The organism is Streptomyces sp. NPDC057565 (assembly GCF_042801455.1).
Classification (GTDB): Bacteria; Actinomycetota; Actinomycetes; order Streptomycetales; family Streptomycetaceae; genus Streptomyces; species Streptomyces yanii.
Genome location: NZ_JBHVFU010000004.1, coordinates 139622 through 370307 on the forward strand (window position 1 = coordinate 139622; position 230686 = coordinate 370307).

Sequence of the window (230686 nt, forward strand, 5' to 3'; positions counted from 1 at the left end):
GCCTCCGACCGCCGGACTCAGCCGACGCTCAGAACCCCAGCTTGCGCAGCTGCTTCGGGACCCACCCCCACGGCCACCCTCGCACCCCTCGGCCCTGGGGGCCTCAGCGGCATCGGGCGACTGCGCCGGCCTCCGACCGCCGGACTCAGCCGACGCTCAGAACCCCAGCTTGCGCAGCTGCTTCGGGACCCACCCCCACGGCCACCCTCGCACCCCTCGGCCCCGGGGGGCCTCAGCGGCATCGGGCGACTGCGCCGGCCTCCGACCGCCGGACTCAGCCGACGCTCAGAAACCCAGCTTGCGCAGCTGCTTCGGGTCGCGCTGCCAGTCCTTGGCGACCTTCACATGCAGGTCCAGGAAGACCGGTGTGCCGAGCAGCGCCTCGATGTGCTTGCGCGACTTCGTGCCGACTTCTTTCAGCCGCTTGCCCTTCGGGCCGATGATGATGCCCTTCTGGCTGGGCCGCTCGATGTACACGTTCGCGTGGATGTCGAGCAGCGGCTTGTCCGCGGGCCGGCCCTCGCGCGGCAGCATCTCCTCGACGACGACCGCGATCGAGTGCGGCAGCTCGTCGCGTACGCCTTCGAGCGCGGCCTCCCGGATCAGCTCCGCGACCATCACCATCTCGGGCTCGTCGGTGAGGTCGCCCTCCGGGTAGAGCGGCGGGCTCTCGGGGAGCAGCGGCGCGATCAGGTCAGCGAGAAGGTCGACCTGGCTGTCCTTCACCGCGGAGACCGGAATGATCTCTGCCCATTCAAGGCCGAGCTCCTCGCCGAGACGGGAGACGGCGATCAGCTGTTCGGCGAGCTGCTTGGAGTCGACCAGGTCGGTCTTGGTGATGATCGCGATCTTCGGGGTCTTCTTGATGCCCGCGAGTTCCTTGGCGATGAACTTGTCGCCGGGGCCGAGCTTCTGGTCGGCGGGCAGGCAGAAACCGATGACGTCGACCTCGGCCCAGGTGGTCCGCACGACGTCGTTCAGTCGCTCGCCGAGCAGCGTGCGCGGCTTGTGGAGGCCGGGGGTGTCGACCAGGATCAGCTGTGCGTCCTCGCGGTGCACGATGCCGCGCACCGTGTGGCGGGTCGTCTGGGGCCGGTTGGAGGTGATCGCCACCTTCTGGCCGACCAGAGCGTTCGTAAGGGTGGACTTGCCCGCATTGGGGCGGCCCACGAAGCAGGCGAAGCCGGCCCGGTGGGGGGCGTTGTTCTCAGCCTGCTGCGCAGCAGCTTCTGGGTTCGGTCGAGCGCTCATGGCGCCCATTGTCCCCGATCCCGGCGGCCCCGCCGCACAGCGGGCGGCCTGCTGTCGTCTCAGGCCCTACGGATGCGGCTCCGCCGGGCCCGTATCCACATCCCCGTACCGCCGCCGACGATCACCAGCAGGACCGCGGCCATCAACCAGGGCAGTGCGACGTACCGGGCGGCGGCGGACTCACGGGTGTCGCGGGCGCTCGCGGTCAGTTCGATCTCGCCCCATTCCAGCTGCGGTGCGTCGGCCCACTGCTCGGTCAGCCTGACCTCCTGGCGGGGCAGCAGCTCGGACGGGATCCTCTTCAGGTCGCGGGCGAGCAGGGTGCGGCCGAAGAGCCCCTGGGCCTTGAGGGCGACCTTGGGGTTGAGGGTGACGTTCCCGCGGTTGTGGAGGGTGTACGAGATGACGGCCCGGCCCTTTCCGGTGCCCGGGACGAGCGGCTGGGTGTGTTCGACGGTGACGTCGTCGACGGACAGCGCGGGCATCGTCGGTCCGTTGACCCGGAGATAGATCCGGGCGCCGACCGCTTTGCGGATGCCGACGGCGACGGCTCCCCGGTCGGCGGGGTCGATGCGTTCGTCGAGAGCGACGAGGGCGCCCGGGTGGTCGCCGGGCTCGGCGGTCTCCGGGAGGGTGACGGTGACCGGCACGGTGACGGAGCCGTGCGGTTTCACGGTGACCTTGTCGCGGCCGGTCCTCGCCCAGGCGCCGATGGAACGCTGCTTCTCGTCCGGGGTGCGGACGGCGAACCCGCCGTCGCGTTCGGTGTTGTAGGCATCGGCGGCATACAGCCGGAAGGTCAGCGGCTCGGCGGTCATGTTGGTGACGGTGACCTTGTCGGTGAGGGTGGCACCGGGGTCGGCGGAGAGATAGAAGTACGGGCGCTGCCCGTACTTCGTGGTGGCCGGGTAGACGGACCAGCTGCCGTTGTCGGCGGCATGGCCCACGGGTGCGCCGAACAGCAGCAGGACGGCGGCCAGAAGGAGTGCGTACAGCTTGCGCACGGTGCGGAACCCCCAGGGTGCTCGGTACGGACGGGGTGGGCCGGCCGGGTTCACCGCCCGGCCCACCGGTCGGTCGGGGACCGACGCTCAGGTGAGGGTGAGCGTCAGCACGCCGGAGTACGTGCCGGTCGCGGTGTACGCCGGTACGTCCAGGGCGAGCCGGGCGTCGACGGTGAACTCACCGCCGGTGAACGCCCCGTTCGGGGTGGACGCCAGGGTGGCGCCCGCACTGCCGACCGAGCCCTCGGACCCTGCGGCGCAGGTGCTCGGGCTCCCGGGCTTCGTCCCGCAGAGCGGGGTCCAGCTGAGCGCGGAGGCGCCGATCGTCGCACCGCCGGGGCCGCTGAAGTCGGTGACCTTGCCAGTCAGGGACCAGCCCGCGGGACCACCGCGGAAGTCCTGGACCGTCACCGTCTGCAGGGAGCCGCGGGAGGCGCCGCCCGTGCCGAAGTCGACCGCCGACATCTCGACGGTGTCGCCGGCCTGGGTCATGGACAGGGTGCCCGCCTTGACGGACGAGGTGAGTCGCTGGCTGTCGCCGGGGATCTCCCCGCCGCCACCGGTGACGGTGTACGCCTGCGGGCCCGCGCCCTTGTCGGCGTCCCAGCCGGAGCCCTCGTACGCGACGATGCCGGTGGTCGCCGGATCGTTGACGGTGAGCTGTCCGGTGAAACCGCCGTGGTTGTCGGCCGTCACCGTGACCGTGTCCGCGGTCTGGGTGCCACCGGCCCGGCCCGCCAGGGTGACGTTCGCGCCCGCGGTGAACTTCGATCCGGTCACGGTGACCGGGTCGCCCGCCTTGCCGGAGGCCGTACCGAGCTGGATGGCACGCTCGTTGACCTGGCCGCCGCCGTTCGTCGCGATGACCGTCTGGGAGACGGGGGCGGGCGGGTTCGTCACCGTGCAGGGGGTGTCCAGCTCCATGATGTAGCTGGTGTGGATGTTGTAGTCGCCGGGCGAGAGCGTGATCTCACCCGGTGCGGTGACCGTGAAAGCGCCCGTCATGGAGAAGGACGGGAAGTTGCCCTTGCCGGGTACGGGGTCGTTCTTCTTGGGACCGGCGACGGTGACGCTGCCGCTCTGGGCGCCGCCGACGGTGACCTTGCCGGTCGGCGTCATGATGTCGGCGGGCAGGGCCAGATCGACCGGGTTGCTCGCGGCCGGCTTGACCACGGTGTACGTGACGTTGACCGTGTCGCCCACCTTCGGGGCGGCGTTGTCGACGCTGATCTGCGCCGTCGTCGTCCCGTCGATCGGCGGGATGCCCGCGATGGCCGGCGGGATGCAGTGCGTGGGGAAGTCCACCGCGACGGAGGCCGCCGCCAGGGCCTGCGCGGGGCCTGCGAGCGCTCCTCCCCCGGTGACGACGAGCGCGGTGACGCCGAGCGCGGCGGCCCAGCGGCGCCTGCGGTCCGGGTGTCTTCGGGCGGCGGATCTTCGAATGGTCGGATGCGTGGTCGGACGCATGGAACCCCCTCCTGCGGGACGCGGCGCAGCGGCTCTTCTGCGCCGGCAGGGGGCCATTGATGACTCCGGTCGAAAAGAAGTCAATGGCAGCGAAATGCCCCGACTGATGGGCCATCAGATGCTGTCAAGATCCCTGCTCCCAGGGATCCTGACGACATCCGAGGTCAGCCGGCCGTCACACTGACCCGCACCGCGCCGTCCGGTCCGGCCAGCAGGACCGGGGTCTGCGGCCCGCCCAGGTCCCGTACCGCCGCGCGGTCCGCGTCCGACGGGGTCTCCGCCTCGGAGACGATCGCGGCCGCCTCCAGAGAAGTGGCGCCGCTGGCCACCGCCATCGCGACGGCGGTCTGCAGGGCGCTCAGCTTCAGCGACTCCAGCTGTACGGTGCCCGCGACATACGTACGTCCGGTCTCGTCCCGTACGGCCGCGCCCTCCGGCACACCGTTGCGGGCGCGGGCGCTGCGCGCCAGCGTGACGATCTTGCGGTCCTCGGGGCCGAGGTCGGTGCTCTCAGTCATGTGCCGAGCATACGAAGCGGACGGCCGGGGACCGCAAGCGCCCGCTGCTGGGAGTGCCGGCGACCGCACAGGGCGAACTGTTCGGGGGCGTGCGGACGGCGGTGGCGGCAGTCCTCCGCCACACGTGACGGGCCACGGCCGGCCCCCGTGGCGGTGGAGGAGCGGGCCCGGGGCGGCGCCCGGGGCGGCGCCCGGGGCGGCGCCCGGGGCCCGCTCTACCCCCGGTCCAGCCGCAGCCGCTCCGCCCGCGGCAACCCCGCCACCACCAAGTCGTACGAGTCCTCGATCAGCTCCCGCAGCAGGCGCCCCGGCACCCCCGACACCGTCACCGTGTTCCAGTGCCGCTTGTTCATGTGCCACCCCGGGGCGATCGCCGCGTACTTCTCCCGCAGCCGCACCGCATCATCCGGATCGCACTTCAGATTGACCGTGAGCGGCCGTGCGTCCAGCGTGCTGAGTGCGAACATCTTGCCGAGCACCTTGAACACCGAGGTCTCCGGTCCGAACGGAAACTCCTCGACGCTCGCGTTGAACTCCAGGCAGAACGCCCTCAACTCCTGCGGGGTCATTCCGCTGATGCCTCGTCCGGCACCACCGGCTCCACCAGCACCGTGACGATCTTGTTCCGGCGCCCCGCCGGGGACTCCGCGGTCAGCCGGAGCCGACGCCCGTCGGGAAGATCGACGACCGCGGAAGCCCCGGCGATCGGCACCCGGCCGAGCGCCTTCGCCAGGAGTCCACCGACCGTCTCCACGTCCTCGTCGTCGAACGCGTCGACCCCGAACAGCTCGCCCAGGTCGCCGATGTCGAGCCGGGCGGTCACTCGGAAACAGCCGTTCTCCAGCTCCTGGACGGGCGGGAGCTCACGGTCGTACTCGTCGGTGATCTCACCGACGATCTCCTCCAGGATGTCCTCGATCGTGACGATGCCCGCCGTGCCGCCGTACTCGTCGATGACGACGGCGACGTGGCTGCGGTCCTGCTGCATCTCGCGCAGCAGATCACCGGCGTTCTTGGTGTCTGGCACGAACGCCGCAGGACGCATCGCCGTGGAGACCGGATCGGCCTCCGACTCCCGGTTGATGTGCGTCTTGCGGACCAGGTCCTTGAGGTAGACGATCCCGACGATGTCGTCCTCGTTCTCCCCGGTGACCGGGATCCGGGAGAACCCGGAGCGCAGGGCCAGGGTCAGCGCCTGCCGGATCGTCTTGTACCGCTCGATGCAGACCAGGTCCGTCCGCGGCACCATCACCTCGCGCACCAGCGTGTCGCCGAGCTCGAAGACCGAGTGCACCATGCGCCGCTCCTCGTCCTCGATCAGCGACTCCTGCTCGGCGAGGTCGACCATCGCCCGCAGTTCCGCCTCGCTGGCGAACGGGCCCTTGCGGAACCCCTTGCCGGGGGTGAGCGCGTTGCCGAGGAGGATCAGCAGCTGGGGGATCGGGCCCATGATCCTGGCGAGCGGCAGCAGCACGTACGCCGCCGCCGTCGCCGTGTTCAGCGGGTGCTGCCGCCCGATGGTGCGCGGCGAGACGCCGATGGCGACGTACGACACGAGGACCATCACGCCCATCGCGACGGCCAGCGCCTCCCAGGTCTCCGGGAACTCCCTCAGGCACGCGTACGTGACGAGCACACCGGCCGACATCTCGCAGGCGACCCGCACGAGCAGGGCGACATTGAGATAGCGGGTCGGGTCGGCCGCGACCTGTTCCAGCTTGTCGCTGCCGCGCCGCCCGGAGCGCACCGCCTCGGCCGCCCGGAAGCTCGACGTGCGGGCGATGCCCGCCTCGGCGCAGGCCGCCAGCCAGCCGAACACGACCAGCAGGACGGCACCCAGGACGAGAGGGACGCTCACGAGACGGTGGGGGCGGGCGACGGACCGGTCAGGCCGTGCTCGGCGCGCCAGCCGTCCACGATCGCTGCCTGGAGACCGAACATCTCGGCCTTCTCGTCCGGCTCCTCATGGTCGTACCCCAGCAGATGCAGCACCCCGTGGACGGTGAGGAGCTGGAGCTCCTCGTCCATGGAGTGCCGGGTCTCCGCGTCCTCGCCCTGCTTCGTCGCGACCTCCGGGCACAGCACGATGTCCCCGAGGAGCCCCTGCGGGGGCTCCTCGTCGTCCTTCGCCGGCGGACGCAGTTCGTCCATCGGGAAGGACATGACATCCGTCGGACCCGGCAGGTCCATCCACTGGATGTGGAGCTGCTCCATGGCGTCGGCGTCCACCACGATCACCGAGAGTTCGGAGAGCGGGTGGATCCGCATCCGTGCGAGCGCATAGCGGGCGATGTCGAGGATCGCCTGCTCGTCGACCTCGGTTCCGGACTCGTTGTTGACGTCGATCGACATGGTGCGCTGCGACTACTTCCCGTTGTGGCTGTCTCGGTTGTCGTACTTCTCGTACGCGTCGACGATACGGCCGACCAGCTTGTGCCGGACGACATCCTGGGAGGTAAGCCGGGAGAAGTACACGTCCTCGACCCGGTCCAGGATCTCCTGGACCTGACGCAGGCCGCTCTTGGTCCCGTTCGGCAGGTCGACCTGGGTCACGTCACCGGTGACGACGATCTTCGAGTCGAAGCCGAGCCGGGTCAGGAACATCTTCATCTGCTCGGCGCTGGTGTTCTGCGCCTCGTCGAGAATGATGAACGCGTCGTTGAGCGTTCGTCCGCGCATGTATGCCAGCGGCGCCACCTCGATCGTGCCCGCCGCCATCAGCCGCGGGATCGAGTCGGGGTCGAGCATGTCGTGCAGCGCGTCGTAGAGCGGGCGCAGATACGGGTCGATCTTGTCGAAGAGCGTGCCGGGCAGGAACCCGAGCCGCTCCCCCGCCTCGACGGCGGGCCTGGTCAGAATGATCCGGCTGACCTGCTTGGACTGCAGTGCCTGGACCGCCTTCGCCATGGCGAGATAGGTCTTGCCGGTACCGGCGGGTCCGATGCCGAAGACGATCGTGTGCTTGTCGATGGCGTCGACGTAGCGCTTCTGGTTGAGCGTCTTGGGGCGGATCGTGCGACCGCGATTGGAGAGAATGTTCTGGGTGAGCACCTCTGCGGGTGTCTCGCCCTGCGGCTCCCCCTGCCCGTTGCCGCTCGCCCGGAGCATGGCGATCGAGCGTTCCACTGCGTCCTCCGTCATCGGCTGCCCGGTGCGGAGCACGAGCATCATCTCGTCGAACAAGCGCTGAATCAGGGCGACATCAGCTGCGTCACCCGTGGCTCGGATTTCGTTGCCCCGGACATGAATATCGGCCGCCGGGAACGCCGTTTCGATCACGCGCAGCAGCGAGTCGCCCGATCCCAGGAGCATCACCATGGGGTGTGCGGCCGGAATCATGATCTGGGCACGCGCCTGCGGCTGTGTGGGTGTCTGAGTCATGGGCCGGCCCTCGGGCCTGCACATACCTCCCGTTGCAGGGTTCTCGCCGCTCGACAACCTCTGGACTTCCAAGCCTACGACTCCGCACGGACAACACCGAGGGCTTTTTCGCACACGATGCGAACGCCTGTGCCCGTCTCACGCGAAGTGACGGAAGCCGATGGTCGGTACGGCCCGGCGCAGCGGCCACGGCCGGGCGGCGGCGGGAAGCAGATGCTCCAGGAACGCGTACCGCTGGAGGGCCGCCGGATCCTGCCCGTCGCAGGTGCGGACCCGCTGCCACCAGGCGGCGATCTCCGCCCAGCCCGGCGCCGACAGGGACCCGCCGAACTCCTGGACGGAGAGCGCCGCGGTCAGTCCCGCGAAGGCCAGCCGATCGGCCAGCGGCCAGTCCGCCAGGGTCCCCGTGACGAATCCGGCGACGAAGACATCGCCCGCGCCGGTCGGGTCGAGGGCCTCGACCTCGATAGCGGGCACCTCGGCGGTGACACCGGTCTCCGCGTCCACCGCGTAGGCGCCCTCCGCACCCAGCGTGACGACGGCGAGCGGCACCCGTTCGGCGAGGGCGCGGGCTGCGGCACGGGGGCAGTCGGTACGGGTGTAGCGCATCGCCTCCTCCGCGTTGGGCAGGAACGCCTGGCAGTACTGCAGGTCGGGAAGCGCGTCCAGGTCCCAGCGGCCGGTCTCGTCCCAGCCGACGTCGGCGAAGATCCGGGCGCCGTGCCGGGCCGCGACGGCGACCCAGGGCTCGCTGCGGCCGGGGGTCAGCGAGGCGATGGCGGCGCGGGCGCGCGGCGGGCAGCGCGGGAAGGCCCGGTCCGCGTGCGAGGGGGTGACGGGCGGCGGGGCCTCGTGTCCGTGCGAGACCATCGTCCGCTCGCCCTCGTACGCCATGGAGACGGTCACCGGCGAGTGCCAGCCGGGGACGGTGTGCGACATCGAGAGGTCGATGCCCTCGCCCTGTTCGAGGGCGTCCCAGCAGTACTCCCCGTAGTGGTCGTCGCCGAACGCGGCGGCGAGCGAGGTGTGCAGTCCGAGCCGGGCCAGTGCGGTGGCCATGTTGGCGACGCCGCCGGGGCTGGAGCCCATGCCGCGGGCCCAGGACTCGGTGCCGCGGACCGGGGCGCTGTCCAGCCCGGTGAAGACGATGTCGAGGAAGACCGTGCCGGTGAGGAACACATCGCAGTCCGGGTCCTGCGGGGCACGCAGCCCGTCCAGTGGGTCGATGCCTGGATTGTCTGTACTCACCTTGCACTCCCCGGTCGTGGCAGATCCGGCCAGTGTGCCCGATTCCCCCCTGCATCCGGGGTGGGTCCGCGCCGTCGCGCCGCGCGGGCGTGAGCGGGACCGGTGCCCGACGCGCCCCGGGTCCGCACACACCCACACTGACCTGCGTAAACATGCGCTGTTACCCGCCCCATATGGCGGCAAACACAAATGTGACCCAGATCACTCAGGGGCGCCTTTCGGTCGACTGTGCGCACTTGATACAAATTGGCCCGCGCGCACCGTCGCCGATCGACACCGACGAGTGCCACGTCCCCCTGCTGTACCTCCCCCCGCCTTCCCTGCCTCCTTCGGCATGTCTTCAGGAACGCCCATGTCCCCGCGCCCTCGCGCCGCGTGGCCCCTGGTCGCCGTGTTCACCGCCGGTTACCTCGCCGCCTATCTGCTTCCCACCATCGTCGGCCGGCTCTCCACCCATCTGGGCCTCAGCGCGGCCCAGGCGGGCCTGGTCGGCAGCGCACTCCTGCTGAGTTCGGCCACCGCCGGATTCACACTGGCGGGCCGGGTCGAGCGGTACGGGTCGCAGAGACCGGCGCGGGCCGGACTGGCCCTGGCCGTGGTGGGCTACGGCTGCGCCTCACTGGCCGGTTCCGTGCCCCTCGTGGTCATGGGCGCGGTGATCGGCGGGCTCGGCTCGGGTACGGCGACGGCAGTGGCCGCGGCCGGTATCGCCGCACAGCGCGATCCGCACCGGACCTCGTCCCTGGGCCTGCTGAGCGTCTCCGCGACCGCGGGCGCCCTCTACCTGACGATCCCTCACCTGGGTGGTGGCCATCGGCTGCCGTTCGCCTCGATCGCCCTGGTCGCCCTGCTCGTCTGGCCCGCCACCGCGCGGCTCGGCGGCTCGGCGCCCACCGGTTCGACGGCACCGGTGAGCGGCCGGCTGCCGCACCGCCGCTCCGGTCTGGTGCTGGCGGGCGGCATGCTCGTCTGGTCGATGGCACAGAACGCCCTGTGGGGGGTCAGCAGCCGGATCGGCGTGTCCCAGGCCGGGCTCTCGGAGGTCACCATCGGCGCGGTGTTCGCCGCCGCGCTCGGCGCCGGCCTGCTCGGCGTGACGGGCGCCGGAGTGCTGGGCGCCAGACTCGGCCGGGCCGTCCCGATCGGTCTCGGCACCGTGATCATCGCGGGCAGCATCGTGCTCAGCTCGTCGGCCGCCGGACTCGGCTCGTTCGCCACCGGCGAGATCGCGTGGAACACCGTCTACCCGGTGGTCCTGTCGTATCTGATCGGTCTGGCCGCGTCCCTGGACGTGCGGGGCCGCTGGGCGGTCCTCGCGGGCTCCGCGTCGTCCGTCGGCGTGGCCTGCGGCCCGGTCCTCGGCAGTGTGCTGTCCGAGACGGCCGGCTACCCGGTGATGGGCCTGATCCTGGGCGCCGTGACCCTGTTGGTCGCCGCCCCGGTCACGGCCGTCGCGCTGCACACCGGCGGCCGTCCGCTGGTGCCCGGCTCCGTCCGCCGCCGGGGTGGCGCCCCCGCGGCGCTGCTCGCCGCGACCACCGGCACGCTGTCCGGCGCGGTGCCCAGGATGGGCGCGCCGGAACAGGCCGTCACGGAGATCAGCATGCCCGCGCTGCGCCGCAGGCGCCTCGGCAGGAACGCGTTCCGGACGGCCGGTCCGTCGGGCGCGGACGGTCAGAGCCTGCCGGGTGACCTCTGATCGGGCGGACGAAAGTCACCCGGCAGGCCCTCAGTCGAACGCGTACGCCTCGACCTCCGACAGGTAGCGCGACCTGCGCTCCTCGTCGTGGTCGAGGAAGGCCGCCTCGAAGGAGTTCCGGGCCAGCGTGCGCAGCTGCTCACGCTCCAGTCCGAGCGCCTCGTGGACGGCATGGAAGGTGTCTCCGACGTATCCGCCGAAGTACGCGGGATCGTCGGAGTTCACCGTGCAGAGCAGCCCGGCGTCCAGCATCGCCCGCAGCGGGTGCTGCTCCAGGGTGTCGACGGCGCGCAGCCGTACGTTGGACAGCGGGCAGAGGGTGAGCGGCACCCGGTCGGCTACGAGCCGCTTCACCAGGTCCGGGTCCTCCAGGCAGCGCAGCCCGTGGTCGATGCGCTCGACCCCGAGGACGTCGAGCGCCTCCCGGATGTACTCCGGCGGCCCCTCCTCCCCGGCGTGTGCGACCTTCCGCAGCCCGAGCGCCCCGGCCGCCTCGTACACCTCACGGAACTTCGCGGGCGGATGCCCGACCTCCGCCGAGTCCAGGCCGACGGCGCTGATCCGGTGCAGGTACGGCTTCGCGGCGTCGAGGGTCTCCAGGGCCGATTCGGCGGACTGGTCGCGCAGGAAGCACATGATCAGCTGGGTGGAGATGCCATGGGTCTCCTCGCTGCGGTCGAGCGCCCGGCCGAGTCCTTCGACGACGGTGCCGATCGGGACGCCGCGGGCGGTGTGCGCCTGCGGGTCGAAGAAGATCTCCGCGTGGCGGACGCCCTGGGCGGCCGCGCGGGTGAGGTAGGCGTCGGCGAGCTGCTCGAAGTCCTCCTCGGTGCGCAGGACGGCCATCAGCGCGTAATAGAGGTCCAGGAAGGACTGCAGATCGTCGAAGAGATAGGCGGTGCGCAGCTCTTCGGTGTTCGCGTACGGCAGCTCCACGCCATTGCGCTCGGCGAGGGCGAAGGCCAGCTCGGGTTCGAGGGTCCCTTCGATGTGGAGGTGGAGTTCTGCCTTGGGGAGATGCACGGGTTGCTCGCTCACTCTTGCTGCCGGTTACTGCTGTTGTTGATGTCGGCTCGGGACGGGAACGCTGATCAGGTCCTGGGCGATGGTCAGTTCGCCCTCGAACCCGGCGGCGCGAGCCTGCGTGGCGAAGACATCCGGATCGCCGTACCGCTGCGAGAAGTGCGTCAGCACGAGATGCCGTACGCCCGCCTCCCGGGCCACCCGGGCCGCCTGTCCGGCGGTGAGATGGCCGTGGTCGGTGGCGAGCCGCTCGTCCTCGTCGAGGAAGGTCGACTCGATGACCAGCAAGTCGCACCCCTCGGCGAGCGTGTACACGCCGTCGCAGAGCCTCGTGTCCATGATGAACGCGAAGCGCTGTCCGCGCCTGCGCTCGGAGACCTCGTCGAGGCCGACGCCGCCCAGCGAGCCCTCGCGCTGGATCCGTCCGACGTCCGGACCGCTGATCCCGTGCTCGGCGAGCCGGTCGGGCAGCATGCGCCGCCGGTCGGGCTCGACGAGGCGGTAGCCGTACGACTCGACGGGGTGGGAGAGCCGGTGGGCGTGCAGGGTGTATGCGGCGGTCTCGACGAGGATCCCGTCGGCCGCGACCGGGGCTTCGGTCAGCTCGACGGATTCGCGGTAGGCGGTCGCGTACCGCAGCCGCTCGAAGTACTGCTGCCCGCTCGCCGGGTAGTGCGCGGTCACGGGGTGCGGGACCTGGTCGAGGTTGATGCGCTGGATCACCCCGGCAAGGCCGAGGGAGTGGTCGCCGTGGAAGTGCGTGACGCAGATCCGGTTGATGTCGTGCGCGGCGACACCGGCGCGCAGCATCTGGCGCTGGGTGCCCTCGCCGGGGTCGAAGAGGATGCCCTCGCCGTCCCAGCGCAGCAGATAGCCGTTGTGGTTGCGGTGCCTGGTGGGGACCTGGCTGGCGGTGCCGAGGACGACGAGTTCGCGTATGGACATGAGTGCGGCGGCCTGCGATTCGGGTGGTTCGGCGTTATCCGGGCGGCCACTGCATTCCGCGGCCGCCCAGGACGTGGGCGTGCGCGTGGAAGACGGTCTGCCCGGCACCGGCACCGGTGTTGAAGACGACCCGGTAACCGGTGTCGGTGATCTTCTCGTCGGCGGCGATGTGCCCGGCCTCGCGCAGTATGTCGGCGGCGATCTGCGGCTCGACGGCGGCGAGGGTGGCGGCGTCGCGGTGGTGGACGCGGGGGATGACGAGGATGTGGGTGGGGGCCTGGGGGTTGATGTCGCGGAAGGCGACGGTCGTCTCGGTCTCGCGGACGATGGTTGCCGGGACGTCTCCCGAGACGATCTTGCAGAACAGGCAGTCGGGCTGCGGTTCTCCCGCCATGGCCGGGCTCCTCGGTCGCGTGGTTGATCCGTACACGGGCATGCTATCGGGCGCGGTTGCCCCGTTCCCGAAACCGGGAGGCGGAGCCCCGGTCCTGGGAAGGGGCGGACAGCGGAACGAGGGCCTTTCCCCGGATCGGTCCGGATCCGGGGAAAGGCCCCGGCCCCCTACCCCGGCAGACCCGGTGCCGTCTTCGCCGGGCTTTCCGCGAGCCCCTCCAACGCGATCCGGATCGCCGCGTCCAGCTGCGGATCCCGCCCCGCCGCATGGTCCTGCGGCGCCATCACGACCTCCACATCCGGGTCCACCCCGTGGTTCTCCACACCCCAGCCGTACCCCTCCAGCCAGAACGCGTACTTGGGCTGCGTGACCAGCGTGCCGTCGACCAGCCGGTACCGGCTGTCGATGCCCACCACGCCGCCCCACGTCCGCGTACCGACCACCGGCCCGATCCCGAGCGCCTTGATCGCCGCGTTCACGATGTCGCCGTCCGAGCCGGAGAATTCGTTCGCCACGGCGACCACCGGACCGCGCGGCGCGTCCCCGGGGTAGCTGTACGGCTGCATGCCGCGCGGCAGGTCCCAGCCGACGATGCGGCGGGCCAGCTTCTCCACGACCAGCTGCGACGTGTGACCGCCACGGTTCTCGCGTACGTCCACCACCAGCCCCTCACGGGCCACTTCGACCCGCAGGTCCCGGTGGAGCTGCGCCCAGCCGGAGCCGACCATGTCGGGGACGTGCAGGTAGCCGAGGCGCCCGCCGGAATGCTCGTGCACGTACGCCCGTCGGTCGGCCACCCACGCGTGGTACCGCAGCGGCTCCTCGTCCGCGGTCGGCACGACGACGACATGACGCAGGTTGCCACCGTCCGCCGGCGAGACGGTCAGCTCGACCGGCTTGCCCGCCGAGCCGGTGAGCAGCGGCCCGGGCCCGGTCAGGGGGTCGATCGCCTGCCCGTCGACGGCGAGGATCGCGTCCCCGGCGCGGACCGCGACGCCGGGCGCGGCGAGCGGCGAGCGCGCTGCCGGGTCGGACGTCTCGGACGGCAGGATCCGGTCGATGCGCCAATGGCCTTCGTCCGTGCGGGAGATGTCGGCCCCGAGCAGCCCCTGCCGGCTCGCGTCGTCGTGCCGGTCGCCCGGCGGCGTCACATACGCGTGCGAGGTCCCGAGCTCCCCCTGCACCTCCCAGAGCAGGTCGACGAGGTCGTCATGGGTGGCGACGCGCGCCAGCACCGGCCGGTAGCGGTCGAGGACGCCCTCCCAGTCGACGCCGCCCATGTCGGGCCGCCAGAAGTTGTCGCGCATGATGCGGCCGGCCTCGTCGTACATCTGGCGCCATTCGGCGGCCGGTTCGACGATCCGGCGGATCCGGGAGAGGTCGACGGCGACGTTGTTGTCGCTGCCGCCGTCGTGGTCGTCGTCGGAGCCCGCCGGGACACGGCTGTCGGCAGGTACGACGCGCAGCTTGCCCCGGGTGTGCAGGACCAGCCGCCTGCCGTCGCCGCTGACGGCGAACCGGCTGACATCGGAGGCGAGTTCGTCGCTGTGCAGCTTCTCCAGGTCGTACCGCTCCAGGACGGTCTCCGGTCCCCGGGAGTCCGGTGTCGCCCCTGCGGTACCGAGCACGCCCGTCACCGGGTGCCGCAGCCACAGCAGTCCGTCCTTCGCCGCGCGCAGCGAGGAGTAGCGGGCGGCCTCGACGGGCAGCGGCACGATTCGGTCGGCGAGCCCGTCGAGGTCGATCCGGGTGACGGGCAGCGCGGTGGGGTTGTCCTGCTCTGCGTCGCCGGAGCTCTTCTCCTTCTCGGCCGGGCGGCCGTGGCGCTGCGGCCCGAACGGGGAGGGCGTGGTGGCGGCGAGCGTCAACAGGTGCGGCCGGCAGGCGCCGACGAAGGCCAGGTCGAAGACGTGTGCGTCGTAGACCGGGTCGAAGGCCCGCTCGGAGAGGAAGGCGAGGTGCTTGCCGTCCACGGTGAACGCGGGGGCGTAGTCCCGGAAGCGGAGCGGCGTGGCCTCGGCGACCGACAGATCGGCGAGGTGCGCGAGCTTGAGCTGGCTCAGCGGCTCGGGCCCGGGGTGGGACCAGGCGAGCCATGCCGAGTCGGGCGAGAAGACCAGCCCGGAGGCGTCGCCGTGCTCGCTGCGGTCGACCTCGTGGACCTCGCCGCTCTCCCGCTCGACGATCAGGATCCGGCCGTCGTGCGAGGCGACGGCGAACCGGCTGCCGTCGGCGGCCGCCGCCAGGTCGAGCACCCTGCCCAGCCGGCCGGCGGCCAGTCGGCGCGGTGCGGTGCCCGGAGCGGTTCCGGTGGCGGGTGCGCACTCCAGGGCATCGTCGCCCTCCGCGTCGGTGACCCAGACGACGTGCTGATCGCCCTCGGCCTGGAAGGTACGGGGCAGTCTGGCCCGTACCCCGGGTTCGACGGCCAGTGCGCGGGCCGGGCCCTCGCGATGGGTGACCCAGTGGACGGCGCCGCGCGTCCCGACGGCGCTGCCGCGGCCGGTACGGTCCGGGGACGCCGAGTCGAGGTGGCTCCCGGCGTGCACGGAGTGCGGCTGGAGGTCGGCACGCTGTCCGCCGAGGCGGATGTCGAGACGGCGGGGTTCGGCCCCTTCGAGGTCGTCGAGCAGCCACAGTTCGCCGGCCGAGGCGTAGCTGACGCGGGTGCCGTCGGTCGTCGCGTGGCGGGCGTAGAAGCCGTCGACCTCGGTGTGCCGACGCAGGTCGGAGCCGTCGGGGAGCGAGGAGTAGAGCGCGCCGACGCCTTCGTGGTCGGAGAGGAAGGCGAGACGGTCGCCGACCCACATCGGGCATTCGATGTTGCCGTCGAGGCCCTCGTGGATCCGCACGAAGTCCGCGACGCCGTCAGGCCCCTGGCCTTCGCCGGGTGCCTGCGCGAGCCACAGCTTGCCCGCCGTGCCGCCTCGGTAGCGCTTCCAGGTGGCGGCCTCGCGCCCCATGGTGGCGGAGAGCAGCAGGACCCGTCCGCCTGGTCCGTACGCGAGGGAGCCGACCGGTCCGTACGGCAGGGTCCGCGCGGGCCCGCCGTCGACCGGGACGGCCCGGGCCCAGCTGCGGCGGAGCGACACCTGCCCCTGGGTGCTGGTGACCAGAACGTCGCCCTCGGGGGTCCAGCCGCGTACGGTGGTCCGCGCGTCGCCCCAGTAGGTCAGCCGCTTCGAAGGGCCTCCGTCGACGGGGGCGAGATGCACCTCGGGGGCGCCGTCCCGAGTGGATGTCCAGGCGACGTGGGTGCCGTCGGGCGATATGTGCGGCTGGCGAACGGGCCGGTTGTCGGCGCTGACCCGCCAGGCCCGGCCGCCGTCGAGCGGCGCCAGCCAGACATCGTCCTCAGCGGTGAAGGCGATCAATTCGCCCTGGACATGGGGGTACCGGAGATAGGCAGGCTGTGTCACATCGATCACCCTAGGCCGCGGTCGTGCTCCGGGGAACGGGGTTGGCCGGAGTCCGCCCCCGTCCGCGTGTCGGATGCACTCACTTGCCCTGGGCATACTCGGTCACCGTGACGGTCACGGTGACGGTCGGCCGGGCGCCGCCGCCACCGCCCGTCGGCGGTGTCACGCCGCCGGTCGAGGGGGCGGCGTCACAGTTCCCGAGCACATCGGCCCGCAGGACGGTCCTGTCGCCGACCTTCCCGGTCAAGTCCCCCCGCACACAAACCCCGTTGACCTCCTTCGTGACCTTGCCGACGAGCGTGACGTCCTTTCCGCCCGCGGTCCGGCCGCGGCAGTCGACGTGCGCCACCTGCCGCACGGACGCGGACGGCGACGGCGAGGACCGCGTCGTACCGCCGCCCTCGACCTCGGCCGTGCAGTTCAGCCACCGCACATCGACCCCTTTGCGCTCCAGCGCCTCGGTGCCCGCTCGGTCGGTGGTCAGGGCGACGGACGCGGAGTTCAACCCGTCGATCGGCTCACAGGCGGCGGCCCCCGCAACCGCCGCACCGACGAGGCACAGTACGGCCGGAATGCGATGGGTCCGGCCGCGACCCCATGGACTCGATGCCCTCAATGTCCCCATACGTGGCAGCGTCCCACCACTCCCCCATGGTGCGGTAGACCGCTTGCAGCCACACCGGGCATGCTGTATACGGTCGTTACGCCCAGCGGCCGGTGCGTCCCAGCAGCAGCGCCGTCGCCGCGGTGCCCGCCGTCGAGGTGCGCAGGACGCTCCGGCCGAGCCGGCAGGTCCGGGCGCCCGCCTCGGCGAAGGTCGCCAGTTCCTCGGGCGACACACCGCCCTCCGGGCCCACGACCAGGATGATCTCGCCCCCTGCGGGCAGTCCGACGGTGGCCAGCGGCTCGCTGTCGTACCCCCGGTCCTCGTGCAGGACGGCGGCGAAGTCGGCTGTGGCCAGAAGTGCGGCAACCTGTTTGGTCGTCAGCGCGTCCGTCACTTCCGGGAATCGCACCCGGCGCGACTGCTTGCCCGCCTCGCGGGCCGTGGTCCGCCACTTCGCGAGGGCCTTGAGACCGCGGTCGCCCTTCCACTGGGTGATGCAGCGCGAAGCCTGCCACGGCACGATCGCGTCGACGCCCGTCTCCGTCATCGTCTCGACGGCGACCTCGCCGCGGTCGCCCTTGGGGAGCGCCTGGACCACGGTGATGCGGGGCGTGGGACGGGGCTCCTCGTGGACCGTGCAGAGGTCCGTCACCACCAGCCGGTCCTTGCCCTCGGTGGCCCGCACGATCCCTTCCGTCCACCGGCCGTGACCGTCCGTCAGGACGACGTTCTCACCGGCCTGCAGCCGCTTGACCGAAACGGCATGCCGCCCCTCGGGGCCGTCCAGGACGAACTCGGGCCCGGCGGGGACCTGTTCGACGACGAAGACCGGTGCGGTCACTGCGTGCTCCTTGTGCTCAGTGCCGCTTGTGCGGCGTCCAGTTCTTCGGCGAGCAGCTCGACCAGCCGACCGGCCGGCAGCTCGCGCGCCATGCGGTGGCCCTGGCCCGCCCACAGGGCCATGCCCTGCGCGTCCCCGGCCTTGGCCGCGGCCTTGCGCAGCCCGCTGGTGACATGGTGCACCTGCGGGTAGGCGGCGGGGGCGTACGGGCCGTGCTCGCGCACGAAGCGGTTGACGAGGCCGCGGGCGGGGCGCCCGGAGAACGCCCGGGTCAGGGCCGTCCCTACGAACAGCGGGTTGGTCAGCGCCTGCTTGTGCAGCAGATGGGCGCCGGACTCGGGGCAGACCAGGAATGCCGTGCCGAGCTGCGCCGCCTCCGCGCCCGCCGCGACGACCGCCGCGATCTGGGAGCCGCGCATGATGCCGCCGGACGCGATGAGCGGCAGCTGGACGGTCTCCCGGACCTGGGCCACCAGGGAGAGCAGCCCCGTGCCGGTGTCGTCGGTCTGCGGGTCGTCGCGATGGGTGGACTGGTGGCCGCCCGCCTCGACGCCCTGGACACAGATCGCGTCGGCGCCCGCCCACTGGGCGGCTTGGGCCTCCTCGGACGAGGTGACCGTCACGACGGTGTACGTACCGACTCCGGCGAGCGCGTCGAGGGCGTCGCGGGTGGGGCAGCCGAACGTGAAGGAGACCACCGGAACGGGGTCCTCCAGGAGGATCGCGAGTTTGGCCTCGTAGCCGTCGTCACCGCTGGAGTCCGGGTCGCCGAGCGGGGTCTCGTACCAGGCGGCCTCACCGGCGAGCTGGTGCCGGTACACCTCGACGGCGCTCGGGTCGGCGAGGTTCGGCTGCGGCATGAAGAGGTTGACGCCGAACGGCTGGCCGGTCATTCTGCGCAGCTGTTTGATCTCGTTGTACATGCCGTCCGCCGTCTTGTACCCGGCGGCCAGGAAGCCGAGCCCACCGGCTTCGGCAACGGCCGACACGAGCTGCGGACAGGACACGCCGCCCGCCATCGGGGCCTGCACGACCGGATACCGGTAGAGATCGGTCAACGCGGATGACATGACCGCATCGTGTCACGTCCGGTGCACCCTGCCGAATCAGCCACGGCACGGCCGGAGCGGTATACGCGGAACGCCGTAGCGCCCGCCGGTCCGGGGACGGGCGGGCGCTACAGCGCAAGGGAAAAGCGGGGTGCGGACGGTCCTCAGCGACCGTTGAACGCATCCTTGAGGCGGGAGAAGAGTCCCTGCTGCCCTGGCTGGAACTGACCGGTGGGCCGCTCCTCGCCACGCAGCTTCGCCAGCTCCCGCAGCAGCCGCTCCTGCTCCGGGTCCAGCTTCGACGGGGTCGTCACCTCGACGTGCACGATCAGGTCGCCGCGTCCGCCGCCCCGCAGATGCGTGATGCCGCGGCCGTGCAGCGGGACCGACTGGCCGGACTGGGTGCCCGGCCGGATGTCGACCTCCTCCAGACCGTCGAGCGTCTCCAGCGGCACCTTCGTGCCGAGCGCGCCCGCCGTCATGGGGATGGTGACCGTGCAGTGCAGATCGTCGCCGCGTCGCTGGAACACCGGGTGCGGCAGCTCATGGATCTCGACGTACAGGTCGCCGGCCGGTCCGCCACCGGGGCCGACCTCGCCCTCGCCCGCGAGCTGGATGCGGGTGCCGTTGTCGACACCGGAGGGGATCTTCACGGTGAGCGTGCGCCGCGAACGGATGCGGCCGTCGCCGGCGCACTCCGGGCACGGCGTCGGCACGACCGTACCGAAGCCCTGGCACTGCGGGCAGGGCCGCGAGGTCATGACCTGGCCGAGGAACGACCGGGTGACCTGGGAGACCTCGCCGCGGCCGCGACACATGTCACAGGTCTGGGCGGAGGTGCCGGGTGCGGCGCCCTCGCCGCTGCAGGTCGTACAGACGACGGCCGTGTCGACCTGGATGTCCTTGGTGGTACCGAACGCCGCCTCGGCGAGATCGATCTCCAGCCGGATCATTGCGTCCTGGCCTCGCCGGGTGCGCGACCGCGGTCCGCGCTGCGACGCCGTGCCGAAGAACGCGTCCATGATGTCGGAGAAGTTGCCGAAGCCACCCTGTCCGAATCCGCCCGCGCCACCGCCGCCGGAGGCGGACAGCGGGTCACCGCCGAGGTCGTAGACCTGCTTCTTCTGCGGGTCCGACAACACCTCGTAGGCGGCGTTGATCTCCTTGAACCGCTCCTGGGTCTTCGGATCGGGGTTGACATCCGGATGCAGCTCGCGTGCGAGCCGCCGGAAGGCCTTCTTGATCTCGTCCTGAGATGCGTCGCGGCGCACGCCGAGAACGGCGTAGTAGTCCGTGGCCACTTACGACTCCGCCAGGATCTGTCCGACGTAACGTGCCACTGCGCGTACCGCTCCCATCGTTCCGGGGTAGTCCATGCGGGTCGGTCCGACCACGCCGAGTTTGGCGACTGCCTCGTCGCCCGAACCGTAGCCGACCGCGACGACGGACGTGGAGTTGAGCCCCTCGTGGGCGTTCTCGTGCCCGATACGTACGGTCATGCCCGAGTCCTTGGCCTCGCCGAGCAGCTTCAGCAGCACGACCTGCTCCTCCAGCGCCTCCAGCACCGGCCGGATCATCAGAGGGAAGTCGTGCCCGAAGCGGGTGAGGTTGGAGGTGCCGCCGATCATCAGCCGCTCCTCCGTCTCCTCGACGAGGGTTTCGAGCAGGGTGGAGAGCACGGTGGACACGGTTCCCCGGTCCTCGCTCTCGAAGGATTCCGGCAGGTCCTGCACCAGCTGCGGGACGTCCGAGAACCGGCGTCCCACGACCCGGCTGTTGAGCCGGGCCCGCAGATCGGCCAGAGAGGTCTCACCGAACGGCGCGGGACAGTCGATCATGCGCTGTTCGACCCGGCCGGTGTCCGTGATCAGCACGAGCATCAGCCGGGCGGGCGCCAGCGACAGCAGTTCCACATGCCGCACCGTGGACCGGGTCAGCGAGGGGTACTGCACGACGGCGACCTGCCGGGTCAGCTGCGCGAGCAGCCGTACGGTGCGGCCCACGACGTCGTCGAGGTCGACCGCACCGTCGAGGAAGTTCTGGATGGCCCTGCGCTCCGGCGACGACAGGGGCTTGACCCCTGCGAGCTTGTCGACGAAGAGCCGGTAGCCCTTGTCCGTCGGGATGCGACCCGCGCTGGTGTGGGGCTGGGCGATGAAACCCTCGTCCTCCAGCACAGCCATGTCGTTGCGGACGGTGGCCGGGGAGACCCCCAGCTTGTGCCGCTCGGTGAGCGCCTTGGAGCCGACGGGCTCCTCGGTGCCGACATAGTCCTGGACGATGGCGCGCAGCACTTCGAGTCTGCGTTCGCTGAGCATGGCGCACACCTCCAGCTGTGTTTCCTCGGTGGTTCTGGTCGATCTCCGGCGATTCCTGGCACTCGATGCGTACGAGTGCCAGCGATCCCCCGCCAGTGTACGGCGGCCGGGTGGGGCCCTAGCAAGGGCGACCGGCCACGCTACCCCGAGACTGTGCAGGTCGTTGCCGATAGCGTCTCCGCATGGACGCGTCTTGGGAAGACTTCGGCTGGGAGCGACTGGGCAACGGTGTGGGCCGTCGGAGGCTCCCCGGGTGGGATGCCACGGTCGCACTGGTGGTCGGAGCGGAGGCGGTCCTGCTCTTCGACACGGGATCGACGCTGCGCGAAGGGGTGGAGATACGGACCCAGGTGCAGGCCATGACCGGCCGGAGGGTGACGCATATCGCACTCAGTCACCCTCATTTCGACCATGTGCTCGGCACCGCGGCATTCGCCGGGGCCGAGGTGTACGGCGCGATCGGCACGGCCGCTCTCCTGACCGGCAGTGCGGACGAGTTGTACGCCGACGCGGTACGCCAGGGGGTGTCCGAGGAGGACGCGGCGCAGGCGGCGGAAGTCCTGGTGGCACCGCACCACCAGGTGTGCGACGCATGGACGCTCGACCTGGGCGGCGGCCGCCAGGTGCTGCTGGCGAACGTGGGCCCCGCCCACAGCGGCCACGATCTCGTCGCCCTCGTGCCCGGCTCCCCGGCCGTGGTCCTCTGCGGCGACCTGGTCGAGGAGTCGGGCGAACCGCAGGCGGGCCCGGACGCGATCCCGTCGCGCTGGCCGGCCGCGCTGGACCGGCTGCTGGCGCTGGGCGGCGAGGACGCCATTTACGTACCCGGGCACGGGGCCGTCGTGGACGCGGCGTTCGTACGGGCACAACGCGACCGGCTGTCCGCAGCCTTCGGCGTGTCGTGACCGGTTCCCGTCCTATCGTCGTCCGATGCGCAGCTACCACCCGGACCTGACCCCGCCCTGGAAGAAGTCCGCTCCCGTCCCCGAGGTCCCCGCCGAGCCCGATCTGGTCGTGGAGGAGGTCTCCACCGGATTCTGCGGTGCGGTGATCCGCTGCGAGAAGACGGCGCAGGGCCCGACGGTGACCCTGGAGGACCGTTTCGGCAAGCATCGGGTGTTCCCGATGGAACCGCGCGGCTTCCGCCTGGAGGGCCGCGTCATCACCCTCGTACGCCCCTCGGCGACCGGCCCGGCCCGCCCCGCCCGCACGGCCTCCGGTTCCGTGGCGGTCCCCGGGGCGCGGGCCCGGGTGGCGCGGGCGGGCCGGATCTACGTGGAGGGCAGGCACGACGCGGAGTTGGTCGAACGGGTCTGGGGCGACGACCTGCGCATCGAGGGTGTGGTGGTGGAGTACCTGGAAGGCATCGACGACCTCCCGTCCATCGTCCGCTCGTTCGCGCCCGGCCCGGATGCGCGACTGGGCGTCCTGGTCGACCACCTGGTCCCCGGCTCCAAGGAGTCGAGGATCGCGGCCGAGGTCACCGACGCGAACGTGCTGGTGGTGGGCCACCCGTACATCGACATCTGGGAGGCGGTGAAGCCGGCGTCGGTGGGCATCGACTCCTGGCCGGTGGTGCCCCGCGGCCTGGACTGGAAGACGGGCGTGTGCCGGTCTCTCGGCTGGCCGGAGAACACGGGCGCCGCGTGGCAGCGCATCCTGTCGACGGTCCGCTCGTACAAGGACCTGGAGCCGGCGCTGCTGGGCTCGGTGGAACACCTGATCGACTTCGTGACGGCGCCTGCCTAGTGCCCGTCCGGCGACCGACGACCGGGGGCCGGGGTGGAGCCCCCGGTTCCGGGAAGGGGTGGGCAGGGGGATCAGGCCCGCCGCAAGCGCACCCGTACCCCCGCGCCCCCTCAGTCCACCAGGTCCCTGACCACCGCATCCGCGAGCAACCGCCCCCGCAGAGTCAGCACCGCCCGCCCCTCCGCATAGGGCGCCGCCTCCAGCAGCCCGTCTTCCACCGCGCGCCCCGCCGCTGCCAGTCCGGCGGGCGCCAGCAGCGACAGCGGACACCCGTCGACCAGCCGCAGCTCCAGCAGAATCCGCTCGACCCGCCGGTCCTCCGCCGACAGGATCTCCCGCCCCGCGCCGGGCGACCGCCCCTCCGCGAGCGCCTGCGCGTACGCGCCGGGATGCTTCACGTTCCACCAGCGCACCCCGCCCACATGGCTGTGCGCACCCGGCCCGGCCCCCCACCAGTCGGCGCCCCGCCAGTACAGCTCGTTGTGCAGGCACCGTCCCTCCACCGTCCGGGCCCAGTTCGACACCTCGTACCAGGAGAAGCCGGCCGCGGCCATGGCCTCGTCAGCGATCAGATACCGGTCGGCGTGGACGTCGTCGTCCGTCATCGGAACCTCGCCGCGCCGGATCCGCCGCGCCAGCTGCGTGCCCTCCTCGACGATCAGCGCGTACGCGGACACATGGTCCGGCCCCGCTCCGATCGCCGCGTCCAGCGAGGCCCGCCAGTCGTCGTCGGACTCCCCGGGCGTGCCGTAGATCAGGTCGAGATTGACGTGCTCGAAGCCCGCCTCCCGGGCCTCGGCGACACACGCCTCGGGCCGCCCCGGCGTATGCGTACGGTCGAGGATCTTCAGCACGTGCTGCCGGGCACTCTGCATCCCGAACGAGATCCGGTTGAAGCCGCCTTCCCGCAGCTCCGCCAGATACGCCGGGTCGACCGACTCCGGATTGGCCTCGGTGGTGATCTCGGCGTCGTCGGCGAGCCCGAACTCGTCACGGATCGCCGCCAGCATCCGTACGAGATCCCCGGCGGCCAGCAGCGTGGGCGTACCACCGCCGACGAACACCGTACGGACCGGTCGCGGGTCGTCGCCGAGCACCTTGCGGGCCTGGCGGACCTCGCCGATCAGATGGGCGGCGTAGTTGTCACGCGAGGCCAGCGCACCGCCCGACCCCCGCAGCTCGGTCGCCGTGTACGTGTTGAAGTCGCAGTACCCGCAGCGCGTGGCGCAGTACGGCACATGCAGGTAGAAACCGAGCGGCCGGTCGGCGGCGCCTTCCAGGGCATGACGGGGCAGCGCCCCGTCGTCGGGCACGGGCTCACCATCGGGCAGTACGGAAGGCATACCGTCCATTGTCACTCGTCGCCGGTCGTACCCCGCCCGCGCTCACCGGGCCTGCAGGACCACCAGCGCCAGATCGTCGTCCGGCGGGCGCTCGGCGAACTCGTGAACGGCGCGTTTGATCCGGTCCGCGATCCCCTCCGCGGTCAGCCCGGCGCACCCGGCCAGCGCCCGGGCGAGACCGTCCCCGTCGTCGAACATCGCCGGCCCGGAGCGCCGCTCCGTGACCCCGTCCGTGACGCAGAGCAGGCTGTCCCCCGGCGCCAGGTCGAAGCTCTGGCTCTCGTATGCGACGTCCTCGACGACCCCGAGCAGCACCTGCGGCTCGGCGGCGGTCCGCACGGTGCCGTCGGGCCGCAGCAGCAGCGGCAGCGGATGGCCCGCGCTGGCGAGCGTGCAGCGCACCCCGCCACCGGGCAGCGGCACCATTTCCCCGTACAGCAGGGAGAGGAACCGGGGCTGCCCGCCGTCCGGCAGCTGCGGACCGTCCTCCCGCAGATGCTGGCCGCCCTCCGCCAGATGCTGCCCGCCGGCGGCCGCGACCATGAGCGCGGCGGCCTCGGCGGCCTCCATCGCGTCGTCGAGAAGCAGCCGGTTGAGCCGGTCCAGCACCTCACCGACGCGGAACCCCTCCCGGGCCAGCAGCCGCAGCCAGGGCCGGGCGAGACCGGTGACGACGGCGGCCTCGGGGCCGCTGCCCTGCACATCGCCGAGGATGAAGCACCAGCGGTCGCCGGGGCACGAGAAAATGTCGTAGAAGTCACCACCGACGACACCGTCGTCACTGGGCTCGTACACCAGTGAGCTGGTGACGCCGGGGATGTCGGCGACCTTGCTGGGCAGCAGTCCGCGCTGCAGGATGCGGCTGATGGTGGCCTGCCGGGTGTACGCGCGAGCGGCGCCGACGGCGAGGCCGACGCGGCGCACGAAGTCCTCGATCAGCGCGGTCACCCCGTCGGGGACGCGGGCGATGCCCTCCCGCCCCAGGAGTACGGCTCCGAGCGTGCGGCCGCCGGCGGTTATGCGAAAGGCGAGCGCGGCCCCCGCACGTCCGCTGGAGCGCTCGTCGGCGCCCGGGCCGGTCCCGTCCTCGTCGGCACCGGGCCACGGCATGGAGACGGGCCCGGTGCCCACCCGCTCCGGCAACCGGATCGGGTCCTGTTCCAACACGGGGCGCAGCTGCTCGGTCTCGGCCTCGTCACGGTGCCAGACGCTCGCGAGCCGGGGGACGGCAGCGGGCCCGCCGTTCTCCGGCTCCAGCCAGATCGCGCACCAGTCGGCGAGTCTGGGCACCAGTAACTGCCCGGCGAGCGCCGCCACGATGTCCTCGTCGAGCTGACCGGCAAGCAGGTCGGAGGCCTCGGCGAGGAACGAGAGCGCACCGCGGCCCGCCCAGTCCGCGTCGTCGCGCAGAGCGCGCCGGGAGGTGGGGGCGAGCAGTTCGGCGGTGCGCAGCCCGCCCCGGAGTTCCGGCTCGGCGGCCGGCTCGGGCAGCGCGGTCCAGTCGTCGACGGGCAGACGGGCCCAGACGGTCTTGAGGCCGGTGCGGTACGTGATGCCCCAGCGTTCGGCAAGTGCGGCGACGACCTGCAGCCCGCGCCCGCCCTCGGCCGGGTCGTCCGGGTCCGCCGCGGGCACCGGGTCAGGGCGATCGCTGTGTACGGAACGGGTGGGGTGGTGGTCGGCGATCTCCAGCACCAGGGCTGCGGCCTCGTCCCCGGCCGCTTCCTCCAGCCGGAAGAGGAGTTCGACGGCGGTCCCGGCGTGCACGACGGCATTGGTGACGAGCTCATCGGCGACGATCAACGCGTCGTCGGCCAGCCGGTCGCTGAAGCCCACGGCCGCGGGCAGCCCGAGCCCGGTCCACTCGGCAAGAGCGGACCGGACGAACCGGCGCGCGGCGGCCGGCGCGAGGAGGTTCCCCGGCAGGCTCGTCCGGGCGACCGGCCGCGCGTCCGCCCGCCCGACGTGGGTATCGGGACGCTGAACAGAGTCCCGTTGCAAGGGAATGGGCCCCATGGCGCCGCTCCTGACCTGTTCTCGCACGGCCTGTTTCGCGCCGTATGCCGCTGACGACACGGACAGAGTGACAGACCGGCCCTCCCCAGAAGCACCGAGTTACCGAAGTGGGATGGGAGGAGAAGACGCAGGAACCACGATCAGGAACGGGGATCAGGAACAGCGGTGCGGACGGGGCAGTCCGCACCGCCCGCACCACGGGCCGTGCCTACGCCTCGCGGGCACCCACGTACATCTCGTCGATGAGGCTCTTGTACGCGCGCTCGACGACCGGCCGCTTGAGCTTGAGGCTCGGCGTCAGCTCGCCGTGCTCGACGTCGAGGTCGCGCGGCAGCAGCCGGAACTGCTTGATGGTCTGCCAGCGCTGCAACCCCCCGTTGAGCCGCTTCACATAGCCGTCGATGAGCTCCACGGCCTGCGGGGACGCGACCACGTCGGCGTACGACTTGCCCGCCAGGCCGTTCTCGGAGGCCCAGCCGAGGATGGTCGGCTCGTCGAGGGCGATCAGGGCGGTGCAGTAGTTACGGTCCGCGCCGTGCACCAGGATGTTGGAGACGAACGGGCACACCGCCTTGAACTGTCCCTCGACCTCCGCCGGGGCGACGTACTTGCCGCCCGACGTCTTGATCAGGTCCTTCTTGCGGTCGGTGATCCGCAGGTAGCCGTCCACCGAGAGCTCGCCGATGTCACCGCTGTGCAGCCAGCCGTCGGCCTCCAGCACCTCGGCGGTCTTCTCCGGCTGGCGGTGATAGCCCTGCATGATGCCGGGGCCGCGCAGCATGATCTCGCCGTCGTCCGCGATCCGTACCTCGGTGCCGGGGAGCGGCTTGCCGACCGTGCCCGTGCGATAGGCCTCGCCCGGGTTGACGAAGGAGGCGGCGCTGGACTCGGTGAGCCCGTAGCCCTCAAGGATGTGAATGCCGGCGCCGGCGAAGAAGTAGCCGATCTCGGGGGCGAGCGCCGCGGAGCCGGAGACACAGGCGCGGAGCCGACCACCGAAGGCCTCGCGGATCTTGGCGAAGACCAGGGCGTCGGCGACCTTGTGCTTGGCGCCGAGGCCGAACGGGACCGAGACCGTGCCGGTACGCCGGAAGTTGTCCTGGGACACCTTCGCGTACTCGCGTGCGACCCCGGCCGCCCACTGGAAGATCTTGTACTTGGCGCCGCCACCGGCCCGCGCCTTGGACGCGACCCCGTTGTAGACCTTCTCGAAGATACGGGGCACAGCGGCCATGTACGTCGGCTGGACCACCGGCAGATTCTCGATGATCTTGTCGATCCGGCCGTCGACGGCGGTGACATGGCCGACCTCGATCTGGCCCGAGGTGAGGACCTTGCCGAAGACGTGCGCGAGCGGCAGCCAGAGGTACTGGACGTCGTCCTCGGTGATCAGGCCGGTCGCCACCGTGGCCTTGGCCATGTACGACCAGTTGTCGTGCGGCAGCCGCACGCCCTTGGGGCGGCCGGTGGTGCCCGAGGTGTAGATCAGGGTGGCCAGCTGGTCGGCGGTGATCGCGTCGACCCGCTCCTTGACCGCGCCCGGGTTCTCCGCCAGGAGCTCGGCGCCGCGGGCCTCCAGATCGGCCAGCGAGAGCACCCAGCCCTCGGGGTCGGCCGCGTCGGGCTCGACGCCGTCCGGGTCGATGACGACGACATGGGCGAGGTTCGGCAGGTCCGCGCGGCACTCGCGGGCCTTGGCCAGCTGGCCGGCGTCCTCGGCGATCAGCACCCGGCTCTCGGAGTCGGCAAGGATGAACGACGATTCCTCGGCGTTCGTCGACGGGTAGATCGTGGTCGTCGCGGCGCCCGCGCACATCACACCGAGGTCGGCGAGGATCCACTCGACGCGGGTGGCGGAGGAGAGCGCGATCCGCTCCTCCGGCTCCACCCCCAGACCGATGAGCCCTGCGGCGATCGCGTACACGCGGTCCGCGGCCTGTGCCCAGCTCAGCGACTTCCATTCGTCGGCGCCCTGTCCGGTGGCCGAGGGGACCGGGTAGCGGTAGGCCTCGCCGTCCGGAGTGGCCGCAACGCGGTCGATGAAGAGGGTCGCCACGGAGGGCGGTCGGTTATCGATCAGGGTCTGTGTGTCGCTCACGACATCCTCCGGGCCTGCGGCAGTGCTTCACGACCGGTTGTTTGGTTGCTGCGTGCTGCTGCTTGATCCTGCTTGGGTGCGTCCGTCTGCGTGCTGATCCTGCGTGTGTGATTCCGCTTGTTTAACTCGTGAGTAACTACGAGCCGTGATCAGGGTAGAGCGCGCACGTCCGCCGCGTAAGAGGCAATCGGACGCCGCTTCATAACAAACGGACCCCCACGCCGCAGGGTGCTGCGACGCAAGGGTCCGTTGGGGCTACCACCGAGTAGGGGCAGCGGGGCTCAAGCCGGGCAGAAGCGGAAATCCGGCGGGAACTACTTCTTGCCCTTGCCCTCCCCGCCCGACTCGTCGGTGGACAGCACGGCGATGAAGGCCTCCTGAGGCACCTCCACATTGCCGACCATCTTCATCCGCTTCTTGCCTTCCTTCTGCTTCTCCAGCAGCTTCCGCTTACGGGAGATGTCACCGCCGTAGCACTTGGCGAGGACGTCCTTGCGGATGGCGCGGACGGTCTCACGGGCGATGACCCGGGAGCCGATGGCCGCCTGGATCGGCACCTCGAAGTTCTGCCGCGGGATGAGCTCGCGCAGCTTGGCGACGAGCCGCACGCCGTACGCGTACGCCTTGTCCTTGTGCGTGACCGCGGAGAACGCGTCGACCTTGTCGCCGTGCAGCAGGATGTCGACCTTGACGAGCTGGGCGGACTGCTCGCCGGTGGGCTCGTAGTCGAGCGAGGCGTAACCCCGCGTCTTGGACTTCAGCTGGTCGAAGAAGTCGAAGACGATCTCGGCGAGCGGCAGGGTGTAGCGGATCTCGACCCGGTCCTCGGAGAGGTAGTCCATGCCGAGCAGGGTGCCGCGCCGGTTCTGGCAGAGCTCCATGATCGAGCCGATGAACTCGCTGGGCGCGAGGATCGTGGCGCGCACGACGGGCTCGTGCACCTTGTCGATCTTGCCCTCGGGGAACTCGCTCGGGTTGGTGACGATGTGCTCGCTGCCGTCCTCCATGTCCACGCGGTAGACCACGTTGGGGGCGGTGGCGATCAGGTCGAGACCGAACTCGCGCTCCAGGCGCTCGCGGATCACGTCGAGGTGGAGCAGACCGAGGAAGCCGACGCGGAAGCCGAAGCCGAGGGCCGCGGAGGTCTCCGGCTCGTACACCAGGGCGGCGTCGTTGAGCTGGAGCTTGTCGAGGGCCTCGCGCAGGTCGGGGTAGTCCGAGCCGTCGAGCGGGTACAGCCCCGAGAACACCATCGGCTTGGGGTCCTTGTAGCCGCCCAGCGCCTCGGTCGCGCCCTTGTTCAGGGAGGTGATCGTGTCACCGACCTTGGACTGCCGGACGTCCTTCACACCGGTGATGATGTAGCCGACTTCGCCCACACCGAGACCGTCGGCCGGGGTCATCTCCGGGGAGGAGACACCGATCTCCAGCAGCTCGTGGGTGGCGCCGGTGGACATCATCTTGATGCGCTCGCGCTTGTTGAGCTGGCCGTCGACGACACGGACGTACGTGACGACACCGCGGTACGAGTCGTAGACCGAGTCGAAGATCATCGCGCGGGCGGGCGCGTCGGCCTTGCCGACGGGCGCCGGGACGTCCCTGACCACCCGGTCCAGCAGGGCGTCCACACCGATGCCGGTCTTCGCGGAAACCTTGAGGACGTCCTCGGGCTGGCAGCCGATGAGGTTGGCAAGCTCCTCGGAGAACTTCTCCGGCTGCGCGGCCGGCAGGTCGATCTTGTTGAGCACCGGAACGATGGTGAGGTCGTTCTCCATCGCCAGGTAGAGGTTGGCCAGCGTCTGGGCCTCGATGCCCTGCGCGGCGTCGACCAGCAGGATCGTGCCCTCGCAGGCGGCGAGCGAGCGGGAGACCTCGTACGTGAAGTCCACGTGGCCCGGCGTGTCGATCATGTTGAGGACATGGGTGCTGCCCTGGCCGTCGCCCGTGGTGGGCGCCCAGGGCAGACGTACCGCCTGGGACTTGATGGTGATGCCGCGCTCGCGCTCGATGTCCATCCGGTCGAGGTACTGAGCGCGCATCTGCCGCTGGTCGACCACACCCGTCAGCTGAAGCATCCGGTCGGCAAGGGTCGACTTGCCGTGGTCGATGTGCGCGATGATGCAGAAGTTGCGGATCAGCGCCGGGTCGGTACGGCTCGGCTCGGGCACGTGGATAGGAGTCGCGGGCACGCAGGGTCCTGATTCTTGAGACGCCGAACGCCGTGTCTCGGGTCGATGTCGGGTCGGTCGGATCGTTACGTAGCTTCCATCGTCCCACGCCCGCGGGGCAGAGACCGGTTTGGGCCGGTAGGAGCGCGGCTGGTACCGTTGACAGCTGTGCTTCGTGGCCCTTTCGGGCGGCGGGGCGCACATCGAAGATCCAACGAACCTGAAAAGGCTCTTTCGTGGCGAACATCAAGTCCCAGATCAAGCGGAACAAGACGAACGAGAAGGCGCGCCTGCGCAACAAGGCCGTCAAGTCCTCGCTCAAGACCGCGATCCGCAAGGCCCGTGAGGCTGCCGCTGCGGGCGACGTCGAGAAGGCCACCACGGCCGTTCGCGACGCTTCGCGCGCGCTCGACAAGGCTGTCTCGAAGGGCGTCATCCACAAGAACGCCGCCGCCAACAAGAAGTCGGCGCTGGCCTCCAAGGTTGCCGCCCTCCAGGGCTGAGCTTTCTGATGTAACCGCCGGAACGGACCAGCGGGCCCTCTCTCCCGCCCCTGCCCGGCCCCCGCGCCGCACACCGAACCTGCGTTCGCCACGCGGGTGCGGCGCACCAAGCGTGAAACCGAGGCCCCGACCATCGCCCTCCCCAGAGCGACAGCCGGGGCCTTCGGCATGCCCTGTCGCAAGGCGGCCCCGAAGTCCTTGGACTAGCGCCGCCCGGCCCGCGCTGCCCGCGCAACAGCGACCACGGCCTTCTCCAGGGCGTACTCGGGGTCGTCCCCGCCGCCCTTCACGCCCGCATCCGCGTCCGCGACCGCCCGCAGAGCCGCCGCCACCCCGTCCGGCGTCCACCCCCGCATCTGCTGCCGCACCCGGTCGATCTTCCACGGCGGCATGCCCAGTTCACGGGCGAGATCCGCAGGCCGGCCGCCGCGCGCCGCGGACAGCTTGCCGATCGCCCGTACGCCCTGCGCCAGCGCACTGGTGATCAGCACCGGCGCCACCCCGGTCGACAGCGACCAGCGCAGTGCCTCCAGCGCCTCCGCGGCCCGCCCCTCCACCGCCCGGTCGGCGACCGCGAAACTGGACGCCTCCGCACGACCGGTGTAGTAGCGCCCGACGACCGCCTCGTCGATCGTGCCCTCGACATCCGCAACCAGCTGCGACACCGCGCTCGCCAGCTCCCGCAGATCGCTGCCGATGGAGTCGACGAGCGCCTGGCACGCCTCGGGGCTCGCGGAACGCCCCAGCGCCCGGAACTCCGACCGGACGAACGAGAGCCGCTCGGCAGGCTTCGTGGTCTTCGGGCAGGCGACCTCCCGCGCACCCGCCTTGCGCGCCGCGTCCAAAAGCCCCTTGCCCTTGGCGCCGCCCGCGTGCAGCAGGACGAGCGTGATCTCCTCGGCCGGTGCGTCGAGGTACGCCTTGACGTCCTTGATCGTGTCGGCGGAGAGATCCTGCGCATTGCGCACGATCACCACCTTGCGCTCGGCGAAGAGCGACGGGCTCGTGAGCTCGGCAAGGGTGCCCGGCTGGAGCTGGTCGGAGGTGAGGTCGCGGACGTCCGTGTCGGCGTCGGACGCGCGGGCCGCCGCCACCACCTGCTGCACCGCACGGTCGAGGAGGAGGTCCTCCTGGCCCACGGCGAGCGTGAGGGGGGCGAGCGGATCGTCGGTGGAATTCCTTCTGGTGGCCATCGCCGTCCAGCATCCCACGCCCCTCCGACAGCCCGGCTTCGACGCCTCTCCCCGCACCCGTCGCCGTACCGGAGAATGGGCAGGTGAGCGATGTGAGACATGTACTGGTGCTGCCCGACCGCGATACCGCGCAGGAGGTGGCCGTGGAGCTCGCCGACCGTTTCGGAGTCGCCGAGGAACCTCAGCTCGTACGCGACGCGCTGGCCGGCGAGGACGACGCGGAGGACGCCCAGTGGCTGGTGGTCGTGGAGGACGCGGACGGCCGGCTCGACCCATCGGCACTCGACGAGCTGGCGGCGGAGTACGAGGGCTGGCTGGAGGCGCCCTGAGGGCTGTCCGGCGCTGTTCCGCCGGACAGAGCACCCAGCCGCGGCGGCCCCGGCCGCAGCACCCCCGGGACTCAGCCCTTGGGGACGATCTGGATGTCCATGTCGATGGCGATGCTGGAGCCGACGGCGGCGATACCACGGGCCAGCATGGTCTGCCAGGTGAGGGTGAAGTCCTCACGGTGCAGCTCGGTGGTGGCCCGGCAGGCCGCCCTGGTCTCCCCCTCGAGACCATTGCCGAGGCCGAGGTACTGGGTGTCCAGCATCACGGTACGGCTGACGCCGTGAAGGGTGAGCGCGCCGCTCACGCCCCAGCGGCTGCCGCCCCGGTGAACGAAACGGTCGCTGTAGAACTCCATCGTCGGATAGCGCCCGACGTCGAGGAAGTCGCTGGACCGCAGATGGTCGTCGCGCATCTGCACGTTGGTGTCGATCGACGAGGCGTCGATGATCACATGCATGGCGGAGTCCTCCATGCGGTCGGCGATCCGTATCGCACCTGCGAATGTGTTGAATCGGCCATGGATACGGGCCAGCCCGATGTGGCGGGCCGTGAAGCCGATCTGGGAGTGGTTCGGCTCGATCTCCCACTCACCGGGGTCGGGCAGCTGCGGGGGCGCGGCCACCTGGAGCATGACGTCCCCGAGTCCCGCGTGGCCGCTCTCGGAGACCGTGACCGAACCGTGGAACGGGGTGAAGCCCTCGGCCGTGACAGCCAGCCGGTAGTCACCTGCCGGCACGGTGGCGAGGACGGTCCCGAAGGGGTCCGTCTCACCGCCGACGACCTTGCGGCCCGCACTGTCCGTGACGACGAACTCGGCCTGCTGAACAGCCTCGTTGACCGGATCGAGGACGCGGCAGCTCAGGACTCCCGCACTGCGCGGCACCGTGAGTCCCGCCAGCGGGTTGCCCTGCGCCGCACTCGTTGCGTTCTTGCTTCCCAGCCAACGGCCGAACATCTTCACGTACCCCCCGGGGAGATTCACCTTGGGGCCGAACGGCTGGACGTCGTTGTCGGAGCAGCGGCCCGCCGACGAGCATGCATTCGATCACTCTTGGGGTGTTCGAGGCAAACGGAGGGACTGGGAGCGGCTTGGGTGGAGGTGTTACCGAAGGTCCGAATTGAATGTTCCGCTTGTACGCTTCACCCGTTGCGCCCGAAAATCTCAACCTGATGGACCGTGGGCAACCGGTGGAGACGCAGCCCGAAGTGTTCATGGTAGGCGTCGAGCACCTCGGCGTCCGTGGCGAGCGGCACCTCGCGGCGTTCGCCACGCACGGTGGTGACGAGCGTGCGGCCGCTCAGGGTGACCCGGCCCTCGTCGGTGAGCCGGGAGCAGACCACGGACCGGGTGAAGTGGGAGGCGGGCGAGGTGCGGTGGTACCAGGCGCCTGCCCGGAAGTCCGCAAGAGCGCGGGGTCGCAGATCCAGCCGGAACTGCAGCGCCCCGTCGCGCAGTACATCGAGATCCCCGGCACCGGCTCCCGCGGTGCCGTCGCCGTCCTCGGCGTCGGGCGTCTCCCGGATCCGGAACGTACCGCTCGGATCCTCCTGGTCCGTGCGGTCGTCGAGTGCGAGCGGATGGCAGGCGTGGTCGCCGAAGCCGACATCGACGAGCCAGGGGCCGGTGCTGTCGTCGGTCTCGACGCGCAGCGCGAGATGGTCGTACGGGATGCCGAGCCGTCCGTCGTCCCCGTAGACGCGGGCCTGGAGGAGGGTCACGCGGAATCCGAGGGCCCGGAGCAGCGCGGCGAAGGTCGCGTTGAGTTCGTAGCAGAACCCGCCGCGCCGGGCACCCACCACCTTGTCGAGGAGCGCCTTTTCGTCCAGCACGATGTCTTCGCCGAGATGGATCGACAGGTTCTCGAAGGGCACGGCGGTGAGGTGTCGCAGCTGCAGCTCGCGCAGAGCCGCTACGTCGGGACGTGCGGGACGGTGGGCGCCGATGCGGTCGAGGTACGCGTCGACGGTCTGTCGCGATTGCGGGTCCATGGCCGAAGTCTGTCCGGGAGCCCTGCGGCACGCCATGAGCCGGTGGTCCTAGGACCACCGGCCGAGGTGCGGCATTGCCCGTTCTCGCCAGTGCTGCGACCGGAAAGGTCTGCCGGGAAGCTCGCGGCGTCCGGTGCGGTGCATCGCAAGGCGGAGGATCGCCCTCGTACCGGACGTACTCGGGGGCGCGGTCGGCCGGATGGTGGTCATGAGCGCCCGACCGCTCGCAGCCGCGACCCGGCGCCCGTCACCGCGATCGCGCCGTCCAGGTCCGTGCGCAGCACCACCGCTCCCCCGCCCCTCAGCGCCTCGACGGTCCGGGCCGCCGGGTGCCCGTACGGGTTGTCCCTGCCCACACTCACCAGGGCGAGCCGCGGGCGCGCGCTGCGCAGCAACGCCGGGTCCTGGTGGGCGGATCCATGATGGGCGACCTTGAGGACATCCACCCGCGGAAGCGCCGGGTACTGGCGCAACAGCCCTTGCTGGGCCATGGGTTCGAGGTCACCGAGGAGCAACAGGCTCAGTCCGCCGGTCCGGACGAACAGCGTGACACTGGCGTCGTTCGGCTCCTCCGGTACGAGGCCTGCCGTCGCGCCTCCCGCCGGCCACAGAACTCGCCAGTCGAGCGTACCGATGCGGCGGCGCTCTCCCGCTGCCGCCCGTACCAGAGGGACCCGCGCCGCTGCGGCTGTTCTGCCTACGAACGCCGCCTGGTCCGGTGGTTCGTCCAGACTCGTCGTCTGGATCGCGCCGACCGCTCTGTCCCGCAACACGCCGGGCAGCCCCCGGACATGATCGGCATGAAAATGCGTGAGCAGCAGAAGCGGCACCCTGGTGATGCCCAGGTCACGCAGGCAGCGGTCGGCCAGACGTGGATCGGGGCCGGTGTCGATCACCACGCCCTCGCCGTCCCCCGACGCAAGCACCATGGCGTCGCCCTGACCCACATCGCACATCACAAACGCCCAGTCAGGTGGCGGCCACCCCGTCAGCACCCGGGTGAGCGGCGCCGGGCGCAGCACCGCGAGGACCAGAAGCAGCGCGGCAGCCGAACAGACCCATGGGTGACGCGCGACACGGCGGGCGGACAACGCCGCCAGGGCCGTGAGGGCGGTCAACAGGAGCGCTCCCCGCCAACCGTCGGGCCAGTCGATCTCCGCCCCGGGAAAAGCCGCCCCGGTGCGGGCCACCGAGGCGATCCACCCGGCCGGCCGGCCCGCGATCCGGGCGAGCAGCTCGGCCACGGGCATGGCCACCGGTGCCGCGGCGAGCGCGGCGAACCCGAGGACGGTGGCGGGCGCAACCGCGAACTCGGCCAGCAGGTTGCACGGAATCGCCACCAGACTGACCCGCGAGGCGAGCACCACGACGACGGGCGCGCACACCGCCTGCGCCGCGGCGGCCGCACCCAGCGCCTCGGCAAGCCGGGGCGGCACACGCCTCCGTTGCAGCGCGGCACTCCATCGCGGGGCGACCGTGAGCAGGGCGCCTGTCGCCAGAACGGAGAGGACGAAGCCATAACTGCGCGCCAGCCACGGGTCGTACAGCACGAGCAGCAGAACGGCGGCGGCCAGTGCGGGAATCAGCGAGCGGCGGCGGCCCGTACCGATCGCGAGCAGTGTGATCAGCCCGCAGACCGCGGCGCGCAGCACGCTCGGCTCCGGTCGGCACACGACGACGAAGGCGAGCGTGAGTCCGCCGCCGAGCAGCGCGGTCATCCGCAGCGGGATGCCCAACCGGGGTGCCAGGCCACGGCGTTCGGCCCGGAGCGCGGCGCCGGGCGGTCCGATGAGCAACACGAGCAGGATCGCCAGGTTGGCACCGGAAACCGCCATCAGGTGCGTGAGGTCGGCTGCTCGGAACGCCTCGTGGAGTTCGGGGGTGACCCTGGAGGTGTCGCCGACGACCAGCCCCGGCAGCAGCGCCCGCGCATCGGGATCCAGCCCGTCCGTCGCTCGTCGCAGGCCCGCGCGCAGTTCGCCCGCTGTGCGCTGGAGAGGAGTCGGCGGCCCGGTGACGCGAGGCGGCCCCTTGCCGTCCGGACGCAGGATCGCGGCGTTGCGTTGCCCGCTGTGCAGCGGTGGCGCGAGTCGGCCGCTCACGTGCAGCCTCGTGGACGGCAGCAGCCGCTCCCATCGCGCCGTCGAGCCGGAGGGCGACACGATCAGCAGCACCGGGGTGCGGAGACGGGTGGTGGCACCGCCGGGTGCCGTGAGCCCGGTGATCTCGGCGTCCAGGAGGAGGGCGGCCGGGGCGCTGTGGTCGCCTTGGACCTGGGGGCGGGTCCGGCGTGCGTCGGACGTGACCGTCACCTCCGCCTCGACCCTCGCGAAACGGTCGGCCAGACCGGGTACGGGCCCCTGCCGTGCGTCCGCGCCGTGCAGGCCCGCGGCCGTCGCTCCGGCCGCCGCGCAGAGCAACGCCGCCGCGGCCGCGGTGGCATGGAGCCTGTGCCGGTTTTGTCCGCCGCCGCCCTCACCGCCCTCGCACTCCCGGTGGTCGGCGGGCCGAGCACGCGCTGCGCGGGTCGCCGAGGCCCGTGAGACGCCGAGGAGTACCAGGGCGGCGACGAAGCAGAGCGCCGTCCCCGCGGCCGTCCAGCGCCAGGGCGCACCCACGGCGAGCGCCGCGGCGGCCCAGGCCGCGAGGGCCGGCGGGACCAGTCGCAGATCGACCGGGCCCTCCTGTCGCGGGTCGGCGGCGCCAAGCCGTCGGCCCGACGCCGTATGGACGTCCGGTGGGACGTGCGGGCGGGTCATGGTCGTACCAACGGTTGGAGATCGGCGAACCGGCGGTCGCCGATCCCGTTGACCTCACGGAGTTCGTCGACGGAACGGAAGCCGCCGTGCTGCGCGCGGTAGTCGAGGATGTGCTGGGCGAGGACCGGACCGACGCCGGGCAGGGTGTCCAGCTGTTCCACGGTCGCGCTGTTGAGGCTGACCGGCCCGGTCGCCGGGCCACCACGACCACCCGTGCCGGCGCCGCCCGGGGCACCGGAGACGAGTGGCCCGGGTGGCGCGCCGACCACGACCTGTTCCCCGTCCAGCAGCACCCGTGCCCGGTTGAGCCCGGTGATGTCCACGCCCGGCCGGGCCCCGCCCGCCGCCCGCAGCGCGTCGGCCACCCGCGCTCCTGACGGCAAGGGGTAGATGCCCGGCCGCCGCACCTTGCCGCTGACGTCGACGACGATCCGCCCGTCCGGTCCTGGGGTGGCCGGTGGTCCGGGTGACGGATCGGGGGTACGGACGGGATCCGTCGTCGGGTCCGATGTCGGGGCGTGCGCACGCTCGTTGACCGGATCGGGCGCCCGTACGGACTGGGGCCGTACGGACCAGAAGTGGACCGCTGCGAAGACTGCGGCAGCCACCAGGACAACGGTGAGCGCGGCAAGGGTTCGCGGCTCCAGACCGCACCTGAGCCGCAACCACATCGGGATCCGCTCCCGCACCGCGGGCATCATGCGCTCCCACCGCCCCGGCGCAGCCGGAGCCGGCTCGACCACCCGCGCCGGCTCGTCGGACGGCGCGGCACTCTCCGGACGAGGAACTGCCGGTGCCGGTGCGGGGACCGTGTCCGGGGGCGGGGCCCACGACCCCGTCACCGACCGGTCCGCACGTCCTCCGTACGCCCCCGCCATGAGCGCGTCCGCACGTCGCCGCGAAGCGGCGGCGACCACGGCGGCGCGCCCCCGCGAAGGCCGTCGCCGCCCGGGTCCGGAACCGGGTCCAGAACCGGGATCAACGCCTTGGCCCGCACCGGGCCTGCGTCGGTCCCGCACGTCCGAGGCCGCAGCGCGGCCGGGTCCACTTCCGCTGCTTGCACGATGTGATCGGGGAGCCATGCCTCATGACGCTAGGCACATGTGCCCGAACCCGCTGAGCAGGCTCATATCCGGTGGACAACCGACCGGTTGTGGATATCTCGCTCGCTCCCAGGAGTGAGATCAACGCGGCGAAACCACTGCTCCCAGCAGCCCCGGGCCGGTGTGCGCACCGATCACGGCACCCACCTCGCTGACATGCAGTTCGGCCAGTCCCGGGACTCGCACGCGCAGCCTCTCGGCCAGTCGCTCGGCGCGCTCGGGCGCCGCCAAGTGGTGCACGGCGATGTCCACCCGGCCCGTGCCCGCCCGCTCGACGACGATCTCCTCCAGCCGTGCAATCGCCTTCGAGGCCGTCCGCACCTTCTCCAGCAGCTCGATCCGGCCGCCGTCCAGCTGCAGCAGCGGCTTCACCGCGAGCGCCGACCCCAACAGGGCCTGGGCCGCGCCGATGCGTCCACCGCGTCGGAGATAGTCGAGCGTGTCGACGTAGAAGTACGCGGAGGTGCCCGCGGCCCGCTTCTCGGCGGCCGCGACCGCCTCGTCCAGGCTGCCGCCCCCCTCTGCCGTCTCCGCCGCCGCCAGGGCGCAGAATCCCAGAGCCATGGCCACCATCCCGGTGTCCACGACCCGCACCGGCACCGGAGCGTCCTTCGCGGCGAGCAGCGCGGCATCGTACGTACCCGAGAGCTCGGCCGAGAGGTGCAGCGAGACGATGCCGGCTGCGCCCGCCTCGGCCGCCGCCCGGTACGCCGCGGCGAAGACCTCGGGGCTGGGCCGGGATGTCGTCACGGGCCGTCGTTTCTGGAGCGCCAGCGCGAGGGAGCGGGCCGAGATCTCGGTGCCCTCCTCCAGCGCCTGATCGCCGAGGACGACGGTCAGGGGCACTGCGGTGATGCCATGCCGCTCCATCGTCTGGGGCGGCAGGTGGGCCGTGGAATCGGTGACGATCGCGACATGGCGGGACATGAGCGGGAGGTTACCCGCCGAGGCGGTGGCTCGGCAGTCCGCCCCCGAGCGAGTGATCACATCCGATCGCTTCAGGGCGCATCCTGCCACCCCCGTCACGTCGGTTCGAGCCTGACGCGACGGCCGCACGCCTCGGCACGCCCGGGCCCGACGCCCCGCACACGTGCGTACCGTGCCCACAACCGCCCATATGCCTGACCGAAGGCCCCGGTCGGATCCGCCCCGCCGCCTCAGTTCGTCGTCTCGGGCCGCGTGGCCTTCTGCCACGGATAGCCCGTCTGCCCCCGAGGATCCCGAGCCGTGAGCGCCTCCGGCCCCTCCTCGCCGACCGGCGCATTCCACGCCCTGCCGTCCCCACCCGGGCGTGCCCCCGCACCGGCGCCGGCCCGCCCGTCGGTCCGGGCGTCCGCCCCCGCCGAAGACTCCATGGGCTCCTCCACCGTCCAGTGCCGCAAGGCCCCCGCCTCCACGTCGATCTGCGTGTTCAGCGCCGCCAGATCGTCGTCGGCGAACCGCCGTGCCCGGTCGCGCGCGGCCCACCGCAGCGACTCCGCGGAGTGCGTGATCCGCTGCGTGCGCTGCTTCAGCCCGGGCAGCAGCGAGGCGACCGTCGCCCGGTCGGGCTCGCGCTCCAACCGCTTCAGCTCCTCGTCGAGCTCCCGCCCGTGGACGCTCAGCCGCTGGAACAGCCCCAGCGACTCCGACAGCGAGGCGTCCTCGGCCACCCCTGTCTGCAGCGCCTCCTGTGTGGCCCGCATCGACGTGCGCAGCGTGAGCCGGAGCTGCGCCAGCTCACCGGCCACACCCGGCTGGCCATAGCTCTTCGCCCGGAGGGTGGTGTCCTCGACGGTGCGGCGTGCCTGCGTGATCGTGCGGTCCACGCCGCGCTTCGCCGCGCCGATGGCCTTGACGCTCACATAGACGCCCAGGGCCACGAACGCGACAAAGAGCAGCCCCAGGATCAGGATCACGGCTTCCATGACGCCCCTCGATGTCGATTCGGCCGGCGAGTACCGGCCCCTCAACCGTAAACGGAACGGGCAGGCCGCGGGTTCCGTCGGAACCCCCAACCTGCCCGTAGGGGAAAGCCCTCACACCGCCGTACGACAACCGGCGGTCAGCCGCAGACCCGGCCCGTCACGCGGGGACGATGTTGACCAGCTTCGGCGCCCGCACGATCACCTTGCGGATCCCGGCCCCGTCCAGGGCCGCGACCACCGCCGGGTCGGCCAGGGCCAGCGCCTCCAGATCCTCGTCCGAGATCGACGGGGAGATCTCCAGCCGAGCCTTGACCTTGCCCTTGACCTGCACCACGCAGGTCACGGTCTCGTCCACGACGTACGCCGGATCGGCGACCGGGAAGTCCTGGTGCACGACCGACTCGGTGTGGCCCAGTCGGCGCCACAGCTCCTCGGCGATGTGCGGCGCCAGCGGCGCGACCAGCAGGACCAGCCGCTCGGCGACGGACCGGGACAGCGGGCCGCCCACCTTGGTCAGGTGGTTGTTCAGCTCGGTGACCTTGGCGATGGCGGTGTTGAAGCGCATCCCGGCCATGTCCTGGCCGACACCGTCGATGGCCTTGTGCAGCGCGCGCAGCGTGTCCTCGCCGGGCTCGGTGTCCACGACGGTGACCTCACCGGTCTCCTCGTCGACGATGTTGCGCCACAGCCGCTGCAGCAGTCGGTACTGGCCGACGACGGCGCGCGTGTCCCACGGACGCGACACGTCCAGCGGGCCCATCGCCATCTCGTACAGACGCAGCGTGTCCGCCCCGTACTCGGCGCAGATCTCGTCGGGCGTGACGGCGTTCTTCAGGGACTTCCCCATCTTGCCCAGGACGCGGCTGACCTTCTCGCCCTGGTGGTAGAACGTGCCGTCGCGCTCCTCGACCTCGGCCGCCGGGACCGCGATGCCGCGGCTGTCCCGGTAGACGAAGGCCTGGATCATGCCCTGGTTGTACAGCTTGTGGAACGGCTCCGCCGACGAGATGTGCCCCAGATCGTGGAGGACCTTGGACCAGAAGCGGGCGTACAGCAGGTGCAGTACGGCGTGCTCGGCGCCGCCCACGTACAGGTCGACACCACCGGTCGGCTGACCCTCGCGCGGCCCCATCCAGTACTGCTCGATCGCCGGGTCGACCAGCTTCCGGTCGTTGTTCGGATCCAGGTAGCGCAGCTCGTACCAGCAGGAACCGGCCCAGTTGGGCATGGTGTTGGTCTCGCGGCGGTACTTCTTCGGGCCGTTGCCGTCGCCCAGGTCCAGCGTGACGTTGACCCAGTCCGCGTTCCGGGACAGCGGAGTCTCGGGCTGGGTGTCGGCGTCCTCCGGGTCGAAGGTGCGCGGCGAGTAGTCGTCGACCTCCGGCAGCTCCAGGGGCAGCATCGACTCGGGCAGCGGGTGGGCGATGCCGTCCTCGTCGTAGACGATCGGGAAGGGCTCGCCCCAGTAGCGCTGGCGGCTGAACAGCCAGTCACGCAGCCGGAAATTGACAGTCCCCTCGCCCAGGTCCTTCGCCTTCAGCCACTCGGTGATCTTCGCCTTGGCGTCGACGACACCCAGGCCGTCCAGCGAGATCTCTTCGTTGGCGGAGTTGACCAGCTTCGCGTCGTACGAGGCGAACGCGTCGTCCCACGTGGAGGTGTCCGTACCGCGGTCGTCCGACGGCTCGACTACGCAGCGCATCGGCAGCTCGAAGGCGCGCGCGAACGCGAAGTCGCGCGCGTCGTGCGCCGGTACGGCCATGATCGCGCCGGTGCCGTAGCCCATCAGGACGTAGTCGGCGATGAAGACGGGCACCTTCTCGCCGCTGACCGGGTTGGTCGCGTACGCGCCGGTGAAGACACCGGTCTTGTCCTTGGCCTCGGCCTGGCGCTCCACATCGGACTTGGCGGCGGCCTGCTTGCGGTACGCGGTGACGGCCTCGGCCGGGGACGCGTGTCCGCCGGTCCACACCGGGTGGGTGCCCTCGGGCCAGGCGGCCGGAATGACCCGCTCCACCAGCTCGTGCTCGGGCGCCAGCACCATGTACGTGGCACCGAACAGGGTGTCCTGGCGCGTGGTGAAGACGGTGATGTCACCGGCGCCGTCGACCGGGAAGTCGACGCGCGCGCCCTCGGAACGCCCGATCCAGTTGCGCTGCTGCAGCTTGATCGCCTCGGGCCAGTCCAGCCCGTCCAGGTCGTTCAGCAGCCGGTCGGCGTAGGCGGTGATGCGCATGTTCCACTGGCGCAGCTTGGCCTTGAAGACCGGGAAGTTGCCACGCTCGGAACGGCCGTCGGCCGTCACCTCTTCATTGGCCAGCACGGTGCCCAGGCCCGGCGACCAGTTGACGGGGGCGTCGGAGGCGTACGCCAGGCGGTACTCGCCCAGGACATCGGCGCGCTCGGCGGCGCTCAGCCCGCTCCAGTCGCGGCCGTCCGGGGTCGGGCGCTCACCGTTCTCGAACTGCGCGACCAGGTCGGCGATCGGCCGGGCCCGGTCCGCCTCGGTGTCGTACCAGGAGTTGAAGATCTGCAGGAAGATCCACTGGGTCCACTTGTAGTACTCCGCCTCGATCGTCGCGAACGAGCGGCGCTTGTCGTGGCCCAGACCCAGCCGGCGCAGCTGGGACTTCATGTTGACCATGTTGGCCTCGGTGGAGGCGCGCGGATGCGTACCGGTCTGTACGGCGTACTGCTCCGCCGGCAGGCCGAAGGCGTCGAAACCCAGGGTGTGCAGCACGTTGTGCCCGGTCATGCGCTGGTGGCGGGCGAAGACATCGGTGGCGATGTAGCCCAGCGGGTGACCGACGTGCAGGCCCGCACCCGAGGGGTACGGGAACATGTCCATGATGAACTTCTTCGGCCTGGCGGCCAGCTCCGCATCGCCCGCCAGGTCGCCGGTCGGGTTCGGTGCCTCGTACGTGCCGTGGGCGTCCCAGAAGTCCTGCCAGCGTGCCTCGATGTCGGCGGCCATCGCCGCCGTATAGCGGTGCGGCGCAGCCACGTCGACTGCGGAATTCGTCTCGCTCATGATCCTCAAAGCTCCATCGATCGTCATCTGCCAGCGCTTACGGAAACGAAAAAGCCCCTCGCACAGGAGGGGACGCCGCGCCGATTCCAACCAGGCATTCACACCGGTCGGGACTGATCAGCGCGGCCCGCTAAGCAGAAGGCGTACGGCACGCATGGCGTCAGGGTACCGCACGGGCCCGGAGCGCAGCCGGACGATTCCGCTCCGTGGACGACGGCGGACGGCCGGGGCACCGGCGAGGCGGCGGCGGAGCACGCACGGGGCCACGGCGGAACGCCCGGGAAGCGGGGGTTACTCCGCGTAACGCCCCCTATCGGGGCAACCGCTCAAACCTCGTACTGGCCGGTACGGAGCGACCTAGCATGCGGCAACGGGACCGCATTGCCGAACCATTCGGAGTCGCCCCCATGAACCCTCATCGCAAGATCCGCTCATCCCCCACCTCGAGCGCCGGAGCGAGCCGCCCGGTACAGGGCGGTCTGACCGCCGCCGTGCTGGTTCTCATCCCTCTGCTCGCCGTCGCAGGGAGCGACGACTTGCGCGCCGCACTCGACTTCACGACCGGTGTCCTGTCGCTGGTCTCGCTCACCGCAGCCGTGGCCTGGGGCCTGATCGCCACCGACCGGCTGTTCCTGTCCTCGCGGCAGCGACTGCTCGGCCAGGGCATCCACCGGGCCACCGCCACCGCCTCGCTGGGCTTCCTGCTCCTCCATGTCACCGTGAAGGTCGCGCTCGGACATGTGGCGCTGCTCGGCGCCCTCGTCCCCTTCGGCCTCGGCGTGAGCGGGACGGCCGGGCTGATCGGCTTCGGCTCACTGGCCGGACTGCTCATGGTGGTCGCCGCGGCGACCGGCGCCCTGCGCAGCGCCTTTGCCACCCCGGGCCGGACAGCGGGGCGCTGGCGCGCCCTGCACGCACTGTCCTACCCGGCGTGGTGCGCCGCGCTGATCCACGGGCTGTACGCGGGCCGGCCGCCCGCGACCTGGGTCGTCGTGATGTACAGCCTCTCGCTGCTCGCGGTGGCCGCCGCCCTGTGCCTGCGGCAGCTGCCGCCCCCGCTGAAGCGCCGGATCAGCGAGCTGATCGCCGCTCTGGTCAAGCCGGATGCCCTCGCCTCCGAACCGGACCCGGTGCTCCGCGGAACCCTGCTGCCCGGCGCCGCGCGCGCCGCTCCGGCCGGGCGGGGGACGCTCAGCCGGGAGGATCTCGGCCGGGAGCAGCTGATCCGTGACGAGCGCGCCTACGGCAGCACGGGCCGCGACGGGCTCGGACAGGACCCGTTCGGCACCCCGTTGCCGTCGTCCTTCGACCGCCCGCGCGCGCCCCTCTCCGCGCCTGCCGCGCCGCTGTACGAGGCGCCACCCCGCAGTTCCGAGCGCGTCGACCTGGACCCGGCCGGCGGACCCGCCCGTACAGGCCCCGGCCCCGGGATGTCCGCTGCCTACCGGGCGGTCTCACGGGCCGCCGGGACCGCGGTCCCGGTGCCGGGGCCCAGCCCCCGGCAACCGTCCGCGCGCTGGCCCGCCCCGTCACCCGCACCACCGGCCCAGACACAGACCCAGTCGTTCCGCCCCCCGTACGAGCCCGCCCAGGAGCATCCGTACGACCCGTACGCGGCCGATGTGCCCACCGGCCCGCCGCCCGCCGTCGACGAGACCGCGCCGCTGCCGGGGCCGCTCTATCCACCCCCTGCCGGAGAACCCTGGCAGGCGCCCGGAGGAGACCGACCGTGAACCTCCCCCTCCCCGACGTGCCCGAAGTCCGCGTCGTCGGCCTCCCCCAGCTGACCACCGGATTCGACCTGGTGGAGCGGCTCGACCTCGCCATGCATCTGAAGGTGCACGGACCGCTGGAACCGATGACCGGAGAGCGGCTCGCCGAGCTGGCCGAGACCATCTCGCTGCGCGGCCGGGGCGGTGCGGGCTTTCCCTTCGGAAAGAAGCTGCGGGCCGTCGCCAAGGCGGCCATCCGGCGCGGGGTGCGCCCCGTCGTCGTGATCAACGGAAGCGAGGGCGAACCCGCCTGCCGCAAGGACACCGTCCTGCTGAACCGCGCCCCGCACCTCATCCTGGACGGCGCCCTCCTGGCGGCCGAGGCGCTCGGCGCCCGGACGCTGATCGTCGCCGTCACGCGTAACTCGACGGAGATCTCCATACGCTCCGCCCTCGCCGAGCGGGGCCTGTCCGACCGGCGCGGACAGCAACTGCGGGCACGCGTGGTGCGCACGCCCGAGCGGATGGTCTCCGGCGAGGCATCGGCCGTCATCAGAGCGGCGGGCGGCGGACCCGCCCTGCCGCCCGGCCGTCGCGAGCGGGCCGCGGAGTCGGGAGTCGCCGGCGCCCCGACGCTGCTGTCGAACGCGGAGACGTACGCGCAGCTCGCCGTCGCGGCCCGGATCGGTCCCCGCCGCTACGGGCACACCGGCCTGCCCGACGAGCCCGGCACGGTGCTGCTCACCCTCTCCGGCGCCGTCTCGCGCCCGATGGTCATCGAGGTGCCCACAGGTGTGCCCCTGCGGTACGTGCTGCAGCTGGCCGGGGCACCACCACTGCCCCAGGGCGTGCTGACCGGCGGCTACCACGGCACCTGGATCGACGCGATGGCCACGCACGACGCCGTCGTCTCCCGGGCGTCCCTGGCGGCGGCGGGCGGCGCGCTGGGCGCGGGCGCGATCCTGCCGATCGGGCCCGAGACCTGCCCGATCGGGGAATCACTGCGGATCGCGAACTGGCTGGCCGCCGAGACAGCGGGCCAGTGCGGCCCCTGCAAGCTGGGGCTGCCTGCCGCTGCGGGCGGACTCTCCGACGTACTGAACGGCGGCGGTCCCGCGGCCCTGGAGGCGCTGCGCGAGGTGACCCAGGCGGTCAAGGGCCGGGGAGCCTGCAAGCATCCGGACGGGTCGGCCCGCTTTCTGACCTCGACCCTCTCCGCGTTCACGGACGATCTGGCCGCCCATGTCCTGGACGGCGGCTGCGGCCGGGAGACGCTCGGAGTGCTTCCGCTGCCCGCGCCCGGCTACCAGGACCTGGAGGAGTCCATCCCGAGCGGCGAGAAGCTGGCGGTGGACTGGACGCTCTGCAAGGGCCACGGGCTCTGTGCGGACATCGTCCCGGAGCTGATCAGACTGGGCCCCGACGGCTATCCCGCGCTCGCGGACGCCGCGGTTCCGATGCATCTGCGGGGACGCGCACAGCGAGCCGTGCGCCGGTGTCCGGCGCTGGCACTCCGCATCGAACAGCCGCCCGCGGAGCGACCCGCGCTGCCGCCGGGCGTCGGCCGGAAGGCTCTCGGCAGCGGCCGCAGTTGACGTGCCGACCACAATTGACCCGCACAGACAGGAAGCGGGTCATCCGATTCGGATGACCCGCTTCCTGTTACTTCCCTGTGGAGCTAAGGAGAATTGAACTCCTGACCTCCTGCATGCCATGCAGGCGCTCTACCAACTGAGCTATAGCCCCGTGCTGTGTTCCGCCCGGTCTCCCTGGCGACATCGAGAACATTACACGGTCACCCCGGCCCACCACCAAATCGATTCCCACAAGAAACGATTTGCCCCAATTCGGTAAGGTTGTGTGACGCGGCGCTCAGGCGGTCGCGAAGGAGTAGAAGCGCTTCAGGGTGCAGTGCTCCTCCAGCAGCCGTCCGTAGATCGGCTCACCTTCCAGCTCCCGGTACGTCTCGATCGGGTCGCCTTTTATGATCAGCGCCCGCGCACACTCCTCGCACCAGTACTGGTACTCGGCATTGATCGGCTCCATGTCCCGGACAATGGGCGTACCGCTGCCGCACCAGTCGCACTTCCGCCTGTGTGCACCCATGGATCAGCTCCGGCCGTGGCCGCGGGCTGTGCGCATGCGGGAGGTTCCGCCGTTCTCTTCGGGAACTCCGGGAACAAGGGGCAGGTCCGCGACCTCGTGGCGGCTCGCAGGCATCGCGCGCTCCCTCCCGTTCGGTCCGTCGCCCCCTCCGGCGGTCCGATTCTGCCATGACCCCGCAAGGGGGTCAGCCCTGCTGAGAATCGACCCGTTGCCGACGCCTCACGAGACCGATCGACACGCCCACGATCGCGGCCGCCGACAGCGCGAGGGCGCACACCCACAGCGCATGGCTGAACCCGTGCGCCCCTGGCGCATCAAGGCGGTTGAGGTACAGCGTGCCGAACGTCGCGACACCGATGAGCTGACCCAGTTGGGTGACGGTCACCAGCACACCACTCGCGTCGGCGGCGTCCTCGGGTCGCACGTTGGCCAGTGCACGCGTGAGGAGGGGACTGAATCCCAGCGACATGCCGATCCCCATGGCGACCAAAGCCGCATACAGCATGAATCCACCGTCCCCGCCGTCGCGCATCACCAGCCCGACCCCCACCGAGGCGACGGCCACCAGGACGAACCCGCCCGGAACCAGGACCCTTTGGAGACCCGCGGGCCACCGGCGCCAGGTCAGCCCGACCGCACCGAAGGCCACCGCGGTCGGTGCGAACATCAGCCCGGCACGCAGCGCCGAGTAGCCGAGACCGCCCTGGACGTGCAGCGTCATCGCAAAGAGGAAGCCCGCGTTGATCGCCATCACCAGCAGAATCCGCAGCGCTGCCGAAGCAATTCCGGGAATACGCAGCACCCTGAGGGCGATCAGGGGTGCGCCGCCGCCCGCGGCCAGCCGCGTCTCGTACGCGACGAACCCGGCGAAGAACACGACGGAGGCGAGCAGGCAGACCCAGGACCAGGCCGGCCAGTCCAACTCCTGCCCGAGGACGAGGGGCACGGCGAACAGCGTGACGGCGGCGGTGAGAAGGACCAGGCCCGGCAGATCGAGCCCGCGGGCCCGCGCTTCCTCCCTGGCCTGCCCCGCACGCGGTTCGCGTGGCAGCACGCGTCGGCCGAGCCCCAGCAGAACCAGCCCGATCGGTACGTTCACCAGGAAGACCGGCCGCCAACCCGCCCCGAACAGGTCGGCGCTGACCAGCACCCCGCCCACGACCTGCCCGGCGGCCGCGCCGGTGGCGAGCACCGCACTGTAGGCACCCAGAGCCCGGATCCGCGCCGCACCGGTGAAGTGCCGCTGGATCAGGCTGAGCACCTGCGGAATCATCACCGCCGCACCCATCCCCTGGATCAGCCGGAAGGCGATCAACTGTCCGGTGTCCGCGGCCAGTCCGCAGGCGAGTGAGGCGGCGGTGAAGACCGTGAGCCCGGCCAGATGGGCACGGCCGTGGCCGAGCAGGCCCCCGAGCCTCGCGCCGGTGATCAGCAGAACGGCGTACGTGATGGTGTAACCGGCCACGACGAGCTGTAACCCGGCACCGGAGGCGCCGAGTTCGGTTCGGATCGTCGGGGCGGCGACATTGACGATGAAGGTGTCGAGCAGGGCCATGAACTGGGCGGCCAGGACCAGGGCGAGCAGCCGGCCGGGACGTCCGTCCGTGACGCCGTTGTCAGTGGTGCCGTCTTTACTGGGTACGGAACGTGGAGTTGCCTCGGATGTCGATGTCATGACTCGAAGCGTGCCGCCGGCCTCATACGGGTAACGAGAGCCCGCTGATGCTGGTACTGGCAGCACCTGGCAACTCCGCTCCGCGGCACCGACCATGGGGGTGTGACGACGGTGACGACACAGCACAACACTCAGAACACGCAGGACCACGAGCGAAATCCGGCCCCGAACCGGCCTTCCCGGCGCCGACATCAATCCCGTCGTCGGCGGTCGGAGCTCGCCGCCTTCCTGCGCAGTCGCCGGGCACGGGTGACGCCCGCCGACGTGGGCATGCCGCCGGGCCTGCGCCGCCGCACTCCGGGCCTGCGCCGCGAGGAGGTCGCCCAGCTCTCCGGGGTCGGTGTCACCTGGTACACGTGGCTGGAGCAGGGCCGCCCCATCAATGCCTCACCACAGGTCCTGGACGCCGTGGCGCGGACGCTCCGACTGGACGGCCCCGAGCGCGAACACCTCTATCAGCTGGCGGAGGTGGCGTACGCACCGGGCAGGCAGGCCGACACGATCGAGGTCGGCCCCGAGATCCAGGGCATCATCGACGCCCTCGACCCGCATCCCGCGGTCGTCTACAACACGAGGTACGACGTCCTCGCCACCAACGCCGCCTACCTCGACCTGTTCAACGTGCCCGCGCTGACGGAGTCGGGGATACGGAACGTGCTGTGGGGGCTGTTCACGGTGGCCGAGGAGGACTGCCCGGTCGTGCACCGGACCCAGGAGCTGCCGATCATGGTGGCGACGCTGCGCGGGGCCTACGGGCGCCATACCGGCGAGCCGGCCTGGGAGTCGTTGGTGGAGCGACTCTCCGCGGCCAGTCCGTACTTCGCCGAGCTCTGGCGGAGCGGGGATGTCGCCCCGCCGGGTCCGCGGGTGAAGACGTTCCGTCACTGGGCGACGGAGCGCGAGATACGGATGACGTCGGTGTCACTGTCCATCAACGGGCTTCCGGAGTGCCGGATCGTGGCGTACACACCCGCCGACGAGGAGAGCGCGGAGCAGGTCGCGGCGCTGCGCCGACGCCGCCAAGGGTGAGTGGCGGCACGCGTGCGGGAACACAGACGGATCCTGGAACGCCTGGGGGAACGCGAAGATCCCGCCCCCTGCCGGGGACGGGATCTTGATTGTGGAGCTAAGGAGAATTGAACTCCTGACCTCCTGCATGCCATGCAGGCGCTCTACCAACTGAGCTATAGCCCCGCTGTTCGCTGTATTTCCCTGCGTTTCCGCGCTGCGAACAAGAAGAACTTTAGCCTGTGACCAGCCAGAAAGTGAAATCCCGCCGACGCCGCCCGGCGAGGGCCTCCGAGCACCGCCGTGAGGCGCCCCGGAGAGACGTCCTAGGTATCGTCGCCGAGCACGGGTTCGGGCAGGGTGCCTGCGTTGTGCTCCAGCAGGCGCCAGCCGCGCGCGCCCTCGCCCAGCACCGACCAGCAGCAGTTGGAGAGCCCGCCCAGCCCTTCCCAGTGGCGCGCCTCCAGGCCGAGCAGCCGCCCGATGGTGGTGCGGATGGTGCCGCCGTGGCTGACCACGACGAGCGTGCCGCCGTCGGGCAGCTTGGCGGCGTGATCGAGCACGACGGGGGCAGCCCGGTCGGCGACCTCGGTCTCCAGTTCGCCGCCGCCGCGCCGCACGGGCTCGCCCCGCTTCCACGCGGCGTACTGCTCGCCGTACCGCTCGACGATCTCGTCGTGGGTGAGGCCCTGCCAGGCACCCGCGTACGTCTCGCGCAGTCCCGCGTCATGGGTGATGTCGAGCCCGGTGATCGCGGCGAGTTCGGCGGCCGTGGCGGCCGCCCGCCGCAGATCCGAGGCGACGATGGCATCAGGCTTCAGCGAGGCGAGCAGCCGGGCGGCCCGGTGGGCCTGCCCGACGCCGGTCTCGGTGAGCTCGATGTCCATGGAGCCCTGGAATCGGCGCTCCAGGTTCCACGCCGTCTGGCCGTGTCGCCAAAGGACGATCCTGCGGCCCCTGCCGCTGCTGCTGCCGTTCAGCTCTGGTCACCTTCCATGCCGCCGGTGAGCTGGGCGTGCTCCTCGGCCTTCCCTCGGGTCCTGACGGCGTCCTCGGGCAGCGAAATCTCGGGGCAGTCCTTCCACAGGCGCTCCAGCGCGTAGAAGACGCGCTCCTCGCTGTGCTGGATGTGGATCACGATGTCGACGTAGTCGAGGAGGATCCAGCGGGCGTCGCGGTCGCCCTCACGGCGCACCGGCTTGACCCCGAGCTCCTTCTGAAGCCGCTCCTCGATCTCGTCGACGATCGACTTGACCTGGCGGTCGTTGGGGGCCGAGGCCAGCAGGAAGGCGTCCGTGATCGACAGAACGTCGCTGACGTCGTACGCAATGATGTCGTGCGCGAGCCGGTCGGCGGCCGCCTGAGCGGCGGCGTTGATGAGCTCGATGGAGCGGTCCGTGGCGGTCACAAGCAGGCTTTCGTCGGCGGTCAGATCAACCTCTAGGGTCTCACGGACCGCCGACAGCCCACGCAGCGATCTTTTGAAGATCGTTCCTGGAGATCGTCCAGGACATGGAGCCCGACTACTTGATCTTGTAGTCCTGACCGAGAACGACGGACACATCCGCGTTCGCGGCAGGCTTGCCCCGCTTCACCGCGCTCACCGGCAGGCCCAGGGTCTTGGCGACCTGGGTCGCCTTCTCCTTGTCGGCCGCATCGCGGTAGAGGACCTCGGACAAAGCCTCGATGCCGGTGTTGCCGCCGCCGACGAAGGCATAGCCACCGTTGACCAGTGCGATCCGGGCGGACTCCGTACCGCCCGCGTTCCCGGTGCCGTTCCTGACCCCGACCCGCACGGCCGCGTCCTGGTCCGGTGCCTTCACCGTGCCGCCGAGGATGTCCTTGACGACGCTCTCGGTGGCCGCGTCGGTCAGGGTTCCGTCGGCCTGCACCGGCAGCAGCGCCGTCTTGTAGTCGCCGATCTTGGCGTGTTCGGCGAGCTTCGCCAGGGACGCGCCGAGGTCCTTCTCCGGCAGCGACGGGTCGAGGATCTGCGCCAGCGTCTGCACAGTGACGGTGGCGGCCTTCGGATCGTCCGAGATCTTCCGCAGCACGCCGCGCATGACCTGCCCGAACCGCATCAGCTGCTTCGCCTCGGCCTCACCGGTACCCCGGTAGGTGGCGTACGCGACGGCCATCTGCCCGCTCAGGGTCTGCGCCTCACCCTTCTTCACGAGGGGGGACGCGTCCTTCTTGGTGTCGGGCACATCGGTGTCGGTGTCGACCTCGATGTTGCCGACCAGGTCGACAAGGTTCTCCAGGTACGGGGTGTCCAGGCGCCACGTACCGGAGATCTTGGTGCCGAGCAGCGTGTCGATCGACTCGCGGGTGCCGGTCGAACCGTCGTCGTCGACGGACTTGCCGAGGGTGGTCGTGTTGCCCTCGTCGTCGGAGACGGCGAGCGAGTTGGGGAGCAGGACCATGGTCCCCTGCTTGGTGGTGACGTTGTCGACGAGCAGCGCCGTGGAGGTGCCGCCCTTCTTCGTGTTGTGCAAATGGACCACGATGACATCGCGCTGCTGCGGACCCGTCGTCGCGGTGTTCTCCTTCTCCGAGCCGCCGAGGCCCGGGAGTTTGCCCGCGGACCAGAGGTAGCCGACACCGCCGACGACGACGAGGGCCACCACGACGACGAGCGCGACCATCCGGTTGCGGCCGCGTCGCCGTGCCTCCTCGCGCCGCTCGCTGCGGCTCTCGGTGAACTTCAGCCAGTCGATGACGTCTTCGGAGTCCTCGTCGGGCTCCTCGATGAAGGAGAACTGCCCGGTGCCGTACTCGCGGTCCGAGCGGCGCTGCTCCGGAACGGCAGGCTCGGGCTCGGAGTCGAACCCGGACTGCGGTTCCGGTTGCTGCGGGGCGGATTCGGGTGCGGGCGCGGGAGCCTGCTGCGGGATGCTCCACTGCGCCGTGGTGTCGACCGCGGCCGGCTGCTGGCCGGTGTCGTAGCCGTACCCGTCGTAGCCATAGCCCTGTTGCTGGGAGGCATATGGGTCGTACTGCTGCGGCTGCTGAGACTGCTGCCCGCCGTACGGGTCGTATCCGTACCCCTGCTGCCCCTGCTGCTGCGCGTACGGGTCGTACTGCTGCGGCTGCTGTTCCTGGTGCTGCCCGGGCTGCTGATACACCGGCTGCCCGTACTCGTCGTAGCCGACGATCTGCGGCTGCTGGTAGTACGGGTCGTACGGGTTCTGTCGGTCGTTCACCGCTCCCCCTCTCCGTGGCTCATTCGCCGCGGTACAGCTGGCGCTTGTCGATGTATCGGACCACGCCGTCCGGCACCAAGTACCAGACGGGATCCCCGTGGGCGACCCGCTCACGGCAGTCCGTGGACGAGATCGCGAGCGCGGGGACCTCCACGAGGGAGACACCGCCCTCCGGCAGCCCGGCGTCGGTGAGCACATGCCCCGGCCGTGTCACACCGATGAAGTGGGACAGCGAGAAGAGCTCCTCGGCGTCCCGCCAGGTGAGGATCTGGGAGAGCGCGTCGGCGCCGGTGATGAAGAAGAGGTCCGCGTCGCCGTGGATGGCACGAAGGTCCCGCAGCGTATCGATCGTGTACGTCGGTCCGCCACGGTCGATGTCGCTGCGGCTGACCGAGAACTGCGGGTTGGACGCCGTCGCGATGACTGTCATCAGATAGCGGTCCTCGGCCGGGGACACATTCTTGTGGCTCTTCTGCCACGGCTGCCCGGTCGGGACGAACACCACCTCGTCGAGGTGGAACCGGGCGGCCACCTCGCTGGCCGCCACCAGGTGTCCATGATGAATCGGGTCAAACGTCCCGCCCATCACGCCGAGTCGGCGTTTTGCGGCACCAGTAGGCACTTCCTGCTCTCCCATGCGTGCAGAGCCTACTGGCACAGCTGTACGCCTCGGCCTCAGCGGTCGCGGTTGAAGCGGGTGGTGATCCACAGCAGGAGCAGCAGCACGACGAACGCACCGCCACCGGTCAGGTACGGGTTGAGGCTTTCGTGGTTGCCACCCTCGCCGCCCTCGGAGGCGAGGGTGACCAGCTGGTGCGCGGTGCTTGTGAGGCTCATCTTCGGCAGGACCTATCGATCGGGAGTCGGAAGGAAGACGTCGCGGACATCGTATGCGGGTGCTCCCGGCACGCTCACGCCGACTCAGTCGTTGTTGTCGTCGTTGCGGTATCCGCGGAGCAGGAACCACGCGAGCAGCGCCGCGCCGATGAGCGAGGCGAGCAGCACGATCCGGAGGGTGTTGCCCGGGCCCTGGTCCTCGGATGCGGCGGCGAGCAGAGCAACGGTGTGCGGCATGTTGGGCGTCTCCTCAGTTATCCACAGCCCCCCGCACACCGTAGCCCCAGCACCTACGCTGGGATGTGCCAGGGGGCGAGCGACGTCTCGTACGAACAGGGGGCCCATCCATGACCGACAGCAGCCACACAAGTCACGAGAACGTGCCGAGCAGGCAGCGCAGGCGTTTCGCCGGCATCTCGTCCCGGGCCTACGAACACCCGGCGGACCGCTCGGCCCTGGTGGCCCTGCGCAAACTGAGCGGGTTCGACACCGTGTTCAAGGCTCTCAGCGGACTGCTCCCCGAGCGCAGTCTGCGGCTGCTCTTCCTCTCCGACTCCGTCCGGGTGAGCGACGCCCAGTTCGTCCATCTCAACGACATGCTCCGCGACGCCTGTTACATCCTGGACCTGGAGAAGGTCCCGCCGATGTACGTCACCCAGGACCCGAAGCCCAATGCCATGTGTATCGGTCTCGACGAGCCGATCATCGTGGTGACGACGGGGCTGGTGGAGCTGCTCGACGAGGAGGAGATGCGGGCGGTCGTCGGCCACGAGGTGGGACACGCCCTCTCCGGCCACGCCGTGTACCGCACGATTCTGCTGTTCCTCACCAATCTTGCACTGAAGGTCGCCTGGATTCCGCTCGGCAATGTCGCGATCATGGCAATCGTGACGGCGCTGCGCGAGTGGTTCCGCAAGTCGGAGCTCTCCGCGGACCGGGCGGGACTGCTGGTCGGCCAGGATCTGCAGGCGTCGATGCGCGGCCTGATGAAGATCGCCGGTGGCAACCATCTGCACGAGATGAACGTGGACGCCTTCCTCGCCCAGGCGGACGAGTACGAGAAGGGCGGCGACCTGCGCGACTCCGTGCTCAAGATCCTCAATGTGCTGCCCCGCTCCCACCCGTTCACCACGGTGCGCGCGGCCGAGCTGAAGAAGTGGTCCGAGAGCCGCGACTACCAGCGGATCATGGATGGCCACTACCCACGGCGAGACGAGGACAAGGACACCTCGGTGACGGACTCGTTCCGGGAGTCCGCCTCGCATTACGCCGATTCGGTGCGCACCAGCAAGGATCCGCTGATGAAGCTCGTCGGCGACATAGCGGGCGGCGCCGGGGACCTGGGCGGCAAGCTCCGCGACAAGTTCACCGGCGGCGGCTCGGCCGGCAAGGGGGGCGCTACGGGTGGCTCCGAAGAGACCCGGCAGTCGGGGCCGGAAGACCCGGAGAGCTAGAGCTCACAGGAGCCCGGGACGGGTGGGCGCTGAGCTCCAGCGTCCCGCAGAGCGCCGCAGCGGGCCTGCCCGTGGCGTACGGGTCGGTGCCCGCCGGTCCGCGGGATTCCGCCCGCTGGCCGGCGAGCAGCGGGCGCAGTGCGCCGGTCGTGTCGGCCGAGCAGGCCTGCGGTCCGGCCTGGACGTAGCTGGTCCGCAGCTCCAGCCGGTGCAGCCGCAGGTCCTCCCGGTCGAAGCGGAAGTGCAGCTCGCGCCGGACGGTGAACAGGGAGACACCACCTGCCGATTGGGGGCCGGAGACGGCCGGGCGCAGGGCGTACGTGAAGGTGTGGTCCGACACCACCTCCAGGGTGTCGGACCCCTCCTCCGAGTAGGCGAGGGTGCCCTGGACCCGGATGCCCGGGTCGGCCAGTGCCACCTTCGCCGGGTCGAACCGCACCAGCCAGCCGGCCGCGGCGTGCTGCCCGTCGTCGTCCGGTCGGCTCATGCTCCGGGCGAACTGGCTCACCTGGTCCGGGTCGAGCAGGAGCTCCACCGGCCGTACCGCGCGGCCGGTGAGGACGTCGGGGTCGAGGGAGGACGCGACCAGGTAGTCCTTGACCGTGGTCAGGGCGGTGATCACCTGGCTCTCCGAGAAATTGTCCGTCCGCCGGACCATCGGGAAGTTGATGCCTGAGGCACCTGCCCGGAACTGTGCGGCGGGGCTGGTGGCGAAGAGAGCGGCGGCCGTGCCGCCGGGCACGGTGCCGCGGGGCGCCAGGGGTATGACGGTCGAGCGCAGTGCCTCGGCCCGTCGGCCGGCGGGCGCCTGGTACGGATGCCGGAAGCCTATGTAGACGGCCGCAGCGAAGGCCAGGGCTATCAGGACGACGAGGGCCAGGACGGCCCGGGAGCCGGTGCGCAGGTGCCGGGCGGGGAGGCTGCGTACGGCGCGGGCGTGCTCGCCCATGCGCTCCTGGGCGGAGAATTCCTGGAGCCGGGCAGCGCGGACGAACGACTCGTCGAAGACGACGGATCGGTACTCGTCCTCGCCGCCACCGGGGAGCCCCTCGGGCGGGCCTCCACTCCCTGCCATACCTTCAGAGTAGGTCGGCGGGGGCCTGCGTAAACGCACTGGTGCGCGTCAAGTTCGTACGCGATCTTCAGGTCATGGAGTGCGGGGCACTGCGGAGACGGCCGGCCGGGAGTGATCCGCGGAGCCCGAGGGGCCGCCCGGACGCCCGGGAAGCGGTCCGCCGCCCGTCCGGGACTCCACGGCCCTCTGCTCGGGCGCGCTGTCCACACCGGTCGAGGCGGGCGGCGGCACCTGGTCCTGCCGGTTGGCCGAGGTGCCCCGGTAGACCGCGCTGAAGGCCAGCGCGACCATACCGATGCCCATCAGCAGCGCGAGCAGCCAGGCCACCGGCCGGTGCCAGCGTGCGGCACCTCGGTAGGGACGCAGGGCGCCTCCGTGGCGCCCGTAGGGGCTGTTGTCGTAATCGCCCAGCCCGTCGGGGTCCATCGGGTCGCCGTAGGGGCTTCTGCGGCTGTAGTCGCCGCCCGGGCCGTACCCGTCGTCGAAGAAATCGTCGTCGCCGGGGCCGCCACCTGCGCGGGCTCGGGCCGCCTCGGCCTCGGCGCGCGCCTCGGCAGCAGCCAACAGCCGCTCCACCGCGGTGGGTTCATGGAACTCGGCGGCCCGGACGAAGTCCTCGTCGAACACCACGGAGGCGAAGTCCTCGTCCGCGCCCCCGCGGTCGTCGTCGGGCTCCCAGCCGTCCGGGAACGGCCTGCCCCCCACGTCGTCCGGCACAGCTTCAGCGTAGCCCCGGCGGGTCGATTTGGGCAGGGAGAGCGCAAAATCGCCGGAGCCGGAGATCACCGAACGTGACCGTCGCCTGTCACGATGTACTTCGTCGAGGTCAGCTCCGGCAGCCCCATCGGGCCCCTGGCATGCAGCTTCTGCGTGGAGATCCCGATTTCCGCACCGAACCCGAACTGCCCTCCGTCGGTGAACCGGGTGGATGCATTTACGGCGACCGTCGTGGAATCCACCAGTTGGGTGAACCGGCGGGCGGCGGCCTGCGAGGTGGTGACGATCGCCTCGGTGTGGCCCGAGGACCAGAGCCGGATGTGTGCCACCGCCGCGTCCAGCGATTCGACGACGGCTGCCGCGATGTCGTACGAGAGGTACTCGGTCTCCCAGTCCTCGGGCGTCGCCGCCACGACGGTGGCCTTGGACCCGTCGGCGTACTCCAGGACCCGCTCGTCACCGTGGACCGTCACCCCTGCGTCGGCCAGCGCGTCCAGGGCCCGGGGCATGAACTCCGCGGCGATGTCCTTGTGGACCAGCAGCGTCTCGGCGGAGTTGCAGACGCTCGGACGCTGGGCCTTGGAGTTGATCAGGATCTCGACGGCCATGTCGAGGTCGGTCTGCGCGTCCACGTACACGTGGCAGTTGCCGGTTCCGGTCTCGATGACCGGAACCGTCGACTCCTCCACGACCGTACGGATCAGCGAGGCGCCGCCGCGCGGGATCAGTACGTCGACGAGACCGCGGGCCCTCATCAGTTCACGCACCGAGTCGCGGCTCTCGCCCGGCACCAACTGCACCGCGTCGGCCGGCAGCCCGGAACCTCCGACCGCGTCGCGCACCACCCGGACGAGTGCGGTGTTGGAGGCGTACGCGGACGACGAGCCGCGCAGCAGGACGGCGTTGCCGGACTTCAGGCAGAGCGCCGCGGCGTCCACCGTCACATTGGGCCGGGCCTCGTAGATGATCCCGACGACGCCGAGCGGCACCCGGACCTGGCGCAGGTCGATGCCGTTGGGCAGGGTCGATCCGCGCACCACTTCGCCGACCGGGTCGGGCAGGGCGGCCACGTGTCGCACATCGGCGGCGATGGCCCGGATCCGCTCGGGGGTGAGGGTGAGCCGGTCGACGATCGACTCGCTGGTGCCTGCCTCGCGGGCACGGGCGACGTCCTCGGCGTTGGCCTCGACGATCTCGCTCGTCCGCACTTCCAGCGCGTCCGCGATCGCCAGCAGCGCGTCGTCCTTGGCCGCACGCGGCAGTGGCGCGATGTCGGCGGCGGCAGAGCGTGCCCGGTAGGCGGCCTGGGCGACCGGGGACATGTTGTCGTACGGCGAAAGCGTGGTCATGCCCGCAGGGTAGTGCGCAGACTGCGGGCATCCCTCACGTATCCCGTGATGCGAGACGACCGTCCCAGAACGGGCCGGTTCAGTACGGGTGGACGCCGACCGGTGCAGCCGGCGGCGGCCCGTATCCCTCGGCGATCCGCTGGTGGTACGTCTCCCGGTCGATGACCTCCAGGCCGACGATCTCCCAGGGCGGCAGTTTGGCGCTGGAGCGGTGCTCGCCCCACAGCCGCAGCGCGACCGCCGCCGCGTCGTGCAGATCGCGGGCCTCCTCCCAGTAGCGGATCTCCGCGTGGTCGTTGGCGTACCGGCTGGTCAGCAGGAAGGGGTGGTCGTGCGCGAGCTGTTCCAGACCGCGTCTGACCTCCTTCAGCGGAGTCTCGGTGCCCGAGACGCTGAGCGTGATGTGCCACAGCTTCGACTGGGTGCGTTCCTCCTTCGCCCCCGTCGGCTCGGGGGCTGTGGTTCCGTCGGTGGCCCTGTCGACGGCCCTGTCCGCGGGCCGGTTCCCGTCGAAGCCGGCACCTGCTCCGACGCTGGTCAGGGTGCGGCCACCCGTTCCTCGGGGCGGCGCCCCCGGGTGCGCTCGTCTCACCGGCGGCCTCCTGTGAATGCGTTGCTGTGCTGTACCCCGCTGTGTCCCCGTTACAAAGTTGACCAGTCCCGGGCCGGGCGTGGGGCGGTTTTCATGAAGGTCTCCGCCGGAAGTCCGGACTTTTCAGTCGATTCAGGGGGCAGGTCAGTGGTGCAGGAGGACCAGATCGTCCCTGTGTACGACCTCGCGCTCGTACGCCGGCCCGAGCTCGCGTGCCAGGTCACGGGTGGAGCGCCCGAGCAGCTGCGGAATCTCCTTGGCGTCGAAGTTGACAAGTCCGCGGGCCACGGGGCGGCCGCGCAGGTCGCGCAGTTCCACCGGGTCCCCCGCGGTGAACTCGCCCTCGACGGCGGCGATCCCGGCCGGCAGGAGCGAGCTGTGGCGCTCGACGACGGCCCGTACGGCCCCGTCGTCCAGGGTCAGCCATCCCTGCGGGGTGGAGGCGTGGGCCAGCCAGAGCAACCGGTCGGCCGAGCGACGTCCGGTGCGGTGGAAGTACGTGCCGGTGTCGCGGCCCGCGAGGGCGTCGGCGGCGCGGCTCGCGGAGGTCAGCACGACCGGCACCCCGGCGGCCGTGGCAATCCGGGCGGCTTCGACCTTGGTGACCATGCCGCCGGTGCCGACGCCCGCCTTTCCGGCGCTGCCGATGGTGACGCCCTCCAGATCGGCGGGGCCCGTCACCTCGGCGATGCGTGTGGTGCCGGGGGTGCTGGGGTCGCCGTCGTAGAGGCCGTCGACGTCGGAGAGGAGGACCAGCAGGTCGGCGCGGACGAGGTGGGCGACGAGCGCGGCGAGCCGGTCGTTGTCGCCGAACCGGATCTCGTCGGTGGCCACGGTGTCGTTCTCGTTGACGACCGGGAGCGCGCCCATCTCCAGGAGCTGGTCCAGGGTGCGGTAGGCGTTGCGGTAGTGGGCGCGGCGGCTCGTGTCGTTGCTGGTCAGCAGCACCTGACCGACGCGTACGCCGTACCTCGCGAAGGAGGCGGTGTAGCGGGCGACGAGCAGGCCCTGGCCGACGCTGGCGGCGGCCTGCTGCCTGGCCAGATCCTTGGGTCGGCGCACCAGGCCGAGCGGGGCGAGTCCGGCCGCGATGGCGCCGGAGGAGACGAGGACGATCTCCTTCTCCCCGCCGCTCCTGACCTTGGCGAGCACATCGACGAGTGCGTCGACCCGGTCGGCGTCCAGGCCTCCGGCCGCGGTGGTGAGGGACGACGACCCGACCTTGACCACGATCCTGCGCGCCTCGGTCACGCCCTGTCTTGCCCCTGCCACGTGCACTGTCCCCGTCCTCGCCGTCGGCTGCGCCTGCTCGCCGTCAGGGTACGCGAGCTGCATGGGGCGCGGACCGAACGGGCGTTCCCGATAATCGGACTCCACTCTCCCTTTTCGGCCATTGAGCGGAGACCGGTTGCCCTGAGGAGCGCCGGAGCGGAAGCGGTCAGATCAAATGATTCGCAAATCCGTACGCACCTTTCGGCGGCCGAATCATTGACCACCGCCCTGGGCAACCATCCGGCCACGCCGCCCATCTAACAGTCGATAGGGTGCACGGCAGGCGGTGTTGTATCGCCGTTCTCCGCAGTGCGCGGACCCGCACCCGCCGCCGGCTCACAGGGCCTCTATCAGCCATGGGACAGTAGCGATGCCAATTAAAGTAAGTGTCGTCATTCCGGTATACAACCCGGGCAGGTTCATCGAACCCTGCATCGACTCGCTCCTGCGGCAGACCCTACCGGCGCGGGAGTTCGAAGTCCTCTTCGTCAACGACGGGTCGACGGACGACACTCCTGACCGCCTCAAGCAGCTGGCCGCGGAGCATCCGCATTTCCGGGTGATCACCATCCCGAATTCCGGCTGGCCGGGAAAGCCCCGCAACGTCGGGGTGGCCGAGGCGAAGGGTGAATACGTCCAGTTCGTGGACCAGGACGACCATCTCGCCTCCGGCGCCCTGGAGCGGCTGTACGACATGGGCCGACGCAACGGCTCGGACATTGTCATCGGCAAGGTGGCCAGCAACTTCCGCGGCGTCCCGCACGGCGTGTTCAAGACGAACCGCGAGAAGTGCACCCTGCACGACGCCCCGCTGTACGACAGCCTCACGCCGCACAAGATGTTTCGTACGGAATTCCTCCGTGAGAACGGCATCGCCTACCCCGAGGGGAAGCGCCGCCTGGAGGACCAGCTCTACATGATGCAGGCGTACTTCCCGGCCAAGGTCGTCTCCATCCTGGGCACGTACACCTGCTACTACTACTCGAAGCGGGACGACGGCAAGAACGCCGGATCGACGAGGATCGTGCCGTCCGGCTACTACGGGAACCTCCGCGAGGTCCTCGACGTCGTCATGGCCCATACGGAGCCGGGAGCATTCCGGGACCGGCTGCTGCGCCGCTTCTACCGCGTCGAGATGCTCAGCCGGCTCAGCGAGCCCGCGGTGCTGCGCTACCAGCCGGAGTTCTACGACGAGATGTGCGACGCCATCCGGCCGCTGGCCACGGACTTCATGGGCGACGGAGTGCACGACGGCCTGGGTCCGGTCCTGCGGGCGCGGTCGACACTGCTGCGCGCGGACGACCGGCAGGGTCTCCTCCGCATCGCGCGCTTCGCCTCGTCCGTCACGGCGGCGGCACAGCTGGAGACATTCGCCTGGCAGCCGGACGGCAGGATCGCGATCACCGTCAGCGCCCGGCTGGTCCACGGCGAGGACCGGGCCCCGGTGCGGCTGCTGCGCCGCGAGGGCCGCTACTACCTGCACCCCGATCTCGCCGACGGGCTGCAGGCCGACGGCGGACTGCTGGACATCACCGACGACCTCGACGGCTTCTCCGCCGAACTCTCGCTCCGCAATCGCGAGACGGCCGTCGAGTGGCCCTGCCCCGCGACGTTCACCACGGAGATGGAAGAGCTCGGAGACGACGTCTGCGAAGTCGTCCTGCACGGCAGCGGCCATCTGTCCGCCGAGGCGGTCAAGGGCCGCGGGCGGGTGTCGCGCGGCTTCTGGGACGTCTGGGTGCCACTGCGCGGACTGGGTCTGGTCCGCAAGGCCCGGCTCGGCGCCGACCGTGCCGAAGGCGTGGACGCCGCCTGTCTGCCCGCCTCCCTCGGGTCCCCGGCGCGCGCTGTCATCCCGTACTTCACCGATCCGCACGGCAACCTCACGCTCGATGTCGCCCGCCGCAGCAAGAAGCTGGCCGACCATCTCGCGGGCCGTCCGGTGCTGCGGACGCCGGGCAGCCGGCCGGAGCTGCGGCTGGACCTCTTCACCACGACTGCCACCGCTGTCTCCGGCGCCCAGCTGGTCCTGAGCCCGGCCGACGGGACAACCGGCGCCGTCCGCACGGTACGGACCTCGCTGCACCCCACCGAGGGCCGCGCCCATCTGACGGTGCCCGGACGTGCGCGGGGCGTCGCGACGGGCGACTGGAAGCTCTCGGTCCGGCTCGACGGCGAGGACGGCCCCGCGCTCCCGCTCTGCGACGTCACCGTCGGCGGCCGCGGCCGGATCCACCTCGACCCGGCCCTGCCCGAGGTCGACGCCGCGATCATGGCGGAGGTCGGCACGAACCGCCGGAAGGCGACGCTGCAGCGAACACTGCGCGCGGTCGGCGGCCCGCTCGTCCGCAGACTCCCGCCCGGCGGCCGCAAGCGGGCGCGTCGCCTGGCCGCCCGATTCACCAGCTGATCCGGGATCCCGGACCACCCCCTCAGCCAGCACGGAACAAGGACGTGATCGCATGCGGCAGCTCTCTCTCGAAGGCGCCTGGGTGCATGAGCCCAAGGTCTTCCCGGACAGTCGCGGCAGCTTCCACGAGTGGTTCAGGGCCTCCGAGCTCAGCGAGGCCGCAGGCCACGGTCTGCAGCTCGCCCAGGCCAATTTCTCGGTCTCCCGCCGCGGCACGCTGCGCGGTATCCACTTCGCCGATGTGCCGCCGAGCCAGGCGAAGTACGTCAAGTGCGTGCGCGGCGCGGTGCTCGACGTCATCGTGGACATCCGGGTCGGCTCCCCCACGTACAAGCAGTGGGAGGCCGTACGCCTCGACGACATGGACCATCACTCGGTCTACCTCGCCGAGGGGCTCGGACACTCGTTCATGGCGCTGACGGACGACGCGACGGTCCTCTATCTGTGCTCCGAGGGGTACGCGCCCGGTCGTGAGCACGGCATCGACCCGCTCGACCCGGAGCTGTCGATCGAGTGGCCGGAGGGCATCACCCCGCTGCTCTCGGAGAAGGACGCCGCCGCCCCTTCGCTGGCCGAGGCCGAGAAGCAGGGCCTGCTTCCTTCGTACGAGGCGTGCCGGGCGTACTACGCGCAGCTGCGCGCCCGGGGCTGAACGGGCGGCAGCGCAGCGAGAGCCCCCGTGGTCCGGAAGGGATCACGGGGGCTTCTCCGTCCGCGCAGACTCAGCTCGCGACGGCCTCGATACGCCCGCGCAGCGACGTGAACGCCGAGCGGGGACGGCGCAGATTGCGGGCCCGGGTCAGCGCGGGCCAGAAGTCGGCTCCGAGCAGCGTCTCCGGCCGGACTGCGGTCTTGCGCACCAGCACCTCTTCGGGCACGTCCTGAGGATCGGGTACGACATACTCCTCGATGATCTTGTCGTACGCGTTCTTCAGAATGTCGCTCTCCGGATCGGCACCGAACACGGCGACCACGCCGGTCGGCGCCGTATCGATCTCGACGACCACCAGGTCGGGACGGTAACGGCGCAGCACCTGCACCACCTTGTAGACATCGCCGGTCCAGAATTTGGTGTGCCGGTCCCGGGCCGCCTCGTCGACATTGCGCGGCAGCATGTCGTCGAGAACGATCACGCTCGACCAGCGGGAATGCCGTTCGACGTTCATGAAGTCGCGCAACGCGTACTCGAAGAGATGCATGCCGTCGATGAAGGAGAGTTCCACCTTGGGGTCCCCGCCGAGCACATTGAGCGGGTCCCGGCGGGCGAGTGCGCGGAACGGGTTGCGGCCGTTGCGCAGGTGGATCAGCGGGTCCTTGCGGGCGAAGAAGGCGTCGCTCGTCGCCTTGACCAGGTGGACGTCGCAGCTGATGTCCGTCACCACGCGGAAGGCCGGGTCGACGGCGACGGAGGGCACCCGCGAAAGGGCCAGGCTCCTGCCGTCGTTGACTCCGATCTCCAGATAGTTCCGGGGCCGGTAGACACGGTGCATGTGACGCAGAAACTCATGGCGGTTCACGTGGAGCGGCCCTTCGACAGAAATCAACTGGTCCGATTCCCGGCGAAGTTACCCTATGAATGCACTGCGGCGTAAGCGTTCTTCCATTGTTAACACCTGAGGTCTCCCGCGAGCGGAATGCAGGAGGCCAGTTGGCTGCCGGTTATCGGTGTGATCATTGGATGATCAAGGGCGTTCCGTTCGGAGCAGTGCCGGAAATGCCTCCGCCAGCGCCTCCCGCCAGTCGCGGACCGGTTCCATTCCGGCCGCCGCCCAGCAGTCGTGCCCGAGCACGCTGAACGCGGGCCGGGGCGCAGGCCGGACGAAGGCGTCGCTGGTGGTGGGGCGGACGCGCGCCGGATCGGCGCCCAGGAGCCGGAAGATCTCCCGGGTGAAGCCGAACCACGTCGTCTCACCGCCGCTGGTGCCGTGGTAGACGCCCGCGGGGGCGGTCCCTGCCAGGGCGGCCTGCCCGAGCCGGACCAGCTGGCCTGCCAGGTCGGTGGTCCAGGTGGGTTGTCCGCGCTGGTCGTCGACCACGTCGAGGGTGTCCTTGACTCCCTCCAGTTTGATCATCGTACGGACGAAGTTGGGGCCGCCCGCGCCGTACAGCCAGGCGGTGCGGACGACGTAACCGGTGTCCGGAAGGGTCTCCAGGACCGCACGCTCCCCCGCCAGTTTGGTCCGCCCGTAGGCGCTGCGCGGGCCGGTCGCGGCGTCCTCCGGGTACGGCTTCTCGGCGTCCCCGGCGAAGACGTAGTCGGTCGAGACCTGGAGGAGGACCGTGCCGTATGCGCGGCAGGCGGCGGCAAGGACCTCCGGGCCCGTGCCGTTGACCCGCAGCGCCGCGTCCTCCTGGGACTCGGCGTCGTCGACGGCGGTCCAGGCGGCGCAGTTCACGACAACGGCGGGGCGGTGCCGCTCGAAGCCCGCCCGCACCGAGGCGGGGTCGGTGATGTCCATGGCCGCGCGGTCGGCGGCGACCGCGCTGAGGCCCTCGCCGACGAGCCGGGCCAGGACGTCCTGGCCGAGCATCCCGGCGGCTCCGGTCACCAGCCAGGCGGCGCTCACAGGGCGGCCCTGCTCTTCAGCGGCTCCCACCAGGCACGGTTGTCGCGGTACCACTGCACGGTTTCCGCGAGTCCCGTGCGGAAGTCCTTGCGGGGCTCGTAGCCGAGCTCCTCGCGGATCTTCGTGCAGTCGACGGAGTAGCGGCGGTCGTGGCCCTTGCGGTCCTCGACGTAGGTGACGCTGGTGTCCCAGTCGGCGCCGCAGGCGTCCAGCAGCAGGCCGGTGAGTTCCTTGTTGGAGAGCTCGGTGCCGCCGCCGATGTTGTACACCTCGCCGGCCCGGCCCTTCGTGCGGACCAGTTCGATGCCCTGGACGTGGTCGTCGATGTGCAGCCAGTCGCGGACGTTGGCGCCGTCTCCGTACAACGGGACCGTCCTGCCGTCCAGCAGGTTGGTGACGAACAGCGGGATGACCTTCTCGGGGAAGTGGTGGTGCCCGTAGTTGTTGGAGCAGCGGGTCACCCGCACATCGAGGCCGTGGGTGCGGTGGTACGAGAGGGCGATCAGATCGCTGGACGCCTTGGCCGCGGAGTACGGCGAGTTGGGCGCCAGCGGGTCCGTCTCGGGCCAGGAGCCCTCGTCGATCGAACCGTAGACCTCATCGGTAGAGATGTGCACGAAGGTCTTGATGCCCGCCAGGTGTGCGGCGTGGATCAGGGTGTGGGTGCCCACCACATTCGTACGGACGAACTCGGCACCGCCGTCGATGGACCGGTCCACATGCGACTCGGCGGCGAAGTGCACCACCTCGTCGTGCTCGGCCATCAGCTTGGAGACCAGCTCGGGGTCGCAGATGTCGCCCTGCACGAAGGCGAAGCCGGGGTGCTCGCGGACCTCGTCGAGATTGGCCAAGTTGCCCGCGTAGGTGAGCTTGTCGAGCACGGTGACGGCGACATCGCCGGGCCCCTGCGGGCCGAGCACCGTACGGACGTAGTGCGAACCGATGAAGCCGGCCCCTCCGGTCACCAGGATGTTGGTCGTCATGAGGAGATCTGCACCTTGCTGTGGTCGCCGAGCACGAGTCGGTGGGCGGACGGGGATCGGGGGGCGGGGGTCACTTCGACGTCATGGCCGATGAGCGACGCCTCGACGCGCCGGACACCGGCGATGGAGGCGCCCTGCAGAACGATGGAGTACTCGATCTCGCTGTCCTCGATCCGGCAGTTCTGCGCGATCGAGGTGAACGGGCCGACGTACGCGCCGCTGATCACCGATCCCGCACCGATGATCACGGGGCCGACGATCCGGCTGCCGGTGACCTTGGCGCCGGCCTCGATCCGGACCCGGCCGATGATCTCGCTGTCGTCGTCGACGTCGGCGCCCTCGACGGACGGCTCGACGGTCTCCAGCACGGTCCGGTTGACCTCCAGCATGTCGGTGACGTTGCCGGTGTCCTTCCAGTACCCGCGGATGGTGGTGGAGCGGACGTCGCGCCGCTGGTCGATCAGCCACTGGATGGCGTGCGTGATCTCCAACTCGCCGCGCCAGGAAGGCTGGATCGATCGCACCGCCTCGTGGACGGCGGGTGTGAAGAGATAGACGCCGACGAGCGCAAGATCGCTCTTGGGCCTCTTCGGCTTCTCCTCCAGGGCCACCACCCGGCCGTCGCCGTCGAGTTCGGCGACGCCGAACGCGGTCGGATTGGGCACCCGGGTCAGCAGGATCTGGGCCTCGGGCCGGTCCGCGCGGAACTCCTCGACCAGACCGGCGATCCCGCCGACGATGAAGTTGTCACCGAGGTACATCACGAAGTCGTCGTCGCCCAGGAAGTCGCGGGCGATCAGCACCGCGTGCGCGAGCCCGAGCGGCTCGGCCTGCGGGATGTAGGTGACATCGAGGCCGAACCGGGAACCGTCGCCGACCGCCTCGCGGATCTCCTCGGCCGTGTCGCCCACGATGATGCCGACTTCGGTGATGCCGGCCTCCGCGATCGCTTCCAGGCCGTAGAACAGCACCGGCTTGTTCGCCACGGGGACCAGCTGTTTGGCCGAGGTGTGCGTGATGGGGCGGAGGCGGGTGCCCGCCCCTCCGGACAGTACGAGAGCCTTCACGTGACCAGTCCTCATAGTGAGATGTCGGTCCTGTCGCGCGGCGCGACCTTCTGGGCGATTTTACCGAGAATCCCCCTGCGATTCGGGGGAAATCCGCGGGTCGAACGGCCGTTCAGCCCGGGCTCAGACGCGACGTCAGGCGCCGGACGTCCCTGCGCATACGGCGCGCCACCCGCCGGGAGAGCGACGCCCGGCGAGCCACGGCCGCGGGCTGCTCGATGCGCTTGCCGCCGTGCCAGTCGGGCACGGTGACCTCGAAAACGGAATCGGGGAGACCGGCCGACCGGTCACGGAAGTGCGGGTACGCGAGATAGAGCTTGTCGCCCCGGCGCGAACGGATCACGTCCGGAACGGTCTTCGCCCGGAGGAACTCCAGGTGGTCGACGAGCAGATCGGCACGCCCCTTGGCGACGCAGGCGAGCCGCAACCGCTCGGCCACCTTGATCCGCCCGGCCACGCCGTCGTTCCAGTACGCGTCCATCAGGGGCGTCGCAAGCTCCAGCTTGTGGCGACGCACCTCCGGCGACTCCTTGAGCACGCGAGGACCGAACTGCTGCAGCATGCCGACCGTGAAGGGCCGGACCATCAGAAAATCACGCTTCGGGCCTGCGGGTTCGAGCCGGTGAATGAGCTCCATCATCGCCCGCATGGAATCGAAGCGCCATTCATAGGTGCCGCTCTTGGTGACGTGCTTTCCGTCGTCGCGGCCGACCAGGTAATAGCAGACGTAGTCGGAGATCACGGAGATTCCGGCACCTCGCAGATAGGCCTCCATCGTGAACAGGGCGTCCTCGCCGGTCCGGAGATCTTCGTCGAATCGCAGCGCGAGCCGTTCCAGCAATTCCCGCCGGAAGAGCTTCTGCGCGCTCAGCGTGTATATGACCTTGGAGTTGTATACGTCGACCCGGTCCTTGGTGGCGTTCCACATCGACTGGGGCGCTCCCCGGTTGACGCCGATCACCTTTCCGAGCACGACATCGGTGCCGGCCCGGTCGGCCGTGGCGACCATCCGCTCCAGGGCCTCGTCGCCGAAGTAGTCGTCGGCGTCGAGGAAGAAGACATAGCGGCCGCGCGCCATGCCGAGCCCCACGTTGCGCGGGCCGCTCGGGCCGCCGGAGTTCGCCTGACGCACGACTCTCGTCGGCACCGCGGAGCGGGCGGCGAATTCCTCCAGGTATTCGCCGGTGCCATCGGTCGAACCGTCGTCGACCGCGACGATTTCGATCCGGTTCGCGCCGATCGTCTGGGACTCCACGGATTCGAGACAGCGCACGAGGTACGGCATTGCCTCGTACGCTCCGACGATCACCGTCACGTCAGGAATTTGCATCTCGTTCACACCCACAGAAGACAGCCGACGCCACCCGTTGGTTGTCCGACACTCGACGTGTGAATAGTGACGCTCATCACAAAGGCCCGGCAAATCCCCTCAGGGTCTTTACCGGGCCTTGGTGAACCTGTATGGGTTGCGGCGATTTTCAGCCGTTCACGGGCTCGCTCAGGCTGATCGCCACACCGCTGTTCCGCGCTTCCGACTTGGCGGCGAGCGCCGTCACGGCCGCGTCGAACTGCACGATGGACGTGGGCTCGTCCGGGCCGAGCAGATAGCGCTTCAGCTCACGCCGGGCGTCCGCCAGCGTGTCCGCGCTCTCGTCGACCACCGCGCCGAGCAGGGCATCCAGCTCGGTCGCCGCGTTGGAGAGGATCACTGCGGCACGTACCGCGGTGTTCTGCCGACGGAACTCGTCCTCGCCCAGCTCGGCGGAGTCCGTGACCGCGTACGGCTTGCCGCTCGCGATGAAGTCGGACACCACGCTGGAGATGTCCGAGACCATGCCGTCCGACTCGTTGAAGCAGTCGTACAGACGCATCTGGGAGCCGGAGATGACCTTGTGCTCCCACCAGCCCAGCGAGCGCCAGAACGCGGCATTCCACTCGTCCTTCAGCTTCGCGGTCTCGGCCTCGCGCGCCGGGTCCGCGAGCGAGTCCCGGGAGAGCTCCGCCTCGTCCCGGGCCACACGGCCACCGCTCGGCTCCGCGGCCAGCTGCGCCTCGATGCGGGCCAGCTCGGACTGCGCCGCGGCGCGCTCGCCTTGCAGGGCGGCCGATTCCGTCGCCCAGCGCGGGTCGGTGGCACGCCTGGCGGCGGCCTCCTCGATCATCGCGGTGATGCGCAGATGCACGGCCTTGGCCGCGCGGCTGCGGGTGCCGGTGAAGGGGTGCGGCTTGTACAGCAGCCGGACCGGCGGCTCGGCCTCCAGCAGCCGCCGGACGATGTTCTCGCCGGCCAGCAGCAGCGAGGTGTTCCCCGGGTTGTCGTCCCAGCCCTCCCAGGTGGGCGCGTACAGCACGGTCGGGATCGGGTTCTTCGGGGCGCCGGTCCACGGCTTGATGGTGGCCAGCTGGGGACGGCCCACCTCGACGATGTCCTCGTCCCGTACGCCGACGTCGGCCAACGCATAACGGTCGCGGCCGGCCCGGCCCGCGGTCCACACCTCGTCGTAGACCTTGCTGTACGGGTTGACGCTGGCGAGCTTGTCGCTGTCGCCGTGGCCGATGAAGACGTGCTTCATGGTCGGCACCCGCAGCAGGTGGATGTTCTTGCCGACGTTGGCGGCGTAGAGGGCAACCCGCACCGACGACAGGTTCAGGTTCATCAGGTGCACGCCACCGGGTACGCAGAGCACCGGCACCGAGGTCGTGTTCAGCTGCGGGACCATGGTGCGCTCCCGCAGCAGGATGAGCGGTCGGCCACCGAGCTGCGCCATCGTTTCCAGCCACATGTTGACCTGGTAGGCCGATTCCTTCGAGCCGGAGAAGTACAGCACCACCGTCGGCTGGTACTCACCGAGCCAGTCGCCCACGGCCTTGAGCACCTTGGCGTCGGGCGGCGCGAGGCGGCTCGGCCGGACATGGGGAAGGAGCGCTGCCAGATAGCCGACCGCGAGGACGAGCGTGAGCCCGAGTCCCACATAGGCGAGCCCGTGCCTGCCGGTCTCCATCGCGGCCAGGACGCCGATCATCGCGAAGACGTCCAGGTTCAGCATCTTCTCCGCAGACCGGTTCATCAGCAGCTGCGGCGGGGCGTCCGGAATCCGCGCGGCTTCGAGGTCGACGTTGAGGGTGACCACCGGAAGCTTGCGGCGCAGCCGGATGAGGGCGACCATCGCGCCCTGCGGCGCCTGGAGACCGTAGAAGGCCAGCAGGCAGGCGATCGTCACGTAGAAGAGCGTCTCCTCGCCGTATCCCATGCGGGAGAGCAGCAGGATCAACAGGAGCTGGCGCACCAGGAAGCGGATCGAGAGCCCGGCTCGGACGGCGGCCAGGCGGTTGATCAGGTAGCTGCCGCAGTTGTGCAGATACTGGTCCGCCACGTACGTCGCCGCTGCCGCCACGATGAAGAACCACAGATTGGGGATTATCGCCGCGAGCATTATGCACGGGAACCCCAGAGCCATGAGGAGCGCGGCGGCCAGCTCCGAACCGCTGCCCACACGAGCCAAGCGAATGGCTTTCGAAATCACGAAGTACCGCTTCCGAAAAGGGTGCCGACTTTTTTTTACCTTACGAGGGAAATGTGAAGAAGACCTTCACGAATTCGGACCCCTGTGGTTCGCACGAGCGACAACAGGGGTCCGAATAGTCGATTGTCAAGCAGTATTACACATCCGCCTGCCGATCCAGGACAGCGGCAAGCGCCTGTTCGAAGTCGGATGCCTCGGATGCGCCACGGGTCGGGTCCTGCTGACGTACGTCGATGACGTGGCCGGTCATCTCGGAGAGCAGGACGTCGAGCGAGGTGCGGGCGACCGCCTCGGAGGAGAGCAGCGTACCGGCGGGCTCGTCGCCGAACGCCTTGGTGCGCATCGGGGTCGCGGTGCGCTCGGGGTTCACGCAGTTCACCCGCACTCCGTCGCCCGCCCACTCGTCCGAGAGCGCCTGGGTCAGGTTGACCATGGCGGCCTTGGTCGACGAATAGAGGCTGTACTCCGCGCGTCCGCGGGTGTAGCTGCTGGAGGTGTAGAGCAGCAGCTGGCCCTTGGTCTCCACGAGGTACTTGTACGAGGCGCGGGCGATCTGCACGGGCGCCAGGTAGTTGACGTTCAGCGCTTCCTGGATGGTTGCGTTGTCCGTCTCGGCCAGCTTGCCGATGCGCAGCACGCCCGCGGTGTTGATCACGTAGTCGACGCGGCCGGTGTCCGCGTAAGCCTTGGAGAGAGCCTCGTCGACGTGCTCGGGGTTCTCCACGTGCGTACCGGTGGTGGAGCGGCCCAGGGCGTAGACGTTGGCGCCGTAGGACTCGGCGAGCGTCGCGATGTCCGCGCCGATCCCGTACGAGCCGCCGAAGACGACCAGGGTCTTGCCGGTGAGCAGTTCGCGGTAGGCGGCGTCGTCGGCCGGCTGCGGGACGGCCGTCGAGGCCAGCTGGAAGAGCTTGTCCGCGATGAAGACGTCGACCGGCTGAGTGACCTTCATGTTGTACTCGTCGCCCGCCACGACGTAGATCGGCACGTCGGGGAGGTACTTCAGCACGACCGAGCAGTCGTCGGTGGCCTGGAAGTTCGGGTCGCCCGCGGCGACCTCGTAGGCGCGGCGGATCGTGGAGAGCTTGAAGGCCTGCGGCGTCTGGCCACGGCGCAGCCGGGACCGGTCGGGCACGTCGGTGATGAACTCGCCGTCATCGCCGTGGGTGCGGGTCACGATGATCGTGTCCGCGGACGGGATGGCGACGTCGACGGCCTGGTAGCGGTCCAGGGCGTCCACGCAGTCCTGGATGACGCGCTGCGAGAGCAAGGGGCGCACGGCGTCGTGGAAGAGGACGTTGCGGTCCTCGCCCTCGGCCAGGCCCTCACCGAGGGCCGCGATGGCGCGCTCGGTGGTCTCGTTGCGCGTGGCGCCGCCCTCGATCACCTTGGTGACCTTGGTCAGGCCGGCCTTGGCGATGATCTTCTCGACGTCGGGCACATAGCCCGGCGCCATCAGAACAATGATGTCGTCGATGGAGTCGGCCTGCTGGAAGATCGACAGTGTGTGCTCGATGACAGCCTTGCCTGCGATCTTCAGCAGCTGCTTGGGGATCGACAGTCCCACGCGCTGGCCGGTACCGCCGGCGAGCACGACTGCTGTGGTTCGGGCTTTAGCTATGTGCTGAGCAGACACAGACGACCTACCTTGCGAGGGCTGGGAGACACAGCGATGGTTGCACTCTCCGTTACCGTCTCGCAAGGTGAACGTCGGCTGCCGCATGCCCCGTGGACACCTGTCGTTGCCTTGCGATCAGGGCGAATACCGGAATCGGCGCTTCCCTGCCGGGTGACCGACACCACACGGTTGAGCGGTATGAATCACCCGTGAGCGGGATTCCCGGCCACTGGCCGCGACGGGTGGCGACTCCGGGTGCAGGGTCACCACAGGGGCGGGCCGCCGGTACAGATCTGCCACCGCGACCCGCCGCACCCTGCGTGACCCGTCCGGAACGGGCTGAACTCGTCGAACTCTAGAACGGGTTGAACTCGTCGAACTCGCGCTGCACCTCGTCACGCTCCGCCTCGCGGTCGCGACGGCGCTGGGCCGCCGGACGGGGGGCTTCGAGGCGGTGGTCCTCGCCGCGCCGGCCGAGCATCTCCGCGCCCGCCGCCATGGTCGGCTCCCAGTCGAAGACGACCGCGTTGTCCTCGGCGCCGATGGCCACGCCGTCGCCCGCCCGGGCACCGGCCTTCATCAGCTCGTCCTCGACCCCGAGCCGGTTGAGCCGGTCGGCGAGATAGCCGACGGCCTCGTCGTTGTTGAAGTCGGTCTGGCGGACCCAGCGCTCCGGCTTCTCGCCGCGCACCCGGTAGATGCCGTCCTCCTCCAGGGTGACGGTGAAGCCCGCGTCGTCCACGGCCTTCGGGCGGATGACGATGCGGGTCGCCTCCTCCACCGGCTTGGCGGCGCGCGCTTCGGCGATCACACCGGCGAGCGCGAAGGAGAGCTCCTTCAGGCCGATGTGTGCGACGGCGGACACCTCGAAGACGCGGTAGCCACGCGCCTCGAGCTCCGGGCGGATCATGTCGGCGAGGTCCTGGCCGTCCGGGATGTCGATCTTGTTGAGGACGACGATGCGGGGCCGGTCCTCGAGTCCGCCGTACTGCTTCAGCTCCTCCTCGATGACGTCGAGGTCGGAGACCGGGTCGCGGTCGGACTCCAGCGTCGCGGTGTCCAGTACGTGCACGAGGACCGAGCAGCGCTCGACGTGCCGCAGGAACTCCAGGCCGAGGCCCTTGCCCTGGCTGGCGCCGGGGATCAGCCCGGGGACGTCGGCGATGGTGTAGACGGTGCCGCCCGCGGTGACCACGCCCAGGTTCGGGACGAGCGTGGTGAACGGGTAGTCGGCGATCTTCGGCTTGGCCGCGGACAGGACGGAGATGAGCGAGGACTTGCCCGCGCTCGGGTAGCCCACCAGTGCGACGTCGGCGACCGTCTTGAGCTCCAGGACGATGTCCCGGGACTCGCCCGGCTCGCCGAGCAGCGCGAAGCCGGGGGCCTTGCGGCGGGCGGAGGCGAGTGCGGCGTTGCCGAGGCCGCCACGGCCGCCCTGTCCGGCCACGAACGTGGTGCCCTGGCCGACCAGGTCGGCGAGCACGTTGCCGTCCTTGTCGAGGACGACCGTGCCGTCGGGAACGGGCAGGATCAGGTCCTGGCCGTCCTTGCCGGAACGGTTGTCGCCCGCACCGGGCTGCCCGTTGGTGGCCTTGCGGTGGGGGCTGTGGTGGTAGTCGAGAAGCGTGGTGATGTCCTGGTCGACGACCAGGGTCACGTCCCCGCCACGGCCGCCGTTGCCGCCGTCGGGACCGCCGAGCGGCTTGAACTTCTCACGGTGAACGGAGGCACAGCCGTGACCTCCGTTACCCGCGGCGGCATGCAGCTCGACGCGGTCCACGAAGGTGGTCATGGTGGAAACCTCCAGTTACTCACATGCAGAAATGACTCATAGCTCAGGGTGTCCCGCTGGGGACAGAAGCTGTCTCTCACAGGAGAAACACGCGAAAGGCGGACCCGCTTCCCGTACGGGAAGTGAGGTCCGCCTCCGCAGAAACCGCTCGACGAGCGCCGAAATTACTCGGCGATCGGAACGATGTTCACGACCTTGCGGCCACGGTGGGTGCCGAACTGCACCGCACCAGCGGCGAGCGCGAACAGCGTGTCGTCGCCGCCACGGCCGACGCCCGTGCCCGGGTGGAAGTGGGTGCCGCGCTGGCGGACCAGGATCTCACCGGCGTTGACGGCCTGGCCGCCGAAGCGCTTGACGCCGAGCCGCTGAGCGTTGGAATCGCGCCCGTTCCGGGTGGACGATGCGCCCTTCTTGTGTGCCATGTCTCCTCAGTCCCTTACTTCGCAGCCGCGGGGATACCGGTGACCTTGATCGCCGTGTACTGCTGACGGTGACCCTGGCGACGGCGGTAGCCGGTCTTGTTCTTGTAGCGAAGGATGTCGATCTTCGCGCCCTTGTGGTGGTCCACGACCTCGGCCTGGACCTTGATCCCGGCAAGCACCCACGGGTCGCTGGTCACGGCGTCGCCGTCGACCACGAGCAGGGTCGAGAGCTCGACCGTGTCGCCAACCTGGGCAGTGGAAATCTTGTCAACCTCAACGATGTCACCGACAGCAACCTTGTGCTGGCGGCCACCGCTGCGCACGATGGCGTACACGCGGATCTCTCTCTCACTCGGAACGGATCCCCTGATGCCAGCCGCTCGCGCAGGCCGAAACCTGCGGCGATCCGGAAGGATGAGCGGCCTCTCCTGACGGACGGGTCCGTCACGAGGGATGTGCTCAGGGGTGGGCGCGCATGGAAACACGCCGAGGTGCAAGGCTACGGGGCCGCACACTTGTGGGTCAAACCGGGACCCTCGGACCTGTCGGCCGTCTTCCGCCGGGTCGCCTCAGGGCTCCGCGGACCCGCCCGCAAAGCCTCCACACCGGCCGAAGCACCGGGTCGGCGCCGTGCTAGTTTGTCAGTTTTGATCACTCTCTGTACTCCCGAGGCCGTAGATGCTGCGATCCGCCCTGCTCGGCCGCACCTGGCTGTTGCCCCTCCTGGTCTGTGCCGTTTACGCGCTGGCGCAGCTGACCGCCGGTTCCTCGTGGACCCTTTTCCCGGACTCCTACCGTTACGCACGCGCCGCGGAGCAGCAGCTCGGCGCCACGCGCGAGGAGGCGCACCGGACCGCGCTCAAGGCGTTCTGCACGAGTCGTGCCGACGCGGCCGCGGAGACGAAATCCCTGGATCCGCTGGCCGGTTCCACCGACGCGGCCGACACCAGGGCATCGGACTCCGCCACCTGCATGACCCGGTGGTCCGACGCCACCGACATCACCACGGCGGACGACCGCTACCAGTCGATCTTCTCGTCCCGGCCCGGATATCCGTTGCTCGCCGCTCCTTTCGTCGGCGCTCTCGGCGTGCTGGACGGGATGCGCGCCCTGGGCCTCGTACTGGCCCTCGCCGGTTCACTGATGGTGCGCGGACTGCTGCGGAGCGCCGGTCTCGGCCGCCTGCCGGCCGTCGTCGGGCAGATCGCATTTCTTGTCTCACCACTCGGCTGGTGGAGCCTGCAGGCACTGAGCGAGGGCCTGGTCACGGTCTGTGCGCTCGGGGCGGTGTGGGGTGGCGTCCTGATGGCGCGCGGCAGGCGGCTGTCCGGTGCGGCGCTGTTCACCGGCGCCCTTGCCGTGTGCGCGGTGACGCGCTACTCGACGGCTCTGCTGCTGGCGGCCCTGATCGCGGCAGCCGCGCTCGCTTCCTGGCTCTTCCGCCGCTCCCGGCACGATCTCCTCCTCGCCGGTGCGGCCACCGGATGCGCCGCCGCCGTGGCGCTGGCCATGAAGCTGCTCGGCCTGCCGTCCTCCGAGGTCACCCTCCAGGACACCTTCACGCGCCATTTCCGCTCGCCGGAGATACCCGACCCGTGGGCCCGGCTGACCGACCTCAATCTGCGGTACTGGGGTCACTGGTTCGCAGAGCAGGCCGCGATGCCGTTCTTCCTGGTGGCCGCGGTGGTCTCGCTCTGGGTGCTGATCCGTCGCAGCGGCGTCCTCGGCCCGCTCGCGTGTGCGGTGGCACTGACCGGCGCCGCTCAGGTCGCGGCTCATCCGCTGGTCCAGGAGGCGGATCGGCTCGGAGTCCTCATGTGGGTTCCGATGACACTGGGGATTGCCCTGATCGCGGAGGGCGTTCAGGACTTTCGCCGGTCCCCGATAGGCCGTACGGTCCGAGTTCCTGACTCAACCGTGGAGCCACAACGTGTCGACACCACAGATCCCCGATGAATTCCTGGCCAAGGTCGCCCGCCGGGCGACCGCGCGCATGGCCCGCACCGACCGGCCGTTCCTGGCCGAGCGCGTCCTGGGCATCACCGCCCGCCGAGTCCGTGACCGCAGGCTCAAGGCGGACCTGCTCGGCGCGGCGGCCGACACGCAGCTGTCCAGGGGGCTGGCCCCACGCCATCTCGTCCAGGCGTACGGAGCCGAGCTGGCCTGCGCGGACGCGGACCTGAAGGCGGGCCGGAAGAAGGAGGCCGCCGCGGCTCTCACCCGGGCCCTGTTGCTGGCTTTTCACCGGGTTCCGCACGTCGACCGGCTCCACTCGCCCCTGTCGGACGACCCGGCCGGATTCACCGCCCGGCTGCGCGCCAGCACCACCGCCCGCGCGGTGGCGGCACCCCGCGGCCGGAAGACACCCCCCGCTGTACCCCCGACCGACCGGCCGCTGCGGCTGCTCGTGGTGAACCAGGCCAACGCCAACTTCCTGGGCCTGCTCACCCAGCGTTACGCGGACCACCCCGGTATCGAGCTCCGCACGCTGGACCTGGCGGCCGATCCGGTACTCGCGCCGCTGGCCAAGGGCCTGCGGCGGATGATCGAGCTGCCCCTCGGGACCCAGGCCGCGTACGCAGCCGAGGTCGAAGCGGCGCTGCGCCCTCATCTGGACTGGGCGGACACCGTCTTCGTCGAGTGGTGCTCCACGGCCGCCGCGTTCATGACCTTGGTCGATCCGGGGAGTACCCGGATCGTCGTCCGGCTCCACAAGTACGAGTCGTTCACGTACTGGCCGCACATCATGGACTTCTCCCGGGTCGACGATGTCGTGTTCATCGCGGAGCACATGCGGGAGTTGACCACCGCCGCCGTTCCCCGGCTGCTCGCCACCGACGCGCCACGCCTCCACTTCCTGCACAACGCACTGGACCTGCGGCGGTTCGACCGTCCCAAGAGCGACGACGCGCGGTTCACCGTGGGCCTGATAGGCATCGGCCAGATCGCCAAGGACCCGCGCTGGGCGCTGGAGGTGCTCAGGCTCCTTCGGGCCCGGGACGAGCGCTACCGCCTGATGATGGTCGGCGGCGAAATCAATCCGGCACCCAGCGCGGCGGCCGCCGCCTATCACAAGGCCCTGGAGAGGGATCTCGCCGAGCTGGAGCCCACGGGTGCCGTGCGCAGACTCGGGCCGACCGACGACGTACCCGGCGTGCTCACCGGAATGGGCGTGATCCTCAGCAGCTCCGTCCGTGAGGGCTGTCACGTCGGCCTCATGGAGGGAGCGGCGGCCGGTGCCGTGCCGGTCGTCCGGGACTGGCCGTTCGTGGCCGGCCGTCCGCACAGCACGCGGACCCTCTTCCCCGAGGACTGGATCGTCACCACCCCGCAGCAGGCCGCCGAGCGCATCCTCGCCGTCACCGCGTCCGAGGAGATCCGGGCCGCGGCCGGGCGCGAGGCGTCCCGGTACGCCCTCTCGACCTGGGACTGGGAGACCGTGCGGAGCGACTACGACCGCCTGCTGCTGGGCACGGACCGCGACGTAAGCTCACCGGTCGAGACCCCACTCCGAAAGGCAGACGCGCAGTGAACTACAGAGTCCAGCCCACCGCCCAGGTCGACGAGACCGCCGAGATCGGCGCCGGCAGCAGCGTCTGGGAACTCGCCCAGATCCGCGAGCAGGCCCGGCTCGGCGAGGGCTGTGTGGTCGGACGCGGCGCCTACGTCGGCACGGGCGTCCGGATCGGCGACAACGTCAAGATCCAGAACTATGCGCTGGTGTACGAGCCGGCCGAGCTCGCCGACGGTGTTTTCATCGGCCCGGCGGTGGTGCTCACCAACGACCACAACCCGCGTTCGGTCGACCCGGACGGCAAGCAGAAGCGCGGCGGTGACTGGGAGGCCGTCGGCGTGAAGATCGCCGAGGGCGCGTCGCTCGGCGCGCGCTCCGTCGCGGTGGCCCCGGTCCGGATCGGCCGCTGGGCCATGGTGGCGGCAGGCGCCGTGGTGACCAAGGACGTGCCCGACTTCGCTCTCGTCGTCGGTGTTCCGGCCCGGCAGGTCGGCTGGGTCGGCCGCGCCGGTGTGAAGCTGGTGGAGTCCGCGGACGAGCCCGGGGTGTGGGAGTGCCCGCAGACCGGTGCGCGCTACCGCGAGACCGGCCCGGCCACCCTCGTCGAGACCGCATCCGACGAGCGGTAGATCTCCGACGAAACGCCCGAGGGACCCGGCCGACTGGATCGACCGGGTCCCTCGGCGCGCGTACGGCGGATCAGCCGCCGATGACGACGCGGCGGACGCCTTCCCAGCGGGCCGGGTCCGTCGTGCGACGGCCGTCGACCAGGACCCGCACATCCGGCAGGTCGGCCGCGGCCAGCTCCCGGTACTCGGCGTGGTCGGCCTGGAGGATGGCGGCGGTGACGGCCTCACCCGCGTGCGGCGTCAGACCGTGTGCGGTCAGCTCCTCGGCGGTGTACATCGGGTCCGACACGTAGACGTTCGCGCCTCGCGCGCGGAGCGCGTCGACGGTCGGGTAGACGCCGGAGAACGCCGTCTCCTTGACGCCGCCGCGGTAGGCCGCGCCGAGCACCAGCACCTCGGCACCGGTCAGGTCGCCGTAGGCGGCGGCCAGCAGGTCCACGGCGTACTCCGGCATCGCGGCGTTGGCCTCGCGCGCGGAGCGTACGACGGTCGCCGCCGGGTCGTTCCACAGGTACATCCGCGGGTAGATCGGAATGCAGTGGCCACCGACGGCGATCCCCGGCCGGTGGATGTGGCTGAACGGCTGCGAGTTGCAGGCCTCGATGACCTTCAGGACGTCGATGTTCTGCTGGTCGGCGAACCGGGCGAACTGGTTCGCCAGGCCGATGTTGACGTCACGGTAGGTGGTCTCTGCGAGCTTGGCGAGTTCGGAGGCCTCCGAAGTGCCCAGGTCCCAGACGCCGTTGGGCCGCGGCAGATCCGTACGGTCGTCGAAGTCGAGGACCGACTCGTAGAACTCCACGCCGTGCGCGGTCGACGCCTCGTCGATGCCGCCGACCAGCTTCGGATAGCGGCGCAGGTCGGCGAAGACCCGGCCGGTGAGCACCCGCTCCGGAGAGAACACCACGTGGAAGTCGTCGCCGGCCTTGAGCCCCGACCCCGCTTCGAGCATGGGCGCCCAGCGGGTGCGTGTGGTCCCGACCGGCAGCGTGGTCTCGTAGCTGACGAGCGTGCCGGGCTTCAGTCCGGCGGCGATCGCCCGCGTCGCGGAGTCCATCCAGCCGAAGTCCGGGGTGCCTTCCGCGTCCACGAACAGCGGCACGACGACCACGACGGCGTCGGACTCCGCGACCGCGGCGGTGGTGTCCGTCGTCGCGGTCAACAGGCCCGCCGCAACGGTCTCCTTGAGCTTGACGTCGAGGTCGTGCTCACCGGGGAACGGCTCGACCGCGGCGTTGACCAGGCCGACGACCTTCTCGTTGACATCGGCGCCGATCACCCGGTGGCCCTTGGCGGCGAACTGCACGGCCAAGGGGAGGCCGATCTTGCCGAGGGCTACTACACAGATGTTCATGGGGTTACTTCCTCTTGGAGAACTTGGCGCCGCTCAGCCGGGATCGCAGTCGCGAGCCCAGCGATGTCTTGGGCGGGTGGAGCGGGCGAGTGCTGACCACCACGCGCCCCTTGCTGTTGGGACGTGCCGCGGCCCGGTACGGCTCTTCCCCGCTGCGCCACTGCCGCGTCAACGGCATCGGACGGCCGTCGGCCCGCACCGGGATCTCGTACGTCGATCCGGCCACGTCGATGTAGACACGCACCCCGCGCTTGGAGCTGCGCGGCTCCAGCGGGATCCGGGCATACAGCAGCGTGGCGTTGTCGTCGGCCGCGACCTCCCTGAGGAACTCGCCGGGTGCCGGGGGCAGTTGCTTGCCATCGGGCAGCCGTTGGGCGCGCGCCTTGTCGGCGCTGCCGGGCATGGCGCCTTCGGCGAGGCGCAGGACGGCGGAGCCGGTGTCACCGACGACGCCGATCCGTATCGTGGCGGTGAAGGACAGTTCGTCGCCCTCCTGCGCCCAGCCGGACTCGATCAGCTCGGTCTTGTTCGCGAGCCGTCCGGGGACGCGCTCGCCGACCAGCTCGAAGCAGCGGTCCGGAAGCCCCGTACCGGCATCGCGGAAGCCGGGGTACCGCGCGAAGGCGCGGCCGTCCTCCAGGTGGAACGGCGGCGCGCCCTGCTCGGCCTCTTCGGTGATGGCGCGGCAGAGCGTGTCCGTGGCGCCGCTCTGCGCCAGCCGGAGCCTGGCCCGCAGCTTGACGGGCAGCGAGTCGCTCAGCTCGTCCGTCAGGTAGGTGTCCGCCAGCCGTGCGATGCCCGCGCAGACCTCGCGCCGGGTCGGCGCGTCGAGCGCCGGGAAGTCGCCCTGGATGAGCTTGGACAGCTCCCAGGTGAAGTGGCGCTTGAGGAGGGCGTCCCGGTTCGGCCCGGCCTCGATCAGCCCGGCCGCATGATCCATGATCGCCGCGGTGCAGCGCAGCCGCGCCAGGTGATCGGCGCGGTAGGTGATGTTGCTGGCGTCGCCGCGCTTCACCGCGTAGTAACAGGTGTAGTCGGCGACCACCGATATCTTGCGGGCGCGGTAGCAGGCCTCGATGGTGAACGGCTGATCGCTGCCGACCGCCAGGTCCTCCGGGAAGCGCAGCTTGTGCTTCTCCACGAGCTCGCGGCGGAAGAGCTTGGTATTGGCCAGCGCGAACGGCAGTTCCGGCCCGTAGAGGCTGACGTCCTCATCGTTGGCCTTGTAGAGGGACTGGCGCACATACCGGCCGTTGGTGCCGACCATCTTGCCGACCACGACGTCCGACCCGTTCCGGTCGGCGCAGGCGACCATCCGCTCCAGCGCTTCCTCGCCGAGGTAGTCGTCGGAACCGATGAAGTAGACGTACCGGCCGGTGGCCAGCTCCAGCGCGCGGTTGCTCGGCGCCGCCGGGCCACCGGAGTTGGGCTGGTGGACCACCTTGACGACGTCCGGGTAGCGCTCGGCGAACCGGTCGAGTTCGGCGCCGCTGTCGTCCGTCGAGCCGTCGTCGACCGCCACGACCTCAAGGCGGTCCGTACCGATGGACTGCCCTACGAGTGAGTTGAGGCACTCGGTGAGGTAGGGCATGGTGTTGTACACGGCCACGACGACCGTCACATCAGGAACATCGGTTCTACCGGTCACACGGTCACCTCGGCGGCTCTGTCGACGGATGTGCGCGGACGTGCGGGAAGCAGCTTCGTGTACACCTGGTCAAGCGCCTCTGCCTGGGCCTCCCAGGTCCACTGGTCGAGCAGCCCCGGTTCGTCGTACACGTCCCGGTACTTCTTCGGCTCCGCGAGCACCGCCTTCACTGCGCGGATGTAGTCCTGGACGTCGCCGGCCTTGAAGACCTCGCCCTGACCGGTCCTGGCTGCCATCTCGCCCATCGTCTTCACATCGCTCACCACGAGCGGCAGCCGCGCGTGCGAGTACTCGAAGAACTTGGTGATCAGAGCGATCTCGTGGTTCGGCCAGTGGTGGATCGGGATGACGCCGAAGTCCGCCGTCCCCAGGAAGGGTACGACCTGGTAGTGCGGAACATACGGAAGGATGTGCACCCGGTCGGCCACTCCGAGCTCCTCTGCGCGCTGCGCCAGCTCGGTCATGTACGGCGACTTCGGCCGCAGCACGATGAACGCCACGTGCAGTTCGGGCAGGTGCGGCAGCGACTCGACCATGATGTCGAGGCCGCGCTGCGGAGCCGCGGCGCCGCTGTAGACGGACAGCGGAACGTCCGGCCCGATCCCGCACAGTTCACGCAGATCCGGTACCGGCTCCGCGGCCTGCTCCGGCGAGATCTCCGCGTCCGGTGCGTTCAGCACGACCGTGGGCGTCTTGGCCAGTCCGTGCCGCTCGACCAGCATGTCCGCGAGCGTCGCGGAGACGGTCGTCACGGCGTCGGCGTACTTGGAGTACGCCAGCTCGTGCAGGCACTGCGCGACATGCCACCGCGGGTGCGGATCCCACGGCTTGATGCCCGGCAGGAACTCGTGCGCGTCCCAGACCAGCTTGACGTCGCGCTTCGCGGCCCGCGCGCGCAGCGTGGCCCGCGCACCGACCCCGAGCATGCGGAAGTCATTGGCGTGGATCAGATCGGGCTTCAGTTCGTCGATCACCTTGCCGTAGGCAAGGTCGAGGTCGAGCAGAAACGGGTCGAGCCGACGCCAGGCCCGCTCCCCCATCATGCGCTGCCAGAACGCCGTGGTGAAACGGTCGAGCGGCGCGTCCATCCGCTTGCGCCGCTGCTCCAGCGCAACGGTCCGGCGCACCCGCAGACCGACCCAGCGGCTGACCACCTTGGCACTGGCCCGCTCGGGCGCCAGCGTCAATTTGGACACGGCCGAGCCCTTGGCCGCCGCCTCGATCACACGGACGTTGAGATCGGCGCGCCATGCCTTCATCTTCTGCTTGCGGTAGGCAGCGAGCGGCCCCGGGCGGTAGGCCAGCGGCGCGCGCAGCGGAGCACGCCGGTACTCGTGCCGGCGCCGCTGCATCGGGCCCGGCACCTTGAGCAGCCGGACCTTGGCGTCGCCGATCATCCAGTGCTGCTCCGACTTGCCGGGCGACTTGCCGAGCAGGGTCACGTCCCAGCCCGCCTCGGCGGCCGAACGCGCTTCCTTCTGAACCCGGGAGTCCCCGTTCACGCCGTTGTCGACCAGCATGACGATCCGACCGCGGGTTCCGGTCCGCGGTGCCGGGTTGTTCTCAGACGCCATGAGCGGCCATATCTCCCGTGGAGGTGGTGACGGTGAGTCCGCTGCGTGCGGATTCCAGTACTGCGGCGGCGACCTCGACCGTACGAAGCCCCTCCCGCAGCGTGCAGATGTCCTGCGAGACGTCGAGCACCGCGTCGCGGAAGAGCTCGTGCTCGACCAGCAGCGGTTCGCGCTTGGGTATGGCGTACCGGATCATGTCGCCCTCGGAGACTCCACGGAAGGCCTGGAGCGCCTCCCACTCGGTGGCCACGGCGGCGTTCGAGTGGAAGGTCAGGTCGGCGGTGAGGGTGTCGGCGATGAAGGTGCCGCGCTCGCCGGTGACGGAGGTGAAGCGCTCCTTGAGCGGGCTCAGCCAGTTGACGAGGTGGTTGGCCATGCTGCCGTCGCTGAGCAGACCGGCGACGGAGACCATGTCCTCGTGCGGCCGGCCGCTCTTGTGGACGGTGTGGGCCGCGACCGAGACATAGCTCTGTCCCGTCACCCAGCCGGTCAGGTCGATGTCGTGCGTGGCGAGGTCCTTGACGACGCCCACGTCGGCGATGCGGTGCGGGAACGGGCCCTGCCGGCGGGTGACCACCTGGAAGACCTCGCCCAGTTCGCCCGCCTCCAGACGGGTACGCAGGGAGCGCAGCGCCGGGTTGCAGCGCTCGATGTGCCCGACACCCGCGACCAGACCACGGGACTCGAAGGCCTCGACCAGACGGCGGGCCCCCTCGACGGTGTCGGCGACCGGCTTCTCGATCAGGGCGCAGACGCCGGCCTCGGCGAGCTTCAGGCCGACTTCCTCGTGCAGCGCGGTGGGGCAGGCCACCACGGCGTAGTCGATGCCGAGCCCGATCAGTTCCTCGACGGTGGACAGCACCGGAGCGCCCTGGGCCCATCCGTTCTTGTCGCCCATCGGGTCGACGACGCCGACCAGCGTCACGTTCTCCAGGCCGGCCAGCACGCGCGCGTGGTGGCGGCCCATCGAACCGAGACCGATCAGCCCGGCTCTCAATCCTGCAGTCACTGCATCTCTCCCAGCGAGTTCACGGCCGCGACAATACGGTCCAGGTCCTCCGGCGAGAGCGAAGGATGTACGGGCAGTGAGACGACCTCGGCGGCGGCGCGCTCGGTCTCCGGAAGATCCCAGTTGCGGCCGGCCTTCTGGTCGGGCTCCCAGTACGGCTTCAGCCGGTGGATCGGAGTCGGGTAGTACACGGCGTTGCCGATACCCGCCTCGTTCAGTCTGGCCATGGCGGCGTCCCGGTCACCATGCACCCGAACGGTGTACTGGTGGTAAACGTGGCGTGCACCGTCGGCAACGGGCGGGACCGTCACATTGGCCGCGGTGATGTGCCGGTCGAGGTAGGCGGCGTTGGCACGGCGCTGCTCGGTCCAGCCGAGCACCTTTCCGAGCTGTACGCGGCCGACGGCGGCCGAGACGTCCGTCATCCGCATGTTGGCGCCGACGATCTCGTTGGCGTACCGCTGCTCCATGCCTTGGTTGCGCAGCAGCCGGAGGGTCCGGGCAATCTCGGCGTCGGCGGTGGTGATCATGCCGCCTTCGAGAGAGTGCATGTTCTTGGTCGGGTAGAAGCTGAACGTGCCGCCGGATCCGAAGGCGCCGACGGGCGTGCCGTTCAGGGCCGCGGCGTGGGCCTGGCAGGCATCCTCGACGACGGCGAGGCCGTGCTTCGTCGCGATCGGCATCAGCGCGTCCATCGCCGCCGGGTGCCCGTAGAGGTGGACGGGCATGATCGCGGCGGTGCGGGGGGTGATGGCGGCCTCGACGGCGGCCGGGTCCAGACCGAAGCTCCCGGGCTCGATGTCGGCGAAGACGACGTCGGCCCCGGTCAGACGGACCGCGTTGGCCGAGGCGGCGAAGGAGAACGACGGGACGATGACCTCGTCGCCGGGGCCGATGCCCAGAGCGAGCAGCAGGAGGTGCAGCGCGGAGGTGCCGGAGTTGACGGCGACGCAGTGGCGTCCGTCGACCAGCTCCGAGAAGCCCTCCTCGAAGGCGGCCACCTCCGGTCCCTGGACCACGCGACCGCTGCGCAGTACGCGCACCGCTGCTTCGATCTCTTCCTCACCGATCACCGGCCGGGCAGCGGGGACAGGTCCCCGGGTGTCGCTCGACATGGGCATCCTCCTTGAACAGCACAAGAGCTTGATCGGCGAGGGCTTTGAGACGTGCGGATGTCCGGAGGGACTCCTACGCCCGGCACATAACCGATGGCGTACCAATACATTACGGACAGATCTGGCATTCCCTACGGAATTGGTTCACGCAGGGAATGAACGGCCGTTTCGCCCTGGCTGGGCCAGGCCACCGCCGGGAGCGGTTCCTTTCCAGGAAGACCTCCCCCGGCACGGCCGCGTCACATTATCAGGCTTTTCACAGCGGGTTTCGTCGAGGTTAAGGGTAAAGAAAGGGCTGCCCGAACGACGAGGTGCGGCTCTCCCGCGGGAGAGCCGCACCTCGTCGTTCACCTTCTGACCATCGGTCAGCTCTCGGTGTCGGCCGAGACGACCGTCGGCGACGACTGCTCCGCGGCAACCGTCTTCTTCGCCGCCTTCTTGGCCGTCGTCTTCTTCGCAGCGGTCTTCTTCGCGGCGGTCTTCTTGGCCGCCGTCTTCTTGGCGACCGCCTTCTTGGCCGTCGCCTTCTTGACGGTCTTGCGCGCCGTCTTCTTCGCCGGGGCCTCGGTCTCCGCAGCTCCCGCGGCCTGTGCTGCCTCGACTGCGGCGGCGACCGGCTCCACGTCGGGCTTCGGCTCGGTGGAGCCGGTCACCACGACGACCTCGGCGCCGTCCGCACCCGCGGGCGATCCCGCGGGGGCGGTGACCTTGCGGGTCACCCGGCGCCGGGCACGCGGCGGGGCGGCCGGAGCGGCCACCTCCTCCGGTGCGGCCTCCGCCTGCGGCGCCTCGGCAACCGGAACCTCGGCCACCACGTCCGCCACGGACAGCGGCGCTTCGACCGGCGCGACCTGCTCGGCCGGGGCCGGCGAACCCGCCGGAGCAGTCGCCTTGCGGGTCGCCCGACGGCGCGTACGGCCCTGCGGCGCCTCGGCCACGGGTGCCTCGACAGCCACCGGAACCTCGACGACCGGCTCGGGCTCGACAACCGGCTCGGGCTCGACAACCGCTTGGACCTCGGCAGCCGGCTCCGGCTCCACAACCGGAGCGGGCGCGGGTGCGGACTTCGGGGCGCCGGCCGGGGCCGATGCCTTACGGGTCGCGCGCCGACGGCCACGGCCACGCGAGGCAGCCGCCTCGGCCTCGGCCGGGCTGCTGTACAGCTCCTCGTCCGGTACGAACTCCGGCTCGGGGAGCGCCAGCGGGGCTGCGACCTCCGCAGCCACCTCGGCCTCGGTCTCCACCTCCGCCTCGACATGCTCGTGCTCGACGAGGTGCTCGTGCTCGGGCTGCTCACCGGCACCACCGCGGCCGCGCTTCTTGGCCCGCTTGCCGTTGCCACCGCCACCGATCGAGCTCGGCTGCTCCATGTGCACGATCACGCCGCGCCCATTGCAGTGGACACAGGTTTCGGAGAACGACTCCAGCAGCCCCTGGCCCACCCGCTTGCGGGTCATCTGGACCAGGCCCAGCGAGGTGACCTCGGCGACCTGGTGCTTCGTACGGTCGCGACCCAGGCACTCCAGCAGACGCCGCAGCACCAGGTCCCGGTTGGACTCCAGGACCATGTCGATGAAGTCGATGACGACGATGCCACCGAGGTCGCGCAGCCGCAGCTGACGCACGATCTCCTCGGCCGCCTCCAGGTTGTTCCTGGTGACGGTCTCCTCGAGGTTGCCGCCCTGACCGGTGAACTTGCCGGTGTTGACGTCGACGACGACCATCGCCTCGGTCTTGTCGATCACCAGCGAACCGCCGCTGGGCAGCCAGACCTTCCGGTCCAGCGCCTTCATCAGCTGCTCGTCGATCCGGTACGTCGCGAAGATGTCGACCTCGGAGGTCCACTTCGACAACCGGTCCGTCAGGTCGGGGGCGACATGCCCGACGTAACCGTGGATGGTCTGCCACGCGTCGTCACCGCTGACGATGACCTTCGAGAAGTCCTCGTTGAAGATGTCGCGGACGACCCTGACGGTCATGTCCGGCTCGCCGTAGAGCAGCGTCGGCGCGTTGGCGCTGCCGTTGCTCTTCGACTTCTTCTGGATGTCCTCCCACTGCTGCTGCAGCCGCTCGACATCACGGCGCAGCTCGTCCTCGCTCGCGCCCTCGGCCGCGGTACGGACGATGACGCCCGCGTCCTCGGGGACGATCTTCTTGAGAATGGTCTTCAGCCGGGCGCGCTCGGTGTCGGGCAGCTTGCGGCTGATGCCGGTCATGGAGCCCTCGGGCACATAGACCAGGTAACGGCCGGGCAGCGAGACCTGGCTGGTCAGGCGGGCACCCTTGTGGCCGATCGGGTCCTTCGTCACCTGGACGAGGACCGACTGGCCGGACTTCAGCGCGGTCTCGATCCGGCGCGGCCCGTGGGCCATGCCGAGCGCCTCGAAGTTCACCTCACCGGCGTACAGGACGGCGTTGCGCCCCTTGCCGATGTCGACGAAGGCGGCCTCCATGGACGGCAGTACGTTCTGCACCTTGCCCAGGTAGACGTTGCCGACGTAGCTGGTGGCCTGCTCCTTGTTGACGTAGTGCTCGACAAGCACGTTGTCCTCGAGGACACCGATCTGGGTGCGCTCGCCGTTCTGGCGGACGACCATCACGCGATCGACGGCCTCACGGCGGGCCAGGAACTCCGCCTCGGTGATGATCGGGACGCGGCGGCGGCCCTGCTCACGGCCCTCGCGGCGACGCTGCTTCTTCGCCTCCATACGGGTCGAGCCCTTGATGGACTGGACCTCGTCGAAGCCGGTACCGGGCTCGGCCGCTTCCTTCCCGCGCCGCTCCCGCGGCTCGCGGACCTTGACGACCGTACGCTCCGGGTCGTCCGTGCCGGACTCGGCCTCGGGCGACACGTCACCACTGCGACGGCGGCGACGACGGCGACGACGGCTGCTGCTGGAACCTGAGGCGGCCGCCTCGTGGTCCTCTTCCTCCTCCTCGGCCTCGTGACCGGGCTCGTGCTCGTCCTCGGACGTGTCGGCGGCGTGCTCGTCGGCGTGCTGCTCCGCGGCTTCGTCCGATTCGCTGGGCTCACCGCGGCGACGGCGACGGCCACCGCGACGGCGACGGCGCGACGGACGGTCCCCGTACTCGTCCGACTCCTCGCCCTCGTGCTCGGCTTCGCCCTCGGCCTCCGCCTCGAGCTCGTCCTCGGCGTGCTCCTCCACCGGGGCGGCAGGGGCGGGCGCCCGGTCGGCGACCGGCTCGGTCTCGACGACCTCGCCGCGGCGGCGGCGACGGCGCCGGGAACCGCCCTGCGGTGCGGCCTCGGCGGCCGGGGCCGCCTCTTCGGCCGACGGGGTCTCCTCGGCCGTCTCGATCTCTTCCTCGGCCTCGTCGTAGTGCGCGGCGGGACCGGCGGCCGCGGCGGCGGCAGCGGCCGTCTCCGGGGTCTGGAACATCGGCTCGGCGAAGACCGGCGCCTGGAAAACGGCCACGGCGGGACGCGTCGCCCGACGGCTCTTGCGGGCGGGCTCCTCGACCTCGCCGGTGAACTCCGGCCGGCCTGCGGGGGCGGTGGCCCGGCGGCGGGTACGACCACGCGGCGCGGCGGCCTCGGGCTCCTCCTCCGGCTCGGCGACCGGCTCCTCGGCGGCCTCGGCCTCGACCACGGCCTCCACCGGCGCCACGGGCTCGACGATCTCGGCGGCCTGCGGGGCACCCGCGGGCGAGGTGGCCTTGCGGGAGGCCCGACGACGGCCGCGCGGGGCAGCCGGCTCGGCAGCCTCTGCGGTCTCGGTGACCTGTACGGCCTCCGCGGCCACCACGGGCTCGACGATCTCGGCGGTCGTGGTGTCGCCCGACACGGGCTGCGGGGCACCCGCCGGAGCGGAGGCCCGGCGGCGGGTACGGCCACGCGGGGCGGCGGCCTCGACGGGCTCGGCAACAGGTGCCTCGATCGGAGCGACGGTCTCGACGACCGGCGCCGCCTCGACGACCTCAGCGGCCTGCGGGGCGCCTGCCGGAGCCGTGGCCTTGCGCGTCGCCCGACGACGCGCACGCGGCGCCGGAGCGGCCTCAGTGGGCTCTGCGGCTTCGGCGGGCGCAGCAGCCTCGGGGATCTCTTCGGCCTTGGGCGCACCCGCGGGAGCGGTCGCCTTGCGCGTCGCCCGACGACGCGGACGCGGCGCCTCGGCGGCCTCGGCGGGCGCAGCGGCTTCGGCAGGCTCCGCCACCTCGACGGCCTCGACGATCTCGGCGGCCTGCGGGGCGCCCGCGGGGGCGGTCGCCTTGCGGACCGCGCGGCGGCGAGTACGCGCCGGCGGCGCGGCCTCCGCCTCGGCGGCAACGGTGTCGGACGCTTCGGCGTCAATGGCCGGTATGGCCGGCGCGACCGCCTCGGCGGCTTCCGCACCCGTGGCACCCGTCGACGGCGGGCCTGCCGGGCGGGACGCTGCGCGGCGCCTACGGCGCGGCGGCAGCTTGTCGCCGGGGGCGTTGTTCTCTTCGGCGTTCCCGGTCGTACCGGGTTCGATCGGTTCGAGCATGCGGGCGGTTCTCCCGTCACGCTCCCGGGCGCCGCGCCTGATTCCGGTCCGGCACGGTCCGCATGAAAGACGCGGTACCGCCGTCCGGGGCGCGGGCGCCGCACGGGAGCTGAATGTCTGGCTCGCCGGTTCCGTCCGCGATGTACGCACGGCCTGGCGAAAGTCTTATGGGTCAGCGCGCGACCCGGCCCAGGTGGCTCCCGAGCCCGAGGGCTGCGCTACAACGACCGGCCTTACGCGGAACCTGCACCTTCCGGCGCCGTCGCGACGGCGGTCCCGGTGGCCGTGGGTTGCGCGGCCGGGGATGCCTCGCGGTCGGGCGCGAGCGGGTCGGTCACCGTGCCGGACTCCTCGTCGAAGAGCCCCTGCGCCAGCCTGGTCACCGCTGCGGGGACCGGCGGCGCCAGGTCGGCCACAACGCGGAGACCGGACAGGACGTCGTCAGGTCGCACGGCAGGTGTCACGTGCCGAACAACCAGCCGCAGTATCGCACAGGCCTTGTCCCCGGGCCTATCAGCGCCGGGATCGACGGCCTCGAGACCGGCGACGGCCGCGCGGGCGTCGAAGGTCCGCATGCCGTTCTTCGTACGGCGCTGGACCTCGACGGTCTCGGCGCCGAGGAATCCGGCGACGGCCTTCTCGGCGTCCTCGAAGGGGACCCCGTCGAGCCGCATCTCCCACACCGAGGCGGTCAGCCGGTCGGCGAGACCCGAGGTGCGGGCCTCCACGGCGTCGGTGATGTCGAGACCGTCCGGGAGCGACTCGTCGAGCAGTGCGCGCAACGTGTCGGGGTCCCGCGGCTCGGTGAGGGCGATCTCCAGGAACTCGGCCTCGCTGCCCGTGCCGGTGGGTGCGGCATTGGCGTACGAAACCTTGGGGTGCGGGGTGAAGCCCGCCGAGTAGGCCATGGGCACCTCGGCGCGGCGCAGCGCCCGCTCGAACGCGCGCTGGAAGTCGCGGTGGCTGGTGAACCGGAGGCGGCCGCGCTTGGTGTAGCGCAGTCGGATGCGCTGCACCGCCGGTGCGGGCGGCGGGCCTTCGGGCTGTCGCTTGCCCAGTGGTTCTTCTCCTCGGTGCGGAGCGGGCGCGGTGGCACGCCGCCCTCGAAATACGGGTGGCCCGGGGGTGTCCGGTCCGGCTCACCCCTGCTTGTGCAGGGAGATCTCGGGTTCGGGCGCCGCGCTGGGCACAGTCGTTGTACTACCCAGAGTACGCGCAAGGGGGCGCACCGGTTCCCGGGGCTCGGGGACCGGGCCCCCGCCGACCAGTGCGCGCCATGCGTCGCGGCGGGCCTGCCGCACGCTCTCGCGTGCGGCGTTCAGCGCACTGCGGGCCGCACGTCCCGCCTCGACCGCGGCGCGCTTGGCGGGGGCCCAGACCGCGTCGCGGACGACATGTCCCACGGGTGTGCACACCGTGCGGTAGACCCAGGTCGCCGGGGCGCCGATGAGATGCCACGCCAGCCGGGCGATCGCCCGGCCGACGGCCCGCGAGACGAATCCGGCGATACGCCAGGCGACACCGATGGCGGTGGCGATCTCCCGTCCGACCGGGGCGAGGACCCGGCGGTACAGCACGCTCACCGGGGCGACCAGCAGCGTCATGACGAGCCGGACGACCGCCGCCCCCAGCCCGCGGGCGGCGGCGACGACACCGCGGGCCAGCAGGCCGGCCAGCCGGACGATGCCGTGGCCGAGCGGGGTGAGCAGTTCCCGGTACGTCCAGGCCAGCGGCAGCACGACCAGGTGCTCCACCAGCCAGGTGACGGCGGCCGCGAGCGGCACCAGGAGGTAGCGCCACACGCCGACGACGGGCCGGACGAAGAGCACGGTGAGCAACAGACCGACCGCGGTGGCGACGCCGCGTCCGGCAGGGATGAGCAGTTCGCGGTACACCCACCGCAGTCCGTGCCCCAGCGGCGTGAGGACAGCCCTGTGGAACCACAGGACCGGGACGACGACCCCGTACCGGACGACGGGCACGACGACATGGCGCCACAGCGCCACCCACGGCCATACGAAGACGGCCGCGCCCAGCCACAGCAGCCCCTGCCCGACCACGGCGGCCAGCCACCGCAACCCGTGCCCCAGCGGGGTGAGGACCGACTCGTACAGCAGGACCAGCGGGACGACGACGAGCACCCTGCCCAGCCAGGACAGGGCCCGTCCCAGAGGGCGCAGCACGACCCGGTCGGCGGCCCGTGCGGTGGCGACGAGTACGTCCCAGATCATCCGTACGGGCAGGACGAGCACCAGCACCACGATCCGTACCGGAATCCTGATGAGCGTGGTCAGGCAGCCGTCACCGGTTTCGTAGTGCGCGGGTGCCTGATGCCTGCCGTACGCGCGGGGCTGCTTCTCCTGGTCCATGGGGAACAGGACGCGAAAGGCCCGGACCGGGGTTTCCCGGGCCGAGCCTTCGTCATCGAGCTGTCACCCGAAGGGTGACGCCCGGTGTGACTCGACGCCCGGTGTTACTTGACGACCGTCAGAGGGAGCAGCTTCTTGCCGATCGGGCGACCTGAATGTGCGTGTCCATCCACAGATGGACACCCCCACGTCCATATCCAGCGGCACCCCCCGTCGTTGTGCAGAGCGTGAAGAGACGAATGAAGACGGAACAGAGTGCGCCCACAGCGGGCTCGTACTGGAGGGAGAGAGACCTGGCCCTGCTTGAGGAGCTGAGACGCACGGAGAGAACGCTTCCAGCGGAGGCGCCGCGGGCTCTCTTGTCCGTGAGGCTCTCGACGCTTACGGCGGAGACCACGTCGCCCGCCCGACAGGAGCTTGAACTGCGCATGCTCGCCAAGGAGCGTGGCTACCGTGTCGTCGGGGTTGCCAGTGACCTGAACGTCTCCGCAACCCGGGTTCCACCATGGAAGCGGAGGGAACTGGGGCACTGGCTGAACGACAGGGTGCCCGAGTTCGACGTGCTGCTCTTCTGGAAACTGGACCGATTCGTCCGCCGCCTCACCGATCTGAGCATCATGGTCGAGTGGTGTCTGAGGCACGGGAAGAACCTCGTCTCTCGACACGACGCAATCGACCTGTCCACCTCGGCCGGGAGGATGATAGCAGCGGTCCTCGGTGGCGTGGCCGAGATCGAGGCGGCCAACACCAGTACCCGCGCAGCGAGCCTCTGGGACTACGCACGGACCCAGCCCGACTGGCTCGTGGAAAAGCCTCCCTATGGGTATATGACTGATGACCGCGGAAAGCTGGTCATCGATCCGCGGGCGTACCGCGTTCTGCGCTGGTGCCATGGCGCAACCGCGCGGGGTCTCTCGGCTCGCCGGATGACCACCGTGCTCATCCGCGCTCGGATCCCCACAGGCGGTGGCGGGCAGTGGACCACCAGCACCTTGCTACGGAGGCTGCGGAATCCAGCACTGATGGGGTTTCGAGTCGAGGAGGAGAAGAACGGTGGCGTTCGCCGGTCGAAGATCGTCCGTGGTGATGACGGCAATCCGGTCAAGGTAGCCGATCAGATCTTCACCGAGTCGGAGTGGCTGTCTCTCCAGACAGCTCTGGACAGGAGGGCGAAGTCTCAGCCTGTCAGGAGGCGAGGCGGTGCGACCGAGTTCCTGGGGGTCCTGATATGCGCGGACTGCGGCACGAACATGACGGTCCACAGGACCAGCGTGAAGCAGCGCACGTACGAGTACCTGCGCTGCCGGAACTGTCCAAGTGGCGGTCTGGGAGCCCCGAACCCGGAAGCCGTGTACCGCCGACTGTTCGATGAAGTCATGACAGCGCTGGGTACCCAGCCGGTCCGCATTCGGAAGTACGTGCCCGGCGCTGGGGATCGAGACCGACGGACAGCACTCGAAGACGCCATCGCCCAGTACATAACAGGGCTGGAGCCCTGTGGGCGGTACACCCGCACCAAGTTCACACGCGAGCAGGCGGAGAAACGCCTGGAGCAGTTGATCACCGAGCTGAACAAGTTGTTCCCGGAGACTCAGGACCGTTGGGTCCAGGTCCACAACGGCGACACCTTCAGCGATCGCTGGGAACGAGGCGGCAGGGCGGCAATGGCCAGTGATCTGCTGCGAGCAGAAGTCATCTGCCAGGTGAGCAGGAACAAGGTGCCCAGGACCAGAGCGCCTGAGGTCCACCTGGAGCTGGTCATCCCACGAGACGTGGCAGACCGCCTAGTCGTCAAGAAAGACCAGTTCGCAGACGAAGCCCTGTAGGGCCGCCGGCCCTGTTGTGCGCAACAGGGCCGGCCTTTCCGCGAACTCCTACTTGTCGACCACAGTCAGCGGCAACAGCTTCTTGCCCGTGGGACCAATCTGAATGTCGAGACCGAGCTGCGGGCACACCCCACAGTCGAAGCACGGGGTCCAGCGGCAGTCCTCGACCTCGGTCTCGTCGAGCGAGTCCTGCCAGTCCTCCCAGAGCCAGTCCTTGTCGAGACCGGAGTCCAGGTGGTCCCAGGGAAGGACCTCCTCGTACGTCCGCTCGCGGGTGGTGTACCAGTCGACGTCCACACCGAACTCGGGGAGCGTCTTCTCGGCGCACGCCATCCAGCGGTCGTACGAGAAGTGCTCGCGCCAGCCGTCGAAGCGGCCGCCGGACTCGTAGACGGCGCGGATCACCGAGCCGACACGGCGGTCGCCGCGCGAGAGCAGGCCCTCGACGATGCCGGGCTTGCCGTCGTGGTAGCGGAAGCCGATCGAGCGGCCGTACTTCTTGTCGCCGCGGATCTTGTCACGCAGCTTCTCCAGCCGAGCGTCGGTCTCCTCGGCGCTCAGCTGCGGAGCCCACTGGAACGGGGTGTGCGGCTTGGGTACGAAGCCGCCGATGGAGACGGTGCAGCGGATGTCGTTCTGACCGGAGACCTCGCGGCCCTTGGCGATCACATTGACCGCCATGTCACCGATCTGGAGGACGTCCTCATCGGTCTCGGTGGGCAGGCCGCACATGAAGTACAGCTTCACCTGGCGCCAGCCGTTGCCGTACGCGGTGGCAACCGTCCGGATGAGGTCCTCCTCCGAGACCATCTTGTTGATGACCTTGCGCATGCGCTCGGAGCCGCCCTCGGGGGCGAACGTGAGACCCGAACGACGGCCGTTGCGGGTCAGCTCGTTGGCCAGGTCGACGTTGAACGCGTCGACACGGGTGGAGGGCAGTGAGAGGCCGATCTTGTCCTCGGTGTACCGGTCCGCGAGCCCCTTGGCGATGTCGCCGATCTCACTGTGGTCCGCGGAGGAGAGCGAGAGCAGGCCGACCTCTTCGAAGCCGGTCGCCTTGAGACCCTTCTCGACCATGTCGCCGATGCCGGTGATGCTTCGCTCCCGCACGGGGCGCGTGATCATGCCGGCCTGGCAGAAACGGCAGCCGCGGGTGCAACCGCGGAAGATCTCGACGGACATCCGCTCATGGACGGTCTCGGCGAGGGGGACGAGGGGCTGCTTCGGGTACGGCCACTCGTCGAGGTCCATGACGGTGTGCTTGGACACGCGCCACGGCACGCCCGACTTGTTCGGCACGACGCGGCCGATACGGCCGTCCGGGAGGTACTCGACGTCGTAGAACCGCGGTACGTAGACGCCACCGGTCCTCGCGAGGCGGAACAGCACCTCCTCGCGTCCGCCGGGCCGGCCTTCGGCCTTCCAGGCGCGGATGATCTCGGTGATCTCCAGGACCGCCTGCTCGCCGTCGCCGATGACCGCGCAGTCGATGAACTCGGCGATCGGCTCGGGGTTGAACGCGGCGTGGCCGCCGGCGAGGACGATCGGGTCGTCGAGACCGCGGTCCTTGGCATCCAGCGGGATGCCTGCGAGGTCGAGGGCGGTGAGCATGTTGGTGTAGCCGAGTTCGGTGGAGAAGCTCAGCCCGAAGACGTCGAACGCCTTCACCGGGCGGTGGCTGTCCACGGTGAACTGCGGCACCTTGTGCTCGCGCATCAGCTCTTCGAGGTCCGGCCACACGCTGTACGTGCGCTCGGCCATGACGCCCTGGCGCTCGTTGAGCACCTCGTACAGGATCATGACGCCCTGGTTGGGCAGCCCGACCTCGTACGCATCCGGGTACATGAGCGCCCAGCGGACGTCGCATTCGTCCCACGGCTTGACGGTGGAATTGAGCTCACCGCCGACGTACTGGATGGGCTTCTGCACATGCGGGAGCAGAGCTTCGAGCTGTGGGAAGACCGAATCGACAGACATCGCGAACTTTCGAGAGCCGACAGAGGGGACCATCCAGCGTACCCCGGCGCTCAGCCTGTCAGATCCGACCGCAATTTCGGCCGGGAGGCCCGCTCCCACACTCCGGGCAGTTCCCGTTCGCGGGCGGCCGCGGTCGCTTCCTCATGCCCGTACAGCAGCCCCCAGGTGAAGGCGGACTCCCCCGCCGCGTGCGCCTGGGCGGCCAGGGTGCGCAGGGCTTCGCGGGCGACGACGCTGTCCTGGTGGTCGCCCAGCACGGTCTGCACGGCCTTCATCCGCTTGGCGAACTTCTTGGCGGGCTTGCCCAAGGCGGGGGTGGCCGCCTCCCCCGCGTACCTGGCCCGCTTGGCGGCCTTGCGGGCCTGGTGCATCGCCACGTCCCGGTCCGGGCCGGCGGGGAGGTCCAGGGCGTGACCGATCCGGGTGGCCAGGCGTGCGTAGTCCTTGAGGACGGCGCGCGGCAGTGCGTCCTGCGGGCTGCGGTCCGCGGCGGGCAGCAGCGGCGGGTCGGCGAGGAACGCGTCGAGTGTGTCGAGGAGCGCCAGATACCGCTTTCCGTCGAGTACGCCGACGGTCCGGCGCCGGGAACCCGAGCGGCGGGCGGTGGACCAGATGCGCAGGCGACTGCGGACGGGCCCGAGGACGAGGATGCGGGGCAGGTCCGCGGTCCGGCTGCGGAACCGTTCGTCGAGGACCTCCTGGTCCCGGTCGACGCCGAGCTCCGCGGCCAGCCATTTCAGCTCGTCACCGATCGGATCGGTGACCGCCCGGTCCACAATCTTCCTGTACGTCCTGAAGACGCTGCGCAGCCTGCGTGTGGCGACCCGCATCTGATGCACGGAGTCGGGCAGATCGCGGCGTACGGCGGGGTCGAGGGCGACGATCGCCGTGATCTGGTCGCGTGCGTACGCCAGGATGTGGTCGCCCGCCGTCCGGGGCCGCGGCTTGCCGTCCCCCTCCGGGTGCTGCTTCCTCTTCGGGGCGGTCTCGTCGAGGGCCCTGGCCAGTTTGGACGGCGCCGCGGAGGGGCGTACGCCGCCCTTGCGCAGCCGGCGTTCGACGGCGTCGAGGAACGCGGGGTCGCCGTCGTCGGCGAGTTCGACCTCGATCTCGGTCCAGGCGGCGGTGCCGCTGCCGCCCGCGAGCCGCTCGGCCCGGACCTCGTCGACGCTGAGTTCGGCGAGCAGCGCGCCGTCGGCGTCGAGCAGGTGGTGGACGTCCCGGGTGGAGAGCAGCCGGACGACGGGGACGAGCTCCGTCTCGCGGACCCGGGAGCGCAGCAGCCCTGCGAGGCTGTCCGGAAGCGTGTCGGAGAGCGGGGCCCGGATCTCGTCGCGGATCCCGGAGGCGACCGGGAATTTGAGGTGCCAGCCGGCATCGGCGCCGCCGGTGCGGCGGCGCAGGGTGAGCGCGTCGGCCGCGAGCCGGTGGTCCTCGGTGTCGTAGTAGACGGCGTCCAGCTCCATGACGCCGCGGTGGTCCACTGCCGCGACGGCGGCCACCCGGGTCAGATCGGGAAGCCGGGTATCGACGGTGGCTTCGTACTTTCGCTCGATTTCACGCTTCGAGTCCGCCATGAACCGAATCTAGTCGCGTTTGCGCCCTCCCGGCAGGGGGCCGGGCGGATCTTCACCTGCTCAGGCCGACATCGGCCGCTGCACCCGGATCGACTGGAGCAGTCCGATGGCCACCCAGACGGCGAACATCGACGACCCTCCGTACGACACGAACGGCAGCGGGAGTCCGGCGACCGGCATGATGCCGAGCGTCATCCCGATGTTCTCGAACGCCTGGAAGGCGAACCAGGCGATGATGCCGGCGGCGACGATCGTGCCGTACAGCTCGGTGGTCTCGCGGGCGATCCGGCAGGCGCGCCACAGGACGACACCGAGGAGGACGAGGATCAGTCCGGCGCCGAGGAAGCCGAGTTCCTCGCCCGCGACGGTGAAGACGAAGTCGGTCTGCTGCTCGGGAACGAACTGGCCGGTGGTCTGGGTGCCCTGGAAGAGGCCGGTGCCGGTGAGTCCGCCGGAGCCGATGGCGATGCGGGCCTGGTTGGTGTTGTAGCCGACGCCCGCAGGGTCGAGCGCCGGGTTGGCGAAGGCGGCGAAGCGGGCGATCTGGTAGTCGTCGAGCAGGCCGAGCTGCCAGACGGCGACGGCTCCGGCCGCGCCGGCGCCGAGGAGTCCGAAGACCCAGCGGTTCGACGCGCCGGAGGCCAGGAGCACGCCGAGCACGATGACGGCCATGACCATGACGGAGCCGAGGTCCGGCATCCCCATGACGATCACCATCGGGAGGAGCGCGAGACCGAGTGCCTTGGCGACGGTCCGGTGGTCCGGGTGCAGCTGGTCGCCCGCGTCGACGCGGGCGGCGAGGATCATCGCCATCACCAGGATGATGGTGATCTTGGTGAACTCGGACGGCTGCAGGGAGAAGCCGCCGCCGATGATGATCCAGGCGTGGGCGCCGTTGACGGTGGCGCCGAGCGGGGTGAGGACCGCGAGGACCAGAAGCACCGAGAGGCCGTAGAGGACCGGGACGGCACCGCGCAGGGTGCGGTGGCCGAGCCAGATCGTGCCGACCATCAGGGCGAAGCCGATGCCGGTGTTGAGGGCGTGCCGCAGCAGGAAGTAGTACGGGTCGCCGTGGTTGAGCGAGTCCCGGCCGCGGGTCGCCGAGTAGACCAGGGCCGCGCCGATGAGGGAGAGCGCGATCGCGGAGCCGAGCATCGGCCAGTCGAGCCGGCGTACGACGGAGTCGCGGGCGGTGAGTCTGCCCCAGACACCGCGGTCGGGGGCATACCGGGAGACGGAGAAGCCGGCCATCAGTCGCGCCTCCCGAGCACCGCGGCGAGTGTCTGCTCCTCCGGGGCCTTCTGCGAGTTCGGGTCGTAGGGCTTGATCGTCGGGGCGTCGATCGTGCCGTCGTGCTGAATCTTGGGCAGGGACTTCTGCGGGGTGGGCAGCAGCGCCTTCTTGAGGTCCTGCTTGCCGGAGTCGTCGAGTCCGTAGAGCGCGTCGTAGATGTTGCGGACGGCAGGCCCGGAGGCGCCGGAGCCCGTACCACCCTGGGAGATCGTCATGACGATCGAGTAGTCCTTGGTGTACGTGGCGAACCAGGAGGTCGTCTGCTTGCCGTAGACCTCGGCCGTACCCGTCTTGGCATGCATCGGGATCTTGTCCTGCGGCCAGCCGCCGAATCGCCAGGCGGCGGTACCGCGGGTCGCGACGCCCGCCAGCGCCCCCTCCATCTGCTTCAGGGTCTTGGCGCTGGCCGGCAGCTTTCCGTGCGAATGGGGCTCGACCATGCGGACGTTCTTGCCGTCGGGGCTGATGATCGCCTTGCCGACGGTCGGGTCGTAGAGCGTGCCGCCGTTGCTGATCGCGGCGTAGATGGTCGCCATCTGGATCGGGGTGACGAGGGTGTCGCCCTGGCCGATGGAGTAGTTGATCGCGTCATAGGCGTGCAGCTTCATGCCCTCGAGGCAGTTCTCGTGGGCGAGCACAGTAACGAAGTCCTTCTTCTTGGGCCATTTCTTGGCCTGTTCGCACCAGGTGTCCTTGTTGGCCTTCCAGAAGGCCTTCTTCCACTGGCGGTCGGGGACACGGCCGGTGACCTCGTTGGGGAGGTCGATGCCGGTTTCCTTGCCGAGGCCGAACTGGTGGGCGGTCTTGAAGAACCAGTCCTTGGCGTTCTTCTTGGGTTTCAGCCCGCCGTCCTTCTGCCACTGCTGGTGGCCGAGGGCGTAGAAGACGGTGTCGCAGGAGACCTCGAGCGCCTGGCCCAGGGTGATCGCGCCGTGGCTCGCCGATTCGAAGTTCTTGTAGACATTGCCGTCGGCGGTGTACGAGCTGCCGCAGTTGTAGCGGCCGTCGAACGGGTAGCCCGCATTGATGGAGGCAGCGGTGGAGACCACCTTGAAGATCGAGCCCGGTGCGGCCTGGCCCTGGATGGCCCGGTTGAGCAGCGGATAGTTGGACTTCTTGCTGGTCATCCGGGCGTAGTCCTTGCCCGAGATGCCGCCGACCCAGGCGTTGGGGTCGTAGTCGGGGTTGGACGCCATCGCGACGACCCGGCCGGTCTTGGCCTCCATGACGACGACGGCGCCGGAGTCGGCCTTGTAGTTCTGGTTGGTGTTCTTGTCGAAGGACTTACGGGCCGTCTTCATGGCCTCGTTGAGCTCGTACTCCGCGACGGCCTGGACCCGGGCGTCGATGGAGGTGACCACGCTCGATCCGGGCTCCGCCTTGTCGTTCTTCGCCTCGCCGATGACCCGGCCGAGGTTGTCGACCTCGTAGCGGGTGACGCCGGCCTTGCCGCGCAACTCCTTGTCGTACGTGCGCTCCAGGCCGGAGCGGCCGACCTGGTCGGAGCGGAGGTACGGCGAGTCGGTTTTCTGGGCCTTGGTGATCTCTTCGTCGGTGACGGGCGAGAGGTAGCCGAGGACCTGGGCGGTGTTGGCCTTGCCGGGCGAGGCGTAACGGCGCACGGCGGTGGGTTCGGCGGTGATGCCGGGGAAGTCCTCGGCGCGTTCGCGGATCTGCAGGGCCTGCTGGGTGGTGGCCTCGTCGGTGACCGGGATCGGCTGGTACGGCGAGCCGTTCCAGCAGGGTTGCGGGGTCTTCGCGTCGCAGAGCCGGACCTTGTCGAAGACGTCCTTCGGCTTCATGTCGAGCACATCGGCGAGCCGGGTCAGAACGCCCTTGCCGTCGTCGTCCATCTTCAGCAGCTCGGTGCGGCTGGCGGAGACGACGAGGCGGGTCTCGTTATCGGCGAGGGGCACGCCGCGGGCGTCGAGGATGGAGCCGCGGACGGCGGGCTGGACGACCTGCTGGACGTGGTTGCTCTTCGCCTCGTCGGTGTATTCCCGGCCGTTGCGGATCTGGAGATACCAGAGGCGGCCGCCGAGTGTCAGGAGCAGGGAGAAGACGAGGACCTGGATGATGACGAGCCTGATCTGGACCCGCTGGGTCCGGCCCGTCTCCGGAATGTTGCTCACAGGGCGCCCCCGGCGGTCGGGCCGGGTGTCCGGGGGGTGCTCCCCGGGAGATACAGGCTCACAGTCGCTTGACTCCCTTGATCCGTCCGGCCCGTGCCGCGCGGTTGCGGGCGACCTTCACACGCAGTCCGCCGCGCTGGCCGGCGATCCTGAGGCCTGTGCCGGACGAGAGCCAGCCCGAGGTCACGTCGCCGCCCGAGGCCTCGGAGAGCGGGTCGTTCTCGGTGCGTCTGGCGAGCGCCATGATCAGCGGAACGGTGAACGGCGCGAGAAGCAGATCGTAGACAGCGGCGGTGAACAGCAGGCTGCCGAGGCCGACATGGCGGGCGGCGGTGTCCCCGACGAGGGCGCCGACGAGGGCGTACAGCAGGGTGGATCCGATCGCGGCGGCCACGACCACGGTCATCGGGGCGAGCGCGGACTTGAGCCGGCCGTTCTCCGGCCGGGCGAGTCCGGCGAGGTAGCCGATGATGCACAGGACCATGGCGTAGCGCCCGGCGGCGTGGTCGGCGGGCGGCGCCAGGTCGGTGAGGAGCCCCGCGCCGAAGCCGATGAGGGCGCCGGCCACATGCCCGTACACCAGGGAGAGGCCGACGACGACGAGGAGCAGCAGGTCGGGGACGGCGCCGGGGAGTTGGAGGCGCGCGAGTACGCAGACCTGGACGACCAGGGCGATCACGACCAGAGCGGTGGAGAGCAGAGTCCGGTTGAAGCGCATGGGGATCAGCTCTACCTCTGCTCGTTGACCGCGTTGCCGGTGGTTCCGGTGGGGCTGGGACCCCCACTGGGACTGCCGCTCGGGGGCTCGTTGACGTTCCCCACGACCTTTCCGTTGGTGTCGACGATGTCACCGTTGGGCGAGATGGTGACGGTGACCGTCGGGGTCGGGGTGGGTTTCGGTTTGGCGGGCTGTTTCGGCAGGACCATGTCGCGCGGGTCCTCGCGCGGTGCCTGGACGACGACGCCGACGATGTCGAGCCGGGTGAAGCCGACGTACGGGCGGACATAGACGGTACGGGTCAGGTCGCCACCGGACGGGTCGACGCGGACCACCTCGCCGACCGGGACTCCGGGCACGAACGGCTTGTTCCTGCTGGAGCCGAAGGTGACCAGCCGGTCGCCCTTCTTCACCTTGGCCTTGCCGTTGAGGAACTGGACGGAGAGCGGGCGATCGCCCTGGCCGGTGGCGAAGCCGAGTTCGTCGGTCTTCTCCATCCGGGTGCCGACCGTGAAGTCGGGATCGTTGGCGAGGAGCACCGTCGCGGTGTCCGGGCCGACGGTGGTGATGCGGCCGACGAGTCCGTCGCCGTTGATGACGGTCATGTCGCGCTTGAGCCCGTCGTTGGAGCCCGCGTCGATGGTGACGGTCCAGGAGAAGCCCTGGGCCGATCCTATGGCGATGACCTCGGCGGCCTTGATGCCGTACTGCCCGGCGGCGGACTTCTTCAGCATCTTGTCGAGTTCGCGCACCCGGTTGCGGTTGCGGTCGTCGCTGCCGAGCTTCGTCTTCAGCGCGGCGTTCTGCTGTTCCAGGGCGGCGATCCGGTTGTGCCGTTCACCGGAGTCACGGATCGCCCCTATGGCGTTGCCCACCGGGTCGACGGCTGCCGCAACGCCGTTCTCGACCGGCCCGAAGGCCGTTGCGGCGACCCGCCGGGCGCCGTCCACCGGTGACTCCTCGCCGCCGCGGATGTCCACCGTAATCAGTGCGAATGCGATGGCGATCAGCAGCACCAGGAGCAGCCGGCTCTCTCGTGTGTCCCTCACGTGCGGCGGCCGTGCCTTCCTCGTCGGAATGTTCGTGCCTGTATATCAGCGGTCCGCCGTACGGGGCGGCAGCGCCCGTACGGCGGACCGCTGTGTTGTCGCTACCTGCGGGGCTGGGCGTCCAGCACCTGCTGGAGCGCCTCGAACTCCTCGACACACTTACCGGATCCCAGTGCCACCGAGTCCAGCGGGTCCTCGGCGATGTGGATCGGCATACCGGTCTCACGGCGCAGTCGCTCGTCCAGTCCGCGCAGCAGCGCGCCGCCGCCGGTGAGGACGATGCCGCGGTCCATGACGTCGCCGGAGAGCTCCGGCGGGCACTTGTCGAGCGTGGTCTTCACCGCGTCGACGATCGCGTTGACCGGTTCCTCGATGGCCTTGCGGACCTCCGCGGCGGAGATGACGACCGTCTTGGGCAGTCCGGAGACCAGGTCGCGGCCCCGGATCTCGGTGTGCTCGTCCTTGTCCATGTCGTACGCCGAGCCGATCGTGATCTTGATCTGTTCGGCGGTGCGCTCACCGAGGAGGAGCGAGTACTCCTTCTTGATGTGCTGGATGATCGCGTTGTCCAGCTCGTCACCGGCGACCCGGATCGACTGAGCAGTGACGATTCCGCCGAGCGAGATCACGGCGACCTCGGTGGTGCCGCCACCGATGTCGACCACCATGTTGCCGGTGGCCTCATGGACCGGCAGCCCGGAACCGATGGCCGCGGCCATGGGCTCCTCGATGATGTGCACCTGCCGCGCGCCGGCCTGCGTCGACGCCTCGATGACGGCGCGCCGCTCGACCCCGGTGATGCCCGAGGGCACGCAGACGACGACCCGCGGGCGGGCCAGGTAGCGGCGCTTGTGGATCTTCAGGATGAAATAGCGGAGCATCCGCTCCGTGATCTCGAAGTCGGCGATCACGCCGTCCTTCAGGGGCCGTACGGCAACGATGTTGCCCGGTGTACGCCCGATCATCTTCTTGGCCTCGGAACCGACCGCCAGGATTCCGCCGGTGTTGGTGTTGATGGCCACGACGGACGGCTCGTTCAGAACGATGCCGCGCCCCCTGACGTACACCAGCGTGTTGGCAGTCCCGAGGTCGATAGCCATGTCACGGCCGATGAACGACATTGAGTTCCCCTTGTTCCCCATGAGGATGCGTCGGGCCTTCCCAAGAAGCGGTTATGGCTTGTTTTGGTAGGCGAGGTGAGCGCTGCGGGCATGGAAGATTCCATCGTAGTGCCGTATTCACGGACACCGCGCGAGGGTCCTTCGCCATTGTGGGCAGAACGGGTGGCCGTTCCACTCATGGTGACGTTACGTCGGAGGGATGCGTTCCCGCGATCGGGGACCCTATGCCGAAGGGCGACCGAATTACTTCGGTCGCCCCGGGTCATGAGCGCTGTTTGGCTGATCCGAGGTCAGGAAAGTCCCGGAAAGAACAGCTTCAGTTCTCGCTCTGCGGACTCCTCGGAGTCCGAGGCGTGAATGAGGTTCTCGCGGGTGATCGTGCCGAAGTCGCCACGGATGGAGCCGGGCGCGGCAGCGATCGGGTCGGTCGGGCCGGCCAGGGCACGGACGCCCTCGATGACCCGCTCGCCCTCGGCGACCAGGACGACGACGGGGCCGGACTGCATGAACTCGACGAGCGGCTCGTAGAACGGGCGGCCGACGTGCTCGGCATAGTGCTGCTCCAGGGTCGCCCGGTCCAGCGTGCGCAGCTCCAGCGCGGTGACCTGCCAGCCGGCCTTGCGCTCGATCCGGCCGACGATCTCGCCGATCAGCCCACGCCTGACAGCGTCGGGCTTGAGAAGGACGAGGGTGCGCTGAGTCATGTGCGGCTCCTTGAGGGCATGCGGGTGCGGTGAGGCGAGGTTACAGGGGGACGCAGACGGGCCGGCGGCCGGGTTTGCCCGCCGTGCCCGGCTTCAGGTTTCAGCCGCCGGCCGGGGCATCGGTCGCCGCCTGCGCCGCCCAGCGTGCCTTCGCCTCGTCGATCTTGCGACCGTAGTGCACCGAGGCCCACCACAGTCCGCCGAAGACCAGCCCCAGGATGAACATCATCGGGACGACGAATCCACTGGCGACCAGTGCGACCTGCAGCGCCCAGCCGAGCGCTGTGCCGCCGGGGCGGGTGAGCATCCCGCAGAGCAGGACGGAGAGCAGCATGCCGATGCCGCAGACCGTCCAGACGGTGGTGTTCGACAGGTCCTCGGACTTCATCGCGACGAGTCCGGCGAAACCGATCACGAAGAATTCGCCGATCAGCGTCGACGCGCAGAGCGTACGCACAGGGGTCAGTGCCTTCCCAGAAGCAGCCGGGCCTCGCCGACCGTGATCACGGAGCCGGTCACCAGGACGCCGGCGCCCGCATACTCGTCCTCCTCCTCGGCGAGGGTGATCGCCGCCTCCAGCGCGTCGTCGAGGCGCGGCTCGACCTGGACGCGGTCACCGCCGAAGACCTCGACCGCGACGGCGGCCAGTTCGTCGGCGTCCATCGCGCGGCCGCTGGAGTTCTGGGTGACGACGACCTCGGCGAAGATCGGCTCGAAGGCTTCGAGGAGCCCTCGGACGTCCTTGTCGCCGCTCGCGCCGACCACGCCGATCAGCCGGGAGAAGCCGAACGCCTCGGACAGCCCGTCGGCGGTGGCGCGGGCGCCCGCCGGGTTGTGGGCCGCGTCCAGGACGACGGTCGGGCTGCTCCGGACGACTTCGAGGCGGCCCGGCGAGCGGACCGAGGCGAAGGCCCGGCGGATCGTGTCGATGTCGAGCGAGCCTGACTGCTCGGCGCCGATACCGAAGAACGCCTCGACTGCGGCGAGCGCCACCGCCGCGTTGTGCGCCTGGTGGGCGCCGTACAGCGGGAGGAAGACCTCCTCGTACTCGCCGCCGAGGCCGCGCAGTGTCAGAAGCTGGCCGCCGACCGCGATCTCGCGGGAGACGACGCCGAACTCCATGCCCTCGCGGGCGACCGTGGCGTCGACCTCGACGGCCTTCTTCAGCATGACCTGCGCGGCGTCGACCGGCTGCTGGGCCAGGATGACGGTGGCGTCCTGCTTGATGATCCCGGACTTCTCGGCGGCGATCTCGGCGGGTGTGGAGCCGAGCCGGTCGGTGTGGTCCAGCGAGATGGGGGTGACGACGGCGACCGAGGAGTCGATCACGTTCGTCGCGTCCCAGCTGCCGCCCATGCCGACCTCGACGACCGCGACGTCGATCGGCGTGTCGGCGAAGGCCGCGTACGCCATGCCGGTCAGCACCTCGAAGAAGGAGAGCCGGTAGGGCTGCTGGGCGTCGACCATCTCGACGTACGGCTTGATGTCGTTGTACGTCTCGATGAACCGCTCCGGGTCCATCGGCGAACCGTCCAGGCTGATCCGCTCGGTGATCGACTGGACGTGCGGCGAGGTGTAGCGGCCGGTGCGCAGTTCGAAGGCGCCGAGCAGGGCCTCGATCATGCGGGCGGTACTGGTCTTGCCGTTGGTGCCGGTGATGTGGATCGACGGGTACGCGTGCTGCGGCTCGCCGAGCACGTCCATCAGCGCGGCAATCCGCGACACGGACGGTTCGAGCTTTGTCTCGCCCCAGCGGCCGGCGAGCTCCTGCTCCACCGCGCGCAGTGCCTTGTCCACCTCCGGGTCGGCGGGTCGGGCGGGGATCTCGTCACCCGGGACCGGTCCCGAGGCCGTGCGCAGGGTGCGGCTGCCGGCCTCGATCACCGCCAGGTCGGGGTCGCGTTGGGTCGCTTCGTCGACGATCTCCGCGAAGGTGTCGTCGGACTCGGACGCGTCGTGCCGGTCTGAAGGGCGGGGCTCACTCACGGGTCCCAGTCTACGGATCGGGACGGACATCCGGCGCGGGGCCCGGCAACGGTCACGAATCGCCCGCCAGGGCCGCTGTCGGCACAACGCGCCCAGGGGCACATGGTGCTTCCATGTCCCCCTGACCTCCGGGTCCGACCGCGGCTCCGGAGCGGCGCGCGCCCCGGAGACCGGGCGGACGACTGCCCGGCACCGGACGCGCCGTACGGGCTGCACGAGCCGCTGCTGCGGGTCCGGCTGCGGCGCCGGCCGCCGGAGCGGGGACGGCGAAGCCCCCGTGTCCCTCGTCGGTCAGGGACACGGGGGCTTCGCGCTCAGATCATCAGTTCTGCGGCAGGTTCGCCAGCTGAGCGGTGATCCGCGCGATGTCCGCGTCGGCCTTGGCGAGCCGGGTACGGATCTTGTCGACCACGTTGTCCGGTGCCTTGGCCAGGAACGCCTCGTTGCCGAGCTTGGCGTTGGCCTGGGCCTTCTCCTTCTCGGCGGCACCCAGGTCCTTCGTCAGGCGCTTGCGCTCGGCCTCCACGTCGATGGTGCCGGACAGGTCGAGGGCGACGGTGGCCCCCGCGACCGGCAGCGACGCGGTGGCGTGGAAGCCGTCACCGGCGGGCTGCAGGCGCAGCAGCTGGCGGATGGCCGCCTCGTGCGGGGCGAGCGCCGTGCCGGTCAGGGTGAGCTCGGCCGGGACCTTCTGGCCGGGCTGGAGACCCTGGTCGGAGCGGAACCGGCGGACCTCGGTGACGACCTGCTGGACGAGCTCGATCTCCTGCTCGGCGGCCGCGTCGCGGAAGCCGGAGTCCTTCGGCCAGTCAGCGATGACGACGGACTCGCGGCCGGTCAGCGTGGTCCAGAGCGTCTCGGTGACGAACGGGACGACCGGGTGCAGGAGCCGCAGCATCACGTCGAGGACCTCGCCGAGGACCCGGCCGGAGACCTTCGCCTGCTCGCCGCCCGCAAAGAAGGTGGTCTTCGACAGCTCGACGTACCAGTCGAAGACCTCGTCCCACGCGAAGTGGAAGAGGGCCTCGCTGAGCTTGGAGAACTGGAAGTCGTCGTAGAACGCGTCGACTTCGGCGACGGTCTTGTTGAGCTTCGACAGGATCCAGCGGTCCGTCGCGGACATCTGTGACGGGTCGGGCAGCTCGCCCTCGATCGTGGCGCCGTTCATCAGCGCGAAGCGCGTGGCGTTCCAGATCTTGTTGGCGAAGTTGCGGGAGCCCTGGACCCAGTCCTCGCCGATCGGGACGTCGACGCCCGGGTTGGCACCGCGCGCCAGGGTGAAGCGCAGGGCGTCCGAACCGTACTTGTCCATCCAGTCCAGCGGGTTGACCGCATTACCGAAGGACTTGGACATCTTCTTGCCGAACTGGTCGCGGACCATGCCGTGCAGAGCGATGGTGTGGAAAGGCGGGGTGCCGTCCATCGCGTACAGGCCGAACATCATCATCCGGGCGACCCAGAAGAAGAGGATGTCGTAGCCGGTGACCAGGACGGAGTTCGGGTAGAACTTCGCCAGGCTCTCGGTCTGCTCCGGCCAGCCGAGCGTCGAGAACGGCCACAGGCCGGAGGAGAACCAGGTGTCGAGGACATCGGTCTCCTGCGTCCAGCCCTCACCGCTCGGCGGCTGCTCGTCGGGGCCGACGCAGACGATCTCCCCGTCCGGGCCGTACCAGACGGGGATGCGGTGGCCCCACCACAGCTGACGCGAGATGCACCAGTCATGGAGGTTGTCGACCCAGTCGAAGTACCGCTTCTCCATCTCCTGCGGGTGGATCTTGACCTGGCCGTCGCGGACCGCGTCGCCCGCCGCCTTGGCCAGCGGGCCGACCTTGACCCACCACTGCATGGACAGCCGCGGCTCGATCGTCGTCTTGCAGCGCGAGCAGTGGCCGACGGAGTGGACGTACGGGCGCTTCTCGGCGACGATCCGGCCGTCGGCGCGCAGAGCGCCGACGATGGCGCTGCGCGCCTCCAGCCGGTCCAGGCCCTGGAAGGGACCGTGTGCCGTGATGATCGCGTGCTCGTCCATCACGGCGAGGCTCGGCAGACCGTGCCGCTGGCCGATCTCGAAGTCGTTCGGGTCGTGCGCGGGCGTGACCTTGACGGCGCCCGTGCCGAACTCGGGGTCGACGTGCTCGTCGGCGACGACCGGGATACGGCGGCCGGTCAGCGGCAGCTCGATCTCCTTGCCGACCAGGTGCTTGTAGCGGTCGTCCTCCGGGTGGACGGCGACGGCCGTGTCGCCCAGCATCGTCTCGGCACGGGTCGTCGCGACGACGATGGAGTCCTCGCCCTCGCCGTACCGGATGGAGACGAGTTCGCCGTCGTCGTCCTGGTACTCGACCTCGATGTCCGAGATGGCCGTGAGACAGCGCGGACACCAGTTGATGATGCGCTCGGCCCGGTAGATCAGCTCGTCGTCGTAGAGCTTCTTGAAGATGGTCTGAACGGCCTGGGACAGACCTTCGTCCATGGTGAAGCGCTCACGCGACCAGGCGACACCGTCACCCAGGCGCTTCATCTGCCCGGAGATCTGTCCACCGGACTCGCCCTTCCACTGCCAGACGCGGTCGATGAAGGCCTCGCGCCCCAGGTCGTGGCGGGACTTGCCCTCCTTGGCGAGCTCACGCTCGACGACGTTCTGCGTGGCGATACCGGCGTGGTCCATGCCCGGCTGCCACAGCGTCTCGTAACCCTGCATCCGCTTGCGGCGGGTGAGGGCGTCGATCAGCGTGTGCTCGAAGGCGTGCCCCAGGTGGAGGCTGCCCGTGACGTTCGGCGGCGGGATGACGACAGTGAACGGAGGCTTGTCGCTTGTCGCGTCGGCCTCGAAGTAACCACGTTCTACCCAGCGCTCATACAGCTTCCCCTCTACTTCGGCCGGCGCGTACTGGGTCGGCAGTTCGGGGTTGCTGGCTGTCTGGTGCTGAGGGTTCTCGGTCACGGGGAACAGTTTAGGGCCGTCACAGTCGTGCACTGAAACCGGTTTGTTCAGTAACGGTGTGACTCCCGGTGCTCCATGCGGGTGAACCTTCCGTCAGGATGTTCGGAACGCATAAGCATGACGAACAGGGGACACCGCAGATGAGCTACAACCAGCCGGGCCCGTACGGCGGGCAGCCTCCGCAGGGCCAGCCCGGACCGTACGGCGGTCAGCCGCCGCAGGGTCAGCCCGGCCCGTACGGCCAGCAGCCGGGCCCGTACGGCGGTCAGCCGCCGCAGGGCGGCCAGCCGGGTTACGGGTATCCGCAGCAGGCTCCCCAGGGTGTTCCGCAGCAGCCCCAGCCGGGCTACGGCTACCCGCAGGCCCAGCAGCCGGGCCCGTACGGCCAGCAGCCCCAGCCCCCTTACGGCCAGGCGCCGTACGGCGGCCAGGTCCCGATGCCTCCGGCCCCTCCGAAGAAGAAGACCGGCCTGATCATCGGCGGCGTCGTCGTGGCGCTGGCGGTCATCGCGGGCGGGGTGTACTTCCTGACGTCGGACGGGGGCAGTTCGGTCGCCGACGACGGCAAGACGTACAAGCTGACGACGCCGGCGACGGTGCTCGACGGCACGTACAAGAAGAGCCCCAGCCAGGGGGACGGGGACAAGATGACGGAGAAGGACGTCAAGGAGGCCGAGGGCTGGGGGGTTCACAACGCCAAGAGCGCCGGGGCCTCTTACGCCGCGGGGGAGGCTGCCGCCCAGAAGATACTGTCGTTCAGCGGCGTCTACGGTGACATCGAGGATCCCGAGAAGGTCGTCGACTCCATGTTCGCCAAGATGAAGTCCGAGGCCGCGAAGGACAAGGACACCGAGACCAAGGGCGAACTCATCGGCAGCCCGAAGGCCTTCACTCCGGCCGGGTTCGAGAACGGTGTCCTGAAGTGCCAGGAAAGCAAGATCACGGACACCAGCAGCAGCACCGGAGGTGGTAAGCCGACAAGCGTGCCCTTCTGCATCTGGGGCGACCACAGCACGGTGGTGTACGTCATGAACCTGGACATGGCGGCAATGATGACGGGTAAGAGCGTCTCTCTGGAGGACGCCGCCAACAACGCGGCCAAGCTCCGCAACGACGTCCGCGTCGAGGTCAAATAGAAGGCACGGAACGACGGAAGGGGCGCCCGGCCACTGGCCGGGCGCCCCTTCCGTGTGCGTACGCGCAACCGCTACGCGGACTTCTCGTGGCGGCCGCCGTCGTTCTTGCCGATCGTGCGCGGCTCGCGCGGGACCAGCGTCGGGTTGACGTTGTTGCGGACCACATCCGCCGTGATGACGACGCGGGCCACGTCCTTGCGGGACGGCACCTCGTACATCACGGACTGGAGGACCTCTTCCATGATGGCGCGCAGACCGCGCGCGCCGGTGCCGCGCAGGATCGCCTGGTCGGCGATGGCCTCCAGCGCCGGGCGGTCGAAGTCCAGCTCCACACCATCGAGTTCGAAGAGGCGCTGGTACTGCTTGACCAGCGCGTTGCGCGGCTCGACGAGGATCTGCAGCAGCGCCTCGCGGTCCAGGTTGTGCACCGAGGTCAGCACGGGGAGGCGGCCGATGAACTCGGGAATCATCCCGAACTTCACCAGGTCCTCCGGCATGACCTCCTGGAACTGGTCGCTTGCCTCGATCTCGCGCTTGGAACGGATCGTCGCACCGAAGCCGATGCCCTTGGCGCCCGCCCGCGATTCGATGATCCGCTCCAGACCGGCAAAGGCACCGCCCACGATGAACAGCACGTTCGTCGTGTCGATCTGGATGAACTCCTGGTGCGGGTGCTTCCTGCCGCCCTGCGGCGGTACGGAGGCGGTGGTGCCCTCCAGGATCTTCAGCAGGGCCTGCTGGACGCCCTCGCCGGAGACATCACGGGTGATCGACGGGTTTTCGCTCTTGCGGGCGACCTTGTCGATCTCGTCGATGTAGATGATCCCGGTCTCGGCCTTCTTGACGTCGTAGTCCGCGGCCTGGATCAGCTTCAGCAGAATGTTCTCGACGTCCTCGCCGACATAGCCGGCCTCCGTCAGCGCCGTCGCGTCGGCGATGGCGAACGGAACGTTGAGCATGCGGGCCAGCGTCTGCGCGAGGAGCGTCTTGCCTGAGCCCGTGGGGCCCAGCAGCAGGATGTTGGACTTGGCCAGCTCGATGGCGTCGTCGCGGCCCTGCGCGCCGCCGTTCTCGCCCGCCTGGACCCGCTTGTAGTGGTTGTACACAGCGACCGAGAGGGCCTTCTTCGCGGGCTCCTGCCCGACGACGTACCCCTCGAGGAACTCGTAGATCTCGCGCGGCTTGGGGAGTTCCTCCCACCGCACCTCGGAGGTCTCCGCGAGCTCCTCCTCGATGATCTCGTTGCAGAGATCGATGCACTCGTCGCAGATGTACACACCGGGTCCTGCAATGAGCTTCTTCACCTGCTTCTGGCTCTTTCCGCAGAACGAGCACTTGAGCAGGTCGCCGCCATCACCGATGCGTGCCACGAGGTGCTTCCCCTTCGCCTGGGAGCAGCTTGGTGCAGCGGCTCCTGGTGCCTCTATCCGACGGTACCTTGCCTGGCCCCCCGTTCGGGCCCCCCTTGGCACGGTTCACACGGCCACGACCGTGTGAAACCACCGCGCCAAGGGGTAAAGGCCGACGTCAGGCCATCGCTCCGGCCGCACTCTTGCGAGTGGAGACGATCTGGTCGACGAGACCGTAGGCGAGGGCGTCCTCGGCGGTCAGGATCTTGTCGCGCTCGATGTCGTCGCGGATCTTCTCCAGCGGCGTGGTGGAGTGCTTGGCCAGCATCTCCTCCAGCTGGGTACGCATCCGCAGGATCTCGTTGGCCGCGATCTCCAGGTCGGAGAGCTGCTCACGGCCGGTCTGCGAGGACGGCTGGTGGATCAGCACACGGGCGTTGGGCAGAGCCATGCGCTTGCCGGGCGTGCCGGCGGCGAGCAGGACCGCGGCGGCGGAGGCCGCCTGGCCCATGCAGACCGTCTGGATGTCCGGCTTCACGAACTGCATCGTGTCGTAGATCGCGGTGAGCGCGGTGAACGAGCCGCCGGGGCTGTTGATGTAGATCGAGATGTCACGGTCCGGGTCCATCGACTCCAGGCACAGCAGCTGCGCCATGACGTCGTTGGCGGACGCGTCGTCGATCTGCACGCCGAGGAAGATCACGCGCTCCTCGAAGAGCTTCGCATACGGGTCGTACTCCCGCACACCCTGCGAGGTGCGCTCCACGAAGCGCGGAACGATGTAGCGGTTGTCCACCTGCGGGCCGGTGTAGAGGCCGCTGGCGGAGGCGCCGGGGAGGCCGGGGTAGTTGCTCATGTCGGTGTTCACCATCCTGGTGGCGTTCTGAGGGCTGAGGGCTGTGGGCTGGGCGGGCAGAGGGGCTCAGGCCCCGGTGCCGCCGCCACCCGGAACGCCCGATGCGGCGGAGATGATCTCGTCGATCAGCCCGTACTCCACGGCCTCCTCCGCCGTGTACCAGCGGTCGCGGTCGCCGTCGCGGATGATCGTCTCCACGGTCTGACCGGAGTGACGGGCGGTGATCTCCGCCATCCGCTGCTTCGTACGGAGCAGGTACTGCGCCTGGATCTTGATGTCCGAGGCGGTACCGCCGAGGCCGGCCGAACCCTGGTGCATGAGGATGTCGGTGTTCGGGAGCGCGAAGCGCTTGCCCGCGGTGCCACCGGTCAGCAGGAACTGGCCCATCGAGGCCGCCATGCCCATACCGATGGTGACCACGTCGTTCGGGATGTACTGCATGGTGTCGTAGACCGCCATGCCTGCCGTCACCGAGCCGCCGGGGCTGTTGATGTAGAGGTAGATGTCCTTGTCGGGTTCGGCGGCAAGGAGAAGCAGCTGCGCCGTGATCTTGTTGGCGATGTCATCGTCGACCTGCTGACCGAGGAAGATGATGCGCTCGCCGAGCAGTCGGCTGTAGACCTGGTCGCCGAGGCCACCACCGAGGGACGGCTCTCCGGCGACGTAAGGCATCAGATTCGTCACGTATCCACCTGCTCGTCTCTGACGGCTCCGGCCGTCTCAGCGTCTTCGTACCGGGCGGGCGGGGACTCCCCTGCCCTTCCTATTCATGGACCCTAACGCGCAGGTAGGACAACGCCATCCCGCTTCCGCAACTGTTCGCTGGGAGCGCAAGCTGGGCAGTGCGCACAAGGGTTCCGCGGCACCGGACGGGGATCTCGGGGCCGGCTGCGCGGGACTCTGCCGCGAGACGACGACGGGCTCCGGACGCTCGGCGTCCGGAGCCCGTCGCACGGGTTCAGCGCGAGGCTCAGGCCTCGTTCTTCTCCTCGGCAGCGGCCTCGGTGGTGCCCTCGGTGGCCTCGACCGTCTCGATGGCCTCCTCGAGCTCCTCCTCGTCCTCCAGCTCGACGACCTCACCGTTGGTGTCGACGACCTTGGCGGCCTCGACGACCACAGCCAGCGCCTTGCCGCGGGCGACCTCGCCGACGAGCATCGGCACCTGGCCGCCCTCGACGACGGCCTGGGCGAACTGGTCGGGGCTCATGCCGGAGGAAGCGGCGCGCCGCATGAGGTGCTCGGTGAGCTCCTCCTGGTTGACGTTCAGCTTCTCCTTGTTGACGAGCTCGTCAAGGATGAACTGGGTCTTGATGCCCTTGATGGCCTGCTCGGAGGTCTCGGCCTCGAACTCCTCGACCGTCTTGCCCTGGATCTCCAGGTACTTCTCCAGGGTCAGACCCATCTGGCCGAGCTGGTGGTGCTCCAGGTTGTGCTTGCGGGTCTGGACCTCGTCCGCGAGCAGCTTCTCGGGGATCGGGACCTCGGCGAGCTTCAGCAGCTCCTCGAGGACGCGCTCCTGGGCCTGGGTGGCCTGGTCGTACTGCTTGGTGTTCTCCAGGCGCGTACGGCTGTCCGCCTTGAGCTCGTCGAGCGTGTCGAACTCGCTCGCCATCTGGGCGAACTCGTCGTCCAGCTCCGGGAGCTCACGGGCTGCGACCGCGGTGACCTTGACGGTGACCTCGGCCTCCTTGCCCTCGGCCGAGCCGCCCTTCAGCTCGGAGGTGAAGGTGGCCTCGCCACCCGCCTCCAGGCCGGTGACAGCAGCGTCGATGCCGTCGAGGAGCTCACCGGAACCGATGGTGTACGAGACACCCTCGGCCACGCCGTCCTCCAGAACCTCGCCGTCGACCTTGGCCTGCAGGTCGATCGTGACGACGTCGCCCTCGGCGGCGGCGCGCTCGACCGGGTTGGTGGAGGCGAAGCGCTCGCGGAGCTGCTCGACGGCCTTCTCGACCTCTTCGTCGGTGACCTCGAGGGCGTCCACGGTGACCTCGATGCCGGAGTAGTCCGGGATCTCGATCGTGGGGCGCACGTCGACCTCGGCGGTGAAGGCCAGCAGCTCGCCGTCCTTCAGCTCGGTGATGTCGACCTCGGGCTGGCCCAGGACGTTGAGCTCACCCTCGTTGACAGCCTCGGTGTAGAACTTCGGGAGGGCGTCGTTGACGGCCTCCTCCAGCACAGCACCACGGCCGAACCGCTGGTCGATGACCCGGTTGGGGATCTTGCCCTTACGGAAGCCCTTCACCGTGACCTGCTGGTTGATCTTCTTGTACGCCGCGTCGAGGCTGTCCTTGAGCTCCTCGAAGGGCACCTCGATGCTGAGCCGAACCCGAGTCGGGTTCAGGGTCTCCACGGCGCTCTTCACGGTTCGGTCTCCTTGGTGGCTGACTTCTTGGGGTTCTGCTCGGCCACCGGACAGCGGCTCCGCGGATCGAGCCCGGTACATCAGACACACGGGCACGCATTTTGCATAGTAACGGCAAGGGGGATGACTCCCACAATGCGATCTTGCTGGTGGTCGGGGTGGCCGGATTCGAACCGACGACCTTCCGCTCCCAAAGCGGACGCGCTACCAAGCTGCGCCACACCCCGTCGGTGCGACACGTAGGGTACATGCCGACGGGCGGTGCACAGGCCGCTTTTCGGGGGCGGCACGGATCGCGGCACCCGGTGCCGCAACCATGTGTGCGCAGACCGTCCGCGACCCGCTACGATGCTCTTCGTGCCGCGGTCCTCGTGACCTGTGGTGCAGCGCTTGCGGGCGTAGCTCAATGGTAGAGCCCTAGTCTTCCAAACTAGCTACGCGGGTTCGATTCCCGTCGCCCGCTCCATGCCACTCAGGGCCAGGTCGGAGGACATCCTCCGACCTGGCCCTGATGCGTTCGGGGATCCGCCCCCACGGGGGCGGCCGACGGCGCGTCAGAAGGAGATGTTGCTGATCGTCTCCGCTATCGAGTTCATGAACCTGTTGATCGACGGAGCCATGCCGGTCGATGCCAGGAAGAAGCCGAAGAGCACCGCGACGACCGCGGGTCCGGCCTTGATGGAGCCGCTGCGGATCAGGACCACCAGGATGATCGCCAACATCAGCACCACAGACAGTGAAATGGCCACGACTGATCACACCCTTGGTCGGTCCGCCTTGCCGGCCCGGAGGCGTGCATCCCCGCACTCCTCCGTTACGCCCATCGTGCCACCAACTCCCCCGTGGTTGCTGCCAGGTGACGCATCGGACTGTCCGGATCCCGCCATCCTCACGCCCCGCGTGCGCGAGGGGCGCACAACCCTCACGGCGCACCTGCCGGCGCTCCGCCGGAACCGTCCCGGGGTCGCACCGGGGTCGCGCGGGGCCCGACTCGAATGGCGCGCGGATGTGACGATTTCCATATCCACACACATCATTCACATGCATTTCATCGACCTTGATGCGATGAAATTCACTCCCTTCAACCGCCTGCCGATATGCCCCGTTTAAGGCGGATCAATCAGGTCATAGCGGGCATTTTTTGGGTGGTTTCACTTTTGAATGGGCGGGAACACGCGATATCCGATGGCCGTTTTACGAATTGCATTCGAGACGTCTAAGGTGCTTTAGATGTTCCACGCTCCGAACGTATTTCAGAGGGACCCGATCTCCCCGGCGACCCGGGAGCCGGAGCCCAGACCGGACGGAGGCAGGACCACCACCGCGACAGCCCCCGCACCGGTGGCGAACAAGCCTCCTGCGGCCGAGCCCGCGAAGCGGCGTGACGCCTACTTCGACAACGTCAAATACCTGGCGATCGTGCTGGTCGCCGTGGCGCACGCGTGGGAACCCGTGATGGACGGGAGCCGGATCACCCGTGCGCTGTACATGGTCGCGTACACCTTTCACATGCCGGCCTTCATCATCGTCTCCGGCTATTTCTCCCGCTCGTTCGACCTGAGCGCCAAGAAGGTGAAGCGCCTGGTCACCGGCGTCGCCGTGCCCTATGTGGTGTTCGAGACGGCGTACTCGCTCTTCAAGCGGTACGCGGACGACTCGCCGGACCATCCGATCAGCCTGCTCGACCCCTGGTATCTCACCTGGTTCCTGTGCGCGCTGTTCATCTGGCGGATCACCACGCCCCTGTGGCAGGCGCTGCGCCATCCGATGCCCGTCGCGCTCGCCATCGCCGTACTCGCCTCGTTCTCCCCCACGATCGGCAACGATCTCGATCTCCAGCGGGTCCTGCAGTTCCTGCCGTTCTTCGTGCTCGGTCTCCAACTGAAGCCCGAACACTTCCAGTTGGTGCGCCGACGTGAGGTGCGACTGCTGGCGCTGCCGCTGTTCGCGGGGGCGATCGTGTTCGCGTACTGGGTGGCGCCGCGGATGCAGCTGGGCTGGTTCTACCGCAGCAACAGCGCCCCGGAGATGGGCGCTCCGTGGTGGTCGGGTGCGGTGATGACGCTGGCGATGTTCGGGTGTGCGCTGCTGCTCACCATCGGGTTCCTGGCCTGGGTGCCGCGCCGCCGCATGTGGTTCACGGTGCTGGGCGCCGGAACGATCTGCGGCTATCTGCTGCACGGGTTCCTGATCAAGGGCGTCGGCTACGCCGGGGTGTTCGACCGGTACACGTGGCTCTCCGAGCCGGCCGGCCTGGTTCTCGTCTCCCTGGCCGCGGCCGCCGCGGTGACGCTGATGTGTACGCCACCCGTACGGCGGGTGCTGCGTTTCGCGACCGAACCGGACATGCACTGGGCCTTCCGGCGGGACGCCGCCAGGCTCTGAGTGGATCAGTCGCCCGCGGTGTTGGCCGGATCCGGACGGTCGGCGGGCGGTTCACCAGGGGTGAGCCCGAGCAGCGCGCGTACCTGCGCGTATTTCGCGGTCAGCCGGGTACGCGTCGCCGGGTCCAGTACCGCGAGGCGGTCCGGATCGGCGTTGTGCGCGAGGTCGGACTCCTTGATCAGCAGGGCGCCCGGGGTGGCGAGGATGCGCCGGGTGTACGAGGCGAGGTCCTCGCCGTCCCGTTTGGTGACGGCGAGGACCATGTCCTTGACCTGTTGCGGCAGCGCCGCGCGGGCCAGCCACTCCTCGGACAACACCTCGTCCTCGACGGCGTCGTGCAGCCAGGCCGCCGCGATCTGTTCGTCGCTGCCGCCCCTCGCCCGTACGCCCTCCGCCACGGCGGCGAGGTGTTCGGTGTACGGGCGGCCGGCCTTGTCCTTCTGATCCGCGTGGGCCGTGCGCGCGATCGCCTCGACTTCGGCCAGGGTCGGATTGCTGCGGGGTGCGGGCATGGGCCGACTCTACGGACGTGCGGCCGTCCGGCGCAGGGCGGCACGGGCCGGAAGCGTGGCGGCGGCGAGGCCGAGAGCGACGGTCGCGGCGACGAACGACCCGTACAGGGCGGGCGGGATGTACGGGGCTTCGCCCGTCAGGCCCTTCATCATCGGGTTGAGCGTGGCCAGCGCGATGCCTGTGCCGAGTGCGGTTCCGGCCACCGTGACGAGCAGCGCCTCCCAGCGGATCATGCCCATGACCTGGCGGCGGGTGGAACCGACGAGGCGGAGCATGCCGAGTTCGCGGCGGCGGTCGAGGACGGTCATGACCAGCGTGTTGACGGCGGCGACTGCGGCGAATCCGCCGAGAACTGCGGCCATGGTGGTGTTGGCCCAGGCGTTGAGCTCACGGTCCTGGCTCCGCGCGGCAGCGTAGCCGGACGCGTCGGTGACGGTGCCGAGCGCGGTGAGCTTCTGTGCGGCGGCCGGGGTGGACCGTACGAGGACGTCGGAGGCGTACGGCGAGGTGACATGGGTCCGCAGGTCGGCGGCGGGCAGGGTGACGAGCGAGACACCGAGGCCGCGGCCGTAGACGGCGACGATCCGCGGGGATGCTCCCGTGCCGTCCGGCAGCCGCAGCGCGAGCCGGTCGCCGGTGCCGAGATGCGCCGATTCGGCGAGTGTGGTGTCGATGGCGACCGTGCCGGGGCGCAGTCCGGTGAGCGATCCGGTACGGACGTCGAGGTCCTGGACCTCGGTGAGGTCGCGCCCTGATCCGATGACGCCCTGGGCGGACGCGCTCTGCAGCCGCCGATCGCCGCCGCTGCCTGCGGGGACCAGGACGGAGGCGCGGAGCAGTCCGACGGCCGTGGAGACGCCGGGCGTGGCGGCGGCGCGGGCGGTCGCGTCGGAGGCGAGCCCCGCCTGCGCGGAGACGATGTGGTCGGCGATGATGCCGTCGCGCTGCTGGTGTGCGATCACGCGGTCCTCGCTGGTGTGCATGAAGACGAGAGTCGAGGCGAAGGCCATGGCGAGCACGATCGGGGTGATCGCGGAGGCCAGCCGACGGGAGTTCGTACGGGAGTTGGCGGCGGCCAGCGAACCGGATGCCCCTGCGGCACGCAGCGGGAGGCCGAGAACGGCGGCGCAGAGGCGGGCGAGCAGCGGGCCGAGCAGTCCGACCGCGAGCATGAAGAGCATGACGACGCCGAGTGCGGCGTTGGCCGCGTCCTCGCCGGTCTCGGAGGCGGCGACGCCCGCGAAGACCGCACCGCCGATGAGGGCGGCGATGCCGAGGGGTGTACGGATCCAGCCGAACGGGGGGCGTTCCACGGCGGACTGGGCGAGGGCGAGGCCCGGCTTGGTCTTCGAGGGCCGACGGGCGGCGGCGTATCCGGCGCACAGCGCGGTGACCATGGTGACGGCCGTGGCGACGGTGAGCGGCAGCCAGGAGATGTGCAGGCCGACGGCGTCCGGGACGGCGCCCTTCGCCCGGAGTTGGCCGAACCACCAGTGGGCCAGGGCGATTCCGGGCAGGCAGCCGAGGGCTCCGGCGAGCGGGGCGACCAGCAGCGACTCGGTGGCGATGGTGCGGCGCAGTTGGCGCGGGGTGGCGCCGATGGCACGCAGCAGGGCGAATTCGCGGCTGCGCTGGCCGACGGAGAGGGCGACGGTGCCCGCTGCGGTGAACACGGCGACCATGGCGGCGACCCCGCCGAAGGAACCGCCGAGTCCGGTGAGGAGCTCCTTGGCTCCGGCCAGCCCGGTGTCCTCCGCGGCGCCGCGGTCGTCGCCGGTGCGCACCTGGGCGTCCGCGGTGCGGCCGACGACCCGGGTGACCTGGTCGGCGAGGGTGGCGGTGGGGGTGCCGGGGGCGGCGAGCACGGCGATGGCGTCGACGCGGCCGGGGTGTCCGGAGAGGGCGACGGCCTGCTGATCGGTGAACCAGGCAGTGCCTGCCGCGCCGTCGGTCGTGCCCGAGATGCGGAAGTCCCTTATGCCTGCCGGGGTGTCCAGGGCGATGCGGTCTCCGACGCGGCCCTCGGCGCCGGTGGGAACGACGACGTCGCCGGCTTCCGGTGCGTCGCCGGTGAGCAGCCGTGTCCCGGTGAGGGCGGCGGATCCCCAGCCGTGTGCGGTCAGTGGTGTGCGGTCCAGGTGTACGGGAAAGGTGACGTCCCCGATCGCGGTTGCCGCGCCCGGGACCGAGGCGGCCTTCCGCACCAGGGATTCGGGCAGCCGTGCGGTGTCGGGGAGCGGGATCGTCGCGTCGTATGCGCCCTCGCCGCTGCCGGCCCTCAGATGTGCCTGCTGGTCCGCGGCGACGAGCACCGGCGCCTTCGCATAGCGCTCGGCGGGTACGGAGGTACGGATTCCGGTCTCCAGGAGGATGCCGCAGGCGGAGACGATCGCAGCTGCCATCAGGAGCGCGACAAAGGTCCCCACGAACGAGGAGGGCTTGAAGCGGATGGCCGCGCGGGCGAGGCCGTTCGGGAGGTGCGGGGCGAACATCAGGCTGCTGCTCCCGCGTGGGCGGGGGCCGTCAGTGCGGTCATCCGGGCGGCGATCTCCTCGGCGCGGGCACGCGGCAGGCTGTCCGCGATCGAACCGTCGGCGAGAAACAGCACACGGTCGGCGTAGGCGGCGGCCGCGGGGTCGTGGGTGACCATCACGACGGTCGCGCCGAGGCTGTCCACCGCGTGCCGCAGCAGGACGAGGATCTCGGCCGCGGTCGTGGTGTCCAGTGCGCCGGTCGGTTCGTCGGCGAAGACCACGTCGGGGCGGGTGACCAGGGCGCGGGCGATGGCGACGCGCTGCTGCTGACCGCCGGAGAGCTGGCCGGGGCGGCGGTTCCCCTTGTCGCCGAGCCCGACCCGACCGAGCATCTCGGCGGCTTCGCGGCGGCTGCGGGCGGAGCCGGTGCGCTGCCCGGCGAGCCTCATCGGCAGCACGACGTTCTGCTCGACGGTCAGCGACGGGAGCAGGTTGAACGCCTGGAAGACGAAGCCGAGGCGGGTACGGCGCAACTCGGTGAGCTTGTTCTCGCTCATGCCGGTGATCTCGGTGCCGCCGAGGCGTACGGAACCCTCGGTGGGGCGGTCGAGCCCGGCTGCACACTGCAGGAAGGTCGACTTTCCGGAGCCGGAGGGTCCCATCACGGCGGTGAACGTGGCGCGCGGCAGGGCGAGGTCGATGCCGCGCAGGGCGTGGACGGCGGATGCGCCGCGACCGTACTGCCGACGGACACCGCGCAGTTCGACGGCCATGTCCGAGGAGCCGTGCCCCTCGTCGGTGTGCGCCGTGTGCTGCCCGTCCTGCGCGCCCTGTCTGGTGCGTCGCAGTCCCATGGTGTCCGCCTTCCGTAGCCCTTCGCGAGCGGGTGTCGCTCGGTGCCTCTGAACCTACGGATCACAGGTGGGCCTAGGACATGGCGGCTGCTGGCGGATCAGGGGTGGGGCAAACCCCACCAGGGCACTCCGGCCCCCCCGAAGTCGTTCGGTAAACTAATTACTGACGATTTCTTGACGTTCTCTTGACCTACTGAAGGATCAGGCTCATCGGACACGCAGACACGCTCATAGCCATGGGCGGCGCCTTCCTCGCCGCCGCTGTCCTCGCCCGGGTCGGCGGCCGGATCGGCCTCCCGACCATTCCCCTGTTCATCCTGGCCGGGATCCTGCTCGGCCCGCACACCCCCGGCATCGTCCTCGTCGCCGACCCGCACGACCTGGAGATGCTCTCCGCACTCGGGCTCGTGCTGCTGCTCTTCTACCTCGGCCTCGAATTCCACCTCGACGACCTCAAAGCGGGCGGGCGCAAGATGGCGCTGGCCGGAGGCACGTATCTCGCGCTGAACGTGGGCGCCGGGCTCGGCTTCGGCTTCGCGCTCGGCTGGGGTACGTCGGAGGCACTCGTCCTCGCCGGGGTGCTCGGCATCTCGTCGTCGGCCATCGTCACCAAGGTCCTGGTGGACCTGGGGCGCATCGGCAACCCGGAGACCAAGCCGATCCTCGGCATCATCGTCGTCGAGGACGTCTTCCTCGCCCTCTATCTGGCCGCTCTCCAGCCCATCCTCTCCGGCGCGGACGACCTCGCCGCGGCGGTGGTCGACGGCGGCAAGGCGTTCGGTTTCCTGTTGCTGCTCGCCCTGGTGGCCCGTTTCGGCACGAAGGCCATCGGCAAGCTGATCAACACCGGCGACGACGAACTGCTCGTCATCTCGTTCCTCGGCGCCGCGGTCTTCGTGGCGGGTGTCTCGGAGTGGTTCGGGGTCGCGGACGCGATCGGCGCGTTCATGGTCGGCCTGATGCTCGGCAGCACCACGTCGGGCGCCCGCATCCTCAAACTCGTCCACCCGTTGCGGGACGCCTTCGGCGCGATCTTCTTCTTCGCGTTCGGACTCTCGATCAACCCGGGCGACCTGCCGAACGTGCTCTGGCCGGTGCTGGCCGCCGCCGCGGTGACGCTCGCCATGAACGTGTTCGCCGGGATGGCCACCGCCACGGTGTACGCCTTCGGCCCGAAAGCCACCGCGAACATCTCCACCACGCTGCTGGCCCGCGGTGAGTTCGCGCTCATCCTCGCCACGATGGCCGCGGGCGCGGGGCTGGACCAACGGCTCTCCCCGTTCATCGCCGGCTATGTCCTGGTCCTCGCCGTCCTCGCGCCACTGGCCGCCGGGCGGTCCCACTGGCTGGCCCGGATCCTGCCGGGGACCTGAGCGGGACAGGCGCTCTCCGGGTGCGGACCTCCGTGTCCCGCGCCCGGAGAGCGGCCGTTGCCCCACGTTCGGGTGGCGGGCCGACTTCCCTTGACGGAAGCCCGGTTCGGGGCGACGACAGACGGTTCAGTGACGGCGGGACAGGAGCAGCAGCGCCCGGTCGTCGTTGACATCCTTCGCGCAGGCCTCGATCAGATGCCAGGCCGCGCCTTCGAAGCCGGTGACGACATAGCGGTCCGCCTCGCCGGTCAGCCGGTCGATACCGTCCGCGATGTCCCGGTCGGACGCCTCCACCAGGCCGTCCGTGAACAGCATCAGGACGTCGCCGGGGGCAAGCGAACCCTTCACCGCGTCGAACTGCGCCCCGTCGTACACCCCGAGCAGCGGGCCCTCCGCGGCCATCTCCTCCCAGTGGCCGCTTCCCGCGTGCAGCTGCAGGGCGGGCGGGTGGCCCGCGGAGAGGAGCTCGTAGTCACCCGATTCGAGGTCCAGCACCAGGTGGATCGAGGTGGCGAAGCCCTCGTCCCAGTCCTGGCGGAGCAGATAGCCGTTGGCCGCGGGCAGGAAGCCGTGCGGCGGCAGTGAGCCGAGGAGACCGCCGAAGGCGCCGGACAGCAGCAGGGCGCGGGACCCCGCGTCCATGCCCTTGCCGGACACATCGGTGAGGACGACCTCCAGGGTGCGGCCGCCGTTGGTGCGGGCCGCGACGACGAAGTCGCCGGAGAACGACTGGCCGCCCGCGGGGCGCAGCGCCATCTCCCGGTGCCAGCCCTGCGGCAGGCGTGGCAGGGCGCTCTGCACCCGGATGCGTTCGCGCAGGTCGAAGAGCATGGTGCCGCCGCGCCGCCAGGGCACTCCGACCCTGGCCCGGAACTGGGCGACGATCAGACCGAAGAAGCCGCAGGCCGCGACAACCAGGACGGTGCCCGGGGTGACCCGGGCCGCTCCCTGTCCGTACGGGCCGAGCGCGACGGACTCCACGATCAGGGCCGCGGCAGCGGTCGCGTACAGCCCCAGCAGACTGGCCGGACGCAGCAGCAGACCGCCCGCGACGATCGGCAGCACGAGCGCGGCCGGGGCGCACCACACCGCGTTCAGCAGCGTGCCCCAGGTGATCGCCGGGATGGTGAGCAGCAGTCCGGCCAGAGCGATCCAGTCGGAGCCGTCGCCCCGGAAGTAGTCGACCCCGGATTTGCGCAGCGCGGTACGCGCCCGCTGCGCCGATTTCCTCAATCGGGCCGGGTATGAGTCTGCTCTTGCGCGACGGGCCATTGCGGGGACCTTATCCACCCGGGCACCTCCGGTGCAGGGGGACCCCTGTGACAATGCGTTCGAAATCGGGTCGCCTGGCTGCCGTACCCCTGGTAGGCATGGCATATGACTACAGAGTTGCGGGTACTGCGTCCGTCCGAATGGAACGAATGGTTCGGGAGTCTCGAACTCGCCTTCGGCGGACTCGCCGAGTCCCCGGAGGAACGCGAACTCTGGGACGCGCTGACCGAGCACGAGCGGTCCATCGGCATCTGGGACGGCTCGGACGTGGTCGGTACGGCGGGTGCGTTCAGCTTCCGGCTGGCCGTGCCGGGCGGGGCGCTGGTACCGGCGGCAGGGGTGACGATGGTGAGCGTCGCGGCCACACACCGCAGGCGCGGACTGCTGACCTCGATGATGCGGCGCCAGCTCGACGACGTGCGGGCCCTGGGTGAGCCGCTCGCCGTGCTGACGGCTTCGGAGCCCGCGATCTACGGTCGGTTCGGGTACGGGGCGGCCACGAAGCAGATGTCGTTGGAGATCGACACCGACCGGGTACGGCTGACGGTGCCGGACGGCACGGACGGAATCCGCCTGCGGTACGCGAAGCCGGACGAGGCGCTCACCACGATCGAGGGCGTGTACGAGCAGCTGGTGGCTGGACGGCCGGGCGCACCGGCGCACGGTCCCGGCTGGGAACGGAAGGCGGTGCTCGACCCGGAGAGTGCGCGGCGGGGGGCGTCGCCGCTGCAGTGCGTGCTGGCGGAACGGGACGGCGGGGTGGTCGGGTACGCGACCTTCCGCAACAAGCCGGAATGGGACGCGGCGGGCCCCAAGGGCCGGATCGTGGCGGACGATGTGTCGGCCCTCGACCCGGCGGCGTACGCGGCGCTCTGGCGGTTCCTCTTCGAGATCGACTTGACGTCGACGGTCGAGGCACGGAACCGGCCGGTCGACGATGCCCTCCTGCACCTCGTCTCGGACGTGCGGCGGTGCAACATCACGGTGCGCGACTCGCTGTACGTTCGGCTGGTGGAACTGGGCGCGGCGCTGGAGGCGCGGGCGTACCGGGCGCCGGTGGACGTGGTGTTCGAGGTGACCGACGCGTTCTGCCCCTGGAACGAGGGGCGTTGGCGGCTGACGGCCGACGCGAAGGGGGGAGCGTCGTGCAAGCGGACGGACGACCCTGCGGATCTTGCCCTTTCGGTGCGGGAGTTGGGGGCGGCGTACCTGGGCGGCACATCGGTGGACTCGCTGGCGCGGGCGGGCCGGGTACGGGAGTTGCGGGCGGGGGCGGTCGACGAGGCCTCGCTGGCGTTCTCGTCGGCGGTGGAGCCGTGGCTGCCGCGGGGGTTCTAGTGCCGCGACCGGCCATGTTTGCCCCGTGGGGAGCATCGTCCGGTGCGTGCGATCGCACGGCGGCCGGAAATCCTTGGACGAGGTCTCCCCTGCTCGAACGGAGTTGAGAGCTCGGGGAAGGGGGAGGGCGTGCCCCCGGAACGGCGAGGGAGCCGGGGGTGGGCTAGGGCGTGTGTCGGAAGTCCCGCCGTCCGCCCGAAGGGCGGGCCCGGCGGCGTCCGGTGCGTGCGATCGCAAGGCGGAGGGTCGTCCTCGTACGGGACGTACTCGGGCGAGCCCGACAACGCAGCGAGCGTGCGTGCCGGGCGTCGCCGGGCAGGCGGGACTTCCGACACACGCCCTAGTGCCGCTGGCAGTCGGGGCACCAGAAGAGGTTGCGGGCTGCCAGGTCCGCCGTGCGCACCTCCGTGCCGCAGATGTGGCACGGCTGGTGCGTGCGGCGGTACACGTACACCTCACCCCCGTGGTCGTCCACTCGCGGCGCGCGGCCCATCGCCTCGGGAAGGTGCTCGGGGCGGACCGTGTCGATGCGGTTGTTCCGCACCCCCTCGCGCATCAGCATCACCAGGTCGTCCCACATCGCGTCCCACTCCGCACGGGTGAGGTCCTTGCCCGGCCGGTACGGGTCGATGCCGTGGCGGAAGAGGACCTCGGCGCGGTAGACGTTGCCGACGCCCGCGATGACCTTCTGGTCCATCAGCAGGGCGGCGACGCTGATGCGGCTGCGCGAGATCCGCTGCCAGGCGCGTTCGCCGTCCTCGTCGGTCCGTAGCGGGTCCGGGCCCAGCCGCTCGTGTATCGCGCGCTTCTCGGGTTCCGTGATCAGGGCGCAGGTGGTCGGACCGCGCAGATCCGCGTGGTGTTCCTCGTTGGCCAGGCGCAGGCGGACCGTGTCGGTGGGCGGCGGTACCGGTGTCGTACCGAAGTGGAGCTTGCCGAACAGTCCCAGGTGGATGTGGACCCAGCCGAAGTCCTCGAAACCGAGGAACAGGTGCTTGCCGTGCGCGTCGACGTCGGTGAACGCACGGCCGTCGAGGAGCGCCGCGCTGTCCGAGAACCTGCCCTGCGGGCTGCTCACCCGCACCGGCCCGCCCAGGAACCGGTCGCGGTGGTCAGCGGCCAGACGGTGGATCGTGTGTCCCTCGGGCACGGTGGTGGCTCTCCTCGGTCGGGTGGGGAAATGGCTGTGCCGCCGGGCGGGCCGGCGGCACGGGGTGTGTGGGGCGGTCAGCCCTGCTGCGGGTGGTGGGCGGGGATCGGGGGAAGCTCGCCCGTCGTCTCGTACGCCGTCAGCATCTCAATACGACGGGTGTGACGCTCCTCGCCGGAGTACGGCGTGGCGAGGAAGATCTCGACGAACTTCGTCGACTCCTCCACCGTGTGCATCCGGCCACCGATGGCCACCACGTTGGCGTTGTTGTGCTCGCGGCCGAGCGCGGCGGTCTGCTCGCTCCAGGCGAGTGCGGCGCGCACGCCCTTCACCTTGTTGGCGGCGATCTGCTCGCCGTTGCCGGAGCCGCCGATCACGATGCCGAGGCTGCCCGCGTCCGCGGCCGTCTTCTCGGCGGCGCGGAGGCAGAACGGCGGGTAGTCGTCCTGGGCGTCGTAGATGTGGGGGCCACAGTCGACGGCTTCGTGGCCATGGGCCGTGAGCCACTCGACGAGGTGGTTCTTGAGTTCGAAGCCGGCATGGTCTGAGCCGAGGTACACGCGCATGTTCCGAGTGTGGCATGCGCAGCGCGGGGTAGCCGTCATCGGGGTCGGGACCCTTCGGACCGGCCGGAGCCGCGCAGCCCTCGTGCGGAGTGTGTGGGAAATGCCACTCGACGATCCGGCCAACGATCCGGAAGAGGGGGTTCCGCTTCCAGGGTTCCGCAGGCTTCAATGCTGAGACTCCGCGGCCACACCACTGTGCAGCGGCACAGCCACGGAACTGAGTGATCCAGAACGTAAGGATTCGATCCATGACGCAGACGACTCTGGCAGGGCCGGGCCACCAGCCCGGCGAGCCGGACCGGGCGGACAAGCCGGGCTCCTCCGACGGGCTCCAGGCCGGTCTCAAGAATCGTCACCTCTCGATGATCGCCATCGGCGGGGTGATCGGCGCCGGCCTCTTCGTGGGCTCCGGCGCCGGTATCGCCGCCGCGGGTCCCGCCATCCTGCTCTCGTACGCACTGGTCGGCCTCATGGTCGTCTTCGTGATGCGGATGCTCGGCGAGATGGCCGCGGCCCGTCCGAGCTCGGGCTCCTTCTCCGCATACGCCGACCAGGCCCTCGGCCGCTGGGCCGGATTCTCGATCGGCTGGCTGTACTGGTTCTTCTGGGTCGTGGTGCTCGCCGTCGAAGCCACGGCGGGTGCCAAGATCCTGGAGGGCTGGGTGCCGGGCGTCCCGCAGTGGGCGTGGGCGCTGATCGTGATGGTCGTGCTCACCGCGACGAACCTGGTCTCGGTCGGTTCGTACGGGGAGTTCGAGTTCTGGTTCGCCGGAATCAAGGTCGTGGCGATCGGCGCGTTCGTCGTCGTCGGGCTGCTCGCCGTCTTCGGGCTGCTGCCCGGCTCGGACAACCCCGGCTCGGGGCTCGCGCATCTCACGGACACCGGCGGGTTCTTCCCCAAGGGGCCCGGCGCCATCCTCACCGGTGTGCTGATGGTCGTCTTCTCGTTCATGGGCAGCGAGATCGTGACGCTGGCGGCCGGCGAGTCGGAGAACCCGCAGCGCGCCGTCCAGAAGGCCACCAACAGCGTGATCTGGCGGATCGCCGTCTTCTACCTGGGCTCGATCTTCATCGTGCTGACGCTGCTGCCGTGGAACGACGCGTCGATCCTCGAGGAAGGCAGCTATGTCGCCGCACTGAACTCGATCGGTATCCCGCACGCCGGCCAGGTGATGGACGTCATCGTGCTGACGGCCGTGCTGTCCTGCCTCAACTCCGGCCTCTACACGGCCTCGCGGATGGCGTTCTCGCTCGGCGGCCGCGGTGACGCGCCGAAGGCGTTCGCCCGGACGAACAAGCGGGGCGTGCCGCAGGCGGCCATCCTGTCCTCCGTCGTCTTCGGCTTCGTCGCCGTGTTCTTCAACTACCAGTGGCCGGACACCGTCTTCCAGTTCCTGCTGAACTCGTCCGGTGCGGTCGCCCTGTTCGTCTGGCTGGTCATCTGCTTCACCCAGCTGCGCATGCGGGGCATCATCCTGCGCGAGTCGCCGGAGAAGCTGGTCGTACGGATGTGGCTCTTCCCGTACCTGACCTGGGCGACCATCGCGATGATCTCGTTCGTGCTGGTCTACATGCTGACCGACGACAGCGGCCGTGAGCAGGTGCTGCTCTCGCTGCTCGTCGCGGCTCTCGTGGTGGCGATCTCGCTGGTACGTGAGGTCCGGCAGCGCAAGAGCGCAGCGGTCACGGCGGACGCGTCCGCCGACGCCTGACCGAGCCCGTCGATACCTGACGGCAGATGTCAGGTATACCGGGGAGGCTCTCTCCCGCCGCAGTTTCCACCGGGCGAACGGAGAGCCTCCCCATGATCGACCAGTTGCCTGCCCAGTTCACCTTCCGCCCCGGCGACCCCGGATACGCGGAGGAACTGGCCGGCTTCCAGACCGGTTTCACGCTCCGGCCCGGACTGATCGTCGGTGCCACCGATGCCGACGAGGTCCGGGCCGCCGTCGTGTTCGCCGCCGCTCGCGGACTGCCTGTCGCCGTCCAGGCCACCGGGCACGGTCTGGCCGGCCCCGCCGAGGGCGGGGTACTGATCAGTACGCGCCGGATGGACGACGTACGCATCGACGCCGCCGCCGGGACCGCCCGGATCGGGGCAGGGGTGCGCTGGGGCCAGGTCGTCGAGGCCGCCGCCGCGCACGGCCTCGCCCCGCTGAACGGCTCCGCGCCGAGCGTCGGCGCCGTCTCGTACACGCTGGGCGGCGGTCTCGGAGTGCTGGGCCGTACGTTCGGCTACGCCGCCGACCGGGTGCGCTCGCTGGATGTGGTGACGGCCGACGCCCGGCTGCGTCATGTCACCCCCGAGAAGGAACCCGAGCTGTTCTGGGCGCTGCTGGGCGGCGGGCACCGGCTCGGGGTGGTGACCGCGCTGGAGATCGGGCTGGTTCCGGTGGCGCGGGTGTACGGCGGTTCGATCGCTTTCGACGGCGCGGACGGGGAAGCGGCGTCCGAGGTACTGCGGACCTATCTGGAGTGGACGCGGACCGTGCCGGACGCGTTGACCTCGTCCGTGGCGGCGCTCCCGTACCCGGACATCCCCCGGCTGCCGGAGGCGCTGCGCGGGAGGTATGTCATCTCGGTGCGGGTCGCGTACACCGGCAGTGCCGCCGAGGGCGAGCGGCTGGTCGCCCCGCTGCGGGCGATCGGGCCCTCGCTCGCGGATTCGCTGCGGGAGATGCCGTACACCGACAGCCACACCATTCACAGCGACCCGCCGTTCCCGCATGCCTATTACGGCGACAGCGCGATGCTGAGCGGGCTGGACGCGGAGCGTGCGCTGCGGGCCCTGGAGCTGACCGGGCCGAAGGCGCCGATGATGACCGTGGTGCAGATCAACCATCTGGGCGGGGCACTGGCCGCGGAGCCCCCGGTGCCCACTGCCGTGCCGTACCGCGACGCCGCCTTCCTGCTGCGGCTGCTCTCGCCGCTCGACGGGACCGGTGTGGCGGCAGTACGGGCCCTGTACGCACAGGTGTCCTCCGTGCTGGAGCCGCTGGCCGTGGGGCGCTCGCTGAACTTCTCGTTCGGTGGCGGCGACCGCACCGGGGGGCTCCACGACGAGCGGACGCGGAAGAGGCTCGCCGGTCTGGTGTCGCAGTACGACCCGGCGAGCCTCTTCGGAGGGGTTCACAACTGCTAGGCACGCAAGCTGCTTTGACCCAGGTAGCCACGACTGAGTGAACGGCGTGACGATCTGCGGGTATGCCTGGCGGGGCGTGCGTAACGTTCTCGGTGCGATCTGGGACGCCGGGTGTGGCGTCAGCAGTCGGGGCCCCCGCGCCACCAGCGAGATGGTTCGGGGCCTCCCCGTCGCCTCTGGCCACACCCATATGGCCAGGTCGTGAGGGATTCCGCCCGCCTGGAACGGACCGCATACGGGATATGCGTCGCCGACCGGGAGGCGAAAGCGGAGGACCAGTGCGCCCAAGACCGTTCGGGGCGTGCCGGTGAGCCAGGACTCACTCCTGCTCACTGTCCAGGAGCGGTTTACGAGGGCGAGTAGCCCCCATGTGTCAGCCGCGGCGGCCGACGAGCTTCCAGGCGGTGGGCAGCGCGCCCATCGCCAGGACCGCCTTCAGCGCGTCACCGAGCAGGAACGGCACCAGGCCCGCCGCGATCGCGGCGCTCGCCGACATCCCCGTCGAGAGCGCCAGGTACGGGACACCGATCGCGTAGATGATCGCGGAACCGAGCACCATCGTGCCCGCGGTGCGCAGCACCGACCGGTCGCCGCCGCGGCGGGCGAGGCCGCCGACCACGGTGGCGGCGAGCAGCATGCCGAGGACGTAACCGAACGAGGCACCGCCCGCGCCGGAGCTGCCGCCCGCGAACCACGGCATGCCCGCCATGCCGACGAGCGCGTACACAGCCAGGGAGAGGAAGCCGCGGCGGGCGCCGAGGGCGGTGCCGACGAGGAGCGCGGCAAAGGTCTGGCCGGTGACGGGGACCGGGGAGCCGGGGACCGGGACGGCGATCTGGGCGGCGATGCCGGTGAGCGCGGCGCCGCCGACGACCAGGGCCGTGTCGACGGCGTAGCGGTGCCGGGCTGCGGGCAGCAGGTCGGCGAGGACCGCTCCGGTACGGACAGGGGCAGCGGCAGCAGTGCTCATCGGGACTCCGCGGTGGTGAGGGCAGGTGGGGACAGACTGAGGCTGACGTTAGCCCACGGGTTAACGCTCGATCACCATCAGCCACCCACAAAGCGGCGCTCGGCGGCTTGGTGGGGTTCACACAAAGGCCGGTGGGCAATCACGCGACGGCGTGATGCTCGTCACTGAGGTGGGGGCGGGAGGGGGCTGTCCGCCGGGCGGGGTCGCGCAACGTGAGACTGTAGGTTCCCCATAAATGATCCGAGAGTGATCCGCACCCCATGCACGACACCCCTCCCCCCACGGAGCCCAGGCAGCCGGAACCGCTGGCGCACGGGTTGAAACAGCGCCATCTGACGATGCTCGGACTGGGCGGGGTGATCGGCGCCGGCCTCTTCGTGGGTTCGGGCGCCGGGATCGCCGTCGCGGGCCCGGCCATCGTCGTCTCGTATCTGATCGCCGGCACCCTCGCGATGCTGGTGATGCGGATGCTCGGCGAGATGTCGGCCGCGATGCCCGCCTCCGGTTCGTTCTCCGTCCATGCGGAGCGGGCGCTCGGCCGGTGGGCCGGGTTCAGTGTGGGCTGGCTCTACTGGTTCCTGCTGGTGGTGGTACTCGCCGTGGAGGCGACCGCTGCCGCGACGATCGCCCATGGCTGGGTGCCGGCCGTGGACCAGTGGGCCTGGGTGCTGGTGTTCATGGTGGTGTTCACCGTCGCCAATCTGACCGCGGTGAGGAACTTCGGTGAGTTCGAGTTCTGGTTCGCCGCGCTCAAGGTCGTCGCGATCGTGGTCTTCCTCGTGCTCGGGCTGCTGGCCATTTTCGGTCTGCTCCCGGACACGGATCCGGTAGGACTGACCAACCTGACCGGCCAGGGCGGTTTCCTGCCGAGCGGCTGGGCCGGGGTCGTGTCCGGTGTCCTGACCGTCGTCTTCGCGTTCGGCGGACTGGAGGTCGTGACCATCGCGGCGGCCGAGACCGACGATCCGGCGCGCGCGGTGGGACGCGCCGTGCGCAGCGCGGTCGTGCGCATCCTCTTCTTCTACGTCGGGTCGATGCTCGTGATCGTGACGGTGCTGCCGTGGACCGCGCAGCAGGCCGGGCTGAGCCCGTACGTCAAGGTCCTGGACGCGATCGGGGTGCCGTCGGCCGGGCAGATCATGAACATCGTGGTGTTCGTGGCGCTGCTCTCCGCGCTGAACGCCAATCTCTACGGCTCGTCCCGGATGATCTTCTCGCTGGCCGAGCGCGGCGAGGGGCCGCGCGGCCTGCTCAAGGTGTCGGGCGGCAACGAGGTCGAGGGCGGGGTGCCGCGGCGGGCGGTGCTCGCCTCGGTCGCCTTCGGCTTCGTCTCCGTACTGCTCAATCTGAAGTGGCCCGACTCGGTCTTCCTCTATCTGCTCAACTCGGTCGGCGCTGTGCTGCTGTTCGTATGGGGGCTGATCGCCGCGTCCCAGCTGCGGCTGCGCCGCCGTATCGAACGCGAGGCGCCCGAGGCCCTGACCCTGCGGATGTGGTTCTTCCCCTGGCTGACCTGGCTGACCCTGGTCGCGCTGGTGGCCGTGCTCGTGCTGATGCTGACCGATGAGGTGGCGCGGCCGCAGGTGCTGTGGTCGGCGGGGGCGACCGGTCTGGTGCTGCTCGTGGCGCTGGCGCGGGAGGTGCGGGAACGGCGCCGGGGCTAACGGGGGGAGCCGTCGCGGGTGCGTACGCGCGTGTGCACCATGTGTGAGCCCGGTGCCCGTATAGCGGACAGCTGTTCCCTGTGGGCGGGGGGCGCGGGGAGACTGTGGCCTCGTCCACCGTCTCGCCTACCGAACAGAGCACGTCCATGTCTCGGACTTCCGCGTCTCCCCCCACCGCCGGCTCCGAAGTCTCCGCTGCCCCGGTCGACTCCGCCCTCACCCATGGACTCAAGCAGCGTCATCTGTCGATGATCGCCCTCGGCGGCGTCATCGGTGCTGGACTGTTCGTCGGTTCCGGCGCCGGTATCGCCTCCGCCGGACCCTCGATCGTCCTCGCCTACGCCATCTCCGGACTGCTGGTCATGTTCGTGATGCGCATGCTCGGCGAGATGTCCGCCGCCAATCCGGCGTCCGGCTCGTTCTCCGTCCATGCGGAGCGGGCGATCGGTCCGTGGGCCGGGTTCACCGCCGGGTGGGCGTTCTGGGTGCTCCTCTGTGTCGCCGTCGGCCTTGAGGGGATCGGCGCCGCGAAGATCGTCACCGGCTGGCTGCCCGGCACCCCGGAGTGGGCCTGGGTCGCGCTGTTCATGGCGGTCTTCCTCGGCACGAACCTGGCCGCCGTGAAGAACTTCGGCGAGTTCGAGTTCTGGTTCGCCGCGCTCAAGGTCGCCGCGATCACGCTCTTCCTGGTGCTGGGTGTGCTGGCGATCCTCGGCGTGCTGCCCGGTACGGACGCCCCCGGCGGCGCCAATCTCACCGGTGACGGCGGGTTCCTGCCGAACGGCTCCAACGGCTTCATCATCGGGCTACTGGCCTCGGTCTTCGCGTACGGCGGCCTGGAGACGGTCACCATCGCCGCGGCCGAGTCCGAGAACCCGGTTCGGGGTGTCGCGAAGGCGGTGCGGACGGCGATGTGGCGGATCGCGCTGTTCTACGTCGGTTCGATGGCGGTCATCGTCACGCTCGTGCCGTGGGACGACCCGAAGGTCGCCACGGTCGGCCCGTTCTACGCGACCCTCGACCACCTCGGCATCAGCGGCGCCGCGGAGATCATGAATGTGGTCATCCTGGTCGCGCTGCTCTCCGCGATGAACGCGAACATCTACGGCGCCTCGCGCATGGCCTGCTCACTGGTCGCCCGCGGCCAGGGCCCGCAGCGGCTCGGCAGGATCACGTCCGGGGTGCCTCGCAACGCGGTTCTCGTCTCGTCCGTCTTCGGTTTCCTCTGCGTGCTGCTCAGCTACTGGCGCCCGGACGATGTCTTCCCCTGGCTGCTCAACATGATCGGCGCGGTGATCCTGGTCGTCTGGATCTTCATCGCGGCCTCGCAGCTGGTGCTGCGCACCCGGCTGGAGCGCGAGGCGCCCGAGAAGCTGGTGGTGCGGATGTGGCTGTTCCCGGTGGGGACGGTGCTGGCACTGCTGGCCATGGCCGGCATCTTCCTGCTGATGCTGCGCCAGCCCGACACGCGTGACCAGCTGCTGGCGACCGGTCTGCTGACCGCCGTACTCATCGTGATCGGTGTCGTGCGGCAGCGGCGGGCCGCGGCCGTCAAGGGCTGACGTCCGGTACGCAGGGCACATTGAGGGAGAGCAGCGCGCCTCCCTCCTCCCCCAGCCGCACCTCGCTCACCGCCGCGTTCCGCAGCTGCGGAAAGACGCGGCGGTAGGCGCCGAGCGGGATCGACAGCAGTTCGCACAGCACCAGCCGCAACAGCGTGTTGTGCGCGACGACGAGGACCCGCTGCCCCGGATGACCGTCCGCGATCCGGCGCAGCGCCGTCGTCCCCCGGGCCGCCGCCACGCGCGGGTCCTCGGCCCCGGGGAAGGCGTTGATCACCGGGTCGGCCCGGAACGCCTCCGCCCGTTCCGGGTCCTCGGCCGCGAACTCGGCGAGGGTGCGCCCCTCCACCGTCCCGAAGTCGCACTCCCGCAGATCCGGTTCGCGTCCGGGTACGAGGCCGAGCGTCCAGCAGACGGGTTCGGCGGTCTCGATGGCACGGGTGAGGGTCGACGTCCAGATCGCGTCGATCCGGTGGCGGGACGCCCACTGCGCCAACTGTTCGGCCTGGCGGCGCCCCTCGTCGGTGAGGGCGACGTCACTGACCCCGGCGTAGCGGTTCTCGGCGTGCCACGCGGTCTGTCCGTGCCGGGCGAGGAACAAGGTGGTCGGGCTCTTGGTCATCGGCTCTCCGTTCGGGACCGGGCGTGGGTGGCGAGCACTGCGGACAGCCGACCCCGCCGTTCCAGTTCGTCCACCAGCTTGAGGTACGGCTCCGTGTGGCGGGCGGTGCGCGCCGGGTCGGGGCGCAGGACCTGCCGGATTCCGACCATGTGGTCCGCGGTCTCTTGCGGGGTGGCGGTGGCCCGTGCCCCGTAAGCGGCGAGGACCGCCATGCCGAAGGCGGGTTCGCGGGACCGGGTCCGCCCCGGGGAAGGCGGCGGTCAGCGCCCCTCCGCCGACGCCCGAAGCTCCGCCGGGCAGCCGGCTGCCGTCCGGAGAACGGTGGTTGTCGACCACGCCGGTCCGGTCCCGAACGGGCGACGAGGTGACGCCCTTGAGGACCAGCGTCGTGCCGAGCACCGAGTTCCACGAGCCGACGGTCAGCGCGCCGGAGGCGATCTGTGCCGCGCAGCCGTCCGTCATCCCGGCCACGATGAGTGTGCCCGCCGGTATCCCGGTCGCCTCGGCCGCCCGCCCGTCGTCGTACATCAGCCCGGTGGTCAGTGACCGGCCCGGGCGACGACCGCACGGACGCCCTGTGTGCCGAGATCGATACCCATCCACCTACCGGCTCCCTCTGTGGACTTCTCACTGTGCACCGAGAATTTCCGTCTCGGCGCGGCGGTTCGACGCAGGGGTTCGGCTGTCCCCCTGCCCGTACGCGCGGCCGCGCCTGAACGGGACGCGTTCCTGTGCCTGTGCGGGACGCAGACGTACGCGGTGCTTCCACCGGCGCCCCGCACCGACACCGGCGTCCCCGCACTCGCACGCCCTCTTCCTCCTGCTAGCCTGCATTTGCATATAGGTTGCAATAACAACAGGAAAGCAGCTGGAGGGTTCGCCCCATGGCCACGTACACGCTCCCGGAACTTCCGTACGACTACGCGGCGCTCGAACCGGTCATCAACCCGCAGATCATCGAGCTCCACCACGACAAGCACCACGCCGCCTACGTCAAGGGCGCCAACGACACCCTGGAGCAACTGGAGGAGGCGCGCGACAAGGAGGCCTGGGGGGCGATCAACGGCCTGCAGAAGAACCTCGCGTTCCACCTGTCCGGCCACATCCTGCACTCCATCTACTGGCACAACATGAGCGGTGACGGCGGCGGCGAGCCCCTCGCGGTGGACGGCGTCGGCGACCTCGCGGACGCGATCGCCGACTCCTTCGGCTCCTACGCCGGCTTCAAGTCCCAGCTGACGAAGGCCGCGGCCACCACGCAGGGATCCGGCTGGGGCGTTCTCGCGTACGAGCCGGTCAGCGGCAAGCTGATCGTCGAGCAGGTCTACGACCACCAGGGCAACGTCGGCCAGGGCTCGGCCCCGATCCTGGTCTTCGACGCCTGGGAGCACGCCTTCTACCTGCAGTACAAGAACCAGAAGGTGGACTTCATCGAGGCGATGTGGCGCGTCGTCAACTGGCAGGACGTGGCGAAGCGGTACGCGGCCGCCAAGGAGCGCGCGGACGTACTGCTGCTCGCCCCCTGACCCGGGCACACAGGCGACCTGCCTCGTGATCGTCTTCTCAACCTTCACCGGGCAGGCGGATGAACGGAGTGCCCCCGCGAGGACGTGACTCGCGGGGGCTCTTCGCCAACCCTGCTTGCACGGTTGGCTACGGACGCCTGGCGGGTGGAGGCAGGACGGGTCCGTGCGGCACAGTCGTCGACCTTCGACGACCCGGACCGCTTCCCGCCCGGCCCCGCGACGCCGGACAGCGTCCTGGTCATGCGGAACGTCACCGCCCGCCGGCGCCCGCTCCCGGCCCCGGCTGCTGCCCGTAGGTGATGAGCAGCACCATCAGCCCGCCGCACCCCTCTCGAATACGCGCGAGTTCCCAAAAGGAACGTAAATCATGCGAGGTGAATGCGATGATCAACGCCATGAGTTCCGTTCCCGCCGACCCCACCGTGCTGCACCCGATGCCCGGCCAGCCCCGGGTCGTGCAGCTGAAGCCCCTGGTGAAGTCCGAACTCATCGAGGTCGGCGACTACTCGTACTACGACGACCCCGACGACGCGACCGCTTTCGAGACCCGCAACGTGCTGTACCACTACGGCCCCGAGAAGCTCGTCATCGGGAAGTTCTGCGCGCTGGGGACCGGAGTGCGGTTCCTCATGAACGGCGCCAACCACCGGATGGACGGCCCCTCCACCTTCCCGTTCCCCACCATGGGCGGCTCCTGGGCCGAACACTTCGATCTGCTGACCGGTCTGCCGAGCCGGGGTGACACGGTCGTCGGCAACGACGTCTGGTTCGGCTACAACTCCATGGTGATGCCAGGCGTACGGATCGGGCACGGCGCGATCATCGGCGCCGGCGCGGTCGTCACCGGTGACGTGCCCGACTACGGCATCGTCGGCGGCAATCCGGCCAAGCTGATCCGTACCCGGTACGACGAAAAAACCATTGCCCGGCTTCTCGCCGTCGCCTGGTGGGACTGGCCCCCCGAGCACCTCACCCGACACATCCGCACCATCATGTCCGGCAGCGTCGATGACCTCGAAGCGGCTGCCCCGGAGGGGACATCGTGACGATCACCGTTCGAGAGCTCACCTACTACCCGGTCAAGGGCTGCGCCGGCACCACGGTCGATTCCGCGCAGGTCCTGGGTACCGGCCTCGAACACGACCGGACGTTCATGGTGGTGGACACGGCGGACGGCGCCTTCCGCAGCCAGCGCACTCATTCCTCGATGGCCGCGATCGGGGTCGAAGTACTGGAAGCCGGGGCGGCGTTGGCGCTGTCCGCCCAGGGCGTCGAACCGCTCCGCCTGAAGGTCGACCGAGACGGCCCCCGCCGCGAGGTCAGCATGTTCGACCGCCCGCTCGGCGCGGCCGCCGACCAGGGGGACGAGGTCGCGGAATGGTTCTCCGACGTGCTCGGAGCCAAGTCCCGCCTGGTACGGGTGGCCCCCGGCTTCGACCGGGACGGCTGGGGCGAGACCCCCGGAAAGGTCAACTTCGCCGACGCCCACGCGGTCCTGGTCGCCTCGACGGCCTCCCTGGACGGCCTCAACGCCCGTATCACCGCCCGCGGCGACGCCGCACCCGTCCCGATGGACCGCTTCCGCGCCAACATCGTCCTGACCGGCAACGACGAACCGCACTTCGAGGACCGGGCACGCCGGATGATCCTCGGTTCCGTGGAACTCGCCCATTCGGTACGGGCGATGCGGTGCAACGTCCCGCTCGTCGACCAGCGCACCGGCCGCCGCGCGGGCCCGGAACCGGTCCGGACCCTTGCGACGTACCGGCGCGAGCCGGAGTACAGGAACAAGGTGAGCTTCGGCGCGAAGAACGCGGTGGTCCGCGAGGGCCTGGTGACCGTCGGGGACACGGTCGAGGTCACGGAGTGGCTCAGCCGGTGAAGGCCCCGGCCTTCACCCCGTCGATGAACGCGGCCGCCCCGTACCGGACCTCGCCGCCCTCGGTGGCCAGTTCGCGCACGTCGTGCCGCACACGCGCCTCGGCGACGCGGTCGATGATCTGGCCGAACATCGGCGTCGGGTTCCCCGGCGAGCGCAGAAAGGTGCCCAGGAGGCCGGCGCCGGCATCGGCCAGGAAGTAGTTGCCGGACAGCTGGCGGGCGCCCTGCCCGGTCGCCGTCCACAGAGACGCGACGATCCTGTCCGAGATCGGCCGGAGCACAGTCGACCCGAGATGCGTGACCTCACGAGAAAGGACGACGTCGTTGAAGTCCTCCCAGTGGTGCGCCCATCGCACCTTCCGCCGGCCCCGGTAGACGATTCCGCCGTCGTGCAGGATCAGCCAGGAGGCGAAGGAACGCGTCAGCCAGCACATTCCCCAGACGAAGAGCAGAACGCAGATGATGTCGAATATGAGCTGCCCGATGCCCGGCATGGAGCTGGGTATGCCGCCGAACAGCAGGAAGGCGACCGCCGGGACGACGACCAGGGCGAGCTTTCCCACCGTCGGGCGTTCCCGGTAGCGGGCGAGGACGGGCCCCAGGTCGGCCGGGTCCACCACCCGCCGCCGCTGGACACCCCCCGTTGCCCCGATCCGCCATGACCCCTCCCCCTGATATGCCGTCACATCAACGTGTTTTCCGGCGAGTTCGGCATGGTCACAGCCGCTCTTCACCGCGTGGCTCCGATGTTCCGCCCCGCAGCTCATGCCCGCCCCGGGCGAGGGGAACGTTCGCACCCCTCTCCCCCTCCCGCTGGGCCTCCACCAGCACGTCGCCCACGTCCGTACGGAAGTACAGGACCGACCGCCCGGCTCTTCGGCGGTCGGCCAGGCCGCTGTCCAGCAACACCTTGAGGTGACGGCCCACCGACCCCAGGCCCTGGCCGGTCAGGGCCACCAGCTGGGTGGTGCTCTTCGGGCTGGAGAGGAGAACAAGGACCGTCGCCCGTGCGGGGCCGAGCAGGCGGCCCAGGCTGTCGGGCACCCGCGCCCGCCCCGCCTCGGCCAGGGCGCCCGAACACGGGTAGACGACGGCGTACCGCTCGGCGTCGTCGTCCCAGGAGACCCAGCCGGAGCGTTGGGTGACCGGGACGAAGAACAGGCGCACGCCGGACAGTTGCTTCGGCGGGTAGTCGTGCGCGTTGATCTGGAGCCGGCTCCCGCCGAGCCACCGCATGCCCGGACGCAGACCGCTCAGGGCGGCGGCCCAGCCACCGTGGCTCAGCTGTCCGGTGCGCGCGACGATGTCCGCCTCGATGATCCGGCGGCGGCGTGGCCAGTCCGGCAGTACGGTCCGGTGCCAGACCCAGTGCAGGACGTCGGCGGCGCGTTGCGCCAGGTCGTCGCGGTCCAGGAGGGCCGGCAGCGGAGCGCTGCCGAGAGACACCACCAGATCCGCTCGGGCGCGCTCGGACGTGGTCGCCCGGACGGGGGCCAGCTCCTCCTCGAAGGACGGCGCGCCCTCGCCCGTCGGTGTGGGGGTGATGAAGTCCGCGTTCCAGCTCCCGCCGAGAGCCGCGGGTACGAGGCGGGCGGCGACCGCATCAGCGGCCTGCCGGGCCCGGTAGTCGGGCAGATGGGCGTCGAGCCAGGCCCGTTCGCCGGGGTGCTCGGCCCGTCCTCTTTCCAGTGCGTTCAGGGCGGAGATGGCCTCGGCGAGCGGCGAGACGACGAACCGGCTCCCCGCGAGCGTGTCCGTGTTGATCTGCCACAGGCCCATGATGTTTCGCCTCCCCGCGAAACATTAACGGCCGCCGTGGGCCGCCTCCGAGACTCCCTGCATGCGCACCTACCGGGAACTCTTCCGCACGCCGCAGTTCCGGCCGCTCTTCGCGACCAGTGCCTTACACGTCGCGGGGTCGACGATGAGCGGGCTGGCCCTCGGCACCCTCGTCTACGCCGCGACCGACTCGCCGCTGCTCGCCGCCCTGTCCATGTTCGGCTCCTCGCTCGCCCAGGTGATCGGAGCGACCGTGCTGCTGTCGGCGGCTGACCGGCTGCCGCCGCGGGCCGCGATGACCGGCATGGCGCTCACCTTCGGGCTGGCCACCGCCACCCTGGCCGTCCCCGGGCTTCCGCTGGCGGTCGTCTTCGCGATCGTCCTGACCCAGGGTGTGGTCGCCGCCGTGGGAGGCGGGGTGCGGTACGGGCTGCTCAATGAGGTGCTGTCCAAGGACGGCTATCTGCTGGGGCGTTCGGTACTCAACATGTGCGTCGGCCTGATGCAGATCGGCGGGTTCGCGCTCGGTGGTCTGCTGGTGACGACGCTGTCCGCGCGCGGCACGCTGCTGGTCGCGGCCGCTCTGTATCTGACCGGTGCGGCCGTCGCCCGGTTCGGGCTGGCCCGCCGCCCGCCGCGCGCCGCGGGGCGGCCGTCGGTCGCCGAGACGTGGCGGACCAACGCCGTTCTGTGGTCGTCCGGGCCCCGCCGCCGGGTCTACCTCGCGCTCTGGGTGCCGAACGGGCTGGTCGTCGGCTGCGAGTCGCTGTTCGTCCCGTACGCCCCTGACCACGCGGGGCTGCTCTTCGCCTGTGCCGCGCTCGGGATGCTCATCGGGGACACCGTGGCGGGCCGGTTCGTCGCACAGCACCGACGGGGGCGGCTGGCCATGCCGATGCTGCTGCTCCTGGCGGTCCCGTATCTGTTCTTCGCCGCGCGTCCGGCGCTGCCGCTCGCATTCGCTCTGGCCGCGCTCGCCTCGGTCGGGTTCTCGGCGAGTCTGCTGCTCCAGGAGCGGCTGATGGCCCTGACCCCGGACGAGATCACCGGTCAGGCCCTCGGACTGCACTCCTCCGGCATGCTCACCATGCAGGGCGTCGCGGCCGCACTCGCGGGCGCCGTCGCCCAGCGGACCTCACCGGGGACGGCGATGACCGTGATGGCGGGAGCCTCGCTCGCGGTCACCCTGGCCCTGGCCGCGGCCGGGCGGCGGACCCCCGAGCCGGTCGAAGGAGGCCCCGTCCCCCGGCAAGGAGTCAGCTCGACGTGAGGACGTACTCCAGCAGCGGCAGCTCGCGGCCGGGGATGGACCCCGACGGGGTCGCCCCGATCCGTACCGCGCCCATCGCGAGGTAGAACGGCTCCGCGTGAGGGTCGGCGTCGATGGTGAGGCATACGAAGCCGAGGCGGCGGGCCTCCGTCATGGTGTGCTCGAACAGGAGCCGGCCGATGCCGCGGCCCAACGCGTCCGGGGCGACGAACATCATGCCGAGGGCGCCTTCGGGCGGGGTGCCGTCCACAGTGGTGAAGCCCAGGACGCGGCCGTCCTCCTCGGCGACGGCGGTGCGGCGGCGGTCGATGTCGGCGGGGTGCATGGTGAGTTCGTCGCGGCAGGCGGCGAGGAACGCCTCGTCGTAACCCCAGTGACCCTTCGATGCCAGGGCCAGCTCGGTCAGCGCCTCGGCCTCGGACCTGCGTGCCGGTCGTACGTCCATGTCCGCCCGCTCCCCTTCCCTCTTCCCGCCGCCCTCGGCAGCTCGCCGCATCCGAGACTGTCAGACGCCTCGGGCATGCTGCACCGCATGGACACCACGGACTTCTGGAACCTGATCGACGACGCCCGCGCCCGGGTCGGCGACCCGGAGGATGCGGAGGCCGTCGTCGAGCGGGCCTCCGCGCTGCTGGCCGCCCGGCCACGGGACGAGATCCTCGCCGCGCAGCAAGTGCTCTGGGATCTGATGGCCGCCTCCTACCGGGCTCCGCTCTGGGCTGCGGCGTACACGATCAACGGAGGCTGTTCCGACGACGGGTTCGACTACTTCCGGGGCTGGCTGATCGCGCAGGGGCGGGAGGTGTTCGAGCGGGTCGTTGCCGATCCGGACACACTCGCCGAGCTTCCGCCGGTCCAAGAGGCTGCGGCCGCGGGCATCGACCTCGAGTGCGAGGAGATGCTCGGGGTCGCCTGGGACGCGCACTCGGTGACGACCGGTCAGAGCATGCCCGAGCACTCGTTCACCATCGACTACCCCGCCCTGGACCCGGAGTGGGACTTCAGCTTCGACGACGCGGAGCGGGTGGCGCTGCGGCTGCCGAAGCTGTACGCGTGAAGCGGTGCGGGGTCCGGACGGCGGCCGGAGCCCGCACCGCACCGGGTGAATCAGTCGAAGATCGGGCCCTGGGTCCGGGTCCGCTTGATCTCGTAGAAGCCGGGGATCGACGCCACCAGCAGCGTGCCGTCCCACAGCTTCGCCGCGTCCTCACCCTTCGGGGCGGGGGTGACGACCGGGCCGAAGAAGGCGATCTGCTCGCCGTCGGAGCCGGGCACGGCGATGACCGGCGTGCCGACGTCCTGGCCGACCTTGTCGATGCCCTCCTTGTGGGAGGCGCGCAGCTCGGCGTCGTACGCGTCCGAGTCGGCGTACTCCGCGAGGTCGACCGGCAGGCCGACGTCCCCCAGCGCCCCCACGATCGCCTCGCGGGTGGGGCCCTCGCCCTGGTTGTGGAAGCGGGTGCCGAGCGCGGTGTACAGCGGGCCGACGATGTCGTCGCCGTGCTTCTGCTGGGCGGCGATGACGACGCGGACCGGGCCCCACGCCTTCGTCTCCAGCATGTCGCGGTACTCCTCCGGCAGCTCGTCGAGCTTGTCCTCGTTGAGGACGGCAAGGCTCATCACGTGCCAGCGGACCTCGACATCGCGGACCTTCTCCACCTCCAGCATCCAGCGGGAGGTCATCCAGGCCCAGGGGCAGAGCGGGTCGAACCAGAAATCGGCGGGGGTCCTGCCGTCCACCGCGCTGTTCTCAGACATGTCTCTCCTCACGAGGCAATCGCATCTGTGCGCGAGAACACCGCAGAACGTCCCCGTCATTCCCGGCGACCGGGGCCGGAACGCGCGTGGGAGGATCAAAGCATTCGAACGTGACACAAAGGAGTGCACCTGTGCCCGGTCAGAACCTGTCCCGCGACGAGGCCCACGAGCGGGCCGAACTGCTGACCGTCGACGGATACGACGTCGTGCTCGACGTGCGTTCCGCGATCGACGAGGCCGGCGGCGACGCCGTGGACGGCGGCGGGGAGCAGCCGGCCGGTCCGCGGACCTTCCGCTCGGTGACCACGATCCGGTTCCGCTCCGCGCGGGAGGGGGCGTCGACCTTCGCCGACCTGCTGGCGCCGAGCGTGACGTCGGTGACCCTGAACGGGCAGGCGCTCGACCCCGCGGTCGTCTTCGACGGGACGCGGGTGGCGCTGAATGACCTGCCGGAGGGCGAGAACGTCCTGGTGGTCGACGCGCAGTGCGCGTACAGCCGGACCGGCGAAGGCATGCACCGGTTCGTCGACCCGGAGGACGGCGAGGTCTACCTCTACACGCAGTACGAGCCCGCCGACGCGCGGCGCGTCTTCGCGAACTTCGAGCAGCCCGACCTGAAGGCCCCCTACCGCTTCGAGGTGACGGCGCCCGAGGCCTGGACGGTCTGGAGCAACGGGGCGGAGGAGTCCCGGGACGGCGGGGTCTGGCGGTTCGCCGAGACGAAGCCGATCTCCACGTACATCACGGCGGTCGTCGCCGGCCCGTACCACTACGTGACGGACTCCTACAGCCGTACGTTCGACGACGGCACGACGCTGGACATCCCGCTCGGCGCCCTCTGCCGCAAGGGGCTCGCCCGGCACTTCGACGCGGACGACATCTTCCTCGTCACCAAGCAGGGCCTGGACTTCTTCCACGACAACTTCGACTACCCGTACCCGTTCGGCAAGTACGACCAGGCGTTCGTGCCCGAGTACAACCTCGGCGCGATGGAGAACCCGGGCTGTGTCACGTTCCGCGAGGAGTACATCTTCCGCGGCAAGGTGACACAGGCGTCGTACGAGAGCCGCGCCAACGTCATCCTGCACGAGATGGCGCACATGTGGTTCGGCGACCTCGTCACCATGCAGTGGTGGGACGACCTGTGGCTGAAGGAGTCGTTCGCCGACTTCATGGGCGCCTTCTCCATGGTGGAGTCGACCCGCTTCAAGGACGGCTGGATCACCTTCGCCAACAACCGCAAGTCCTGGGCGTACCGGGCCGACCAGCTGCCGTCCACGCACCCGATCACGGCCGACATCCGTGACCTGGAGGACGCCAAGCTGAACTTCGACGGCATCACCTATGCCAAGGGCGCCTCCGTACTGAAGCAGCTGGTGGCGTACGCGGGGCGGGACGCGTTCCTGGAGGGCGCCCGGCGCTACTTCAAGAAGCACGCGTACGGGAACACACAGCTGGGCGACCTGCTGTCGGTGCTGGCCGAGACGTCCGGGCGGGACATGGTCACCTGGTCGCGGTCGTGGCTGCAGACGGCGGGCGTGAACTCGCTGACGCCGGTGGTGACGTACGACGCGGCGGACCGGGTGACGGAGCTGGCGGTGCTCCAGGAGGCGGTCGAGTCGCACCCGGAGCTGCGGCCGCACCGGGTCGCGGTCGGCCTGTACCGGCGCAGGACCGACGGCGCCGTGGTGCGGTACGCGCGCGCCGAGGTGGACGTGGCGGGGGCGCGCACGGTGGTCGAGGCGCTGGCCGGGGCCGAGCGGCCCGATCTGATCCTGGTCAACGACGACGACCTCACGTACTGCAAGGTCCGCTTCGACGAGGCCTCCCTCGACACGCTGCGCGCCCATCTCGGTGACATCACCGACCCGCTGGCGCGGGCGCTGTGCTGGTCCGCGCTGTGGAACCTGACGCGGGACGGGCTGATGCCGGCCCGCGACTTCATCTCGCTCGTGCTGGACTTCTCCGGCCAGGAGTCCGACATCGGCGTCCTGCAGATGCTGCACACCTGGACCCGGACCGCGCTCGTCCACTATGCCGCCCCCGGGTGGCGCGAGGAGGGCGGCCGGGCGCTGGCCGCAGGCGCGCTGCGGCAGCTGCGGATCGCCGAGCCGGGGAGCGAGCATCAGCTGGCGTGGGCGCGGTTCTTCGCGACGGTCGCGGACTCGGACGCGGACTTCCAGCTGCTGTCCTCGCTGCTGGGGGCATCCGCGCGGATCGACGGTCTTGAGGTCGACCAGGAGCTGCGGTGGGCGTTCCTGTCCCCGCTGGCCGCACACGGGGTCGCCGACGAGTCGGTGATCAATGCCGAACTGGCCCGGGACGACACGGCGTCCGGCAAGCGGCACCAGGTGCGGTGCCTGGCCTCCCGGCCCTCGGCGGCGGTCAAGGCGCAGGCGTGGGCGGCGGTGGTGGAGTCCGACGCGCTGTCCAACGCACTGGTGGAGGCGACGATCGCGGGGTTCGAGCAGCCGTCGCAGCGGGAGTTGCTGGCGCCGTACACGGCTCAGTACTTCGAGGCGATCGAGCGGGTGTGGGCCGAGCGGTCGATCCAGATCGGAATGGCTGTGGTGAGGGGGCTGTTCCCGGCGCTGCAGGACGACGAGCCGACACTGGCGGCCACGGATGCGTGGCTGGAGGCGCACGCGGACGCGGCGCCCGCGCTGCGGCGGCTGGTGCTGGAGGCCCGGGACGATCTGGCTCGGGCGTTGCGGGCGCAGGCATGTGACGCGGGGGCCGGCGGCCGGTTCTGAGCGTGCCCCGCGCCGGACGGGGGGCGGGGACATCGGGGGCGGGATCGTGCCTTTTCGGTTGTCGAACTCCCGTACTTCAGGACGGACTTGTCCTGAATCGTCGACGGGCGTGTAACAGGGGTTAGCCGCACGACCGCGTGCGGCATACCCCGGAACATGACCCAGAACGCCCCGCTCTCCTCGCACCCCATTCGCCTCCCCGCCCACGTAGAGCAACGCGTGCTCTCCGTCGAGGAGTTGAAGGCTCACGGGGTATCCCCCGCCCGCGCCGCCGCCCAGTGCCGGGACGGTGGTCCGTGGCAGCAGCCGCTGCCCGGTGTCTACGTGCTGCACCCGGGGCCGCCCAACGGCGAGGAGCGACTGCGGTCCGCCCTGCTGTACGCCGGACGGCGGCGCGGCGCGACGGAGACCGGGCACGGCGAAGGCATGGTCACCGGGCTCGCCGCGCTCACCCTGCACGGTTTCTCCGCCGCGCCGCCGCTGGGCTCGCTCGACCGGATCGACGTTCTGGTGCCCCGCACCCGGCGACCGCGGTCCGCCCGGTACGCGCATGTGGTGCGGACGGCCGAACTGCCCAGCCCGGTCCGGCTCGCCGGGCTGCCGGTGGCCCCCGTGGCACGGGCGCTCGCGGACGCGGTCGCCGGGATCGGGGACGCCTCCACCGCACGCAGCCTGCTCACCGAGGCGGTCCGCGCCGGGCATTGCGAGCCGGCTGCAGTGGTAAGGGAGTTGAGCCGCGCCAAGCTCCTGGGCCGGGCCTATGTCCTGCACGCCGTGGACTCGTTGCTCGCCGAGGGGCGGACGCCGGCGGAGTGCCGGTTGTACGAGATGGTGCGGACGTACGACCTGCCGGAGCCGTTGTGGAACGTGGACCTCAGACTGCCGGGCGGGCCGCATCTGGGCGCGGTGGACGCCTACTGGCCGAACGAGGCGGTCGCCGTCGAGCTCGACACCAGGACACCCAGGCACAGCGCGCTCGACGACGACCGGCTCCAGGCCGAGCACGACGCGGAGTGGTCCGCATACACCGTCAAGCGGGAGCAGTTGGAGCGGCTCGGAGTCACCGTCGTCCACCTCACACCGAAGAGACTCCATGAAACACCGGAGCAGCTGGCGACCGTGGTGCGTACCGCACTGATGGCGGCCGCCGACCGCGACCCCGCAGCGCATGTGGTCATCCTGCCCCGGTGATACGGGAGTTATCACCAGGTTCATCCCTCATGACGCATCAGCCCCATTGGCGGAAGTACGCCACGGCGGCAACTCGCCCACCCCAACCCTCCACAAACCCCTGCCATTTACGAAAGGCTGAGCGGTCATCCGGTACCGAATTCCGGACTTTCTCTTTGACACATACAGGGATGCTGATGACCTCCGAATCCCCCAGTTCCATATCCGGGGCGAGACGCGTGGCCCGAGTCGCGGCCGCTGCCGGTCTGGTGGCCGCACTGGCCGCCTCCGGTGCCGCCCCGGTCTTCGCCGCCGACGACCCGGCCACCGCCCCCGTAAAGGCAGCCGCCGACAGCGACAAGCTCGGTGCGGCCGACGCCGATCTTCTGACCAAGGCGCAGGCCAAGGGCGAGAAGAACGTCACCATGATGGTCGCCACCACCCCCGGTGCGACCGAGCAGGTCACCGAGAAGTTGGACGCCGTCAAGGGGTCCGTGGTGGAACGCACGTACGACAAGCTCGGCTACGTCCGCGCGACCGTACCGACCGCGACCGCCGAGGCGACCATCAAGGCTGCCTCGAAGCTGACATCCGTCCAGGGCATCGATCTCAAGCAGGAGATCATGCTCGACGACCCGACGCCCTCGGGCGACCGGGCCGCAGGGGCGGAGACGGCGTCCACGGGCACCTACCCGGCGCCCAGCAGCAAAACGCCGGCGAAGAACCCGTACAACCCGTCCTTCGAGACGGGTGCGGTCGACTTCGTGAAGGAGCACCCGAAGGCCGACGGCCGCGGCGTGACCATCGGCATCCTGGACTCGGGTGTCGACCTCGGTCACCCGGCGCTCCAGAAGACCACCACCGGCGAGCGCAAGATCGTCGACTGGGTGACGGCCACCGACCCGGTCAGGGACGGCGACGGTACCTGGCTGAAGATGGCGGACGCCGTGTCCGGCCCGACGTTCACCTACGAGGGCCGTACCTACTCGGCGCCCGAGGGCTCGTACAAGATCAAGGTGTTCGCCGAGTCCGCCACCCGCGGCGGCGACATGGCGGGTGACCTCAACCGTGACGGTGACACCACCGACACGTGGGCCGTGCTCTACGACCCGGTCGCCGGCACCGTCCGCGTCGACCTGAACAACGACGCGGACTTCTCGAACGACGCCGTCATGAAGCCGTACAAGGAGAAGCACCAGGTCTCCTACTTCGGCACGGACGACCCGCGGACCGAGGTCGTCGAGCGCATCCCGTTCGTCGTCGAGACCCGCAAGAACGTGGTCTACAACGCGGCCGGCAACACGTCCGACTACGTCAACATCGGTGTCATCGAGAGCGAGCACGGCACCCACGTCGCCGGCATCACCGCCGCCAACGGGCTGTTCGGCGGCAAGATGAACGGCGCCGCGCCCGGCGCGAAGATCGTCTCCTCGCGCGCCTGCACGTGGTCCGGCGGCTGCACCAACATCGCGCTCATGGAGGGCATGACCGACCTCGTCGTGAACCGCGGTGTCGATGTCGTCAACATGTCGATCGGTGGCCTGCCGCCGCTCAACGACGGCAGCAACGCCCGCGCGGTGCTGTACAAGCGGCTCATCGACACGTACGGCGTCCAGCTGGTCATCTCGGCCGGCAACGACGGCCCGGGCGTGAACACCATCGGTGACCCCGGCCTCGCCGACCACGTCATCTCCGTCGGCGCGTCCGTCTCCAAGGAGACCTGGGCCGCCAACTACGGCTCGAACGTCACCAAGAAGTACGACATGATGCCGTTCTCCTCGCGCGGTCCGCGTGAGGACGGCGGCTTCACGCCGACCCTGAGCGCGCCCGGCGCCTCCATCAACTCCACCCAGACCTGGCTGCCCGGTGGCCCGGTCAAGGAGGCGGGCTACTCGCTCCCGGCCGGATACTCCATGCTGCAGGGCACCTCGATGGCCTCGCCGCAGGCCGCCGGTGCGACCGCGCTGCTGCTGTCCGCCGCGAAGCAGAAGCACATCGAGCTGCCCCCGGCCGACCTGCGCACCGCGCTGACCAGCAGCGCCACGCACATCGAGGGTGTGCCCGCGCACGCCCAGGGTGCCGGTCTGATCAACATCGTCGACGCCTGGGAGCTGATCGCGAAGCAGGGCGCCCCGGCGCACGAGTACTCCGTGAAGGCCCCGGTCGACACGGCGATCGACTTCGCGCTGAAGACCCCCGGCTTCGGTACCGGCCTGTACGACCGCGAGGGCGGCCTCAAGGCCGGCCAGACGAAGTCGTACGACGTCACGGTCACCCGCACCACGGGCCCGGACAAGGCCGTCGCGCACAAGCTGTCCTGGAAGAACAACGACGGCACCTTCACCCTGACCGGCAGCAGCACCGTCTCCCTGCCGCTGGGCAAGCCGGTGACCGTCAAGGTCCAGGCGAAGCCGGGCAGCGCGGGCGTGCACAGCGCGATCCTGCAGGTCGATGACGCGAAGACCTCCGGTGTGGACCAGCAGATCCTCGCCACGGTCGTCGTCGCCAAGGACCTGGTGAAGCCCGCCTACGCGTTCACGGCGTCCGGCTCGGTGCAGCGCAACGGCACCACGTCGTACTTCGTGAACGTGCCGGAGGGCGCCAAGACCCTTGAGGTCGCGATGAGCGCCCTGCGTTCGGGCAGCCAGACCCGGTTCATCTCCATCCACCCGTACGGGGTGCAGATGGAGAACAGCGGAACGCCGTTCTGCTACCCGAACTACGACAACCCGGCCAACACCTGCCGCCCCGACGTGCGCTCGTACGCCGACCCGCAGCCCGGTGTCTGGGAGATCGAGGTCGAGTCACGGCGTACGTCGCCGCTGCTGGACAACCCGTTCAAGCTCGACGTCTCCCTGCTCGGCGCCTCCTTCGACCCGGCCGTGCAGACGCTGCCGGAGGCGAAGATCGGCACGCCGACCGCGGTGAACTGGACCGTCACCAACAGTGCGGGCGACCTGGAGGGCAAGCTCAAGGGCGGCTCGCTTGGCTCGGCCAAGGTCACCACCCCGTCGATCAAGACGGGCGACGAGCAGGTCACCACGGTCACCATCGGTGCGGGCGTCGAGAAGCTGGACGTCGCCATCGGCGGCACCTCGGACGCCAACGCCGACCTGGACCTGTACGTCCTCGACGCGGCCGGCAACGAGGTCGGCGCCTCCACGAGCGCGGGCTCGGAAGAGGCGGTCAGCGTGGCGAAGCCCGCCGCGGGTACGTACACGGTCATCGTCGACGGGTACTCGGTCCCGGCCGGGACCACCACGTACAACTACCGCGACGTGTACTACGCCCCGTCGCTCGGCACGCTCAAGGTGGACGAGTCGAAGGCCGTGAACCTGGCCAACGGCGCCTCGGCGCAGGTCGGCGCCGAGGTCGTGGTCGCCGGTGCGGCTCCCGAGGGACGTCAGTTCTTCGGCGAGGTCCAGCTGGTGAACAGCCGCGGCACCGCTGCGGGCACCGGTAGCGTCGTGATCGAGAAGGTCACGCCGTAACGGTTGCTGTGCGGTGATACCGAGAGAGGGCGGGCGCCCGCGGGGGCGCCCGCCCTTTCCCGTTCCCCCAGCGCGCTCAGCCGCGGCCCGGTCCGCCCCCGTGAAACCTGGAGCGTGTTTCCCCGGTGACGCAGGGGCACCGCGAAACGTTCGATTCCCGCCCGCTGTCCGCCTGCCGGACAATGGATTGGACAAGGAAGCCGTGGACATACGCATCATGGAACGGCAACCGCGCCAGTTCGTACGTTTGAAGGAGTCCCTGTGAAGGTCGGAATCGTCGGCGCCACCGGTCAGGTCGGCACAGTCATGCGCAGGATCCTGGCCGAGCGGAAGTTCCCGACCGACGAGCTGAGGCTCTTCGCCTCCGCGCGCTCCGCAGGTTCCACGATCGAGTGGGAAGGCCAGGAGATCACCGTCGAGGACGCCTCCACCGCGGACTACACGGGTCTGGACATCGTCCTGTTCTCCGCCGGCGGCGCGACCTCGAAGGCGCTCGCCGAGAAGGTCGCCTCCCAGGGCGCCGTCGTGATCGACAACTCCTCCGCATGGCGCAAGGACCCCGAGGTCCCGCTGGTCGTCTCCGAGGTCAACGCGCACGCGATCAAGAACCGCCCCAAGGGCATCATCGCGAACCCGAACTGCACCACGATGGCCGCCATGCCCGTGCTGCGCCCGCTGCACGCCGACGCCGGGCTCGACGCACTGGTCGTCACCAGCTACCAGGCGGTCTCCGGCTCCGGTCTGGCCGGCGTCGCCGAGCTGCACGGGCAGGCGTCCAAGGTGATCGCCGACGCCGACAAGCTCACCCACGACGGCGGCGCCGTCGAGTTCCCCGAGCCGACCGTCTACAAGCGGCCGATCGCCTTCAACGTGCTGCCGCTGGCCGGCTCGATCGTCGACGACGGCTCGTTCGAGACCGACGAGGAGCAGAAGCTCCGCAACGAATCCCGCAAGATCCTGGAGATCCCGGAGCTCAAGGTGTCCGGCACCTGCGTCCGGGTCCCGGTCTTCTCCGGCCACTCCCTCCAGATCAACGCCCGCTTCGCCCGCCCGATCAGCGTCGAGCGCGCCTACGAGCTGCTGAACGACGCCGAGGGCGTCGAGCTCTCGGAGATCCCGACCCCGCTCCAGGCGGCCGGCCAGGACGTGTCGTACGTGGGCCGCATCCGGGCCGACGAGACCGTGGAGAACGGTCTGGCGCTCTTCGTCTCCGGCGACAACCTGCGCAAGGGCGCGGCGCTGAACGCGGTACAGATCGCGGAGCTCGTCGCGGCGGAGCTGAACGGCTGACGCGTCGCACGGAAGAAGGTATCGGCGGGCGCCCGGTCGGGTGCCCGCCGATACCTTTACCGCCCCTCCCCTTCAGCCCTGCGGCCTGCGGACCTCGAAGTGGAAGCAGCCGTACTCCACGGCCCTGACGTGCACCAGCGCCACCTCCGGGTCGGCGAACGCCTCCGCGAACGCCTCGTCGAAGCCGCGCGACGCGTCGGCGGGGATCTCCAGCAGACGGCCGCCGACGATGTGGCCGTCCGCGTTGTAGCGGCGGACCGTGCGCAAAGCGCCGACCCGGGCGAACGGATAGCGGTCCCCGCCCGCCGCCGGGCCCTCGCACTCCTCGGCGTGGATGTAGACGGGGCCCTGCTCGTCGTACGCCCCGGGCCTGGCCCAGGTCGCGGCCGCCCAGCGGCGCAGCGGCGCGTACGAGACGAGGGCGATCCGCTCCCCCGGCTCGACACCCCGCAGACAGCAGCGCAGCGGGCTGCCGCCTTCCCGCTCGGTGTACGGGACGCAGGGACGGCCCGCGTCGTCGGTGTCGCGGAGCTCCTTGAGAACAGCAGGTTCGATGGGACGTGCCTCGTAGCCGGTCATGGTTCGAGCGTCGCGCGTGACACCGCCGGTGTCCGGCGGAAAACGGACATAGCGTTGCGTGCGCTCCGCGTGGAAGGATGGCTGGGAAACATCACAAATCAAGGAGATGACCGGGTGCCTGGCACGAATCTGACCCGCGAAGAGGCACAGGAGCGGGCGCGCCTGCTGACCGTGGACGCGTACGAGATCGATCTCGACCTCTCCGGCGCACAGGAGGGCGGCACCTACCGGTCCGTCACCACAGTGCGCTTCGACTCCGCCGAAGCCGGTGCGGAGACCTTCATCGACCTGGTCGCCCCGGCCGTGCACGAGGTCGAGCTGAACGGCAAGGCCCTCGACGTCGCCGCCGTCTTCCGCGACTCGCGGATCGCACTGCCGCACCTGCACGCGGGCTCCAACGTGCTGCGGGTCGTCGCGGACTGCGCGTACACCAACACCGGCGAGGGCCTGCACCGCTTCGTCGACCCGGTCGACCAGCAGGCGTACCTGTACACGCAGTTCGAGGTGCCGGACGCCCGCCGGGTGTTCGCGAGCTTCGAGCAGCCCGACCTGAAGGCGACCTTCCAGTTCACCGTGAAGGCGCCGACGGGCTGGACGGTCATCTCGAACTCCCCCACCCCGGAGCCCAAGGACGACGTCTGGGTCTTCGAGCCGACGCCGCGCATCTCGACGTACATCACGGCCCTGATCGTCGGCCCGTACCACGCGGTGCACAGCAGCTACGAGAAGGACGGCCAGTCCGTTCCGCTCGGCATCTACTGCCGTCCCTCGCTCGCCGAGTTCCTCGACGCCGACGCGATCTTCGACGTCACGCGGCAGGGCTTCGACTGGTTCCAGGAGAAGTTCGACTACGACTACCCGTTCGCCAAGTACGACCAGCTGTTCGTGCCGGAGTTCAACGCGGGCGCGATGGAGAACGCGGGCGCGGTCACCATCCGCGACCAGTACGTGTTCCGCTCGAAGGTGACGGACGCGGCGTACGAGCGGCGTGCGGAGACCATCCTGCACGAGCTGGCGCACATGTGGTTCGGCGACCTCGTCACCATGGAGTGGTGGAACGACCTGTGGCTGAACGAGTCGTTCGCCACGTACACCTCGGTCGCGTGCCAGGCGTACGCGGAGGGCTCGAAGTGGCCGAACTCCTGGACCACGTTCGCCAACTCCGAGAAGACCTGGGCCTACCGCCAGGACCAGCTGCCGTCCACGCACCCGATCATGGCGGACATCCGTGACCTGGACGACGTGCTGGTCAACTTCGACGGGATCACGTACGCCAAGGGCGCCTCGGTCCTGAAGCAGCTGGTGGCGTACGTCGGCATGGACGAGTTCTTCAAGGGCGTCCAGGCGTACTTCAAGGCGCACGCGTTCGGCAACACCCGGCTGTCCGATCTGCTGGGCGCGCTGGAGGAGACCTCCGGCCGTGACCTGAAGACCTGGTCGAAGGCGTGGCTGGAGACGGCGGGCATCAACATCCTGCGTCCGGAGATCACCACCGACGAGAACGGTCACGTCACCTCGTTCACCGTCCTGCAGGAGGCCCCGGCGCTGCCCGCCGGCGCCAAGGGCGAGCCGACGCTGCGCCCGCACCGGATCGCGATCGGCTGCTACGACCTCGACGAGGCCGGAAAGCTGGTCCGCACGAACCGGATCGAGCTGGACGTCGACGGCGAGCGCACCACCGTCCCGTACCCGGCGAACACCGCCCGTCCGGCGGTCATCCTCCTCAACGACGACGACCTGTCGTACGCGAAGGTCCGCCTCGACGAGGAGTCCCTGCGGGTCGTCACCGAGCACCTCGGCGACTTCACCGAGTCTCTGCCGCGCGCCCTGTGCTGGGCCTCCGCCTGGGACATGACCCGTGACGGCGAACTGGCCACGCGCGACTACCTTTCGCTCGTCCTGTCCGGCATCGGCAAGGAGTCGGACATCGGCGTCGTCCAGTCGCTGCACCGGCAGGTGAAGCTGGCCCTGGACCTGTACGCGGCGCCGGAGTCCCGCGAGGCGGCACTGGCGCACTGGACGGAGGCGACGCTCGCCCACCTGCGCGCCGCTGAGCCCGGCAGCGACCACCAGCTCGCCTGGGCCCACGCACTCGCGGCAACGGCCCGCAACCCGCAGCAGCTCGACCTGCTCCAGGCGCTGCTCAACGGCACGGAGACGGTCGAGGGCCTCGCCGTCGACACCGAGCTGCGCTGGGCATTCGTCGAGCGACTTGCCGCGGTCGGCCTGCTCGACGAGGACGAGATCGCCGCCGAGTACGAGCGCGACAAGACGGCCGCCGGCGAACGCCACGCGGCCACCGCCCGCGCGGGCCGCCCCACGGCCGAGGCGAAGGCGGAGGCGTGGGCCTCGGTCGTCGAGTCGGACAAGCTCCCGAACGCCGTCCAGGAGGCGGTCATCGGCGGCTTCGTCCAGACCGACCAGCGCGAGCTGCTGGCCCCGTACGCCGAGAAGTTCTTCGCGGCGGTGAAGGACGTCTGGGACTCGCGCAGCCATGAGATGGCCCAGCAGATCGCCGTCGGCCTCTACCCGTCCCTCCAGGTCTCGCAGGAGACCCTGGACGCAACGGACGCCTGGCTGGACTCGGCAAAGCCGAGCGCGGCACTGCACCGGCTGATCTCCGAGTCGCGGGCAGGCGTGGAGCGCGCGCTGAAGGCCCAGGCGGCGGACGCGGCAGCGGCTACCGCGTAGCAGTAACAGCAGCAGCTGAGCAGTGGGGGCGCTTCCTTCGGGGAGCGCCCCCCTTTGCGTGCCTCTTCCGTGTCCCCCAGGAGGCATTCGGCCAGTGAGGGGGGCTCACACTATGGGCGCCGACGCACCGCGCTCAGAGGCCGCGTTCGTCACACGCGAGTGGTGTGCTGGTCCAGGATGGCCCGCAGTCGGTCGAGGTCTCCGGCCTCATGCACACCCCGCTTGGGCAGGACACTGAGCCACATGATGTTGGGGTCCCGGCTGAGCAGGACGAAGTGGCCGGCCGTCTCCCGATAGCCCTGGAAGACGGACCACTTCTGGACCAACGTGCTGTGGTCGCTGCGGCAGGTGATCCCGGCCGGAGACACGGTGACGCGGTACTCGCCCTGCCATCCGGTGATCCGCTGCACGTTCGCGGCCTGTAGCCGCGGGTATCCCCACACCACCAGGACGACGAACAGGACCAGAACGGTCGAGACCACGTCGATGCTCCCGCGGCCCACGGCGGAGAGCAGCCACTGCCCTATCCACAGTGCGAGGAACACGCCCTTCAGCAGCAGCCCGGTCCGCTTGATCCGCTCGCGGACCCGCAGGCCGACCAGGGTGTCGGCCTTCTGGGGCAGATACACCAGCTGGACCGCGGTCTGTTCGTCCACGACGTCCGCGGAGGTTTCCGCGCCGCTGTCGGTGTCTTCGGCGCTGCGGCCCTCGGCCATGTGTCCTCCCCGGTACGACGACCTGCGGATCCTACCCAACCTCAGTGCTGGGGCGGACGGCCGCCGTGGCGGGGAAGGTGGCGGTCGAGTATGCCGCGCAGCCGGTCGGTGTCGTCCCTGCCCATGGCGCGCTTCGGCAGATAGTGCACGACGAGCAGGTACGGCGGGGGCGTCAGCAGGACGAATCCGGCGGAGGTCTCCACGTACCCGCCGAGGCTCCGCCAGCCCCGGCGCGTCTCCATGTGCGTGCCCGCGAAGCGCACAGCGTCGTCGGAGTCGGCGACGGTCACGGTCCAGGGCCCCAGCGGGGTGCCCATCCTGGCATGCCGCGCGGCCAGGACGCCCGTCCTGGCAACGAGGCCGAACAGGCTGATGAGGAAGGCGATTCCCGCGGCCAGGACGCTGTCGGCGAGCAGCCACACCGCCACTGCGAAGAGCACCGGCGAGAGCAGCCCTTGCAGCCGGCCCTTGATCCCCCGTACCCGCCCGCGTGCGTGGAACGCGTCGGACCAGTCCGGCTGCCCCAGCTCGTATCTCAGCTCGACAACGGCACCCGCCGCTGTGCTCCGCCTCTCTGTCACGACCCCTCCCGATGCTGCTCGGTGACGAGCCGTGATCGTAGCGGGCGGGCCACCCCCGGCCCAGGTCGAGGACCGTCAGCCCCTACGACACCGCGAGTTCGACCTCAGTGGGCGGCCCCGCAGAGTTGAGTGCCCTGGATGAAAACCGCCCGGCGGACGGGCGCCGCTGCGCAGCCGTTCGCCGGGCGGGAGTGGTGGGGCGTCGGGTCGTCAGGTGCGGACGGGCGGCGTGAAGCCCGCCCGGCGGCCCCGGACCGGGGTCCGGGGGCGGGCCCCCGTGAGTGGTTACGCGCCCGACTCCTCGTAGCGGGCGGCCAGTTCGGCAGCGCCCGATTCCGTGAGCGTGCCGTGCAGGCGCATGCGGGCCACACCGCCGTCCGGGAAGGCGTCGAGGCGGACGTGGGTGACCACAGCCTGGGCGCGGAGGGGGAAGCGGTGGAGGGTGTCGGGCTGGAGCTCGGTGCGGGGGATGATGTCGAACCATTCACCCGTCTCGCCGTTGCGGCCCTGGAGGGCGATCCAGCCGGCCGCGTTGCCCTTGAGGTAGGCCGTGTCGATCTCGACCGCGCGGACCGCGCCCTGGGCGACCAGGCGGAAGCGGACCCAGTCGTTCGTGTCGCGTACGCGGCGGCGGCGGTTCTCCCAGCCGTCGTCCATCTTGCGGGAGGTGCCGGGCAGGATGATCTGGGTCGGTGAGGAGTAGAAGCGGTCCGAGGCGTCCTCGTACGCACCGCCGTTGAGCACCGCGATCAGATCGATCGTGCCGAGGGTCGCCAGCCACGTGGGGTCGGGGAGGACCTCGCCATGGACGCGGAGTCGGGCTATGCCCCCGTCGGGGTGCTGGCAGAGGCGGATGTGGGTGTAGCGGCGGCCGCCGGTGATCTCGAACCCGTTGGCGGCGTGGCCGCGTACGGGGGTCGGCGGGACGATCTCCTCCCATTTCACGTCGTCGGCGAGGAGTTCGGAGGGGCTGGGTGATCCCTCGACCGACGTCGCCTGGATCGAGACGCGCTGCGGGTAGTTGCCGCGGAAGTGGGCGGTGTCGACGACGATGCCGCGGATGATGCCGGGGGCGCCGAGGCGGACGAGGGCCCAGTCGTGGTCCTCGGGCGCGGGGAAGGGGTGTGCGGCGTCGATGCCGCGGCGGCGGCGGGTCTCCCAGCCGTCCATGATCTTGCCCTTGTGCCCGAAGTGCTCGGGGTCGAACACGGCGCGCTCGCGGATCAGCAGGTTCTCGCGCTCGGCGAAGAACTCGTCGTTCGCGGCGATCACACCCGCACCGAGACGGCGGTCGGCGAGGTCCACCAGATCGGTGAAGGGGAAGTCGCCGGTCCGGTAGTCGGCGTAGGGGTCGCCTCCGCCGTACGGGGCCGCATCGTTGGCGTGGGGGTCGTTGTCCGTGGCCGTGGTCTCGCTCGCGTCGAAGGTCATGTGGGTAACTGTCGCGCCGAATGAACCATCAGGTCCATCGAAAGTTTTCGCACAATTCATTCAGGTCAGCTGAATGTTTCCGCGCGGGCCGTGCTGACCTGTTCGAGCGCGGCCAGGACCCGGGCCACCGCCGGGCCCTCCTCCGCCCCCTGCCGTACCGCCGCCACCACATGGCGCCTGGGCAGGTCCGCCTCCAGAACGCGCATCACCACACCCTTGCGGCGTTCCGCCGATGCCATCCGCGGGATCAGGGCGACACCCATGTGCGCCTCGACCATGGCGAGGATCGCGGTCCACCCGGAGGCGCTGTGCGCCTGCTCCGGCACGAACCCGGCCGCCTCGCACGCGGCCGTGGTGATCTCCGACCAGGGGCCCGAGCCGCCGAAGATCCACGGTTCGGCGGCGAGGTCGGCCAGCCGGAGCCCCGGGGCGTCCGCGAGCCGGTGACCGGTGGGGAGGGCGACGTCGAGCGGGTCGGTCAGCAGGGGGAGGAGGGTGAAGCGGGGGTCGTGGGCGGTCGGTGCGTGCGCGGCGAGGGAGAGCGCGAGGTCGACGTCGCCGGCCGACAGGAGTTCGTACGCCTCCGCGGCCTCCGCCTCCCGAACCCGTACGGACGGTCCCGGCCGGTCGTCGGCGCGCAGGAGCCGGACCGCCGGCACGACGAGGGCAGCCACTGCGGTCGAGAAGGCGCCGACCCGCACCTCCCCCGCCTCGCCCCGCAGGTAGCCGGTCAACTCGGCTTCGGCACGTTCCAGTTGGGCGAAGACCGCTTCGGCGTGGCGCAGTACGAGATGTGCGGCATCGGTGAGCCGGACGCGTCGGCCCTGCGCTTCCAGCAGGGGTACGCCGAGCTGCTTGGCCAGGTTGGAGAGCTGCTGGGACACCGCGGAGGGGGTCATCAGCAGCGCCTCGGCCGTCGCCGTGACGGTCCCGCGCTCGCTCAGCGTGCGCAGAATCCGGAGCTTCTTGATGTCCCACTCGGTCATGTCCGCACATTATCCGCCGCCGCGGGCCCGGCCCGGCCGGCCCCCAGCGCCACTCCGCCGATGATCAGCACCAGGCAGAGGAGCTCCACCGGCCCCGTGGACTCGCCCAGCAGGACGGCCGAGAGCCCGGCCACGCAGACCGGCTGCAGGTAGTACACGACCCCGGTCCGCGCCGCGCCGATCAGGGCGACGGCCTTGTTCCAGGCGAAGAAGGCGACCGCGGAGGAGAGGACGCCGACGTACAGGAGCGGTCCGACGGTGGCGGTCGTCGGTTCGAAACCGCCCTGGACGGCGGCGCTGACGGCGAAGGCGGGCGCCAGCATCAGTGCACCGAGCACAAAGGTGGCGAAGAGGAAGGCCGGTCCGCCGATCTCCGTGGGGCGGCGGCGCAGCAGCGCGCTGTACGAGGCGAAGCTGAGCATCGCGGCGAACATCCACAGATCGCCGGGCGCGAAGTCCGTGGCCAGGGACCCGCCGCCGACCAGCAGCAGAACTCCGGTGCAGGCGACGGCCATTCCGACGGTACGGCGCGCCCCGAGCCGGCGGCCGCCGAGGCGTTCGTACACCGCCATCACCACGGGCGACGCTGCCATGATCATGCCCATCTGGCCGGCCGATGTGGACAGGCCCGCCTGGTTGACCAGGGTGTTGTAGACGGTGACGCCGAGCAGTGCGGCAAGGGCGACGAACCCCAGGTGGCGGCGGATGAGGGTGCGTTGCCGCCAGGTCTGCCGAATCGCGAACGGCGCGACCGCGACGACGGCGACGATCCAGCGCCAGAAGGCGGCCTGTACCGGCGGGACGGAGTCGTGGAGGGCGCGGGACGCGACGAAGGATCCGGACCAGACGACGGTCGCCGCGGCGGCGAGCAGGAGACCGGCCGCCGAGTCCCTCCGCGCCGTCTGCGCGTCGGTGGCCCCACTGCTGCGGATGCGGCCCAGGACTGCCATGGGATACCCCTTGCCCCTCTCCCCCACCGGGGGATGCGTCGGTCGCACGGCTACCGTCACATCGAGGAGCGTTCAGGTCCATCGAATAATTCAGTTGGATTCATGTAGTGAAACTTAATTATGAGGAAGAGTTCCCTCCGCCGGAACGCGCAACAGGGCGCCCCGACGTGCCTTACGCACGTCGGGGCGCCCTGGGGCAGCGCTGATGGGGCTACGCAGTTCCGGCGCTGCGCAACCGGAGGGTCAGGCCTGCTTCTTGGACTTGTCCAGGAGCATGACCAGGCCCGCGATGATCACGAACAGAGCGATGGGGGCCACGACGTAGAGGCCGATCGTGTCGATCACGCTCAGGCCGGGGCCCGGGTCGTCACCGTCGTCACGGGTCAGCGCAAGCGCGGGGGACGACATGAGCAGCATCATCAGCGTCGTACCGGCCGCCACGGCGCCGGCGCGCATTGCGTTCTTCTTGTCCACGGTGCAAACGTAGCGAACGCCTAGGAGCGGCGCGCGCCCGGGGGTGCCGTACGGGAACATGGGCGACCGTTCTCGGGGTCGAGGACCTCCATCAGGCGGTGCAGACGAGGGGACGCGGTGAGCTCCTCCAGGGTGACCGGGTGGCCCTCCGCGTCGGCGATGGGCAGCCGCCAGTTGGGGTACTGGTCCCAGGTGCCCGGAAGGTTCTGCGGGCGGCGGTCCCCGACCGTGTCCGGGAGCCAGATGCCGGCCATGCGGGCGGGAGTGCGCAGCAGGAAGCGGTGGACGGCCCGGACCGCGCCCTCCTCGTCGCCCCCGCCCTCCGGGAACAGTCCGAGTCGGGCGAGCAGGGCGAGCCACTCGGCGGTGTCGGTGGCGTCCTCGGTCCGTTCCTGCTCCAGGGTGCGGGTGAGAAGGCCGAGGCGGTGGCGGAGCGTCACATGGTCGCCGGTCAGCCGGGCGGCGGTGGACGGCAGGTCGTGGGTGGTGGCGGTCGCCAGGCATCCCTCACGCCAGTCCTGCGGGGGCAGCGGGCGGCCGGTGCCCGCCCAGTCGCGCTCGAACCAGAGCACCGACGTGCCGAGCACTCCGCGCCGGGCGAGCGCTTCGCGTACGCCGGGTTCGACCGTGCCGAGATCCTCCCCTATGACGACCGCACCGGCCAGGTGCGCCTCCAGGGCGAGGACAGCGAGCATCGCCTCGGCGTCATGACTGACGTAGGTGCCCTCGGTCGGCGGTTTTCCCTCGGGAACCCACCAGAGCCGGAACAGGCCCATGACGTGGTCGATGCGGAGCGCGCCCGCGTGGGCGAGGAGACCGCGGAGCAGTCCGCGGTACGGGGCGTAGCCGGACGCGGCGAGGACGTCGGGTCGCCACGGGGGCAGCCCCCAGTCCTGGCCGCGCGCGTTGAACGCGTCCGGGGGCGCGCCGACCGACATGCCGTGCGCGAAGGCGTCCTGCTGCGCCCAGGCGTCGGCGCCGCCGGGGTGCACGCCGACGGCGAGGTCGTGGACGATACCGACCGCCATCCCGGCGTCCCGCGCGGCGCTCTGGGCGGCGCCGAGCTGGGTGTCGGTCAGCCAGGCGAGCCGGCAGTGGAAGTCGAGCCGGTCGAGGAGCTCGCCGCGGGCGCGGGCGGTCTGCGGGGAGCGGGGGTCGCGCAGCGCGGGCGGCCAGGCGTGCCAGTCGGACCCGTGCACCTCGGCGAGGGCGCACCACAGGGCGTGGTCCTCCAGGGCCTGCCCCTGCTCGGCGAGGAAGTCGCAGTAGGCCGCGCGGCGGCCGGGGGTCAGTGGGACCTCCGCCACGAGTGCGAGAGCCTGGCGCTTGAGCTCCCAGACGGCGTCCCGGTCGATCAGGGCGCCCTTGTCCAGGACCGCTTCGCTGAGGGCTTCGGCGCTCTGCCGCAGGTCGTCGAGGGCGGCCCGGTCCCGCACGTGCCCGTACTCCGGGATCGACTCGATGTGCAGATGGACGGGGTCGGGGAAGCGGCGCGAGGAGGGGCGGTACGGGGACGGGTCGGTGGGTCTGCCCGGTACAGCGGCGTGCAACGGGTTGACCTGGACGAACCCGGCGCCGAGGGTCCGGCCCGACCAGGCGGCGAGATCGGCGAGGTCGCCGAGGTCGCCCATGCCCCAGGAGCGGCCGGAGAGCAGGGAGTAGAGCTGAACGAGGAAGCCATGGCTGCGCCGGGGCGGTTGGGGCACCCGGGCGGGGGCGACGATCAGAGTGGTGGTGGCGGACCGGCCGTGCTGGGTGCGCACGGTCAACCGGTGGACGCCGAGCGGGGGTTCGGCCCACCAGGCCGGGGTGGCGGCACTCACCGCGGAAACGGCCGGATCCGGCTGTCCGCCCGGCACCCTCATCCGTGGCGGCCGGGGCGATCCGGCCGCCCCCTCGGGCTCGATGTCCAGTGTTGTGCCGGGGCGCAGTGCGGTCAGGGCGGGCGGCAGGGGCTCCCCGGTCCACACCACGAGCGTCGGCGGGAGCAGCCGGGAGGCGGCCTCCGACTCGGCGGCGGCGAGTGATTCCCGTACCGCTTCGGGCGTGGCGGCGTCCACGCCCAGGGCGGCGAGCACGGTGATCACCGTGTCGTCGGGGACGGTCACCGTGACATCGGCGGACGGGGAGTAGGAGGTGGCGACACCGTGCAGTGCGGCGAGCCGGGACAGGCCCATTCAGACTCCTGGGGACTCCGTGCCCCCCGCGGTGCCGGGGGCGGTCGGCTCGCTGGTCAGGGGGGCGACGACGGCGAGCGGCGGCTCGCTCGTCAAGGGGGTGGCTGCGGCGAGCGGCGGCTCGCTCGTGAGGGGAACGGCCGCGACGAGCGACGGCTCGCTGGTGAGGGGTACGGCGTCGGCGTACGCGGGTTCGCCGGTGAGCGGGCCGGGACCCGGTACCTGTTTGGACAGGGCGGAGAGCAGGAGCTGCGCGGCAGCGGGCATGGCGGCCTCCTGGCCGTGGACAAGTGGACACAGCAGGCCTACCCAGCGAGCGCGACCGCAGACATAGGCACTACAACAACGACTCCAACGTGCCCTGGGTCACATTCCGTTCCTCAGGGGCCGATCACCCGTAAACCCTCCGCCGTTTTCGGCCATTCGGCGCCGTCTCTGCTGCGGTCCGCCGATCACTGACCACACCTCACCCCACCCGTCACATCGGGCAAACAGGGCACAACGGCCACACGCATTGACACCCTCGCGCCCGGGTGGTGGGCTCGGAGCCCATCGATGGGAGCGAGGGATCACGGCATGCAGCTCAGGCGCAGAAAGCAGGCGGCGGCCGTCGCGGCCGCCGTGCTCGGCGGACTGCTCTCCACCGGCTCCCCGGCCGCCTTCGCCGCACCCTCGGACCCCGGCTCTCCGGCCGTTTCGACACCCGACCGTACGGACGACGGCGCGCTGCCCACCGTGTGGCCGCGCCCACAGACCATCAAGGCGTCCGGAGCCGCCGTACCCCTCTCCACCGAGGTGACCCTCCTCGCAGGTGCGCACACCGATCCGTACGCCCTCGACGCGGCCCGGCAGGTGCTGCGCGACGCGGGCGTACGAACCGTGCACGAGGCGCTGCCGGGCCGCGGGCCGGTCATCCGGCTCGGCGACGACGCCCAGGACGCCCTGCGGGCCCTGCGCGCCCCGCAGCCCGCCGATCTGCCGTCCGGCGGCTACCGGATCGCGGTCGGCACGGTCGCGGGCCGCCCCACCGTCGCCCTGGACGGACTCGGCGACGACGGCCTCTTCCACGCCGTGCAGACGCTGCGTCAGCTGATCCGGAACGGAAGCGTCGCCGGGGTCGTCGTGCGGGACTGGCCGGGCACCGCCGTACGCGGCATGACCGAGGGGTTCTACGGCCGGCCGTGGACGCGCGCGGAGCGGCTCGCACAGATCGACTTCATGGGGCGGACAAAGCAGAACCGGTACCTCTACGCGGCGGGCGACGACCCGTACCGGCAGGCCCGCTGGCGCGATCCGTACCCCGCCGAGCGGCGCGCCGACTTCCGGGCACTGGCCGAACGGGCCCGCGCCCAGCATGTGACGCTCGGCTGGGCGGTCTCCCCCGGCCAGACCATGTGCCTGTCGTCGGACAGCGATGTGAAGGCGCTGACGCGGAAGATCGACGCCATGTGGGCGCTCGGCGTGCGCGTCTTCCAGCTGCAGTTCCAGGACGTCAGTTACAGCGAATGGCACTGCGACGACGACCCGGACACCTTCGGCAGCGGGCCCGAGGCGGCGGCCAGGGCCCAGGCGCGGGTCGCGAGCAAGGTGGCGCAGCATCTCGCGGACCGGTACCCGGATGCGGAGCCGCTGTCGGTGATGCCGACGGAGTTCTACCAGGACGGGGTCACCGACTACCGCGCGGCTCTCGCGAAGGAGCTGGACGACCGGGTGCAGATCGCCTGGACCGGCGTCGGGGTCGTGCCGAGGACCATCACCGGCGGGGAACTGGCCGGTGCGCGCGCCACGTTCCGGCATCCGCTCGTCACGATGGACAACTATCCGGTCAACGACTACGCACAGGACCGTATCTTCCTCGGTCCCTACACCGGCCGGGACCCGGCGGTCGCGATCGGCTCGGCGGCGCTGCTCGCCAACGCGATGGAGCAGCCGTCCGCGTCCCGCATCCCGCTGTTCACCGCCGCCGACTTCGCCTGGAACCCGAAGGGTTACCGGGCGCAGGAGTCCTGGCAGGCGGCCATGGACGATCTGGCGGGCGGCGACGCCCGCACCCGCGACGCGCTGCGGGCGCTGGCCGGGAACAGCGCGACGTCCGTACTGGGCGGCGACGAGTCGGCTTATCTGCAGCCGTTGCTCACCGCGTTCTGGAACTCCCGTACGACGGCGGACGCCACGGCGCGGGACGATGCGGCACGCGAACTGCGGGCCGCTTTCACCGTGATGCGGGAGGCCCCGCAGCGGCTGAAGGGCCCGGCGGACGGGCGACTCGACGACGAAGTGCGGCCCTGGACGGAGCAGTTGGCCCGGTATGGGCGGGCGGGTGAGCTCGCCGTCGATCTGCTGCAGGCCCAGGCGCGCGGCGACGGCGCGGCCGCGTGGAAGGCGTCGCTGGCCCTGGAGCCGCTGCGCACAGCGGCCAGGGCGAGCGGGGCGACGGTCGGCAAGGGGGTGCTCGGCCCCTTCCTGGACCGGGTGCGCAAGGAAGCCGACGCCTGGACCGGCGCGGACCGCTCCGCCGGCACGGTGACCACGGCCCCGGGCAGCCACACGGTCCGGCTGAACCGGGCCCGCCCGGTGGAGGCGGTGACCGCGATGACCGTACCCGGCAGCGGAGCCGCGGCGGACGCGCGGCTCGAGGCCCATGTGCCGGGCGAGGGCTGGCGCCGCCTCGGCCGGCTGTCGACGACCGGCTGGACCCAGACGGCGGCCAAGGGCCTGCGGGCCGACGCGATCCGGATCAGCTGGGCCACGGGTGCCGCCGTGACCGCCCCCGGCGTGAGCGCGGGCACGCTGCCACCGGCGGTCTCCGGTACCGCCCCCGAAGCCCCGCAGGTACGCGCCCTCGTGCCGTGGTTCGGTGACGAGCCCGTGGCCAGACTCGATCTCGTACGCGGCGAGACGGACGCCGAGATCGGTGGCCGGCCGCAGCGGGTCGCGGCGCGACTCGCCGCCCGCCGCCCCGCCGAGGTGCGCGGCGCGCTCAGCGTGAAGGCGCCCCGGGGCATCAAGGTGAGCATCCCGAAGCAGACGACGGTGCCGCGCGGGTCACGTACCGACGTCCCCGTGGAGATCACCGTCCCGGCGGACACCCCCGCCGGTGAGTACGAGGTGCCGATCAGCTTCGGCGGCGAGGAGAGCACCCTCACCGTGCGGGCCTACCCGCGGACCGCCGGGCCCGATCTGGCACGTACGGCCACCGCCTCGTCGTCCGGCGACGAGACCCCGGACTTCCCGGCGGACGCCGCTTCGGACGGCGACCCGGCCACCCGCTGGTCGTCCCCGGCCGAGGACGGCGCCTGGTGGCAGGCGGAACTGGCGGAGCCCGCCAGGATCGGGCAGGTGGTGCTGCGGTGGCAGGACGCGTACGCCTCCCGCTACCGCATACAGGTCTCCGCGGACGGCCGCACCTGGCGCACGGCGGCGACCGTCCGGGACGGCAAGGGCGGACGCGAGTCCGTTCGCATGGACGCGAAGGACACCCGCTTCCTCAGGGTCCAGGGCGACACCCGCGGTACCGAGTTCGGCTACTCGCTCTGGTCGGTGGAGGCGTACGCCGTCGAGGACAGCCCTTAGAGGAGCTCACAAAATGGGCGCCTCCGAGGACTGCCCCGGGGACGACAAAGGCCCGGGTCCTCAGGCTGAGATGCCATCGATCCGGGCCATCGCGTCGTCCGCGCCGAAGGGTTGCAAGTACGGCAGCCAGCGCGGGTCCCGGTGCCCCGTCCCGATGATCCGCCAGGCGAGTCCCGTCGGCGGGGCGGGCTGCTGGTGCAGCCGCCAGCCGAGCTCCGGCAGATGCCGGTCGGCCTTGACGTGGTTGCAGCGGCGGCAGGCCGCCACCACGTTGTCCCAGGCGTGCTGTCCGCCTCGGCTGCGGGGAATGACATGGTCGACGCTGGTCGCGGCGGCGCCGCAGTACATGCAGCGCCCGCCGTCCCTGGCGAAGAGCGCACGGCGGGTCAGTGGAACGGGCCCCCGGTAGGGAACCCGTACGAACCGCTTCAGGCGGACGACGCTCGGGGCTGGGATGGCGCGGGTGGCGCTGTGCATGAGGGCGCCTGACTCCTCAAGGCAGATGGCCTTGTTCTCCAGGACGAGGACGAGCGCGCGGCGGAGCGGTACGACGCCGAGCGGCTCGTACGACGCGTTGAGAACCAGGACATGCGGCACGGTGGATGCCTCCTTGTACGCCGGCGGCGCGTGGCTCGCGCCGGGACGATCCGATCTCAGTCTCTCCTCATGCCTGGTCAATCCGCCACCACGTGCGGGTAACGGGCCGGAAGGATTTTCCCGGGTGCCTGCCGCCCGCACGGCCCGAAAGCGCCGGAACAGGTGCTCAAGAGGCCGTTGCCTGAGCGGCCCCGGGATCGATGTGCGATCGGCCACACCGGGCCTCGCACCCGTTCCCGGAACCGGTTGCCCCTTCCATATCCCCGGGTGAGACGTGTCTCGTCCCTCCGTCACTGCAACGGAGCACTCCCGATGCCCCGTTAGTGTGGTTGGTCAGCCCACGTCCATCTGGAGGTTCCGCCGTGTCCCTGTCCGCCCTGTTGGCCGCAGCCCCGTCACCCGAGCCCGGCGGCTCGCTGGACGAAGCCGCCAAGCAGGCCGGCAACGCCGCGGGCTGGGTGGAGGAGAACTGGTCCACCTGGCTGAACACCGGTCTGCGCATCCTCCTCATCGCGGTCATCGCGGTCATGTTGCGCATCGCGATCCGCCGTGCTCTCACCAAACTCATCGAGCGGATGAACCGCAGCGCCCAAGCCGTCGAGGGCACCGCCCTCGGCGGCCTGCTGGTCAATGCGGAACGCCGCCGTCAGCGCTCCGAGGCCATCGGGTCCGTACTCCGTTCGGTCGCTTCGTTCCTGATCCTCGGTACGGCCGCCCTGATGATCCTGGGCGCCTTCAAGATCGATCTGGCGCCACTGCTCGCCTCCGCCGGTGTCGCCGGTGTGGCACTCGGTTTCGGTGCGCGCAACCTCGTCACCGACTTCCTCTCCGGTGTCTTCATGATCCTTGAGGACCAGTACGGCGTCGGGGACACCGTCGACGCGGGCGTCGCCTCCGGTGAGGTCATCGAGGTCGGTCTGCGGGTCACCAAGCTGCGCGGTGACAACGGTGAGATCTGGTACGTCCGCAACGGCGAGGTGAAGCGGATCGGCAACCTCAGCCAGGGCTGGTCGACCGCCGGGGTGAATGTGCAGGTACGCCCCACGGAGGACCTCGACCGGGTACGTACGGTGATCACCGAGGCCGCAGGGATGATGGCCAAGGAGGACCCGTGGAACGAGCGCCTGTGGGGTCCGGTGGAGATCCTCGGGCTGGACTCCGTGCTCCTGGACTCGATGACGGTCCGGGTGACGGCGAAGACGATGCCGGGCAAGTCGCTGAGCGTGGAGCGCGAGCTGCGCTGGCGGATCAAGCTGGCCTTCGACGAGGCGGGCATCCGGCTGGTCGGTGGCGTGCCGGCCCAGCCGGACGAGCCGTCGGCGGCGGACCCGACCGCCGGGATGGCTGCCCCGTCCGCGTACGCGTCGACGACATCCCCGCAGTCGCTGGCCGCGACGCCCATCACGCCGCCGAATCTGGCCAAGTAACACCACGGAACCACGGGCGCCCCGCCCGGCCCCTGAGGGCCGGCGGGGCGCCCTTCGGCGTGAAACGGGGGTTGAGCGGCAGGGGTGCGGCGATTGACACCGGGACGGGCCCCGGGCCGCAGCACAGGAGGTCAGGGCCGGGAGGCAGTTCTTTCCATGCCCGCCCGAGGGATACCGGGTGGCCGGGCCCGGGCAGCGCTCGCGCCCACCCGCCCCGCGGACGGCACGATCGGACTCGGCGCGCCACCGGTCGAACCGCTCCCGCCCACACCCGCCGATGCGGGCCCGCCTCGGCCCGAAAGCGCCTTCTCCGGCTCCCCTGATAACGCTTTGGTTGCCACCGGCGCTCTGCCCATTGACGGGTCGGTGACGTGCGCCATACCGTCCTCTCATCAAATAGGAAACTTTCCTAACAGAGGGCGGGTGCAGCACACATGGCCGGAACGACACCGGGAACCCCCCGCGTCCTGCGGGCCATGAACGACCGGGCCGCCCTCGATCTGCTGTTGGAACACGGCCCCCTCTCCCGGACCAGGATCGGGAAGCTGACGGGCCTCTCCAAGCCCACCGCCTCGCAGCTGCTGGCCCGTCTGGAGGCGGCCGGTCTGGTCGTCGCCACCGGCACCGTCGCGGGACGGCCCGGCCCCAATGCCCAGCTGTACGCGGTGAACGCCCGTGCCGCCCATGTAGCCGGTCTCGATGTGAACGCCCACCGGATCGTCGCCGCCGTCGCCGATGTGACCGGCGAGACGGTCGGCGAGTTCGAGCTGCGCACCCCCGGGCGGCGCGCCGACAGTGTGGTGCGGCAGGTGGCGGACGCGCTGGACGGCGCGGTCAAGGATGCCGGGCTGACCCGCTCCGACGTGCACCGTGTCGTCATCGGCACGCCGGGCGCCTTCGACCCCGGTACCGGGCGGCTGCGGTACGCCTCCCACCTGCCCGGCTGGCACTCCCCCACCCTGCTCGACGAACTGGCCGCCTTCCTGCCGATGCCGGTCGAGTACGAGAACGACGTGAACCTCGTCGCGATGGCCGAGCAGCGGCTCGGCGCGGCGCGCGGCCACGACGACTTCGTCCTGCTGTGGAACGAGGAGGGGCTCGGCGCCGCCCTGGTCATCGGCGGACGGCTGCACCGCGGCTTCACCGGCGGCGCCGGTGAGGTCGGTTTCCTGCCGGTGCCCGGTGTCCCGCTGGCCCGTCAGGTCACCAAGGCGAACTCGGGCGGCTTCCAGGAGCTGGCGGGCGCCCAGGTGCTGTCCCGGCTGGCCGGGGAGCTCGGCATCGACGACGAACTGACCCGCGCCACCGGTACCCATCACGAGATCGGGGCCGGCCTGATCACCCGGGCCGCCGCGGCCGCGGAGCAGGGCGAGGACGGCCCGTACGCCCGGCTCCTCGATCTGTTCGCCACCGGCCTCGCGACCGGTCTGGCCTCCATGGTCGCCGTACTCGACCCCGAACTCGTGGTGCTCTCCGGTGAGTTGATCGCCTCAGGCGGGGAACCGCTGCGCGCCCGGGTGCAGGGCGAGCTCGCCGAACTGGCGGCCTCCCGGCCCCGGCTGATCATCGGTGACGTCACGCGCAGGCCCGTACTGCGCGGGGCGCTGGAGAGCGCCCTCATCACCACCCGCGACGAAGTCTTCGACACGTCGCGCTGACCGCCCGCCCTTCGCACGTCCGTCCCTTCCTTGCCCCAACTCCTCACCGGGAGACACCGCCATGTCCGGAAACCGCCGGAAGACGGCCACCGCGCTCGCCGCGACCGCCGCGATATCCCTTCTCGTCTCCGCCTGTACCGGTCAGAGCAGCTCCGGTGCCCACGATGACGCGTCCAAGGAGACGACCATCAACTTCTGGCACGGCTGGAGTGCCCCGAACGAGGTCAAGGGAATTCAGGCAACCGTCGACGCCTTCGAGAAGGCGCACCCCAACATCCATGTGAAGGTCGTCGGCAACATGACCGACGACAAGATCAACCAGGCACTGCGGGCGGGCGGGTCCAAGGCCCCGGACGTGGTCTCCTCGTTCACCACGAACAATGTGGGCAAGTTCTGCTCGTCCAAGGCGCTCGTCGACCTGAATTCCTTCCTGAAGAAGGACGGGATCGACGCGGAGACGACGTTCCCGAAGGCGATGAACGAGTACACCCAGTTCAACGGGGTCCGCTGCACCCTGCCGCTGCTCGGGGACGCGTACGGGCTGTACTACAACAAGGACGCCTTCAAGGCCGCGGGTATCACTTCCCCGCCGAAGACCTGGTCGGAACTTGCCGCGGACGCAAAGAAACTGACGAAGACCAAGGGCGACTCGTACGAGCAGCTCGGCTTCATGCCGAACTACCACGGTTACGAGTCGACGACCGAGCACTACCTCGGCGGCTGGAGCCCGACGTACTTCGACGGCGACGGCAAGTCGAACATCGCCAAGGACCCGGCGTTCGCGTCGATGCTGACCACGCAGAAGAAGCTGGTCGACGACCTGGGCGGCTACGCGAAGCTGGAGAAGTTCCGCACCACGTTCGGTGACGAGTGGGGCGCCAAGCACCCGTTCCACACGGGCCAGGTGGCCATGCAGCTGGACGGCGAGTGGCGGCTCGGCATGGCCGAGGACACCGAGCCGAAGTTCGAGATCGGCGTGGCCCCGATGCCCGTCGCCGACGACGAGGCCGACACGTACGGCAAGGGCTACCTGACCGGCACCATCGCGGGCATCGCGGCCACCTCCGCCAAGCAGAACGCGGCGTGGGAGCTGGTGAAGTTCATGACGACCGACACCGACGCGGTGGTCGACTTCGCCAACGCCATTCACAACGTTCCGTCCACGCTGGCGGCGCTGAAGTCGCCGAAGCTGAAGTACGACCCGCGGTTCAAGACCTTCCTGGACATCGCCGCGAACCCGCAAAGCACCACCACCCCGCCCTCGGTGAACGGCGGCGCGTACCTGGTGTCCCTGCAGAACCTCGGATTCGACATCGAGAAGGGCAAGCAGAAGGACATCGAGGCGGGTCTGGAGAAGACCGCCGAGGAAATCGACGCGGCGATCGCACAGGCGAAGTAGAACCGCGATGAGCACGTACACACTCCGTTCGAAGCGCCGCCGCGCGGCGCTCCGGACGGCGGCCTTCATGTCGCCGTGGCTGATCGGGTTCTGCGTCTTCTTCGCCTACCCGCTGATCTCCACGCTCTATTTCTCCTTCACCCAGTACGACGGCTTCGCACCCCCGAAGTTCGACGGGCTGAAGAACTGGTCGTACGTCTTCAACGAGTACACGTTGTTCTGGCCCGCCCTGCGGAACACGCTGTGGCTGGTCGTGGTCATGGTCAGCTGCCGGGTCGTCTTCGGTCTCGGCGTCGGTCTGCTGATCACCCGGATCAAAACGGGTACGGGCGTCTTTCGGACCCTGTTCTACCTGCCGTACCTGGCGCCGCCGGTCGCGGCGACCCTGGGCTTCGTCTTCCTGCTCAACCCGGGTACGGGGCCGGTCAATTCACTCCTCGGTGAGCTGGGGCTGCCCACGCCGGGCTGGTTCACCGACGCCGCCTGGTCCAAGCCGGCCCTGACCGCGCTCGCGGTCTGGGGGGTGGGCGACCTGATGGTGATCTTCATGGCCGCACTGCTCGACGTGCCCAAGGAGCAGTACGAGGCGGCGGAGCTGGACGGGGCGACCGCGTACCAGCGGTTCCGCTTCGTCACGCTGCCGAACATCTCACCGATCGTGATGTTCGCCGTGGTCACCGGGATCATCCAGACGATGCAGTACTACACCCAGCCGCTCGTGGCCGGAAAGGTCGCCTCGGGGGTGATGGGCGGCTCCGGGCAGCAGTTCGAACCGGGCTATCCCGACAAGTCGACACTGACGCTTCCGCAGCTCGTCTACAACCTCGGTTTCCAGCGTTTCGACTACGGCTCCGCCTGTGTGGTCGCGCTCGTTCTCTTCGTACTCGCCATGGCGTTCACCGCACTGCTGATGCGGCGCCGCAGCGGGCTGATCCAGGCAGGTGAGTGACGTGGCGCAGGCTCTCGACACCCTCAAGGCCACCGACCCGTCGGCCGGACCGGTCACCCCGGCCGAGCGCGTCGCACGCCGCAAGGCGCTGCTGAACTGGATCGCCGTGCACGCGCTCGGCGTCGCGGCCGCGCTCTTCTTCGTGCTGCCGTTCGTCTTCCTGTTCCTCACCTCTGTGATGAGCGACCAGCAGGCGCTGACCCGGGATCTGTGGCCGCACCCCTTCGAGTGGAGCAACTACCGCAAGGTGTTCGACACCCCGGGCTTCCTGACCTGGTGGAAGAACACCCTGCTGTACGCGGGGCTCGGCACCGTCCTCACAGTCGTGTCGTCGCTGCCCGTGGCGTACGCGCTCGCCAAGTTCCGCTTCCGCGGCCGGCATCTGTCTCTGATGCTCGTCATCTCGATGATGATGCTGCCGCCGCAGGTCGTCGTCATCCCGATGTATCTGTTCTGGGCGAAGCAGCTGGACATGTCCGGCACGCTCTGGCCGCTGATCATCCCGATGGCCTTCGGCGACGCGTTCTCCATCTTCCTGCTGCGGCAGTTCCTGCTGACCATCCCGAACGAGTACCTCGACGCGGCGAAGGTCGACGGCTGCGGCGAACTGCGCACCCTGCTCAAGGTGGTGCTGCCGATGGCCAGGCCGGGTATCGCCGCCGTCGCACTGTTCCAGTTCTTCTACGCCTGGAACGACTACTTCGGTCCGCAGATCTACGCCTCCGAGAACCCGGCCGCCTGGACCCTCAGTTACGGCCTGGAATCCTTCAAGGGCGCACACCACACCGACTGGAACCTGACCATGGCCGCGACCGTACTGGTCATGGCCCCCGTGATCCTCGTGTTCTTCCTCGCTCAGAAGGCATTTGTCGAGGGCGTCACACTGACCGGAGTAAAGGGCTGACCTATGAAGCTCGCAGTAGTTGGTGGCGGGTCCACCTACACCCCTGAACTGATCGACGGATTCGCCCGGCTGCGGGACACGCTGCCCATCGAGGAGCTCGTGCTCGTCGACCCGGCGGCCGACCGTCTCGACCTCGTCGGCGGTCTCGCCCAGCGGATCTTCGCCAAGCAGGGCCACCCGGGGCGGATCATCACCACCTCGGACATCGACGCGGGCGTCGCCGACGCCGACGCGGTCCTGCTGCAGTTGCGCGTGGGCGGCCAGGCCGCCCGCAATCAGGACGAGACATGGCCGCTGGAGTGCGGCTGCATCGGCCAGGAGACCACCGGGGCCGGCGGCCTCGCCAAGGCGCTGCGCACCGTCCCGGTCGTCCTCGACATCGCCGAGCGGGTCCGTCGTACCAACCCCGACGCGTGGATCATCGACTTCACCAATCCGGTCGGGATCGTGACCCGGGCGCTGCTCCAGGCCGGCCACAAGGCCGTCGGTCTGTGCAACGTGGCGATCGGCTTCCAGCGGAAATTCGCCAGGCTGCTCGACGTCACCCCCGGTGAGGTGCACCTCGACCATGTCGGGCTCAACCACCTGACGTGGGAGCTCGGGGTGCGGCTCGGCGGCCCCGACGGCGAGAACGTCCTGCCGAAGCTGCTCGCCGAGCACGGCGACGCGATCGCCGGCGATCTGCGCATGCCCCGGGCGATCGTCGACCGGCTCGGCGTCGTCCCCTCGTACTACCTGCGGTACTTCTACGCCCACGACGAGGTCGTACGGGAGCTCGGCACCAAGCCGTCCCGGGCGGCGGAGGTCGCCGCGATGGAGAAGGAACTCCTCGCCATGTACGGCGACCCTGCGCTGGACGAGAAGCCCGCGCTGCTCGCCAAGCGCGGCGGCGCGTTCTACTCGGAGGCGGCCGTGGACCTGGCGTCCTCGCTGCTGGGCTCGGGCGGCTCGGCGGTGCAGGTCGTCAATACGTACAACAAGGGGACGCTGCCGTTCCTGCCGGACGACGCGGTGATCGAGGTGCAGGCCCGGGTCGACGGCACGGGGGCGACGCCGCTCGCCGTGCCGGAGCTGGACCCGCTGTACGCGGGGCTGATCGCCAACGTGACGGCGTACGAGGACCTCGCCCTGGAAGCCGCCTTGCGCGGCGGCCGGGACCGGGTGTTCAAGGCGCTGCTCGCCCACCCCCTGATCGGCCAGTTCGAGTACGCCGAGGCGCTCACCGACAAGCTGATCGCGCACAACCGGGAGCACCTCGCGTGGGCGTGAACGCTGCGGTCCTCGCCATCGACGCGGGGAACAGCAAGACCGATGTGGCCCTGATCGGACCGGACGGAACGCTGCTGAGCGCCGTACGCGGAGGCGGCTTCCAGCCGCCGGCCGTCGGCATCGACGTGGCCGTGGACGTCCTGGCCTCGGCGATCGGCGAGGCGCTGGCGAAAGCGCGGGCGTTCAGCGAGCCCGTGGACTCCGTCGCGCATGTGTCGGCGTGTCTGGCCAATGCCGATCTCCCGGTCGAGGAACAGGCGCTCGCCGCGGCGCTGCGGGCCCGTGACTGGGGCCGCACGGTGGAGGTCCGCAACGACACGTTCGCGATACTGCGTGCCGGGGTCGACGAGCCCCGGGGCGTGGCCGTCGTCTGCGGTGCGGGGATCAACTGTGTCGGCATGGTGCCGGACGGGCGGACCGCGCGCTTCCCCGCCATCGGCCGGATCTCCGGTGACTGGGGCGGCGGTTCGGGGCTCGCCGAGGAGGCCATGTGGTTCGCCGCGCGGGCCGAGGACGGGCGCGGCGAACCGACCGAACTGGCGCGCACCCTGCCCGCGCACTTCGGGCTCGACTCGATGTACGCGCTGATCGAGGCGCTGCACCTGGGACACATCGAGTTCGAGCGGCGGCACGAGCTGACGCCGGTGCTGTTCGCGACCGGTGCGGCCGGGGACCCGGTGGCGCGCGGTCTCGTGCACCGGCTGGCGGAGGAGGTCGTCGCGATGGCGTCGGTCGCGCTGACCCGCCTCGGGCTGCTGGACGAGGAGGCACCGGTGGTCCTGGGCGGCAGCGTGCTGGCGGCGCGCCACCCGCAGCTGGACGACCGGATCGCCGAGCTCCTCGCGGCACGCGCGCCGAAGGCGGTGGTCCGGGTCGTGCAGGAGCCGCCGGTGCTGGGTGCCGGACTGCTGGGGCTGGACCACACGGGGGCTGCGCCGGAGGTGCACAGCAGGCTGCGTGCGCAGTACGGCTGACACCTCGACAGACGGGCACCGAGGAGGCGTCCTGCAGCGATCAGGCCGCAGGACGCCCCTTGCGTAAGGGAACCGATCAGTTGTCCCGAACGTGTTCATGGGTGGGGAGATCGGTCCGCTTCGGGGATTGCTCCGCCGATTCGTCTTGATCGGCGGCGCCTGCCTTGATCGAATGCGTGGTGCATCGTGGGCCGATGCACGATCCAGGCGTTCCTGGTGTGGATGTCGGTCCCTGCGGCCATACTTCTGGCCGGGTGCCAGTCCTCTGATCGGCCGGGGGAACGGCCACCGTCAGCGATCGAGGGGGAGGTCACGTGACATACCCGCCGAATGTACGCACGGCGCCGGACCACGTGCCGGCCCAGCCGCCCGTGCCCGCTTCCGTGCCCGCGCCGCAGGGTGGCGCCTGGTCCGAGCCGGCGGCGCGGCTGCGCGCCGCGGCGACGACCGAGCCGGGCAGGCTCCAGATCATCGGGGCCGTACTGGCGGCGCTCGTCGTCGCGTTCGGGGCCGTGACGGCGATCGAGGTCTCCGACCGGGCGGCCGCCACCGACGACGTGGTGAGCCGCAGTCAGCCGCTGAGCGCCGAGGCGGCGAGCATCTACCGCTCCCTGGCCGATGCCGACACCGCCGCGGCCAGCGGGTTCCTGGCGGGGGCGCAGGAACCGCGCGACGTCCGCGAGCGGTACGAGAAGGACATCGAGGACGCGTCCCGACTGCTGGTGAAGGCGGCGTCCACCACGGACGCCACGTCGCCGTCCGGCCAGGAGATCGCCACGCTCAACCAGGAACTCCCGCGGTACACCGGCCTGGTCGAGCGGGCCCGCGCCAACAACCGGCAGGGGCTGCCGCTGGGCGGCGCCTACCTCCGGTACGCGAACCAGAAGATGTCCAAGGAGCTCCTCCCCGCCGCCGAGCGCCTCTACACGGCGGAGACCGGACGGCTCGACCAGGACTACGACTCCGCGCGAGCCTGGCCGTTCTTCTCGCTGGGTCTCGGTGTCGTCGCGCTGGGCGCGCTGTTCTGGGCGCAGCGGCGCAACTACCGCAGGACGAACCGGGTCTTCAATCACGGGCTGCTCGCCGCGACCGCCGCGTCCACCGTGCTGATGCTGTGGCTGGCGGTCGGACACACGGTCGCACGCACCGAACTGCAGGACGCCGATGTGCACGGGCAGCAGTCGCTCGATGTGCTCAACCAGGCACGGATCAACTCGCTGAAGGCACGCGCCAATGAGCTCCTGACCGTGGTCGCCCGCGGCGCGGTGCTCACCGCCGACGGCAGGAACGACAAGTACGAGACCGACTACACCACGGGCATGAAGGCCCTCGGCGATGAGCTGGGGAAGGCCGGGAAGCTCGCCGACGACTCCCAGGGGAGCGGGCCGGTGGCGAACGCCATCAGCGGTGTCTCCGAGTGGCAGACCCGCCACCGGACCGCCCGCAAGACCGACGACAACGGCGACTACGAGGGCGCGCTGAAGCAGATCATCGGGGCGAAGGACTCCACCGGGGAGTCCTTCAACCGGGTGGACGACGCACTGGAGCAGGCACTCGCCCATGAACAGGGCGAGTTCACCCGGGCCGCGAAGGACGGGCGCGGGGCGCTCGGCGGGCTGCCGGCCGGGGCGGCGGCTCTCGCCGCGCTGGCCGCGGTCGCCGCGATCATCGGGGTCAACCGCAGGCTGTCGGAGTACCGGTGAGAGGGGGAACGATGACCAGGACAGGTTCCACCCGGGCCCGACTGCGCGGCTGGGGCGGGGTGACGGGGATGGCCGTGGCCTGCGCGGTGACGGCCTCGCTCACCCTGCTGCCGCTCTCGCACGGCGGCATCGACTCCTTCGGCGTCGGTGTCTCCGGGCCGGGTACGGCGACGGCGGTGCCCGCCCGGGCCGACGACTGCAAGGACCCGGAGGCGAGCCTGCAGCCGTCGAGCGCCGACGGACCGAGCATCGCGAAGATCAAGGCGCGCGGGAAGCTGATCGCCGGGGTCGACCAGAACAGTTTTCGCTGGGGCTACCGCAATCCGGAGACGGGCAGGCTCGAAGGCTTCGACATCGATCTGGTGCGGGCCATCGCGCAGGACATCCTGGGCGACCCCGACAAGGTGATCTTCCGGGCGATCCCCACCAACCAGCGCATCGCCGCCCTGGAGAACGACAAGGTCGACGTCGTCGTGCGAACGATGACGATCAACTGCGGCCGGCTCGACCAGGTTTCCTTCTCCACCGCCTACTTCCAGGCCGGGCAGCAGGTCCTCGCACCGAAGGACTCACCGATCACGGGATACGACAAGTCCCTGGCCGGCAAGCGGGTCTGCACCGCGGAGGGCTCCACGGCCTACGAGGCGCTGGAGAAACAGTCCTTCGGTGCGGTCTTCAAGGACGAGCACGACGGCACGGAGGCGGACGAGGACCGGCTCACCGTCCCCAACCAGCTGGACTGCCTGGTCCGGCTGCAGCTGGGCGAGGTCGACGCGGTGGTCACGGACAACGCGCTGGCGGCGGGCCAGGCCGCCCAGGATCCGGCCGTCGTCCTCAAGGGCGACAAGCCGTTCACCACCGAGTACTACGGCGTGGCCACGAAGCACGGCGCGAACGACCTGGTGGCCCGGGTCAACCAGGTGCTGGTCGATTACCGCAGGGGTGGTGCGGACAGCCCCTGGATGGTGTCGTACCGGAAGTGGCTGGCGACCGGACTGCCCGGCATCACGGCGCCGCCTGCGCCCAAGTACCGGAGCAATTAGTCCTTGATCCCGCCGGGTCCGCCCGACGGGGAGAGCGAAGAGGTGATCGATGGGCGTCGCGGGCCCCTTCCCCGGCTATGCGGGGAGGCCCCCCGGCCCGGTCATGGACCGGGACGAGGCGGACCGTGCGCTGGCCCGGCTCGGCGCGGAGCACGAGGCGATCGAGACCTCGCTCCTCGCCCTGCAGGACCATGCGGGCCGCCGGCTCCTGGAGGGCGCCGATCTGACCGGTGTCACCAAGGAGCGCTGGGCCGCCACCGAGCAGTCGATCACGCTGCTGTGGGGGTATTTCGACGCCTACGCCGGGGCGATCGACGCGGCACGTGAGATACGGGCCAGGCGTCGCTCCCCCAACCGTGACGACCTGCTGGCGCTGACCGAACTTCTGCGCGGCCAGGGCGTCACGGTGGCGTCCACCGCCACCCGGCCCGATCCGTCGATCACCGGTCCGGCCAAACTCTCCGAGCGGTTCACGCTGGAGGAGCTGGTCGCCCGGATGAACGAGCTGTATGCGCGCTCACTGGACATGGTCGTCGCCTCCGACTCCGTATGGTCCGCGCTGCCCGCCCGGATAGATCTGCTCGCCGCCGAGCTGCGCCGGACTCGTTCGCTGGCGCACTCCGTCGGCGTACGTCCCGGGGAGCACCCGGCGGGCGACGACCTGGAGTCGATCACCCATGAGCTGGCCACGCTGCGGGTCCAGGTGATCTCCGACCCGCTGGCGTTCTGGCTGCCGGGCCCCGGCAGCGCGGCGCCCGGCGGCGGACGTCCGGACACGACGCGCTACGACCGGGCGGCCCGCGCACTGGACGACGTGCGGCGGGAGATCGAGGCGGTGCTCGCGGTCCGCCAGGACGCCGAGCAGCGCCTGGTCCACCTGCGCGACCTGCTCTCCCGCGCGGACCGCACGCTGGCCGAGGCCCGGTCGGCGCGCGGCGAGGTGCTGGCGAAGATCGCCGCGACCGAGGTGCCCGCGGTCAGCGGTCCGCCGACCGCACTGCAGGAGCGGCTGGCCACTGCGTCGGAGTACCGCAGGCACGCCCAGTGGCACCGGCTCTCCCCGCTGCTGGACTCGCTGGAGCGGGAGGCGGAGGACGAGCTGCTGCGGGCCCGCGAGTCGCTGTCGGCGGTCACCGCGCCGCTGGCGGTCCGGGCGGAGCTGCGTGGCCGGCTGGACGCGTACAAGGCGAAGGTCGCCCGGCACGGGCTGGCGGAGGACCCGGTGCTGATCGAGCGGTACGACGCGGCGCGCCGGATGCTGTGGAGCGCCCCGTGCGATCTGCGGGTCGCGGGGCAGGCGGTGCTGCGCTATCAGGAGGCGGTGGCGGAACTGCTCGACGTCCGACGGACGTCCGCACCGGAGGACCGGCGATGAGTACGCGTAGGCGTGCGTGCAAGGTGAACGGGCCGCTGCGGCGGCGGGGCGAACAGGGGGACCGACCATGAGTACGCAGTGCCAGCGCCCCGCGTGCGAAGGCAATTACGAGGACATGGGCGGCGGTGAGCTGTACTGCGACACCTGCGGTCTGGCCCCGGTCGTCTCACCGATGGGGTCTTCCCTGTTCGAGCGCGGCCGAGAACTCGGGGATGGCATGGTGAGCTCGCCGCCCACGGGCATCGCGGTCGGCAAGGGGGGCAACAGCAGTTCGGCGCGAAGCAGTTCACGGTCATCGTCCCGGGCGTCGTCGCGCTCCTCGTCCCGCTCGTCGACCTCGCGGCGTTCGGTCTCGGGGCGGCTCTCACGGTCCCTGTCGGGGACCTCCACGGCCCGCTCGGTGTCGGTGCGTTCCTCCGGCGCGTCGTCGGGCGCTTCCGGGCGCAATCGGCTGGGCGCCGGTCTGGTGCAGGTGCCGGACGTGCCGCGGCCCGACCCGCATTCCGCGGTGATGGAGAACCCGGAGGTGCCGGAGCGGAAGCGGTTCTGTTCGCGTTCCGACTGCGGGGCCCCGGTGGGACGGTCGCGCGGCGAACGACCGGGACGCACCGAGGGGTTCTGCACCAAGTGCGGCCACCCGTACTCCTTCGTACCGAAGCTGCAGGGTGGCGACATCGTGCACGGCCAGTACGAGGTGGCGGGCTGTCTGGCGCACGGCGGGCTCGGCTGGGTCTATCTCGCGGTGGACCGTGCTGTCTCGGACCGCTGGGTGGTCCTCAAGGGGCTGCTGGACACCGGCGACCAGGACGCCATGGCGGCCGCGATCTCGGAGCGCCGCTTCCTCGCCGAGATCGAGCACTCCAATATCGTCCGGATCTACAACTTCGTCGAGCACCTCGACCAGCGCACCGGTTCGCTCGACGGCTACATCGTGATGGAGTACGTCGGCGGCAAGGCGCTCAAGGAGATCGCGAACGAACGCCGCACCCCGGCGGGGAAGCGGGATCCGCTGCCCGTCGAGCAGGCGTGCGCGTACGGCATCGAAGCGCTGGAGGCGCTCGGTCATCTGCACAGCCGCAATCTGCTGTACTGCGACTTCAAGGTCGACAACGCGATCCAGACCGAGGACCAGCTGAAGCTGATCGACATGGGCGCGGTGCGCAGGATGGACGACGAGGAGTCGGCCATCTACGGCACGGTGGGGTACCAGGCGCCGGAGGTCGCGGAGGTCGGACCGTCGGTCGCCTCCGATCTGTACACGGTGGCGCGGACGCTCGCGGTGCTCACCTTCGACTTCCAGGGGTACACGAACGTCTTCGTGGACTCGCTGCCGGACCCGGACAACATCGAGGTGTTCCGGACGTACGAGTCGTTCTACCGGCTCCTGGTCCGGGCCACGGACCCGGATCCGGCGCGGCGGTTCGCCTCGGCGTCGGAGATGGCGGAGCAGCTGACGGGGGTGTTGCGGGAGGTCGTGGCGTTGCAGACGGGGCGTCCGCGGCCGGCCCTGTCGACGCTGTTCGGTACGGAACTACGGGTGACGGACACGAAGTTGTTCGCCGAGCTGACGGGCGATGTGTCGCGGCTCGGGGTACGGGCGGAGCCGGCCGGGCGGCGGAAGGGGAAGGGGTCGGGGTCGGGGTCGGGTGGATCCGGGGTTCCGGTCGCAGCGGCTCTGGCCGCCAGGACTCCGGCTGCGCCGGAGGCGGTGGGGCACGCGGTGCCGAGTGTGCCGGGGCAGCGGACTCCGGGGGCTGCCCCGCTGTCGGCGCCTCCCACGCACGTCCGGGGCGGTAACGGAACCCCGGCCGCCCTCCCGTACGCGCAGACCCGGGCGACCGTTCCGGCACCGCGGCCGGCGCCCGCCGATCCGGGCACGCTCCCGGGGACGTACGCCTCGGCCGGCCCCCGGCTGGCCGGGCTCGACGCACGGGCCACCTCACTCGCGCTGCCCGTCCCCCGGGTCGACGCGAGCGACCCCAATGCGGGATTCCTCGCCGGCGTGATGACGTCCGCACCCTCCGAACTGATTGCCGCACTGCAGTCGGTTCCCGCCGCCTCGTTGGAGACCCGGCTGCGCGAGCTGCGCGCCCGCCTGGAGCTGAACGAACCCGGGGCCGCCGTACAGACGCTGACGGGTCTGGAGGCGCTGCACGCGGACGACTGGCGGGTCGTCTGGTACCGCGGGATCACCTCGCTGGTGACCGGGGACAACGCGACGGCCGCGCTGTCGTTCGACGCGGTCTACGACGCGTTCCCCGGGGAACCCGCGCCCAAGCTGGCGCTGGGCATCTGTGCGGAGGTCCTCGGCCAGCTGGACAACGCCGCCGAGTACTACCACCTGGTGTGGACGACCGATCCGAGCTTCGTCAGCGCCGCGTTCGGTCTGGCCCGGGTGCAGATCGCCGCCGGGGACCGGGCCGGGGCCGTGCGGACGCTGGAGTCCGTGCCCGAGGCGTCGATCCACTACACGGCGGCCCGGGTCGCCGCCGTGCGGGCCCGGCTGCGCGAGCGCGCCCCGCACGAGCCGCTGATCGCCGATCTGACGGCGGCCGCCGACCAGGTGACCGGGCTGCAGAATTTCGGGCTGGACGCGGTGCGCCGCGAGCAGTTGTCGACGGAGGTGCTGGGGACGGCGCTGGACTGGGTACTCTCCGGGAGTCCCACGGCCCAGCCGACGACTCCGCAGTCGCCGTCGCAGTCGCATGGGCCTGCCGGGCCGAGAATGCTGCTCGGCAGTGAGTTGGACGAACGCGGCCTGCGTTTCGGCCTGGAGCGTTCGTACCGGATGCTCGCCCGGCTTGCACAGCGCGGCGACGAGAGGATCGAACTGGTGGAGCGGGCCAACCGTTTCCGCCCCCGGACGTGGGTGTGAAGATGTCGCGGATGCACCAGGAGACCGCCTTGTCGAGGTGTCCCAACTGCGAGGAGCCGCTGGAATCGGGCGACCTGTTCTGCGGCGCGTGCGGGTACGACCTGTCGGTCGTACCCGCGCCGCCGGAAGACCGCCCGACCGTCGCGATCACCGTGCCGGTGACCGGTGCGCACGGGACCGGTGCGCCGGTGGCCGGTCCGGGCGGGCACACCGCGGCGGCCTCCGATTCGGTGGAGTGGTCGGCCGCGTCCGCCGCCGACCGGTCGGAGCCGTCCGGCCAGGCCGGTCCGCCCGCCGGAGTCCGTTTCGACTCGCCGGGCGGATCGGACGACTTCGAACTGGCCGCGCCCGCGGCACCCGTCGCTCCCGATCCCCGTACCACCGGCGCCGCCCCGGAGCAGGAACGCACGGCGGGCACCAAGCTGTGCGTGGCCTGCCGCGCCGGTCATGTCGACACCGACGGCTACTGCGAGAACTGCGGCCACGCCCAGCCCCGCGAGCGCGACCACATGGAGCAGGAGCTCGGTTCGGTGGCGGCCGTCAGCGATCGCGGTCTGCGCCATCACCGCAACGAGGACTCGTTCGCGGTGTCGACGACCGCCCTGCCGGACGGCTCCCCGGCCGTCGTCGCGATCGTCTGCGACGGCGTCTCCTCGGCGAGCCGCCCCGACGAGGCCTCGGCCGCCGCCGCGGCGGCGGCCAACGAGGCGCTGCTGGAGTCGCTGCCGCGCGGCGCCAACCCGCAGCAGGCGATGCACGACGCGATCGTCGCGGCGGCCGAGTCGGTCAACGCGCTGGCCCACGACGACGGCCGGGCCATGGAGCACGATCCGCACCACCACACGAACGCCCCGGCGTGCACCCTCGTCGGCGCGATCAGCGCCGGTGGGCTCCTGGTCGTCGGCTGGGTCGGCGACAGCCGCGTCTACTGGGTGCCGGACGACCGCACTCACCCTCCCGCACGCCTCACCGAGGACGACTCCTGGGCCGCGCAGATGGTGGCGGCGGGCCTGATGAACGAGGCGGAGGCGTACGCGGACGAGCGCGCCCACGCCATCACGGGCTGGCTCGGCGCCGACGCGTACGAACTGGAGCCGCACACCGCTTCGTTCAAACCGGACCGGCCGGGTCTGGTCGTGGTGTGCACGGACGGCCTGTGGAACTACGCGGAATCGGCGGCCGAGATGGCCGCCGCGGTACCGGCCGATGCGCACGAACGTCCGCTGCACGGCGCCCAGGTCCTGGTGGGTCACGCGCTGGACGGTGGGGGCCACGACAACGTAACAGTGGCTCTGCTGCCGTTCGCCGTGCCGTCACCAGGGGCAGGATCGGCGTAACGGCCCCACGTCCGGTACTGCCCGCGCCCTTGTCCGCTGCGACTTTTGCCAGCTCTGCCACCTCTGCCAGGAGCCGATCAGATGGCCAACTTCTCCAAGTCCCACGTGCCGCAGTTCTCCGTCGAGGTGTACCAGAACGAATATCTGCCGGAGGGCGGCCGCGAGGTCAACGCGATCGTCACGGTCACCTCGACCGGCGGCGGCACCACCGGTGGCGTTCCGCTGACCGGGGCGACTCTCTCGCCCGCGCGGCTGCCGGGCCAGGGGCCGAAAGCCGCTGTGGTGATCATGGTGGACTGCTCCGGTTCGATGGACTATCCGCCGACGAAGATGCGCAACGCCCGTGATGCGACGGCCGCGGCCGTCGACACCCTGCGTGACGGCACCTCGTTCGCCGTGGTCGGCGGTACGCACATCGCCAAGGAGGTCTATCCGGGCAACGGCCGCCTCGCCGTGGCCGACGCGCAGACCCGCGCCCAGGCGAAGGAGGCGCTGCGCCGGCTCAGCGCGGGCGGCGGTACGGCGATCGGAACCTGGCTGCGGCTGACCGACCGGCTGCTCGGCGCCGCCGACGTGGACATCCGGCACGGCATCCTCCTCACCGACGGCCGCAACGAACACGAGTCGCCGGAGGACCTGCGGGCCGCGCTCGATGCCTGTGCGGGCCGCTTCACCTGTGACGCCCGTGGTGTCGGAACCGACTGGGAGGTGAAAGAAGTCACAGCCATAGCCTCGGCACTGCTCGGCACGGCCGACATCGTCGCCGACCCGGCGGGGCTCGCCGCGGACTTCACGCAGATGATGGAGAACGCGATGGGCAAGGAGGTCGCGGACGTGGCGCTGCGCCTGTGGACGCCCGTCGGGGTCGAGATCAAGTTCGTGAAGCAGGTCGCGCCGACCGTCGCCGAACTGACCGACCGCCGCACCGAGGCGAGCCCGCGCGCCGGGGACTACCCGACCGGTTCCTGGGGTGACGAGTCCCGCGACTACCACGTGTGTGTACGGGTGCCGGAGGCCGGGATCGGGCAGGAGATGCTCGCCGCCCGCGTCTCGCTGATCCTCCCCGACCCGTCGGGCGCGGCGGCTCCGCAGGTCCTCTCGCAGGGCCTGGTACGGGCGGTGTGGACGGACGACATGGTGGCATCCACCTCGATCAATCCGCAGGTCGCGCACTACACCGGCCAGGCGGAACTGGCACAAGTCATCCAGCAGGGGCTCGATGCGCGCAAGTCGGGAGACTTCGACGGAGCGACGGCGAAACTCGGCCGTGCGGTGCAGCTGGCATCGGCGTCCGGGAACGAGGACACTGCGAAACTGCTTTCGAAGGTGGTCGACGTGGTCGATGCGGCGACAGGTACTGTGCGACTGAAGGCGAAGGTCGCGGAGGCCGACGAGATGACCCTCGAAACGCGCTCCACCAAGACCGTCCGCGTGAAGAAGTAACACGAGGGCCGCGCAGCTCAGCGACGTGGCGAAGCGATAAAAAAAATGACGGCCCCCGGGGCCGGACGAGGAGAGGAGGAAGCGCCGACATGCCGACCTGCCCGAACGGACACCAGTCGGGTTCCGAGGACTGGTGCGAGGTCTGCGGCCATCGCATGGCCGGGGCCGGCGCGCCTGCGGGTGCAGTCCCCCCGCCGCCTCCACCACCACCCGCGCCCGGATACGGCTACCCGCAGGGCCCGGGCTCCGGCGCCACCCAGCAGGCAGAGCTCTGCCCGCAGTGCCGCACCCCGCGTGAGGCGATGGCGCCGTTCTGCGAGGAGTGCCGCTGGAACTTCCTCACGAACACGGCGACGTCGTACACCCCGCTGGCCCCGCAGCCCGGCGGTCCGGGCGGGCCCGGCCCCGGCGGTCCGGTGCCCGGTCTGAACCTGCCGCCGGGCTTCCAGGCGCAGCAGGGGCCGCCCGCGCCGCCGCAGCAGCGCGACCCGTACGAGTACCAGAGCTCACGCCCCTCACAGGTGAACCGCCCGGCCGAGCCGCTCACCCCCGGGCCTCCGGCGCCGGGGGCGCAGCAGCCGCCACACGCGTTCCAGCAACAGGGCCCGCCGCCCCCGTCCTTCCAGCAGCAGGGTCCGCCTCCTGCGCCGTCGTTCCAGCAGCAGGGTCCGCCGCCTCCGCCTCCGTTCCAGCAGAGCGCGCCGCCCTCGTTCGAGCAGTCCGGCCCGCCCGCGCCGCCGCAGCCGCAGCCGCAGGCCACGGGTGACGACTGGATGCTGCCGCCGCCGTCGCAGCAGCAGGTGCCGGCGCAACAGCCGCTCCAGAACCAGGGCCCGAACCAGAACCAGGCGCCCGCGGGCTGGACGGCGGTCATCGCCCCGGACCGTGACTACTTCCTGGCGATGATGCAGCGCAGCGGCCCCGAGGCGACCGGGCTCAACCTGCCCGCGTACTCCCCGGAGCAGCGCCTGCCGCTCACCGGCAACCAGGTCACCATCGGCCGTCGCCGGCACAGCACCGGTGAGTCCCCCGACGTCGATCTGTCCGTGCCGCCGGAGGATCCGGGCGTCTCGCACCAGCACGCGGTGCTGGTGCAGCAGCCCGACGGCAGCTGGGCCGTGGTCGACCAGAACTCCACCAACGGCACGACGCTGAACGGCGCCGAGGACCCGATCCAGCCCTACGTCCCCGTACCGCTCCAGGACGGCGACCAGGTGCATGTCGGGGCGTGGACGACGATCACCATCCGCCGCGGCTGACCGGGTTTCTCAGCCGGCGATCAGTGGCCAGGCGTACGGCCCCTCGGGGTCGTCCAGCCAGGCCCACTGCCGCCCGTCCCGGAGGGTGATGCCGAACCTCTCCCGCTCGGGGCGCTTCTCGCGCTGCCAGAGGGAGAGGGCCTCACGCGGGTCGAGGGTGGTGCCGGTCAGCGTCTGCAGGAACCGGAACAACTCGTTCTCGGCCACCCGCCTCGGCACTCCGCCGGTGTGCGGGTGGCGCACCGGTGGCGGCGCCCCGCGCAGGGGCACGAAGTACGCGGGTGTGTGCAGGAACCGCCCCTCGGCATACGGGCCGTGCGGTGACGGGCATACCCGCAGCAGGATCAGACCGGTCGCGAACGGTGCCAGGATCCGCGCCTGAGGCCTGCACTGCGCCAGCCAGGCCTGCGGCACGGACGGCAGGGTGCAGGTCACGATGATCCGGTCGTACGGGCCCCGCTCGGGGCAACCCCGCGCCCCGTCCCCGGTGATCACCGTCGGGTGATAGCCCGCCGCCGACAGATGGTTGCGGGCCGACTCCGTGATCTCCGGGTCGAGGTCCATCGTGGTCACCGCGTCGTCGCCGAGGCGGTGGGCAAGCAGCGCGGCGTTGTAGCCGGTGCCCGCGCCGATCTCCAGAACGGTGTGGCCGTCCCGTATGTCCAGCTCTTCCAGCATCCGGGCCATCAGCGACGGCTGGCTGCTCGACGACACGAGTTCGCCGTCCCGGATCCGGGTGGCCAGTGCCCCGTCGGCGTACGCGCCGTGCAGCCACTGGGCCCGCCGGGCCGGGTCGGGGTCCTCGCACCAGAGCCGTTCGGGCCCGCTGGTTCCGGTCACGTAGTAGTACGGCACGAACAGATGGCGGGGCACCGCCTCGAACGCGGCACGCCAGGCGGGGTCCTCCAGCTCCCCGCCCGCGACGATCCCCCGCAGCATCGCCCGCCGGGCCTCGGCGCCGGCCGCCGCGAACTGATCCAGGTGTGGGCCCATACCTCCACTCTCCCGCTCGCGCCCCCGGGAAGCGACGAGGCGGACGGCGGACCGGAGCAGACGGACGCCGGGTACACGCCACCCGGGCCGCCGTTTCCGACCGATTCGATCGATCGTGCTCCACTCGTTGCGCGCACACTCCACGTTCCCCTCTGCAACACGGTCCGCGGGCACCGCACCCAGCGGGTGCCCTTCGCCGGCGGGCCGCTCTCCCGGCGGTACGGGCACAGCTGGGCGCCCCCCGGGGGGGGTGAGCCGTCCGGGTCTGCCGGGTCCGGGTCCTAGGTCCCGGGTCCTCGGTCGGTGCGTCTGCGACCATGGACGGGTGACAGAGAATCCGCACGACACGCTTCAGGAGCAGACCTTCTACGAGCAGGTCGGCGGCGAGGAGACCTTCCGGCGCCTGGTCCACCGCTTCTACCAGGGAGTAGCCGAGGATCCGCTGCTGCGGCCGATGTATCCGGAGGAGGACCTGGGGCCGGCCGAGGAGCGGTTCACGCTGTTCCTGATCCAGTACTGGGGTGGCCCTCGGACGTACAGCGAGCAGCGCGGTCACCCCAGGCTGCGGATGCGGCACGTCCCGTTCCGGGTGGACCGGGCCGCACACGATGCCTGGCTGGGCCGGATGCGGGTGGCACTCGACGAGCTCGGGCTGTCCCCGGAGCACGAGCGGCAGCTGTGGGACTACCTCACGTACGCCGCCGCCTCGATGGTGAACACCGAGGGCTGACGGCGCAGCCCCGTCCCTCGCCCCCATACACACGCATGCACTGTGCGGAATGCGGTGCTCCGCGGCCGGATAACGGTCACGATCCCATCAAGGTGTGGGCGTAAGCGGTTTCCAGCAGTGGGGGCGCTCTGAAAGCATCCTGGGAGCGTCGGGGGGCGTGTGGGGCAACAGAGCCGAGGGGGCCAGGTGACGGGGTTCGTCTTTCTGCGGGTGAGGGCGCATCGGCTCCTTCTTGCCGCAGCCCTTCTGGCCGTCCTGCTCACCACATCGGTGCTGGCGGCGCTCACCGCCTTCTCCGGCTCCATCGGAGACGCGGCCCTGCGCCACACGCTCACCCACCGCTCCTCGGCGTCCGCGTCGCTCGTCGTCTCCACGCATGTGGAGCGCGAGCAGCGGGGAGCGGCCGACCAGGCCGTGCGCAAGGCCGCCCGTGAGACGTTCGACGGTCTGCCGGTGACCGTACGGAAGCTGGAGGCCTCGGGGCCGTACGCGCTGCCGCGGAACCTGCAGGATCCGGCGGCCCGGCGCGGCGATCCCGATCTGACCCGGTTCGCCTCGCTCGACCGCAGCCGTGTCCGTCTCACCGCGGGCCGCCTGCCCCGCGCCGGGAGCGGGAAGAGCGACGCCCCCGTCGAGGTGGCCCTGCCCTCCGTCGCGGCCGACGTCCTGAAGCTGAAGCCCGGCGCGCGACTCACGCTCACCGACCGGCTCGCCGAGGGCACCAGGCTGCCGGTCCTGATCACCGGCCTCTACGAGGCGGCCGACCAGGCCGACCCGTACTGGCAGTTGGACGAGCTCGGCGGGCGCGGCGTCCGCAAGGTCGTCTTCACCACGTACGGTCCGCTGCTCACCGATCCCGCCGTGCTCGGCTCCGGGCGGATCAGCTCCGGCGACATGGCGTGGCTGGCCGCCGCCGACTTCCGTACCGTCACCACGGACCGCATCCACGTGCTGCGCACCGCCGCGACCAAGGGCCCGAAGGCGCTCCTCGCCACCCCTGAGTTCAAGGCCGGGGCCCTCGTGCAGACCTCGCTGCCCACCGTCCTCGACCAGATCGACCGGGCACTGCTGGTGTCCCGCTCGACCCTGATGATCGTCGCCGTGCAGCTGGTGCTGCTCGCCGGTTACGCGCTGCTGCTCGTGGCCCGGCTGCTGAGCAGTGAGCGCGGCGGGGAGACGGAACTGCTGCGGGCCCGCGGTGGTTCGCGCGGCCGGATCACCTCGCTCGCCGCGATCGAGGCACTTCTGCTCGCGCTGCCCGCCGCCGTCGTCTCCCCCCTGCTGGCCGGGCCGCTGACCCGGCTGCTGGCGGACCGCGGCGAGCTCACCCGGATCGGGCTGCGGCTCGACACGGGCGCGACCGGCACCGTGTGGCTGGTGGCCGCCGCCGTCGCGCTGGCCTGTGCGCTGGCCGTCGTCGCGCCCGCGCTGGCCGCCACCGCGGGGTTGCGCAGCCGCAGCCGGGCCGCCGCGCTGCCCGGGCCCGTGCGCGCGGGCGCCGACATCGGGCTGCTGCTGATCGCGGCAGTGGCGTACTGGCAGCTCGACCGGCAGACAGGCAGCTCCGGCAGCGGTGCGCTCAGCGGTGACCGGAAGGGCGGTCTCGGCATCGATCCGCTGCTCGTCGCCGCGCCCGCGCTGCTGCTGCTCGCGGGCACCGTACTGACGCTGCGGCTGCTGCCGCCCGCGGCCAGGCTGGCGGAACGTCGTGCGGCGGGCGGCCGGGGGCTGTCCACCGCGCTGGCCGGCTGGCAGTTCAGCCGCCGTCCGCTGCGCGGTGCCGGACCGGTGCTCCTGCTGGTCCTGTCTGCCGCGATGGGCATGCTGGCGATCGGGCAGAGCGCGTCCTGGGACCGTTCGCAGGGCGACCAGGCGGACTTCAGGACCGGCGCGTCGGTGCGCATGGTGGGCGGAATCAACGGCAATCCGACGAAGACCGGGGCGTACGCACAGCTGCCGGGGGTACGGGAGGCGGCACCCGCATTCCGTACGACGGTGGACCTGTCCGGCGACCGCGCGGCCGAGGTGGTCGCCCTGGACACCGCGCACGCCGACGAGCGGATGCTGATGCGCGGCGATCTCACCGACGGGCCGGCGGACGGGCTGTTCGCCTCGATCACACCGCCGAAGAGCGCGCGGGCCGGGCTGCTGCTGCCGAAGGGCAGCACGGAGATCCGGTTCGACCTGCGGATCTCCGTGGCCTCGGCGGCGCACCGGACGTCGCCGTCCGGCATGGCCCCGCAGGTCACCGTGCAGCTGGAGGACCGTTACGGCATTCCGTACCGGGTTCTCCTCGGAACCGTACCGGCCGACGGCAGGGCGCACCCCCTGTCGCTCGCGGTGGCGGCCGCCGGTGAGCTGGCCGTGACCGGGTTCGAGCTGAACGGCACGCAGCCCGTCGGCCGGAGCGAGACGCACCGGGTCGCCGTGAGCCGGCTGCGGACCGTGACCGAGGACGGCACCGACCAGCCGGTTCCCGTCCCGGCCGGATTCGGCTGGCAGGGCACCCTGACCACCGGCCTCCTCAACGAGACGCGGCCGGGCAGCCCCGTCCACGCGGCCGCGTCCGACCGGGACCCGCTGACGGTCGGATACGACACCGGATCCATTCCTGTCGAGGGCGCGGTGTACGGGGTGCCGGCCCTCACCGTGCGGGTCCTCGCGCCCCGCGCCGAGGCCCCGGCGCTCCGCGCGGTCGCCACCGACACCTATCTGAAGGCATCCGGCGCGAAGGTGGGGCAGGACGTCGATGTCACGCTGGCCGGCGAAACGGTCCGGGTGAAGATCGTGCAGTCGGTCCGTCAGCTGCCCACCACCGGGCCGGGCGCCGCCACCACCGCCGCTGCCGCCGAGGCGTCCCGGCTCCGGGACGGCGGCGCGCTGCTGCTGGACCTCAGGGCCCTCGGCCAGGTCCTCGCGGACCGCCCGAACGCGGTCCTCACCGCCACCGAATGGTGGCTGAGCACCGAGCCCGGCCAGACAAGGAAGGTCGCCGCCGCGCTCCGGGGCCAGCCCGACACCGACCCGACGCAGGTGCTGGTCCGCGACGAGGTGGCCCGGGATCTGCTGGGCGACCCGTTGGGCGCAGGACCGCAGTCCGCACTGCTCGCGGTGGCGGTCGTCGCCGCCGCGCTGGCAGCGGTCGGCTTCGCGGTGAGCGCCGTCGGATCGCAGCGCGAACGGTCCGCCGAATTCGCCGTGCTGCGGGCGCTGGGTGCGCCGCGCCGCGGGCTGGCCCGGATGATCGCCGCCGAGCAGGGCGTGTTGATCGCCATCGCACTGCTGGTCGGATTCGCGCTCGGAGCCGTACTGACCAGGGCCGTCGTGCCACTCATCGTGCTGACCGGGCAGGCCGCCCAGCCGGTGCCGGCCGTGCTGGTGCAACTGCCGGCCGGGCAGGTCGCCACGCTGCTGGCAGGCGTCGCCGCGCTGCCGCTGCTGATCGTGGCGGCGATCGCCCTGCGCCGCGCCGACCCGGCGATTTCGCTGCGCCACCAGGGGGACAACTGACATGAGCCCGCGTTCCGACAGCGGTCGTTCCACAGCCATCACCCGGGCCGGCGCCTGTGCCCCGTGGGTCCGTACCCGGCTGCGTACCGCGCCCGGGGCCGCCTGCGCGCTCGGGTTGCTGGTGCTGCTCACGGCGTTCCTCGCCGCCGCGTTCCCGCGGGCCGTCGACGCGTACGAGAACAAGGGGCTGCGCCACGACCTGGCCGTCGAGGACCCCAGGCGCAGCGTCCTGGAGCTGACCGCTCCGCCGCCCGCCCTGGGGGAGGAGACAAAGCGCGAGGCCGCGGTGCGCGGGGCGGCGCTGGGCGCGGTCCACCGCAAGGTCCTGGCCGGGCTGCCCGAACCGGTGCGTGCCGACACCTCCCAGTCCTCGTACGGCATCCACACGACGGAGCCGATCGCCGCCGGGGAGAAATGGCTGCCTCGGCCCTACGGCCTCGACCCCGAGCTGACGTATGCGACCCCGTCGGCCCTGCCGGCCCACGCCACGCTGCGCGACGGCGCCTGGCCCACCGTCCACGGCGAGGTCACCGCGACCGCCACGGAGGTCGAGGCCGCGGTCACCGAAGCGACCGCGAAGGCACTGCGGCTCAAGGTGGGTTCGACGATCGCGGTACCGACCCGGGGCGAGCGGCCGCTGACCGTACGGATCACCGGCATCATCACCCCGAAGCTTCCGGAAGCCGCCTACTGGTCGACCGAGCGCCTGCTGCGTACCCCGTCGCTGATCGCGAAGCCCTCCAGGGATACCCCTCGTTACTACTGGATAGCGGCCCTGTTGCTGCCGCCGGACGCGGCGCCCGCACTGCTCGCCACGACCGGTGTGCCCGAGCCGTACTGGCGGATCGCGCCGGACGCCGACCGGCTCACCGCGCTCGACGTGGACCGGCTGCGTTCCCGGGTGGCTTCGCTGGAGAGCGGCCCCGAACTGCTGAAACTGCGCGCGCTGGCCGGTCCGGCGGCGACACTGACGACCGGTCTGGACGACGTCCTCACCGGGTACGACGCGATGCGTTCGGCGATCAGCCCGGTCGTCACGGTCGCCGCCGTCGGGATCGGTGCCGTCGCCGCCGTCGTCCTGCTGATGACGGGCGGTCTGCTCGCCGCCCGCCGCCACAGCGAACTGGCTCTGCTGCGCTCGCGCGGCGGATCGCTGCGCGGCATCGGCGGACGGCTGCTCGCCGAGACCGCGGTGACGACGGTGCCCGCGGCGGCGCTCGGTCTGCTGCTCGCCGTTGCCGCCGTCGGCGGGGGCCGGCTGTGGCCCGCGGTCGTGGGGGCCGCAGCCGTCGCCGCCCTGGTCTGTGTTGCCCTGCCGCTGGGTACGACGCTCGGTCACCGCATACCGCAACTGCACGGCGCCCGCGACGACATGATGACCGCCCGCCCGTCGCGGCGCCGCACGGTCGCCGAACTCACCCTGCTGGTGCTGGCCGTCGGCGCGGTCGCCGCGCTGCGCCGCCGCGGTACCGCCTCGGACGGTGGCCCGGACTTCCTGGTCAGCGCCGCGCCGGTGCTGGTGGGGCTGATCGCGGCACTGGTCCTCGCCCGCCTGTACCCGCTGCCGCTACGGCTCGCCTCCCGCTCGGTCGCCCGGCTGCGCGGCGCGGTCGGCTTCCTCTCACTGGCCCGTGCCGGGCGCGCGTCGGCGAGCGGCGCACCGGCCCTGTTGGCGCTGCTGGTAGCGCTGACGACGGCGGCGTTCGGCGGCTCGGTGCTGGCGGGGGTCGCCGGCGCGCGGGACGACGCGGCGGTGCTGGCCACCGGTGCGGACGCTCGGATCAGCGGCGAGGGTGATGCGATAGAACTCCCGGACCGGCTGGTCCGGGACGTACGGAAGGCGGGCGGCGTACGGGAAGTGGCGCCGGTCCAGATCGAGTACAGCGTTCCGCTGCCGTCCGGCGGCCTCGGCTCCGACGTGAAAGCCACGCTGGTCGGCGTCGATCCGGGGACGTACGCCAGGCTGGCCCGCGCGACCGGTCTCGGGCCGTTCCCCGCGGACCGGCTGAAGGCCACCGGAGCGGCGCCCGGGAAGGGCACCCTGCCGTCGAAGAACCGGGTGCTGCCCGTCCTCGCCTCGCCGTCCGTGGCCGAGCGGCTCGGCGAACGGCCGCGCGCCATCAAGTCGCTGGCCGGCGAGTTCAAGGTGCGGGTCGTCGGAACAGTGACGCGTACGCCAGCCGTCGACAACACCGACTTCCTGGTCGTCGACGCCGCGTCCCTCACCCACCGGCAGACCACCACCCTGCTGGTCACCGGCGGCTCGGCGGACGCGAAGGCGCTGCGCGCGGCCACGCACCGGGCGGGCCCGACGTTCTTCCTGCAGCTGCGGTCCGAGGAGCGCGCGGCGTTCGTCGACACCCCCATGCAGTCGGGTGCCGAGCGGATCTACACGGCGGCGATCGCGGCCGGCGCGGGCTACGCCCTGCTGGCCGTACTGCTGTCGCTGATGCAGACGGCACCGGAACGCACCGCACTGCTGGCCCGGCTGCGGACCATGGGCCTCACTCCCCGGCAGGGCCGACGGCTCCTCGGCCTGGAGGCGATGCCGCAGGCACTGCTGGCCGCCATCGGCGGGCTTCTCGTCGGCTGGGCGACGATCGCCCTGCTGGCACCCGGGGTCGACCTCGTACAGCTGGCGCTGTCCAGCGGGCCCGGCTCCGACACGCTCGACACCGCTCCCCTGCGCGCCGACCTGTGGTCGCTGGCGCTCCCGGCGCTCGGCGTGGTCGCACTCGCCGCCGCCGTGGCAGCCGTGCAGGCCTGGTGGGCGGGGCGCCGTGGATCGATCACCGAACTCAGGGCAGGAGACACCCGATGACGTCGTCGACGACCGAGACCACGCTGGCGGAGCTCGAACAGCGGGCCGCCGCACGCCGCGACCGACCCTCCTACGGGCACGACGCACTGATCGCCTGCGATCGGCTGGTCCGCATCTTCAGCACGGACGGGGTGGAGGTGCAGGCCCTCCAGGGCCTCGATCTGCTGGTAACCGAGGGCGAGTTGATGGCGCTCGTCGGAGCATCAGGCAGCGGCAAGTCGACCCTGATGAACATTCTGGCGGGCCTCGACGTGCCGACGGCCGGATCGGCGAAGGTCGCGGGCTGCGATCTTCTGTCGATGGGCCAGAAGGAACGGCTCCGTTACCGCCGGGACGTCGTCGGGTTCGTCTGGCAGCAGACCGCCCGCAACCTGCTGCCGTACCTCACCGCCATCCAGAACGTCACGCTGCCCATGCAGCTTCGCGGCCGCGGCCGGAACCGCGAACGTGCCGCGCGCGCCGAGTCGCTGCTGCAGATGCTGGAGGTCGCGGACTGCCGCGACCGGCGGCCCCCGCAGATGTCCGGCGGCCAGCAGCAGCGGGTGGCGATTGCCGTCGCGCTCGCCAACAACCCCTCGGTGCTGCTCGCCGACGAACCGACCGGCGAGCTGGACTCGGCGACGGGCGAGCAGGTGTTCGCCGCGTTCCGCCGGGCCAACGAGGAGCTGGGGACGACGATCGTGATCGTCACCCACGACCAGGCGGTGGCGGGCGAGGTCCGCCGTACGGTCGCCATCCGTGACGGCCGTACGTCGTCCGAGGTGCTGCGCCGTACGGAGGTGGACGCGGCGACGGGCCAGGAGTCCCAGGTTGCCCGCGAGTACGCGATGCTCGACCGCGCGGGACGGCTGCAGCTGCCCGCCGACTACACGGAGACGCTCGGGATGGAGCACCGCGTGATGCTGGAGCTGGAGCAGGACCACATCGGGGTGTGGCCGGACGACCAGCAGCGCTAGTGCTGCGACCGGAAAGGTTTGCGCGCCGGTGGACCTTTCCGGTCGCAGCACCAGCGAGCGCCTTACCCGCAGGTCCGCACCGGCCTCGGCGTCAGCGGGCGCCGATCGTCACCGCGAGGTTGCCGAGTCCGCTGCCCGCGCCGCGCACGGCGATCGAGCCGAACGGGGTACGCAGCCGCAGCCACGGCCCCGACGCGAACAGCGCGACCGGGAAGTCCGGGGCCGGGCGCAGGAAGCCGAGGGACTGGGCGGCGTGGACGGCGCGCAGCGGGAGTCCCGTGCCGCCGACCGTGCGCGACCATATCTCGCGGCCGATCAGGTCCCGTTCCGCCCTGGTGCGACGGTCCTCGGGCAGCGCCTCGTCGCGGGAGCGGAACTCCGCCACCGCGGCGGTGACGGCGGTGCGCAGGGAGACGGGGTCGGGCAGTCCGGGCCGTTCCTGCCAGCCGGTGCGCGGCGGGAGCACCCCCGTCCACGGCGGCCCGGTGACGGGCGCGGGCAGCCCGCCACGGGAATCACCCGTCTCGACGTCGAGCGATTCGAGGAGTTCACCGGCGGACGCGGTGATGTCGAAGTCGATCGGGTCGGCCAGCCGCGCCGTCCGGATCGCGAGGACCTCGAACGACGGCGGCCTGCCGAACACGGCCAGTGCTCCGCCGCCCGCCTGCAACCGGACGGCAGCCGCCCGGTCGTAGTGGAGCAGGCGACCGAGGAAGGCGGCGAGATCCGCCGCCTCCCTCGCGTCGGCGAAGTGCAGCGACTGCACGGGCACCGTCATACCGCGGCGGGCTCCTCGGCCAGGTACTCCTGGAGGAAGAGCTTCTCCTCCGCGGAGATCCGCCGGGGCCGCTCCTCGGCCAGGTTGTACGGCACGACGATGGTCGAGGCCCGCACGTACACCTGGTCCGGGTCCTTGATCTCGTACGAGATCGTCAGGGACGCGGCACCTATTTTCGTGACCCAGGACTCGACGGTCACCGGCGCGTGCCGGTGGACCAGCGGGCGCACGTAGTCGATCTCGTGCCGGGCCACGACGGACCCGCCGGCGAAGGACGGCGAGCCGTCCCCCGGCGCCAGCCGGAACATGAAGTCGATGCGCGCCTCCTCCAGGTAGCGGAGGAAGACCACGTTGTTGACGTGGCCGAAGGCATCCATGTCCGACCAGCGCAGCGGGCAGTTGTAGATGTGACGAGCCAAGACGATCAGCCTCGCGTGAGCTTCTTGTACGTGGCGCGATGCGGACGGGCCGCGTCCGCGCCGAGGCGCTCGACCTTGTTCTTCTCGTACGACTCGAAGTTGCCCTCGAACCAGTACCACTTGGAGTCGCCCTCGTACGCCAGGATGTGCGTGGCGACGCGGTCCAGGAACCAGCGGTCGTGGGAGATGACCACGGCCGCACCCGGGAACTCCAGGAGCGCGTTCTCGAGCGAGGACAGGGTCTCGACGTCGAGGTCGTTGGTGGGCTCGTCGAGGAGCAGCAGGTTGCCGCCCTCCTTGAGCGTCAGCGCCAGGTTGAGGCGGTTGCGCTCACCACCGGAGAGCACACCGGCCGGCTTCTGCTGGTCCGGGCCCTTGAAGCCGAACGCGGAGACGTACGCCCGCGACGGCATCTCGACCTGGCCGACGTTGATGTAGTCGAGCTCGTCCGACACGACCGCCCAGAGGGTCTTCTTGGGGTCGATGTTGGCGCGGCTCTGGTCGACGTAGGAGATCTTGACGGTCTCGCCGACCTTGATGCCACCGGAGTCCGGCGTCTCCAGGCCCTGGATCATCTTGAACAGCGTGGTCTTGCCCGCACCGTTCGGACCGATGACGCCGACGATGCCATTGCGCGGCAGCGTGAACGACAGGTCGTCGATGAGGACCTTCTCGCCGAAGGCCTTCGAGAGGTTCTCGACCTCGACGACGATGGAACCGAGCCGCGGGCCCGGCGGAATCTGGATCTCCTCGAAGTCCAGCTTCCGCATCTTGTCCGCCTCGGCCGCCATCTCCTCGTACCGGGCGAGACGCGCCTTGGACTTCGTCTGCCGGCCCTTGGCGTTGGAGCGGACCCACTCCAGCTCTTCCTTGAGGCGCTTGGCGCGCTTCTCGTCCTTGCGGCCCTCGACCTTGAGGCGGGTGGCCTTCTTGTCGAGGTACGTGGAGTAGTTGCCCTCGTACGGGAGCGCGCGGCCGCGGTCCAGCTCGAGGATCCACTCGGCGACGTTGTTCAGGAAGTACCGGTCGTGCGTCACGGCGACGACGGCGCCCGTGTACTTCGAGAGGTGCTGCTCCAGCCAGTTCACCGACTCGGCGTCGAGGTGGTTGGTGGGCTCGTCGAGGAGGAGCAGGTCCGGGGCCTCGATCAGCAGCTTGCAGAGCGCGACGCGACGCTTCTCGCCACCGGAGAGGTTGACGACCGGCCAGTCGCCGGGCGGGCAGCCCAGGGCGTCCATGGCCTGCTCCAGCTGGGCGTCCAGGTCCCACGCGTTGGCGTGGTCCAGGTCCTCCTGGAGCTTGCCCATCTCCTCCATCAGCGCGTCCGAGTAGTCCGTCGCCATGAGCTCGGCGACCTCGTTGAAGCGCGTGAGCTTGCCCATGATCTCGGCGGCGCCGTCCTGGACGTTCTCCAGCACGGTCTTCGACTCGTCGAGCAGCGGCTCCTGCATGAGGATGCCGACGCTGAAGCCCGGCGACAGGAACGCGTCGCCGTTGGACGGCTGCTCCAGACCCGCCATGATCTTCAGCACCGTGGACTTACCGGCGCCGTTGGGGCCCACGACACCGATCTTCGCGCCGGGCAGGAAGTTCAGGGTGACGTCATCGAGGATCACCTTGTCGCCGTGCGCTTTGCGCGTCTTGCGCATGGTGTAGATGTACTCAGCCAAGAGAAACCGTCCGGCTATCGATGTGTGGGCAGATACACCCCATCTTGCCCGACCGCTAGCCCTAGGGGGAAACGCGTATGGCTGGGTGGCTCTGACCTGGGGTTTCACTGTCAGCGGCTATGACTCGGCTGTCAGTGCCGGTCGTCGCCGGTCGGCCTCGGCCGGCCTCGGGCCGACAGTTCTCGGGCCGGGCCGGCCGCGTCGGCAAGGCTGGTCGCATGCTGGAAAACGGTTTTCACCTCATGACCTCAGCGCCCTCGCGGCGACCGCCGGCCAAGCGCCGCAGCCTGGCCCAGTTCGCCGGAGGTTCCGGCTCGGGGATGCCCGGGCGGCCGCGTGGCACCTGAACGCGCAGCGCGCCCGGCCAGGTCGTGGAGGTCACCGGCGTCGACATTGTCACCGCCTCGCCGTCGACGCCGACCGGAATCTGCGCCGCATCGGCGGTGATCTCGATCTGCTGCGTGGTCAGCTCCATGACCCCCTCGGCGCTGCTGCCGCGGAGCAGATCGATGGCCTGACCGGCGGTGCGCACCCTGACACCGATCACGCCGAGCACGCCGCCATCCAGCCGTGCACGGCGGCCAAGGCCAGCGATGTCATTGGTTCGGTACGGATTGTTGGACACCAGCAGCGCCTGCGGCGCCTCGATCTGTGTGCCGTCCACTTGTGCTGTCAGCTGCGCTCCGCGGTGACCTTGCAGCAGGTCCGGGAGCAGGTTCAGCGTCGTGCCAATCTTGTCGTCACGGTAGGCCGGGCTCTCCACGACCTGGGCGTAGGCGCCGAAGGAGGCGTTGTTGACGAACGGCTGCCCGTTGATCAACCCCAGGTCGACCCGCAACTCCACACCGTCGACCAGGGCGCCGAGGCAGGCGGCCGGGTCCTCCCGGTTCAGCCCCAGGTCCAGGGCGAAGTGATTGCGGGTGCCCGCGCTGATCACCACGAACGGTAGGTCGTGCTCGGCAGCGATGCCCGCTACCAGTGCCTGGGTGCCGTCACCGCCGGCCACTCCCAGCAGGTCAGCGCCGTTGGCCACCGCCTGCCGGGCCACCGCGGCCACGTCAGTCGCCCCGTCCAGGACGAACACCTCGGCGCCAAGGGCTTCGGCCTTGCGCTTGAGGTCGAACTTCTCGACCTTCCCGCCGCCCGACTTCGGGTTCATGATCAGGTACGGATGCCGGGCCGGTGGCTGCGCCGGATACTCGGGCATGCGCCAGTCCGGCTGGTCCCCCTTCAGCGCCTGGTGCGCGGTCACGCCCGCGAGGAGCCAGACTCCCGCCGACACGATGGCCACCCACAGCACGCCGCTGACCGCGAAAATGACGACCACCGCGATCGGCACCAGGACGAAGACCCCGAGCGACAGCCACCGCACGATGCCTCGCCGGGAGAGGAAGAAGTAGGCTGCCGCCACGCTCGCGACCGCGGCAGCCAGGGCAACGGCGAGCATGGCCAGGCTCGCCAGCTGGGCGAAGACCACCAGGATCACGATAGCCAGGCCTGCCAGCACGAAGCTGAGCCGCGCTAGCCACCGCTGGGCGGACGCCCCCTGAGCGATCGCTGCAGACGTCATGGTCTTAGCGTCGCATGCCGACGGCTCCGGCACCTCACTGCTTCACTGATGGGCACCTGCGCCGGTACCCAAACCGCCGTCGCTGAGCAGGGGAAGGGCTGTCGTCGACTGTCGTCATCTGTCGTCGTCGGCCGCCCTCGGACGGCCCACAGACGGCCCCGGGGATAACCCCGGGGCCGCTGGTGTTTCCCGTTGCCCAGCCCCCTCGATGCGAACCACCGGCAGTTCGGTCGCTGAAGTCTCCTGCCGAGGTCAACCAAGCTGCTGGGGTCAGGCTCGGTCGCCTGCGGTCGACATGGTTGCTGTACTTCGCTGCTGGCAACACGTGCGCTCAGGCGCCGCGCCGGCGGAGTTCCTCATCGACGGCTTGCCGCTTGTTGCGCCAGTCGCGTGCAGCCTTGGGGTTGCGGCCCGGCCCCCGAGCCTCCGCCTGTCGCTGTCGCTGATCGGCGAAAGCCCAACGCTCGACGAGCTGCTCGATGGTCAGGCCCGGCAGGTCGGCATCCCAGTTGTCGTACAACTTCCAACGGCTCATGGAAGCAGGTTGCCGCGTAGAGACCTGACCACGCGAAGTATTTCGGCGACGGGTTTACAGACCGCTTGACGACTGCGCCCGCAACGCCACTTGGCCTGCGGCGATGTCCCTCCGTGGGCCCCCGACGCCGGGGTTGGTCCGTGGCCGGCCCGGATCTTGATGGACAGCCCTTAGGTCCGGGTCCACCAACCCCACGGCGTGGCTGCGTGCCCCTCCAGGGCGGCTGAATACGATCTCAACGGTATGCCCCTGGCATTCCGCTCAGTGAGTCGAGGTGACGTGGTGTCGCAGCCCAAGGTCGAGCGTTCCTTCCCCGCCTACTACCGCGAGCATCGTGAGCGGTACACGACCGGCCGGGTGACCAAGATCAAGGATCGGCCGATCTGGGTGCTGGAGAACCTGGGCGGGTGGTCGGTGAACAGCATCGTCATCGAGGGCGACGACGGGTTGGTCGTCTACGACACGGGAATCTCCCATGAACAAGGAGAGCTCATCGCTGCCGAGATCGCGCGGTTCTCGGACAAGCCGGTGCGGGCCGTCGTCTACTCCCACCACCACGCGGACCACTGCCAGGGAACCGACGCGATCGTGTCCCCTGAGGCAGTGGCCAACGGCGAGGTCGAGATCATCGCGTGGTCGAGTTTCCCTCGCGAGTACGCCGACGAGAATCGGGTCGTGGGGCCCATCATGGGCATCCGCGTTGCCTACATGTCCGGCGCCCTGCTCCCACCCGAAGATCTCCCGTACACCGGGATCGGTGGCCGGTTCATCGGCGGAAGCGTGGGGACCTTCATCGAGCCGACCACGCTCATCGACAGCGAGACCGATTTCGACATTGCCGGTGTCCGGTTCACCCTGTTCCTCACCGGCGGGGAGGCGGCCAGCGAGATCGGCATGTATCTGCCGGACTATCGCACGGCGCTGATCGCGGACGAGGTCTACATCTCGCTTCCCAACCTCTACACCCTCCGCGGTGCCAAGTTCCGGGACGCGATGCGCTGGGCAGCGGCGGGCGAGAAGGTGCTGGCCCGGGATGTCGACCTGCTGCTGGGGTGCCACATGCCGCCGCTGGAAGGGCGCGAGCAGATCGAGCAGGTCCTGGGGGTCTACCAGGACGCGATCCAGTACAACCACGACCAAGCGGTGCGGCACATCCTGCGCGGCGCCACAGCCGAGGACCTGCGGACGGGTCTCGTCGAGCTGCCCGGCCATCTGGACCTCGACCCGTTCACCCGGGAGATGTACGGCAGTGCCGCCAACAACGCTGCGGCGCAGATGACCGGCTACCTGGGGTGGTTCGGCGGTGACGCCACCGAGTTGGCGCCGCTGCCGCGCGCCGAACGGGCCAGTCGGACCGTGGCGCTCATGGGCGGTCGAAATCGGGTCATCGAGGCAGCACGAGCAGCGCTCGACGACGGCGACGGCCAGTGGTGCGCAGAGCTGGCCGGCCTGTGCGTCAGCGTCGACACCGAGGACCGCGAGGCCCGTCGGCTCAAGGCCGCCGGTCTGCGCCTCCTCGGCTACGCCGAGCAGAACGCACCACGCCGCAACTTCTACCTCACCGGCGCACTGGAGCTCGAAGGCGCCTTCGACCCCGCGGCCATCAGCGGTCTCGCCCGCAAGACGCTCACGTCGTCCTCGACACCGCTTCTCGGGCTTCTCGATTCCTTCCGCTTCAACGTCGTACCGAGCCGCGCCGGGAGGCAGCGTCTCGTCGTTGACGTGGTGCTCAGCGACAGTGGTGAACGCGCCCGGCTGGAGCTCCGCCACAGCGTGCTCCGGGTCGACAAGACCGCGGATGACCCCGACGCGACTCTGAGCCTCCCGAAGGACCGGTTCCTCGCGCTGGCCTCGGGGAGCACGGCCTGGGACACGCTGCGGCAGGATGACGCGGTCGAGGTCGCGGGTGAGCCCGAGGTCCTCGCGAGGTTCCTCGCGTGCTTCGACCTGACCCCGCCACGGGTGCAGCTCCACGTGCGGTGACGCGGGAGCGCGTCGCTGCGTCATTCGGCAGTCGCGCACAGCATCCCGCTTGCCCGGGGAGCCTGTAAATCTGTCGGCCATGCCTGCCCAGGTTCGAATCCTCGCGCCGCCACACTGGGAATCGGCCCCTGACCAGCACGTTTGGTTGGGGGCTTGGCCAACGCGGCGAGCGGGCATGCCGGGCACGGCGGCCTTCTGATCCGTAGCTCTGGCCAGGTCCAGCAGCCATGGCCGTTTCGGCCGCTGATCAACCGCCTGTGATCGCCCGTATTAGCTCGTTCAGGTGCGCACCTCGCGCAGGCTTCAGTCGTGATGTCCAGGATTGTCCTCACGATGTGTTTCCTCGTGGAGGTGAAAAAAGATGGCGACGTATGTCGCGTTGCTGAACTGGACCGATCAAGGGGTCCGAAACTATAAGGACACGGCGAAACGCTCCGAGGCCTTCGCCGCAGCGGCCCAGAAGCTCGGCGCGAAGCTTTTGAGTATCTACTGGACCGTCGGCCCATACGACCTCGTGGCCGTCGTCGAGGCACCCGACGACGAAACCGCCACCGCGACACTCCTGCAGCTCGGCGGAGTGGGCAACGTCCGCACCACGACTCTGCGGGCTTTCGGTCAAGAAGAGATGGATCGCATCATCGCCAAGGCCGGCTGAAGACCTCCGCACACTGCAAGCCGTGGCTTGCGGCGAGCCGACTCAGCAGGCCCGGCTTGCGCGTATGCGTGCCGTCCGTCGGCTGACGCCGACCGGACCGAAGGTCAGCATCGGCTCACCCGTCCGCCCGACGGTACGCCCCATGGACGCCTTCCGGTACGCGACAGCCCCGGTACGCGTGGGCGTACCGAGGCTGTCATCAGCGCATCGTGGCGGTGTGGCCCCGATGCGTCACTCAGTGTTTACTCCGCGGCGGTCTGCGTCTTCCGCTTCCGGAGGAGGAAGACCGCGCCGCCGCCGACGACGACCAGGGCGATGGCGATGCCCGCGATGACCGGAGTGGCGCTCGAGCCACCGGTCTCGGCGAGGTCGCCACCGGTCCCGGTCGAGCTGCCGCCCGCGGAGGCCGGGGCGGGCTGGTCGACGGTCTGGGTGTCGGTGCCGCCGGTGGAGCTGCCGCTGGTCTTGCAGTCCAGGACGCCCTTGAACGTCTTGGTGAACCCGCCCGGTCCGGTGATCGTGAAGTCGTACGCCTGGTCCTCGGCGACCGGGACGGTCACCGTCTCCGACGCGCCGGCCTCGACGGTGTGCTTGATGCCGGCCAGCTCGAAGGTGAATGCCTCGTCGCCCTCGTTGCTCGCGGTGACGTCCACGCCGCCCTTGGCGCAGTTCTTCTTCGCGGTGACCGCGGGGATCGCGCCCTTCTTGGCCCAGGTCGCGGTGGCGGTCGCGGAGACCGTGGACTCGCTGGAGCCGGCCAGGATCTGCGTCTGGCTCTTGGTCACTCCGGCGAAGGCCCGGCCGACCGGCACCGAGGTGGTGGCCTGGACGGTCAGCGAGGCGGTGCCGTCGGCGGCACCCGCCGGGACGTCGAAGTAGAGCTCGGCGCCGTTGGCGGCGGCGGTGACGGGCTTGCCGCTCTTGTCGGTGACCTTGACGCCACTGGCGGAGTCGGCGGGCGGGGTCACCGAGACCTGGCCGGCGTTGGTGCGGACGGTGACCGGCCCGAGCCGCTCACCGGACCGGCCGGAGACCGCGGCCGGGTCCAGGGCGAGGGACGCCTTGGGCTCGGCGACGTCCTCGGCGTTCTCGCCCAGCCAGTCGGCAAGCTTCTCGGCCTGCTTGTCGCCGGCCTCGACATCGGCGTTGTCCGAGTAACGCCAGATGGCGACCTGGGTTCCCGCCGCCGCGGTCCGCTCGGTGAGCGGCCCGGTGCCGGCCTGCTTGGCGAGCGCCGCGAGGTCGTCGATCTGCGGGTAGGAGTGCTCCAGGATCCAGCGGATCCGGCCCGCGTTCTTGTTGGCGCCGAGCGACGTCTGGTTCCAGGGGGTCTCCAGGTACTTCGCCTGGTCCTGGGTGGGGTTATGGATGTCGATGCAGTACGTCTTGAGCTTGCCGCCGCCGTCGACGGTCATCTCGAAGAGCCCGGCGGGCAGCTCCTGCTTCTTCCCGTCCGTGGTGAGCACAGCCCGGTCGAAGGTCTTCAACCCGTCGAGGACTGCGGTGGCACCGCCCTGGTGCTGCGGCGCCTCGTCGGCGGACGCAGTGCCCGCGCCGACAAGGGCCCCGGCTATGACGAGTCCGGATGCCACCACCGATGCGGCCAGCCGGGCAATACCCCGGCCCCGTGGCGGATTCGTCCCCGCGTTGGACGATGAAAAGGTCGCTGAAGAAGCAGAAAACACAGATGTCCCCTCCGGGCAGGGCCTTCCGCGCCTGATGCGCGTGTGGGGATTGCCCCGCCAGTCGACTCAAGTGCCGCGTGAGTACTGGGGAATCCTAAGGAAGCGACGAAGCGCAGTCCTTCGTCATACCGTCGTACAACCATTCCGAATCAGAATCGTTATCGCTGGAACTGTTTGCGGCCCGCTGACCCCTTCTCAGCCCGCCCCGGGCGCGGTCACGGCGCCGACGCCAGCTCAGGGAGCGGCTCCTGACGCATCATCATCCCCGTCGCCGCCTGCGCAGGGCTCCCCGCCGCCTCTCCCGCTACGACTGCCGCGTCCCTCCTGCCCGGCCTGGCCGTCAGCGTCGGGTCACCCCGCAGCACCCGCCGGAAGGCCGCGGTCCCCCGTGTCAGATCGTGTCCGACCGCCACCGCCTCGATGTCCACGAACGTCCGCCGCTGCCCGTCCCGTTCCTCCTCGCGCACCTTCAACCGGCCGTGCACGAGCAGTGGTTCTCCGACGGAGACCGAGCCCGCGAGATTCGCCGCCAGTGTGCGCCACGCCCACACGGTGTAGAAGCTGGTGTGCCCGTCCGTCCAGAGCTGTTGCTCCCGGTCCCAGCGGCGGGCCGTCACAGCGAACCGGAATCGCGCCATTCCCCCGGTCGCGGTCTCCCGGAACTCCACCCCGGTCGCCGCATTGCCCACCAGTGTCACCACGGTCTCGTTCATGCCTCCGCCTCCCCTTCGGCTCCGTGACCGCTGCCGCGCGGTCACTGATCTCATGCTGAAGGGGAGGCGGGGATCCTGCTGAGGGCTGTGTACTACCGACCGGTTGTGGAAATCTTCGTCACCGTCACGTACCGCTCGCGCACCTCCCGGTACCGCACCAGTTCGGCCGCCACCGGATCGAGCACCCTTGCCCGGCCGACGGCCGCCGCCGCCTGGCGCAGGCGCCACTCGGCCTCCTGCCCGTACCGCCGGGCGGGCCCCCGGGCTGCCGCCGCACACGACCATTCGACCAGTGGCCCGCCGATCACGCCCGCCAGCATCACCAGCGCGGGCGTGAGCAGTCCCGGTTCGATGACGCCGATGATCTGGCCGACCAGCCAGAGCCCGCCGAAGATCTGCAGCAGCGTCATGGACGCCTGTGCCAGCACGGCGGCGGGCCACCATGCGGGCCTCGGCGGCTTGCCTCCCACCCGCCCGCTGTGCGCCACACCCGAGGCACCGGCCACACCGGTGGCCACCACACCTCCACCGCCGACTGCGGCCGCAGTACCGCGCCCCGCGTCGTCGCCTGTGCCCCTGGCCCGCCCGTACCCCACCGTTCCGGCCTTCTCGGCCAGCTCGTCCAGCGCCTCCGGCAGCCCCGTCGCCCCGTGCACCGCGGCTTCTCGGACCGCCTGCGCCCAGGGACCCGGCAGTCCGTCCGCGGCGGCGTTCGCCACCGTCCGTACCGCCTGCTCGACGCGTTGCCGGGCGGTGAGCTGCTCCTCCGGCGGTGCGGGCATCGCCGCCGCCCGGTCCGGACTTCCCGGCCGCCGAGTGGTCTCGTACCACCGCCACAGCCGCAGCCACGGCGTCCCGCAGGCCCGTCCGGCGTTCCTGCGCCACTCACGTTCGGCGGCCTGGCCGGCCGCGGCCGCGCCCACCGCCTCCCCCAGCCGGTCCGCGAACTCCTCGCGGGCCCGTTCCCCGAGTCCCGGCCGCCCCTCGGCGACGTACTCCGTACGCAGCTTCGCCGCCGCGGCATCCACATCGGCCGAGAGCCGACGCGCCGCTGCGGTGCGCTCCTGCACGAACCGGCCGAGCAGTTCACGCAGTTCACCGACACCTTCGCCGGTGAGCGCGGACAGCGACAGGACGGTGGCGCCCGGTTCGCCGTGTTCGCCGAGCGCCATGCCGTCCTCGTCGAGGATCCTGCGCAGATCGTCGAGGACCTGGTCGGCGGCGTCACCGGGCAGCCGGTCCACCTGGTTGAGGACGACGAACGTGACTTCCGCGTGGCCGGCCAGCGGTCGCAGATACCACTCGTGCAGGGCGGCGTCCGCGTACTTCTCGGGATCGACGACCCAGATCACCGCGTCCACCAGTGCCAGCACCCGGTCGACCTGCTCGCGGTGCCCGGCCGCTGCCGAGTCGTGGTCGGGCAGATCGACGAGGACAAGCCCCTGGAGCGCCTCGTCCGCCTCGGTACCGCCCTGCTGCGGCCTGCGCCTGAGCCGTCCGGGAATGGCCAGCCGGTCCAGCAGTCCAGCGGCGCCGTCGGTCCAGGAGCAGGCCAGGGGCGCGGCGGTGGTCGGCCGACGCAGCCCAGTCTCGGAGATCTGTGCGCCCGCCAGGGAGTTGAAGAGCATCGACTTGCCGCTGCCGGACGCCCCGGCGATGGCGACGACGGTGTGCCGTGAGGAGAGCCGCTGTCGTGCGGCGGCCTCGTCGAGTACGCGCCCCGCCTCGGCGAGCGTGGTCGCGTCGAGGCGGGCCCGGGACAGCCCGACGAGTTCGCGCAGCGCGTCGAGCCGCGGCCGGAGCAGGCCGCCGGCGCGTACGTACGCCTCGACCTGGGGACGTGCGTCGTCGTCGGGGGCGGCCTCGGGGTCCTCGGGAACCTTGGCGAGGACCGCTGCGCGCCGGGCGATGAGCCCGTCGTCCCACCGGCCATCGGACGCAGGGACGTGCCGGCCCTGGCATACGACGACACCACCGGCCTCGCCCTGTCCCTGGCCGTGATCCTGGTCAGTGACGGCAGTCAACGCTGCCACCTCTCCTTCTGCAGTACGGACAGCGCGGCAATCAGTTCGGCCTGCGGCTCCGGGGCCACGTCGAGCGCGTCGAGCGGCGCCAGCCGCCGGTCGCGCTCGCTGCCCAGCACCCGGTCGAGGTAACTGGTCAGCAGCGCCCCGCCCTTGTCGCGCAGCCGCAGCGCGCCCTGGGCTCCGAGGCGTTCGGCGAGCTGCTCCCCGGCGCTGCGGGCGCGACGGCCGCCGAGCAGCGCGGCGGCCAGCAGCGCGGCCACCGTCTCGGCGTCGGGTGCGGCGCTGCGGTCCAGCCGGCGCACCTCTTCCTCGGCCAGCTCCTCCAGGACCCGTCGCCACCGCCGTACGGCCATGGCGATCCGGCCCCGGACATCCTCGGCGGGACCCCATCCCCCGGCTTCCCGGCCCGCGTCCCCGAACCCGAACACACCGGCTGCGGGTTCGCGCTGCCAGGTGGTCCGGATCTGTTCGTCGGCGGCGGCCACGGCACACTGCAGCAGCGCGGCGAGGCTGTCCACCAGCGCTTCGAGAAGTTCCTCGGACGTGCTGTAGTGCGGGTATCCGCGCCATCGGGTACGGGCGTCCCCGGAGAGCACGCCACCGTTCTCCACCCGCCGCCGGACCCGTTCACCCTCCTTCCGGTAGGCGTCCTCGACCACGCCGGTGAGCCGCATGGCCGCGGCGTGCTGCGCGGCGACGGCACCGGCCAGCTCCGGCATCCGTACGTCCAGCGAGTCGATGACCCCGACCGCCGTACGCCCCACCGACTGTTGACGGGCCGCCGGATCCTGTACGCGGTGGCTGAGCCAGGCGCGCAGCGGCGCAACCGCGTTGGTGGGCAGCAGCCCGCTGCCGCCGCCCGCCGACTCGGGCAGTTCCGGGATGGTGAACCAGGGCACCTCACCGAGTCCCGCCTTGGCGAGGAGCGCCCCGTACTGCCGCGAGACCTCGCCGATCACCTGGTGCGGTACCCGGTCGAGCACGGTGACGAGCGAGGCGTCGTACTCCTTCGCGGTACGCAGAAGATGCCACGGCACCGCGTCGGCGTACCGGGAGGCGGTGGTCACCATGACCCAGACGTCGGCGGCACAGATGAGTTCGGCGGCGAGCACCCGGTTCCGTACGACGAGCGAGTCGATGTCGGGGGCGTCGAGCAGCGCGAGCCCACGCGGCAGACTCGCGGCGGTCTCGACCCGCAGCGTGGTCCCGTCCTTCTCCGTATCGTCGTCGAGCCCGTCGAGCTCGTGGCAGAGGCCGGGATCCGTGGACTCCACCGGCGGCAGCCAGACCCGGGTCAGCTGCGGCAGCACCCTGCCCCCGGCGAACCAGTGATGGTCGTCCGGATGGCAGACAAGGACGGGGATCCGGGTGGTCGGCCTCAGCACCCCGGCCTCACTGACCCGCCGCCCCACGAGCGAATTGACGAGCGTCGACTTCCCGGCGCCGGTGGATCCGCCGATGACCGCGAGCACGGGCGCTTCGGGATCCTTGAGCCGGGGAAGCAGGTAGTCGTCGAGCTGTGCGAGCAGCTCGACCCTGGCCTGCCGGGCGCGTGTCACGCCGGGCAGCGGGAGTGGCAGACGCACGGCGGCGACACGGTCGCGCAGGGCGGAAAGTGCGTCGATGAGCTGAGGCCGTACGTCCATGGTTACCACATGCGAAGAATGCCCAATTTTGGCGCCTTTTTGAAGCGTATAGCCACCTCTGCGCGCCGATTGCGCCGTCGGGACAGAGGGGGCGAGTGGGGCGCAGGCATAACGAGTGCACAACACCCGGGGCGCGAGGCGTCAAAAGCGATGCGCGAGCCACGCCTACCTGCGATTATCGGTTCGCTTCACCGAACCTACACATCGTGCCACGTAGGTGAGGCAACCGGGTCGAGGCGATCGGAGCCCTATCCTTGTCCCGGCAAGGTCACGGACCGGCCCGGCCCCAGGGCTCCAGGCCGCCGAGGCCACCACCCGGCCCCCGTAGCTCAGTGGATAGAGCAGGCGCCTTCTAAGCGCTTGGCCGCAGGTTCGAGTCCTGCCGGGGGCGCTTTGCCCGTACAACATCAGGCCCTCCCTCGGGAGGGCCTTTTTTACAGGTCACCGCACCGTAGCGAGGGCGACGTAGCGAACGCATAAGCGCCGGAACCGTCCCAGGTCACGGTGGGGAGGGTCCGGCGCTGTCCGGCTGTCACCGGGTTTCTACGGGTGGCCACGGTGGATACACGGTGGCGCTTCCAGAGCCGCGCTCAACGCTCCGACAGATCAGGTAGGTCCCCTCCGGCCTCGATGCCCCGACTCTTACGCTGCAAGCCCTCCGGCGGCGCCGAGTACGGTTTTCAAGATCATCCACTTCTGTGCTGCGGCAGGCGCGCTGACCTGTGGTTACGACCTTCCAAGCCGGATACGCCACCCCATATTGGCCAGAGGATGGCCGTAGAGGCTTCAGTCGGAGCGTCCAGACCTTGAGGCAACACTCCGGGCCTGTCGGTCGTGCCGGGCAGAATACGGTTCCGTGAGCCTCCACTACGAAGTCGTCTTCGCCTGCCACCTCCGCGACGACACTCCCGACGCGGTCCTGGACGCCCTGCGATGGCACCTCGGCCTGATCCCTGAACGCCCGGCAGGGCTCGACGGGGAGGAGCACACATATCCGCTGCTCTCCCCGGATCCGGACAGCCGCCTGCCCGGAGGTGACTTCGCGTCCCTACGACGCCAGCCCTGGGGCTTCACGGCCAGCGGTGAGCGCCACGTCTGGGGGCTGTTCAGCCGCAACCTCTGGCTCGACGACATGATGGGTGACCTCGTCCCCATCCTGGACCTGCTCGCACCTCACGTCGAAGAACCTGGCTACGGCGGGCACTTCCGCGAGGAGTTCGACGCCGAGACGACCGTCTTCACCTTCCACGCGGGCACCTACGGGCCGCTGAAGCTCTGACGCCACCTCATCGGGTAAGCAGCACCGCTGACCGGCGACGACGACCTGACAACAGAGGAGTACCTGGAACTGCACGAAGCGTTCGAGGAGCTGGGGGCCTCAACGAAGCTGGTCTGCGTGTTCTTCACGGCCGACGTCGAGAGCGGCATCCATGTCATCCATTGGGGCCAAGCCCACCTCGAGCCGGACCGCACCTTCGACTGGCTCCACAGCGAACAGCTCCGAGTCGCTCCCCAACCTCTTGAGTAACTTGACTCACAGAAGCGATCTCGTCGAGCAGCCCGCGGATGCGCTTCTCGATCTCGTCACGTATGGGGCGAACGGCGTCGACGCCCTGTCCGGCCGGGTCGGGGAGCTCCCAGTCGAGGTAACGCTTGCCCGGGAAGACCGGGCAGGTGTCGCCGCAGCCCATCGTGATGACCACATCGGAGACCTGGACGGCTTCAACGGTGAGCACCTTGGGCACCTCGGCAGAGATGTCGATGCCTGCCTCCGCCATCGCTTCGACGACGGCCGGGTTGACCGTGTCGGCGGGCGCGGACCCGGCGGAACGTACCTGTACGCGACCGCCCGCAAGGTGCGAGAGGAACGCGGCGGCCATCTGGGAGCGCCCGGCGTTGTGGACACAGACGAACAGCACGGACGGACGCTCAGCAGGCTTGTTCATGGCGGGTGTCTCTCTCGGGAGCGGGCTGGTCAGGGGATCGTCGGGGCGGCGGGTTCGGGTTCGCCCGAAAGCAGTGCGGTGCTGATGCGTGCGGGTGCCGGGCGTCCGAACACCGCGAACACCAGCCCCAGCCCGAGCGCGGCACCGACCAGCTGGGCCGCGATGAAAGGGCCGAGCGAGACGGGGGCGATGCCGGCGAACGTGTCGGTGAAGGCACGGCCGATGGTGACCGCGGGGTTCGCGAACGAGGTGGAGGACGTGAACCAGTACGCCGCACCGATGTAGGACGCCACGGCCACGGCGCTGAGGTGGGCCCGGTCGGTGCGGGCCAGTCCGAAGATCAGAAGGATGAGTCCGGCGGTCGCGACCACCTCGCCCAGCCACAGGTGACCGGCAAAGCGGTCATGGGTGGACCACTGCACGAGCGGCTTGCCGAACATGCCGTCGGCCAGGACGGCACCGGCGATGGCGCCCGCAATCTGGGCCGGGACGTACGTGGCGACGTCCCGCGCGGTCGGCCCATCCCCGCTGCGACGGCCGGTGAACCAGGCCGCGAGGGTGACGACAGGATTGAAGTGCGCACCCGAGGCCGGCCCGAGCAGTGCGATGAGCACGCCGAGCCCGAAGACGGTGGCCAGCGAGTTGGCCAGCAGCTGCACGCCGACGTCCCTGGACAGCTCGGTTGCCTGGATGCCGGAGCCGACGACCACTGCGACCAGCGCGGCCGAGCCGATGGCTTCGGCGAGGGCCCGTCGTCCCCGCGACGCGGTCATGCGGTTGCCTCGGCCGTCTGCGATGTCTCCAGGAAGGCGGCGAGCCGGTCCAGGGTGGCCGGCAGCACCCAGTAGTAGACCCACGTACCCCGGCGCTCGCAGTCGATCAGGCCGGCCTGCCGCAGCAGCTTGAGGTGATGCGAGATCGTCGGCTGAGACAGGTCGAAGGCCGGGGTCAGGTCACACACGCAGACCTCACCGCCCGCCCGCGAGGCGATCAACGACAGCAGACGCAGCCGTACGGGGTCACCCAGCGCCTTGAACAGCTTTGCCAGCTCCGCCGCCTGGTCCTCGTCCAGCGGTGCGGTCACCAGCCCGGGGCAGCATGCGCCGTTCTCGTCGCTCTGTCCGAGCACCACAAGCTCTTGCTTCGACATGCCTCTATGTTGACATCCTTCGATCCAAGTCACAAGGTTGCATCGATAGACATCAATCCAAGCCGATGGGAGCCCTGCCATGTCCCGTGCTCAGCTCGCCCTGCGGGTCAGCGACCTGGAGGCGTCGATCGCCTTCTACTCGAAGCTGTTCGGCACCGAACCGGCCAAGCGGCGCGAGGGCTACGCCAACTTCGCCATCACTGAGCCCCCGCTCAAGCTCGTACTCATCGAGGGCGAGCCCGGCGAGGAGACCAGGCTGGACCACCTCGGCGTCGAGGTCGAGTCCATCGACAACGTCAACGCGGCCACCGCCCGGCTCAAGGACGCCGGCCTGGCCACCTTCGAGGAGAACGACACCTCCTGCTGCTACGCCCTCCAGGACAAGGTCTGGGTGCACGGCCCCGGCAAGGAGCCCTGGGAGGTCTACGTGGTCAAGGCCGACGCCGACACCCTCGGCAAGAGCGCCGACCCCGACACCACCGGCGACGGCTGCTGCACCAGCCAGATCGCCGAAACGGCCGCGACGGCAGCGAGTTGCAACTGCGGCTGAGCATTGCTCGTAAGGGCGGGGGGTTTAAATGCTCCACCCCTGCAAGACGGTGCCGCGCCAGAAGCTGGGAGGCTCCGGCGCGGCATTGCTTCAACCGGTACAGCCGGGTACCGTGCCCGCGCAGTTCGTCGGCACGTTGCCGCGAACGCGGCTGCTGTTGAGGCTGACTGTGCCGCCGGTCCTGAGAATGCCGCCGGCGCCTACTCCGCCTGTGGCCTCGTTGCTGTTGACGTTGGTGCGGATCAGGTTGACGGTGCCGCTGAGATTGACGATCCCACCACCATCACCCGCCACGTTGTCGTTGACGTTGCCCCGGAGAACAGGCCACCGTTCTCCCTGGGAAGAGCAGATCACAGGCTCGGGTTTCTCCGTCGCAATGTGTTCACGAAACCCGCTGGGGAGTGTCCCGCCACCGGGCCGGAGTGCGCGCGGCGGCGGACTGTTCTAGCGTCGGACGGAGAAGGGGCGGCCCTGCCGAGCCGACGGGTGCGGGGGCCCGGGACCGCAGTTGTACACCGGCCGCGTCCGCTGCTCGGCGTTGAATCCGCGAGTCCCCGACCAACCCTTGAGAGCAGGTGGCTCCCATGCGCACGTCGGCCCGTACAGCCGGATTCCTCACCGGTCTGACCTTCGCACTCGGCGGCGTGGCCTTCGCCGCTCCCGCCGCCCACGCGGACATCCCGGCCTGCACGAACATGGTCCAACAGGCGGGCGTCCAAGTCTCGGACACTGTCGGAACGGCGTGCACCCAAGGTGTGCACGGTGATCTGCAAGGCTGTGTGAGCACCCTGACCGGGGTCGGCGTGCCGGGCGGCGCCGCGAACGGTGCCTGCCGGATGGCGGCCAACCCGCCGTCGTGACCGCCTCCCTGCCGGCGTACGTCACCTCGGCCGTCGCAGGCGAAGCGGATCTTCGTGGTCAGTCCGCCGTGGGACCGGCCGATCGCCTCACCGGGGCTGGGCCCCCTTGACGTTTCACGGATGGCTCAGAGCTCGCCTGCCATGCCGGGGCGAGCTCCCCCAGCCTGAATCCGCTTCTGGTGATCCTTGACTTCGAGCTGACGGTCAGACAGTCGCTCGGGACCGCTCGCGAAACTTGCATGTACCGAGGTGTCCAGGTCACCGATCCGGCCGGCGAGGGTGCGCAAGGCTTCGGAGGACGGGGAGCCGGGTTGAGCTGTACTCACGAACAACCAGTGGTCCGGGTCACCGGGAAATATAAGGGTCTCATAGTCCAAGGTGACTTCGCCGAGCAGCGGGTGCCGGTAGTGCCTGGTGCCGTGGGAGAATTCCTCCACATCGTGCGCGGCCCACCATCGGCGAAAGTCTTCGTCCACGGCCGACAGCTGATCAATCAGCTCGGTCAGTTGCGGGTCGTTCGGATGCCGACCCGCATACAGATGCAAACCTGTGACGACCATACGGGCGGCCATGTCCCAGTCAATGAATAGTTCACGTGCCGCAGGGTCGAGAAAAACAAATCGCGCCAAATTACGCTCGCGGGCCGGCCTGGCCTCGAAATCGACAAATATCACGCGAGCCATCCGGTTAAGAGCAAGGACGTCCATACGGCCGTCCAAGATCATGGCAGGGGTTTCCCGAAGAACCTCGAGCAGCGCGTACGCACCCGGACGCACTCGCCGCGGAACGGCGGGCCGGCTCACTCTGGCCACGGACTGCGGCCTGGCCAGGTTGAACAGATGCGCGCGCTCGACATCGTCCAGCCGCAGAGCCCGGGCTACGGCCTCCAACACTGCTTCTGAGGCGTTGGCCACCCGTCCGCGTTCCAGACGGATGTAGTAGTCCACGCTCAATCCGGCCGAGAGTGCAACCTCCTCGCGGCGGAGTCCCGGAACGCGGCGGCTCGCCCCCGGCGTGACCCCGGCCTGCTCAGGGCTCACCCGGGCGCGCCGCGAGCGCAGAAATTCGCTCAACTCCTTGTTGTCACCCGAACCGGGCGACGCCTTGGCCATATGTTGAGGCTAGCCTCGGCGCGTCATCCCAGCAAGACGCAGCATTGGGGCACTGCGGCCGCATAAGCCTATCCCTGTCAGCGATAAAGGGAGTCCCTGGAGCGGTCACCCGAAAAACACAAAGTGGAGCCGTCCCGCATACCGTCGGACCAGCGAGTGGCGTCGATTAAATAGGCACTTTCCGAATAAAATCCTGGTGGCTGAAAAGAAGCAGACTGTCTCCGGTCAGGGCCCAGGTGGCGGGCGCTCATGACCCCGCCGGGGGCGGGGCCGGTGGGGAGCCGAATGCCTTGCTTGTCGTCCGGGCGTCGGCCCGTGGCCGCGTTGACGACCTCATTGCCGGTTCCGCGTCGATGAGGATCAACCTGCGTTCTTCCGAAGCCTGCATCGGTCGTTACTCAGTGATGGGAAAGGGGGCCTGCCAGTACCTGGACCAGTAGGCCATGGCCGAGGCGGGCCTGCTTGACCGCCCCCGGATGGATTTGCGGCTGGTTCCCTGGAATTGCACGGGGATCGACTTCTCCTCACCGCTATATACCTGATGGGATGAACCGCAATGATGAGCACTGACCGGACCGCACTCGTTGAGCCGCTGAAGCCCCACAAGATATTCGACGCCGCGGCAGCCGTGATCGACGAGCAAGGGACGGTGGTCGGGTGGACGCAAGCCGCTCAGCGGCTTGTCGGGTACTGCGCTGAGGACGTACTGGGCAGGTCCGCCGCATTCGTGCTGCCGACTTCCGATGAAGCGGGACTATCAGCATTCACCGAGCAGTGCCGTGCTCGGGGCGGCTGGTCCGGCACCGCGGCGGTCCGCCACCGCGACGGCCGCACGCTCAACCTGAGCCTTCGCGTCTCGCTGCTGTGGGGGCAGGACGCAACTCTCAGGTGGCTGGTATTCCTGACTGACATAGGCGCGCTCTCCTCGGGGTTCATGAACGGATCGGTGCGGGAGTCGCTCCTTGTTCGCGCACCGATCGGCATCGTCGTTCATGACCCGCAACTACGTTGTACCTGGGTGAACGACGTCATGGAGCGCCACGACGGCATTCCTCGTGACCGGCGGTTCGGATGTCGACTCGCCCATTCGATGCCCGGCTTCGAGGCCGAAGAGCTCGAAGCAGTGATGCGGCAGGTGCTGGCGAGCGGCACCACCACGGTCCACGAGTACCGGGCGTGGCCGGCTGAAGATCCGCGCCGCGAGCACGCATTCTCGGCATCGTTCCTCTGCCTCCAGGACGCGGACGGCCAGGCGCTGGGAGTGTGCTCCGTGATCGTGGATGTCACCGGCAGCCAGGGAGTGTGCGAGCGCCGTGCCGTCCTCAGCGAGGCCAGCACGCGCATCGGCAGAACCCTGGACGTCATGCAGACCGGACAGGAATTGGCCGACGTTGCCGTGCCCCTGCTGGCCGACTGCGCCATCGTCGACCTGGCAGAGTCGGTTCCGTTCGGCGAAGAGCCCTCTGCCCGCAACGACACCATGAGCGGTCGCCCCCGTATTCTCCGCCGTGCCGGTCTGGCCTCGATTCACCCAGGGGTCCCGGAGTCGCCGTGGGCGCACGGAGAGCCGGTCCTGGTCTCACCGACCTCGCCGTTCGCCAGGGTCCTGCGCACCGGGAGGTCTCACCTGGAACCGGTGCTGGACACCTCTCCTGGGACATGGATCGACCACGATCCCTGTCGAGCGGAGATGATCCTCGAGAACGGGGTGCACTCCCTGATGGTCGTACCCATCCGCGCACGGCGCTCCGTGCTGGGCGTGGCCTTGTTCGCACGCACCGAGTGCCCGATGCCGTTCCAGGAGGATGATCTGCTCCTGGCCGAGGAACTGGTCACCCGGGCCGCGCTCTCGTTGGACAATGCTCGCCAGTACGCGCGCGAACGCACCGCCGCCCTCGCGCTGCAACGCAACCTGCTCCCCCACCGCTTGAGGGGCGGTGTCGCGGTTGAGGCGGCCTCGCGCTACCTGCCGGCCGATATCGACGCCGGTGTCGGAGGCGACTGGTTCGATGTGATCCCCCTGTCCGGCGCCCGTGTGGCCCTCGTCGTAGGCGATGTGGTCGGACACGGCATCGACGCCGCCGCGACCATGGGCAGGCTCCGCACCGCCGTCCACACGCTCGCCGACATGGAACTGCCCCCCGACGAACTGCTGGCCCACCTCGATGACACCGTCCGACGGATGACCGAGGAAGACGCCGACGCCTCAGACCAGACCCCCGCGGTTGTCGGCGCCACCTGCCTGTATGCCGTCTACGACCCGGTCACCCGGAAGTGCACCATGGCACGAGCTGGGCACCTCCCGCCCGCGATCATCGACCCACAGGGCCAGGTCACCTTCCCCGACCTGCCCACCGGAGCCCCGCTCGGCCTCGGCCTCGGGCTGGTTCCCTTCGACGCCGTGGAAGTGGAGCTGCCCGAGGGAAGTCTGCTCGCGTTCTACACCGACGGCTTGGTCGAGTCCCGTGCCGACGACATCGACGTCGGAATGCGCCGCCTGGGCGCCGCCCTGGCGCAGTCTGGTCAGTCCCTGGAGGACCTGTGCTCCTCAGTGATCGAAGCCTTGCCGACTCAGGCACCATCCGACGACGTCACCTTGCTCCTTGTCCGGACCCGCACACTCAAGGCGCCCCAGATTGCCTCCTGGGACCTCCCGAGCGAGCCGACCGTCGTCCGTACCGCCCGGCACATGGCCGCCCGTCAGCTCAGCGAATGGGGCCTGGAGCATCTCGTGCCCGACACGGAGCTGATCGTCAGTGAACTGGTCACCAATGCGATCCGCCACGGCGCCGGCCCAATCCGTCTACGCCTCATCCAGCACCAAGTCCTGACCTGCGAAGTCTTCGATGGTGGAAGCTGCTACCCGCGCCTGCGCCATGCTCGCATCGTCGACGAGAACGGCCGGGGCCTCTTCATGGTTGCTCGGTTGTCCCGCAGGTGGGGCTTCCGCTCCGCGACGGGCGGCAAGCTCGTCTGGGTCGAACAAGACCTGCCCGCCGCACCCTCTCACGCTCATGGCCCCCGCCTGCCGCAGGCGGCCGAGGATCACCGAGGTTGTGTGGCGTAGCCAGTTCGCCGACCGCCGGTCGATCAGCCACGTCGCAGCTGGGGCGTGACACGGAGCAGGCAGCAGGACCAGCGCGGCGTCCGGATCAAGAGCGGAGACAAGAAAGTGCCTTCTGAGCTGGGACGACAGGGCCTGTCCAAGGCTTCTGTCGTCCCAGCGAGAAGTCACTTTCTGCGTAGAGGGAAAGCCTCCTCCTCACGTGCGTGGTCCCGCAGCGCGAAGCGAAGGGCGCCGTCATGCGCGCCTGACGACCAGCACGGCCACGTCGTCGAGGTGGTCCACCGCGACCGCGGCGTCGAGGATTCGTTCAGCAGTCGCGTCGGCGTTCAGCCCGTCGTGGAGGGCTTGGGCGGCCAGTGTTCCGGCCCGCTCCAGTCCGGCGTCCAGCGTCAGGCCCGGCCCTTCGACCACGCCGTCGGTGAGCATGATCAGCGCGGTGTCCTCCTCCAGCGTGAAGGTCTCCTCGAGGTAGTCGGTGCCGGGCAGGACTCCCAACACCGGACCGCCCGGCAGCTCGCGGATGTCGCGGCTTCCGTCTTCGCGTACACACAGCAACGGCACATGGCCTGCGCTGGCGCCGATGACCCGTCCGTCGCGTGGATCGAAGTACAGCATGGTGCAGCTGGCGAATCGTGCCGCGTCCATCGTGACGAGAAGCTCGTTGGTGCGCGTCAGCACGGTTCCCGGCTTCGATTCGTGGGGGGCGATGGCGCGGATGGAGGCGCGCACCTGCCCCATGAAGGCGGCGGCATCCACATCGTGCCCTTGGCTGTCGCCGATCTCCAGGGCCACCGTGCCGTCGGGCATCACGAAGGCGTCGTACCAGTCCCCGCCGATGTCGAGCCCGTCCCGGCTGGGCTGGTAGCGGGCGGCGATCTCCAGCCCCGGGAGATGCTCGGGCAGCGTGGGCAGCATGCTCTCCTGGAGCGCCGTGGCCAACTCGATGCGGGCTTGCTGCAATCGGGTGCGCTTGAGTGCCTGACCTGCCAGGTCGGCCAGGGTACTCATGAGGGCGCGCTCGTCCGGGGACGAATGGTGCTCGCTGTCGTAGGTCACCGCCCAAGCGCCGACAGGCTGATCGCCGACCGGGCTGAGCGGGGTGATCGATATGGCGGCAAAGGAGTCGATCCACGGAAAACAGACTGCCTGCGGCCAGCGACGTATGACCTCATCCCGGTTGGGGATGAATTGCGGCTCTCCGGTTCGGACCACGCAGGTCAGTGGTAGCGGATCACCCAGCGACAGGCCGTCCATGGCGGCGATCTGCCGCGGGTCGACGCTGGCATCGGAGGAGACGCGCAGGAGCCCCGTCCGGTTGTCGACGAGGGCAAGCAAGGCGCCCGTGCCGCCGAAGGTCGCGGCGACCCTTGCCAGGACGACCTGCTGCAACTCCTGCTCGGTGGCGGCGGTGATCAAGGCGGAGGCGAAAGCGGCGATCTCGTCGGCACGCAGCCGCTCGGCACTCACCGCGGCCAGCACCTTCTGTCGGCCCTCCTCGAGCTGGGTCTCGTCGCGGAACACCCCGAAGACCTGCTCAGGGCCGTCGTAGCCCAACCGGATCCGACGGATCTGGCAGGCCACATGGTGCCACCCGTCCTGCTCGGTGAGGAACCGCAAGCTGATCCAGGGGGACTGAGCGGCGGTCGAGTGGATGATCCGCCCCAAGGCCTCCCGGTCATCTGGGTGAACTCGCCGGACCAGACTGGACAAGGAGACCGAGGCCTCCGGGAACGGCGCGGCCAGGGCGGGTGCGCCACCCAGCCATTCCAGCTGGTGATCCTGGGGTGAGTACATCCACAGGCCGAGGTCTGCAGCCGCGGCCGCCAGCCGGAACGGGATCAGCAGACTGCCCAGGTCGTTGCGCGCGTCGACCACATGCACCCACACCAGCCGATGGCCACCCGCGAGATCCGCCGGCCGGGCCTCGACGAGGCTGACCACGTGCGCGCTGCCCGGCCCCGGGAACTGCAGCACACGCATCGCGACCGACTTCGTCGTGGCCCCGTGCGTCAGCAGATTCTCGGCCGCGGCCCGCTGGCCGGCAGGTAGCACGCCAAGGAAGTCATGACCTACGCACTGCTCCGCCGGCCTGCCCAGCGTCGTGGCCATCGAGGCGTTGAGGGAGTGGATGGTGCCGTCCAGGGACAAAAGAGCTGACGGCTCAGCCCTCCGCATGAGTGCGTCCAAGGTGTCCATCTGTCGCTCCGCCGGCAATCATCGAGCGATGGCCCGAATGACCCTCGTCCATCGTATTCCGTTCTTTTGTCCACCATCCTCTCTTTTGTCCACCATCCTCCGTGAAGGGCTCATACACCCGCCCTGCGCCGGCTTGCTGCATCGAGGCCGTCAGGGGTGAACCGACTGACCGTCGAGCCGCGCGTGGCGGTCCCCCTCGGCCTCTTCCGCGCGCGGTCAACCACTGCGGCAGCACGACGTCCGGGCGCCGGCGCCGCGCCAGTTCGATCGCCCGGTCCACGGTCGGCGCGCCGACCTCGGCGAACAGCCGAGCCATGTTGCCGAATCGAAAGTCTTCGGCATCGGAATCATCGTCCTGATTTCCCCAGGGCTCCAATGCCATTTCCGGGTTGCGTTGCACGAATTCGTACTGCAGCTTTGCGTAGTCCACGCCGGGCGACACGTCGACCACCGGCAGCCCGACATCCGCGGCCTTTTTCGTACTGCCGCTCATGACGACAGCGCCACATGAGAAACGTGGGGCGGCAGCCATGAATATGCGGGAGTCGAACGGCGCAGCAAACGGAACCCCGTACAGATATTTGTCAACCATGCACGGGAATCGTCAACCGCGATATTGTGTGACGGACCGCCGGAGCGGAGGGTTCCTGCGCCACCCGGACGCTCAGGGCCGACGGCTCGTGACCGGACCGGTCTCACCGGGGGCGTCGTACGCACGCCGGGCCTCCTCGACCCGCTCCAGGTTCGCCTGGGACCAGTCGGCCAGCACGGCGAACAGCGGCGAGAGGCTCCGGCCGAGGTCGCTGATCTCGTACTCGACCCGCGGCGGCACTTCCGGGTAATAGGTACGCAGTACGAGACCGTCCCGCTCCATCTGCCGCAGTCGCTGCGTCAGCACCTTGGACGTGATGGTGCCGATGCGACGTTCGAGCTCCACGAAGCGCTGCCGCCCGAACGTGTGCAGGGCCCAGAGGATAGGGGTGGTCCAGCGACTGAAGACGATGTCGACCACCGGTCCGATGGGGCACGCCTGGGCCGGAGCGACCGTCGTGGCGGACGGAACTGCCGCTCCCGAAGCGGGAGTCCGGGGGACGGGGGTGTAGGGCATGACGCCTCCAGGGATGTCACTTTCCTTCAGGTAGTCACTGTACGCAGGACGGTGGCTTCCTCAAGGCGACCCGGGAGGGACGCTTCCCGGGGTCCGTCATGCAGGCGTCGGCCGCTCCTGGCGCGTGGTTCCGCGGTGCCCGGCAGCGTGCCGGAGACCGCACCGCCCGGCGTGCTTCCTGTACCAGTCGGCATGGAGCGGGAAGTCCGCCTTGAAGCCGTCACCGGGATCGCAGTCGAGGAGCTCCCAGACCCCGTCATCGGTGAACCAGTGGTCCACGGTGAGCAACTGGAGGGAGTGCAGGAGGCGCGGCGACTCGGCGAGCTGTGCCCGGGCCTCGTCCAACGCGATGTCGGCGGCACCCCACTCCAGTCCGAGCTCGGCGGAGACTGCCGCGACGAGCTCGGAACAGGCCACCGGATCAGGGTGGTTGACATGGTGGACACCCGCGGTCTCCCGGGGCGAGAGCGCCGCGGCGAGCAGAGCCCGGCCCAGCACTCGCACATCGATCATGGAGTGCCGGGCGGCGCACCCGGCAAGACCGGACGACAGTTCCCGGACCAGCGCGACCAGGCCGGGGATCACCCAGCGGTCCCCCTCGCCGTAGACGAGGTGGGGGCGCAGCACGGTCCCGCCCGCGGCCAGCACATGGCGCTCCGCGGCAGCACGCGTGACGCTGGTGAGCGAGCCCGGCGCGAGCGGCGCCCGGCCGGGGGCCAGGTCCCTGAACGGCCCGCGTCCGTAGACCGCTGCCGTGCTCAGATAGACGATGCGGGCGACGCCTGCGCGCTCCGCCTCCTCCACCAGCGCCCGGGTCCCGAGGTCGTTCACGGACCGGACCGTTCGCTCGTCCCCGTTGATCTGCGAGGCGCAGTGAATCACCGTGTCGACCCCGTCGCAGATGCCGCGCAACGATGCGACGGTGGCGAGGTCCCCATACACGGTTTCGATGCCGGAGCCGGCGGCGGAGGCGGGGACGTTCACGGACGCCCTGTGCTCCATCAGTCGCAGCCGGAGCCCGGGGACGGCGTCCGCAGCCGCCACCACATGTCTGCCGACGAAGCCACTCGCCCCGGTGACGAGGATGTGTGTGGTCACGACCGGTCGTCCTCATCTGTGTGGGCGAGTTCGCTGGTGAATACCGGCTCGCCGTCCTGTTGTCCGCGTACTCGCACAATGGTCCGGGAACTGTCGTCGGAGGGCATCAACTCGGCTTCGACCCAGCACGGACTGTCGAGTTCGGCGTATTTGTGGAAGGCGATCTCCACCGACGTCGGGAGGAATGTGTGCCCTGGGGTGACAGCGACGGCTGCCTGCCGGGCCGCTTCCAGGAGCAGGATGCCGGGAACATGGTCGTTCGGGCGCCTGAACAGAGTCGGATGGGTGGTGTCCAGCCGCAACCGCCAGCGGTTGGGCTGGGGTGTCGGCGTCAGTACGACGTCCGACTCCGCCGTCCGGCCCACCTCGTACGGATCCGCACCGGGCAACAGCGGTACGGGACGGCCCACCGTGTCCAGACGGTCCTGCCGCAGGCGGCGGTAGGCGCGCGCCGATGTGCAGCTGATCCGACCCGAGCTGGTCGCCAGCACGGTGCCGCCCCGGTGGAAGCGCAGGTCGACCCGCATACCGGCGATGCTCTTGCCCCGCTTGCGCACATCCGAGCAGGTCAGATGGATCAGGACCTTTCCGGACGCGACCTCCAGGGCGAAACCCGGTACGACGGTGTCGTACGCCAGGTCCCACATCACGAACTGGTCGTCGACCGGGACTCCCAGCTCCGCGTGGGCCAGCATCATCGTCGCCTGCCGCATGGTCTCGGCTATCAGCAGCGGGTCCTGGTGGCGGCCCGATGCGACGGCGAAGAAGCGGTGTGGGCACGGCCATTGGGCCGATACGGAGAACTCCGTATCGCTCAGCCTGCACCAGGCGGTGGGAAAGATGTCCCTGGGGTCGGACCGGTGAACGAGTTCATGCGAGACATCAGTTATCCAGCCTCTCTGCGCCGGGATCGCCAACCGATAGAGACCGGACGGTTCGGTCTCGGTGCGGGTGACAGTATCGGGCAAATCAACATCAACCATCGAAATACCCCCAGCTAATCCATGAGGGAGTGTCTCGCTCCCCCACGGTAAGTTACCGACGGCCCTGGTTTTTCTACAGTCCGGCCGGTGCATTCAAGGCCACAACACCACGAGAGGCAGGAACGCACAGTCGATGGCCCAACAAGCTCGAGCGATCCAGACCCGGCAGTCGATCCTGCTGGCGGCCGCCACTGTCTTTGACGAGCGCGGCTACGGCTCCGCCACCATCAGCGAGATTCTCACACGGGCGGGCGTGACCAAGGGGGCTCTCTACTTCCACTTCGCCTCGAAGGAGGAGCTGGCCCTCGGAGTGATGGAGGCGCAGCTGGAAGTCGGCGCGCTTCCACCCCAGTTGACGAAACTGCAGGAGCTGGTCGACCAGGGTCTGGTGCTGGCCCACCGGCTCCGCCACGAGCCGCTGGTGCGCGCGAGCGTCGGGCTGGCGATGGCGCAGGGGGGCGGTGAACTGGACCGTGGCCTGCCGTTCCACTCCTGGATAGCCCGGCTCGAAACGCTGCTGACCGAAGCGAAGCAGCAGGGCGAGGTGTTGTCCCATGTCAATCCCGCGGAGGCGGCGCAGCTCCTGGCCGGCGCCTTCTCCGGCATCCAGGAGATGTCCCAAGTTCTGTGCGAGCGAGAGGACTTGGAGCAGCGGATCTCGATGCTGCTGCGCTATGTACTGCCGAGCATTGCCCTGCCGGCCGTGCTCGCCATGCTTGAGATCACCGAGACCCGCGCCGAACGGCTGCTGGCCACGGTCGAGGAACCGGACGCACCCGAGGCCGGGAGCGAAGAGGACTAAGGGCTGTCCCGCAATCCCTGGCGGGTGAATTTCCATACCGCACGTCCGGAAACAGCGACGAAACACTGCGCAGCGGCAGTGGGGTACGGCGCTCAGCTCGCCGCCCCTTCGCCCAGGCGGTACCCCACGCCTCGGACCGTGACGATCCAGGCGCTGTCGCCGTCGAACTCCTTCCGGGCGACCTCGACGACCCGCTCGCCGACGCGCATGGGCCTCCTCCAGGGAAGTCACTTTCCTCTAGGTACCTACTTCACTCCGGATGCTAGCTTCGCCGGGTCGACGCAATAACGACCCGTATTCGGCACCTCTGTGCCATTCGCGCCGGCTTCCTCATCCCACCAACTGCCAGGAATTGCCATGTCGATCCCAGGATCCTTGTCCAGTCCCCGCGAGATATCAGCCGCACCAGAGCCCCGGGCAGTCCGTCGGCCCGGGCTGATTCTGGCATTCCTCTGCGTTGCCGGACTCATGACGTTTCTCGATGTCACCGTCGTGAACGTCGCTCTGCCGAGCATCGAGGAAAGCCTCCACATTTCCGAAACCTATTTACAGTACGTGGTGACGGGTTACGGAACGGTCCTCGGCGGATTCCTGCTGCTCGGTGGCCGGCTCGCCGACACCTTCGGGCGCCGGCGCATGCTCCGGACGGGCCTGATCGTGTTCGCCGCGGCGTCCCTGCTGGCGGGCATCGCCCAGGGCGCCACCATGCTCATCACCGCCCGCGCCGTGCAGGGTCTCGGAGCGGCGTTCATCGCTCCGGCCGCTCTCAGTCTTCTGACCAACACCTTCGCCGAGGGTTCCGAACGCAACAAGGCGCTCGGTGTGTGGGGTGCGATGGGCGGTCTGGCGTCGGTGGCCGGCGTCATTCTGGGCGGCCTCTTCACGGAGGGCCCCGGCTGGCGCTGGATCTTCTTCATCAACGTGCCGATCGGCCTGGCGGCCGCGTTCGCGGCGCCGTTCATCCTTCCCGAGAGCCGCTCCGAGGAGCGCCGCAAGTCCTTCGACACGGCCGGGGCCATCCTCCTCACCGCCACCCTGGTGCTCACCATCTACACCCTGGGCCAGACCATCGACGTCGGCTGGCTGTCCACCCGCACCCTCGGCAGCCTGGCCGTCGCGGCCGTCCTGCTGATCGCCTTCCTCGTGGTCGAGCAGCGGGCGCAGTCGCCGCTCATCCCGCTCAGCATCTTCCGGCGCCGCGTCCTGACCATGGCCAACATCGTCGCCATCCTGCTGTTCGGCACCCTGGTGACGCTGTTCTTCTTCGCGAGCCTCTTCATGCAGATGGTCCTGGACTACTCGCCGATCAGAGCAGGTCTGGCCTATGCGCCGCTCGCCCTGATCACGGCGGTCGGCGCGGGCGTCGCATCGAAGCTGATCACCAGGATCGCGGCGAAGCCGGTGCTCCTCACCGGTCTCGCCCTCACCTTCATCGGCATGCTCATGCTGTGGCGACTGCCCTCGGACAGCACCTACGTGTCCCACGTGCTGCCGGCGTTCCTCGTCGTCGGCCTGGGCCTCGGTATCTCCTTCGTGCCGCTCCAGATCGCCGCGTTCACCGGGGTCGAGAAGAGCGAGTCCGGTCTGGCCGCGGGTCTCATCGGCACGAGCCAGGAGGCGGGCGGCGCCCTCGGTGTGGCCGTCGCCGCCACCATCGCGTTCAGCGCCACCCGCGGCCTGGAGAAGTGGGCCCACGGTGACCCCGACCTCATTCGGGAGGCCCGTACGAGCGTCTTCCACCACGCGTTCGTCGTCGGGGCCTGGTTCGCCGTGGGCGCCATCGTCATCGCGCTGCTGCTGCCGATGATGAGGACATCGGAACACGACGGCATCCCCGGGGCCTGAAGGGCGGAGGAACAGCATGTCGCTGCCCCTGTCGGAATCGGCCGAGGCCTTTCTGGCCGAGAGCCACGTGTGCACGCTGACCACCGTCCGGCCCGACGGCTCGCCCCATGTGGCGCCGGTGCGCTTCACCTGGGACGCCGACACCGGGCTGGCACGGGTCATGACCGCCGCCTCGCGGCAGAAGGTCAGGAACCTGCTGGCCGGCCCAGGCAGTCGCGTCGCGGTCTGCCAGGCGGCGGGTCCGCGCTGGATCACCCTTGAGGGCACCGCCACGGTGTCCGACGATCCGCAGCGGGTGGTCGAAGGTGCCCGGCACTATGCGAAACGGTACTGGTCCGCGCCCCCGTCCCCAGCGGGTCTGGTGGTGATCGAGATCGCGGTCGACCGGGCGATGGGCCTCTACTGACACCTGATCGGCACGATCAGGTGTGGCGGTCCCTCGCGGCTCAGATCGAGGAGCGCATGCCGGCGGCGACGGTGCGGGCCCGTGCCGAGCGGGGTGCCCTGCCGATCCTGCAGGGGCTGATGGGTGCGCGGCTGCGGATCGGCCGTGAACTCGCCGATGGATGGGTGGAGATCGAGGCCGATGGCCCGTCCTTGGACGTTCTTGCACGGCAGTTGGCCGGTCTCGGATCGCAGGTCGAGGTGCTCGGGCCGCCGCAGGCCCGCAAACGGCTGGCGTACCTGGCGGGCGAACTGGCCTCCCTCCACTGGCCGTCGGCGGAGACAGAAGGGGAATCGGCCGTCCCGGACGAATTCGTCGACCTGCGCCGCTGATCCGGCGCACCGTCGGCCTGTTCGTGCCCCTTGGGCCGCGAAGCGGCCGGTGTCGCCGTGGTGCGTGCCGCCGCACGGCGGTCAGCTCACCGGCTGTTCGGTCCAGATGCACTTGCCGGTGGCGGTGTAGCGGGCGCCCCAGCGGTGGGCGAGGGCGGCGACCAGTTGCAGACCGCGGCCGCCCTCGTCGGTCTCCGCCGCATTGCGGATGCGGGGTGTGGACAGGCTGCCGTCGGAGACCTCGCAGATCAGCCCCTCGGCACGGAGCAGGCGGAGGGCGATGGGGCTTTTGCCGTACCGGACCGCGTTCCCGACCAGCTCGCTGACCAGGAGCTCGGCGGTCATGGCGAGTTCGTCGAGCTCCCAGCCCGCCAGCTGGTCGCGGACATGGTGCCGTGCCTCGCTCGCGGCGATCGGTCCGTCGGGAAGTGTCCAGCTGGCAATGGAAGCGACCGGTATCGCAAAGGTGCGGGCGACGAGCAGTGCGGCGTCGTCCATGAGCTGGGTGCCCGGCAGCAGCTCGGCCAGGACGTTGTCGCACAACCGCTCCAGCCCGGGCGAGCTGCCCGCGGCATCGTCCTCCCGTACGGCGGCCGCCGCACTCGACAGCGCCTTGGTCAGGTGGAGCATGCCCCGGTCGATGTCGCGGGTGGCGGATTCGATTAGTCCGTCCGTGTAGAGCACCAGCAGGCTGCCCTGGGGGAGAACGACCTCCGTGGTCTCGAACGGCGGGCGTGCCGTGCCCAGCGGCGGATCCGGCCGGTGGTCGAGAAACTCGGTGGTGCCGTCCGGATACACGACGGCCGGCGGCGGGTGCCCGGCGGAGCCGAACTTGCACGTGCAGGTGACGGGGTCGTACACCGCGTACAGGCACGTGGCGTAGAAGTCGTCGCCGAGGTCGTTCACCACCTGGTTGAGGCGGGTGAGGAGTTCGGAGGGTGGGAACTCCAGATCGGCGAGCGTGTGCACGGCGGTCCGCAGCCGCCCCATGGTGGCCGCCTCGGACAGGCCGTGTCCCATCACATCACCGATGACCAGCGCCACCCGGGCGCCGGACAGCGGGATCACGTCGTACCAGTCGCCGCCGACCTCGATGCCCTCGTTGGCGGGCACGTAGCGGGCGGCGGTGCTGACCGCGCACAGCGTCGGAAGCTCACTCGGCAGCAGTCCCCGCTGGAGCTCCTGGGCCCTGACGTGCTCGGCGTCGAACAGCCGGGCACGCTCGATGGCCTGCGCCATCAGTCCGCTGAGTGTGATGAGCAGAGCCTTTTCCTCACCGCCGAGACGCCGCGGCTCGGTGAAGGAGACGACGCAGCAGCCGACGGAGCGGCCGGAAACGATCAGCGGCAGGAACGCCCAGGACGCTTTCCTGGCCTCGGCCGGGCGGTCGGCCATCCGGGGGTAGCGCTCGACGTACTCCTCCACCGAGTCGATGAAGGCGGCCGTTCTCGTGCGATGCACCTCGTCGAGCGGGGCGATGTCGCCGACCGGCATTCCCTCGAAGTCGCGGAAGAACGTCTCCGGGTATCCGACCTGCCCGGCGACGTGCAGCGTGTCCGCTTCGATGAGATGGACGACGAGACCGGAGGCGCCGAACGGCGCCATGATCCGCTCGGCGGCGGCGTTCACGACATCCTGCACCGTCAGGGCCTCGGCAAGGGCACCGGCCAGGGCGGTGATGCGGGCGTTGCGGTCGGCCGTGACGCGTTCCGCGGCGACGGACTCGGCCTCACGCGACCGCATCTCGGTGACATCGGTGGCGTACACCATCAGGCCGTCCGGTACCGGGATCAGCCGCATCTGGTACTGACGCCGGTTGGTGGGCCACCGCACCACGAAGCCGACCGGGGTGCCGCGGTCGACGGCCCGCCGGTACGACGCGTGCAGACCGAGTCCCACGGCGTCGATACCGATCTCGGCGAATGCGTCCCACAGGTTCTGGCCGAGCAGCTCCTGCGAGGCTCCGAGCAGCCGCTCCGCCTCCATGTTGAGGAAGGTGATCCGCCACTCGCCGTCGACCGCGAAGAACGCATCGCTCATGTGCCGCAGGGCGCGGCTGACCGAGTCCCGGGCGATCCGGCTCTCGGTGGTGTCCCACACCGTGCCGACCATGCGGCCGGGCCGGCCGCCCTCCCCCGGCAGGACCCTGCCCCGCGAGCTGACCCAGCGCGTGGTCCCGTCCGGGCGGCGTATCCGGTACTCCACACCGGACACCCGTTGGTTACGGATCGCCTGCTCGATCTCGACCAGGAGCCACGGCAGGTCGTCGGGGTGGACCAGCCCGCTCCAGGTGTCGAAGCGCTGGTTCGTGGACTGCCCTGCCATACCGAGGACGGCGAGCGTCGACTCGTCCCACAGTTGCTCCCCGGTGGCCAGGTCCCATTCCCAGGAGCCGACCTTGATCGCTTCCAGCGCCTCCCGGAGCCGGGTGACGGGTGGCTCCTTCCCCGGCCGCCTGGGCTCGGCCCTGCCCCAGTCCATCGAAGGCTCCCGCAGCCGGAGGGCGGCCCAGGCGGCGAGCGTCTCGACGGCCGACCGCTGCTGCGGCGTCGGCTGCCCCTCGCCGACGGTGAGCACGGACAGCGCGCCCGCTACCCCGTCCGGCGTGAGGAGCGGTACGGCCAGCAGCCCGCTGCCTGCGGGCAGCGCGGAGAGCGGCGACCAGGGGGCGGCGGCGTGGGGGTGGTGGCCGAGGGGGCTGTCGGAGCCCCGGCCGCCGCGCTGTGCGCTGTCGTCCGCACTGCTTGCGTCGCCGCCCGTACGGCCCTCGCCGGCGCGTTCTGTACCGCCCCCCGTGCTGCGCCGGGTCACGGAGACCTCGGGGAGGCTGAGGCCCTGCCCGCCCAGAGCGGGCATCCACACCGAGGTGCCACCGGCCACCGCGCGCGCCGGCGCGGTGTCGCCGTCCACAGCGATCTCTTCCCAGTCCTGGGCCACGGTGCGGACGATCCCGCTGGTCGCCATCAGCAGCAGCCCCCGGCCCCCGGGACCCCTCACATGGACCATTCCGCCCAGTCCGTCGGCCTCCGTCACCGCATGTTCCAGGGCGAATCCGAGCAGATCGACTCCCCCCAGCCCAACCCCCGCTTCGATGATCATCCGAAGCCGTGCCGCACCGGCCTTGTCCATGAGGAGCTGCTCAGCCATCGCACGCTTCCTTCCGCGAACCCGCGTAGGACACAGGGCACCCGGAATGAGTAATATTGCCCACTTAATTGTACGTACGGGTACGGGCGAGCGAATGTGCAGGCGATTACCGCCGGACCGGCTACGCGGCGTCCACCACCGCCGTGTAGCCGAGCTTGTCGACCGCCTGGTAATAGGTCCAGGCCGTCGCGTCGCAGGAAGCCTTCTTGACACCCGAATATGCCGCGCAGACCCTCTTCAGGTCGGCGTAGAAGGCGCTGTCGATCCGGGCCTTGTTGGCGCTGAAGGTGCCGGCCGCTTTGTAGTTGCGGTAGCCGAAGTCGTGGCGGACACAGGAGTTGGCGAAGGGGAAGCCGAAGGGGTTGTCCGGCGAGGTGGAACAGTAGTCGGTCGACCAGTCGAATCCGTACGCACTCCATGCGCCCCGGTTGCCTCTGGCCGCGAAGAACGCCTGGTAGCTGCTTGCGCTCGTCTGGGTCCAGCCGCTGAGGACCTGCGGCTTGTCGGCGGGCGCGGCGGTGGCGTCGGCGGCGGGAAGAAGTGCGGCGGACAGGGCGAGGGCAGCGGTGGCCAGAGCGACGGTCAGGCGTCGGCGCATGGGGAGCTCCTTGGTGAGGGAACGCGACTGTCCCGGCGGCCTTCGCTCGGGACGGGCACAGCATCCGGCAGCGGACTGTCGCGGATGTATACGGGAGCTGTATGCCCTGCACACA

Annotated in this window: 184 protein-coding genes, 5 tRNA genes and 1 pseudogene; 64 read left to right on the forward strand and 126 right to left on the reverse strand. The window is 70.2% G+C overall.

The features are described 5' to 3' along the window. Positions 1–285: 285 nt before the first annotated feature. From era to ACFU8W_RS10760, 9 genes are all read right to left on the reverse strand, one after another. A complete protein-coding gene (era, locus tag ACFU8W_RS10720; RefSeq protein ID WP_345519385.1) occupies positions 286–1260 on the reverse strand; it encodes a GTPase Era in 975 nt (324 codons plus the stop codon). A gap of 50 nt (positions 1261–1310) precedes the next feature. Beyond that, positions 1311–2255, reverse strand: a complete 945-nt coding sequence (locus ACFU8W_RS10725) for a WxL protein peptidoglycan domain-containing protein (protein WP_384034584.1) — start codon at positions 2253–2255, stop codon at positions 1311–1313. Positions 2256–2342: 87 nt separating this feature from the next. Then, entirely contained in the window at positions 2343–3722 is a 1380-nt protein-coding gene (locus ACFU8W_RS10730) for a beta-xylosidase (protein ID WP_384034587.1), read from the reverse strand. 164 nt (positions 3723–3886) lie between these two features. After that, the gene (locus tag ACFU8W_RS10735; RefSeq protein ID WP_037697728.1) at positions 3887–4240 is read right to left on the reverse strand and encodes a hypothetical protein; all 354 of its coding nucleotides are present in this window, start codon (positions 4238–4240) and stop codon (positions 3887–3889) included. A 215-nt stretch (positions 4241–4455) separates the two neighbouring features. Continuing rightward, positions 4456–4809: an MmcQ/YjbR family DNA-binding protein gene (locus ACFU8W_RS10740; RefSeq protein WP_384034590.1), complete on the reverse strand. Its 354-nt coding sequence runs from the start codon at positions 4807–4809 to the stop codon at positions 4456–4458. Beyond that, entirely contained in the window at positions 4806–6098 is a 1293-nt protein-coding gene (locus ACFU8W_RS10745; protein WP_384034593.1) for a hemolysin family protein, read from the reverse strand. The genes ACFU8W_RS10740 and ACFU8W_RS10745 overlap by 4 nt, the downstream gene beginning before the upstream one ends. Next, a complete protein-coding gene (gene ybeY, locus ACFU8W_RS10750; RefSeq protein WP_384034595.1) occupies positions 6095–6592 on the reverse strand; it encodes an rRNA maturation RNase YbeY in 498 nt (165 codons plus the stop codon). Before ybeY ends, ACFU8W_RS10745 begins: the two co-directional genes overlap by 4 nt. Positions 6593–6604: 12 nt before the next feature. Continuing rightward, a complete protein-coding gene (locus tag ACFU8W_RS10755; RefSeq protein WP_345519370.1) occupies positions 6605–7621 on the reverse strand; it encodes a PhoH family protein in 1017 nt (338 codons plus the stop codon). A gap of 138 nt (positions 7622–7759) precedes the next feature. Next, positions 7760–8869: a PfkB family carbohydrate kinase gene (locus tag ACFU8W_RS10760; protein WP_345519368.1), complete on the reverse strand. Its 1110-nt coding sequence runs from the start codon at positions 8867–8869 to the stop codon at positions 7760–7762. A gap of 352 nt (positions 8870–9221) precedes the next feature. Between ACFU8W_RS10760 and ACFU8W_RS10765 the strand changes: the two genes are divergently transcribed. After that, on the forward strand, positions 9222–10568 hold the full coding sequence (locus ACFU8W_RS10765) for an MFS transporter (protein WP_384034599.1): 1347 nt from the start codon (positions 9222–9224) through the stop codon (positions 10566–10568). A gap of 30 nt (positions 10569–10598) precedes the next feature. Here ACFU8W_RS10765 and ACFU8W_RS10770 read toward each other — a convergent pair whose 3' ends face one another. From ACFU8W_RS10770 to hrcA, 9 genes are all read right to left on the reverse strand, one after another. Beyond that, the gene (locus ACFU8W_RS10770) at positions 10599–11591 is read right to left on the reverse strand and encodes an adenosine deaminase (RefSeq protein ID WP_384034602.1); all 993 of its coding nucleotides are present in this window, start codon (positions 11589–11591) and stop codon (positions 10599–10601) included. Positions 11592–11618: 27 nt separating this feature from the next. Next, positions 11619–12536, reverse strand: coding sequence for a ribonuclease Z (locus ACFU8W_RS10775; protein ID WP_345519362.1), 918 nt, complete (start codon positions 12534–12536; stop codon positions 11619–11621). 34 nt (positions 12537–12570) lie between these two features. Beyond that, positions 12571–12930, reverse strand: coding sequence for a histidine triad nucleotide-binding protein (locus ACFU8W_RS10780; protein WP_266985817.1), 360 nt, complete (start codon positions 12928–12930; stop codon positions 12571–12573). Between the two features lie 167 nt (positions 12931–13097). Beyond that, positions 13098–16349: a S41 family peptidase gene (locus ACFU8W_RS10785; RefSeq protein WP_384034607.1), complete on the reverse strand. Its 3252-nt coding sequence runs from the start codon at positions 16347–16349 to the stop codon at positions 13098–13100. Positions 16350–16428: 79 nt separating this feature from the next. Then, positions 16429–16854, reverse strand: a complete 426-nt coding sequence (locus ACFU8W_RS10790; protein WP_384034610.1) for a hypothetical protein — start codon at positions 16852–16854, stop codon at positions 16429–16431. A 196-nt stretch (positions 16855–17050) separates the two neighbouring features. Then, positions 17051–17797 carry a 16S rRNA (uracil(1498)-N(3))-methyltransferase gene (locus ACFU8W_RS10795; protein WP_384034613.1) on the reverse strand — a complete coding sequence of 249 codons (747 nt, stop codon included), beginning with the start codon at positions 17795–17797 and terminating at the stop codon, positions 17051–17053. Beyond that, positions 17794–18867: a nitronate monooxygenase gene (locus ACFU8W_RS10800; protein ID WP_384034616.1), complete on the reverse strand. Its 1074-nt coding sequence runs from the start codon at positions 18865–18867 to the stop codon at positions 17794–17796. The genes ACFU8W_RS10795 and ACFU8W_RS10800 overlap by 4 nt, the downstream gene beginning before the upstream one ends. Before the next feature lie 143 nt (positions 18868–19010). After that, positions 19011–20147 carry a molecular chaperone DnaJ gene (gene dnaJ, locus ACFU8W_RS10805; protein WP_345512775.1) on the reverse strand — a complete coding sequence of 379 codons (1137 nt, stop codon included), beginning with the start codon at positions 20145–20147 and terminating at the stop codon, positions 19011–19013. After that, on the reverse strand, positions 20148–21164 hold the full coding sequence (hrcA, locus tag ACFU8W_RS10810; RefSeq protein ID WP_266985805.1) for a heat-inducible transcriptional repressor HrcA: 1017 nt from the start codon (positions 21162–21164) through the stop codon (positions 20148–20150). A gap of 182 nt (positions 21165–21346) precedes the next feature. Here hrcA and ACFU8W_RS10815 point away from each other — a divergent pair, with 182 nt between their 5' ends. Both ACFU8W_RS10815 and ACFU8W_RS10820 read left to right on the forward strand, forming a co-directional pair. Beyond that, positions 21347–22069 (forward strand): MBL fold metallo-hydrolase, encoded by a 723-nt coding sequence (locus tag ACFU8W_RS10815; RefSeq protein WP_384034621.1) that lies wholly within the window; start codon positions 21347–21349, stop codon positions 22067–22069. Between the two features lie 25 nt (positions 22070–22094). Next, the gene (locus tag ACFU8W_RS10820; protein ID WP_384034624.1) at positions 22095–22913 is read left to right on the forward strand and encodes a DUF3097 domain-containing protein; all 819 of its coding nucleotides are present in this window, start codon (positions 22095–22097) and stop codon (positions 22911–22913) included. A 110-nt stretch (positions 22914–23023) separates the two neighbouring features. Here the strand turns inward: ACFU8W_RS10820 and hemW are convergent, their stop codons facing one another. The 4 genes from hemW to lepA all read right to left on the reverse strand — a co-directional run bounded on the left by hemW (position 23024) and on the right by lepA (position 30559). Continuing rightward, a complete protein-coding gene (hemW, locus tag ACFU8W_RS10825; RefSeq protein WP_266985799.1) occupies positions 23024–24256 on the reverse strand; it encodes a radical SAM family heme chaperone HemW in 1233 nt (410 codons plus the stop codon). A 42-nt stretch (positions 24257–24298) separates the two neighbouring features. Further along, the gene (locus tag ACFU8W_RS10830; RefSeq protein ID WP_384034626.1) at positions 24299–26272 is read right to left on the reverse strand and encodes a SpoIIE family protein phosphatase; all 1974 of its coding nucleotides are present in this window, start codon (positions 26270–26272) and stop codon (positions 24299–24301) included. 208 nt (positions 26273–26480) lie between these two features. Then, entirely contained in the window at positions 26481–28370 is a 1890-nt protein-coding gene (locus ACFU8W_RS10835; protein WP_384034629.1) for an AMP-dependent synthetase/ligase, read from the reverse strand. Positions 28371–28684: 314 nt separating this feature from the next. Next, positions 28685–30559: a translation elongation factor 4 gene (gene lepA, locus ACFU8W_RS10840; RefSeq protein ID WP_384034632.1), complete on the reverse strand. Its 1875-nt coding sequence runs from the start codon at positions 30557–30559 to the stop codon at positions 28685–28687. Between the two features lie 215 nt (positions 30560–30774). On the opposite strand from lepA, the gene rpsT reads away from it, so the two are divergent. Further along, positions 30775–31041 carry a 30S ribosomal protein S20 gene (gene rpsT / locus ACFU8W_RS10845; protein ID WP_030921110.1) on the forward strand — a complete coding sequence of 89 codons (267 nt, stop codon included), beginning with the start codon at positions 30775–30777 and terminating at the stop codon, positions 31039–31041. A 203-nt stretch (positions 31042–31244) separates the two neighbouring features. Here the strand turns inward: rpsT and holA are convergent, their stop codons facing one another. After that, positions 31245–32234 carry a DNA polymerase III subunit delta gene (gene holA, locus ACFU8W_RS10850; RefSeq protein ID WP_384034636.1) on the reverse strand — a complete coding sequence of 330 codons (990 nt, stop codon included), beginning with the start codon at positions 32232–32234 and terminating at the stop codon, positions 31245–31247. Positions 32235–32317: 83 nt separating this feature from the next. Between holA and ACFU8W_RS10855 the strand changes: the two genes are divergently transcribed. Next, positions 32318–32563 carry a hypothetical protein gene (locus ACFU8W_RS10855; protein ID WP_384034638.1) on the forward strand — a complete coding sequence of 82 codons (246 nt, stop codon included), beginning with the start codon at positions 32318–32320 and terminating at the stop codon, positions 32561–32563. 71 nt (positions 32564–32634) lie between these two features. Here the strand turns inward: ACFU8W_RS10855 and ACFU8W_RS10860 are convergent, their stop codons facing one another. From ACFU8W_RS10860 to leuS, 7 genes are all read right to left on the reverse strand, one after another. Further along, complete coding sequence (locus tag ACFU8W_RS10860) at positions 32635–33519, reverse strand: YceI family protein (RefSeq protein ID WP_345512783.1); 885 nt, start codon at positions 33517–33519, stop codon at positions 32635–32637. 185 nt (positions 33520–33704) lie between these two features. After that, entirely contained in the window at positions 33705–34553 is an 849-nt protein-coding gene (locus ACFU8W_RS10865; RefSeq protein WP_384034641.1) for an arylamine N-acetyltransferase, read from the reverse strand. Positions 34554–34759: 206 nt separating this feature from the next. Next, a complete protein-coding gene (locus ACFU8W_RS10870; RefSeq protein WP_384034644.1) occupies positions 34760–37312 on the reverse strand; it encodes a ComEC/Rec2 family competence protein in 2553 nt (850 codons plus the stop codon). After that, the gene (locus ACFU8W_RS10875; protein WP_384035335.1) at positions 37309–38010 is read right to left on the reverse strand and encodes a helix-hairpin-helix domain-containing protein; all 702 of its coding nucleotides are present in this window, start codon (positions 38008–38010) and stop codon (positions 37309–37311) included. The genes ACFU8W_RS10870 and ACFU8W_RS10875 overlap by 4 nt, the downstream gene beginning before the upstream one ends. A gap of 486 nt (positions 38011–38496) precedes the next feature. After that, complete coding sequence (locus ACFU8W_RS10880) at positions 38497–39342, reverse strand: DegV family protein (protein WP_266985775.1); 846 nt, start codon at positions 39340–39342, stop codon at positions 38497–38499. Positions 39343–39572: 230 nt separating this feature from the next. Beyond that, on the reverse strand, positions 39573–40322 hold the full coding sequence (locus ACFU8W_RS10885) for a hypothetical protein (RefSeq protein ID WP_345518365.1): 750 nt from the start codon (positions 40320–40322) through the stop codon (positions 39573–39575). A gap of 157 nt (positions 40323–40479) precedes the next feature. Further along, on the reverse strand, positions 40480–43353 hold the full coding sequence (leuS, locus tag ACFU8W_RS10890; protein ID WP_384034648.1) for a leucine--tRNA ligase: 2874 nt from the start codon (positions 43351–43353) through the stop codon (positions 40480–40482). 407 nt (positions 43354–43760) lie between these two features. Between leuS and ACFU8W_RS10895 the strand changes: the two genes are divergently transcribed. Next, the gene (locus ACFU8W_RS10895) at positions 43761–45086 is read left to right on the forward strand and encodes a hypothetical protein (RefSeq protein WP_384034651.1); all 1326 of its coding nucleotides are present in this window, start codon (positions 43761–43763) and stop codon (positions 45084–45086) included. Continuing rightward, positions 45083–46660: an NADH-ubiquinone oxidoreductase-F iron-sulfur binding region domain-containing protein gene (locus ACFU8W_RS10900; protein WP_384034653.1), complete on the forward strand. Its 1578-nt coding sequence runs from the start codon at positions 45083–45085 to the stop codon at positions 46658–46660. Before ACFU8W_RS10895 ends, ACFU8W_RS10900 begins: the two co-directional genes overlap by 4 nt. Positions 46661–46738: 78 nt before the next feature. On the opposite strand, the gene ACFU8W_RS10905 is transcribed toward ACFU8W_RS10900, so the two are convergent. The 3 genes from ACFU8W_RS10905 to ACFU8W_RS10915 all read right to left on the reverse strand — a co-directional run bounded on the left by ACFU8W_RS10905 (position 46739) and on the right by ACFU8W_RS10915 (position 48846). After that, a tRNA-Ala gene (locus tag ACFU8W_RS10905) sits at positions 46739–46811 on the reverse strand. A 126-nt stretch (positions 46812–46937) separates the two neighbouring features. After that, positions 46938–47171 (reverse strand): hypothetical protein, encoded by a 234-nt coding sequence (locus tag ACFU8W_RS10910; RefSeq protein WP_345518357.1) that lies wholly within the window; start codon positions 47169–47171, stop codon positions 46938–46940. 184 nt (positions 47172–47355) lie between these two features. Then, on the reverse strand, positions 47356–48846 hold the full coding sequence (locus ACFU8W_RS10915) for an MFS transporter (RefSeq protein WP_384034656.1): 1491 nt from the start codon (positions 48844–48846) through the stop codon (positions 47356–47358). A 228-nt stretch (positions 48847–49074) separates the two neighbouring features. Here ACFU8W_RS10915 and ACFU8W_RS10920 point away from each other — a divergent pair, with 228 nt between their 5' ends. After that, on the forward strand, positions 49075–49875 hold the full coding sequence (locus ACFU8W_RS10920; protein WP_345518503.1) for a helix-turn-helix transcriptional regulator: 801 nt from the start codon (positions 49075–49077) through the stop codon (positions 49873–49875). 92 nt (positions 49876–49967) lie between these two features. Here the strand turns inward: ACFU8W_RS10920 and ACFU8W_RS10925 are convergent. The 7 genes from ACFU8W_RS10925 to ACFU8W_RS10955 all read right to left on the reverse strand — a co-directional run bounded on the left by ACFU8W_RS10925 (position 49968) and on the right by ACFU8W_RS10955 (position 54131). Beyond that, positions 49968–50040: transfer RNA gene (locus ACFU8W_RS10925), tRNA-Ala, on the reverse strand. A gap of 140 nt (positions 50041–50180) precedes the next feature. Further along, positions 50181–50834: a histidine phosphatase family protein gene (locus ACFU8W_RS10930; RefSeq protein WP_345518501.1), complete on the reverse strand. Its 654-nt coding sequence runs from the start codon at positions 50832–50834 to the stop codon at positions 50181–50183. After that, positions 50831–51262 carry a ribosome silencing factor gene (rsfS, locus tag ACFU8W_RS10935; protein WP_384034659.1) on the reverse strand — a complete coding sequence of 144 codons (432 nt, stop codon included), beginning with the start codon at positions 51260–51262 and terminating at the stop codon, positions 50831–50833. The genes ACFU8W_RS10930 and rsfS overlap by 4 nt, the downstream gene beginning before the upstream one ends. A 115-nt stretch (positions 51263–51377) precedes the next feature. Then, a complete protein-coding gene (locus tag ACFU8W_RS10940; protein WP_384034662.1) occupies positions 51378–53057 on the reverse strand; it encodes an LCP family protein in 1680 nt (559 codons plus the stop codon). A gap of 19 nt (positions 53058–53076) precedes the next feature. Next, complete coding sequence (nadD, locus tag ACFU8W_RS10945; protein WP_266985757.1) at positions 53077–53694, reverse strand: nicotinate-nucleotide adenylyltransferase; 618 nt, start codon at positions 53692–53694, stop codon at positions 53077–53079. A gap of 38 nt (positions 53695–53732) precedes the next feature. Next, complete coding sequence (locus tag ACFU8W_RS10950; RefSeq protein ID WP_266985755.1) at positions 53733–53894, reverse strand: hypothetical protein; 162 nt, start codon at positions 53892–53894, stop codon at positions 53733–53735. An 84-nt stretch (positions 53895–53978) separates the two neighbouring features. Then, entirely contained in the window at positions 53979–54131 is a 153-nt protein-coding gene (locus tag ACFU8W_RS10955) for a hypothetical protein (protein WP_266985753.1), read from the reverse strand. A gap of 110 nt (positions 54132–54241) precedes the next feature. On the opposite strand from ACFU8W_RS10955, the gene ACFU8W_RS10960 reads away from it, so the two are divergent. Beyond that, positions 54242–55348, forward strand: coding sequence for a M48 family metallopeptidase (locus ACFU8W_RS10960; protein ID WP_384034666.1), 1107 nt, complete (start codon positions 54242–54244; stop codon positions 55346–55348). Here the strand turns inward: ACFU8W_RS10960 and ACFU8W_RS10965 are convergent. The 5 genes from ACFU8W_RS10965 to proB form a co-directional block, all read right to left on the reverse strand. Next, complete coding sequence (locus tag ACFU8W_RS10965; RefSeq protein ID WP_384034669.1) at positions 55293–56423, reverse strand: hypothetical protein; 1131 nt, start codon at positions 56421–56423, stop codon at positions 55293–55295. The genes ACFU8W_RS10960 and ACFU8W_RS10965 overlap by 56 nt on opposite strands. Before the next feature lie 72 nt (positions 56424–56495). Beyond that, positions 56496–57140, reverse strand: a complete 645-nt coding sequence (locus ACFU8W_RS10970; RefSeq protein WP_384034672.1) for a hypothetical protein — start codon at positions 57138–57140, stop codon at positions 56496–56498. A gap of 65 nt (positions 57141–57205) precedes the next feature. After that, on the reverse strand, positions 57206–58489 hold the full coding sequence (locus tag ACFU8W_RS10975; protein WP_327246388.1) for a glutamate-5-semialdehyde dehydrogenase: 1284 nt from the start codon (positions 58487–58489) through the stop codon (positions 57206–57208). A 79-nt stretch (positions 58490–58568) separates the two neighbouring features. Then, entirely contained in the window at positions 58569–59081 is a 513-nt protein-coding gene (locus ACFU8W_RS10980) for a hypothetical protein (RefSeq protein WP_384034676.1), read from the reverse strand. A gap of 144 nt (positions 59082–59225) precedes the next feature. After that, positions 59226–60332 (reverse strand): glutamate 5-kinase, encoded by a 1107-nt coding sequence (proB, locus tag ACFU8W_RS10985; RefSeq protein ID WP_345518499.1) that lies wholly within the window; start codon positions 60330–60332, stop codon positions 59226–59228. A 391-nt stretch (positions 60333–60723) separates the two neighbouring features. Here proB and ACFU8W_RS10990 point away from each other — a divergent pair, with 391 nt between their 5' ends. Both ACFU8W_RS10990 and rfbC read left to right on the forward strand, forming a co-directional pair. Next, positions 60724–62763, forward strand: coding sequence for a glycosyltransferase family 2 protein (locus ACFU8W_RS10990; protein ID WP_384034680.1), 2040 nt, complete (start codon positions 60724–60726; stop codon positions 62761–62763). A 52-nt stretch (positions 62764–62815) separates the two neighbouring features. Next, on the forward strand, positions 62816–63415 hold the full coding sequence (gene rfbC, locus ACFU8W_RS10995; protein WP_384034683.1) for a dTDP-4-dehydrorhamnose 3,5-epimerase: 600 nt from the start codon (positions 62816–62818) through the stop codon (positions 63413–63415). Positions 63416–63485: 70 nt separating this feature from the next. Here the strand turns inward: rfbC and ACFU8W_RS11000 are convergent, their stop codons facing one another. From ACFU8W_RS11000 to rplU, 10 genes are all read right to left on the reverse strand, one after another. After that, a complete protein-coding gene (locus ACFU8W_RS11000) occupies positions 63486–64280 on the reverse strand; it encodes a class I SAM-dependent methyltransferase (RefSeq protein WP_384034686.1) in 795 nt (264 codons plus the stop codon). A 165-nt stretch (positions 64281–64445) separates the two neighbouring features. Continuing rightward, a complete protein-coding gene (gene rfbD / locus ACFU8W_RS11005) occupies positions 64446–65330 on the reverse strand; it encodes a dTDP-4-dehydrorhamnose reductase (protein WP_384034689.1) in 885 nt (294 codons plus the stop codon). Next, positions 65327–66313: a dTDP-glucose 4,6-dehydratase gene (rfbB, locus tag ACFU8W_RS11010; protein WP_384034692.1), complete on the reverse strand. Its 987-nt coding sequence runs from the start codon at positions 66311–66313 to the stop codon at positions 65327–65329. The genes rfbD and rfbB overlap by 4 nt, the downstream gene beginning before the upstream one ends. Continuing rightward, on the reverse strand, positions 66310–67380 hold the full coding sequence (locus ACFU8W_RS11015) for a glucose-1-phosphate thymidylyltransferase (protein ID WP_266985732.1): 1071 nt from the start codon (positions 67378–67380) through the stop codon (positions 66310–66312). The genes rfbB and ACFU8W_RS11015 overlap by 4 nt, the downstream gene beginning before the upstream one ends. Positions 67381–67492: 112 nt before the next feature. Continuing rightward, positions 67493–68710, reverse strand: a complete 1218-nt coding sequence (locus ACFU8W_RS11020) for a glycosyltransferase family 2 protein (protein ID WP_384035341.1) — start codon at positions 68708–68710, stop codon at positions 67493–67495. Positions 68711–68858: 148 nt separating this feature from the next. Next, positions 68859–70904, reverse strand: a complete 2046-nt coding sequence (locus tag ACFU8W_RS11025) for a hypothetical protein (protein WP_384034695.1) — start codon at positions 70902–70904, stop codon at positions 68859–68861. 136 nt (positions 70905–71040) lie between these two features. After that, on the reverse strand, positions 71041–72540 hold the full coding sequence (locus ACFU8W_RS11030) for a bifunctional cytidylyltransferase/SDR family oxidoreductase (RefSeq protein ID WP_345518326.1): 1500 nt from the start codon (positions 72538–72540) through the stop codon (positions 71041–71043). Positions 72541–72877: 337 nt separating this feature from the next. After that, positions 72878–74314: a GTPase ObgE gene (obgE, locus tag ACFU8W_RS11035; RefSeq protein ID WP_384034698.1), complete on the reverse strand. Its 1437-nt coding sequence runs from the start codon at positions 74312–74314 to the stop codon at positions 72878–72880. Between the two features lie 164 nt (positions 74315–74478). After that, positions 74479–74736, reverse strand: a complete 258-nt coding sequence (gene rpmA, locus ACFU8W_RS11040) for a 50S ribosomal protein L27 (protein WP_116211787.1) — start codon at positions 74734–74736, stop codon at positions 74479–74481. Positions 74737–74750: 14 nt separating this feature from the next. Beyond that, a complete protein-coding gene (rplU, locus tag ACFU8W_RS11045; protein WP_030921216.1) occupies positions 74751–75071 on the reverse strand; it encodes a 50S ribosomal protein L21 in 321 nt (106 codons plus the stop codon). 343 nt (positions 75072–75414) lie between these two features. Here rplU and ACFU8W_RS11050 point away from each other — a divergent pair, with 343 nt between their 5' ends. From ACFU8W_RS11050 to ACFU8W_RS11060, 3 genes are read left to right on the forward strand one after another with little or no spacing between them, the layout of a single operon-like run. Further along, positions 75415–76692: a hypothetical protein gene (locus tag ACFU8W_RS11050; RefSeq protein WP_384034701.1), complete on the forward strand. Its 1278-nt coding sequence runs from the start codon at positions 75415–75417 to the stop codon at positions 76690–76692. Then, entirely contained in the window at positions 76667–78268 is a 1602-nt protein-coding gene (locus ACFU8W_RS11055) for a glycosyltransferase (protein WP_384034703.1), read from the forward strand. Before ACFU8W_RS11050 ends, ACFU8W_RS11055 begins: the two co-directional genes overlap by 26 nt. Further along, the gene (locus tag ACFU8W_RS11060; RefSeq protein ID WP_384034706.1) at positions 78265–78879 is read left to right on the forward strand and encodes an acyltransferase; all 615 of its coding nucleotides are present in this window, start codon (positions 78265–78267) and stop codon (positions 78877–78879) included. The genes ACFU8W_RS11055 and ACFU8W_RS11060 overlap by 4 nt, the downstream gene beginning before the upstream one ends. 70 nt (positions 78880–78949) lie before the next feature. Here ACFU8W_RS11060 and ACFU8W_RS11065 read toward each other — a convergent pair whose 3' ends face one another. The 8 genes from ACFU8W_RS11065 to ACFU8W_RS11100 all read right to left on the reverse strand — a co-directional run bounded on the left by ACFU8W_RS11065 (position 78950) and on the right by ACFU8W_RS11100 (position 92435). Further along, the gene (locus ACFU8W_RS11065; RefSeq protein WP_345518315.1) at positions 78950–80233 is read right to left on the reverse strand and encodes a nucleotide sugar dehydrogenase; all 1284 of its coding nucleotides are present in this window, start codon (positions 80231–80233) and stop codon (positions 78950–78952) included. 4 nt (positions 80234–80237) lie between these two features. Further along, positions 80238–81881 (reverse strand): glycosyltransferase family 2 protein, encoded by a 1644-nt coding sequence (locus ACFU8W_RS11070; RefSeq protein ID WP_384034710.1) that lies wholly within the window; start codon positions 81879–81881, stop codon positions 80238–80240. Further along, positions 81878–83455 (reverse strand): glycosyltransferase family 4 protein, encoded by a 1578-nt coding sequence (locus ACFU8W_RS11075; protein WP_384034713.1) that lies wholly within the window; start codon positions 83453–83455, stop codon positions 81878–81880. The genes ACFU8W_RS11070 and ACFU8W_RS11075 overlap by 4 nt, the downstream gene beginning before the upstream one ends. Continuing rightward, positions 83445–84464 (reverse strand): Gfo/Idh/MocA family oxidoreductase, encoded by a 1020-nt coding sequence (locus ACFU8W_RS11080; protein ID WP_345518309.1) that lies wholly within the window; start codon positions 84462–84464, stop codon positions 83445–83447. Before ACFU8W_RS11080 ends, ACFU8W_RS11075 begins: the two co-directional genes overlap by 11 nt. Next, positions 84461–85579 carry a DegT/DnrJ/EryC1/StrS family aminotransferase gene (locus ACFU8W_RS11085; protein ID WP_384034717.1) on the reverse strand — a complete coding sequence of 373 codons (1119 nt, stop codon included), beginning with the start codon at positions 85577–85579 and terminating at the stop codon, positions 84461–84463. Before ACFU8W_RS11085 ends, ACFU8W_RS11080 begins: the two co-directional genes overlap by 4 nt. A 365-nt stretch (positions 85580–85944) precedes the next feature. Continuing rightward, on the reverse strand, positions 85945–90066 hold the full coding sequence (locus ACFU8W_RS11090; protein WP_384034720.1) for a ribonuclease E/G: 4122 nt from the start codon (positions 90064–90066) through the stop codon (positions 85945–85947). A gap of 233 nt (positions 90067–90299) precedes the next feature. Next, positions 90300–91082, reverse strand: a complete 783-nt coding sequence (locus ACFU8W_RS11095; protein ID WP_266985703.1) for a TIGR03936 family radical SAM-associated protein — start codon at positions 91080–91082, stop codon at positions 90300–90302. 123 nt (positions 91083–91205) lie between these two features. After that, positions 91206–92435 carry a hypothetical protein gene (locus ACFU8W_RS11100; protein WP_384034724.1) on the reverse strand — a complete coding sequence of 410 codons (1230 nt, stop codon included), beginning with the start codon at positions 92433–92435 and terminating at the stop codon, positions 91206–91208. A 239-nt stretch (positions 92436–92674) separates the two neighbouring features. Here ACFU8W_RS11100 and ACFU8W_RS11105 point away from each other — a divergent pair, with 239 nt between their 5' ends. Further along, the gene (locus ACFU8W_RS11105) at positions 92675–94261 is read left to right on the forward strand and encodes a recombinase family protein (protein ID WP_384034727.1); all 1587 of its coding nucleotides are present in this window, start codon (positions 92675–92677) and stop codon (positions 94259–94261) included. A gap of 48 nt (positions 94262–94309) precedes the next feature. Here the strand turns inward: ACFU8W_RS11105 and ACFU8W_RS11110 are convergent, their stop codons facing one another. From ACFU8W_RS11110 to ACFU8W_RS11160, 11 genes are all read right to left on the reverse strand, one after another. After that, complete coding sequence (locus tag ACFU8W_RS11110) at positions 94310–96238, reverse strand: TIGR03960 family B12-binding radical SAM protein (protein ID WP_345518297.1); 1929 nt, start codon at positions 96236–96238, stop codon at positions 94310–94312. A 50-nt stretch (positions 96239–96288) separates the two neighbouring features. After that, positions 96289–97815 (reverse strand): CHAD domain-containing protein, encoded by a 1527-nt coding sequence (locus ACFU8W_RS11115; protein ID WP_384034731.1) that lies wholly within the window; start codon positions 97813–97815, stop codon positions 96289–96291. Between the two features lie 60 nt (positions 97816–97875). After that, positions 97876–99066, reverse strand: a complete 1191-nt coding sequence (gene rodA / locus ACFU8W_RS11120) for a rod shape-determining protein RodA (RefSeq protein WP_384034734.1) — start codon at positions 99064–99066, stop codon at positions 97876–97878. Further along, positions 99066–101240 carry a penicillin-binding protein 2 gene (mrdA, locus tag ACFU8W_RS11125; protein WP_384034737.1) on the reverse strand — a complete coding sequence of 725 codons (2175 nt, stop codon included), beginning with the start codon at positions 101238–101240 and terminating at the stop codon, positions 99066–99068. Before mrdA ends, rodA begins: the two co-directional genes overlap by 1 nt. A 58-nt stretch (positions 101241–101298) precedes the next feature. Beyond that, on the reverse strand, positions 101299–101958 hold the full coding sequence (gene mreD / locus ACFU8W_RS11130; RefSeq protein ID WP_384034740.1) for a rod shape-determining protein MreD: 660 nt from the start codon (positions 101956–101958) through the stop codon (positions 101299–101301). An 11-nt stretch (positions 101959–101969) separates the two neighbouring features. Beyond that, positions 101970–103007, reverse strand: a complete 1038-nt coding sequence (gene mreC / locus ACFU8W_RS11135; protein WP_384034743.1) for a rod shape-determining protein MreC — start codon at positions 103005–103007, stop codon at positions 101970–101972. A 101-nt stretch (positions 103008–103108) separates the two neighbouring features. Next, on the reverse strand, positions 103109–104128 hold the full coding sequence (locus ACFU8W_RS11140) for a rod shape-determining protein (protein ID WP_124268240.1): 1020 nt from the start codon (positions 104126–104128) through the stop codon (positions 103109–103111). Positions 104129–104418: 290 nt separating this feature from the next. Then, positions 104419–104832, reverse strand: a complete 414-nt coding sequence (ndk, locus tag ACFU8W_RS11145; protein WP_037698740.1) for a nucleoside-diphosphate kinase — start codon at positions 104830–104832, stop codon at positions 104419–104421. Positions 104833–104932: 100 nt separating this feature from the next. Then, positions 104933–105289, reverse strand: a complete 357-nt coding sequence (locus ACFU8W_RS11150; protein ID WP_384034746.1) for a DUF4233 domain-containing protein — start codon at positions 105287–105289, stop codon at positions 104933–104935. A gap of 5 nt (positions 105290–105294) precedes the next feature. Beyond that, complete coding sequence (locus ACFU8W_RS11155) at positions 105295–106818, reverse strand: bifunctional folylpolyglutamate synthase/dihydrofolate synthase (RefSeq protein ID WP_384034749.1); 1524 nt, start codon at positions 106816–106818, stop codon at positions 105295–105297. A gap of 322 nt (positions 106819–107140) precedes the next feature. Beyond that, positions 107141–109762, reverse strand: a complete 2622-nt coding sequence (locus tag ACFU8W_RS11160; RefSeq protein ID WP_384034752.1) for a valine--tRNA ligase — start codon at positions 109760–109762, stop codon at positions 107141–107143. Positions 109763–109902: 140 nt separating this feature from the next. Here ACFU8W_RS11160 and ACFU8W_RS11165 point away from each other — a divergent pair, with 140 nt between their 5' ends. Next, positions 109903–110898, forward strand: coding sequence for a hypothetical protein (locus tag ACFU8W_RS11165; RefSeq protein ID WP_384034755.1), 996 nt, complete (start codon positions 109903–109905; stop codon positions 110896–110898). A gap of 71 nt (positions 110899–110969) precedes the next feature. Here ACFU8W_RS11165 and clpX read toward each other — a convergent pair whose 3' ends face one another. The 5 genes from clpX to ACFU8W_RS11190 all read right to left on the reverse strand — a co-directional run bounded on the left by clpX (position 110970) and on the right by ACFU8W_RS11190 (position 115695). Beyond that, positions 110970–112268, reverse strand: a complete 1299-nt coding sequence (clpX, locus tag ACFU8W_RS11170; protein ID WP_030921263.1) for an ATP-dependent Clp protease ATP-binding subunit ClpX — start codon at positions 112266–112268, stop codon at positions 110970–110972. 157 nt (positions 112269–112425) lie between these two features. Then, positions 112426–113118, reverse strand: a complete 693-nt coding sequence (locus ACFU8W_RS11175) for an ATP-dependent Clp protease proteolytic subunit (protein WP_266985683.1) — start codon at positions 113116–113118, stop codon at positions 112426–112428. Between the two features lie 51 nt (positions 113119–113169). Continuing rightward, positions 113170–113775, reverse strand: a complete 606-nt coding sequence (locus tag ACFU8W_RS11180) for an ATP-dependent Clp protease proteolytic subunit (protein ID WP_345518495.1) — start codon at positions 113773–113775, stop codon at positions 113170–113172. Positions 113776–114073: 298 nt separating this feature from the next. Then, positions 114074–115468 (reverse strand): trigger factor, encoded by a 1395-nt coding sequence (gene tig, locus ACFU8W_RS11185; protein ID WP_345518272.1) that lies wholly within the window; start codon positions 115466–115468, stop codon positions 114074–114076. A gap of 150 nt (positions 115469–115618) precedes the next feature. Next, positions 115619–115695: transfer RNA gene (locus ACFU8W_RS11190), tRNA-Pro, on the reverse strand. Between the two features lie 165 nt (positions 115696–115860). On the opposite strand from ACFU8W_RS11190, the gene ACFU8W_RS11195 reads away from it, so the two are divergent. Continuing rightward, positions 115861–115934 (forward strand) — tRNA-Gly (locus ACFU8W_RS11195). A gap of 88 nt (positions 115935–116022) precedes the next feature. Here ACFU8W_RS11195 and ACFU8W_RS11200 read toward each other — a convergent pair. Then, positions 116023–116217, reverse strand: coding sequence for a hypothetical protein (locus tag ACFU8W_RS11200; protein ID WP_037698756.1), 195 nt, complete (start codon positions 116215–116217; stop codon positions 116023–116025). A gap of 481 nt (positions 116218–116698) precedes the next feature. On the opposite strand from ACFU8W_RS11200, the gene ACFU8W_RS11205 reads away from it, so the two are divergent. Beyond that, the gene (locus ACFU8W_RS11205; protein WP_384034760.1) at positions 116699–117853 is read left to right on the forward strand and encodes an acyltransferase family protein; all 1155 of its coding nucleotides are present in this window, start codon (positions 116699–116701) and stop codon (positions 117851–117853) included. 5 nt (positions 117854–117858) lie between these two features. Here ACFU8W_RS11205 and ACFU8W_RS11210 read toward each other — a convergent pair whose 3' ends face one another. Genes ACFU8W_RS11210 through ACFU8W_RS11220 form a run of 3 tightly spaced genes read right to left on the reverse strand, consistent with a single transcriptional unit; the run spans position 117859 to position 121694 of the window. Then, complete coding sequence (locus ACFU8W_RS11210) at positions 117859–118365, reverse strand: HD domain-containing protein (RefSeq protein ID WP_384034763.1); 507 nt, start codon at positions 118363–118365, stop codon at positions 117859–117861. A 9-nt stretch (positions 118366–118374) separates the two neighbouring features. Beyond that, a complete protein-coding gene (locus ACFU8W_RS11215) occupies positions 118375–120858 on the reverse strand; it encodes an ABC transporter permease (protein WP_384034767.1) in 2484 nt (827 codons plus the stop codon). Next, a complete protein-coding gene (locus tag ACFU8W_RS11220) occupies positions 120858–121694 on the reverse strand; it encodes an ABC transporter ATP-binding protein (protein ID WP_384034770.1) in 837 nt (278 codons plus the stop codon). The genes ACFU8W_RS11215 and ACFU8W_RS11220 overlap by 1 nt, the downstream gene beginning before the upstream one ends. A gap of 236 nt (positions 121695–121930) precedes the next feature. Between ACFU8W_RS11220 and ACFU8W_RS11225 the strand changes: the two genes are divergently transcribed. Beyond that, positions 121931–123067, forward strand: a complete 1137-nt coding sequence (locus ACFU8W_RS11225) for a cation:proton antiporter (RefSeq protein WP_345518263.1) — start codon at positions 121931–121933, stop codon at positions 123065–123067. Positions 123068–123193: 126 nt separating this feature from the next. On the opposite strand, the gene ACFU8W_RS11230 is transcribed toward ACFU8W_RS11225, so the two are convergent. Further along, the gene (locus ACFU8W_RS11230) at positions 123194–124339 is read right to left on the reverse strand and encodes a PP2C family protein-serine/threonine phosphatase (protein WP_345518261.1); all 1146 of its coding nucleotides are present in this window, start codon (positions 124337–124339) and stop codon (positions 123194–123196) included. 105 nt (positions 124340–124444) lie between these two features. Here ACFU8W_RS11230 and ACFU8W_RS11235 point away from each other — a divergent pair, with 105 nt between their 5' ends. Continuing rightward, positions 124445–125677, forward strand: a complete 1233-nt coding sequence (locus ACFU8W_RS11235; RefSeq protein WP_345518259.1) for a GNAT family N-acetyltransferase — start codon at positions 124445–124447, stop codon at positions 125675–125677. A 340-nt stretch (positions 125678–126017) separates the two neighbouring features. Here ACFU8W_RS11235 and ACFU8W_RS11240 read toward each other — a convergent pair whose 3' ends face one another. Further along, positions 126018–126827 carry a DNA-formamidopyrimidine glycosylase family protein gene (locus ACFU8W_RS11240; RefSeq protein ID WP_345518257.1) on the reverse strand — a complete coding sequence of 270 codons (810 nt, stop codon included), beginning with the start codon at positions 126825–126827 and terminating at the stop codon, positions 126018–126020. Positions 126828–126904: 77 nt separating this feature from the next. After that, positions 126905–127393, reverse strand: a complete 489-nt coding sequence (locus tag ACFU8W_RS11245; protein ID WP_345518255.1) for a ribose-5-phosphate isomerase — start codon at positions 127391–127393, stop codon at positions 126905–126907. A gap of 248 nt (positions 127394–127641) precedes the next feature. On the opposite strand from ACFU8W_RS11245, the gene ACFU8W_RS11250 reads away from it, so the two are divergent. Both ACFU8W_RS11250 and ACFU8W_RS11255 read left to right on the forward strand, forming a co-directional pair. Beyond that, positions 127642–129105: an amino acid permease gene (locus ACFU8W_RS11250; RefSeq protein ID WP_345518253.1), complete on the forward strand. Its 1464-nt coding sequence runs from the start codon at positions 127642–127644 to the stop codon at positions 129103–129105. A gap of 92 nt (positions 129106–129197) precedes the next feature. Next, on the forward strand, positions 129198–130535 hold the full coding sequence (locus ACFU8W_RS11255) for an FAD-binding oxidoreductase (RefSeq protein WP_384034776.1): 1338 nt from the start codon (positions 129198–129200) through the stop codon (positions 130533–130535). 373 nt (positions 130536–130908) lie between these two features. Here ACFU8W_RS11255 and ACFU8W_RS11260 read toward each other — a convergent pair whose 3' ends face one another. Beyond that, positions 130909–131505, reverse strand: a complete 597-nt coding sequence (locus tag ACFU8W_RS11260; RefSeq protein WP_345518249.1) for a biotin transporter BioY — start codon at positions 131503–131505, stop codon at positions 130909–130911. A gap of 260 nt (positions 131506–131765) precedes the next feature. On the opposite strand from ACFU8W_RS11260, the gene ACFU8W_RS11265 reads away from it, so the two are divergent. Further along, on the forward strand, positions 131766–133169 hold the full coding sequence (locus ACFU8W_RS11265; protein ID WP_384034779.1) for an amino acid permease: 1404 nt from the start codon (positions 131766–131768) through the stop codon (positions 133167–133169). A 146-nt stretch (positions 133170–133315) separates the two neighbouring features. After that, positions 133316–134731: an amino acid permease gene (locus ACFU8W_RS11270; protein ID WP_384034782.1), complete on the forward strand. Its 1416-nt coding sequence runs from the start codon at positions 133316–133318 to the stop codon at positions 134729–134731. On the opposite strand, the gene ACFU8W_RS11275 is transcribed toward ACFU8W_RS11270, so the two are convergent. Further along, complete coding sequence (locus tag ACFU8W_RS11275; protein WP_384034785.1) at positions 134721–135353, reverse strand: histidine phosphatase family protein; 633 nt, start codon at positions 135351–135353, stop codon at positions 134721–134723. The two genes, ACFU8W_RS11270 and ACFU8W_RS11275, sit on opposite strands and share 11 nt — an antisense overlap. Further along, positions 135350–135863: pseudogene (locus ACFU8W_RS11280) on the reverse strand (hypothetical protein); the annotation flags it as partial. The pseudogene ACFU8W_RS11280 and the gene ACFU8W_RS11275, both read right to left, overlap by 4 nt. Positions 135864–136237: 374 nt before the next feature. Here ACFU8W_RS11280 and ACFU8W_RS11285 point away from each other — a divergent pair. Beyond that, positions 136238–136879 carry a superoxide dismutase gene (locus ACFU8W_RS11285; protein WP_384034788.1) on the forward strand — a complete coding sequence of 214 codons (642 nt, stop codon included), beginning with the start codon at positions 136238–136240 and terminating at the stop codon, positions 136877–136879. A 250-nt stretch (positions 136880–137129) separates the two neighbouring features. Here ACFU8W_RS11285 and ACFU8W_RS11290 read toward each other — a convergent pair whose 3' ends face one another. Beyond that, positions 137130–137276, reverse strand: coding sequence for a hypothetical protein (locus ACFU8W_RS11290; RefSeq protein ID WP_384034791.1), 147 nt, complete (start codon positions 137274–137276; stop codon positions 137130–137132). Between ACFU8W_RS11290 and ACFU8W_RS11295 the strand changes: the two genes are divergently transcribed. Continuing rightward, the gene (locus ACFU8W_RS11295; RefSeq protein ID WP_345518241.1) at positions 137275–137925 is read left to right on the forward strand and encodes a CatB-related O-acetyltransferase; all 651 of its coding nucleotides are present in this window, start codon (positions 137275–137277) and stop codon (positions 137923–137925) included. The genes ACFU8W_RS11290 and ACFU8W_RS11295 overlap by 2 nt on opposite strands. Next, positions 137922–138761, forward strand: a complete 840-nt coding sequence (locus tag ACFU8W_RS11300; protein ID WP_384034794.1) for an MOSC domain-containing protein — start codon at positions 137922–137924, stop codon at positions 138759–138761. The genes ACFU8W_RS11295 and ACFU8W_RS11300 overlap by 4 nt, the downstream gene beginning before the upstream one ends. Here the strand turns inward: ACFU8W_RS11300 and ACFU8W_RS11305 are convergent. After that, positions 138751–139446, reverse strand: coding sequence for a hypothetical protein (locus tag ACFU8W_RS11305; RefSeq protein ID WP_384034797.1), 696 nt, complete (start codon positions 139444–139446; stop codon positions 138751–138753). The genes ACFU8W_RS11300 and ACFU8W_RS11305 overlap by 11 nt on opposite strands. 31 nt (positions 139447–139477) lie before the next feature. Beyond that, positions 139478–140539: an ArsR/SmtB family transcription factor gene (locus tag ACFU8W_RS11310; protein WP_384034800.1), complete on the reverse strand. Its 1062-nt coding sequence runs from the start codon at positions 140537–140539 to the stop codon at positions 139478–139480. A gap of 61 nt (positions 140540–140600) precedes the next feature. On the opposite strand from ACFU8W_RS11310, the gene ACFU8W_RS11315 reads away from it, so the two are divergent. Beyond that, positions 140601–141809, forward strand: coding sequence for an MFS transporter (locus tag ACFU8W_RS11315; protein ID WP_384034803.1), 1209 nt, complete (start codon positions 140601–140603; stop codon positions 141807–141809). On the opposite strand, the gene ACFU8W_RS11320 is transcribed toward ACFU8W_RS11315, so the two are convergent. Then, positions 141796–142254, reverse strand: coding sequence for a GNAT family N-acetyltransferase (locus ACFU8W_RS11320; RefSeq protein WP_345518235.1), 459 nt, complete (start codon positions 142252–142254; stop codon positions 141796–141798). The two genes, ACFU8W_RS11315 and ACFU8W_RS11320, sit on opposite strands and share 14 nt — an antisense overlap. 87 nt (positions 142255–142341) lie before the next feature. Between ACFU8W_RS11320 and ACFU8W_RS11325 the strand changes: the two genes are divergently transcribed. Further along, a complete protein-coding gene (locus tag ACFU8W_RS11325) occupies positions 142342–142866 on the forward strand; it encodes a DUF4240 domain-containing protein (protein WP_384034807.1) in 525 nt (174 codons plus the stop codon). Between the two features lie 50 nt (positions 142867–142916). Here the strand turns inward: ACFU8W_RS11325 and ACFU8W_RS11330 are convergent, their stop codons facing one another. Next, entirely contained in the window at positions 142917–143567 is a 651-nt protein-coding gene (locus ACFU8W_RS11330; RefSeq protein WP_384034810.1) for a DsbA family protein, read from the reverse strand. A gap of 131 nt (positions 143568–143698) precedes the next feature. Here ACFU8W_RS11330 and pepN (ACFU8W_RS11335) point away from each other — a divergent pair, with 131 nt between their 5' ends. The 4 genes from pepN (ACFU8W_RS11335) (at position 143699) to ACFU8W_RS11350 (ending at position 152271) form a co-directional block, all read left to right on the forward strand. Beyond that, the gene (gene pepN, locus ACFU8W_RS11335) at positions 143699–146320 is read left to right on the forward strand and encodes an aminopeptidase N (RefSeq protein ID WP_384034813.1); all 2622 of its coding nucleotides are present in this window, start codon (positions 143699–143701) and stop codon (positions 146318–146320) included. 156 nt (positions 146321–146476) lie between these two features. Further along, positions 146477–147511 carry a hypothetical protein gene (locus ACFU8W_RS11340; RefSeq protein WP_384034816.1) on the forward strand — a complete coding sequence of 345 codons (1035 nt, stop codon included), beginning with the start codon at positions 146477–146479 and terminating at the stop codon, positions 147509–147511. A 170-nt stretch (positions 147512–147681) separates the two neighbouring features. After that, on the forward strand, positions 147682–150981 hold the full coding sequence (locus ACFU8W_RS11345) for a S8 family serine peptidase (RefSeq protein ID WP_384034818.1): 3300 nt from the start codon (positions 147682–147684) through the stop codon (positions 150979–150981). Between the two features lie 261 nt (positions 150982–151242). After that, positions 151243–152271: an aspartate-semialdehyde dehydrogenase gene (locus ACFU8W_RS11350; RefSeq protein ID WP_384034821.1), complete on the forward strand. Its 1029-nt coding sequence runs from the start codon at positions 151243–151245 to the stop codon at positions 152269–152271. Positions 152272–152343: 72 nt separating this feature from the next. Here the strand turns inward: ACFU8W_RS11350 and ACFU8W_RS11355 are convergent, their stop codons facing one another. Next, positions 152344–152850, reverse strand: coding sequence for a DUF1203 domain-containing protein (locus ACFU8W_RS11355; protein WP_384034824.1), 507 nt, complete (start codon positions 152848–152850; stop codon positions 152344–152346). Positions 152851–152964: 114 nt separating this feature from the next. Between ACFU8W_RS11355 and pepN (ACFU8W_RS11360) the strand changes: the two genes are divergently transcribed. After that, positions 152965–155541, forward strand: a complete 2577-nt coding sequence (pepN, locus tag ACFU8W_RS11360; RefSeq protein WP_384034827.1) for an aminopeptidase N — start codon at positions 152965–152967, stop codon at positions 155539–155541. A gap of 149 nt (positions 155542–155690) precedes the next feature. Here pepN (ACFU8W_RS11360) and ACFU8W_RS11365 read toward each other — a convergent pair whose 3' ends face one another. The 8 genes from ACFU8W_RS11365 to ACFU8W_RS11400 form a co-directional block, all read right to left on the reverse strand. Further along, complete coding sequence (locus ACFU8W_RS11365) at positions 155691–156257, reverse strand: YcxB family protein (protein WP_384034829.1); 567 nt, start codon at positions 156255–156257, stop codon at positions 155691–155693. Positions 156258–156298: 41 nt separating this feature from the next. Beyond that, positions 156299–156838, reverse strand: a complete 540-nt coding sequence (locus tag ACFU8W_RS11370; RefSeq protein ID WP_384034832.1) for a YcxB family protein — start codon at positions 156836–156838, stop codon at positions 156299–156301. A 285-nt stretch (positions 156839–157123) separates the two neighbouring features. Beyond that, the gene (gene alc / locus ACFU8W_RS11375) at positions 157124–158269 is read right to left on the reverse strand and encodes an allantoicase (protein WP_345518218.1); all 1146 of its coding nucleotides are present in this window, start codon (positions 158267–158269) and stop codon (positions 157124–157126) included. A 65-nt stretch (positions 158270–158334) separates the two neighbouring features. Next, positions 158335–159255, reverse strand: a complete 921-nt coding sequence (locus ACFU8W_RS11380; protein WP_384034835.1) for a LysR substrate-binding domain-containing protein — start codon at positions 159253–159255, stop codon at positions 158335–158337. Continuing rightward, a complete protein-coding gene (locus tag ACFU8W_RS11385) occupies positions 159252–160205 on the reverse strand; it encodes a DMT family transporter (protein WP_384034838.1) in 954 nt (317 codons plus the stop codon). Before ACFU8W_RS11385 ends, ACFU8W_RS11380 begins: the two co-directional genes overlap by 4 nt. A gap of 243 nt (positions 160206–160448) precedes the next feature. Next, on the reverse strand, positions 160449–160679 hold the full coding sequence (locus ACFU8W_RS11390) for a hypothetical protein (protein ID WP_345518214.1): 231 nt from the start codon (positions 160677–160679) through the stop codon (positions 160449–160451). Positions 160680–160699: 20 nt separating this feature from the next. Further along, a complete protein-coding gene (malQ, locus tag ACFU8W_RS11395) occupies positions 160700–162856 on the reverse strand; it encodes a 4-alpha-glucanotransferase (protein ID WP_384034841.1) in 2157 nt (718 codons plus the stop codon). Beyond that, entirely contained in the window at positions 162857–163123 is a 267-nt protein-coding gene (locus ACFU8W_RS11400; protein WP_345518212.1) for a hypothetical protein, read from the reverse strand. It abuts the gene before it with no gap. A gap of 309 nt (positions 163124–163432) precedes the next feature. Here ACFU8W_RS11400 and ACFU8W_RS11405 point away from each other — a divergent pair, with 309 nt between their 5' ends. Beyond that, a complete protein-coding gene (locus ACFU8W_RS11405; RefSeq protein WP_384034844.1) occupies positions 163433–166429 on the forward strand; it encodes a beta-N-acetylglucosaminidase domain-containing protein in 2997 nt (998 codons plus the stop codon). A 60-nt stretch (positions 166430–166489) separates the two neighbouring features. On the opposite strand, the gene ACFU8W_RS11410 is transcribed toward ACFU8W_RS11405, so the two are convergent. Next, positions 166490–167026, reverse strand: a complete 537-nt coding sequence (locus tag ACFU8W_RS11410) for an HNH endonuclease (RefSeq protein ID WP_037698282.1) — start codon at positions 167024–167026, stop codon at positions 166490–166492. Between the two features lie 362 nt (positions 167027–167388). Between ACFU8W_RS11410 and ACFU8W_RS11415 the strand changes: the two genes are divergently transcribed. From ACFU8W_RS11415 to ACFU8W_RS11480, 14 genes are all read left to right on the forward strand, one after another. Continuing rightward, positions 167389–168453 carry a mechanosensitive ion channel family protein gene (locus ACFU8W_RS11415; RefSeq protein ID WP_384034847.1) on the forward strand — a complete coding sequence of 355 codons (1065 nt, stop codon included), beginning with the start codon at positions 167389–167391 and terminating at the stop codon, positions 168451–168453. Positions 168454–168887: 434 nt separating this feature from the next. Further along, complete coding sequence (locus ACFU8W_RS11420) at positions 168888–170111, forward strand: ROK family protein (protein WP_384034850.1); 1224 nt, start codon at positions 168888–168890, stop codon at positions 170109–170111. Between the two features lie 61 nt (positions 170112–170172). Beyond that, a complete protein-coding gene (locus tag ACFU8W_RS11425) occupies positions 170173–171510 on the forward strand; it encodes an ABC transporter substrate-binding protein (protein WP_384034853.1) in 1338 nt (445 codons plus the stop codon). Positions 171511–171517: 7 nt separating this feature from the next. Further along, a complete protein-coding gene (locus ACFU8W_RS11430; protein WP_384034855.1) occupies positions 171518–172459 on the forward strand; it encodes a carbohydrate ABC transporter permease in 942 nt (313 codons plus the stop codon). A 1-nt stretch (position 172460) separates the two neighbouring features. After that, entirely contained in the window at positions 172461–173363 is a 903-nt protein-coding gene (locus ACFU8W_RS11435) for a carbohydrate ABC transporter permease (RefSeq protein ID WP_384034858.1), read from the forward strand. Between the two features lie 3 nt (positions 173364–173366). Beyond that, positions 173367–174632 (forward strand): 6-phospho-beta-glucosidase, encoded by a 1266-nt coding sequence (locus ACFU8W_RS11440; RefSeq protein WP_384034861.1) that lies wholly within the window; start codon positions 173367–173369, stop codon positions 174630–174632. Continuing rightward, a complete protein-coding gene (locus ACFU8W_RS11445; protein WP_384034863.1) occupies positions 174623–175606 on the forward strand; it encodes an N-acetylglucosamine kinase in 984 nt (327 codons plus the stop codon). The genes ACFU8W_RS11440 and ACFU8W_RS11445 overlap by 10 nt, the downstream gene beginning before the upstream one ends. A gap of 371 nt (positions 175607–175977) precedes the next feature. Continuing rightward, entirely contained in the window at positions 175978–177309 is a 1332-nt protein-coding gene (locus ACFU8W_RS11450; protein ID WP_384035345.1) for a hypothetical protein, read from the forward strand. 11 nt (positions 177310–177320) lie between these two features. After that, positions 177321–178352 (forward strand): glutamate ABC transporter substrate-binding protein, encoded by a 1032-nt coding sequence (locus ACFU8W_RS11455; RefSeq protein ID WP_384034866.1) that lies wholly within the window; start codon positions 177321–177323, stop codon positions 178350–178352. Positions 178353–178401: 49 nt separating this feature from the next. Then, positions 178402–179727, forward strand: coding sequence for a hypothetical protein (locus ACFU8W_RS11460; RefSeq protein WP_384034869.1), 1326 nt, complete (start codon positions 178402–178404; stop codon positions 179725–179727). Positions 179728–179794: 67 nt separating this feature from the next. Further along, positions 179795–182602, forward strand: coding sequence for a tetratricopeptide repeat protein (locus ACFU8W_RS11465; RefSeq protein ID WP_384034872.1), 2808 nt, complete (start codon positions 179795–179797; stop codon positions 182600–182602). Beyond that, positions 182599–183939 carry a PP2C family serine/threonine-protein phosphatase gene (locus tag ACFU8W_RS11470; protein WP_384035348.1) on the forward strand — a complete coding sequence of 447 codons (1341 nt, stop codon included), beginning with the start codon at positions 182599–182601 and terminating at the stop codon, positions 183937–183939. The genes ACFU8W_RS11465 and ACFU8W_RS11470 overlap by 4 nt, the downstream gene beginning before the upstream one ends. 81 nt (positions 183940–184020) lie before the next feature. Next, entirely contained in the window at positions 184021–185382 is a 1362-nt protein-coding gene (locus ACFU8W_RS11475) for a VWA domain-containing protein (protein ID WP_384034875.1), read from the forward strand. An 89-nt stretch (positions 185383–185471) separates the two neighbouring features. Further along, a complete protein-coding gene (locus tag ACFU8W_RS11480) occupies positions 185472–186641 on the forward strand; it encodes an FHA domain-containing protein (protein WP_384034878.1) in 1170 nt (389 codons plus the stop codon). A 9-nt stretch (positions 186642–186650) separates the two neighbouring features. Here the strand turns inward: ACFU8W_RS11480 and ACFU8W_RS11485 are convergent, their stop codons facing one another. Further along, positions 186651–187634, reverse strand: a complete 984-nt coding sequence (locus ACFU8W_RS11485; protein ID WP_384034881.1) for a methyltransferase domain-containing protein — start codon at positions 187632–187634, stop codon at positions 186651–186653. 325 nt (positions 187635–187959) lie between these two features. On the opposite strand from ACFU8W_RS11485, the gene ACFU8W_RS11490 reads away from it, so the two are divergent. From ACFU8W_RS11490 to ACFU8W_RS11505, 4 genes are all read left to right on the forward strand, one after another. Continuing rightward, positions 187960–188364 carry a globin gene (locus ACFU8W_RS11490; protein WP_327246300.1) on the forward strand — a complete coding sequence of 135 codons (405 nt, stop codon included), beginning with the start codon at positions 187960–187962 and terminating at the stop codon, positions 188362–188364. 186 nt (positions 188365–188550) lie between these two features. Then, positions 188551–191874 carry an ABC transporter permease gene (locus ACFU8W_RS11495; protein WP_384034884.1) on the forward strand — a complete coding sequence of 1108 codons (3324 nt, stop codon included), beginning with the start codon at positions 188551–188553 and terminating at the stop codon, positions 191872–191874. A 1-nt stretch (position 191875) separates the two neighbouring features. Next, the gene (locus ACFU8W_RS11500; RefSeq protein WP_384034887.1) at positions 191876–194695 is read left to right on the forward strand and encodes an FtsX-like permease family protein; all 2820 of its coding nucleotides are present in this window, start codon (positions 191876–191878) and stop codon (positions 194693–194695) included. After that, complete coding sequence (locus tag ACFU8W_RS11505; protein ID WP_345518187.1) at positions 194692–195651, forward strand: ABC transporter ATP-binding protein; 960 nt, start codon at positions 194692–194694, stop codon at positions 195649–195651. Before ACFU8W_RS11500 ends, ACFU8W_RS11505 begins: the two co-directional genes overlap by 4 nt. A gap of 91 nt (positions 195652–195742) precedes the next feature. Here the strand turns inward: ACFU8W_RS11505 and ACFU8W_RS11510 are convergent, their stop codons facing one another. The 5 genes from ACFU8W_RS11510 to ACFU8W_RS11530 form a co-directional block, all read right to left on the reverse strand. Continuing rightward, positions 195743–196429, reverse strand: coding sequence for a hypothetical protein (locus ACFU8W_RS11510; protein WP_384034891.1), 687 nt, complete (start codon positions 196427–196429; stop codon positions 195743–195745). Then, the gene (locus tag ACFU8W_RS11515) at positions 196426–196848 is read right to left on the reverse strand and encodes a thioesterase family protein (protein WP_345518183.1); all 423 of its coding nucleotides are present in this window, start codon (positions 196846–196848) and stop codon (positions 196426–196428) included. The genes ACFU8W_RS11510 and ACFU8W_RS11515 overlap by 4 nt, the downstream gene beginning before the upstream one ends. A gap of 5 nt (positions 196849–196853) precedes the next feature. Continuing rightward, on the reverse strand, positions 196854–198518 hold the full coding sequence (ettA, locus tag ACFU8W_RS11520) for an energy-dependent translational throttle protein EttA (RefSeq protein WP_384034894.1): 1665 nt from the start codon (positions 198516–198518) through the stop codon (positions 196854–196856). A 235-nt stretch (positions 198519–198753) separates the two neighbouring features. Further along, complete coding sequence (locus ACFU8W_RS11525) at positions 198754–200121, reverse strand: diacylglycerol/lipid kinase family protein (protein ID WP_384034897.1); 1368 nt, start codon at positions 200119–200121, stop codon at positions 198754–198756. A 298-nt stretch (positions 200122–200419) separates the two neighbouring features. After that, positions 200420–200623 (reverse strand): hypothetical protein, encoded by a 204-nt coding sequence (locus ACFU8W_RS11530; RefSeq protein WP_384034900.1) that lies wholly within the window; start codon positions 200621–200623, stop codon positions 200420–200422. Positions 200624–200905: 282 nt separating this feature from the next. On the opposite strand from ACFU8W_RS11530, the gene ACFU8W_RS11535 reads away from it, so the two are divergent. Continuing rightward, complete coding sequence (locus ACFU8W_RS11535) at positions 200906–202606, forward strand: alkyl sulfatase dimerization domain-containing protein (protein ID WP_384034903.1); 1701 nt, start codon at positions 200906–200908, stop codon at positions 202604–202606. Between the two features lie 361 nt (positions 202607–202967). Then, positions 202968–203261 carry a GYD domain-containing protein gene (locus tag ACFU8W_RS11540; RefSeq protein ID WP_384034906.1) on the forward strand — a complete coding sequence of 98 codons (294 nt, stop codon included), beginning with the start codon at positions 202968–202970 and terminating at the stop codon, positions 203259–203261. Between the two features lie 242 nt (positions 203262–203503). Here ACFU8W_RS11540 and ACFU8W_RS11545 read toward each other — a convergent pair whose 3' ends face one another. From ACFU8W_RS11545 to ACFU8W_RS11560, 4 genes are all read right to left on the reverse strand, one after another. Continuing rightward, positions 203504–204946, reverse strand: coding sequence for an LAETG motif-containing sortase-dependent surface protein (locus tag ACFU8W_RS11545; protein WP_384034909.1), 1443 nt, complete (start codon positions 204944–204946; stop codon positions 203504–203506). 215 nt (positions 204947–205161) lie between these two features. Continuing rightward, positions 205162–205659 (reverse strand): single-stranded DNA-binding protein, encoded by a 498-nt coding sequence (locus ACFU8W_RS11550; protein WP_384034912.1) that lies wholly within the window; start codon positions 205657–205659, stop codon positions 205162–205164. A 92-nt stretch (positions 205660–205751) separates the two neighbouring features. Continuing rightward, positions 205752–207683, reverse strand: a complete 1932-nt coding sequence (locus ACFU8W_RS11555; RefSeq protein WP_384034915.1) for a GTPase — start codon at positions 207681–207683, stop codon at positions 205752–205754. After that, positions 207680–209332, reverse strand: coding sequence for a dynamin family protein (locus ACFU8W_RS11560; RefSeq protein ID WP_384034918.1), 1653 nt, complete (start codon positions 209330–209332; stop codon positions 207680–207682). The genes ACFU8W_RS11555 and ACFU8W_RS11560 overlap by 4 nt, the downstream gene beginning before the upstream one ends. A 318-nt stretch (positions 209333–209650) precedes the next feature. Between ACFU8W_RS11560 and ACFU8W_RS11565 the strand changes: the two genes are divergently transcribed. Next, a tRNA-Arg gene (locus ACFU8W_RS11565) sits at positions 209651–209723 on the forward strand. A 465-nt stretch (positions 209724–210188) separates the two neighbouring features. Then, on the forward strand, positions 210189–210611 hold the full coding sequence (locus ACFU8W_RS11570; RefSeq protein WP_384034921.1) for a hypothetical protein: 423 nt from the start codon (positions 210189–210191) through the stop codon (positions 210609–210611). 154 nt (positions 210612–210765) lie between these two features. On the opposite strand, the gene ACFU8W_RS11575 is transcribed toward ACFU8W_RS11570, so the two are convergent. Genes ACFU8W_RS11575 through ACFU8W_RS11585 form a run of 3 tightly spaced genes read right to left on the reverse strand, consistent with a single transcriptional unit; the run spans position 210766 to position 212428 of the window. Beyond that, positions 210766–211278, reverse strand: coding sequence for an arsenate reductase ArsC (locus ACFU8W_RS11575; protein ID WP_384034924.1), 513 nt, complete (start codon positions 211276–211278; stop codon positions 210766–210768). A 29-nt stretch (positions 211279–211307) separates the two neighbouring features. Further along, positions 211308–212051 (reverse strand): aquaporin, encoded by a 744-nt coding sequence (locus ACFU8W_RS11580; protein WP_384034927.1) that lies wholly within the window; start codon positions 212049–212051, stop codon positions 211308–211310. Beyond that, complete coding sequence (locus ACFU8W_RS11585) at positions 212048–212428, reverse strand: ArsR/SmtB family transcription factor (RefSeq protein WP_384034930.1); 381 nt, start codon at positions 212426–212428, stop codon at positions 212048–212050. The genes ACFU8W_RS11580 and ACFU8W_RS11585 overlap by 4 nt, the downstream gene beginning before the upstream one ends. Positions 212429–212507: 79 nt before the next feature. Between ACFU8W_RS11585 and ACFU8W_RS11590 the strand changes: the two genes are divergently transcribed. Together ACFU8W_RS11590 and ACFU8W_RS11595 are read left to right on the forward strand one after the other, a co-directional pair. Beyond that, complete coding sequence (locus tag ACFU8W_RS11590; RefSeq protein ID WP_384034933.1) at positions 212508–212978, forward strand: ArsI/CadI family heavy metal resistance metalloenzyme; 471 nt, start codon at positions 212508–212510, stop codon at positions 212976–212978. A gap of 584 nt (positions 212979–213562) precedes the next feature. Then, on the forward strand, positions 213563–213838 hold the full coding sequence (locus ACFU8W_RS11595) for a hypothetical protein (protein WP_384034936.1): 276 nt from the start codon (positions 213563–213565) through the stop codon (positions 213836–213838). A 125-nt stretch (positions 213839–213963) separates the two neighbouring features. Here the strand turns inward: ACFU8W_RS11595 and ACFU8W_RS11600 are convergent, their stop codons facing one another. Next, the gene (locus ACFU8W_RS11600) at positions 213964–214950 is read right to left on the reverse strand and encodes a helix-turn-helix transcriptional regulator (protein ID WP_384034938.1); all 987 of its coding nucleotides are present in this window, start codon (positions 214948–214950) and stop codon (positions 213964–213966) included. A 556-nt stretch (positions 214951–215506) separates the two neighbouring features. Between ACFU8W_RS11600 and ACFU8W_RS11605 the strand changes: the two genes are divergently transcribed. Then, on the forward strand, positions 215507–218017 hold the full coding sequence (locus ACFU8W_RS11605) for a SpoIIE family protein phosphatase (RefSeq protein WP_384034941.1): 2511 nt from the start codon (positions 215507–215509) through the stop codon (positions 218015–218017). A 234-nt stretch (positions 218018–218251) separates the two neighbouring features. Here the strand turns inward: ACFU8W_RS11605 and ACFU8W_RS11610 are convergent, their stop codons facing one another. From ACFU8W_RS11610 to ACFU8W_RS11630, 5 genes are all read right to left on the reverse strand, one after another. Next, positions 218252–220213 (reverse strand): SpoIIE family protein phosphatase, encoded by a 1962-nt coding sequence (locus tag ACFU8W_RS11610; RefSeq protein ID WP_384034944.1) that lies wholly within the window; start codon positions 220211–220213, stop codon positions 218252–218254. After that, positions 220179–220805 (reverse strand): hypothetical protein, encoded by a 627-nt coding sequence (locus ACFU8W_RS11615; protein ID WP_384034947.1) that lies wholly within the window; start codon positions 220803–220805, stop codon positions 220179–220181. The genes ACFU8W_RS11610 and ACFU8W_RS11615 overlap by 35 nt, the downstream gene beginning before the upstream one ends. Before the next feature lie 72 nt (positions 220806–220877). After that, entirely contained in the window at positions 220878–221321 is a 444-nt protein-coding gene (locus ACFU8W_RS11620; protein WP_345518153.1) for a helix-turn-helix domain-containing protein, read from the reverse strand. 96 nt (positions 221322–221417) lie between these two features. Continuing rightward, entirely contained in the window at positions 221418–222419 is a 1002-nt protein-coding gene (locus ACFU8W_RS11625; protein ID WP_384034950.1) for an NAD-dependent epimerase/dehydratase family protein, read from the reverse strand. Continuing rightward, positions 222416–223402, reverse strand: a complete 987-nt coding sequence (locus tag ACFU8W_RS11630; protein WP_384034953.1) for a ScbA/BarX family gamma-butyrolactone biosynthesis protein — start codon at positions 223400–223402, stop codon at positions 222416–222418. The genes ACFU8W_RS11625 and ACFU8W_RS11630 overlap by 4 nt, the downstream gene beginning before the upstream one ends. Before the next feature lie 133 nt (positions 223403–223535). On the opposite strand from ACFU8W_RS11630, the gene ACFU8W_RS11635 reads away from it, so the two are divergent. Then, positions 223536–224204, forward strand: a complete 669-nt coding sequence (locus ACFU8W_RS11635; protein ID WP_384034956.1) for a ScbR family autoregulator-binding transcription factor — start codon at positions 223536–223538, stop codon at positions 224202–224204. Positions 224205–224296: 92 nt separating this feature from the next. Here the strand turns inward: ACFU8W_RS11635 and ACFU8W_RS11640 are convergent, their stop codons facing one another. Beyond that, positions 224297–224413 (reverse strand): helix-turn-helix domain-containing protein, encoded by a 117-nt coding sequence (locus ACFU8W_RS11640; protein WP_384034959.1) that lies wholly within the window; start codon positions 224411–224413, stop codon positions 224297–224299. Between the two features lie 148 nt (positions 224414–224561). On the opposite strand from ACFU8W_RS11640, the gene ACFU8W_RS11645 reads away from it, so the two are divergent. The 3 genes from ACFU8W_RS11645 to ACFU8W_RS11655 are packed head-to-tail and all read left to right on the forward strand — an operon-like array spanning position 224562 to position 226826. Further along, complete coding sequence (locus ACFU8W_RS11645; RefSeq protein WP_384034962.1) at positions 224562–226049, forward strand: MFS transporter; 1488 nt, start codon at positions 224562–224564, stop codon at positions 226047–226049. 16 nt (positions 226050–226065) lie between these two features. Continuing rightward, entirely contained in the window at positions 226066–226455 is a 390-nt protein-coding gene (locus tag ACFU8W_RS11650; protein ID WP_345518145.1) for a TIGR03618 family F420-dependent PPOX class oxidoreductase, read from the forward strand. A gap of 20 nt (positions 226456–226475) precedes the next feature. Next, positions 226476–226826, forward strand: coding sequence for a WYL domain-containing protein (locus ACFU8W_RS11655; protein ID WP_384034964.1), 351 nt, complete (start codon positions 226476–226478; stop codon positions 226824–226826). 81 nt (positions 226827–226907) lie between these two features. Here ACFU8W_RS11655 and ACFU8W_RS11660 read toward each other — a convergent pair whose 3' ends face one another. Then, positions 226908–229973 carry a SpoIIE family protein phosphatase gene (locus tag ACFU8W_RS11660; RefSeq protein ID WP_384034967.1) on the reverse strand — a complete coding sequence of 1022 codons (3066 nt, stop codon included), beginning with the start codon at positions 229971–229973 and terminating at the stop codon, positions 226908–226910. A gap of 121 nt (positions 229974–230094) precedes the next feature. Continuing rightward, entirely contained in the window at positions 230095–230571 is a 477-nt protein-coding gene (locus ACFU8W_RS11665; protein WP_384034970.1) for a phospholipase, read from the reverse strand. Positions 230572–230686: the final 115 nt, after the last annotated feature.

Coding starts and splice junctions, on each gene's coding strand:
- ACFU8W_RS11540 (WP_384034906.1), top strand. CDS start 202,968: ATGGCGACGTATGTCGCGTTGCTGAACTGGACCGATCAAGGGGTCCGA.
- ACFU8W_RS11255 (WP_384034776.1), top strand. CDS start 129,198: ATGATCGACCAGTTGCCTGCCCAGTTCACCTTCCGCCCCGGCGACCCC.
- ACFU8W_RS11560 (WP_384034918.1), bottom strand. CDS start 209,332: ATGGACGTACGGCCTCAGCTCATCGACGCACTTTCCGCCCTGCGCGAC.
- ACFU8W_RS10830 (WP_384034626.1), bottom strand. CDS start 26,272: ATGGGGCCCATTCCCTTGCAACGGGACTCTGTTCAGCGTCCCGATACC.
- ACFU8W_RS10870 (WP_384034644.1), bottom strand. CDS start 37,312: ATGACCCGCCCGCACGTCCCACCGGACGTCCATACGGCGTCGGGCCGA.
- ACFU8W_RS11105 (WP_384034727.1), top strand. CDS start 92,675: ATGAAGACGGAACAGAGTGCGCCCACAGCGGGCTCGTACTGGAGGGAG.
- ACFU8W_RS10815 (WP_384034621.1), top strand. CDS start 21,347: ATGGACGCGTCTTGGGAAGACTTCGGCTGGGAGCGACTGGGCAACGGT.
- mreD (WP_384034740.1), bottom strand. CDS start 101,958: ATGCGCTTCAACCGGACTCTGCTCTCCACCGCTCTGGTCGTGATCGCC.
- leuS (WP_384034648.1), bottom strand. CDS start 43,353: ATGAGCGAGACGAATTCCGCAGTCGACGTGGCTGCGCCGCACCGCTAT.
- ACFU8W_RS10820 (WP_384034624.1), top strand. CDS start 22,095: ATGCGCAGCTACCACCCGGACCTGACCCCGCCCTGGAAGAAGTCCGCT.
- ACFU8W_RS10895 (WP_384034651.1), top strand. CDS start 43,761: ATGAACCCTCATCGCAAGATCCGCTCATCCCCCACCTCGAGCGCCGGA.
- ACFU8W_RS11600 (WP_384034938.1), bottom strand. CDS start 214,950: ATGGCCAAGGCGTCGCCCGGTTCGGGTGACAACAAGGAGTTGAGCGAA.
- ACFU8W_RS11180 (WP_345518495.1), bottom strand. CDS start 113,775: ATGCCTTACGTCGCCGGAGAGCCGTCCCTCGGTGGTGGCCTCGGCGAC.
- ACFU8W_RS10865 (WP_384034641.1), bottom strand. CDS start 34,553: ATGGACCCGCAATCGCGACAGACCGTCGACGCGTACCTCGACCGCATC.
- ACFU8W_RS11665 (WP_384034970.1), bottom strand. CDS start 230,571: ATGCGCCGACGCCTGACCGTCGCTCTGGCCACCGCTGCCCTCGCCCTG.
- era (WP_345519385.1), bottom strand. CDS start 1,260: ATGGGCGCCATGAGCGCTCGACCGAACCCAGAAGCTGCTGCGCAGCAG.
- ACFU8W_RS11355 (WP_384034824.1), bottom strand. CDS start 152,850: ATGACCGGCTACGAGGCACGTCCCATCGAACCTGCTGTTCTCAAGGAG.
- ACFU8W_RS11440 (WP_384034861.1), top strand. CDS start 173,367: ATGAAGCTCGCAGTAGTTGGTGGCGGGTCCACCTACACCCCTGAACTG.
- ACFU8W_RS11245 (WP_345518255.1), bottom strand. CDS start 127,393: ATGCGCGTGTACCTCGGCTCAGACCATGCCGGCTTCGAACTCAAGAAC.
- ACFU8W_RS11595 (WP_384034936.1), top strand. CDS start 213,563: ATGCGCACGTCGGCCCGTACAGCCGGATTCCTCACCGGTCTGACCTTC.
- ACFU8W_RS11580 (WP_384034927.1), bottom strand. CDS start 212,051: ATGACCGCGTCGCGGGGACGACGGGCCCTCGCCGAAGCCATCGGCTCG.
- ACFU8W_RS11090 (WP_384034720.1), bottom strand. CDS start 90,066: ATGCTCGAACCGATCGAACCCGGTACGACCGGGAACGCCGAAGAGAAC.
- ACFU8W_RS10885 (WP_345518365.1), bottom strand. CDS start 40,322: ATGGAAGCCGTGATCCTGATCCTGGGGCTGCTCTTTGTCGCGTTCGTG.
- ACFU8W_RS11085 (WP_384034717.1), bottom strand. CDS start 85,579: ATGTCGAGCGACACCCGGGGACCTGTCCCCGCTGCCCGGCCGGTGATC.
- rodA (WP_384034734.1), bottom strand. CDS start 99,066: ATGGCCGGCTTCTCCGTCTCCCGGTATGCCCCCGACCGCGGTGTCTGG.
- ACFU8W_RS10755 (WP_345519370.1), bottom strand. CDS start 7,621: ATGACTCAGACACCCACACAGCCGCAGGCGCGTGCCCAGATCATGATT.
- ACFU8W_RS11550 (WP_384034912.1), bottom strand. CDS start 205,659: ATGAACGAGACCGTGGTGACACTGGTGGGCAATGCGGCGACCGGGGTG.
- ACFU8W_RS11405 (WP_384034844.1), top strand. CDS start 163,433: ATGCAGCTCAGGCGCAGAAAGCAGGCGGCGGCCGTCGCGGCCGCCGTG.
- ACFU8W_RS10775 (WP_345519362.1), bottom strand. CDS start 12,536: ATGTCCATACGCGAACTCGTCGTCCTCGGCACCGCCAGCCAGGTCCCC.
- ACFU8W_RS11510 (WP_384034891.1), bottom strand. CDS start 196,429: ATGACGGTGCCCGTGCAGTCGCTGCACTTCGCCGACGCGAGGGAGGCG.
- ACFU8W_RS10780 (WP_266985817.1), bottom strand. CDS start 12,930: ATGGCGGGAGAACCGCAGCCCGACTGCCTGTTCTGCAAGATCGTCTCG.
- ACFU8W_RS11505 (WP_345518187.1), top strand. CDS start 194,692: ATGACGTCGTCGACGACCGAGACCACGCTGGCGGAGCTCGAACAGCGG.
- ACFU8W_RS11530 (WP_384034900.1), bottom strand. CDS start 200,623: ATGAGCCGTTGGAAGTTGTACGACAACTGGGATGCCGACCTGCCGGGC.
- hemW (WP_266985799.1), bottom strand. CDS start 24,256: ATGCCTTCCGTACTGCCCGATGGTGAGCCCGTGCCCGACGACGGGGCG.
- hrcA (WP_266985805.1), bottom strand. CDS start 21,164: ATGCTCAGCGAACGCAGACTCGAAGTGCTGCGCGCCATCGTCCAGGAC.
- ACFU8W_RS11380 (WP_384034835.1), bottom strand. CDS start 159,255: ATGACCGAGTGGGACATCAAGAAGCTCCGGATTCTGCGCACGCTGAGC.
- ACFU8W_RS11575 (WP_384034924.1), bottom strand. CDS start 211,278: ATGAACAAGCCTGCTGAGCGTCCGTCCGTGCTGTTCGTCTGTGTCCAC.
- rpmA (WP_116211787.1), bottom strand. CDS start 74,736: ATGGCACACAAGAAGGGCGCATCGTCCACCCGGAACGGGCGCGATTCC.
- rfbB (WP_384034692.1), bottom strand. CDS start 66,313: ATGACGACCAACATCCTGGTGACCGGAGGGGCCGGCTTCATCGGTTCG.
- ACFU8W_RS11110 (WP_345518297.1), bottom strand. CDS start 96,238: ATGTCTGTCGATTCGGTCTTCCCACAGCTCGAAGCTCTGCTCCCGCAT.
- ACFU8W_RS11325 (WP_384034807.1), top strand. CDS start 142,342: ATGGACACCACGGACTTCTGGAACCTGATCGACGACGCCCGCGCCCGG.
- ACFU8W_RS11075 (WP_384034713.1), bottom strand. CDS start 83,455: ATGGCGTCTGAGAACAACCCGGCACCGCGGACCGGAACCCGCGGTCGG.
- ACFU8W_RS11330 (WP_384034810.1), bottom strand. CDS start 143,567: ATGTCTGAGAACAGCGCGGTGGACGGCAGGACCCCCGCCGATTTCTGG.
- ybeY (WP_384034595.1), bottom strand. CDS start 6,592: ATGTCGATCGACGTCAACAACGAGTCCGGAACCGAGGTCGACGAGCAG.
- ACFU8W_RS11290 (WP_384034791.1), bottom strand. CDS start 137,276: ATGGCGTTGATCATCGCATTCACCTCGCATGATTTACGTTCCTTTTGG.
- ACFU8W_RS11235 (WP_345518259.1), top strand. CDS start 124,445: ATGACTACAGAGTTGCGGGTACTGCGTCCGTCCGAATGGAACGAATGG.
- ACFU8W_RS11310 (WP_384034800.1), bottom strand. CDS start 140,539: ATGGGCCTGTGGCAGATCAACACGGACACGCTCGCGGGGAGCCGGTTC.
- ACFU8W_RS11230 (WP_345518261.1), bottom strand. CDS start 124,339: ATGGCCCGTCGCGCAAGAGCAGACTCATACCCGGCCCGATTGAGGAAA.
- ACFU8W_RS10730 (WP_384034587.1), bottom strand. CDS start 3,722: ATGCGTCCGACCACGCATCCGACCATTCGAAGATCCGCCGCCCGAAGA.
- ACFU8W_RS10950 (WP_266985755.1), bottom strand. CDS start 53,894: ATGAGCCTCACAAGCACCGCGCACCAGCTGGTCACCCTCGCCTCCGAG.
- ACFU8W_RS10860 (WP_345512783.1), bottom strand. CDS start 33,519: ATGTTCGGCCGTTGGCTGGGAAGCAAGAACGCAACGAGTGCGGCGCAG.
- malQ (WP_384034841.1), bottom strand. CDS start 162,856: ATGGGCCTGTCCCGGCTCGCCGCACTGCACGGTGTCGCCACCTCCTAC.
- ACFU8W_RS11400 (WP_345518212.1), bottom strand. CDS start 163,123: ATGCCCGCTGCCGCGCAGCTCCTGCTCTCCGCCCTGTCCAAACAGGTA.
- ACFU8W_RS11425 (WP_384034853.1), top strand. CDS start 170,173: ATGTCCGGAAACCGCCGGAAGACGGCCACCGCGCTCGCCGCGACCGCC.
- obgE (WP_384034698.1), bottom strand. CDS start 74,314: ATGACCACCTTCGTGGACCGCGTCGAGCTGCATGCCGCCGCGGGTAAC.
- ACFU8W_RS11455 (WP_384034866.1), top strand. CDS start 177,321: ATGACCAGGACAGGTTCCACCCGGGCCCGACTGCGCGGCTGGGGCGGG.
- ACFU8W_RS11340 (WP_384034816.1), top strand. CDS start 146,477: ATGACCCAGAACGCCCCGCTCTCCTCGCACCCCATTCGCCTCCCCGCC.
- ACFU8W_RS11260 (WP_345518249.1), bottom strand. CDS start 131,505: ATGAGCACTGCTGCCGCTGCCCCTGTCCGTACCGGAGCGGTCCTCGCC.
- ACFU8W_RS11265 (WP_384034779.1), top strand. CDS start 131,766: ATGCACGACACCCCTCCCCCCACGGAGCCCAGGCAGCCGGAACCGCTG.
- ACFU8W_RS11605 (WP_384034941.1), top strand. CDS start 215,507: ATGATGAGCACTGACCGGACCGCACTCGTTGAGCCGCTGAAGCCCCAC.
- ACFU8W_RS11020 (WP_384035341.1), bottom strand. CDS start 68,710: ATGCAAATTCCTGACGTGACGGTGATCGTCGGAGCGTACGAGGCAATG.
- ACFU8W_RS10965 (WP_384034669.1), bottom strand. CDS start 56,423: ATGGCAGGGAGTGGAGGCCCGCCCGAGGGGCTCCCCGGTGGCGGCGAG.
- ACFU8W_RS11475 (WP_384034875.1), top strand. CDS start 184,021: ATGGCCAACTTCTCCAAGTCCCACGTGCCGCAGTTCTCCGTCGAGGTG.
- ACFU8W_RS11635 (WP_384034956.1), top strand. CDS start 223,536: ATGGCCCAACAAGCTCGAGCGATCCAGACCCGGCAGTCGATCCTGCTG.
- ACFU8W_RS11050 (WP_384034701.1), top strand. CDS start 75,415: ATGCTGCGATCCGCCCTGCTCGGCCGCACCTGGCTGTTGCCCCTCCTG.
- holA (WP_384034636.1), bottom strand. CDS start 32,234: ATGGCCACCAGAAGGAATTCCACCGACGATCCGCTCGCCCCCCTCACG.
- ACFU8W_RS11315 (WP_384034803.1), top strand. CDS start 140,601: ATGCGCACCTACCGGGAACTCTTCCGCACGCCGCAGTTCCGGCCGCTC.
- ACFU8W_RS11345 (WP_384034818.1), top strand. CDS start 147,682: ATGCTGATGACCTCCGAATCCCCCAGTTCCATATCCGGGGCGAGACGC.
- nadD (WP_266985757.1), bottom strand. CDS start 53,694: ATGGGAGAGCAGGAAGTGCCTACTGGTGCCGCAAAACGCCGACTCGGC.
- ACFU8W_RS11065 (WP_345518315.1), bottom strand. CDS start 80,233: ATGAACATCTGTGTAGTAGCCCTCGGCAAGATCGGCCTCCCCTTGGCC.
- alc (WP_345518218.1), bottom strand. CDS start 158,269: ATGACCTTCGACGCGAGCGAGACCACGGCCACGGACAACGACCCCCAC.
- ACFU8W_RS11640 (WP_384034959.1), bottom strand. CDS start 224,413: ATGCGCGTCGGCGAGCGGGTCGTCGAGGTCGCCCGGAAGGAGTTCGAC.
- ACFU8W_RS11650 (WP_345518145.1), top strand. CDS start 226,066: ATGTCGCTGCCCCTGTCGGAATCGGCCGAGGCCTTTCTGGCCGAGAGC.
- ACFU8W_RS11460 (WP_384034869.1), top strand. CDS start 178,402: ATGGGCGTCGCGGGCCCCTTCCCCGGCTATGCGGGGAGGCCCCCCGGC.
- ACFU8W_RS11485 (WP_384034881.1), bottom strand. CDS start 187,634: ATGGGCCCACACCTGGATCAGTTCGCGGCGGCCGGCGCCGAGGCCCGG.
- ndk (WP_037698740.1), bottom strand. CDS start 104,832: ATGACTCAGCGCACCCTCGTCCTTCTCAAGCCCGACGCTGTCAGGCGT.
- ACFU8W_RS11165 (WP_384034755.1), top strand. CDS start 109,903: ATGAGCTACAACCAGCCGGGCCCGTACGGCGGGCAGCCTCCGCAGGGC.
- ACFU8W_RS11420 (WP_384034850.1), top strand. CDS start 168,888: ATGGCCGGAACGACACCGGGAACCCCCCGCGTCCTGCGGGCCATGAAC.
- ACFU8W_RS11610 (WP_384034944.1), bottom strand. CDS start 220,213: ATGGACACCTTGGACGCACTCATGCGGAGGGCTGAGCCGTCAGCTCTT.
- ACFU8W_RS11645 (WP_384034962.1), top strand. CDS start 224,562: ATGTCGATCCCAGGATCCTTGTCCAGTCCCCGCGAGATATCAGCCGCA.
- ACFU8W_RS11480 (WP_384034878.1), top strand. CDS start 185,472: ATGCCGACCTGCCCGAACGGACACCAGTCGGGTTCCGAGGACTGGTGC.
- ACFU8W_RS11500 (WP_384034887.1), top strand. CDS start 191,876: ATGAGCCCGCGTTCCGACAGCGGTCGTTCCACAGCCATCACCCGGGCC.
- ACFU8W_RS10800 (WP_384034616.1), bottom strand. CDS start 18,867: ATGTCATCCGCGTTGACCGATCTCTACCGGTATCCGGTCGTGCAGGCC.
- ACFU8W_RS10880 (WP_266985775.1), bottom strand. CDS start 39,342: ATGTCCCGCCATGTCGCGATCGTCACCGATTCCACGGCCCACCTGCCG.
- ACFU8W_RS10990 (WP_384034680.1), top strand. CDS start 60,724: ATGCCAATTAAAGTAAGTGTCGTCATTCCGGTATACAACCCGGGCAGG.
- ACFU8W_RS10910 (WP_345518357.1), bottom strand. CDS start 47,171: ATGGGTGCACACAGGCGGAAGTGCGACTGGTGCGGCAGCGGTACGCCC.
- ACFU8W_RS11285 (WP_384034788.1), top strand. CDS start 136,238: ATGGCCACGTACACGCTCCCGGAACTTCCGTACGACTACGCGGCGCTC.
- ACFU8W_RS10955 (WP_266985753.1), bottom strand. CDS start 54,131: ATGCCGCACACCGTTGCTCTGCTCGCCGCCGCATCCGAGGACCAGGGC.
- ACFU8W_RS10975 (WP_327246388.1), bottom strand. CDS start 58,489: ATGACCACGCTTTCGCCGTACGACAACATGTCCCCGGTCGCCCAGGCC.
- ACFU8W_RS11630 (WP_384034953.1), bottom strand. CDS start 223,402: ATGGTTGATGTTGATTTGCCCGATACTGTCACCCGCACCGAGACCGAA.
- ACFU8W_RS11275 (WP_384034785.1), bottom strand. CDS start 135,353: ATGACCAAGAGCCCGACCACCTTGTTCCTCGCCCGGCACGGACAGACC.
- ACFU8W_RS11660 (WP_384034967.1), bottom strand. CDS start 229,973: ATGGCTGAGCAGCTCCTCATGGACAAGGCCGGTGCGGCACGGCTTCGG.
- ACFU8W_RS11210 (WP_384034763.1), bottom strand. CDS start 118,365: ATGCCCGCACCCCGCAGCAATCCGACCCTGGCCGAAGTCGAGGCGATC.
- ACFU8W_RS10735 (WP_037697728.1), bottom strand. CDS start 4,240: ATGACTGAGAGCACCGACCTCGGCCCCGAGGACCGCAAGATCGTCACG.
- ACFU8W_RS11465 (WP_384034872.1), top strand. CDS start 179,795: ATGAGTACGCAGTGCCAGCGCCCCGCGTGCGAAGGCAATTACGAGGAC.
- ACFU8W_RS11140 (WP_124268240.1), bottom strand. CDS start 104,128: ATGTCGTTCATCGGCCGTGACATGGCTATCGACCTCGGGACTGCCAAC.
- ACFU8W_RS10875 (WP_384035335.1), bottom strand. CDS start 38,010: ATGCCCGCGGTGCGGGAGCGGATCCCGATGTGGTTGCGGCTCAGGTGC.
- ACFU8W_RS10765 (WP_384034599.1), top strand. CDS start 9,222: ATGTCCCCGCGCCCTCGCGCCGCGTGGCCCCTGGTCGCCGTGTTCACC.
- ACFU8W_RS11250 (WP_345518253.1), top strand. CDS start 127,642: ATGACGCAGACGACTCTGGCAGGGCCGGGCCACCAGCCCGGCGAGCCG.
- ACFU8W_RS11205 (WP_384034760.1), top strand. CDS start 116,699: ATGTTCCACGCTCCGAACGTATTTCAGAGGGACCCGATCTCCCCGGCG.
- ACFU8W_RS11590 (WP_384034933.1), top strand. CDS start 212,508: ATGTCCCGTGCTCAGCTCGCCCTGCGGGTCAGCGACCTGGAGGCGTCG.
- ACFU8W_RS11295 (WP_345518241.1), top strand. CDS start 137,275: ATGAGTTCCGTTCCCGCCGACCCCACCGTGCTGCACCCGATGCCCGGC.
- ACFU8W_RS11385 (WP_384034838.1), bottom strand. CDS start 160,205: ATGGCAGTCCTGGGCCGCATCCGCAGCAGTGGGGCCACCGACGCGCAG.
- rfbC (WP_384034683.1), top strand. CDS start 62,816: ATGCGGCAGCTCTCTCTCGAAGGCGCCTGGGTGCATGAGCCCAAGGTC.
- ACFU8W_RS11270 (WP_384034782.1), top strand. CDS start 133,316: ATGTCTCGGACTTCCGCGTCTCCCCCCACCGCCGGCTCCGAAGTCTCC.
- ACFU8W_RS10915 (WP_384034656.1), bottom strand. CDS start 48,846: ATGACATCGACATCCGAGGCAACTCCACGTTCCGTACCCAGTAAAGAC.
- ACFU8W_RS11225 (WP_345518263.1), top strand. CDS start 121,931: ATGGGCGGCGCCTTCCTCGCCGCCGCTGTCCTCGCCCGGGTCGGCGGC.
- ACFU8W_RS11175 (WP_266985683.1), bottom strand. CDS start 113,118: ATGGTGAACACCGACATGAGCAACTACCCCGGCCTCCCCGGCGCCTCC.
- ACFU8W_RS11100 (WP_384034724.1), bottom strand. CDS start 92,435: ATGGACCAGGAGAAGCAGCCCCGCGCGTACGGCAGGCATCAGGCACCC.
- ACFU8W_RS11215 (WP_384034767.1), bottom strand. CDS start 120,858: ATGTTCGCCCCGCACCTCCCGAACGGCCTCGCCCGCGCGGCCATCCGC.
- ACFU8W_RS11320 (WP_345518235.1), bottom strand. CDS start 142,254: ATGGACGTACGACCGGCACGCAGGTCCGAGGCCGAGGCGCTGACCGAG.
- ACFU8W_RS10740 (WP_384034590.1), bottom strand. CDS start 4,809: ATGACCCCGCAGGAGTTGAGGGCGTTCTGCCTGGAGTTCAACGCGAGC.
- ACFU8W_RS11365 (WP_384034829.1), bottom strand. CDS start 156,257: ATGGCCGAGGGCCGCAGCGCCGAAGACACCGACAGCGGCGCGGAAACC.
- ACFU8W_RS11430 (WP_384034855.1), top strand. CDS start 171,518: ATGAGCACGTACACACTCCGTTCGAAGCGCCGCCGCGCGGCGCTCCGG.
- ACFU8W_RS11220 (WP_384034770.1), bottom strand. CDS start 121,694: ATGGGACTGCGACGCACCAGACAGGGCGCGCAGGACGGGCAGCACACG.
- ACFU8W_RS11585 (WP_384034930.1), bottom strand. CDS start 212,428: ATGTCGAAGCAAGAGCTTGTGGTGCTCGGACAGAGCGACGAGAACGGC.
- ACFU8W_RS10960 (WP_384034666.1), top strand. CDS start 54,242: ATGACCGACAGCAGCCACACAAGTCACGAGAACGTGCCGAGCAGGCAG.
- ACFU8W_RS11115 (WP_384034731.1), bottom strand. CDS start 97,815: ATGGCGGACTCGAAGCGTGAAATCGAGCGAAAGTACGAAGCCACCGTC.
- ACFU8W_RS11615 (WP_384034947.1), bottom strand. CDS start 220,805: ATGGTTGACAAATATCTGTACGGGGTTCCGTTTGCTGCGCCGTTCGAC.
- ACFU8W_RS11620 (WP_345518153.1), bottom strand. CDS start 221,321: ATGCCCTACACCCCCGTCCCCCGGACTCCCGCTTCGGGAGCGGCAGTT.